This is a genomic window from uncultured Kriegella sp., assembly GCF_963975415.1.
Taxonomy (GTDB): Bacteria; Bacteroidota; Bacteroidia; order Flavobacteriales; family Flavobacteriaceae; genus Kriegella.
The window spans coordinates 461,373-692,058 of record NZ_CAXBGN010000003.1 but is presented as its reverse complement, the minus strand read 5'-3'; the positions used below and the strand labels follow the sequence as shown (position 1 = coordinate 692,058).

Below are 230,686 nucleotides of genomic sequence, written 5' to 3'. Positions count from 1 at the left end.
ATCCCATTTATGGAATGCACGGAAACGGACCAGATCCATATCTCCATCCTCAATATTCATCACGGCATCTGCATTTTTGCCTTTAAAGGTCAGTACCTGTTGGGCCCTTTCGGCCATGCGCTCAGAACCCTGCTCCCAAATATGCTGTTCAACCCCACCAATTTCCAAGAAATCTTCGTTGGGAGTTCTGGCAAGTACGGCGCGTTTACCATTTACATACAATTGATCAAAACGTGAGCCGTAGTAGGCAAACTCCGATAATCTGGTCTCCCAAACTCCGTCTTCGCCCATCCTTAATCCGGATATTTTCTTACCCCCACTAAAAAGCGGCGCGGCATTTGGCAAAGCCTTGTATACCACAGGATATTCAGCCGATTCACCGCCATCTTCCGGAAGCAGTACAAAAGGTTCCTTCATCTCATAGCGGCCATCCCCTATCCAAATGGTAAAGGATGTAGGAGTGCTGTGGGCATCTCTATATTCGCTAATGGCATTACGGGCTCCGATCAAAGATGCCAATGGTTGTTCTTTTGTTCCCGGATTCGAATCATCTCCATTAGAAAAAATATAGAAAGAAACACCCTCATGTTCAGCGGATTGCCCGGATAGTTTAAAATTAGCCAAAACAACAAACAGCACTAGTATAACTTGTACTTTAGGTATTGATAATTTCATTTGCTGTGTTCATTTATTTTTTAATTATTTAGACCATAACCTCATAGTATTTAATGTATAAAGCTTAAACCGGTATTATCGGAGAAAGGCTATGCTTCCTATAAGGGAAAATTAGTTAAAGACAATATTCGTCATTTTAAATCGTAAGTATCTTCGGAATACCCAAACCACAAACCAAGGAGAATCCCTGCAAAACACTAAGTTTTACAGGAGACTCCTAAGATTCAACTCAACTAACTCAAAAAAACTAACTCAATATCCAGGGTTTTGCTCCAATACATCTGATCCCACCTTATCTATTTCAGCTTGGGGTATTGGTACATAGTTGAAAGTATCATCAAAGTTAAATTCGGGCCCTACCGCATTCACTTTCTCAACAAGCAAATCATACCTTTTAAGATCGGAATACCGATGCCCCTCAAATGCCAATTCTGATCTACGCTCTGCCAATGCCACTTCAATAAAAGCATCTAGCGAAGGAACATCTGCCAAAGTCAAATCTGCCAGCCCGGCCCTATTTCTAGTCTCATTTATTAAATCTAGGGATTGCTGTTGTGGAGCATTGGCGGCCATTGAAATTGCTTCGGCATATAGTAATTGCACATCCGCGAACCTTAACACTACAATATCCCCAATAAATCGGAAATCGGATAAATCATATCCAAAAAGATATTTTCTATTTTCGGCACGTAATTGAGTGGGGGTATAACCTAATGTTGCATCCCTTCTTAAATCTCCTGCTTCAAAAGATTCATAAAAGCCCGGTTTGTACAAAAAGTTACCTTGCACACCGGGAGTATCTTCAATATAAAGGTACTGCTGTGCCCAGTTATTGTTAGGTGCAGCAGGACTGAGAACAACGGAAAGCATATACTCATTTGATGACTTTTCGGCATCCAAAGTCCACATATCGGTCCAGTTAGTTTCCAATGATGCGCCGCTATTAGCCCATACATCTTCCAAAGCCGTTAGGGCATCCGACCATTTTTGACGCTGCATATACGCCTTGGCCAAATACGTTTCAGCATCATATTTATCGGCCCTTCCCGTATCAACAGTTTCTGGCAATAATGAAACTGCCTGTAACAAATCGGACTCCACAAGATCCCAAATTTCACCCTCGGTAGACCTCCCTAGCTGATATGATTCTTCAACAGAAAGATTTGTGGTGACCATGGGTACTCCCCCAAACCAAAGGTTCATTGTGTAGTAGGCGAAACCTCTTAGAAAATAGGCTTCCCCCTTTATCCGATCCTTTACCTCAGCATCCATCTCTACCAGGTCTATACCTTCCAATATGGTGTTAGCGGGGTAAACAATGGTTGAATATAAATTCCACCACCTACTTGTTGTATTGAGCCCGAATTGATTGGTAGCAATCTCATAATAATAATATTGCGTATTTGTAAGGTTATCAGCTCTGTATTCCTCTAAATTCATATTATCAATGACCTGACTAGAAAACCCGGAATAAACTCCGGCAATAGCCGTTTCGTAATCAGACTGATTTGTATAAAACCTATCGACTGTTCCATTATTTTGCGGGGGAAGTTCAAGAAAATCTTCGCTACATGAGGTCAATAAGTAAATAAAAGCAAATAGATATGTAGCTCTTTTAATTAAAGATATATTTTTCATAATTCTTCTAATTTTAGAAAGTAATATTTAATCCGAGAGTATAAGTTTTGGGTAATGGCGTAGTACCAAAATCATACCCCCAACTTCCGCTGGCAGAACCTTCAGATTGGCTAGCTCCCCTATTCGAAAGCCCTGGCCCGAATACACCTTCAGGGTTGAATCCGATATAATCCGTATTCAAATATAAATTATCAAGCGAAACATAAAATCTCAACCTTGATATATTGATTTTTTCCAAAACCTTTTTTGGCAAGTTGTACCCAAGGGTCACATTTTTAATTCGCCACCACGAGGCGTCATATAACCATCTATCTTGTTCCTCATCTGCCCCACTGGTTCCAGTATTAGATGTAATTTTGGGCGTTACACCATCGCCGGGGTCACTTTCCGACTTCCACCGATTGGCCCAAAAGGCGAACAAATTGTTATTGGTACTTGTTGGGCGGCCGTAATACCTGCTTTGTACATTATAGATTTCGTGGCCCCCTGCCCCATTGATGAATACATTAAGGTCAAAATCCTTATACTTAAAAGTGTTGGTAACTCCAAAATTATATTTAGGCGTTGGTTGTCCAACTATCGTACGGTCATCTTGATCCACATCTCCATCACCATCTTGATCTACGAAACGAACATCACCCACACCTTCATCCTTAAAAATGGGGCCTGCGTCTACCTCTGCCTGATTTTGAAAAATACCATCGGTTTCCCACATATAAAAGCTACCTATTGCTTCACCAATGCCGGTATAGCTAACGCTAGAGTACCATTCACCGTCAATGATAGGGGCATCATTAGGTCCCATTTTTAATACTTCATTTTTATTATACGAATAATTGAATTGTGTATTCCATTGAAAATCAGATGTTACTATGTTTTTTGAATTCAATTCTATTTCAATTCCCTTATTGCTTACTTCTCCAATATTCTGAATGGTAGAATTGAACCCAGAGGTTATAGGCAGAGGAACGGAAAGCAAAAGATCTTCAGTAAGCGCCTCATATACATCCACCGACATATTAATCCTATTCTTCAGGAATGATATATCAAGTCCCAAATTGGAAGTAGCGGTCTTTTCCCATGTAAGATCATCATTTGCAATGCTACCTGGTCTTAGACCACTAACGATTGCTTCTCCTGACCCAAGTGTGGTATTGGCAGTTGACAAGGTTGCGTAGTGCCTATAATTACCGATTCGATTATTCCCCGTTTGTCCGTAACTTCCCCTGAATTTTAGGTTGCTGATGATGTCAACATTCTCCATAAAAGCCTCTTCTCCAACATTCCATGCGACCGAAACTGCGGGAAATATACCCCACTTATTGTTCGACCCAAATCGTGAACTACCATCTCTACGTATACTGGCCGACAATAAATAGCGTGAATCATAACCATACGTTGCCCTACCGAACATTGAAACCAAGGACCATTCATTAATTGATTCGCCCCAACTGGGAATTTCTGTGGCATTGTTCAAGGTCAACGATAAGTCATTGGGAAAACCACGGCCAGAAATACGCGAAAACTCAGAATGCTCTTTCTGAGCACTATAGCCCAATAATCCAGTGATGGAATGTTCATTGAACTGCTTCGCATAATTGAGGGTAGACTCTATGGTCCAATTACTTGCATAGTAATTTGATATGTCGGCGGAAGAAGTCCCCAAACCTAGTATAATATCTTTTCTATCGGTGTACTTCTCTGCATTATATCTATAATAAGCGGCCGTTTTAAAATTTAATCCATCCGCTAGATTAAGATTGACATAGGCATTTACTAGGGCTTGTGGTCTGATGTACTTTTGTTCTAAATTCTCTAATGTGTAAATACGATTTGCTGCCTGATTAATTCCGTAATATTGCGCATAATCATTTCTAAATGTGAATCCGTCATCCAAGAAATAGTAGTCTTTTCCGTCTACAAGGGCTCCATTATTTAAAGAGAGGTTCACTCCTTTGTCCTTTCCTTCTGCGTTGGCATCTATCTGTGTTGAGCTGCTTGCGGAAACTATCAGGCCAACATCGATAAGATCATTTACTTTCGATATTAGATTGGTTCGTATAGAGAATCTTTCAAAGGAAGTGCCAACCGTAATACCTTCTTGGTTTAAATAATCAAGTGACATGAAATAATTCGTGCTTTCATTACCTCCCGTAAGAGATATATTATGATTTTGCATGGGAGCTATTCGAAATATATGATCTTGAATATTGTAATCCCCAACATTCCCCGTCAACCAGTTGGGGTCAATTCTACGGTTGTTCGGCCTACTATCGTTAGGAGTATTCGGGTCACCACCCTCGCTTTCCCACTCCCAAGTTCTGCGTTCTGCAAGTATCTCACCCAATTCAGGACCGCTGACAAAATCAATCAACTTTTCAGCCTGCTGAAAACCAAAATATGTATTGTACGTAATAGCGGGCTTGCCTGACTTGCCTCTTTTTGTGGTAACGATAATAACACCATTGGAACCTCTTGAACCATATATCGCGGCGGCGGCGGCATCCTTAAGGACTTCTATACTTTCTGCGTCGCTCATATTTATATTCGCGACTATCGAGGCATCTTCTATTGGCATTCCGTCAACGACCCACAGCGGCTGGTTTCCCTCTGTTATGGAGCCAGTACCTCGAATTCTTATAACGGGCGCCGCACCGGGCATGCCACTTGTTTGCTGAACTGTTACCCCAGCCAATTTTCCCTGCAAGGCCTCATCAACCCTTGACACTACCCTATTCTGAATATCCGTACCACTTACTTGGGCAACGGAAGAGGTTAAATCTCTTTTTTTCACTGTACCGTACCCCACAACCACTACCTCATCCAACCCAGCTGCACTTTCTTCCAACATCACCGCTATATCCTTCTGCCCGTTCACAGATATTTCTTTGTTCGCATAACCGATATAGGAAACTACTAGAACCGCATTTTCGTTTTCTACAGAAATTGAAAAATTACCGTCAAAATCAGCGGTTACTCCATTTGTCGTACCTTTTTCTATAATATTTGCACCTGGTAAAGGAATTCCCTCGGAATCAGTTATTGTTCCATTTATTAAGTGTTGTACAATGAGGTATGGAGCGCTCCGAGAATTGGCTTTTGACGATGAAACTTGTTTATTGTACTCTTTCTTTAGAAGTATTTGCTTTCTGAGTACTTCATAGCCAATACTCGTATCTTTAAAGAGTTCATCTAAAATATTGGAAATTTTTTCTTTATCTACTTTTACACTTACCTTTCTCTTGATATTTATTTTTTGGGTATCAACAAAAAATTTAAACTCGCTTTTCGCCTCTATTTGATCTAGAACATCCCCCAAATTGACATCATTCATTTCTAGGGTAATACGTGTATTTTGAGAGTAGGTGGTCGCATGGATCTGAAAGATGGACATTAAAATTAAAAATGCGGATAATTTCATTTTAAGATCCCATTTTAGGGTACACACAGGTGGACACCCAATTATAATAGGTTTTTTCATACTTTTGTAATGTTTAAAATTGGTTAATTAAGTTTAACCATAACCTTAATCGGGAAATGTTACGAGCATTTTCCGGTTTTTTGATTACGGTGGTTGCATGCGATGCTTATATTATTTTTTATCCATAGGCGCTTTGGAATACTTTATTATTATTTGATTGTCTTCGATTTTATATTCTATCCCGTAAGTTCGGTCTAAAATCTCCAATATTTCCTCTATACTCTCATCCGAGAAATATGCGTTAAAAGTATTTTTATCTAAAGCTTCATTCGAATTAATTATGGAAACATTGTAGTGTCGCTCTAACTTTTTGCGCATCTCACTAAAAGGAGTATTCCTAAATATTAGTTTATCTTGCACCCAAGAGGTATAGATACTCGTGTCTACATCATCTACTTTGAAATCTTTATCTCCTTTACGCCATACCCCTCTTTTCCCGGGCAGAAGTTTCACCTGTCCCATTTCATCATTTGGCCCCATTGAATCGTACAATTGTACACTTCCAGAGACCAAAACAGTACTTATATGGTCATCTTCGGAGTAAGCGGAAACATTAAATTCCGTACCCAACACTTTTACATCAACAGCACCCGTATTTACTACGAATGGACGTGCCTCATCCTTTGAAACTTTAAAAAAAGCCTCTCCTTTTAGAATAACTTCCCTAGGTTCATTCTTAACAAAATGGATAGGATATCTTATACTAGAACCGGAATTCAGAAACACCAACGTACCATCGGAAAATTCCAATTCAAACTTTTTTCCGTAAGGTACCTTTAATTCATTATACTTTAAAGATTCCACTTCTTTAACCGGCCTATATACTATTTTTTCATGCGTTTGAACGGCAATTACCTGTCCATCGGAATCCAAAATATTACTACTTTCAGACTCCTTCAATTTCTCCACGGTTCCATCTGTCAAATAGAGATTAGCCGCCTCATCCGATATTTGCAAAGTTGCTTCAGTGGCATTAGATTTTTGCAGTACTGTAAAGACAAGCCCCAACCCTATAAATCCCACAAAAAGAGCCGCATATTTAAACCAGATTTTGTGATAGTTATGCCTAACTTTTTTTTTCTTTTTTTCTTTTGATTTTATTTCAACCAAAAAATCTTCAAATGCTTGTTGAGAATTAATATTTGAATACTTCTTAAATAATAAAAAATCAATTTCCATGGCATTGATAAAATGTTTCTTAACCTCTTCAAAAGGATAATCCTTTATCAGTTCGAACATCTGAATATCATCAATTTTGCCATCAAAATAATCCCGGACAAGATATTCCAAAGTATCATTTTCCATATATCGTGATTATCATATACACAACTATGACCCTTTTTTTATCCTAAACCCTACATTTTTTTTGAATATTTTTTAATTTCCAATAATATTTGATAATCTTTTGCAAGATTTACATAAAATATTATAACTAATTACTTTTCCATTTGGTCAAAACAGACATCATATTACTCGATAGTTTAAAAAAGGGTGAGGAAAGGGCGTATAAACAACTATACAATCTCTATTACCATAATCTCGTGGTATACTGTTCCAATTTAACCAAAGATCAAGCCAGAGCCGAAGACATCGTACAACAAACCTTTGTAAAACTTTGGATAAAAAAAGACTCTTTACAAATTCAATCATCAATTAAGGGTTATCTATATCGTGCTGTTTATAATACTTTTCTGAAGGAATATCAAAAAGTAAAAAAAGAGGAGAGAGCCCTTATAGAAATGAAAAACAATGCTTTACTCAGTCTAGTCGACGACATAGAAAATATTGATCAACAAAGAATAAAACTTTTAGAATCTGCAATAGAACAATTACCGAGAAAAAATCGGGAAATATTCTTACTCAGTAAAAAATCGGGATATAAATACAGAGAAATAGCACTTCAAATGGATATTTCTGAAAAAGCTGTGGAAAAACACATCAGTAGGGCCAAAAAATCAATAAAAAATTGGTTCGAAAACCATAAGGTAGTCATGTTATTTACCCTATTAAAATCTAAACTATAATTTCACCATTAAGGTATATGCCCCTTCAACGATTAATTTATAAGTACATAAAAATTAATAGTTTGTTTAGTTTTATAGCCCTTATGAAAGTGGCAAGGTTACACATAGGTTTTCTTACTGCTTTAAATCCTCTCCAAACAATAAAAAGAAAATACCATTCATTTTACCATCGAGGGTATTACGTAAAATCGAAAAAGCCTTCGTAATATGGCCTTCAACAGATTTAGTTGATATATTCAGGTAATCAGCAATCTCATGGTTCGTAAGGCCCTCTTGTTTACTCAGCAAAAAAGCTTGCTTACATTTGGGCGGGAGGTTCTCAATTTCATTTTTTACATATACAATTATTCTTTCCAAGGAATTTTCCGAATCCTCTTGTACAAAAAATTTAAGGGTGTCGATATGCACCTTTTCCAAAGAAAAAACAGTTCTCATTTTTCGATATTGGTCAATAAAGCCATTGTAAACAGATTTGTATAAATAATTAGTCAGATCAATATCATCCTTTAACTTTTTACGTTGTTTCCAGATTTTGATAAAAACGTTCTGTACAATATCCTCAGATAAGTCATAATCCCTAATAAGTCCGAAGGCATAAGTACACAACTTATGATGGTAGGTTTCCACCAAATAGGTATATGCCTCTGAATCCCCCTTTTTTAGACCTTGAACAAAATCGGCCTCAGTGGTAAAATTAATTTGCATATGTGAAAATTGAAACAATTACGGTGTATGGTTGCCAAATTATAAAAATATTTACCAAAAAAGCAAGGGTTATGTAAAATTGATGCGTTTAGATTAAGGAATCATATGAAGTATGTCTAAAACAATTAAAACTCTTATAGTAAAATACCTTACGAAAGAAGCATCCATATCTGAGCTGGATAAACTTTCTAAATTGATTGAAAACCCTTCTCATAGAGAGGAGCTAATTAGACATATAAAAATCAACCATGCAATCGATTTCAATATGAAAAAGTTTGGTACTGACAATTCCAAGAGGCGGCTGCTGGAGTATATAGAACAGGAAAAGAAAACCCATAGGAGGCGAAAAGTATTTAATTTGGTAAAATGTGCTGCTGTAATACTATTGTTTTTTGGTCTCGGGTATTTTTATAAAAACGGATTGCAGCAAAAAATCCCAGATCCCTTGAACACCAAAAAAATGAACCCGGTAGCCTTACGGGATTCAATAACAGTAGGTTCCGACAAGGCCACCCTCACCTTGGAAGACGGCACTCAAATCGATTTAGAAAAAGGAAAGGCCCTACATACCAAGCATATAAAAAGCAATGGGGAAAAACTGGAATATGATTCCACCAACAGTTCCAATACCGAGATAGTCTATAATTATCTTACTATCCCGCGAGGAGGTCAATTTCACCTGAAATTGGCTGATGGGACCTTGGTTTGGCTCAATTCGGAGAGCCAGTTAAAATATCCGGTGGAGTTTATCGAGGGTAAGACACGGGAAGTAGAACTGGTCTACGGCGAAGCCTATTTTGAAGTGTCGCCCAGTACAGAACACAAGGGTGCTACCTTTAAGGTGCTAAACCCCTCACAAGAGATAGAGGTATTGGGAACAGCGTTCAATGTAAAAGCCTATCGAGACGAAAAGAATATTTATACCACCTTAGTCGAAGGGGAAATAAGTATTGGGGCTGGCACTACAAAGCAGATTCTAAAACCGAATCAGCAGTCGAACGTAAATCTTGAACACATGAATATTACTATAATTCCTGTGAATGTAGCTTATGAAATATCATGGAAAAAAGGGTTCTTCAGTTTTAAAGGGAAATCCTTGGAAGCTATTGCCAAAGTGCTATCTCGTTGGTACGACGTAAATATTATATTTTCTAAGCCAGAACTTAAAAATGTTAGGTTTAACGGTGTCTTAAGCAAAGAAGAAACAATCGACGAAATATTAAATAGTATTCTGACTACCAATTCGATAGAGGCCTATGAAATAAAAAATAAAGAAATTACCATAAAATAAAGAAAAGGAATAAAGTTTATACCTGGACAGTACTGCGCTTTATCCCCTCTTTGCATCAATTGATTAATAATTGTTTAACCAACAGACACTCAAATTTATGAAAATTAAATTTACTAACAATCTCTTCCGCCAGCGGAAAGAGCTACTAAAGTTCATCATGAGAACCTTTATTTTCTTGCTTTGTTCCACTGCTTTTGGCTTCACTTCAGGTGAAATTTTTTCTCAGAAAACCAAAATCCAAATTGACAGGGATCAGTTGGCATCTATCGACGAGGTCTTCGATTTGTTAAGGGATCAGACCGACTATACCTTTATATATCAAGAGGATCTTTTCAAGAATGTGCCCAAAGTAAGACTAAAAAAAGGAACCATTCGAGCAAACAAATTATTGGAAACCTGTTTCTCGGGCAAAGATTTTAAATTAAATCTTAATGGTAATAAAATTGTAATAATTCCAACCCATTCTTCAAGCGAAGAACGGCAAACATTAACTATTTCAGGAAAGGTCTTAGATACGGAAGGACATCCCCTTCCCGGAGCTAATATCATTGAGAAAGGTACCACTAATGGAACCCAAGCAGATTTTGACGGTAATTTCACTATTGAAGTTAAAGATACAAATGCCATTTTAGTGTTCTCCTATATCGGTTTTGCATCAAAAGAAGTGGTTTTAAATGAACAAACAGAACTCAATGTTACGCTTAGCGAAAGTGCGGCGGGATTAGACGAAGTAGTGGTCGTAGGCTACGGTACGCAAAAAAGACAAGCCGTAACCGGTGCGGTTGCAGTAGCCGATCTAGAGACCTATAGAGAGGTTCCCGTCAATAATGTACTTGAAACCGTAAAAGGTACGCTACCCGGGTTAAATGTGGGAAGTGTGAATACCGCAGGAGCTGTAGCCGGTTTAAGCATTAGAGGACAAAACTCTTCCTCAGCAAGCAATACCCCTTTGATTGTTGTTGATGGCGCCATTTTTAATGGAAGTCTAGCAGATATAGCCGCTAATGATATTGAAAATCTTACCGTACTTAAAGATGCGAGCGCCGCTGCGGTATATGGCTCCCGGTCTGCCAATGGTGTAATACTAATAGACACCAAAAAAGGAAGGGGAATAGATGGAAAGCCGCGCTTTGATGTAAAATTCAGCAATGGTATGAGCAATCAGCTGAAGCCCTTGGAAGTCTATGACGCAGAGGGATATCTTCAACGAATATTGGATATCAGGGCAAATCAAGGCTTAGAAGCAGACCCGAATAGAATTAGATTTTATTTGCAAGAGGAGGAACTTAAAAATTATGACGCCACTGCCGACCACAGACCGACTTTAATAGATGCTTTCGATTTAATAAATCAAGCGGGATATATCTACAATACAACAGTTAGTGTTGCCAATAGCACTGAAAACACCAATTATTATATTGCCGGAACCTTGGTAAAGCAAAAAGGAGTAGTAATAAATGATGAATATAAAAATATTTCCGGCCGTGTCAATATTGACAGTGACTTGACCGATTGGTTTAACTTGGGGGTAAAGAGTTTTTATAGCCTAAGGGATTATTCAGGAGATTCACCCGGGATGTACAGAGCGACTCACTTCAGCCCCTATGCCTCGGTATATAACGATGATGGCTCTTATAAGCAGTTTCCTCAATCCACCACTTCCTTTAACAGCCCTTTCTGGGAAATAGCAACAGAAGATACCGATATAAGAAATAATCTTTCCGGGGTAATTACCAGTGTCATTAAAATACCATGGGTCAAGGGCCTTACCTATCAGACAACTTTTTCGAATACTTTACGATGGGATGAAAGAAATGAATTTTTTGACAAAAACACCATAGATGGAAAAGGTAAAAACGGAATAGGACGACGTACCTATTCACGGTATTATAATATGTTGTTCGACAACTTTCTAAAATACAATAACTCCTTCAATAAACATAATGTCGATGTCACGCTACTCTTTTCAAAAGAGCATTCTTCTTCTGAAAGTTTATATGCCTATGCCGAAGATTTTGACAATACTACACTCGGTACGTATGCCCTAGAAAATGGAACAACCCAGATTGTAAACACAGGTGGTGGTGAAACGGATGCCAGAGGTTTGATGGCCCGTGCAACGTATGGCTACGACAATAGGTACTCATTAACAGGTACGGTGCGTCGAGACGGTTATTCTGCATTCAGCAAAAATAAAAAATGGGGCGTATTTCCATCTGTGGGTTTTAACTGGAACATTTCCAATGAAAACTTTATGGCCAATGTAGATAAAATCGACAACTTAAGCCTTCGCCTATCATATGGTTCAAATGGAAACCAATCGATCAGTGCCTATAGCACACTTGCAAAAGTGTCCACATCCCAATACATTTTTAATGGTTTGGACTCCTACGCGCTGACCCAATACATTTCATCTTTGGCCAATGACAACTTGGGGTGGGAAACCACGACCGGCACCAACCTTGGGTTAGATTTCGGTTTTTTCAATAATAGAGTTCGAGGTTCTATAGACGCTTATAGCACCAAGACCAACGATTTAATATTCAACCTTTCACTTCCGTTAGCTTCAGGCAATAGCAGCATCAACTCTAACATTGGCGAAATACAAAACAAAGGAATTGAAGTTAACTTAAGTACACTGAATGTCGACAAAGAGAACTTCAAATGGTATTCCGATTTTGCATTTTCCCTGAACAGAAATAAAGTCGCCTCAATTTTAGGTAAAGACAATGACGGCGATGGAAAGGAAGATGACCTTATCAATGACGGCTATTTTATTGGCGAATCTTTGGGCTCTATCTATACCTATGATGTGACGGGCATATGGCAGCAAGAAAATGTCGACAACGGCAGTATTATGGCCGGAATGCGCCCTGGAGATTTTATCTTGGAAGATATCGATGGTGACGGCACTATTTCTTCAGATAAAGACCGGCAAATCATCGGCAACTCAAACCCTAATTTCCGGTGGAGTTGGACCAATACGCTAAAGTATAAAAACTTATCCTTAATGCTCTATTTCTATTCAATATGGGGTGGAAACGACTGGTATTTATCCGGCAACAACGACCCCTACAACGATGGATATGTAGGTGCAGCCAACATTAACCGTCCGGTATATGATTATTGGACCCCGACGAATACTAATGCTGAATTTCCCAGTACCGATTACGGTAACGCTCCATTTAGGGGGACAAAGTACATTGACCGAAGTTTTATCAAATTGCAAAAGGTGGCCCTAACCTACGACGTTACAGAGTTCGTTAAACCTTGGGGGCTAAACGGATTAAGTTTTTCACTTAGCGCAGATAACTTGGCCACGTACGCTCCACATTGGAACGGTCTAGATCCGGAAACCGATAGTGGGTTGAGCGATACGGCAATACCATCCATTCGCACCGTACTACTTTCAATGGCATTAAGCTTTTAAAGTTTAGAACGCTCAATGTGTAAATTTTCAAAAAGAAAATGATTGATTTTAAGAGATTCTATTTTTTTGAAATTACAATAAAGAATGAATTGCGTAAAAATATCTAAAAGATTAATTTATAAAATATACCAATGAACTATTATAAATATATATTTCTGTTTCTCATAGTTTTGGGAGGAACTATTTCCTGTAATCTCGACGAAGCTCTAGAGGAAACACCAAAAGATTTTTTAAGTCCCTCAAATTCTTTTACCGATAAATCAGGTTTCGAATCGGCTTTGGCCCATATCTACTTGACCATTAGAACCAACATGTACGCAAATTCCGATAGCCGGGATAATTTTGACATGCTTGGACTCGGACTTGATTTAGGTTCCAATCAAATTGACAATACGCAACATAATGAATATTTTCAATGGAATGTATTTAATGCTGACAATAGCTTTGTCAAAAAATGGTGGGGACGTCTTTATAATTGGATTTTTCTGGCCAACGTAATTATTGAACGTTCAGAGGACATAAATGTTACTTGGGAATCCGAGGAAGAAAAGAACGCCGTTGTTGCCGAAGCGAGATTCATCAGAGCATTTGCATATCATTTTTTGGCTAATATGTGGGGCGGCGTGCCATTGGTTTTAGATGAAACAAAGTCTCCAAAATTCGACTATAGTCGCGCATCTCAGCAAGCAGTTTACCTCCAATGTAAAGAGGATCTTGAATTCGCCGTTCAGTGGATGCCGACCGTGGAAAACCTGCCGGGCGGAAGGGCCCCTCGAGCAGCAGCCTATCATTTATTGACAGAAGTTAATATTTCCCTAGAAGATTACGATGGGGCCATAACAGCGGCTACCATGGTAATAGATAATCCAAACTTTAATTTAATGACCGAACGTTTCGGTCAGTTGACCGATTTTCAATTTAATGGATATGATTACCAAGGTGAGAATGAAACTTGGGGCGATGTGTATTGGGATTTGTTCCGGGAAAACAACATGAATTGGCTTGAAGGAAATCATGAAGCCATTTGGAACGTAGAATTTGACCCGACTATGGTAGGCGGTGGCAATGTTGGTCAATGGGGCGGAAATTTTGGTCTCGAAAGATGGTGGGGTGTAATATGGTGGAACCAAAAAGATAAAAATGGAGTCAGTAATTGGCTCATGGATATTTTAAGTGGAAGACCCGTTCAAGGTATAACTGTTACCGATTACGCAGATTTTATAATTTGGGATTATAAAGATGATTGGGACCAAGATATCAGGAATTCAAAATATAACATACAACGCACCTATTATTGGACCAATCCTGCTAGTGAGTTTTATGGGCAGCCAATGACAATTGATAATACGGGTGACCCGGACACTTTCTACAAAAACACAAAACCTTTCTACAAAAAGGCAGCGACCGCCATACACCATAACCAGTTCCAGGATGCAAGTAGCGGTCAAGGACACGATAATGGGCGTATCTACAAAGACTGGTATATCATGCGTTTGGCCGAAACTTATCTTTTGAGAGCCGAAGCTTACTTTCTTAAAGGAGATGGGGAAAACGCCGCCAATGACATTAATAGTGTAAGAAACAGGGCTAATGCCACAGCCGTTACTGCCGGAGAAGTTGATTGGGATCTACTTTTGGACGAACGTGCACGGGAGCTTTATATGGAAGAATTCCGTTTCAACACTTTGCTACGAACAGGCAAATTGGTAGAACAACTCATGAAGTATAATCCCGTGGTCATTCAAAATGGATATAATTTGGGCGACCATTTAAATAAATTGCCAATTCCAAGTTCGGAAATTGAGGCTAATTCAGAAGTCACATTAGAGCAGAATCCCGGTTATTGAAAATAGTTGAGTTGAGTTAGTTTTGAATAGTGCCATCACGGGAAAGCTGGGGTGGCATTATTTCAATGATAGAACCCGTGGAAGAATCACGCAAACCTTTGACATGGCTAATGGTTATGAATTTCAAGTACTTCTCAAAGAAGTAATATTCAAATCGATTTAAGGAAATGGTGACAAACTATATAATAAAAACAATGAATTTTTATGAAAGTTCAGAATAAGCGACCACTATACGTTCAGGGTTTGACTATACTATCCCTGGTATTTTTGACATTAGTTCAATGTCAAACTTCTAAGAAAGAATCTTTTTTTAATGGACATGAGGTAAGAGGTGGTTTGAATAACGTGCTTTCTAAGATGGAAAATAGAGATACTGTTAGAGTAGCCTATTTAGGCGGAAGTATCACGGCACAGCCAGGTTGGCGAATTCATTCGTTCAATTGGTTTAAAGAAAATTACCCGAATACGAAGTTTATAGAAATCAACGCAGCAATAGGAGGAACTGGCTCTCCATTTGGAGCTTATAGGCTGAAAGACCAAGTGTTACAATACCATCCTGATTTAGTATTCGTCGAATTTGCGGTAAACGACTCTAATACTAATCCAGAGGAAATTACCCGTTCCATGGAGGGAATTACACATCAAATTTGGAAACAAAACCCTGAGATAGATATCTGTTTTATCTATACCATTAAAGAAGATTTTTTAGATATCTACAAAAAAGATAGTCTGCCATCTTCTATAACAACAATGGAAAAAATTGCAGAGCATTACCAGATTCCATCAATCAATTTTGGCCCAGAGGTTCTTCGAAGGGTAGATGAAGGCAAAGTTCTATTTAAGGGCAATAAGGAAACTAACGATACCATAGTAGTGTTTAGTCCTGATGGGGTTCATCCATACCCCGAATCAGGTCATAAAATTTATCATGAGGTTTTTGTAAGTGCGCTTACTGAAATGAAGTCAGAAGTAGCGAACAACGTTGTTAAACACAATATTGTCGAACCCCTCATTGCCAACCCATCTGTGGATACAAAAATGATTGATTGGGATAAAATTGATTCAAAAGAAGAATTAACCGCTATTGAAACCAAAAGCGACTCCATTTATAAAAAATTCACGAGATACTTTAACAATATAGGAAAAGGTGTTCCAGGAGATTCTTTGTCTTTTAAATTTCGAGGCCAAGCCTTTGGGTTTTATGACGTCATCGGACCAGGCACGGGGACCCTTGAAGTCGCTGTTGATGGTAAAAAACAAAATATTAGCCGGTTTGATGGGTATTGCACCTATTGGAGAATAAGCTATAAGACCATAGGTGGATTGGCTGATTCGATTCATACGGTATCGATTAAAGTGCGCGAAGAACCTATCGACAAGAATAAAATCCTCTCTGCAAATAACCGTTCAATAGGCGAACCTGAAGATTACACGGAACTCAACTGGTATCTCGCTAAAATACTAATAGATGGTGATTTGCTAAATCACAAAATTTATAATTGATTTTAAAGCCATAAAATGAATATGTACAAAACTTGTAAATTTTTCCTATTTAACCTTTTATTCTTGACCTCCCTATTAGCAACAGCTCAAAAAGGGGGCTTTATCGATGCGGCCGAATTCGGCTTTTCGCCTGATGCCACCGGATTGGAAAACGTAAAGGCGCTTCAAAAAGCAGTAGATCAAACAGGCACCATTGTCATAAGCCGACCAGGAACCTACAAAGTGGCAGGAACCACCTATATTGGAAGCAATACCACCCTTGATTTTGGCAATGGCGTGGTTCTACAAAAAGTCGATGAAGTTGGTAAGTTTTCACATGTGCTGCTCAACAAAGGTGCTTTGACAAAAACCTATGATGAACATATTACCATTAAAGACCTTGTCGTCAAGGTCAATGGTGTCGACCTGGTCTTTAACGAAGTATTCGGCCTTAGGGGCCAAATTGCATTTTTTTATGTCAAGGATTTAAGAATCGAAGGATTTCGCTGTTATGACATTATGCCCGCACAATTCGGAATTCATGTTTGTACTTTTGAAGACCTAATCATTGATAATACTATTCTCAAAGGCAAAAAGGATGGTATTCACCTTGGGCGCGGAAATAGATTCAGAATTTCCAACGCGGTTTTCGAAACTATCGATGATGCACTCGCCTTAAATGCCCATGATTACGCTACATCGAACCCCGAATTAGGATGGATCGAAAATGGACTGATCGAAAATTGCCATGATTTGGCATCAGATCAAAAACTGGTCGGCTATTTCTGTCGAATATTGGCAGGGGGCTGGATCGATTGGAAAGAAGGCATGGAAGTTCAAAAAGCAGATGCCGTGGTCTCAAACGGAAGAATATACCGGGTTAATGCCGACCCTGACGGTAAAATATACAAATCGACTACCCGACCTACCCATACCCAAGGAACCAAGGAATTGGATGGCATTAAGTGGGTAATGACACAAGAAGATGTCGAATACGTCGCGGGAGTAAGGAACGTGACATTTAGGGATATCTATCTAGAAAAACCAAGAACTGGCTTTTCAATCCATTTTGACAATGGCAAATGGAGCCGTTCTTACTATCCCGGGGCAGAGATTCCGATGCAAAGACAGTTAGTGTTCGACAATATCAGGGTATTACATAACGGCTCTCGTGAATTATTAGGTGTAGACACTCCAATAGATGCCATAACCATATCCAATTCAAGTCTTGGTAATACAGGTATAAAATTTCATTCCAATAAAGCCATGAAAGAATATTTTCCAACAAAAATCAGTATTTCAGGAACGGTATTTAATGCTAAGGGAGAAATGAATTTAATCGATAATTCGGTGGAAAACAAAATCATCTATTTGAAGACTTCAAACAGCATTGAAACCAGCGAGGGTTTTTCGGCCATAGTTCACAATCAAAGCGGAAAATTAATCATTGATTCAGATTTGACCGGTCTTAGAGATTAAACAAAGATTGCCCATTGGCATCCTTCCCAAAATAAGAGAACATTTTTTTTCACAAACCGGCTATTGCCCATCTACAGGCATGGCCTCTTTAATAGGTGCCATAAATATTCCCTCGGCCTGCCATATTTCCGCCATTCTTGAAAGTGATTTTAAGAAACTCTCAAAATCCTTACGGTTGGGCCGTGTCCAACCCACTTCGGCGTAAGCGGCAATTCTAGGGAAAGTCATAAAATCCATATAACCGCTACTCGGAATCCATTCACCCCACATTTGGCAGCCCGTTCCAATAATACGCTTATGGTATTTTTCATCAAGATCCTCGGGAACCGGATCAAAATCGTACGCTCTTCGCAGCGAGATGTCTTTGTACGAATAGTCTAAATAGGTTTCAGAATGTAATGAATTCACAATATCATAACCCTCCGAGGCCGCCTGAGCCATTAATTTTATATCTCCTTTCCAAAAATGGACGACAGAGCTTTTGGACAATTTTTCTTCGGCCCCTTCATCTTTTGCCGACTGATAATCGTGTACATTATGCCCCAAAATCTCGTTCCATCCCATCATTTTTCTTCCCTTGCTTTCAATATACCTCGAAATCTTATTGGTAAAATCGATTTGTACATCTGCAAAACTTTTCAAGTTATTCTCCTTCATATAGCTCTTTATATCCTTTGAACTTTCCCAATGGTCATATTTAGCTTCATCACCTCCAATATGGATTACTTTGGAGGGGAACAACGCCATAACTTCATCCAATACATTAGTCAAAAAACTAAAAACTTTTGGGTTCGCAACGTTAAAAATATCCTTACTTACTCCAAATTTTATGGGTACTTCTATTTGTTTTCCGGAGGAACCCAACCATGGATATGCAGCGATGGCCGCCGAAGAATGTCCGGGTATTTCTATTTCGGGAACAACGGTTATGTGCCTTTCCCGTGCATAGGAAACTATTTCCCTGATCTCATCTTGGGTGTAGAACCCTTCATGAGGAACACCAGACTGAATCGGACTTTGCCATTTTCTTGGGCCCACTTGGGTGGTCGGCCTTTTTGAACCTATCTCGGTCAATAAGGGGTATTTTTTTATTTCGATGCGCCAGCCTTGATCATCGACCAAATGCCAATGGAAAACGTTCATTTTCAGTCGTGCCATTTCGTCTAAAATTTTCTTTACCTGTTCCTTCCCTTTAAAATATCGTCCTTCATCCAGCATATAGGCCCGCCACCCGAATCGGGGCGTATCTTTTATTTCCATATGGTCAAGCGTCCATTTCCCATCTTGTTCTTTAAAAGACTGCCTCAATGTTTGCAACCCATAAAATAAGCCCTGTTCACTAGTCGCAGCGATGCGTATACCCTTTTTATCTACCCGCAGCGTATAACTTTCTTCAGAATCCATTTCCTTTGCACTCAACTCGAACAAAAGATCGACCGTCGCTGTCTTTTTATCAACTGTTTTTACTTTCCATCCAAAATCTTCCTCTAGAACAGTTGTGGTATACTTCGTAATATGTTGAAGACCGCTTTTGCCATGCACGGTAAAGTCTTCACCTGAAAATATATAATGGCCACTTTTTTTTATGACCTGATTGGGCCTTGGAATAACCTGAACGTCACTAGATTGCCCTAAAATGGCGAAGGGAAGCATCGTTAAGAATAGGCTTAAAATAGAGTTTTTGAGTTGTTTGAACATTTTCAACAATTTGATTAATATTTGTTTTGCTGCCAGGTTTGTGTCTTTGGCAAAAATAGCGTTCTATTTTTCTTACAATGAAATTTTCAAATCTTTAATTTTTCATCAATGTTAAGGAACCAGAAAATTTGGAAAATCTTCAATTTTTTCACAACCAATCTGTTCCATAACCTGTTTTAATTCCGTTTTCAAAAGTGATATGGTGTGTGTACCCCCTTTAGTTCCAAGGGCACCTACACCATACATAAAAGAGCGCCCCATAAAAGTAAAGGCCGCCCCACTGGCCAAAGTTCTTGCTACATCGGGCCCTGAGCGAATACCACTGTCCATCATAATTTTAATCTGGTCGCCATATTTTTCCGCTATTCTCGAAAGTGGATTAATCGTAGATTCCCCGGCATCCAATTGTCTTCCCCCATGGTTGGATACAATTATACCATCTAACCCTAAGTGGATCGCTTTCTCGGCATCGGCTTCGTTTGCCACGCCTTTCAAAACCAATTTCCCTTTCCACAAATCTCTAATAGGCTTGATTTTTTCCTTGTCCAACCTTCCGGAAAAAGTCTGATCCATAAATTCACCCAATTGCTTTAGGTCTAATTTTTTGGGCATATAAGGTTTTAGCGTCTCAAAATTTGGTTGGCCATGTAGAAGTGTTTTTAAGGCCCATTCTGGTTTTTCTAATATTTGAAGCATATTTTTAATCGACATTTTAGGTGGCAGGGCCAAACCATTTCTAACATCCCTAGGCCTAAAACCAAAAGTGGGCACATCACATAAAATAACCAAAACGGAGCACTGGGCCGCTTCTGCCCGTTTGATGAGATCATCCCTTAATCTATTTTCTGTTGGATGGTATGGTTGAAACCATGCACTGCCCTGAGTAATTTCAGATATCCATTCAATACTACTGGTGGTCACTGTGCTAAGTATGAAGGGTATATTATGTTTGAAAGCCGCCTTTGCCAATATTTCGGGCGAATTGGGCCACATTAGGCCTTGAAGTCCCACTGGGGCTATACCAAAAGGGGCGTCGTAAGTGTGTCCGAAAAGTTCTGTCGCCATAGATGAACAAGTATGCTCGGTAAGGTAATTCGGTACAAGTTCTACCTTGCGGATCTCTGAAGTGTTTTTAAGAAGGTTTACATCTTCATTACAACCACCATCAAGGTACTCAAAAGCAAATTTGGGCATTTTTCTCTTGGCCTTGTTCCTCAAATCCACAATTGAGGGGTACCTTGGATTTATCTTTATTTCCTTGCTCTTCATTTTTTCCTTTCTCATTTTAGAGGGATTAAAACATTTACCCATCTTATTACTTTCATAACTATTTTTAGTTTTACGGTGATTACATATAGAAAAAAATGTCTATCGACTAAAAAAAGGCTCCTATTTGTCGGAGCCTTTCCTCTCAACTAACCTAACCACTTACTTGAAAAAATATCTATTCGCAATAGGCTTATTATAAACGATTGCGACCACATTCAATCTCTCTTAGTCTTATTTCAATACTATCGGTCTGTACCCCCCTTTGGTTCTGAAGTAAAATATCAAAATCAAATAGCACACCAACATAATCACCGGAAATATAATGACCTTCGCCAAAGCCATTTGTGTGCCCTTAATTTTCAGGTCTTCAACAAGTGCATTTACCCCTTCAGGATGGTCAACCCCGACAAGAACACCCTTAACCTGTGCCATATCAAGCGTCTCAAAATCGATAATGGAATAGATGGTTTCCTCTTTTAAAGGCAACGCTACTTTCCCGTTCTTTAATAAAGTCGAGGGGAAGGCCTGAGCCAATTCATGAGAAGCCTCCAATTGTTCAATTTGTGAATTGGATTGGAACGCACCAATAATAGGTGCCCCCAACATACCTACGGTCAACATACCGATGCCACTTACGGCATTCAAGGTAAGTGCTCCTCCCTTAGGCGTCTGTTCCGCCACCACACCTAAAGTAGTCGGCCAGAAAAACGTCTTTCCCAAACCATATAATGTCGCAGCGGCAAAAATCAACCATCCCGTGGATATGGAAAGAAAATAGAGCCCTAAAATGGCAAGTACACAACTAATGACCAACAAGACCAATGGTGAAACTTGGCGCAAAATGGATCCTGCAAAAAGCCGAAGCACCAACATGATGGCCGAAGTATATATCAGCACCCAACCCGCATCGAAACCTTTGCTGCTGGAAATATCGTGCATAATGGACTGAATCCAAGAATCCGTTCCGAGTTCGGTAGTGGCCAAAGGCATGATTATAAAACATAGGAATAATAGTATGGGGCGGCCCCATGTCTTTACATACCACCCGAAGGCTGCCACCATTAGTACGCCTATCCCAATGAACATGTAACGCACAAAGTAATCTTCTGGTCCCGGGTTGAAAAAATCATTCAACTGGAGTACCACCAAAAATGCCACGAGGGAAGCTCCGCCGACACCAAACTCTTGTAGCATTTCTTTATAGCTCACTCCCGCGGCTACACGTTCATTGGGCGGAAATTCCTGTCTGATGAGCATCAAATAATACATCATGGCCGGAACCACCGTGATTGCAATTTTTATCCACCACTCCACGTTGCCTAAGGCTATTACAATAATTCCTGCAAGCACTAATCCCGCAGGCCAAGCGGCATGTAATATATTCAACCACTTGGTCTTGTTTTTGTTGAACATGGTCGCGACCACCGGATTTATAAAAGCTTCTACCGTACCGTTGCCCAAGGCAAATACCAAACTTCCCCAATACAAAAGATCATAAGCTGTATCAAGGTCGCCGTACTGCAAATATTGGTAGGCAAAATAGCCCATTACCCCCCAAGTCAAATGCCCCAAAAAAGCAAAGACCATTGCCACTTTGTAACCGATCTTATCAATTAAGAGGCTAAAAAAAATAATAGCTACAAAAAATGGCCATATGCCGATACCCATAAGTTTTCCCGCCTGAGCCGGGTTAAGACCAAAGGCCTCGCTCCAAGTATCTACAAGGAATACTCTGGTAATGAAACCGAAAGCCGTGGTCAATAACGCAATAAAACACCCCAAAAAAAGTATCCTTTTTCTTGACTTATCCGCTTTTGGTAAATTTTCCATAATTCTATTTGTATAATTTTAAATGCCAGGTCTTTGAATCGCATTCTAACGGGTAAGACCTATTTCAAGTTCCAAGGATTTAAACTTTTTTGTCAATTCGGTGAGTGAAGATTCGACCGCCATCCGCTCCAAAGATGAAGCCCCAACAAAACCATGGGCCGTCGTATTTTCTAGAATAATCTTTACATCATCAGGGGTATTGATGGGCCCACCATGCGCCAAGAAAATAGTATTTTCATTGACCTTTTTTCCCGCATCAATAATTTCCTGGGTTCTTTTGATGGCAAAGTCCATATTTACCGTTGCGCCAACTACGCCGATCGATCCGCCGACAGTCGTGCCCACATGGGCTATGATGGCATCGGCGCCAACTTCGGCCATTTGAACGGCCTCTTCCGGTGTGGCCACGTAAACACATGAAAAAAGATCCATTTCCGAGGCCAAACGTACCATTTCAACTTCTTTATGGAAGCCCATACCGGTCTCTTCAAGAATATCTCTAAAACTACCATCGACGATAGCGTGCGTAGGGAAATTGTTCACGCCGGAGAACCCCATATTCTTTACCTGGTGTAAAAAATGCCACATTCTCCTGCGGGGATCTGATCCGTGGACTCCACAGAATACAGGAATCTCTTCAACAACCGGCAATACTTCAAATTCCCCGATCTCCATAGCTACTGCATTGGCGTCTCCATACGCCATTAGCCCGGCTGTTGATCCATGACCTGACATCCTAAAGCGTCCCGAATTATAAATAATCAGGAAATCGGCCCCACCCTTTTCTATAAATTTGGCACTTATTCCTGTTCCGGCTCCAGCACCAATAATGGCTTTCTTTTGAGCTAAGGTCTTTTGTAATCGATGTCTAACTTCTTCTCGGGTATATGGGTTACCCTTCCCTGTCCATTTATTCGGCATTTTGTTCTATTTTTTTTATAATTCGTTTGTTTACTGCATTATTTTCAACAAGCGTTCTACCAATTTCTTGGCAAAAGCTTCATCATTGATGTGCACATCCATTTCAACAACAGGTAAATGGCCCTTAGCATTTTCCTTTATTGATCCGAACAGGGCATCATCCGCTACGGGGTCATAAAAAATCTCTCCTATACTGTCAATTTGTGATATCCCTTTTAAAGGGATGAGGATTTCAACAGCAGCGTTGGAGCGTTTTAATTTTTCGGAAAGCTGTTTGCCCAGAATCTGGTTTTCCTTATTATCCGTCCTCATCAGGGTCACGTCCGGTGCCCAACTGTAGAGCTTTCTGGTTTTGTATTCCTTAGGAAGTGTATCCATTTGAGCAAAATTTACCATGTCTAGACATCCGGGTACCACAATCTGGGGGATACCTATTTCCGATGCCGCAGTAAGTCGCTCTGGCCCCGCACTTAATATGCCCCCACAAAGTTCATCGGCAAGCTCCGTTGTGGTAATATCCAACACCGCATCAAATACTCTTTCCCGAATCAAGGCTTCCATAGTAGCTCCTCCGACCCCAGTGGCATGAAAAGCCATGACCTCATATCCTTTCTCCCTTAATAGTTCGGTGCATTTATCCACACATTTGGTCGTGTTGCCGAACATACTGATGGCGATACTTTTTTTGACATCGGCGGCGACATCGACTTTTGTTTCCGCCATTGCAGTAATGGCCGCTGCCGCTTGCCGTATTAATAGCCTACTGATCCGATTGATACCGGCCACATCAACGACAGATGACATCAGGGTAATATCCTTCACTCCTATCTGCCTAGACAGGTCTTTGGCGACTACGGTACTCAAGCAGAATTTCGGAATCCCCAAAGGCACCGCCTGCATAGCCTCCAAGATAATATAGGTGCCACCGCCGCCTCCCATACCAATAACAGCGGTAATCTGGTTTTTCAAAACCAAGTCTGCCAGTATGACCGCAGCACCCTTTCCCATCAATTCTACTGCCCGACCTCGATCATTGGACTGTCTGATGGATTCCAATGTATCACCAGAAGCAGCAGCTACGGCAATCTGGTCAACATCGATCGGAAAATCGACCGCAGTTTCCATTATTCCCGTATTTATTGTAATTATCCGCTGATTTTGTGCCTTAAGACAATTTAGGAGATAGGAAAAATCTTCTCCTTTAGTGTCAAAACAACCCAGCATTACGATACTTCTATTGGTTGTGTCCATATATTTATTGCAACATTGATTATACGTTGAAATCGAAAACTACTACCCGTTCTAATTTAGGCACTACCACCTCCTTCGCCTCTTCGTGAATGGGATGGGGCAGGTAGGCTTCGCGAGATTCGGGGCTATCGAAGGTCATGATAAAACCATGGGTAAAACCATCATTTAGACCTTCAGAACTATCATAAGGCCCGTACTCCATGTCCAATAGCCCAGGTATTTGACCTACCATGGCCATCATAGTGGTGAAACAATTATCGATTTGAACATCGCTTACGCCTTTCTTGAACTGGAACATTCCATAATGTCTAGTCATAATTCTATTTTTAGGTATTAAATTGATTTTTATTCCTTTCTTTCCTTTACTTCTGGATAAAGGCAAATACTCCTTTTTTATTTGACGTTACAATATCGGTTTTACCATCTCCATTAAGGTCTCCCACAGAAATCTGTCTTCCCACACCTGAGTTATCATCTATCTTATATGGTACAAGTTCTGCCGACCCATCTGCATGTCTCCGGGTTTTGAACCAATACAACACCGCAGGATCCTCCGCTCCTGGGTCACGCCCATTATGGGCATAATAGCATTTACCAGTCACGATATCTAGAATGCCGTCGTTGTCGATATCAGTGCTGGCCATTGCGTGCAATTGACCAAATGACACCCCAAATGGGTTGTCTTCCGATTTATCGGTCATCACCTTATGTTCACTAAAACCGATTTCCCCTTTATCATCTATTTGTTCGTACCAAGAGAGCCCATAACCGTGACCGTCGATAGCGGTCACCACATCATTATAGCCGTCCCCATCTACATCATAGACAAACATTTGGGCACCTCCTTTTCCCTCGGAAAACGGATAAGGATGGTAACTCCAAGGGGTAATTCCATCCCAATGTACGGGCTGTTCCCACCAACCGCTTTTTTCAAGTACATCCTTCAGTCCATCCCCATTGATATCTCCTACCCCTAGGCCATGGGAATACACTGGAAAACGATTTTGATTCTCTTCGGAAATGGGAAATACCTGCCACCCTTCCTTATTTCTTTTGTGTGGTATTCCAAGCATTAACCTTCCTTCGCTGAAAGCCAATAATTCCTTTTTTTCATCACCAACGACATTGACCAAAACTGGTGATTCATGACATACATTGACGACGGCCTTACGATATTGGGGTTCAGGTACCGGTTTACTAACGGGAAACGATTTCTTTCCCGGATCTTTGATCCACCTACTGTCCGTTCCCGGGAGCCCAATTTGAAGAATATCGATCCAACGATTTCCATCGATAAGGGAAGGAAAAGTAAAAAAGTTAGTGGCGTACCCTTCAAGACCAGGACCGGTTATTGGAAAATAATTAACGGGGCCATAGGCATACGCTACTTTAAAATTCGGGCCTTGCCACCATAATGGTCCGGCAATGATATCGCTATGCCCATCGTTGTCGATATCACCTATCGAAGCTCCCTCGGAGACATACCTATCTAAAAGTATTTTCTTTTGAAAAGACACCCCGGATGGCATCTGACTTGTCTGTCCCCAGAGGATTGTTAAGGGAAACAACACGGAGCAAGACAAAATGAATATCTTAATTTTCAAACTTATCATTCCACCTTTCCTTTTTACTTTAAAGTTTTAATAAATGCCAGTAGATCAGACACCTGCTCATCGGAATAATTATCAATGAGGCCTTTGGGCATAAAGGAACGCCCCCCCAAGAACCCTTGTGAAGCGATGTCAGAAACTTGGATAAATTGACTACTCCCCCCCATGAATCCGATTGTGGTACCGCGTTCATCTTTTTTTACCAGATATCCTTCGATATTGCTACCGTCTGTCTTGGTAAGCCTATAAACCGCATAACTACTTTCAACAGCTGCATCGGGATTTAAAATTGCGGTCAACAACGCCTCGTTTTCCCGCAACGCCGAACCATCCAATGCCGGGGCAAAATCATATCCCTCACTACCAACGCTGTGGCACATAAGACAAGCCTGAAACAATTTTTTCCCTTTTTTCGGTATACCGCTCCCCTTCTCCGCAATGGTCATAAATCGCTGCAGTTTAGACTCAAAGGCCTTCTTCTCCTCTTCGATTCTACTTTTTACTTGATCAAAAAGTTCTTTTCCCCTTACATCTTCCTTATCGGATGCAAATACCTTTTCTGCACTTGACAGGTCAAATTCTTGTGATTTCAGGACTCCTGTTTCCAAAAGTTGTTTCAAAAGCGAGCTTCCTTCCTTAGAATTGGACAATATTCGATTCACCGATTCTTTTTGGGATTGGTTCAAATTCGGTATCCATTCGTTTAACGTTTTGTTGGCGGATGACATATCCGATTTGGCAAGGGTCTCAATGGCAGCAGCTCTCAACTCCAACTCCAAAGTCTCCATTTTCGCGATCCGTTTGAAGATTGCCCTGTTTTTCCTTGGTTCATTCATCAGCGCTCGCATCGCAAGTTTCATAGTTTCCAAGGAAGAATCCTTATTCACAAAAGGGGTTACAGCACTTCTTAAGGAACTGATATTTAGTTTTCCAACAGCCTCCAAACCAATATGTTGACGAGATTCATCCCCGCTAAGCAATAAATGTTTTATCGGAGTCTCCAAGGCTCGGGTCAGTTCCTCTGATTTTACCGATGCCAGATTATTCAGGGCTAGGGAAACATGCTTCTGTGCTTTTTGGCTGCTTTGTAAAACGGGTAAAACTGCCTTAAAAACATTGCTATTTCCTAACATTCCGGTTACCAGTACAAAGGTGGCCTCATCCAAATTTTTATCATCCGTTTGCTCCCATAGGTCTACAAAGACCGCTTCCCGTTCTTTTTGGGGCAAAGCCTGACTTGCCCAAATTAGATTGGAAGTATCATAGTTGGCAGCTTCCGATGACCCGATAAAATCCAATAACTGATTTGGATAGTTCTCCAAAGCCTTTCGGGCAAGATATCTTTCAAAATTACGTTCGTATGCCCCTCCCATGGCATTCCCTTCAAGTGGCGGATTACAGCCCCCCACCAATAACCCGATAGTCTTCAGATTTGCCGTATTTACCGCCTCTAAAGTTCTTAACACCTGAGACCTTACCATCGGGTTATCATCCTTAGCGGTTTTACCCAATAAATTGGCTAGGGCATCTGCGCTAAGCATAAAAGACTGTAAAGAACGAACAGCCTCCCGCCTGAGATCATCGGATGCTGTATTTAGTAATTTTATTATCAACTTTTGGTCGTAATGTTTAATTCCTTCGAGAGACCAAAGGGCCATTATACGTGTAATCTCATCCTCTTTAACATTGGAAGCCATGGCTATGAGATCATTGGCCAATTTGCGGGTCTCTTCAATAGGACGGTCACTTATCTGGTGCCATGCGGCACGCTTCGCCCATATGGATGGGGATTTTAAATAATCAACTAGGTCATCGGTCTTTACTTCATAAAAATTTGGGATTTCCCGAGGTTTTTGAGATTTATGGCGTATTCTCCATAGGCGTCCGTGAGACTTGTCTCGGTCAGGATGCGTAGTAGCCACCTCGTTATGGGAAACAATTTTATTGTACCAATCAGCTATGTACAAACATCCGTCAGGGCCGAATTCCATATTCACCGGCCTGAACCAATCGTCTTTCGATGTCAAAAAATCAGGAAGGTGTTCAGCAGAAACTGAACCATCATTGTTCCTCACGATTTTCACCGCATTAATGGCACTACTAATGGGATTGGCAATTAGAGCAACATTTTTCCATTCCTCCGGAAATGTTCCTTCCAGATCGTCTGCGAAGGCAACCCCAGATATACCGGTCCCTCCCACACGAAACTTGTGTAATTCGGGCATCCAAGGTTGGTAGGGTCGCAGACGATCACTACCTATACCCGGAAAACCGGTCCCTACTTCCATCGGAACCACCGAATACCCCAAGTCATTGGCCTCCATGCCATACCATTGACCATTGCCCCTAAGCTTAAAACCCCAAATATTGTTCAATCCGGAGTTGATTAGTTCTATTTCTTTCGCATCTAAGGAAAAACGTGCGATTTTACTAAAGTCCATACGCACCTTCGCATCGCTCACAAGGGAACTCACTTCCCCTTTGTTCAACGCCCCATGGCTAAAATGGATCCAATCGCCCGGGCCACGAACCAAAACATGGGCCATGGTATGGGTGTCGGTTATACCGAATCCGGTGAACAAGGGTGTTCGTTTGTCTGCTTTGCCATCGTTATCGGTGTCTTCTAAAAAGAAAAGCTCCGAACCCTGCGCCACATAACTTCCATTCTTGTAGGGCAAGATACTTTGGGGAATGGTCAACCCGTCTGCCCAAACATTTGTTTTAAGGCTGTTCTTCCCATAGAGCCCGGAAAGCACCAAAATTTTATCTTTTCCTTTGGTCTTTCCGCGATACAAATCCAGAACTCGTCTAAATTCAGGATCCTTTTCCTGAGCGATAGGATCATTCATAAGTTTTAGCAGTTCTTGCCAACCTATATCCGTAACTGGATCTAAAGGATACATCTCAGCAGTCTGTGTCCACAACCTACCGGCATCATCAAATGCCATGTGGATAGGGTTGACTACGCCATTTTCTTCACTGGCCACAAGTTCTATTACGAAGCCTTCGGGAACCTGAAAACCTGCCAGTTCCTCTTGAGGAGATAATATTTTGGTACGTGCGGAATGCGTTTTATGGTTATAATCGATTTCCTCTTTTTCATCAGAACTGGTCGCATCTGCCGTTTCCGTTTTTTCTTTACACCCAAGGCTAGTTAAGGCCATAGCAAGGCCATATAAAAGTATTATTCTTTTAATTTTCATGTATTTTTCCTAAATGTTAATGCTTATGTTCCGCTACAGCTCTGTAATGGTTATATGTTTGAATTCAATCTTGGCATTTCCCCCACTGTGCAATTGAATGCCAATAACACCTGTTGCAGGAATCTTCGTATCACTCTCAAAATATTCAGCGGTTTTCACCCCATTGATGTACAATTCGTGTTTATTTTCGATGCACCTGACAATGTAGCTGTTCCATCCATCCTCGTTCAGTATGTGTTTTAAAGTACTAAGCTCTCCGCCCAAAAGCTTACCTCTTCGGTGCTCATCATAAATATCGCCCCAATATCCCTTGCCTATGTCGGCTTGGTACCCAATAATATGTCCGTTTTTAATTGTAGACCGATATTGTATTCCACTGTTGATCAATCCCGTATTATGGTCGCCCGTTAACCGAAAAAGGCAGCGAAACTCAAAATTTTTATATTTCTTCGTAGTGTATACATAGGTGTTTTCCTGGATTTTGGTTACACCGTCTCCCCCCACCAAGATGCTATCGGATACTTTCCATAGGGGCAAATTATGCGCTTTAACCGTTTTCCAGCCGTTTAATGTTTTACCATCAAAAAGGGAAGTTGTGGAAGGGACAGTTTGTGCCCTGCAACTTACATTGCTGATGATGGCAACTGTTAATAGGATCTTTGAAATAAAGAAAAAGTATCTAACTTTCTTCAAAAGTGGATTAATGCTATTTGTTTTCATCTGTTCTATTTTTTGATTTTATTTTTATGATTCAAGAGATTTTTTAGCTATAAAAATCTAGCCAATCGTCTAAGTATTGGCTAGAAAAACCACCTAAGATCAAATACTGTTACCAACCGGGGTTTTGCTCTAGTTGATTATTCAATTGTAGTTGTCTAAGTGGCAAAGGGAATAAGTAATGTTTATCGGCCTCAAAATTTCTGTTCGATGCCGGATCAGTTATAATATATCCTTCGGCATTCAAGCTCGGGGTTAGGGCGCTCCAATTAGCATGAGTCTCCCATTCGGTACCCCCGTATTTTATTCCCAAAAGAGCCTCGGGCAGAACTGTTTCGGCCGTTTTCCATCGTCTTAAATCATCGTATCTAAAGCCTTCCGCAAAAAGCTCTACCGTTCTTTCCCTTCTGATTTCCTCCAACATATCCAACCCATTTGTGGCAACGAAGGCAGCAGTTAAATGAGGTAGTCCCACTCTATCTCTCAACTTGTTAATCGATTTATCTAAATCGCTATCGGAAATAGCGCCATTCAACTCGAAAGTGGCCTCAGCAAAATTGAGTAACACTTCGGCCAATCGAATCACCGGATAATCAGTACCATTGGGAGTCTCATTTTCAAGCATAAACTTTAGGGTGATATAACCGGTCGCCGTGCGCCCTGGAATTTCAGCCAAATTGAGCGTACCTCTAGTCGGATCGTTTAAATCGGCCCAATTTCTGGTCCATGCCGCCTGCTGCGAATTATAGTACACCGTTAATGGCCTGGACATTAACATACGAGGATCACGGTGGTCGTATTCAGAATCTATTTGCCCTTTAGCTTGAAACAAGGTAGATTTATCAATAGGCAAACCATCGGTGCAGAGATACATATCTGCCAATGTTTTCGTCGGATTCAATCCATTGACGGGATCAGGTCTTGAATTATGCGGAAGCTCGTCTACATCTCGTCTGGCCACCAAGATAAATTCTTTGTTTCCCGACTTTGTGATATTGGCGGGGTTAGACTGTTTTTTATCGAGGGTGAATAAATATTTATAGTTATCATCTCCCAGTACATCGCGTCTATCGAACAATTCATACCCCTCGGATAGCACTAAATTAGCCGCTGACACCGCCTCTTGGAGCAAGTTATTGGCTCCATTACCACCATGGTATTTTTGCCATGTGCCTTCAAAGAGTGCAACTCTGCTTAAATAGGCATTGGCCGCCCCCTTTGTTACCCTACCCTCGTCTTCTGCAACCATTGCTTCAAAACTTGTAAGATCAGATGCTGCAATTTTCAAATCGGAAATAATGGAATTTACTATTTCCTCCCTGGAATTCCGCGGTGCTTGTAAGGCATCCGAATCTATGCTTAAAGGAGCATCTATTAAGGGCACTCCCCCGAATTGTCTCAATAGATTGAAATAGGCCATTGCCCTAAAAAAGTGCGATTCTCCTTTGTACTGCAATATTTCTGCCTTCAGGTCTAGGTCAGCATTCTCGATTTTTTCTATCAAGGTCGATGTTCTTCTGATCAGCGTATATGAATCATCCCACACCGCACTGGTAAAACTAGTCGTATAGTCTCCCCTACTAATAGAATTACCATTTACACTAGTCGTCAAATCACTCCAATCATCTCTAGACCACGTACCGTGAGCTGGCAAAAAATCATAATAATTATTAGCAAAAAGTTTAAAATCGCCAGGAGTTTTGAAAAAAGTGGCTTCGCTTAATTCAGTTTCTGCAAAATTGTCATCTAAATTTTGTTCGCAAGACCAAAAAATAGATATGGACAACAGTACCATTATTGATAATAATCTCGTTGTAAGTTTCATTTTATATTGTATTTTTCGGTGTTAGAATGATATGTTTAAACCAAGGGAATACGACTTATAAAGGGGGGTTACAAGACCTCTTGCTATAGGGAATTCGGGGTCTTGATTACCTTTTAAACCAGTAAAGGTCATAAGGTTTGACCCACTGAGATAGATTCTTAGATCGGCGAGTTGGATTTTATGCAACACATCTGATGGAAAAGTGTAACCCATCTGCAAATTCTTCAACCTTAAATACTTGTTGTTTATCCACTTATAGGGTGCGTCGGAATTGCGATAGTTGTTACCGTCAATGGCACCGTTGGTCGTTAATCTTGGATGCAGTGCATCGGTATTGTCAGGCGTCCAGGTCTGGCCATATAAATGTTCCCATGAAGGGGCCCACCAAGCCGAATTGCTCGGTTTATCGGAATCAAAAATATTCCATTTCCCTACGCCCTGAAAAAACATCGAAAAATCAAATCCCTTATAATCGGCTCCAAGCGTGAACGAATATGCCCAATGCTGCTCCGCATCACCTATCGCCACCATATCACCTGACTCTTCATCTCCTATTTCGGTAAATAGCTTACCGGGTTCAATTTCTCCGTCCCCGTCTAAATCTTTAAACTTTGCATCCCCGATCCTGAGGTTGTTTGATGTGCCGTCTAAAGCCACATATGCATCGAGCTCCTCTTGATTTTGAATAAGACCGTCGTACCTCAAAGAAAATGCGGTATTCGTATTATAGCCTTCAACAAAAGTATTTAATCCATCTGCGGGAATTTTGTTGTCTAACGTGGTTATCTCATTGCTATCGTCACTGAGAACACCTCCTATTCTAAAATTGAAGTCTTCTCCAATTCTTCCATTCCAATTCAAGGCCAATTCCCAACCTTTGACAGTTAAGGCCCCTCCATTGACCAAGGGTGTTGAAATACCAATGGTCGTCGGAAATTCTTGGGTAATCAATAAATCACTAATATCTTTTTTGAAATAATCAAAAGATCCTGAAATAGCGTAATCAAACAAAGAAAAATCTAAACCAACATTACCAATACTTACAGTTTCCCAAGTGGTGGATGGGCTCGCCAAGGCTGGAATAAATGCTGAATTGGTTCTAATCGGGCTATCTGGGTCACCAAAAAGATAAGTGCCGCCCAAAGCAATTTTAGGAAGAAAATCGAAGAGCCCAACATTATTTTGATTTCCTAAACTTCCCTTGGAAACCCGTAGTTTCAAATTGTTTATAAATCCTTTCGTAGCATTCATAATTCCCTCATCTGAAATTACCCAGGCTCCGGAAACTCCCCAGAAATTACCCCACCTGTTTTCTGGGGCAAAACGCGAAGACCCATCCCTTCTAAAATTGAAATCCAACAAGTATTTCTTTTTGAAATTATAACTTAGTGTGGCGAAATAGGAGTCAATAACCCAACCATTCTTCACTTCGGTCGGAAGTCCATCTTCATCGGCTCCTTGCGCAAAGGAAGGCAACTCTTCTGTGATTAAATTTTTTCTTGCCACACCGAAGCTTTCATAATGCAATTCTTCATGTGCGGCACCTAGCAAGACTGTTACGGCATGATCGCCAAAGTTACCCAAATAGCTTGCGGTAAGATTCGCTACATCATGTTCTGTAAGCGAATGACTTGAACCTGCACTACTAACGGTATTGATTTTTTGTCTTGGTTCATCGTCCCAGTCATACAACTGCACTATATTACGTTGATAAAAGTTTTTATTATTGTCAATATTTGTAGCGATATCCGCGTGGAGGGTAACCCCTATCAACGGTTTCCAATCAAGGCCGGCCTGAATGTTTTGGCGATAAGAAACCCGCTCGTCGTCACCCAATGCTTCAGCGTGTGCTATCGGGCTTTGAAACCCACCAAAATTTGCATAATTACCTTCTGGAGTTCGTATCAAGTGGCTTGGCCAAACACCGAATGAATTCGACACTGCACTATCATAACCTATGGGCAGTGTAATGTTCTGCCGCTCCATAGAAAGGTTTGTGGAAATAGATAACTTATCGGAAATATCAAACTGATATTTCACCCGGGCGAAGTATCTCTTATTGGTATTTTCCCCAAATCTAAAATTCCCTGGTTGATCTAAAAAACCAGCCGATGCATAATAGTTAGACTTATCTGTTCTACCTGATACACTTAGTTGATGCTTTTTCATAATGGCAGTTTGGTACATGTACCCCACCCAATCAATAGACTTGGTACTCATGTATGGTGTATCAGTAAAAGGCCCTGGAATTATCGCTGGGCCCGTACCGTTTTTAATGTCTTCTAGATATGGTGCTATATATGAATAGAAGTGGTTTTGAATACCATCATTGGCATGGGCCTCTAAATGCATATCAAAATGTTGCCCGAGATTTACACGCTTCGGGTGCTCTCCAACAGTGTTTACCGACACATTTGTGGAATATTCAATAACGGGCTTGCTTGAAGTGCCTTTTTTTGTTGTAACCAGCAATACACCACCTGCAGCACGCGCTCCATAAATGGCTGCTTGGGCATCTTTCAAGACCGTAATATTGGCAATATCATCAGGATTTAACTGATTCAATGCGCTACCATTATTTTCTGGCTGAACAATACCATCGATAACGATGAGAATTCCAGCACCATCACCGGTGGTCGAGCTTATTCCCCTTAACCTGATAAACGGCACATCGGTACCAACCTTTCCTCCTCCCCCGTTTACAATTTGCAGTCCGGGAATTGCCCCTTGCAAAGACTCGAAAACATTGGACTGTGGTTTAGACTCCAGTTGTTTTTTATCCAATTTAAAAACCGATCCGGTTAGCTCACCTTTGGTTTTCGTACCATACCCCACTACAACAACTTCATCAAGGCCTGAGGCGTTTTCTTCTAGCGCTATGGTATAATTCGATTCACTGTTTATGGAAATCTCTTTGGTACTGAATCCGATGTAAGAAATAATTAAGGTAGTATTTTCAGGGGCAACCAAAATACTGAAATTACCGTCAAAATCAGTCTGAATGCCATTGGTCGTGCCCTTTTCAAGAACATTGGCGCCCGCTAGCGGTGTACCTTCCGAATCGGTTACAAACCCTGTAATCTCTCTTGGTTGTTGTTCTTTATTCTTAGCTTTTGCTTCTATTAATTTCTCCGAAGCATGTTCATTAGGGGCTCTGGATATGGAGGGATTCCCATATACAATAAAAGAACTGATACCCATAAGTATCAAGAAAAATCTAATTGGGAGCAAGAACAAATTTCCAATATTCATCTTTGGGCCATTAAACCTATGTTTTCGCTTTTTATTCATATTTATTATTGGTTTATTGTTGGTTGTTATCTGGTAGTGCGTAATGCATGGGTACCTCTTTAAGTTGAGTGATCTATAATTTTTTGCATTGTTGATCGTGTAAAAATTATTAGAAACCAAATGTCAAATCCGTTTTGTCTTCTATGGCCTATAAAAGGAAGATTTGCAGCTGTTTTTTAAGTTGGTTTTGATTGCCCTAAAGTAGTTTTAGGTTTGAAAAATTGGGCAGTTTTGAGCGCCCATTCTGTCCCAAGATGGGTAGTGGGACGTCCCAACACCCTATTATACAGTATTTTTGAGTATTTTTTAAAACAGACATCAAACAGACATCAGTAGAAGAATTTTAATATTTACTAAAAATATCGGACTTATATTTTGTGCTTATAGGATGGAAAATTGCCTAATGGAAGGGAAAGCATTTAATAGACCGCCAACTTTCCTTAAAATGAACCTCATTTTTACGACACAATCAATATTCATTATCGCTCTTGTCGCTATTACAAATTCATTATAATAATAGTGGGCTTGTACAGCTACTTCCGTAGAAATAATTATTCTTATGATATTTTAATGGAGGTGCTTGAACTCAATTTTTAAATCAATGCTTTTTGTCAAGGCTCTTTTTATATTCTGAAGGTGTTCGCTTGGTGATTGATTTAAATACTCTGTAAAATGAGGTTTTTGAACTAAAACCACTCTTTTCGGCAAGGTACATCATGGTATAGACCTCATTTTCAGGATCTTTTAATTGCCTTTTAAATTCTTGCACTCTTAAATAGTTGATATAATTGGTCAAAGTGGTTCCTTCTGCTTTTTCAAACAGAAGATTAATGTCATCTTCATTGATCCCTGAAATTTGTACAATTTGACCTACGGCCGGGTTGTGCTCCTTATATATGTTCGAATTTTCAATGCTCTTCTTTAACCTTTTGAATTTTTCCATTTCTTCATCGCTTATCTCGGCTTTGGGTACGATTTTCTTTCGGAAAATGGTTTTCCTAGAGAAAAAATAAGATAATGTAAGTACAAAGAGGGCAAAAATTAGATATAGCCAAATATTGAAATTCACAGGCTTGTTGTAAAAAATAATGTCGTCAACCATGATATGTCCCCATCCACCTGAGTAATGGTCTACAATTTCTATTCGAGCGTTCTTGCCCTTAAATTGTGACACATCCCATTGGTGCCATCGCATTTGACCGTCATCTTGTCCGACTTGGGAATAAACAACAGAATCGTTTATAACTAAATTGATACAGGTTTTGTCTTTGTGCGCCCCCCCTCCAACCAGAAACTTTATACCATCATATTTAATTTTAAACAATTTCGAAGTCAGTTTTCCTTGTTTCGTATCATGGGTCTCACCGAATGAAAAAGCAAAAAACTTCCCATTAAATCCATTAGCAGTTATAGGATAGTATACGTTGGTTCTGTTTCTTGGAATTTCGAAGGCTTCCCCTTCCACCTTCCAATTAGCATAAGATCCACTTTCGAAATCTTCAAATATTTCCACCACGGGATATCTAAAATCACTAAAGACAAAATGATCAACGATTATGCTTGCGATGGAACTATATTCGAAATCAGTTGCAATTGCGTCTACAACTTCGATGACGGCCTCTTCTCCCTCCAAATCAGCAACGTCCCATGTGATTTTTCTAAGTGTATAATCATTCATACCAGCAATAGTTCTAACTACCTTATTACCGATAATCAGATTGACACATTCTCGGGTATCATGATTACCTCCGCCCATCAAGAAATGAATGTACTTTCTGTTAATGATGAACGGTTTAGAAACTAACTTGCCTTGATTGTAACTTAACCCCTCTCCTTCAAAATTGGAAAATGCGAAAAATTTGCCTTGTGTATTATATATATTCTCTGATACGGAATCGAGTTGGGTAGGCTTGTTAAATGCTACCCCCAATTTATTCCAATTATCAAAGTTGCCGCTTTCAAAATCTTCGAATACAATATTCGGTCGTTCAGGCGAGGAGCACGAAGCTAGAAATAATGTTATAAAAAAACCCAAACGACGTAACATTGATACAACAAATGCTAATTAAACATGAATTGATAAATATACATATGACCGACCCAATTGCAAAATATCGACTAAAATTCAACAGGTATTAGACTTCTTTATGACAACAGTTATGTTATACAAGTTATGGTGGCTTTCTACCCATGGCTATGATCAACACGAAAAGATAGGAACACAAACCTGCAAAAGCATCCAACCTGTTCAGACTTTCCCTAAAAGGCTCTTTTACATAGCGTAACGATTCATTGATACCTGCCCTAACATTATCATCCCTATTCTTTATTGTTAATTATATTTAACCCGTCTTGTTCATCCCCGTTCAAATGAATAACTTTACCCGTTTGCGTTATTATTTCATGATAAATATCTTCTTAAAACAAGTAGAAACCTAAAGAGCACTGTTTTGACGAAGTTGCTCGATTAGGCACTTAAAAACAACCTCCTCCTAAAATCTCGGTAGACAGCATCAAATAGTATTATACCATGAAAAAATTGATTACGACTCTTCTTATTGTAATATTGGCCTCCTGCAGCACGAAAATAAAGAAGAATGAAAAAGTCCATTCCCCAAAAACTATCAAAAAAGAACTTGCTGAACTACAATCTCGCAGTCCGATGATGGGCTGGGCAAGTTGGAACAATTACAGAATTAATATAAATGAAGATATCATAAAATCGCAAGCAGATGCCATGGTGGCTTCCGGACTAGCGAAGTACGGTTATTCTTATATAAATATTGATGACGGTTTTTTTGGGGGGAGAGATGAGACGGGCAATATCCTGGTACATAAAAGAAGGTTTCCCAACGGTATGAAATCATTATCGGACTATATTCATTCAAAAGGTTTGAATTCTGGAATATATTCCGATGCCGGCATTAATACCTGTGCCTCGTATTGGGATAAGGATACCATAGGAAGCGGTATGGGATTGTATGGCCATGATCGGCGAGATTTGACAACGTTTTTAAAGGACTGGGAATACGATTTCATTAAAGTTGATTGGTGTGGCGGCGAGTGGTTGGGATTGGATGAAAAAACTCGGTACACGGAAATTGGCGCAATGATAAAGGCCATAAAACCGGAAGCAAAATACAATGTTTGTAGGTGGAAATTTCCTGGCAAATGGGTCACTCAAATAGCCGACTCTTGGAGAATTTCAGGGGATATCGATAACACCTTCGAATCAATATTAAGAATAATCGACCTCAATGCAGACTTATGGCCCTATGCCTCCTATGGCCATTACAATGATATGGACATGTTACAGGTTGGGCGTGGAATGAGCTACGAAGAAGATAAAACACATTTTACAATGTGGTGTATGATGCACTCACCCCTACTGCTAGGCAATGACCTGAATACGATGTCTAAAGAAACGCTCGGAATTATTACAAACAAAGATCTGATTGCGATTAACCAGAGTTCTTTTATTTACCAGTCCCGACGGGTAATTGATTTGGGAGAATTAGAGGTCTGGGCAAAACCCTTAATATCGACCATGAGTGGTGAAGTGGCCGTCGTTTTATTAAATAGGTCGAAAACGGCTCAAGCGATTTCATTTTCGTTAGAATCAGTAGGTTTAGATGCGTCAAAAGGATATACCATAAAAGATTTATGGACAAAAGAGGTCTATCAGCGAGCAACCCAACAGGAAATAGCAAGGGAAGTACCAAGCCATGGAGTTGTTGTACTGAGTATAAAAGGCGAATCTTTGCCTTTTAACATATTTCAATACAAGGATAAATAGTAGATTCGTTTCAAGCTAGAATAAGGCGTTCTTTTTTATACTAATTACCCTAAAAGGTGTGAATTATTATTTGCTTGGTCAGGGTGGGCGTACAAAAGTTGGCGGAAAAACGAGGCAATAACATTGCCAGACCATGGTATGTTCAAAGGTAGTTTTGAGGGTTAGGATCTTCAAGTATCAAAGCGAAACTATCAAAAAGGGATATTTAAATTCCCAACCAAGGACTGCAAGAATAATATGGCCCAACAACCTGTTTGGCAGAAAAATGCGCAGGTTCAAAGCTACCATGAACGCAAATTGAATTATCCACTGCCCAGAATATTTTGTACCCAACTTTATAAGCATTATAGAAAACCAGGCCCAGGTATGGGATATTGCTTTTGAAGAGACTGAACAGGGGTGATTGTACCTGACCGTAATCATCGAACTGTTTTATAGAAGAGCGGGGTTGGTCAATAGGCGAACCCCCTACTAAAAGCTACCCTGTCTTCGTAGTGTACAAAACTCGGTTTTTGGTCGCTTCGTGCTATTTTATAAGCAAATTGTATGCAAACAAAAAAAGAGGCTCAACCCAAAGACAGTTGAAACCTCATTTTTTACTTGGTCGGGATGACAGAGCTTACTTTCCCCTATCAAACATCTTATTTTCAATTAGTTAGATATTTAAATCCTAATTAAAACCCTTTTAAGGACACCCCCTATTCTTGGAGTAAAAAAGTAGCTAAAGAACGTAAATTTTATGTGCTTTTACCGCTATAAATTTACGAAGAAAAACCATATCCAAGTGGCGTTTTTAAATAGTTTGGTTTGGATGATATATTTTAGTTTAAAGATTAGTACCCAAAAAACCTTCGATTTTTAAGATCATCTATCGAAAAATGAATCCACTATAACAACGCCGTCATTTCGCTAATGAATGGTTGATTATAAAAACGCTTGCCAGTAGCATTATACATTGCATTGGCCAATGCAGCAAAAATCGGTGGAAAAGTCGGCTCACCTAAACCAGTTGGGTCAACATCGTTTTCAACGAAATACACATCGATTTCTTTCGGAGATTCACTCATACGAATCATTCGGTAGTTGTCAAAATTACTTTGCTGAGGAATGCCATCCTTGAAAGTCAGTTCTCCATAAAGAGCATTCCCAATTCCGTCTACGATTCCACCTTCACATAAGTTTGCTGCCGCATCAGGGTTAATTACAATACCGCAATCAATGACACAAGTAACTTTTTGAATGTTAGGTTGGTTATTTTCCATTGTCATATCAACAACCTGTGCAGCATACGAATTATGACAGAAATAGGCCGCTACACCTCTTTTTAGATCAGAATTGGTATTACCCCAATTTGATTTTTCTTTTACCAATTTCAGAACGCCAGCATAGCGGTCTGCATCATAATCTTTTTTTTCGCCTACTGGATTTTTTGCCGCACGGTTTAAAAGTTCCAAACGAAAATCGATCGGGTCTTTTCCTGCGGCTTCGGCAACTTCATCCAAAAATGATTGTTCGGCACTTGCCATAAAGTTAGAGCGCGGTGCTCGAAAAGACCCGATTGTAATATTGGTGCTAATTGTCCAACTTTCGGCTAGGTAATTGTCTACTGCTCCCGCTGGAAACCTATCTGGGTACAAGGGACTTTCAGGAATGCCTCCGGCATTGATATGAACAGCTGTTAAATTATTTTTTGAATCCAAAGCAGCTTTATAGGTAATCTGATAAGCCGGGCGATAAATACCGCCGGTCATATCATCTTCACGGGTATAGACCAATTTTACGGGAGCCTTCATTTTTTGGGAAATAACTGCCGCTTTCAAAGCCCAATGGGCATAGGAACGCCGCCCATAGCCACCTCCAAGTCGTGTCAATTCGATGTCTATTTGTTCAACAGGAATTCCTAATCTGGCCGAAATAGCCTGTTCTGTGAGCTCCGCTTTTTGAAGAGGTCCAGATAGTTTGGCACTATCACTTTTCACATCAGCGAAAAAGTTCATAGGCTCCATACAGTTGTGCGCCAGAAAAGGAGCGGTATAGGTTCGCTCAACGACTTTTGCCGCATTTCGGAAAGCTGCTTCTGAATTACCATCCTTGCGGACGACTTCCGCTTTTTTGGAACCCATTGCTTCCATCTGTGCTTTATGGTCCGAGCTACTTTCCAATCCCGAAGGGATCGTAAGGGTCTGCTTTGGCCCTCGATAAGGCTGCCTTGCTTCTGTATAGGTTTCAAAAGGTTCCCATGCAACCGAGATTGCTTTTTTGGCGTTCATGACCTCCCAAGTAGAATTGCCTACAATGGCAACCACTTCGAGAAAGGTACAGGTATCAAAATGTTGCCTTTCGTAATCATCATCGAGAACTTTAATCGTAAAAACATCTTGAATACCCGGCATCGATTTTACCGACGCATCATCGACAGATTTAAATTTCATCCCGAAAGCAGGAGGATGCACGATCATGGCGGTCAACATACCTTCGCTAAAGGTATCAATTCCGAACAACGGTTTTCCGGTCATGATTTTGAGTCCGTCTACATTCTTTTTGGAAGTCCCGATGATTTTAAAGTCATCGATCTCTTTTAATTCCACTTCCTCAGGAATAGAAACTTGAGCCGCTGCCGAGGCCAGTTCGCCGTAGGATGTTGATTTTTCAGTTGGTTTATGAAGTACTTGCCCAGATTCCGTGGTAATTTCTTCAAAAGGAACCGACCATGCTGTTGCGGCTGCCGCTTTTAGCATGTGCCTCGCGGAAGCCCCCGCCATGCGAAGTCCTTCCCAACTCGTTCGAATGGCTTGACTACCGCCTATGAACTGACGGTTGTACAGATCGGTGTTTAGGGGCGCTTGTTCAACGATTACGTCCGCCCAGTCTACGTCCAGTTCCTCCGCAACGATCATGGGCATGGCGGTCTTTACATTCTGACCACCTTCGGGATTCGGTGACATGATAGTAACTTGACCATTGTCCGCTATTTTGAGATACCCATTAAGTTCAAACCACTCCTTGGGTAAACTATTGACTTCCTCTGCGGTCATTTTACAGGATGCCAACCAGTTAAAACCTAGCATCAAGCCGCCTCCGGCCAAAGCCGAACTTTTAATGAATGAACGTCTGCCTATAGCTGTTTTTACAAGGGTCATGCTCTAAGTCTTATTTAAATCCAGTATAATCGGTTATCCTACTATTTGTTTTTCCGTAACAAAGGGTTGTCGGTAATGTCGCTGTCCCGTTGCTTTATAAAGTGCATTGGCAACAGCACCAAAAATTGGAGGAAACGGTGGTTCTCCCATTCCTGTCGGAGCAATTTCATTTGCCACAAAATGTACCTCGATTTCTTTTGGGGCATCGCTCATGCGAATCATTTGATATTGATGGAAATTAGTTTTTTGGGGTACACCATCTTTAAACGTCAACTCGCCAAAAAAGGCATTTCCAATGCCGTCCGTTATGGCACCCTCGGCCATGTTCGTAGCAGCATCGGGATTAACTACGATTCCACAATCGATAGCACAAACCACTTTTTCAACAACGGGTTTTCCTTCTTCCATCCGAATATCCAGAACATGCGCAGCGTATGAATTATGGCAGAAGTATGCGGATACCCCTCGATGTACATTTGCCGGGGTTTGATTCCAATCCGATTTCTCCCGCAACAATTCCAAAACCCCTGCATAGCGTTCGGCATCATAATCATTTTGCTCTCCGACGGGATTTTCCTTGGCACGTTTTAAAAGATCCAATCGAAAGTGGATAGGGTCTTTGCCCGCTGCTTCCGCAACTTCATCCAAAAAAGATTGCTCGGCACCTGCCATAAAATTGGAACGGGGTGCCCGGAATGCCCCAATGGTAATATTGGAATCAATGGACCATTCTTCGGCCAAATAATTGTCCAAAGCACCAGCCGGAAAACGATTGGCAAACAATGGACTCTCAGGAATTCCACCAGCCTTAACATGCAAGGCAGTCAGATTATTATTTTGATCCAAGGCAGCCCGATAGGTCGCTTGATAGGCGGGACGATAAATACCATTGGTCATATCATCTTCACGGGTATATACTAATTTTACCGGTGCATTTACCTTTTGGGAAATCAATGCAGCTTCCACGACATAATGGGCATAGGCCTTACGACCAAATCCACCACCCATTCGAGGCATTTCCATAGTGATGTTTTCCGCAGGAATTCCCAAACCAGAAGCAATTGTCGGGACAATTAAACTTGGAATTTGAATAGGCGCGGCAATCTGTGCTTTGTCTCCTTCTACATGAGCAAAAGCATTCATAGGCTCCATGCAATTATGGGCTAGAAAGGGAGCGGAATAGGTTCTCTCTATAACTTTCGCGGCATTTTTAAAAGCCTTTGCAGGGTCACCATCTTCACGGACTATTTTACCGGGCCTACTAGAAAGTTCTTCCATTTTAGCCTTATGACTGGCTGAAGATTCCAAACCGGCAGGAATATTTTTTGTTTCCTTACCCCGAAACCCGGCAATCGTTTCGGAATAGGCGGCAATGGGTTTCCATTCAACTTTTAATTTCTTTTTGGCCTGTAACACTTCCCATGTCGAATTTCCGACTATTGCGACTATTTCGGGGAAGGCATTCGTATCGAAACCGCCTTTCTCATAACCATCTTTAAAACTTTTGATTGCAACTACATCTTTTATTCCAGGCATTGCTTTTGCCGCACTATTATCAACAGATTTCAAGGTCATTCCAAAAGCGGGTGGATGCTCGATCATAGCGATCAACATGCCTTCTTTTTGGTAATCCAATCCGAACATCGGTTCGCCAGTAACGATGCGCTTCGCATCGACATTTTTGTGGGATTTACCAATGATTTTAAAGTCTCTGACCTCTTTTAGTTGCACATCTTCAGGAATGGTAATTTTAGCAGCGGCTGAAGCCATTTCACCATATGCCGCTGATTTTTCACTTGTTTTATGATAGAGTACACCATTTTCCGTTGTTATTTCTTCTGCCGGAACCTGCCATGCTTCCGCGGCTGCTGCCACCAACATGTGTCTTGCAGAGGCACCTGCCATGCGAAGGGGTTCCCATCGGGTCATGATACCACGACTACCACCAGTAAATTGCATTCCATATTTTTCCGCGTGATAGGGCGCTTGCTCCACAACGACGTTTTTCCAATTGATATCCAATTCCTCGGCGACGATCATGGGCATCGAAGTGCGGATGTTTTGACCGAATTCAGGATTTGGGGTATAGATCGACACTACGCCATTGTCCCCGATTTTTAAATACGAATTCATCTCGAACCACTCCTTGGGCATGGCCAAAATTTCTTCTTCGGTTTTGTTCTTGCAAGAGGCCAGCCAATTAAAGCCGAGTACCAATCCTCCGCTTGCAAGGGTAGTTGACCGTATAAAGGCGCGTCTGCCTATTTTTGTTTTGATGAGTGTCATTTTATGAGATTTTGGGGGGTGCTCAACGCTTAAGCGTTAGCAGAGTTTGCTGCGATTTTAACTGCTTTTTTAATACGGGTATACGTTCCACAACGGCAGATATTTCCATTCATGGCGGTTTCGATTTCGTCGTCAGAAGGATTCGGATTTTTTTCCAATAAGGCCGAGGCGGTCATGATCTGTCCTGCTTGGCAATAGCCACATTGCGGCACATCAACTTCTAGCCATGCTTGTTGAACTGGATGGTCGCCTTTTTCCGATAGCCCTTCGATAGTTGTGATTTCTTTGTCCCCAATTGAGGAAACAGGAAGTTGACAGGACCGAACCGCATTGCCATCTAAGTGTATGGTACAGGCACCACATTGTGCGATACCGCAACCGTATTTCGTGCCGACCAACTTGATGTGGTCTCGTAAAACCCAAAGCATGGGTGTTGTTGGGTCGAGGTCCACCTCTTGTTTAGTTCCGTTGATGTTGAGTGTAAATGATGCCATGATATTCTTGTTTTTATAGAGACTGTTCTAAAGTTACTGATTTTATGGAAGTTCGTTTTTTGTAATTCTGTTAAAAAAAAGTGTTCTATTGGTGTAAAACATTTATTTGCTTCAGCCATTTTTGCACCGCTTCCCTTACTTCGACTTCCCGTTTTCCCTCCATCACAAAATAAATACCGTCCCTTTCCACGCCGCCTTCGACCGACAATTCGTTAAGAATGGAGCTATTCGGACTCAGCTCTTTTAGCGTACTCAGGCTGCTGCCAAGTCCATAACCAGCATTGGTATTGAAGGGAATGATAGTTTTATCTTTCAAATCATATTCGTTTAAAAAACTCTTCATGGGCGGTGGCAGTTGCATGCCCCAAGTAGGGAATCCGAAGAAGATGGTATCATATTGCCCTATATCTACTTTCGTTTTTAAGAGAGGCAAAAATCCGCTCGCATTCTCCTCGGCCACCTGTTTTACGATGGCATCATAGTCTTCGGGATATGGGTTTTCCAATTCCACTGCCACCAAATCGCCACCTACTTCTTTTTGAATCATTTCGGCAACCGTTTTGGTGTTGTTGGTACGGGAGAGATAGAGGATAAGCGTCCTTTCGGAACTTTGGAAATTTCCTATTGCACCGAACTTTTCCACCTGCAAGTCGGCTAAGCCCAGAGAAATAAATAGATACAATGTGTAAACCGCAAATTTCATGAAATCGAATTATTCTAATCTCTGGTAAGAAGTTTACTAAAGGTCAAATCGGCCAATTGCCAGTTGTCATTTTCCTTTACATAGACCTCCGTAACCATAAAAGGGTTGGTTACTTCATTATTACCCACGACAGCCAGCAAAGTAATTCGATTCCAAAGAATGGCGGTTTTGTCATTCAAAACTTCTACCATTGTTTCATGGACATCCGCCTTTTTATAATGGATGCCGCCACTTCGGATAATATCCACTTCCCGATCTTTGCTCCAAGTACCGCCCATGTGCACGAACTTGGCCTTTTCATGAAAGAGTTGCGCCAGTTTATCCGCATCCTTGTCCGCCATCCATTGCCATTTTTGTTGGGAGAGTTGCTTGATTTCCTGTTCGATATCGGCGGATTGCGCCATAGCCATTGGTACGCTTAAAAAAGCGATCAGTACGCCTAAAATCAGTTTTCTATTCATCGTTTTGTTTTTTGTTTAAAGTTTAGTGTTTAATTTCATGGGTGTCCCTAACACTGCTAAAGGTCAGGTCCAGCAATTTCCAATCGTCCCCTTCCTTTTGATAGAATTCCGTTACTGTAAATTCGGTCGTAACATCGTTGCCCCTTACGTGGGCGGTAAGCGTAATACGGTTCCAGAGTACGACAGTGTCCTTTCCGAACGTTTCTACGGCCACGTCATGAACCTCGGCATTCTTGTACCAAATACTTCCCGATTCGATGATTTCCAGCTCCCTGTCCTTTTTCCAAGAACCGCTCATGTGTACAAATTTGGATTTGTCATGGAACAACGAAGCCAATTTGTCCACATCTTTATCCGCCATCCATTGCCATTTTTGTTTGGAGAGTTCCTTGATTTCTTCTTCGATGCCGTTGCCTTGAGCGAAAGATGACGCACTAATTAGAATCAAAAAGATTCCGAATACAAGATTTTTCATTTTTTAAGTGTTTAAAAGTTACTACTGAATACTATTATTTATTGCAATGAGGTATACTTTTTAATGGGTCATTAACAAGTTTCCCAAACCTATGGAAAATTTAAGATAGTCGGGTTACCTGATTTACTGATTTACTTACCATTTTTACTGATTTTGATAGGTTATATGGCTTATTCACAAAACATTAACTAAATTCGGAAAAAGGCAAATACCTATGGTCTCAACTAAAGATTTGATAAAGGTGAATGACTATTGCTCAAAATTCAATCTGTCAACCTTGCACCCGTTGGTCAGTGTGCATGATTTGTCGGAAGGCACCTTGGATGGGCGGGAACATGCCGAAGCCGTCAGGTATCACTTTTACGGTGTTTTCCTGAAACAAGGGGAGGGTTGTATTTTAAGATATGGCCGTCAGAACTATGATTACCAAGATGGGACCTTGGTGTTTTTAGCACCTGGACAGGTAGTACACGTCGGGCATATCGATGCTAGTTTTAAACCGTACGGTCATGCGCTTTTGTTTCATCCCGATTTGTTTTATGGAACCCAATTGGCCAAAACGATTAGCGAGTACAGTTTTTTCTCCTATCTATCCCATGAAGCACTCCATATCTCAAAAAAGGAACGGCAATTGGTGTTGGACTTATTTGATAAGATACGAACTGAACTTTCCCACGGAATAGATAAGCACAGTAAAGAACTCGTCGTTGCTAATATCCAACTATTTTTGAAATACTGTATGCGGTTCTACGATCGGCAGTTTATTACCAGGGAAAAGGAAAACCTTGGGGTTATACAACGGTTTGAAATGTCCTTGAATTCCTATATCCAAACTGGAAAAGCCAGAGAGTTGGGTACCCCTTCGGTCGGCTATTTTGCGAAGGAACAAAATCTGTCTTCCAATTATTTCGGCGACCTGGTCAAAAAGGAAACCGGGAAAAGTGCCAACGATCATATTCAGGACCAGTTGATCGAGATAGCCAAACAAAAAATCTTTGATCCGGAGAAAACCTTAAGCGAAATTGCCTATGAGCTTGGGTTTAAATATCCGCAACACTTTACCCGACTTTTTAAAAATAAAGTAGGGTATTCGCCACAGAAATTTCGGTCATTGAATTGATTCTTCCATTACCATCCAAGATTCTGGCTAGGGTAAACTAGGTGCTAAAAAACGGCCGTTTTACGATACTATTTCTTAAGCAGGCAATACATTTTCTGAGAGTGTCCCATTCTTGGTCTCATTTAGTAGTTTCGTTAATTAACCTTTTGGCGGACTCTTTCGGGTAGGTAATATCGCAAGATGTTTATCCCATCGACAGATATGCTGGCTATGTCGAAATTTTTAGATTTTATCGACATATTTCACAAATACAACAACTAATTATCTATAAAAGCAGCTGCCATTAACTCTTGCTCAGCCCTTGAGATTCCGATTTCATTCGCAATCTTTTTCCATTGGCGCACGGAGTCTAGAACTTCTTCGATAATAGTATCCATTTGCGCATTATCCAATCGGAAGTACTCCCCTACGCTTTTTGCCAGCTCCAAATCCAAAGCATTGTTCTCCATGTCAATATTTAATACTAGTCCGTCTTTGTCTATCGATGGGTTAATATCATAAGCGGGAGAAAGTATCCAACCTTTTGAAGTCAAAATAAATCCATGATTACGCAAATGGTCATCGGTATTCGAAACCGCGATATTAAAAACAATTCGACGCCATAACTGGTGTAGGTTTTTATCAATGTTCACCCCATTGGTTTGGATAAATTCGGCAATGTCTAGATAACTTGCTGGGCTATCCCGAATGGTGTCCTCATTATTCCCTGTCATGGTCATGGCTGATGAAAAATGGATACGCTCTTTCCTTATTCTATCAAAACGTTGTGTAAAAAAGGTATTATAGTTTCCAGTAATTTTTTCAATTTGGGAGGGTGCCATTTCGATTCCACAATTTATCGCCAATCGATATGCCAAAAATTCCCATACTCCTTTATCTATAGTATCATTCTTTGAAGGAAATTTTGCTATCCAAAGATTTCCATGTTCATCCAAAATATTGGCCTTGGGTCTTGCTCCACCCAAAGAAGATCCTGGGGCCATTAGAACGGCCAACCATTTTTTTACTTCTTCATTATCGGTGTCATTCTCAAAATGCTTGGCAGCTTCTTGTAGTTCCCTCACTGACGACCAAGGGGGGGTAGGATTCTCTTCATTATTATCCAAAAATGGGCCTCTAGGATCTGTTTTAAAACGTAATGCTCCCATTCGACTTTCGTCATATACTCCTAATAAATAATCAATTTCATATAGGGTAGGTGCTTTGTCGTCTTTCTCTTTAGCACGTTGGGCAGCCCGTCTTTTCATTAGGGTTCGGCCCCAAGTATCAGGCATACTGTCCAAAAAGACTCCGAAATTTTCTTTGTTATTGGGATATTGTGGTCCTGAATAGAATTGAATATCCGGATCTAATAATAGCTGTTGTTCCGATTTTATCCAATTCTTATCGTATTCAAAACTAAATGCTTTTTTTCCTTTGGCATAATGAGCCGCAAGAACACCTATCAGCTTGGCCTCCGGCATTCCTTGCCAATGCGCATAAACGTATATATAAAATTTACCTTGTGCCATTCTTCCCTTTTATAATAAATCTAGGTCTTGTAGTTTTCTTCCAAATTCGTCATCAGCAGCTAGTTTTAGAAAATCATCTTGTAACCCTAAAACCCGCAATACATTAAAGTAGGAGCCAATGCCCACGCTAGGGTCGCCCTTTTCTATAAGGTAAAGTGTGCTCCTAACAATATCAGCCCTTTCAGCAACTTGAAGCGTTGTAAGTTTTCTTCTCTTCCGAGCCAATTTTATGTTTTCTCCCATCCGCTCTAAAACCTTTATGTGTTTGGGGAACAGCGTTTGTTTTCTTTTAGTCATAACTAAAATGATTGTTATTTCATACAAATATATCATTTTTGATTGAAATAACAATCATTATATACTAATTACAAGAGACATCAATAATCATTTTGGGCTTTCCCTTCCCAAATCTTACCCCAAAATTTTGCGCGTGGATCCTATCCGGTTTTTGTAGTCTTCCGGCAGATAAGCGTAAAGCAAAAACCGGATAGGGCGCATTCTATTCCTTGTTTTTGGGTTCGCACCATTCGGGTAAAAACTGGAACAGCAGCACACTCTAGGAAATTTCCAAAACATCTTTTTAAAACCCATACAGAGGCGTTGCAAACCATGCTCGATTTCATTTTTTACAACGAAATCGCACCGAAAGAACGCTTTGGGCCTACTGGATGGAGCTTGGAGAACTTGATTAAAAAAGGTTCAGCACAATGGCGGCCAAAATAAAAGAATTGGACAATCAGGGGATAACACCCTCCAAACCATGATAAAATTACTCTTCGAACATGCACCGCAGCAAAGGCGGCAAAAAACACTTTCATCGGACAAGCAAGATATGCCTATTAGGGATGATGCTTTCTTTAAAACAGCTTTTGAAGCTATAGAAATGCAGAAACAAAATACCATTCTAAGACAAAACCTTGACAAGATTCAACAACAATTTATTGAAACGCTTGATAAAGTGGAGATAAACAAATCACGTTTTGGTCAGACAAAATTGCAATTGAACATAACACTGGAAGCGTACAACAATTTGACGTCTACACTAAAACTAAGCTATGTACTTCAGCCTTACGGAACAGAATAAAACACCAACTTTTACAAAAAACTCCTTCGATTTTGGAAGTGACCCTGAAAATTATACCATCGGCGATGTTAGAAATTCTCCGAGGTGTAAGAAGGAGATTTTCAAAAACTCATTCAATAAGTGGAGTATTCTATGTGTTAACTTGGTTTACATGGTTTTATATCTCAAGGTAGCAATTGATTAGTTCACCATTCTACACGGGCGTATGCCACATATGCTATAGATTACCGATTAATTACAATTTTTGCCTGCATCGACAATGGTCCAGCCATAAGTGTCTATTAAGTTCTGTCTGGCTGTTTGACTTGAACAAAATGAGCTCGATCCGCCATTAAATTTTACGTTCGTTTTTAATTTGGAAAGGTTGTTCCAGCCTATTAGGGTTGCATCATAATTCTCTTTTGAAAGCCCTGTACCTTCAAACATTTCCAACATGTTTTCGACATTCCCAATATTCCAGCTACCAATACTTTTATCAAAAGCTATGGCACCTTTAAATGTTTTCTGCATATTTTTCACGTTGGAGACGTTCCAGGCCGATAAATCTTGATTAAATACTGAATTATTCCAAAAAAGCCCACCCATATTCTCAACATTGCTGACATCCCAAACACTTATATCTTGATTGAATACGTCATTATAAGCAAACATAATGCTCATCTCTTTAACATTTGACACGTTCCAATTTGTAATATCATAAGAAAATGAATCAGCTCCCTGAAACATGGCGGAAAGATCAATCGCACCCGACATATCCCAACTCCCTATTGGTTGATTAAAGTTCCGCGCACCATTGAAAATTGCCGAGAAATTCTCAACCTTTGAAACATTCCATGCACTAATATCTTGATTAAAGGCTTTCGCACTTTGAAACATGGTGCTAAGATCGGTTACCTTGGGAAAGTTCCAGGCGCCAATATCTTGATTAAATGCCTTTGCACCTTGAAACATGGTACGAATTTTCTCCACATTATTTAAGTCCCAATTACCAATGTCTTGATTGAAAGTACCAGTATTTTCAAAAAAAAACCAGTCATATCTTTCATATTTGATACATCCCAGTTTCCTATATTCTGGTTGAACAAATCACATTCAGCAAACATAAATGAGGCAAATGCTATGTTCGATACATCCCAGTTTTCGAAGCTGGTATTTCCTGCCAGTTTAGCGCAAAACCGAAACATTTCATGTGCGGTAAATACATTATTTAAATCGGGAACATCGGTGGCTATGACATCCAATTCAGTACACCCCTTAAATGCTCTTGAAAAATCATTCCATTGAATATTTCCCCATTGATTGATTAAGATTAATTTTTTGCTATCACTATCACTTTCATAATGTTGTGTATCAAAGTGAATTCGGGGAAATTTACCAGTGATAACGACAGAGTACGTACCTGGTATTTCATATGAATGTGTCGCATTACCACTCAAATTATTATCAGATGAACCATCTCCCCAGTCTACATTATAATCGTATATAAGGCCTTCAAAAGTTGGAATTGAAATCTGGGAATCGCTCGATAACCCCTCATTATGGGTAACCCATGTAGTAACAAACCCGGAAGATGTTGGCGGAGGTTGGACTGTGATAACCTTAACTATCCATTCTTGCGTGTCCCCGCTCTCCGAAGTTATAGTAAATGTTACTGGATTGCTAAAATCTAAAGGAGTATCTATCAACGGTTCAATGGTTGCTCCGTTGTATTCGATTTCGGGCAGCAGACTAGTAATATCTGTTCCCTCAGGCAACTGAAGCCCAAACGTGTTTTCTGAAATAATAAAACCCTTCTTTTTGTTAATCGATAAATTGGTGATTTCATTTGCTATACTGCCGCCAATTATTAAAGTAATACTGTGCCCTACGGTCAGATTTTCAGTCGATTTCACCAATATCGTTACCTCACCTACTCCAAGGGCAGTTACCAATCCGTTGACATCCACAACAGCTATAGATTCATCACTACTACTCCAGACCACCGTTGTATTCGTAGCATCCGAAGGAAGGGTGGTAATAGACATTTGTATAGTTGCACCTAAGAGGAGACTTTGTGTTTCTGTGGTTATTTCAATTGATGTTATATTTATTTCGACATCAATTTCTTGAGCTTCATTTTCTTCACATGAATACATTGATAATACTACCGGTAAAATATAAAAGACTAGAGATTTGAAAAGTTTCATTCTTGAAAATTTAACGTCAACCTTATGTGTTGAACAAATTAACTTTTAAATAGGAAATTCATTGAGTTCTAAAGGTCCAAACCTGACCTATCGATTTTCCTCCTTTGTAATTTGATTGTTTCCCGAAATTCCGGGGTTATCAGTTTTCCATGTAGTTATGAACTCTGTTTGAGCGTTGGCTAGTATAGCAAATAGTATACAAAGTTGGGTAACAACAGTTTTGTGCATAAGATTTGGGATAACGCTGCAAACTTAATCGTAGAAAGTATGCTACTTCAATAAATTGGATAACCTGTACTACATTTCCTTCAAAAATATATTTTGAAATTAATCTCTTTGAAAGTATTCTCATTAGTTTAAGACTACATCCAGACGGCCTAAATGCTATATAAATCTACGATAATTACACACCTTATTGCACACCGAATTATCCACATTTGCCTTGGTTTTAGATGATATCATTAAAAATAAAAAGCCTGTTAATCAATGATTAACAGGCTTTTTGATATAAACCAAGATTTGGTTCGTCGGGATGACAGGATTTGAACCTGCGACCCCACGCCCCCCAGGCGTGTGCGCTACCGGGCTGCGCTACATCCCGAATTCGGAATGCAAAAATAGAAAAGTTAAACAGATTACCTTACATCTTTTCAATAAAAATCCAAAAAACTATTCCAAACTTTCCATCCATTCGAATAAACGTTCCGTCCAACCTCTTAAATGCTTGTCTTGAAGCGCCAAGGAGAATCCGTGTCCCCCTTTGGGATAAATGTGCATAGTCGCAGAAACCCCTTTGTCTTTTAAGGCTTGGAAAAACAGTAGGCTGTTTTCAACGGGTACGCCGGCATCGTCCGTCGCATGAACTAAAAATGTCGGCGGAGTATCCGCAGTGACTTGTAATTCGTTCGAAAAATGCTTTTCTAAATCGGAATTGGCCGTTTCTCCTAACAAATTCTTTTCTGAACCAGAATGTTTGGTCGTTTGCGTAAATGTTATTACGGGGTATCCTAATGCCATAAAATCGGGGCGCGCACTTTTATCATCCATCCCATCTACGCGCTCATAGACCTTTTCGTCAAAATGTGTACCGAGGGTAGCGGCCAAATGTCCTCCGGCTGAGAAACCTATTATACCAATTTTATTTTCTAGAATATTCCAATCTTTTGCCTGGCTTCGCACCATTCGCATAGCACGCTGAGCATCGATTAATGGAACATTATGTTTTTCTTTTTGAGAGACATCCGATGGCAAACGGTATTTTACGACAATCCCGGCAATACCTTTTCCGTTTAGAAATTTAGCAATATCGGTGCCCTCCCAATCATAAGCCAGAATACCGTACCCACCACCCGGAAAAATCAACATGGCCTGCCCGTTGGCATTTGACTTTGCTGGCAGATATACCTCTATTGTCGGCTCTTGCACTTTGCCAATCCTCAAAATATTTGTGTAGTTTTTTACTTCTTTTTCATCCGATTCAATACGGTTGGGAATCTTGTTTTTTGGCCATAACGGCATTATGGTATCTTGGGCTTGCATAGCATAAAAAGTAAGGAATATGATAATAAAACTATTCTTGAACCTTGTTTTCATAAATTTTGGTTGTTTGTTAAAATTAAAAAAATACCGTTGGTTTATCTCAATCTCCAATTTAATCACAATTCCATTTGAAATTGGCAACCTTATCCTTGCTGGCGGAAGATAAGTTGTAATGCCACCATTCCGTTCTGATACTCCAAAACCCATGTCGCTCCATAGTCTCTTTAAGCAATTTACGGTTATCTAGAATTTTTTGAGGCAAATCTAAATTATCATGGTAAGCCTTTTTTCCGAAGAAATCAAAATCGGTACCCATATCCAGTTCTTCGTCGTTTAAAGTTACCAAGGTAATATCGACTGCGCCACCTCTATTATGAATCGACCCCTTCTTTGGGTTCGCTACATATTGTGGATTCGGTACTATTTCCCACATTTTATATTGTACTGCATTGGGGCGATAACAATCATAGAACTTAATTTTTACTCCGTTTTTTTTGAATTCGGCATTGGCTTTTAACAAAGCCTTCGCCGTTTTTACACGGGTATAACATTCGGCACAATCATATACTTTGGCATTAAGAAAATTGTTTTCCGTAGCGTAGCGTAGGTCATAGGCAAAACCATCACTAAAATCTGCCAATCGCACAAAGGTGGTATCGGCCAAACCTTCAAACGATTTGAACTTAGGTTTAGCCTTAGCTATTATAACTTCATTTATTATGGTGTCCGGGGCCTTTTTTAAAACCTCTTGTGGTGGCGACTGCTTTTCTTTTGGTGGGTGCTCTTTACATCCAAAAATCAATAAGACTATCAAACCGGTAAAAAAATACTTCATGAAATTACTGTTTCTATAATCAAATTTCCGCTTTTTCCCCTATCCCTTGAGGATGTCAAAAAAAAAACATTAATTCCGTTCATAATTGGTCTATTTCAAAATTCACCTCCACCTCCTAATTTTACAAATCAGAAGACAAAACTTCTCATTGGCTAAGCCCCAAGATTTCGATTGGAAGATAATACATTTTTTTAGTTCTAAAAATTCAGGATTTTGGTTTGCTGAACATTAGATTCACAATAATATGGATTAACTTTAGGCCATGTCAGTTCTATTTCAACGTATACTTTCGGTCGCTTTAATTCTTTCTACATGGGCTTGTCAATCTCCCAAAAAAGAAAGTAAACCTCCAAATAAAAAACCCAACATCATTCTAATCATGGCCGATGACCAGGGTTGGGGAGATTTAAGCTTTAATGGAAACACCAATCTCAAAACACCACATATCGATGCCATCGCACAAAATGGGGTTGCTTTCGAAAACTTTTACGTACAACCCGTATGTTCCCCTACGCGTGCCGAGTTATTAACAGGGCGTCATTTTACCCGCTTAGGGGTGTATTCTACTTCCGCAGGTGGTGAGAGGTTAAACCTTGGGGAGACGACTATTGCGGAAGTCTTAAAAAATGCCGGATATCGTACTGCGGCCTATGGCAAGTGGCACAATGGCATGCAACCGCCCTATCACCCCAATGCAAGGGGTTTTGATGATTTCTACGGATTTGCTTCTGGCCACTGGGGCAACTATTTCAGCCCCATGCTCGAACATAACGGACAAATCGTAAAGGGAAATGGTTTTTTGGTCGACGACCTTACCGATCATGCCTTGTCTTTTTTGACCGAAAATAAGGATGCGCCATTCTTTTTATACTTGCCTTTGAATACCCCTCATAGCCCAATGCAGGTGCCCGATACCTATTGGAATCGATTTCAAGACAAACCGCTCGATAGGCTTTATCAGGGGGAAGAAAAAGAGAATACAAATTTTACGAAGGCTGCCTTGGCCATGGTCGAGAATATCGATTTTAACGTAGGTCGTATTACCAAAAAAATACAGGAACTCAGTTTAGAGGAAAATACAATCATTGTCTACCTCTCCGATAATGGTCCCAACGGCTGGCGGTGGAACGGTGGCATGCGGGGCAGAAAGGGGTCTACAGATGAAGGGGGCGTTAAAGCACCCTTTTTTATTCAGTGGAAGGATAGTATCCCGGCAGGAAACACCGTACCCCAAATAGCAGCTGCCATTGATATTTTACCGACTTTGATCCACTTGACCGGCGTAAAGGTCAAAACTAAAAAGCCCGTTGATGGCAAAAACCTAGCCCCCCTATTATTTACGAAGAATACGAAATGGATCGATCGCCTTATTTATAATCATTGGAACGGGAAAACAAGTGTACGCTCGCAGCGCTACCGTTTAGACACCGACGATCGCCTCTACGACATGGCCAATGATATTGGTCAAACCTTTGATGTATCTGGTGAATTTCCTGATGTTTCCGATTCACTAAAAAAAGCCAAAATCCATTGGTTAACAACAATTCCGCCCAGCAAAAAGACAGATGAGGAAAGGCCCTTGACCTTGGGTCATCCCGACTATGCATATACGCAAATTCCGGCACGTGACGGTATTCCCCATGGAAATATTGAACGAAGTAACCGCCACCCGAACGATACCTTTTTTACGAACTGGAAAAGTGTAAATGACTCGATTACCTGGAATGTAGATGTTCTAGCCGATGGTGTATTCGACGTTCAGCTCTATTATACCTGTAAAGAAAAAAATGTGGGTGCGACATTACAGCTTTCCCATGGAAAAACCCACTTGACCACAATAATAACAGAAACACATGACCCGCCACTGAAAGGAATGGAAAATGATCGTGACCCCCGTATAGAATCATATGTCAAAAATTTTAAACCAATGGTAATGGGAGAAATAGCACTTAAAAAAGGAAAAAGCCAACTTACGCTGAAGGCGCTATCTATTACAGGGAACGAAGCAGTTGACGTACGCCTCCTGTTATTTAAACGTAAAGATTGATTCAAGACCATAACCGGCAAATAAAAAATTGGAATCTAAAAAAGATAAACTCAAAATCTCCTTATTTTGGTTTCTTGCAAAAAACAAAGTACCATTATGAACCATAAAATTTCTAGAAGAAAAGCAATTGGAAATAGTCTAAAAATTTCCGGAGCCGCCTTGACAGGCTTCGCATTTTCGAAAAATGATTCGTCTCAGATATTCTATCATAACAATCAACCAAAAAAGACACTGCCATTTCGAATAAGCCTGAACACTTCAACAATAATGGCCTATAAATTGGATGTCGATAAACAAATTGAAATGGTTGCCGATGCCGGCTTTGACGGAATTGAATTATGGATGCGGGATATAAAAGCCTATTTGGATAAAGGCGGTAGTAGTGCACAGCTAAAGAAAAAGCTAGAAACTGGTAATCTCGTTTTAGAAAACATTATTGGTTTTTCGAAATGGTGCAGTGACGACCGCGAGGAGCGAAAAGAAGCTATCGATCAACTGCGGGAGGAAATGCAGATAACCGCCAGTCTAGGTGGCAAATATATTGCAGCTCCGGTACAGGGAATCTCTTCCCTTGACCGCGGAAAGTGTGATGAATACGCTCAAAGGTACAATGCTATACTGGCGCTTGAACAAGAAACGGGGGTGACTCCGGTTATCGAGCTTTGGGGCGCCGGTGCTTTGCACAATTTGGCAGATTGTGCCCATATTGTTATTTCTACGGGCCATCCAAAGGCCACAATGCTACTTGATGTCTATCACGTATATCGCGGAGGCAATGATTGGGATACCGTCGATTGTCTCAATGGAAAGCGCCTTCCGGTAATTCATATGAACGATTATCCCGAAAGTCCTGAACGCGAATCATTAACGGACGCACACAGAGTGTTTCCCGGTGAAGGTATTTGCCCATTCGACGTAGTCATCCCCAAACTGTACGAGGCGGGTTTTAGCGGTGGTTTCTCGGTGGAGCTTTTTAACAAGGAATATTGGTCGACTATGGATGCGGAAACTATATTAAAGAAAAGCTACGAAAACACCGTTCGGGTAATTGAAGCCGCACTTAAAAAGAAATAAAATCATTTTGCGCCATTTTAAATACGCTGCGACATTTCATTATCATTCAAAAACAATTATTAAAAAAAGTAGAATTTTACTATTTTCCCAGTTTCATTTTTCCCATAATAAACTAATGTCGACAAAGAATATTCATAAAAGAACAAAAATATCGTTTTATAGCTAATCTAACGTGTATTTCAGCAAATCGCTGTCTTCGAACCCTATTCGCTCCGCTTTAGCGACAAACGAAGTATCGCCGGGCAATGGTTCCCGGTAGAACTGCCAAACGGAATCTTGGGGCTGTTTATAGAGAATCGTAGCATCTGGCCTATGGGAGTATAATGCAACACCACTCACCTTTTTTTCCATCTCCAATGGAGCCAACTTCAATTGTTTGCCCTTTGGAAGCCATTTTGCGAGTAACTCTTTTTCAGGATACACTCCTAAATCGTGAGTATCAATTATCCAGTCTTTTAAAATACCACGCAAATGTTTTAAAGTATCCCTAAGTTCTGCCCTGTCAGCCAAATTCTCCAATTCGTAGGGATCGTTCTGAAGATCATAAAGTTCTTCCTCAGGTTTTGGGGTTCGAAACCAGAGGGATTGAGTTGCGTCTAATTCCCCATTTTTCCACATCTTATTCATTTTTTGCATCATGGGCATTTGTTCACGATATACTACCGGCAACGCGTTACTGATATTCTGATTAAAATTCTTGATGTATTTATAACGTTGGGAACGTACTCCCCGCAAACGATCGTAAACCCCATCAAAACGATCGGAAGTGGTAAAAATGTATTTGCTTTTTAAGGTATCTCGATACTTTCCGTACAACGCTTTTCCTTGCATTGTTTTGGGAGGTTTTAAACCTGCCCAAGATAAAAGTGTAGGTGCAAAATCAATAAAATTGATAAAATTGTCATTACGTTCCCCGGCCTTTTCGTTTTCAGGGAACTTAATAACCAACGGCACTTTCGTTCCGGTTTCATACAGTGCACGTTTATGTCTTGGGAAAGGTCCGCCATGATCCGCGTAAAAAAATATGATGGTATTATCATACAGCCCGTCTTCTTTGAGTTGGGCTATAATCTCTCCGGCCTGATCATCCATCCGTTTGAGGTTGCTATAGTTAACCGCCAAATCGTGTCGAATTATTTCGTTATCGGGAAAATAGGAAGGTACCGACACTGAATCAGGGGTTACAAAAAGTTCACTATCCCGTTGTTTCCAAATACCCGATTCGTGGCAGACGATAAAATTGAAAACGGAGAAAAAAGGAGCGCCTTTCGGACGGTTGCGCCAATGGGCGTTCTTACTGCTCTCATCCCATACAGACTCCAGTTTTTTAAAATTATAATCTTCTTTAGAATTATTGGACGTATAATAGCCTCTTTTTCGCAATAACTGCGGAAACATAACCGTCCCCTTTGGCACTACGGGCGAATAAGAGGGGATACCGATTTGCATTTGGTTGCTATTATCTCCGGAGTAGGTGCGCATATTGTGCGTACCAAGGGTCGTTGGGTACATTCCTGTAATAATACCACTTCGCGTGGGAGCACATACGGGAACAGGTGCGTACGCATTCGTAAACACTACGCCATCACTCGCCAAAGCCTCTAAATTAGGAAGTGAAATCGTGCTATCGCCATACATTGGAAAAAAGTCGGGAGATTGGTCCTCAGCGACGAGCCATACAATATTCGGGAGTTCTTCCGTTGATGCAATTATTTGATTTTTATCGTTATCCGCACAGCCTAACATCAAGATTGATGCAATGAAAAAAAGGGTCAAATGTTTCATAGATCAGTTGTATAGCATTGATAATATTAGAAGATAGGATAAATTTAACCGATTTAATTTGTGGATAAAGCCAAAAACTGTCAGGCTATCGATACCAGGAAAACAATCAAGTTATAAAAACGGTACGCTATTCCAATCCACTTAAAAATTTCAAACTCTGTGGCACTTGTTCCACCACCCGTGAACATTCGTCTTCAATAAACATATATTTGACGACACCTAACTCTTTAGCACGTTTGACAACGCCCGCAATATCTATCTGACCGGTTCCCAACACTACATTGGTCTCAACATCTTCATGTCCTGTATTGTTGCCCTTCACCCCTTTTTCTAAATCTTTCAAGTGCAGGAGCACGAATTTTTTCGGATATCTATTCAGTAAGCTCAATGGGTCTTCACCACCATGCTTTACCCAATACACATCCATCTCAAAAGCAAAATGATCGGCATGCTCTGCCATATAATCAAATAATGTTCCGTCTTTATACGGCCGAAATTCATAACCGTGGGCATGATAGGCCAACGTTATACCCTCCTTTTTTAATTGTTTGCCCGCTTTATTAAATACTTCGGTAGCCTCTTTTGTCTTTGCTATATCAAATTTGTTCCCTTCATGAGAAATCCATGCGCACATAACATATTTAGCACCGAACGCTTTGGCGTTTTGAATAATTGCATCAATCTTTCCGTTCTTTAAATCGTCGTACGAAGCGCCAACGCTGACGACCTCCAAATCCCGCTTTTTTAGTTGATCTTTGAACTCCTCCCTTGAAAGGCCGTATGTACCACCGCCCTCCAGATTGGTCAACCCCCATGATTGAATGATATCCAAAGTACCAGGAACATCGGTCTTAAATTGATTTCTTAGGCTATAAAGCTGTATGCCTATTTCTTGGGCACTGACCGATATCGTAAACAGGGTCAACCAAAAAAGTGTTATTGTTTTTGCCATAGTAGTTATATTTAGAGGTTTTCTATTCTTCCAGTTTTTGTAAATATTCCAAACTTTTGGGCACTTGTTGCACCACCCTTGTAGATTCATCTTCAATAAACAAGTACTTAAGCCCCATTTTTTTTGCTTCCGTCACAATTTCAGCAATATTTATCTGGCCTGAACCCAAGGTTACATTTGTGTCTACATCAGATCGGCCGTTTTGATTTCCGACGACTCCCTTTTTACAATCCTTCAAATGCATAAGCTTGAACTCATTCGGATATTTCTTCAACCACTCGACCGGATTTTCCCCAGGGTGAGCAAACCAATATACATCCATTTCGAAATCAAAATATTCAGAATTTGTAATCATGTAATCCATCAAAGTAGCATCTCCATAAGGGCGAAACTCATAACCGTGAGGATGATATGCCAAAGTAACACCTTCGGCCCTCAATTTTTTTCCCGCCTTGTTAAAAACGTCCAAGGCCAATTTGACATCGTCGATTGTAAAAATGGTGTCCTTATGCGGAATCCAAAAACAGACCACATATTTCGCCCCATAATCTTTCGCTCTCTTTAGAACCGTTTCGGGACTATTTTTCAATTCTTCGAAGGGCGCACTCGCACTAACGATTTCCAAGTTGTTTTTAGCCAAAAGCGCTTTGTATTCTTTTAGGGAATACCCTTGGGCACCATCGTTTCCATCTTCAACTTTAGTGAATCCCCAGCTCTTGATTTTAGCGAAAGTGCCAGGAACGTCTTTTTTAAACTCATTTCGCAAACTATAAAGTTGTAGCCCTATTTCTTGAGCGGACCCATGGATAGCGAAAAGGAGCAAAAAAAGAACTATTATAGCACTACGCATACGATGAACAATTAGTATTCAATTGAAAACACCCTAAAATACAAAATACTTCCCTTCATAGAAGGAAAGTATTTTATTTATTGTAATCAGAATTTTACTAAGTCAACAAATTGCCGTTTTCGTCCCATTCGGCGATTTCGTTTCGCTTGCTTTGGTCCACACATTTAGCAATCCATTCCGGGTCATACTCTACCCCATGTTGTTTAAGTACTTCATCGGGCACACCATCCCATACATTGGGCGAGTTACCTTTATACCCCAAGTCGGCGATTCCCACCTTTGATGTATAATAACCGGTAACCACCAAATTGCGCATAAGTGCAAAGAATTGAATTTCCAGTGCTTGGTCATCCAATGGTTTTTCTGTGTCATGGAAACAGATGGTGTCTAAAATTTCCTTTTGCTGCTCTAAAGTAGCTGCCTTAAATTCAACACCATAATCGGTATTTGATTTATGGTCTAACCACATTAAACCGCCCAAGAGCGTATTTTGCATTTGAGGCATATCTTTACCGATAAACTCGATAAACTCAGGAACTTCGGCCTCAATAGGCCCGCCATTCGGTTCTTTCGGCGGGAGAATTACAGTACTCAATACGGCAATGGTCTCCATTTCATGTTCATTGAACAGCTGTTCTGCGTGTAATTTCTCAACACGTTCCAACTCCTTGGGTGTTCGACCAAAGTAATGGGTATCAGTAGCAGCGGCAACTTCCTGTGTTACAGTCTCGCCTCCTTCAGGCTTACAGCCATGAAAGGCGATGGCAGAAGCACCAGCGCCAAGAATCATCGTTTGTATACTCTTTCTTCTGTCCATCATTAGATATTTTGTTGTTTCAATTGTTCGATAATATAATCGGAAGCCCTCCAAGACAAGGCCAAAATTGTCCAAGTACAGTTCTTATCGGCCTGAGACACGAAAGGTCCGGCATCTACGATAAAAACATTATCTGCATCGTGCAACTGATTAAATTTATTAGTTACCGACGTTTTTGGATCATCGCCCATACGGGTCGTACCCACTTCGTGAATAATTTCACCCGGGGCATGCAACCCATAGTCTCTATCTTTTCCTGGTTTGTTTAAATAAATTCCACCCATATTATGTGAAATTTCTTCAAAAGTATCCTGCATGTGCTTGGCTTGACGCACTTCGATATCTGACCATTTATAATTGAACTTAAGCACAGGTATACCATAATCATCAACTGTAGTAGGATCAATTTCACAATAATTTTCTTTTACCGCCAAACCTTCACCTCTACCACCAAAGCCTACAATCGCTCCATAGTATTTTTTAACCTCATCGCGCAGCTTATCGCCATATCCGCCTGTGGGCAAACCTAATAATTTATTAAAATTACTCTGGTCAAATCCGAATCCGTAATTGGGTTGCCCCATACCACCCCAAACTTCAATGTGGTACCCTCTTGGGAAATCTAAATTTTTATTATCACCCCACCAAGGGCTATACACGTGCATGCCCCCTACCCCATCTTCATTGTAAGATACATCACGGTCCATTAAACCTGGTACGAATGCCGAACCACTACTCCCTGTAGAATCGTGCAAATATTTACCCACTAAGTCACTACTATTTCCTAAACCGTTCGGGTGTTGTTTACTTTTACTATTTAAAAGAATTCGTGCAGAACTACAAGCAGAGGCCGCTAGCACTACCACCTTGCCTTTTAACTTATATTCTTTTCTATCATCTTTGCTAATATACGAAACCCCTGTAGCTTTTCCTTCGGCATTAGTGGTCACTTCACGTACCATTGAGTTTACAAATATCTTCACTTTCCCGCCACTTTTCTGCGCAGGAAAAATAAGGCAACTACCCGCAGAGAAATCAGCATATACCTGGCACGACCGGTTGCATTGGCCGCAATAAAAACAAACCCCCCGCTCATTATTGATACGCTTGGTAAGCATTGAAAGTCGACCAGGAATTACGGGAACACCCGATTTTTTAGCACCTTTTATATAAAAAAGTTCATGTAACCTCGGTTTTGGTGGTGGAAGAAAAAAACCGTCTGGATCATTTTCTAGACCTTCATTAGTACCAAAAACCCCGATCAATTTATCTACTTTATCGTAATATGGTTTAACATCGTCATACCCAATCGGCCAATCTTCTCCGTGACCATCACGGGTTTTCCCTTTAAAATCTTTGGGTCCAAAACGGAGTGAAATTCTGCCCCAATGGTTCGTTCGGCCACCGAGCATTCTAGAACGCCACCAACGGAAGGTAGTTCCTTCGGCATGAGTATAGGGTTCTCCATCAACTTTCCAATCGCCATAAGACATATCCCATTCTCCAAAAGCCCGGTCAGTACCGGCACCTCGTCGAGGCGAATCATAGGGCCATTTTAATTGAGTCATTGTAACGGGGTCTGCCGGGTCAAAAAACGGACCCGCCTCAACCACGGCAACATTGTAACCAGCATCGGCCAATTGCTTGGTAGCCATGCCGCCACCCGCACCTGAACCGACGATAATCACGTCATAAACTTCTGAGGATTCTTTAATTTGCATAATATGATTTTTCTTAGATGGCCTAAATTAGAAATTTAAACTAAAAAATCCCTTTTTTTCCATAAACAATTAACTATTCCTCACCGTTTGACACAAAAGGTAAGATAAATGAAACAAAATCAAGCGTTGGTCAAAAATTATCCATTTGAACCAATGCCTCCTCCACCGTTGCTACGGGAAGTTTACAAGTGGCGTCTTGGCAAACATAGATGAAGGTCTCATCTTCAACGTACCTGCCTTTGAACAATGGTAATTCACTTGCTGTCAAACTACCTACCACCAAGGCATTCGACAAGTTCAGTTTGTTGATTTTCTGAATAAGCGCAGGGGCATTTTTACCAACTACGGCAATTTCGAAATATGGAAAGGCTATGTTTTGCAATAGGGCATTCCATTTATAATAACTCTGGGCATGTTGGCTTGCCAAAGGCACCATTGATGAAAGCATCGATTCCGATTTGGCCCATAAATCCCTGTTATATTGAATATGCCCCAGTTGAAATAAATTATGGGCCATTACGGCATTGGGAGAAGGTAATACCCCGTCATCAGTTTTTATGATCTTGGCAACAAGTTCTGCACTATTACTATAATGAAACATACCAGAAGCCGGATCTGAATACTCTTTTTCAGTAATACCGTACAATTCTTCCGCAAAATTCAAATAGTCATCATCCATGGTCGCCTGATATAAATTGAGAGAAGCATCGATCATATAGGCATAATCTTCTAAAAAACCATCAGTTCGTTTGTCTCCTTCCTTATATGAATGACGGAGGTGTCCATTTTGAAAACTTCTTTCCTTTACAAAAGTAAAAACCGATTTGGCCTTCTCAAGAAATTCCTTTTCTCCAAATGCTTTATACGCATCAACAAAACCATTAATCAATAGGGCATTCCAAGAAGTTAGAATTTTATCATCAGTACCTGGGCGCACACGTTTTTCCCTCGCCTGCAAGAGCAAGTCGTTCACACGACTCTTAAAAGTTTCCAGCTCGGTTCGTTCTATATTGTTTTCCTTTATAAATTCTTTGTCGGTCATTGTTCGATACAAGACGTACTTGCCGTCTTCCCAAACATGATCAGGCTGTATGTGGTAATACTTCGCGAACAATTCAAAATCTTCGGTTAAAACAGCTTTTAATTCCGTCTCCGTCCATACATAAAATTTCCCTTCTTCTCCTTCACTGTCGGCATCAATGGCCGCATAATATCCTCCTTCAGGGTTTTTCATTTCCCGATCTAAAAAGGCCACCGTCTGTGAAACTATTTTTTTATAGGCCGGTTCTTCGAATGTTAAATAAGCCTTTGCATATAAGCTTAACAATTGTGCATTGTCATAAAGCATCTTTTCAAAATGGGGCACCTTCCAGTGCTGATCGGTACTGTATCTGAAAAATCCACCGGCAAGATGGTCGTATACACCGCCTTGGGCTATCTTGTCCAACGTATTCTTAACATGTATTCTTGTTTTTTCACTACCGCTTATTTTTTCATAGTCGATAAGAAAATCAAGATTACCAGGCAACATAAATTTTTGGGTTCCCTTGTCACCACCCCACTCCAAATCCCAGTTTTCTGACCAGAGATCAACACTTTCATCCAACGTATTTTGGGTCAACATACCTTTATTATCCGTCGGCTCTATCATATTGGCTTCTGCAATGCCCGCAGCAACCATATCGGCATACTCCCCCGCTTTTTTAGGGTCGTTCTTATACAATTCACTCACTTTTGTAAGCACCTCGCCCCACTGCTCGTTGGTGTGATATGTACCACCGTACAGCGGTTTGCCATTTGGCAATACAATCATATTCAGTGGCCAACCTCCATTTCCTTTTATCAATTGCAAAGCGGTCATATAAACATGGTCGACATCAGGTCGTTCTTCACGGTCTACCTTGATATTAATAAAATTTTCATTCATAATATTGGCAATGGCCTCATCCTCAAAGGTCTCTTCTTCCATAACATGGCACCAATGGCATGACGAATACCCAATACTTACCAGTACCAATTTATTTTCCTTTTTTGCAGTATCCAATGCCTCTTGGCTCCAGGGTTGCCAGTTTACGGGGTTGTGCGCATGTTGCAAAAGATAAGGACTGGTCTCATTAATCAGGGCATTGGTATATCTATGCTCAGAATCCTGTTGTCCCGTATTCTCTTTGCATGAGAACAAAAACAGCAGCGATAATATGGTAGCCTTCATTATACTTGGATTAGATGTTTTATATGGCATAACTTTTATCATAGCGATTAATCTTGCTAAAATACTTCTTTTATGGCAACAGTAAGAATTACGCGATTGACAGACACCGCATGGGAAAGTTTAGACAGCTGTATGGTAATAAATTCGGGACACCAACACTAAGAATCGAAATTGGCGCTATAGTTATTCCTTACATTTTTTAACACTTAGAAATTGCACAAATAGTGTTTCACCAATAAAGAATCATTTGTTAACTTATGCCTTTCAAATGTAATTTTATTGCAGCTTCGAGAAGTCGTATAAAATTGCGTCAATTAGATTCAACCAACAACAAAAGCAAATTATGGAGGACTCAAAAATTCATTTCGATCGAAGAAAATTTATAAAAGGCACCAGCGCAGCCATGGTGTTATCTTCTTTCGGAGCATATGGTCTCGATTTTGAATTACCAAAAAAAACATGGCGTGTCGGACTAATAGGAACGGGATGGTATGGCAAAAGCGATCTTTTTCGACTTATTCAGGTCGCCGATGTCGAAGTAATCTCACTTTGTGATGTTGACGAGCACTTATTGACCGAAGCTGCCGAATTGGTCAGCAAGCGACAGAAGTCGGGTAAAAAACCAAAATTGTATTCCGATTATCGCAAAATGTTGGCAAAAAAAGATTTGGATATCGTGCTTATAGGGTCTCCTGACCATTGGCACGCCTTACAATGTATCGATGCCCTGAAAGCCGGAGCGCATGTGTACGTACAAAAACCTATTAGCGTTGATGTACTGGAAGGAGAAGCCATGGTTGCTGCCGCTCGAAAATACAATAAAGTGGTTCAAGTTGGTACACAGCGAAAAAGTACGCCCCATTTGATCGACGTAAAAAAACAAATCGTTGAGGGCGGTCTTTTGGGCAAAATATCGCATGTTGAAATGTGCTGTTATTACCATATGCGGGCTAATGATAATCCTTCGGTACAACCGGTTCCCGAGTATTTCGATTACGATATGTGGACAGGCCCTGCACCTCTTCGCCCTTACGACGGACTACCCCATAGGCGTTGGTGGCGTGCCTTTATGGAGTACGGCAATGGTATTACTGGAGACATGTGTGTACATATGCTGGATACGGTTCGATGGATGTTAGATCTCGGATGGCCGAAACGAATTAGTGCCACAGGTGGAATTTACGTACAAAAGGAAAGCAAATCGAATATCGCGGATACCCAAACCGCTATTTTCGAATACGAGGAGCTTAATTGTGTTTGGAATCATCGCACCTGGGGCACACCGGCAGATCCCGAATACCCATGGTCATTTAAGTTGTACGGAGAAAAAGGAACATTGTCCGGGAGCACCATGAAAGCAGATTTTGTACCTCATGGAGGCGGAGACCCCATACATTTTGACGTCTTGTACGAAAAGGAAAAATACCCTGAAGACCTTACCGAAAAAGATATTGAACTAAATGCAGCACCTGCTACACGTTTGCACATGATCGATTTTCTAAACGCCATTGAAAATGGAACAAGGCCAGTCGCCGATATCGAAGAAGGTCATATTTCCACCGCCAGTTGTATCTTGGCCAACTTGGCAATGCAAACCAAAAGACCATTGGTATACGACCCAAAAAATAAGATTATTATTGATGATGAAGAGGCGACCCAATTATTGAAACGCGACTATCGCGGGCCATGGGTGCACCCGGATAAATCTTAACTTTGCTAATTTTTTATAGGAAGGGAATTTTTCTCAATTCAACAGATAAATTTTTAATAAAATAGCTGGGCTATCGCTTTCATTCGATAAGCCATGCGGTACCGAACCGTCAAAAAATAATAAATCTCCCTTTTCGAGGTATACATTATCCTTTTTTATCATGTAGGTCAGTTGGCCACTAAGTACATATGCCAGTTCATTGGCGTTGGTGGAAATAGGTTTTCGATAAGATCCCGGTGCTACGTCAACAATATATACGCGGAGACTATTATCTGACGTAGTACTGGAAAGTAAATGGGTATATTCTAGATTTTTAGAATCTTCTCTATCTTCTTTGGTGCCCTGACCATTTTTCACATGAATATAGTTACCACTGATATTGGAAGAAAGATCCAATTCGGAAAGGTCGATACTCAATGTTTGCATTATTTTTAAAAGTACCGGTAACGAAGGTGTCGTTCTTAGGTTCTCGATTTTTGAAATTAGCCCGGCACTAACACCAGTTCTTCTCGCAACCTGTTGCAAGGTCAAATCTCTCTTTTGGCGGGCCAGCTTCAACTGTCTTCCTATATTGATTAATATATCGTCCATTTATTTTACTGGTTGGTTGCAAGACACTTAGATATCTCTAATTTATTTTCAAGACAAAAATAAACATTTATTTTTTTGTATAAAAAAAGGGAAAATCTTTGAGATATTCTATAGTAAAGATGTAAAATAATAAATATTTCCGGCAAAATCACAAATATAAAAACCTTGATCGGCAATAGCTGCCGAAGTGATTACCGGTGCGCCCAATTTAGTCTGCCAAACCAATCTACCTGTAGTATGGTCGATGATATAAACTTTTCCGTCCATTGCTCCAAAAATTAAATGTTTTCCAACCAAAATAGGAGTACTTTCTACACTTTGTTGGTCATCGGAAAAATATGAAGGCGTATAAAAAAGTGGACTGTCGACTTCAAATTGCCATTGCTTTTCCCCTGTCTCCCTATCAAACGAAGCCACACCGGGATGTGAACTTGCTAAAATCACCTTATCATGAAACACTATCGGAGCCGAGGTACCTGTATGTTGCATTCCTGAAATCAACTCTTGAACTGTTTCTCCAGTTCTCAAATCTATTTTATGTAGTTTTTGTCGCTCGGCCACCCAGAGAAAACCATCGACATACGTCAAAACCCCATCACGAAAACGCAGTCCATCGTCACTTCTAGACCACAATAATGCCCCCGTCAGTCTGTCATGTGCATATATGGCACCCCAATGCTTCGAAACGATAAGCACATCATCGGCAATGGTCATGGTCGGGGTGGTTCCCTCACCACCGGTCCATGAGGTATTCTTCCAGATAACCTGACCATTTGTGACATTTAAGGCCGAGAGTGATTCTCCAAAACCGGTATAAACCACTTCACCGTCGGTAACCAGGCCAGTAATAAACCCAGGTAACCTATTATACCCCAGGTCTCTTTGCCATTTTAGTTTTCCCGAAGGAATATCAAGGGCATAGGTATATCCTAACATATCGGTGGCAATAACGGTGTTTTGGGCGATGACCATTTGATTCTTAATGCCATTTTTGGTCTTGAATCTCCATTTTTCCTGACCGTTGGAAGCGTCGTTGCAAACAATAAAACAATTGGAGGCATTACTATCATCAAACCCTGCCGATAGCAGATAATTGTCTTTAAAAACAGGAGAGCTCATGTATATATTACTTCCCAAGTTAGCTGTCCACTCCATTCGATAGGGTGCAGATAAATCGCCTTTAACAACAGCATGGTGTTCTTTGTTTCCGCCTAAATTTGCCCACTCACCATTTGATACTTCTATTTTAGTTCTTGAATCAACACTAAAATCCGCCTTTTTATGCAAAACCTCTCCACTATGTAAAAAAGCATCTACCACAACTTGAAATTTACTTTGTCCATCTGGATCAAAAGTAGCCCTCCAATTCCAATCAGAGGCTTTTTCCATAGATTTCCAACGGGATTTTTCCAATGCGGTTTCCCATCCGAATCCCTCTTCTCCCCAGACACTATACCGAACACTATCAACTTCAGCACCACTGTCATAAACATTAAGGGAGAAATCAATTTTTCCGGTTGCATTCAGCACGGCCTCTTGATTCTGGGGACTAACAATATGTATTTGCTTTTCAACAAAACTCCACCGAAGTTTGGTGGCCGTATTTCCGTCGGTGTCAACATCGACCGCTCGAAAACTTGATGGGGAATGGTCGATCCCACCTTGGGAAATAGTGGCGGTGCTATAAGAGATAACGCCCGACAACCCATGTGATTTTGCCCTATTGATATGCCAATGACCAAAAAACCAAGATTTTAAACCATAATCCTCCAAAATGATAGACTCTTTTTCGTTCTTTTTGAAAACAAAGCTATCGCCATCGGTTAAAAGGTCATGGTTAAAGAACATTTTAGGCTGATTACTTGGGTAGACCTGCAAAAGGTTTTGCAGCCAACCTCCAATGTCATTATGGTCAAAACTAGGTGGAAAGTCACCTCCCATCATTGGGGTTATCACATATAGCGCATTGCCTTCCTCAAAAGCATACCATGCAGGGCCAAATTGTTCTTCAAAGAACTGTTCGCCGTAATCTCCCTTTACCAAGTCATGGTTCCCTAAGCAATAATATACAGGAACGCCCACTTCCTTTTCAGTAAGGTTATTGGCGTGCCATAACATTCCTGAACGGTAACAGATATCACCCGTGTGAACGATAAAATCAGGCTTATGTACCCTGACATACTTCTTTAAATTATCGACCCAATTACCATATTCAAAGGTTTCCGTATCAGAAATATGTACAAAACTCGTATGCTCCTTTTTTTTCTTTGGCAGCACCGGGAAATCATATCTGCCAGTTTCCGGAGAAATAGGAATAAACCGCTTATTCGTGGTAAAATCGGCGCCAACATAAAGCGTAACGAAACGTTGCTTTTTCCAGCCAGGAAGTTTAAAATTGCCATTACGATCCGAACGCACTACACTATAGCCATCGGAAACAACGGCATTGGCCATTGCAGCCTCACCATCATCTTTGATACCATTTTCATTGGAATCAACAAAAACAATCCCCTTCAGTTGGGCTTCCATGGCACAGTGTGCCAGAACAAAAACAAAAAATAGAAAAACCGGTCTGCTTATCATGAAATGTACTTACTCTGTGATGCCTTGAATTTTTTCTCCAACAGGATGGTTGGCCTTAAAGAACATCCCTAATAAACTGGCAGCCGTTTGTGCAATGCGATCTTGATAAATTTGACCTTCATCGGATACTTCGCCGAGATGCGCTATGTTCGGACCCAGCGCCACGAGCCATGTTTCATCACTACGGGGTGCACTTGTTCCATGTCCTGTCCATTTTTCGCCAATTCCCCTGCCGTGGTCAGGGTAGACCAAGATGGCCGTCTTATTCTTGTAAAACGAATCGTTTTGAACCGTCTCCCATAGATTGGCGATCATTCCATCAATGAAATGTGCCGCATCCAAATAATTATTGTAATCCCCTGAATGCCCGTAATTATCCGTGTCGGCAAAATCGATATGCACGACCTTTGGGTGCTTGGCCTGCATATAGGCCTTAGCCAAGGCGAAAGTTATCGCATCAGGCCTACATTCCCCAAAATATTCTAGTACAAAATGTTGTATTTCATTAGCCAATTGCTGTGCTTGGGTAAGGCCATCTCCTTCTACATCCTCACCCGGCAGGTTGACCAACATGCCATTGCGATCTCGGTTCAATATTCTGCCCAGGGCATCCCAAGACGCAAAAGTGACAACTTTACCCATATAGCCGTCTTGTCGATTAAAAAATTCAAGCACATTTTCGTTTGGGTTGTTTGGATAACCGTTGGAGTCAACTTTTGGGTCGTAATACCCACATAGCGTTTCACTACGCCCGGGATAGGAAAACCAATATTCGTTTCTCAGGTTAACCTTGTTACCTAGCTTTCGATTACCATAAAGTTGTCCCTGACCTGCTATCGTTTCCCAAAAGAAAGGCATTAATTTTTGACGCGCGTTCAATGCCGTTTCGGACCAGTACTTCTTGTCTTTGTTCAAGAGCGGATCTGGCCCTTCAAAAACCTCTTGCCAACGGAGACCATCAACAGAAATAAGGATAATATTTTCTGCCTTACTATGCTGAGCGGTTACACCAAAACCAAGCAAAATAATATGGAGCAACAATTTAATTTTCATAATTTACAATTCTGTAATGGAGTTATTATTCGTTCAGGCCATTTCCCATTCATTGTTTTTTGCGCTTAAAAATAGTCTTAAGCGGGTAATGATCGGATAAAGTATCGGTAACCGAATCTTTAATCAAGACGACATCAACAGAAGCTCTTTTCATTTTTTTTGAAAGCAACATATGATCAATTTTTACATAATCATCAGGTGAAACCGAGGGAAACACCTTGGTAGGAAAACTGGAGTCAAATTCTTTATGATACAACGAGAAACTATCAAAAAATCCTTTTTCAAGAAAAGAATCTATGACTTGATAGTCAATTTTATTGCTATGATTAAGATTTCGAAGCTTCGGGTTTTCTTTCTGTTTAAGATACATTCTCTCCCTCAAGCCGGTACTTTTGTAGAATAAACTATCGTGAGCAGAAAAAGCATTAAAATCGCCCAAGATTATAGTCCGTTCCCTTAGTTTATTTTTTTGCTCCAACAGTGCTATAACGGCTTTAGCTTCTACCAACCTTTTTGAGCTACTTAATGGTGAAAAATGGGCAACGAAAAAATTAATTCCATTTATCTCGGCATACAGACCTCCATGATGCATACCTTCCATAAGCCGGTGAATATTTGTAATTGGATGCTTGGAAGAAATTCCGACCGGATATCCATTTTCTTTAGCGATCGCTGCATAAGGATGCCCCCACTTTCTTGCCAGTTTCTCAAGGGAATCTTGGGTATATCCGTTCAGCTCTTGGAAAGCGATCACATCTACATCTTGACGAATAGCCCATTGTACAAATGTATCACGACGTGCCACTTGACTTTCAAAACCATTCCAGACATTATAGGAAATAACAGAAAACTCATTAGCCGTATTTTGACAAAATGAAGTGTTCAAAAAAAGAAAGCCTCCCCATAAAAAAAACCACAAACCTTTCATGGCAAGTATTAATTTAGTTGAAAAACAGTTAGTACGGCGGCATGATCGGAAGGAAACATTATGGGGTGATAATCGATAACCTTTGATTCAATCGCACTTAGTGAGTCCCCCTTGTAATAGATATAATCAATTCTGTCACGCAATCCGTACTTATCTGACGACGTGGCCGCCCGCGGAGTCCAAGTGAACCCAGGGTCTAGCAATGGGTCGATATGCAATTCTCGATAACTATCTATAAAGCCCGATTTCATCATTTCTTTGCTTTCGGGCCAGGCTACACTTTTATTATAATGAATGGATTTTGTTCGCTCCACCCAATCTAAATGGGAACCCATATTAAAATCACCCACCATAATTACGGGTGCGGTTTTATCATTCTTCAAAAAAGGCTTGATTTCCTTTAATATTTGTTTGATTTCCGAATGACGTGTGGCCGACTCATCGGCTATCAATTCTTTTGCACTTTTATTCTCTTTAATGATACTAACACTGTAATCGGGCAGATAATGAAGCCATGTATCGAAGAAAATTAATTCTTTTGTTGCACCGATTTTTAATTTTGCCCCACCAAAGTTGAAAGGTTTAAAAGCTTTTATGGTCTCCGAAATAGGATACCGGCTCATTATGGACAAGTTCGAACTGATCAAATAAAAATGATAGCCCAAAGCATCTGCGATTAGCTCTCCAGACCCATAAGTTTCAATAAGTCCCACAATATCGGCATTGGTTGATTTTATCGTTTCGATTACACGTGCTACACCGACTTCTTTACCATACCGATGCCCGCCATGCCAAATGTTCCAAGTCAATACTTTCAAATGTTTTGGATCGTACTTTACTATCTCATTTTCTGTATTTGGATAAAATTGGCTATATAGGCTATTCACCTCCGTAGGTGCCAGTGACCTATTCCAGACCTTTACCTCATCAATAAATCCGTTAAAAGCGTTCCATTGTCCATAGGAACCATATTCCCATTTTTCGTCAGATCCGCCTATAACAGTCGACAGTTCAGTTTCTAGGTTGCCCAAACCAGGGGTATTGTAAATGGCTACATTTTCCCCATCAAAGTACAACCAAATTTCTTGTTTTTCCCGTTGTACCGTAACGACGATTTGATGCCATTCCCCGTCGTTCACACTTTGTCTTTCTGCCGTTGGCTTATAGCTATGGCTACTTTTCCCGTCGTTTAATTGCAACGCCCACGCACCATTATCCTGCGTATAAATCTGCCAACCAATAGCGGAGGTTTCATCTGCCTTTTTATTGCCCATAATCGGCGTTCCCATTTTGGCAGCTGGCAAAGTTTTGACCCAAATCTGTATCGAAAAAGAGGTCTGTGAATCAAAATTCGGTAATTCACCTTCTTCCAATTTTATGGGTCGTCTCAATGCCGCATTTGCCGAGAGATCCAGTGCTTTACCTATTAGACCTTCCGTGAATTGCGATTGTTGAAGATCGACCATATAAACGGCATCTTCTTTTGAAACGATGTTCTCTTTAAAAACGTCGGAGTCAAAACTCAAATAAAAGTTGGGGTCCTGCGCATTGGATGAATTCAAAAACGCAAGTAACGCGAAAACAACAAATACTCTAGTTAGATTCATATTGAAATTTTCAATTATTTTAATGGTGAAAATTGTGCTATTCTACTACTTATCGAAGCAGAAAGCCTTGGTGCATCAGGATGGTTTTTCTCTAATGGGGTCGGGCGTACAAATTTGCTTTCCTTTCCTTCTATATGAATCGAACCGGTAGGATCCAAAGTCAAATATGCGAAAAGCGAATCTTCATACATGGCCCTGCTATCGTCGGAACCGTACCCCGATCCTACATAAAAATACGATGCGCTGTTCATTTGAAAGTAATGAACGTTATTGATAAAACTATGATCATCAACATGGTGATGACCACAAAAACAGGCGATTACCTTTTGAAAGTCTGTACGATTGTTAGCGTCATCGATTACTTTACGTACGGCAAACCTGCTTGGTGAAGACCAACCGTCCCAAATTTCATCAAAAGCCTGATGCGATATAATAATACACTGTTTGTCGGTTTTAGCCAAATCTTCCTTCAGCCATTCAATCTGTTCAGGGTTGACCAAGCTTCGACGCTGCTGTTCAATATAAAAATTGGCATTGCCGTAGTCTTTATATTCCCCATCTTCCATAATATAATTACCGTCCATCACCACAAAATGAAAATCACCTTTGTCAAAGGAATAATAATTGCTTTGCATCCCGAAAAAATCGATAGCTTGTTGCTTCGTACCTTTATCCATGTCATGGTTGCCCAAAACATGGTATTTCTCCCCGGGATAGGAATTCCAAAGATCAATACACTCTTTCCCCTCGGGAGTGGGATGGCAAAAATCGCCTCCTTGAATTATAAAATCTAGCTCTCGTTGGGAAGCATCGTCAATAAATTTTTCCAAGCGCTCCAGCCCATCTTTGCAGAAACCATGATGCACGTCGGTTATAAAACCTATTCGTACAGGTTTCGATTTTGTCACCTCGGCCCCTACTCTCGGAGCAAAAGCAAACGAATTAATATTGCCTAGGCCCATTGCAGCGGCACCTAATCCGAACTTGGTCATAAAATTGCGACGTCCTTTCTTGTCATTTCTCTCCATTTCTTTTTTATTCAACCACTTACTTTATTTGAACGTGCAGCCGCACATTTTTCAAGCCAATCGTCTGAAAAGGAGTCAACCGCTCCAAATCTTTTTACACTAAATTCTGAGTAATCAAAAGGGGGGATCCGTCCAGCTGCCAATTCGGCCATTCCCAGACCAACACCGCCCGCAACAGAAATACCCGCCCCACAACATCCTGAGGCGATCAAAAATCCTTCTACACCCGGTATATCTCCCAAAACCAGTTGAGAGTCGGGTGTATATCCTGAGAAACCTGCCACATAGTGTTTTATACCTATGTCATAGAAACCTGGAAAAAAACGTGCCAATCGTTCCCCATTGTCAATCAAGTCATTCATGCCTTCGTCATCACTGAAAACAAAATCAGAAATGTCTCGCGGCACATTTTTAGGCGATGCCACCACAGATTTACTTTCCCGGATACCAAAGAGAAGACTTCCCCCTTCAGGACGGGCATATGCCTGAGCATCGGGCAGCAATACCATTGGCGAATCGAGCGGAAAGCTATCGGCCCGTTCCGTAATCCAATATTGACTTCTTACCGGAGCCATCGGAATTCCGACACCAATGTCATTGGCCAAAATGGGCGCCCATACACCTGCAGCATCGATAACGCAATCGGCATGTATATTTCCTTCGGAGGTTTTAACCCCGACAATTTTATTGCCAGTTCTTATCAATTCAAGGGCCTCAACACCCAATCGGATTTCAGCACCCTGTTTTTTGGCACATCGGGCAAAAAAAGTACCCAGCATATAAGGGTCGCAATAGGCTTCATTGGGAACAAATCCAATTTTCAAAGCCTCGTCGGTTTTAAGCCAAGGAACTTTTTCATGTGCCTCTTCGGGTGAAATATAATAAGCCTCTTGATCATACTCCCGAGCAATCTGCATCAACTCTTCAAGTTCTTTCACTTTGGCTTCACTTGCAGCTACGTGCATCATTCCCGAATATTTGAAATCGAGGGTTTCACCTAACTCGCGTTCCATTTCTTTGGCCACCCTAAATGTTTCTATGGTCAGGGGAATATAAGAACGTTTAGATCGCACCATCGTCATGAGTGCAGCTGCCCTACTCGTTGCGGCATTATTAAGCTCATTACGCTCCAACAAAATAACTTTTTTATTGGGGTTGTTGCGGGAGTAATAATATGCTATGGCACAGCCAAAAATACCTCCACCTACGATTACAAGGTTGGCTTTCAGCATGGTCTCGTTATTTTTATTCAAAATAGTTCTTTGTTGTTTCGCTCCCTCTGTAGATAAGGGATCAAACTTTAGGTTATAATCTGTTTATCGATACTTTTATGATTCCATTTCAGTGCGGCCAGCCCACCTGCAAGAAAAGCCATTACAACGAAAAAATTAAAAAGATTGTCCCAACCGAAGCGCACATTGATCGCCATAACAACAAATCCGGAAATCATTTGCCCTATCGACCCGACACCATTGATAATACCGGCGGCCATGGCGGCCCCTTTTTTTCCACCAACATCCATAGATCCCGCAGTACAAATCAAAGAATCAGGGCCATAAGTAAATATCCCTATCATCGCTATGCTGAATACCGTTGCCCATTTTCCCAGGGGAGCTAAATGCGGATGTGCCAAACAGGCCAAACCTAGGGCAAAAAGCATGATAGCAACAGTACTGAACCGCTTAGAGCGAAAAATTTTATCAGAACTATATCCCGCAATAATTACCCCGAAAAAACCTATCAATTCATATACCGACGAAATATACCCGGCATCGCTAACCTCATAATTCAACCCCTTCTCAAGATAAATAGGCAACCAAAAGAGGAAAGCATAGCGGGTCATTTTCAAGATAAAATAACAGCTGGAATAAATCCAAAGGGATTTATTTTTGATAAGCAATGCCAAAATTTTCAACTTTTCCCCTTTCGATTCCCCTTTGAACTCGTATTTATCTTCAACAATTACGGGCACATTTACCTCTTCAGGATTGTTCCTCGTAAAGAGAAGATACAGCAGTGCGATTACAAAAAGGACCAAAGAAGGAAAAATAAAGCCTCTTTTCCACCCCAGTTCCGAAAGAAAATCCATATCAAAAGCAACATAGGTCGCAAAAACGGTAGCCAAAAACCCGCCGGTAACATAACAAGTAGACCACCACGACATAACGATACCCCTTTCGTTGATACGAAACCAAGGTGTCATGTTCTTAATAAGTCCGCTCCATCCCGTTGATTGACCATAGCCATTGGCCGCTATTAAAAAAATAATAATTCCTATAGAAAATGAGAATCCCAAACATAAGTTGGCGATCGCGGCCAAGAAAAGGCCCACAGAAACTACTTTGCGCGGACCAAATGTATCCGACAGATAACCATTTAAAAATTGACCTATCGTATATACAAGACTATAGATAAAGATAATCGTCGCATAATCTGAATTATCGAGCCCCAGATCTGCTTCCATGGAACTCCATGTGACAGAAAGGTTTTTTCTTCCAAAATAAAATCCTGCATACGCAAGCCATGTTAAAATAAAGATTCTTTTTCTCCAAGAACGTTGGTCTGCTGTCAATGCCATATGCAGGGTTGGGTTGGTTTTACAAATTCAAATATCTTCGGTAATGGTCTATATGAAATCTATTTGCTTTAAATAGGCCTCCAATATTTTCAGAAAGCCTTCTATGTCGGTATGATCTATTTGTCCGATGTTAGAAATACGAAAAGTATCATAGTTATTTACCTTTCCCGGATAAATCGTATACCCTCTTTCGAAAAAGAAATCGTGCATTTCCTCAAAGTTGTATTTTGCACTATCGGGTTCGATGATAGAAGTGATGATTTTCGAGTGGTATTTCTTGTCGATTAAATATTCCAACCCTAATCTCTCCAATCCTTCAAGCAATGTTTCCCAAGAACGACCATATCTTTCATACCGTTTTTCTATGGTTTCCTCCTGGGTTTCCAAAATAGCCTGTTTTAGGGCATAAAAAGTCTGTACCGGAGGCGTAAACCTTGTCTGATGGGTCTTTTCAAAATAGGCATATTGCGCGTAAAGATTCAGGTACAGGCTTCTTGGTGCTATGGATGCCGTTGTTTCAAGTACTTTTCTATTGCAGATAGCAAAACCAATACCTGCCATACCCTGTATATTCTTATTCGAACTTGCCGCCAAGTAATCGATATTCATGGCCTTCATATCAACAGGAATGGCCGCAAAACCACTCATTGAATCAACGATAAAACTAATTCCGTACTTTTTGCAAAGTTTACCTACGGCCGTAATATCGTTTAAAAGACCGGTTGTAGTCTCGTGGTGGATCATGGCCAAATGGGTCAGCCCCGCTTCCTTTTCAATCGCATCTTCTAAAGCTTTTAAATCAATAGGAGCGATAGAAGAAGATTCAAAAGCAACCGTATCAATGTGATAAATGCTTGTTATTTGACGCATTCTTTTCCCGTAGGCACCATTATCGATGATAAGTATTTTACCATCTTCAGGAACTACCGAATTCAATATTGCCTCTACAGTTGCCGTGCCAGACCCCCCAAATAGAACGGTGGCATAGGTTTCAGGATCACCAACGAACTTCGTGATTTCGGTTGCACAAAACCCCATCAAATCTCCAAATTCTTTTTCCCGTGGACAGATATCAGGAACAGCTTGTGCCAATTTAACCGAATCGGTCGTCGTAGCCGGACCCGGATTCAATAATACATTTCTTTTAATTTCCATACTAATTAATTCGTTAAGCGATATCCCAAGGCAGGGAATATGTTTTTACATAAGTGTATCCTTTCATCGTCTCGATTACCCCTTCTTTATAACCAAGTCCGGAATCTTTTACACCTCCAAAGGGCGTCCATTCCAATCGGTAGCTCGGGGCTTCGTTGACATTGACGGTTCCGGTATCCAACTCGGTAATAACTCTTTGGATCGAAGGCCAATGGTTGCTCACCACACCGCCCGACAAGCCGTAAGGCGTATCGTTGGCTATTTCAATGGCCTCGTCAAGCGTTTTAAATCGAATGATCGGTGCTACAGGACCAAAGGTCTCTTTTGCCACAACTTCATGGGCATTTTGCACATGATCCAAGACAGTCGGTGCGTATAAAGCCCCTTCTCTCTTATGTCCCGCAAGACAGACAGCGCCATTATCGATGGCGTCTTGTACCCGTGCTTCCATTTCTTTGGCCGATGCTTCGGTAATTACGGTACCCATATCATTATTCTCATCGTAGGGGTCACCATATTTGAGTGCTTTGACGCGATTTGCCAACCGTTCGGCATAGGTATCTGCAATGCTTTCATGTACCAATATTCTTCGCACAGCTGTACAGCGTTGGGCCGAATTTTTAAAAGTGCCCGACATAGTTACCTCCACAGCCTCATCGATATCGGCATCTTCCAGCACAAGTAGAGCAGAACTTCCCCCGAGTTCTAAAACCAGTTTCTTATATCCTGCCTTCGAAGCAATAATTTTACCTACCCTGCTTCCTCCTGTAAAGGAAACCATTGTAATATCTGGATGCACGGTCATCATTTCTGCAGTCGCATCAATATCGGCGCCGTTTATCACATTCAACATATTAGGTGGCAGCCCACAGTCTAAAGCCAATTGAGCAAAATAGTATGCAGATAAGGGTGTTCTTTCCGAAGGCTTCAAAACCACTGTATTATTGGTAGCAATGGCCGGGGCAATTTTATGCACCACTTGGTTCATTGGGTGGTTAAATGGGGTAATGGCACTAATCAGGCCCAAAGGCACCCTTGTAGTATATATTCTTCTAGGTTTCCCATTCTTCGATACATCACAAGGAAAAACCTCCGAGTCATCATCAAGCGCCTTCATAGCTGAAAACCGCAAAACATCAGAAACCCTACTAGCCTCATAACGGGTATCTTTATAACACAAGCCGGTTTCGTCCGTAATCATTTTACTTACCTCATCGACCCGTTCCTCTAGTGCATCTGCTATCTTATTCAAGATATCATAGCGTTCGTAACGGGTAAGTGTAATTTTTGTGTTCTTGGTATCTCTCAAAACTTTATCGAGATCCTTTAGATTTATTGATGAAACGCGCCCAACCTTTTTCTTGGTATAGGGATTAAAAACATCGATCCATTCATCACCTTTTACTTGCTTTCCGTTGATTATACTTCCAAATTCTATCATGGTTAAATATTAAGTTGGTGAATTAAAATCCGTTGCTCAAGTAATGGAACAAATCAAAATTTCGGCTTTTTCCCGAGTTTAGTTTCTCTTGGTATTCTGCATTCAACTTTTTATTAAAAATCATGGGAACATCTTGAGAATGTTCACTGCCATGAGAACGAAGGCCTTCTTTAACCTTTTCTAAGTCGTGCCATTCGGGGGTTCTACCGATAGTCGTTGCTGCATCTGACAAAACAACTAAATCACCAATGCGGTCCCCAGGAAGTTCATACCGCTCTACCGCCTCGGCATTTGTCAATACGGTTTCGATACCATCAAGACTTAACAAATAGTCTTTTGCGGCATTTAATTGTGATTTGTCTTCCAAATATAAGGTGCCATAACCGCCAAGGGCCCCGTGATGTACGACATAAGGATCGGTAATTGGCAATATCACCCTTGTTTTAATTTGTTGTTCGTTCAACAGTTGTTCGATGAACTGTACTTTTGGAGAACCATCGGCATTTGTTTTTGCCTGCATGCCGTGATCTGCGGTGACCCCGATAATAGCGCCTTGTTTATCCAATTCACCCAACCAATGGTCAATTTTTGATAAAAAGTCGTTCGCGTCGGCACTACCAGGGGCATATTTATGCTGTACAAAATCGGTTGTAGTCAGGTACATTACATCGAAGTGCTCCCTTTTCAACAATTTGGCACCAGCTTCTATACAATAGACCGATATATAAGGGTCATAAATTCCGGGTCTTTCCTTACCCATTAAACCTTGCTCTACATTATCGATACCATTTTCTTCTTTGGTAGCATCATTCGCAAATTCTGCGGAAAAACAAATCCCATCAAGGTTATGCGCCAACATTTTACGCAATTTATCCTTTGCGGTTACTACGGCCACTTTTCGTCCGTTTTGACTGAGTTCAGATAAAATAGTCGGTACTTTCAGGTATTTGGGGTCATTCATCATGACTTCTTCCTGAAGTTCGGTATCCCAGTAAAAATTACCACAAATTCCATTAACCTTGGGAGGGACCCCCGTAACAATGGCCATATTGTTCGGATTGGTAAATGACGGAATGACACTTTTGACCATTCCCATGGAACCTTCTTTAATAAAGCGCTGCAAGTTGGGCATTACCTCTTTTGCCCCCTCATAATATGGATAGGAAGTACCATCCATGCAGATGCCAATTATAGTTTTCTTTTGATCCGGATAATCTCTGTTATTGATTTTCATTTGTTATTGAGTCTGTTATCTTTTTAATTTTGCACTAAAATACAATATTTTTACTATTAGTAAAATTACTGTAGTATTTATCTACTATTTTTTTTATTATGCTGTACTATTGCCAAGCTTTTATCTACTATTTGAAGCGCTTTCTTTAAGTCATCCCTTGAAATGGTAAGTGCAGGGGAGAGCTGCAAAACATTACCAGCCGAAACCTTAAAACTAAGCCCTTGCTCCAGACAGGCGTACATCACCTGCTCGGCTGCATCTATTGCCTTTTCCTTGGTTTGCCTATTCTCGACCAACTCGACACCCCAGAGCAACCCTATACCCCGAACATCTCCAATAAGTTCATATTTTTGGCTGAGTTTTTTTAACTCTTCCCGCATAAAGACCGCATCATCGGCAACTTTTTCCATAAGGCGTTCTTCCTCCAAAATTTCTAGTGCGGTCAAACCTGCCGCAGCGCCCAATGGACTTTTTTCATGGGTGTAATGACCCAACGAAATATCGCCGAATTGGTTGTAGTCGTCGCGCGTTATAATTGCGGCTTGCGGAAATATCCCCCCACCTAATCCTTTTCCCAAACAAAGAATATCAGGTTCTATTTCATAATGTTCGAAAGCGAACATTTTTCCGGTACGCCCTAGGGCAATTGGAATTTCATCAAGAATTAACAAGACGCCGTGTTTATTGCAAAGTTGACGGGCGGTTTTCCAGAAGTTGGGCGATGGTATTTGCACATCGGTATTACGAATTGTTTCGGCAATAAAAGCTCCAATATCATTTTCTTTGGAAAGCACATACTCTAGGTACTCTAAACTTTTAGCTTCATTGCCTTCAAAAATTCCCCGATACTCCACTGGTGGCGGAATACGAACCACACCCGGCATAAGCGGACCAATTCGATCTCGAAAAACCGATTCCCCGCCCACACTTATGGCGTCTAGTGAGGCACCGTGAAAAGAGTCCCAAAAAGAAACCACTTTATGCTTTCCCGTGATTGCCCTGGCCAATTTCAATGCAATACCGACAGCCGAGCTGCCATTGGGGGTCAGCAATATTCTATTTAAGTTCGAAGGCGCCAAAGAAGCCAATTTTTCCGCGAAAGCAACGGCGGGCTCATTGGTGTAACGCCTAGTTGAAAAAGAAAGGGTCTGTAATTGTTCGGTAATTCGTTGGATGAGTCTTGGATGCGAAAACCCTATCTGATGCACATTATTGCCATGAAAATCTAAATATTTCTTTCCTGAAAGGTTTTCGATATAAGCACCTTCGCAGTGCTGCAGAACATCGAGACAAGGTGTTGACATCGACTGGTGCAAGAAATAACGCGCATCTTTCTCAAGCAGTTTTCTGGTTTCTTCATCAATTTTGGCGTCCCATTTTTTTCGTTCAGGAGTTGAATTGATATCCCCTTCCGTTCTTTTATTGTTATCCATCTTTAGATTAAAAAAACTGTTTCCAGTATTTGATATGTTTTACCTTTTTTCTACAATTGGATATGGGTCGTCGATTTCGAAACCTTCAAAAGCCATTTTCAAAGGTCTACCGATCCAGGCCCAAGGTGCTTTAAGTCCTAAAGCAAATGCCACGGTTGCTGCATTATCATATTGATAAACGGCATTCGGTATTTTAAAATTCTTCTTTATTCCTTTTCCCCAAAGGATAAATGGAATTTCAATTTCCCCGAGGGTTTCGCCTCCATGCCCTTTTTCAAAACCGCCATGGTCAGCACTGAGAATAACCATTGTATTTTTTGACATTCCCGCCTTTTTAATGGCTTTCATAATTTGACCTAAAAGTTTATCGGCAACCTCAACAGACGCATAATATTCCTTAGTGCCATGACCGAACTCATGCCCCGCATGATCCACATGATCTAAATGCACAAAGGCAAAAGTGGGTTTTTTATTTTCAATATAGTCACTCGCCGCTTTAGCGGTCTCCTCGGCAGTTTTCGGACTGATATCATAATCTACTGCAGATTTCTCAAACAGACGACCAAAATCGCCCCAATCATAAATGGCCCCTATCTCAGCGTCTGGCAGCTGCTTGTTTACGATATTGAAGATGGTAGGAAATATAGCTTTATCATCTTCAATCACCGGCGGAAGTACGTGATCTTTAACCTTCCACCCATTGGATGTGATACCATGTTGCTCTGGCCCTGCCCCCATAATCATGGTAGCCCAGTTGGTGCTTGAACTGGTCGGCAGCACTCCACGAGCATGCATGCTTGAGGCACCTTCTTCAATAATTTGATCAAAATGAGGTGTCTTGGCATTCTTTAGCCCGTCAGGACTAAGTCCGTCAAAACCAATGACCACCACATGTTTAACACGTCTTTTCAATTCATCGGATTGTGCACTACCAGCGGAATACACAAACATTACAGACAAAAACAGTACGATTTTTTTTATTTTCTTCATAGTTTGCAATTTATTAAAACACATATAAACTTTGGGTTAAGAATTATATCCCGATTATTATTTTACTTTTTCATTTCTAGAATCCATTCAATAGCGACACAAATTTATTGCCATCAAAAAATAGTCTTCCAACGTATGCCCTACTATAATCACAATGGCTAAATGACTCACTTTACGCTATCTTCGTTTATTAAATTTTCATTCTTATTCAAAGTACCCATCAAAGTCTAATTTGAACAATCGGTATTTAGCCAAGAGCGCCCTTCAATATTCCAATCTGGCTGCACCGGTATACAGAGATGATTTAAGGCTGTTTTTACCACATCGATGGTACGGGGAGTATTGTCGTAGTTGGAAACTACAGTGATTTTATCAACAGTGGCATCCTCCCAAGCCCCCCCTGTAAGCACTCCGTCAGCCCCAAAAGGACTTGAATCTTCAATATTCTCCCCCACCCCATCCGTCAGTTTCCAATGACCGACTAAATTTTCTGCTTTTGAATGAGTGCTATCTAGCACTTTGCATTTCCAATTTTCAATATCCACCCCATTTAACAAAGTATTAAAAACACGTACTTCTGAAATATAACCACTGTACCCAAATGCACTGTTACCATCGGCACCAATCGTAAAAGGGAGGCTATTATCTATATTTCCTATTGCAGACATGGAAGCACTATTTTCTAAAACGCCATCGACATAAACCGATAGATCACCATCCCTATCAAAAGTTGCGCTGAGGGTATGCCATTCGTTATCGGTAACAACACCTGCCTCGACATCTACTCGATGACTACCATCCCCTACATTAACCTTGAAATTTTTAGTATTGGGCTTAAAAGAAAAAACATACCCGGGCAAGAGGCCACTTTCCCAATTCTTTTTAGCTACGATACTCACATCATTGGGGAGTGTGCTTCTCATGCGGCACTCTATGGAAAAGTCTTGGGCATCACCGAAGTTATGAATTTCGTTATTGGGTATTCCAATTCTTGTATCCAAATCAAAAAAAAGTTCTGTGGCGCTACCTAAACAGTTTGCTACCGGCGGAAGGGATGTTTCCGTGGTTGTTTTGGCAATCTTTTTATTCGGGACCTTGTCTCCACTAACAATCATGAACACAGTACGCTCTTCTTCCGAGTCTCCTCCATGAGTGGTACCAATTCCGCCATGATCGGTACTTACAATTATGACCCATTCCTCATCAGCATAATTACTTCGTTCCTTTAAAGCAGAAATAACTTCTCCCAACGCACTATCAACCGTTTCGATAGCATTTAAGTATGTGGTGTTATTAGGACTAAAACCCGAGTTATGACCCGCATGGTCCACATCATCAAAATGCACGAACAAGGCGCTCAAGTCGTCGATCCCAAGTTCGGCGACAGCTTTATTTTTTACATCGACACTTGAATCTTGAGTATTTCTTAGGATATCGACATTGCCTTCTGCAATATGCTCATTAATAGGAAGCCACTGCGATATGGACACCGTACGCCCATTCGGATATTTTTCCTTTACTCTTTCAAAAAAATGCGGATACTGGCTAAAATTATTTCCTGTAAACGAATTATCTATCACCTGGTGCTTGTCTTCCCAAACACCGGTCAGCATTGACGACCACCCGGGGCCACTAAATGTTGTTCCTGTATTTCTTGCATCTAAAGAGTATGTTCCGTTGGCCATCAAGGCGTCGAGGTTTGGGGTATTCGCAGTACTAAGCGCATCGGGTCTGCAACCGTCGATACCGATTACAAGTAATTTTCTAACTATAGCCTTCTCGATCGGGTCTTGTTCCGAAACTACTGACGCGTTATTTTTGGAGCACGACATTATACCGTAAAATACCAGCGCAATTATCCAGATTTTATTCTCTTTCATTTAGTTGCTTATCATAAATCGCCGTAAACCTTTAAGTTTACCCAATACCTGTTTTTGAGAAAAAAAAGAGGAGCAGTTAAAACTCCTCTTTGTTCAAAAAACTAAACTAACTCAACTCTATTTTCAACCAATTAAGTTTTGCTCTTAATTAAACAATGCGGCGACTTCTTCGTCGGTAAGGGCATAATCGTAAATTACTGCACCAGCAATCTTACCTTCGAAAAATTGGCCATAATTGCTTGTGCCATCTTGCGCTAAACGCAATGGATTACCACTTTCCGTATTCCCAACTGCGGCCATACTTGTGCTGGCTACTTCTTTACCATCTTGGTACATGACCATATTGGCATCTCTATCAAAAACCACTGTCAATAAATGCCATTGGCCATCATTAAAGCCACCGTTGAAATCGGTATCAGCCTTATTACCTTCTCCATCTGAAGTTGCCACACGCCAATTACTGCCCCTAAATGCAATGGTCAGGCCATCATTACTAGAACTGCCCCAATCTTGATCACCGATCATTACAGGATCACTATCGGAAGAAGTGGTATTTACCCAAAAAGAGATAGAATAATCACTGTCATGCCTAAATGCCAATTCTGAGTCATCAATCGTAGCATATTGATCTACCCCATTAAATGTAAACCCGAACCTATCATTCTCACTACCCGTGCCAGCTCCGCCATTGGCTACCGATAAATTTTTGACGATTCCGTCTTGGGTCTTCAATTGTACGCCGGTCAATGGTGAAGAAATGCCAGCTACCTGAGGCGCAGTCAAAACATAATCAAAAATGGAGATTTCCCCAATACTTCCTTCAAAAAATTGACCATAAGCGCCAGTACCGTCTTGCCCCACTCTAAGCGGGTTTCCACTACTTGAACTTCCGATGCCTGCCATACTCGCGGTGGCAACCGAAGCACCATCTTGATACAATGTCATGCTACCATCTCGATCAAAAGTGGTGACTATATAGTGCCAATCACCATCATTAAAGGCCCCATCATAATCAGTATCTGCTTTCGTTACACCGTCTGAAGTCGCCACGCGCCAGTTATCACCACGAAAGGCTATGGTCAGTCCGGGGTTGGAAGAACTACCCCAGTCTTGATCACCGATCATCACAGGGTCACTATCAGTTGACGTAGTATTTACCCAAAACCCAATAGAATAATCACCTTCATGCCTAAAACTCAATTCGGGAACATCTAAAATCTCTACCTGATTATCACTCCCATTAAACTCAACTATAGATCCGTATGCGGCATCTTTTACCCTAGAAGTCACTTTTTCGTCAATTGCCAAAGGAATCGTTTCGCCAGTACTTTTCTTTAAATAAACAAAAGTGTCGATCACTGCATTCGGGTCAAAGAACTTGTCTTTCTTAACTTCAAAGTTGGCGGCCCCTATTGAACCATCGACATATAGAATTTCAAATTTAAGGGTCGTTTTATCCCCTATTTCCAAGAGACCAAGTTCTTCTAAACTGGACACAAAACTTTCAGATTTAAATTTATCGCCAAAAGTTGGAAAATCTGTCAAGGTCTCCAAGACTGACAAGTCGGTTCCTAAAAGCACCTTAATTTCTGCAGGTAGTTTAGAGGTTACTACCGCCAAATCTACTGTTTGACCTTCAGAGTATGTTTCTTTTTCTTTGGGGTCATACGTTAATTCAAGTAGCTCTTCAGGCGTATAATCTTCTCCCGTAAGTGGATTCGTATGATACAGATAAAATTCAAAATTTTCCAAATATCTTTCGTCGTTCCAGCCTTCGCCCTTGTCAGAACAGCCAAAGGAAATGAACAGTACGGTCAAAAGAAATAGCGGCGCTATCCTTTTAGTTTTTCTTAATATATCTATTTTATTCATCGTAAGTTTTTTAAGGTTGGTTAATCTTGTAGAATCCATATTACCTGATCCCTATCATCTACTTCAGACCCAAACTGGGAGACCAAGGCTGCCCTATAGTTGTTTTTGTTGTTCAAATCCTCCGATTCCGGATATGTCCATCGCACAGCATATTTGTCGATACTATTATGTTCTTGGGTAAATAAGTATTCAGGCACCCCGGTTCTACGGGTTGTAAAGAACGATTCATGATCTGAATTCTCGGCAAATGCCAAGTACTTCTGTTCCAAGATTCTAGTCAAACCTGCTTCCCCGGCTAAATAGGGCTGTTTATCTGATAAATAACTGCTTATTTCAGCAGGATCTACACCATAAAATTCCATTGAGGCAGTTATGCCATTATCATAATGTGTACTTGCATCGACCGATATCCAACCGCGATGGGCTGCTTCTGCAATGTGCAATTCTTGTTCCCAATAACTCATTAGAATACCCGGTTGCCCCACATAGTTCCAATATCTCTCATCATTTGGAAAAGAAAAGTCGCCATCTAACTTTTTAGACGAATTCTCTGTTGCCGACCCTGAAATATCAGCTCCTGCATACGCGTTATAATCGGCCCTGACCGCGGCTTCGTTTCCGGGGTTGGCATCAAGGGCATCTTTTGTGGGATCTGCCACTTTCATTAGCCTCGGGTCTTCATTATTTATAAGAATATTCAAATATGTACTTGTTAGTACTACGGCCTCTTTTCGAACGGCTTCATCAGGATTGTACGTTTGTCTAAAACCGTCTTCATTACTATACTCCAATTGGGCATTATCTACCAAGCCCGATAAGAGCGGATAATTACCAGGATTATTAATAATCGTCGCAAAACGTTCTTTCACATTCAATCCTGCTTCATTCTCTTTCTTGCTCAGTGAAATCAAGACCCTAAGTGAATATGCATTTATCAGTTTCTGCCATTGTTTTAAATCTCCACCGTAATAGGGATCGCCATCGATTGTAACCCCGGGATTCTCTAAAATATAAGCCCCTAGCTCTTGATTCGCCTCATTCAACCAATCAAGACATTGTATATAAATCGATTTTTGGGAATCATATTTTGGCTGCGGAATATCAATACCTTGACCAGCTTCCGACATAGGGATATCTCCCATTCGCCTAGTCATTTCAATAAAAGTTCTAGCTTTCAGGAATTTTCCAAGAATGATATAGGCAGGAGCGCCAGCCGCCTCAGCCTCTTCGGTCATTTGAATGATGTTTCTTAATGTTGAATAATCGAAAGACCCATCATACCCATCATTAAAATTTGGTGAAAACACATTATCAGTAGCAATCCACATATGGTATTGCATTTTCTCATAAGTTCCACTGAAGGAGCTGGTCGGCCCCGGAACGATTTGGGTAAAAACTAAACTGGGAGGTACTGAATTGGGTTCATTGGGATTATCTCTTAAATCCTCATAGTCTAAACAACTGTTTAAGGTCGCAAAGAGCACCATCACCATAGTTGACTTAAAAATTATATTTTTTATCATGATTAACAGTATTAAAATGAAACATTTAGATTAAAACCAACCGATCTTTGAGAAGGCAGTTGCAACCCCGTATCGCCTTGATTTAAAGTATAGGTATCTAGGTCTCCATAATAGTGATCCTTTGTCCAATACAATAAGTTTCTACCTATTAGAGAAAGTGAGGCAGAATCAAAAAAGGTTTTATCTAATATTTTGGATGTAAAATTATACGTTAACGCTACCTCCCTAAGCTTAATAAAGGTTTTGTCTTTAATAACACTGGGCCAATCTGCTTTATACCGGCTAGCCCAAGATTGGTAGTCAACCATGTAGGTGCTGGGTTCAAACACCCTGGTATCTGTTAAGATATTTCCGTCAGGGTCATATGTAACATCACCAGATACTATGGTAACACCTTCAATTTGCATGGTTTTGGCATCGCCTCCATTTACATAGGCAATATTCGACAATTCCCTTTCAGGGTGAATGGCATCGGGGTGGCCTCCCGCCCTCCAAAGGTCGCGCTCATAAGCATCTTGTGTTATACCACCAAATCTACCATCAAACAAAAAACTAAGCGTTAGATCTTTATACGATATCGAATTATTAATACTTGCGATAAAATCTGGTTGTGTATTTCCGGTATTCACCTTAAAGTCTGTTCTTTTTGGCAAACCATTTTCATAAATGATCAGGTCACCATCCGGGGATTTTTCCCATACATAATACCAGTAATCACCAATGGGCGTGCCCACTTTTGTTCTAAAATTAGCATCTGATTCGCCCTCCCATTCCGGCACTGTACCATCGGGCAATGGAGGCAGTGAGGTTAGGTAGTTTTTAGATTTGTCAAAATTAATAATGGCGTTCCAATTGAAATTTTTTGTTCGTATCGGTGAGGCGGTGATCGAAAAGTCGAGTCCTTTTCGTTCCGTAGTTCTTCCGTTCAACAAGATTCCACTATAGGCGGAAGCATCGGAAAATGGTTGCGTAAAGATTTGTGGACCATTTTGATTTCTATAATATGAAAAATCGATACCCAATCTGCTTTTGAAGAATTTCATCTCAAATCCGTATTCATAAGAATTTGTAAAGGACGGCTGTAAATTGGGATTCTCTAAAGTACCGGGATAATTTGCGGTAGGTAAATTTCTATATCTATCCGTAGAATACGAATTCGTAGCTTCGTAAATGCCTAAATCGCCCCCAACCTGGGCATAAGCCGTTCTTAACTTTAAATAACTGACAAAATCTGGAAATTTAATCATATCGCTAAGCACGATACTCGAATATATTGACGGATAGAAAAAGGTATCGTTTGCCTCTGGCAGTGTCGAAGATTTATCGACCCTTCCTGTCATTCCAAAAAATATCTGATTTTTATAAGAGAAATCAAAAACCGCATAGGCACTGTAGACTCCTTGAGACTCCTTTGAACTGGTGGGTGTCACCTGATCAACTGAATTTTGAAGCGTAAAAACCTCAGGTACAATAAGCTGGGTAGTACTTGCGCTTTCTCTCTGCATATTGTAATAGCGCTGATTACCCCCTAGAGTGGCCTCTAAAGAAATATCATCGTTAAAGAATTGGTCGCTATAGGTTATTAGAAAATCTGTATTGTTTTCAAAATAACGCGATGCATTGTACCTAAATCGCCCTCCCCTGTCTGGAATATCGTAGTTGTAGATATCTTTGGAAATTTCTTCGTTATCGGTCAAGGAATATGTACTAAGCGAACTTCTTACAAAGGCATTCACCTTATCGGAAATCTTAAAATTCACTTTACCGTAGGTAAGTATATCATGCTTCGTCCATGGCTTTTTCCAATTATAAGCCAAGGCATACGGATTATTATAGCGCCAGTTCTCTACAAAATCTTGCTTTATACCTTCCTTTCCCGGAACCCATACATGTTCAAGATTTCTGACATCGAAATTTGCCCCTCCCCAAATACTCAATAAATAAATAGGCGAAGTAGGACCATAGCTACCCCGTATTCTATTGTCTGAATATTGGTAATTGTATTGCAACGATGCATCGACCGTAATAACGTCGGATACATTCAAATTACCAGCAAGTCTAATGGTATTAATATCTAATTTTTGACCTGGAATAGAGCCTTTGGCATATTTATAGGTATCGGAAATAATAAAACTACCTTTTTCAGAACTCGAACGCACGGTAACATTATTAGAAGTAACCAGGCCGGTTTCCACAAAATTTCCGAGGTTATCAGGGCCTCTCGACACCCAAGGTGTAGCAATACGCTCCCCAGTCTCGGGATCAATCGGGGAGTCAGATTGTTTGATAAGCCTACCATCAAATTTTGGGCCCCATATCGAATAATCAAAATCATTGACACCACCACCACCGGCTGCCCCGGTACCAAACTCATATCGTCCTGTATTTCCTGGGCCATATTGCGTCTGTGCCTTTGGAATTCTTAAAAAGCCCGTTTGAAAAGTTGTTGAGCTATTTACAGAGATGACCGTACCGTCTGTACCTTTTCCCGTTTTCATTGTTATCTGTAGGGCTCCGTGTTTACCTAACGAACCGTATAAGGCAGATGCAGCTGCCCCTTTAAGTACATTGATATTATCAATATCATCTGAACTGATATTCCAAAAATCGGTATTTGGCTGTGGCACACCATCAATTACCAATAAGGGACGCTCTCCTCTTAAGAAAATACTTGGATCGGAGAAAAAATCAGCCCCATTACTAATAACGGTAAGTCCGGCAACTTTACCCGACAAAGACTCCAACGCATTGGGAGTAATTGCCTTTTGAATGGATACTCCTTTAACCTCTTGAGTCGCATAACCAATACGTTTTTTACTTTTCTTTATTCCCAATGCGGTCACTACAACCTCTTCCAACTCGCTACTTGCAGTATCTAACGTAACAATTATCTGAGTTTGATCGGCTATCGCAATTTCTTTTGATTCGTACCCTATATACGACACGACAATAATATCGCCACTTGATACCGCTATGCTAAAGTTTCCGTCAAAATCACTCACCACACCTTCTGTAGTGCCTTTAATTACAATCGACGCGCCCGGCAACGGAAGATTCTGATCATCCATCACGGTTCCTTCAAGTGTTCCCTGAAAGCGCATTTCCGAAACTGTGGAGAAATCCATTTTCGCAATTGGGGCATCACCCGAAATATTGGCCGAAAGCACCTGTGTCATTCCTGTAAATAGCAGCAGGAAGTATCTGATTTTACTTTTGTTCATTGTTGTTAGAATTTGGTTGGTTCATAAATGTTAAAAAGCCTTCGATTTCAAAATTTACTAATAGTATAATTTTGTGACTAAATATAATAATATTTTTCATATAAGTAATTTTTTTTGCAAATAAAGGGGGTATTTTTTATTTGAAGTTAAATTTTTTAACATCAAAATATTATGCTTTTGTTAAGGATATATCACCCAGAATACGTTTAAGGCCTTCAAACCAAGGAAAGAAAAGCAGGTACGATGCTAAATATGAATTAAATAAGGTCAAACCAACAGTTAGGAGCGGCCCTTGAAGTTTATGATTGTTCGACCCAAATAAAAAGTGCACTACAAAAAGATTATAGTGTATAAAAACCTTCCCTCTTTGTCCGGTGCTGCACCCACCCATACTTGGCCAGTTCACCAATTGATAACGGACTGCAGTACATACTGCCTTTCTAGACCAGGTCGTTACTGTAGATTATCTTTCCGAGGTCGAGTTTATTGGGCTCGGTTTCCCCGTTACTCTCCGCTGAAATATCAGACCCAGTTCCGATTTGCCATAGCCTTCAGGAATTTAGGAGATATTATCCGTTTCATTTGCTACTGGTCGTAGACCGAAATCGTGGTTGGCGTACAAACTGGAGAAGGTCAATGTGCATCGATAAACCGTCTTACCTCTGAGTCGAATTTATCAAAATCGGGAATCTTTGTGTTGGACTCAACGGTTAGTTATATGTGGCTATACCACAATCGACTAAAATATAAACAATACAAGAGGTAGATCGTGGGTTTCTTATTTTCGAAACACCCCAACAATATCAATATTCACAACAATAAATAAGCGATATTCTTTGAGGTTTTCATAAGACAAAAAATTTTATTCTTTTAGTATAGCATTCACATACAAATTGAATACACCCACTTTATTTTAATAGTAGTAGTAGTAGTAGTAGTAGTAGTAGTAGTAGTGAACCTTGTTACTTTTGTAATTCAACCCCGTGTATGCCTGAATTTTTACCAAAAGACATCACTTTTTCCAATTCAAGTCCATCTACAGAAAGTTTGCTCACTTTCATACCCTTAACATCCTTAATAACAAATTGCTCATTATCGGATAGCGATGTGATGCTACCACCGTCGATTTTCAACCCTTTTACATCATCAAAAACATAGGCCGGACGAAAATCTTCCTCTCTAACGCTCAACCTTACATTGTTCATTTCCAGTCCACTAGCGTGTCTCACATAAAATCCCCAAGATGGGAGCTCACCAAACATAGAAAATTCAGGATACGAGGAGGCTTTTTCAGGTATTGAGTTAAGGCGCCAAACCGGTACATGGGCATATCCTTTATTCCCACGTCCGGGATACGAAATAGCGATGTTTTCCAAGGTAATATTTTCAACATCATGCCCAGGCAACCCAGAAATTGAGGCCGGAAAAACGTTGTGAAAAAATGGCGGTTCCGGGCCTCTAATTTTATATTTAAGGTCTGGCTTGGCGAACGGGATATGCACGTTCAAATTTTTGATCTTTATATTTTTGATCGCACCTACTTTACCATCTACATTTCTATGCCCAAGTTTAATAAATAGGGCATTCCCCGTAGTGGTCGCAGATACATTGGTAACCGCTACATTTTCTATGGTGCCACCGTCAACCGCTTCAAGAGCTATAGCGGATCGAAAAGTATCAAAAATTGTTATGTTCGCTATTGTAATATTCTTGAATCCCCCAACGGAGGCGGTACCAAATTTTATTGCACTGGCACTGGATCGTATAATACAATTAGCGATATAAATACTATCGTTCATGAAACCCTTTGTATGCGATTTAAGACATATTCCATCATCGGCCGCATTTACATAACAGTTGGTTATGCGAACATTTTTGCAGTCACTAATATCCATGCCATCATTGTTCCAATAGGCATCACTATCGACCTGAATATTATCGATAATCAGATTTGTACACTTGTCATATGTCTGCACCCAACAAGCCGCATTCTTCAACGTTATACCAGATATCGTTATATTTTCGCTGTTCACTACTTCAATAAGTTGTGGTCGCATAACCTCACTTGGCCTGTTCCTACGAAGGTTATAATTGGTACTATCGAGTTTTCCTATATGAAAAAGGCTGTCCACTTTTAACGCCAAGTCTTGACCCTGACCATCAATAGTGCCTTCCCCGGTAATGGCAATATGATTCTGGCCATCTGCCAAAACCAGTGATTTCCATCGATTTATTCCCTTATAATCATAGGGGTTCGTACTTCCCAGAAGTATGGCATCTTTCTTCAGGTGTAGCTCAACCCCTGTTTTAAGTACGATACTGCCAGTTAGAAAAACACCTTCGGGTACAACCACCTTTCCACCACCTTTTTTATGGGCAGTATCAATGGCTGATTGAATTGCGGATGATGCCAACATTTTTCCACCATTCATGGCCCCGAAGTCTGTTATAGTATACTCTTGAGCCAAGATTCCTGTCGAAGCGAACAGAGTCAGAAAGCCAGTAATTAATTTCCTTAATACAAAGCGGCCCATAAAACTTGAAATATCAATTTTTAGAGTTTATAAAATTCCTCCCACTCTTTGCGTGGCGGTGCACCTACCAGTAATTGGTTCGCCAGTTTATTATTGGTGATACGCTTCTTCTTTCTATCAAATTTCAACTTTGTGTTGAGTCGCTGTGCAATAGTTCCCAAGCAAAAAACTTGGCTCAGCGGAGCTGAAATCTCGAATGGGGAACGGGTTGTTTCCATACCTCGACAAGCTAAAGCAAAATTCTCAAAATGATTCGAAGGGCTTTCAGGCACCACGGGTAACTTCGACGCCATATCATTAGCCGCTTCCTCAGGAATAATTGAAAGAGCACTACCATGCGTTCCACCTTTAAAGGTCAAGTCTTTACTGTAGATTATCTTACCCGGGTTGAGCTTATTGGGTTTTATTTTTCCGTTGCTCGCAGCTGGAATATTTGGGTCCAGTTCCGATTTACCATAGCCCTCAGGAATCTCTGGAATATTGTTCATCCCATCATACCATGATATCGTTACTGCCGGCATTTTTTTTCGCTTGGGAAATTTAAAGTCAAGGGTAGATGCCTGCGGATAAAATAATGGATTATGGCCTTCAATTTTTACAGGATCGATTACCGATGGCAAGCCTAGATCTAAAAACTCATGCATCGTATCCATAATATGTGCACCCCAATCGCCTAAGGCACCCATTCCGAAATCGTACCAACACCTCCATTGGCCATTTATAAAATCTTCGTGATAACCGTGATGTTTAGCCGTACCCAACCAAGTATCCCAATCTAAGGTAGCCGGTATGTTTTGAGCTTCGGGAAACTCCTTCATTGATGTATCCCAGCCGTGCCAGCGTCTTCTACCGTTCATATGTGCAGTTACCTTGGTCACATCTTTTATAATTCCGTTTTCAACCCAACTCTTAAACTGAAAATAGTTCTCTCCCGAATGTCCTTGATTACCCATTTGGGTTATTACATTATATTTTTTAGCGGCGCCCATTAAAAGCTCAGATTCTTCAAAGGTGCGCGAGAGTGGCTTTTCTACATAAACATTTTTACCTAAAGACATGGCAAGCATGGCTATAGGAAAATGCGAAAAATCAGGCGTACCAATACATACGGCATCTAAATCGCCTGCGGTGGCATCCAACATTTTACGAAAATCTTGAAATCTAGGCACATCAGGAAATGCCTCAAGGTTCTTCAACGTGTGCTTGCCCCCCATATCGGTATCACAGAATACTGCAACGTTTACCATACCTGTTTTCACAAATTCATTGAATATTTGCCCCCCACGATTGCCTATACCGCAAAAACCCATATTTACCTTGTCATTTGGCAATACGGTTCCTTTCTTTACCACCTCCCCTTTGCTGTTGTAGGTTGCTTTTTTCCCAAAAACTACATGATTTGGCAGTATGGTAACGGCTCCGAAAGCCATCGCACTTTTTTTAATAAAACTTCTTCTCTTTGTCATTTACAGATAATTTACAATGGTATTCCCTAAATTAAAACTAAACTCATTGGCTTATGCCAAACTTCTTTTTGTATGGAACTCTAAAAAGGATGAAATTCCCCATTCCCAAGGTGCTATTTTATCACAATCATTTACCCAATTGGCCAAAGTGCCTAAATGTTCCGAAAAGATTTCGACCTTGTCACCTACCTTATGGGTGAACCCGTTGCCCGGAATATTGCGGTCTTTTGTAGGCGCGAACATCGTTCCACAAAAAAGAACCAGTCCGTCAGGGTACTGATGATTTTTACCTATGGCCTGTTTCACAAGTTTTTCTGGCGCCCTACTAATTTTACCCATTGGTGAAGACGCCTGAAGCTCAAAGCCATCAACACCGGTAATTTTTAAATTGATGGTTTCCTTTTTGATGGTCTCCAAGGTAAAAGTATCATCAAACAATCGTATTAACGGCCCTATGGCGCAAGAACCGTTCTGATCTTTTGCCTCTCCCAAGAGCAGTGCACTTCTACCCTCATAATCTCTAAGGTTTACATCGTTGCCAAGGGTGGCCCCAATGATTTTGCCTTCTTTAGATACGGCCAAAACCACTTCGGGCTCGGGATTGTTCCAATTAGAATCTCCTAAAACTCCGATTTCCGCACCATATCCTACAGATGATAAAGGCTGGCTTTTAGTGAATATTTCAGCATCTTTCCCTATTCCAACCTCTAAATATTGTGACCACAACCCTTGATTCTGAAGCTCTTCCTTTAAGAGCATTGCATTATTTGAACCGGGTACAACAGTGCTCAAATCTTCACCAATTCTATCGATGATTACGGCACGTAATTCAGAAGCCTTACTAGCGTCTCCCTTTGCTTTTTCTTCAATGACCCTCTCGAGCAAACTTTCAATAAAGGTAACGCCACAGGCTTTCACGGCCTGAATGTCATTGGGCGCAATAAAATAAGGCAAATCACTTTTTCGGACAGAGAAAATAGAATTTTCAAGGATGTCGGTTAACTTGCCCAAACTCTTCAACTGTTCTAATTTCCGTAGTTTGGAGATGATATTCGGAGTATTGATAAGCTGTGCCGTTGAGTTAAAATATTCTGATAAATCGAAAACCTCGTTGTTCTTCACCAAAACGACATGGGGTCCGGCAATACCTTTATATGCGTATGTCTCCGATACAAAACATCTACCTACATAAATACCCCTATGTGCCAAATTCGGTATCACTTTATCCATTTCTCGCATAATTGCCTTTTTGTTGATTCGAAGAGCGCCTAAAATTAACATTATTTTTCAATTGACAAATGGTTAATAGGTGCTTTCGAGTTCATGAATCTTCTTTTAGAGCAAACCTACTCACGTCACCATAACTATTTTTAATATAAATTATAAAACCCGCCAAAATGTTAACTACCTATGAAGAGTGTATCAAAGCCTGTCAAGAATGTTTAATAGACTGTAAGAATTGCTTGATTCAAATGGCGGGCAAAGAAAGTATGAATGACTGCCCTACCTGTTGTATACTTTGTATGGAAACCTGCAATGCATGTATTTCCCATTTATTGGCCAATAGTCCGTTTACGAAGGAATATTGCCAATTATGTTCTGAAATATGTGAATGGTGTGCAGAACAATGCGGACAACACCCGCATGAACACTGTGCCAAATGTGCGGAATCTTGTACAATCTGTGCAGAGGCTTGCAGAAAGATGGCTAAAAACTAAATTGTTTTCTAGCTGCATCGAACCTATAAATAGCACTAGCGCTACGAACATGCTATGCCGGTATTTGGTGCAGCATAGGGGTGATACCCTAAGGTAATGATAGAGTGCCCATTCACGCTGCAATACGGCCAATTTATTATGCGATAAAGTCAACCCTAACAGCACCGAAGATTTACCTTTATTAAAAGTTGAAAAACAATTAGAATGAAACCACAAGGAATTTTAATCGCATTATTGTTGACCGTCTTTTTTTCGTGTAAAAGCGTTAAAGACAAAAAGGCCAAAGATAGTTTGGCGAACACCCAAACCGTAGATGGTAAAACAACATACAATGAAGAGGCATCATCTGAGAATACCCCGAAAACCGGAAACGTTTTAGCGGCTAATAGAGGCACTACTGGAGCCGATTTAAACCTTGCCGATCAAACTTCGAGTTCGACCAGGGACCAACACACCAACGAGAACATCGAAGGAACGAGCATAACCAGCGGAAATATTGTCAATCAGAGTAGTGGGTCAACCGGGGCGGCATCAAATGCCATGATGAACGCAGCAAGCAACATTGACACCGAAACCACTAATTTTGAAAAAATGTATACGGATCTTAAAATGACCGAAGCACAAATTCAACAATTTAGAACCGCAATGAGAAATTATAAGCCCACGGAAGGAAGAGACTTAGAGGATGATCAAGACAAAAAATTAGAATCTATTCTTTCGGAGTCACAGTACGAAGCGTATGTAAAATGGAAAAAAAATCATTAAGCGCCAAAACATCACAAATTTCGGAAACGACAGGTATCGATGATTGCAGCGTTCAACAAACAGGAGCCACTTTCAACGTTGGCAACAATATGTGCCCATAACCAAATCATATTACATAGTAATTTTAACTTTTTAATATACACATGCAACGTACTTCTAACATGAAAGAAAAACCTCGTTATATCTATTTAGTAGATGATGACAAAGACGACCGGGAACTATTTTCCGAAGCTCTTGGAGAGACATCGCTTAAAACTAAAATAGCGACCTTTAATAACGGAGTCGATTTAATGGCAAACCTTTTAGACAATGATCAAAACTTACCTGACGTGATTTTTCTCGATTTGAATATGCCACTTATGAATGGAGAGGAATGCTTGGCCGACATTCGGCGTGAGCCCCAACTTTATGCTATTCCCATAGTTATTTACTCCACATTTTTTGACGAATACAAGGTGGAACTCTTGCAACAAAAAGGTGCAGATCGTTATTTGCAAAAACCGTCATCGTACGATCAGTTAAAGTATTTTATCGAACGTACCATTATTTCCCTAGAAAAAGGGAATACCGACTTGCCAGAGTTTGTAATCAAATAATCAATTCCTACAACCCAAGTAGCGGTACTATTTATTCGATAACTGGTAACCACCTTTTGAATGTAACCGCTACCCTTTAAAAAACATTGCATTTTATGCTTTTAAAAGAGAAAGGGAATGCGCCCCCGCATTCCCTTTCCAAACCTTCATACAAATCACTTCTATTAATAAAAGTGAAATCTTAACCTACATATGAGTAGCTAAAGTATCATTTGTGGCCTAACCAGATTGATTCAATACCTCTAAGTTTTAACACAAATGATGTTCTCATCAGGATAACCATCCGCACTTGATCCAACTGGTCAATTTAGAACATAGCCTAATAACCAATATAAAATTATAAATACGATTACCGCTCCGACACAACCACATTTACCACCACCGATTTTTTTTGCTCCCCAACCGGCAAGAAGTACTCTTATTAATTTTTTCATTCCTTATATATTTTTAAAATCCTATTGCACTCACATAGTTCCGACTATGGTTCTTAAGTCTGCTTTTGATTTTTGAAGATCATTATTCAATTCTTCGGCCTGTGATTGTAATATGGCTTTTGTTACATCAGGAATATAAAGGCCCAAAACTTCTTGGTACAAAATAAGAAGCTCTTGCTCTTTTTGAACAATCAGGGTATCTACCTCGACATCTGTCAAATTGCCTTCTAATATTTGAAATTCCATTTTTTCAAATATATGCTGGTCATTGGGGTTTTCTAACCTATTGCTTCCATTTACAGTTTCCATTTCATCTTCAAGAATACTGACAAATGCCTTCAACCTAAAATACTGTTTTTTAAAGAAGTGCTGCTTGTGCGGATACCTATCAGAGGTTACAAACACACTATATGCTTTCTTGGCCGCTCTAATTTCTGCAAGAAGATTTTCGGCCCTATCTTCCCATCTTTCGCTATTTTTTTTCATACTAATTGGTTAAATATTTATCCATTTGTTGTGAAACCCGGATAACAAGTCATACCCCCATCTACAAAAATGGTCGTACCATTGATATACTCCGATTCATCTGAAGCCAACCAACTGGCTACACTTCCTATATCTTCAGGTATTCCGATTCTTTTGTAGGGAATTAGCTTTAACAAATCATCCATTCCTTTTTTTGAACTCCATACTGCTTTATTGATGTCAGTTTTGATTGCTCCTGGGGCGATACTGTTGCAGCGTATTTTTTGGTGGGCATATTCTTGACAGATGCTTTCCATAAGCATTAAAAGCCCCCCTTTAGAGGCGGCATAATTTGCATGGCCGGCCCAAGGAATTTCCTCGTGTACCGAACTTATGTGTATAATTTTTCCTAGCGATTTGGAAACATCTTGACGCATGCCTCTTTTAAGAAATTCAGATATTGCTTCTTTTGCAACCAAAAATTGTCCCGTCAAATTCACATCAATGACCTTTTGCCAGGCGGCCAATGGCATCTCATGAAGCGGATAATCTTCTTGAATTCCCGCATTGGCAACACAAACGTCGACCGTACCAAAATGATCGATTGTTTTTTTGAACATTGCCCTTACCTCATCTTCTTTACTAACATCGCATTGAAAGCTTATGGCATTTCCACAGGAAGCATTTTTAGCTATCCAATCGGCGACCTCGTCTGCTCCTTCTTTATCTTTGCGATAGTTGACGACCACATTACCCCCTTCCATTCCCATAGCCTTGGCTATAGCCGCTCCGATACCGGAACTTGCACCCGTTACAATACAGGTTTGGTCTTTCAATCTTTCGTTCGGCTTTTGCATGTTTTTAAAGGCTTTATAGTTAAAATTACACAAAAAGGGAATCGCAAGGAAAAGAGAAAAGCGTTCGAAGTAAAATAAGTATGGATTGCATTAAAAAACACATTCCTCCCTCCCCCCATCAAACCAAATTATTTTAGAATCAATGTTTTAGCCTATCAAGGCAAGGCTTCCCTATTTTACACCTTACATTAGTATATAAGATTAATCAACAAGTGAATACGGTTAACTATGAAAACATTGGAAGATTTATTTGAACATCAGCTTAAAGACTTATATAGTGTAGAAATTCAATTGGTCCCGGCCTTATCGACGATGGCAAAAATGGCCAGCGATTACAAACTTAGAAGAGCATTCGAAAATCATTTGAGGGAGACCAAAGAGCAAAAGAACCGCTTGGAGGCAATTTTAGATGAGCTGCATATCACACCTCAAGAAGCCACCTGCAAAACGATGGAAGGACTTATCAAAGAGGTCAAAATATTCATTAGCCAAGCGGAAGATGACGAAGTGATAGATATCGGCCTGATGGCAGAGGCCCAACGCGTAGAACATTATGAAATTTCAGGATATGGAACGGCCATTCGTTATGCCCGGGAATTGGGTTACCGAGCTATTGCCAACAAGTTACAAGACAGTTTAAACGAAGAATACGATGCCGATAACATCATGGGTAAATTGGCGGAAGTCCGGTTAAATAAAAAAGCGATTAACGAAATTTAAAAACCATTTTATGGTCTAATCGTTCCGACAATTTCCTTGGAGTCAAATTATAAATCATTTTGTTCCCCACGGAAGAAGACTACCTCTTATTTTTGCTTATGGCACGACATTTACTAATATTCAGCTAAAAAAATATGTTTAGTAGCGCAAGGTATAACCATAAAAAAAACCAGCCTGTTATAGACTGGTTTCTTGGGGGATCTTAAAATTTGTTTATGCCATAACAGCTACGCTGTTTTGATTGTCTTTATATTGTTTCGGACTACAGTTATACTTTTGCTTAAATATTTTCGAGAAATAGCTTCGACTTGTAAAACCAATACTATAAACTACCTCGGAAATGTTCAAATCAGTGTTCTTAATAAGCTCTTCCGATTTCTTAATACGTACCTCTCTAATATAGTCAGTTACCGTACGGCTATGCATCAGTTTAAAACCTTCCTGTAATTTTGATGGGGAAAGGCCAGACTTGCGACTCAATTTCTTAATGCACAATTGCGTTTCGGGATAGTTATTTATAAATTTGGAAAGTTCACGAACCGCATCCATTTCTTTAAGGCTCAATGAGCCTGTTTTATTAGCTTCACTTTCGAGATCATCGGAATGCTGTTGCATTTCCAAAGCCAAAATCATGTGCACGAACCCTTCAATCAACAAACTTCTGACAATTCCTTTTTGTGAAATAGCATTCAGTTCTTCAAACTTCTCGGCTATTTTAAGGTTGTACGAACCGATATAGAGGGAGTTTTCAGAAACATTGTCCTTATAAAACAGTTGCTTCATTCTATAATTATAAGAATTCTTTTTCGTTGCGGCGGCGTTAGAAGTACTGACCACGATGAGTGATGTTTTAAGGTTTACATCTTTCTTAAAGTACAGTACGTTATCTTGATATGCCTCATTTGTTAAAATTCCAGTTTGAAAAGTCTCCAACTCACGTACGGGGCCAGACTGGCCAAAACTATGACCTACCTTTCCTTTAGAACAATAGGCAAAGCAGATAGGGGCATGCTCGGGTGTTTGTGTGACCAAGACAAAATCTTCCGAAAAAACCATGTCGAACTCCAAATATGACAAGCCTCCTTTAAAGGTCTGTCCCTTTATTTGTCCACATCCTATTTCGTTATCTAAACTTAAAATATGTTCTTTTGAATCTACCTTCAAAAGTCCTCCCAGACTCTCTTGAAGTTGATTTAACATTACTTTTATCTTGGCTGTTTCTAAAACTATTGATTTCATGGTGTTGTTTTTTTTAAAAGTTAATAATTCAAAGACCTCATCTACTTATTCCGAAGTACTTGCATAATGGCTATGATTACGGCCACTGCCAATAAAATATGAATAACGATTCCCAAACTGAACATAAAAAAGCCTACCGCCCAACTTATCAAGCACAATACAATTATTAAATAAAGTATTTTAGACATTGGCTTGAACTGGTTTCATGGCTTCATTGGTGCTTGGGTTCGATCACTCAAGGGACTTCTGGATTGATTCGTCATTCCCATAATGAAATTATCCGTTCCGTTTTCGGTTCGGGTTTCATTTTTTTGGTTCAAATGAACCATACACATGTACTTTCTCAATTTTAACTTTAATAGATTTTTCATTTTCACATCTCTATTTTGGTGTACTTTATCCGATTATTTTGAACGTTCAACGGAGTTATTGAGATTAATACTGTAAAGATCGATAGGAAGACCATGTTCTGTCTTACACAATTTTCGTATTGTGTTATAGAATTATTCTTTTCGGGTCAAAATGCCGTTAAAAAATTCTTAATTGGGGTGATACCGTGAATAGAAAAAGAAGAAATTGTATAAAAACGCGTTGAGAGATGCTGGAACGACTATGGCATAAATATGGCTAACTTGGCAAATAGATAATAAACGCCGAACCTTTACCAAGTTCACCGGTAGCATAAATGAAACCGTGGTGGTTCTCAGCAATTTTTTTACATATTGCCAAGCCGATGCCCGTTCCCGAATATTCTGTTCTCTGGTGTAAGCGCTGAAAGACTTCAAATATTTTTTCTGAATTTTCGGAAGAAAAGCCGATACCATTATCTAAAACAGTAATCTTATGATAATGCTTGCTCGATTTAATAAAGTTTTGCGGTACCTGTTCTCTATGAACTTTTTCCCATTTCAAAACAATTTTCAAATCGACTTTGGTATCTCGATATTTTAAGGCATTCGAAATCAAATTCGAGAACAGTTGTTCCATCTGAAAAACGACCCCCCTTATCGTTGGCAGTTTTTCACAAGTAATTGTTGCCTTGGTTTCCTTAATTCTAACGGCTAGGTCATCTTCAACTTTTTCAAGTACCAAGTTCAGGTCGACCTTTTCAAAATCATCATGGGTCACATCAATTCTCGAATAGGTCAACAAATTACGGATAAGGGATTGCATACGATTTGCCGCATTATTCACCTTGCCAAGATAACTGCGTGACTTTTCATTAAGTCTGCTAAGGTTTTCATTGTCGATACGTGAAAGAAACAATTGTATTTTGCGCAGCGGTTCTTGTAAATCATGGCTAGCTACCCTATTAAAAGACTCTAATTCTGCATTGTTACGTTTCAGCTCAAAATTTCGCGCACGCAAATCTTCATCTGCTTTTACCATATTGGTAATATCTTGTACAACCCCCACAGATACCGGCCGACCATTTCGTTTAATAAACCTACCCTCTAAATGCAGGTGCTTTACCTCTCCCGCCTTCGATATGATTCTATAATCATGAACTTCCGACTGTCCATTTTCAGTGGTCTGGCGGCCCAAAGTATCATATTTTTCTAAATCATCTGGATGAACAAATTCTCTGTAATTACTAAAAGTAACTTCGAAAGAATCTGGTTCATATCCTAAAATATTGTAGAAATTATCGGATATGTTAGCACTGCCGTCATCAAGATACCACATATAGCTACCTATGCTCGCAACATTTTCGGCATCTTTAAATATGGAGTTTTGCACCCGTAACTTTTCGTTTACTTCTTGAATTTTTCTTTTTGATTTCTTCTCCTTTGTGATGTCCCTGGAGGTTATCGTAATACTCTCATCACATTTAATAGCCGTACCATGAAACCACATTTTCCGGCCATCTTTTTCATATGAGGTTTCATATTCCATTTTTTTATCCTCCATGAAACACGTAACCATCTTTTCAAAAACACCCGTGGTAAAAATTGTTGGCGTTGCTTCCGAAACCCTTTTACCGACCATATCGATTGGTGTCTTTTGAAGAACATCTTGAATTTGTTCATTTATGAACAAAAATTCGAAATCGATAATAAATCCTGAATCATCAATTATCGGTTTAAAAGACATAATAACATTTTCGGTACTTTGCAAGATACCCGCCAAAAACGATTCGGTGTCTTTCAGTACCCGATTTTGACCTACCAGTTCTTGATTTACCAACCGCAACTTTTCTTCCCCTTCTTTCTCAACGGTAACATTTCTAGCCGTTTCCATTATCCCCTTAGATACGGGATTGACAATTGATTTGAACCACATTTTATTGCCATTAATAGAAAGCTCTCGATCAAAACCCACTTTTTCCTGCTCCTCAAAACTCCGTACCAAATCTTCAAACTCTCCGTTCAACGAGAAATGCGGAAATACTTTTGAAACACGTTCTCCCATAATTTCCTCCGGGGGCAACCCTAAATAATCCCTGTTGCACTCATTGGCAAAAACAATTCGAAAATCGACTATGTTCTCAGAACCATCATATATCGGTTCGTAATAATTGACTATATTATCAGTGCTTGCCAGAAGATTTCGCATAAAGGCGTCGGAAGCCCGAAGCCGCCTTTTGTTGGCATATATTTTAGTGAAAGAAAGCCCGAAAACTACCAGGGCAAAAAATGCCATGAGTAACGAGGTTAATGGTGTCAGCGACCTTCGTGAAGCATAATCGACTTTTCTTTGGATCATGACCCTATGCTCTTCCAATAACATCTGGTCTTTAATTGCCCGTATCTTTTCTAATGTCTCGGAAATTAACATTAGTTTTTTGTGCGTACTCGCCCGGTTCAATTTTTGAGGTGTGCTATTCTCAAAATCGATCAACGCCTCGTAGAACGTCTCTTGCAAATGACCTATACTGTCGAGTCTTTCTTTTTGAACTTCATTATTTTCTAAAATAATGTATAGGTCATTAAACGCCGTGGTACTTGCCAACTTATAGTCTTGCCACGATGAATTTGAAAGTTCTTCCCCTAAAAGAATAGTCCTGAATTTTTCCGATTCCATTCGCGCATATAGCGAAAATAATTTCTCGATACCATTATCGACCTCTAAGGTCAAGGCAATGCCATCTGCAGACTGTTGAAGTCTCTTTATTTGTTTATACGTAATACTGGCCGTAAACAACAGTATGGCCACTGCTACAATGAGCAGAACTACATAAGTTTTTGAAGAAGAAGTAACCTTTGTAAAATCCATTCCATTCTATATGCGATATAAAAAGTTGTCGCGATTCAGATTCGAAGTGTGATATTGCCAATTAATCTGCAATACTTTTTCGATGGCCTCTCGTAATTTACGAAAATCATTGGGTTTATTGATATAGATATTGGCGCCGTTGATAAAAGTTTGCTCAACATCTTTCTCTGAGGAAGAGGTGGAGTAGATAGCGACCGCCATTGCATTCAACATGGGGTTCTTACGTATCTCCATTAGACATTGCATTCCGTTTTTTATGGGCATATTTAAATCTAAGAATACCAGGTTGGGCAATAATATATTCGGTAGCGTAAGATAGTCCATAAGTTCTTGACCATTATTAAAGGTAGAAAGTTTTGTCTGTATCGCTATCTCTTCAATTGCTTCTCTAAACAGCATTCTGTCATCTTCATCATCATCGGCAAGGGCGACATTGAGAATCTTGACGTTCGTATTCAGGGTATTCAAATTCATGCGGGATGTATGCTGTTTTGTTTCCGTTTTTCAATAATTTTCTGAAAAGCAGTCGGCGTAAGTCCTGTTGTTTTTTTAAACTGCCCCGACAAATGTGCCACACTGCTATAATTCAGTCGAAAAGCAATTTCGGTCAATGTGAGATCTGTATTCGTTATTAGTTCTTTGGCGTGATCCACTTTTCTTAGAATTATAAAATTTTCTATAGAGGTATATGTGTTTTCAGAAAAAAGGTTCGACAAATAAGTGTACGAGTAATTTAATTTATCTGCTAAGTACGTAGAAATTTTCTGAATCCTAGCCATATCATCTTCCAACATGTCGTCAATGGCATATTTGATGCGTTGCACCAAGGCCATTTTAGGGTCGTCAATAATTTCAATGCCGTATTTTTTTAGCGCCGTCGCCAAAGCTTCACGTTGTTCATCGGAAAGGTTTTGATCGATTTCCAATTCCCCCAAACTTTGTATACTAAAGGGTATACCCAATTTTTCGAATTGTTCTTTCAGAACAGCTCTACAAATAAAATCGGAATCATATTTAATACATACTCTCATCTATCAATCTTAGCTTTTTTGTAAGCACCTTTTGGGAAAGATAGTGACAAATATGATATAAAATCAGATATTATAGTAACAAATTAAGTGGCTTTTTGACCACTATTGAACCTTTAATTGAAAAAAGAGTGTCATGGAACATGTGTTTTACAGTTTGATACGAAGAATAAAACTGAAAAACAGCACTTGAAAAGAAAGCGGGCTACATGGTTATGATGATATCTCAATATCTAAATAGCATAATCAATAATTTTCACCGCCTTAAATATGGAAAAGTTAGTTAAGGTAATGTCTCGTGTGTCGTTAGAAGCGACTAGTACTAATAAAACTTTATTATTTTAAATTCAAATCGGCCTTATCGGAAATATTTTCTTCGGGAATTTCCTTAAAAAAAGATGCTGCTTCTGGATCGGCATTGGGGCCGTAAGCCTGCAAAAAAGTTCCTTTTTCGCCATTTTCCGTTTTTAATACGTATAATATCGACAGATCAGACGGATTGCTCATGCCCTCATACCTATGCTCCCCAGTAATATATACTTCCTTGGGCGAAAACTCAACTTTGCTTTCAGACGCCACCAACTTCCCAGATTTAAAATAGAAGTTGGCAGTATAACCTTTATCCTGATATTTTTCTATTAAATTTTTTTCATGTTTCGGAAACTTATTATCCATATCTAAATTTTTACATATTGAGTTTTCAGTAAAAGGCAAACCCACTCCTAAGAAATTGCCTCCCCTTTACTTTTTAATCTTTTTTCTCTGCTGGCATCCATCAATTATCATCGGTGGCATCATCGATTTCATCTTCAATTTCTTCGACACCTTCCTCAATTTTATCGCCTGCATCATCTACAGCGTCCTCGATTTGGTCTCCGGCATCTTTTTTATCCTCTCTACAACTTGTAAATGTCGATAATGACATTGAAGTCATTAGCGCAAATAGAAATATATAAACTGCTCGTTTCATTTTTTATGGATTTTAAATTATTTATTAAAGTTTTCTTCTTCCGGTAATCAACGATACAACCAGAAGCACCAGAAATATGTAAAATAATATTTTAGCAATATCTGCAGCACCTTCGGCTATTCCTCCAAAGCCAAAAACCGCGGCTATGATTGCCAAAATGATAAATGTAACTGTCCAACGTAGCATAGTTTTGTTTTTAAGTGGTTTATAATTCGTGATTATTTATATGATATGAATCAAAGATGTTGTTTTTATCCCATAGCTAATGATCACATCCAATTTGATGTTAACTCATTTGAATTTTTCTTGTGAGATAGTAAAAAATAGCCGTTCTTGGATTTTTCAGCAGGCACTATTATATTGCTTGAGCGTTTTTGTCAACAACTTGGTACGAACACCAGCTATCGTTTCGCACCTTTATACTAGCCAACAAGTACGGGTATCAATTAAATGTAAAACGACCATCGACCAATGAGTCTTACCATAGAACTACACGATTCGACCATAGCGCATATTTTCTGCGATTTGGCCAAAAAATTGAAGAATGATTATGAAGAATCGGAGAATGAATATTGTATTCGCCTACCGAAAAAACTGGGTTCCGGATTCATAAAAGGCACCCATTTCACCCATGGAATCGGAGTGCTGGAATTTGATTTTTTACTGAATGAAGAGCTTGTACTCGAATACCAGAAAGGATTAGTTCACCCCCTTAAATTATTGTTCAACCGCGAATCTACTATTTTTCACACATTCGAAACCTCTGACGAGACACATGAAATTCAGCGATTAGAGAGTGTCATTTTAGCGAGTACGCCCCAAGACAATCACACCTTTACCTTTCCCGCCAACGAACCCATTTGCGTTTACAGCCTTGAAATCAATAGAAAATTATTCGAAGAAAAAATAAGTGATTTTCTGGCCGACATGAATGATGACCTCATGACCCTGTTCAGGGACCTAAATGGCACCCAAAGTTTTTACCATAAGGAATACTATAGCCTCGATATAGCTAAATATCTAGAAGAGTTTACCGAATGTGACCTTTTAGATTTTATGAAAGTCGTATATCAAGAAGGCAAAGCATACGAAATACTATCGCACCAATTGCAACAATATCTAGATGACCTTAACGGAACGGGAAATCATAAGATTACACGAAAAGCAACACTTGATAAAATTGAAAATGCGGCAGAAATCATTAAATCGGAGTTAGACCAAATGGACAATATAGTTACTATTGCCAAAAGAGTTGGCCTTAACCAAAACACGTTACAGCAAGGGTTCAAAAGGCTTTATAAAACTTCGGTCAATGAGTATATACGTAACTTTAGAATAGAAAAAGCGAAAGAACTACTCGAGAACACCGACATGAATATTACTCAAATTAGCTACAAAATAGGTATCAATTCTAGAAGTTATTTCTCCAAATTATTTAAGAAACGGTATGGGGTTTCCCCAAAAGAATACTACAATCAAATCAATAAAGGATCGGAAGAATAGTGAAGTTTTAATTTTACTTCGGTCTACGAATTTATTGTGCTTTCAACGCACTAAAAAATGGCGCAAAGTTTTTGCGCCATTTTTTCAATGAAAATTTTCTAAAAGCATTTTCAGCTTTGGTTGCATACATCAAGAGGCATCTTCCAACCTTTTAATAGTATTCAAGTCACTCGCTATCTGATTTCGTTGCTGTGCAAGCAAGGTAGCCGTGCTCGGTGGTAAATTGATCTCTTTGAGCACATCATCATACTCTTCAATAGCCGATTTCTCTCCGGCAATGGCAGCCGTCAACATTGATTCATCATTGTCTGATGAGAAGAATGCTTCTATATCCATCCAAGTACGGTGCATCGCACCCTCTACGCTTCCCCCCTCTTCTATTTCCTGTCCGAAATTTTGAATTTCACTTCTAAGGTTGTGTGCAAAATTGCTACGCTCAATCGCCTTCTTTTTAAAATAAGCTATTAAATCAAAGCTCTTGGCATTTTCAGAAGCCTTTTTGAAACCCTTCTCGGCATCATAAGTTTTTGCTAGCAGCGCATTCAGTTTCTCTCCAACTATTTCTGTATAAGTACTCATTATATTGCGTTTTTAATTAGCGATCAACTTTTTTTTGGATGCTCATCGCATTACATCCTACATTTTTAAAATTAAGGGAAGTATCGTTGCCAGGTTTATTCGAAAAATCAAATTATTGCTCCATTTGATGCGGCACTTACAGTTTAGGTCTATAGGATTCCATAATTTTGAGCATAGCCCTTTCGGTTGGAGTAAAATACGCCGCAGTGCTTGTATCGTTTGCGATTAAGGAAAAGTACTTTTTTATAGAACCATCTTCATATTTGGAAACCAAATAAGGATGAACATAATACTTGCGGCATACGTTTCTGGTGTTGCCAAGTGCCGCAGCCGCATTATCAAATCCCAACAAAATATTTTTATGGTTTTTTTCAGGATTCGGTTCATAACCTAAATCAATTAAAGTATCAAAAAACACCACCGATGCGGCCCAAGTCCGAAAATCTTTTGCGGTAAAGAACTGTCCACTCACAGCATGCAAATATTCATTTACCATTGAACTATCGAGCTGTTGTTTATTGCCTTCACTGTCATAATATTGAAAAAGTTCCCAGCCTGGTATCTCTTCACAACGACTGACCAATCGTATCAGCTTTTTATTGCGAACGGTCACGCTATGTTTTTTACCTTTCTTGCCTACGAATTCGAACTTGAGTTTATTTTTATGAAGATTTACATGTCGCTTTCGTAAAGTTGAAAGGCCATACGATTTATTACGCTTGGCATATTGAACGTTGCCTATTCTGATATGGGTTTCTTCCATAAGACGAACTACCAATGCAACCACTTTGGAGCTAGGCCAACCTTTTTGATCTAAATCGGAATCTACCTGCTTTCGTATTTTCGGTAAATGTTGACCGAATTGAGCCATTTTATAAAATTTCGTTTGATTTCTAATCTTAACCCAATTGGCGTGGTACTTATATTGTTTGCGGTTTTTATCGTCTCTTCCTACAGCCTGCAAGTGTCCGCTTGGTAAGTGCGTTATCCTTACTTTTTCCCATGCGGGAGGAATAACCAAGTTTTCGATACGTTCAAGCTGCCTCTTATCTTTGACCGGCTTATTTTTAAGCTTATAAACAAATTCATCCCCATCGCGCAAACGACTTATGCACAATTTTTTATCATCGACATAAACAAGGTTAAGCTGACTTACGACACGTTCAGGTTCGGTCATCAATTGGTTTAGAAATTCTTTGCGCGTTGTTTTAGCAGTCATTTCGATTCAGTATTGCGGGGGAATATGTTTTTATTTGAACACCTATTAAAACTACCATTTACTTCAAAAAAAATTGCGCTTAAAAGAAAACATAGTTAACACGTTCGATGCACATCTATCAATTATAGCCGAATCATTTACGCTATTATTTTTCTTTATCGGGGCAGACCAATAGGTATGGAGAACCTATCTTGAAAAATTGAAAAGAGTATTGATATTTCGAAACAGAAAGTTCAAAAGCTGAACAGCTGAAATAAACTTTTGCAAGGCGAAGTATCGATTTCTTGAAATTAAAAATCGCATCAATACGTGATTCGATAGTCTAACTTAAAACATTTAAAAAATGAACACCCAGAACAGAGACAAAAAAGAAAATGATTTTGACACGGAGCTGGTCAAAGAAGAAAGAAAAAGCACCCGCAACTACATTTTTCAAAAAAATAATATTACCAAATCGGGCACCCTCATTATTGTTGTATTATTACTGATAGTAATCATAGGGATAGTGGTTTCGGGCATATTTTTTGAAGCTCCCACAAAAAACCCATAAGAAACTTCTTATGGGTTGCCGAATAATGAATGGTCGTATTATCTATTTAAGATTCACCGTTCTTATCTTGTGTCACCAGTTGTAAGTTGTTCTTTCCAAAATCCAGGGTTCTGATAGGGAAAGGAATATTGATTCCTTTAGCATCGAAATTACTCTTGATCAACTTTACAGCTTTATGCCTAGCGGTATGCTCTTGTTTACTTTTTACCATATCTATCCAAAATCGGGTCATAAAATTAATGGAACTGTCACCAAACTCCGTAAAAAAGAACTCTACTTCTTCCCCATCCTTTTGTTCGAAGTTCTCGGCAATAATGCTTACCACTAAATCTTCCACCTCTTGCAGGTTACTCTCGTAACCAACTCCGCAAGTAACCGCGATCCTACTTCTATCGCTTACCGAATAATTAACAAAAGAACCATCGACAAATTTTGAATTCGGAACAATAACATAGTTATTGTCGGGTCTGCGGATAACAATATTTCGAAGACTAATCTCCGAAACAAAACCCGAAGTACCCTCGGTTTCAATATAATCGTCAATATTCAATCTTGGCATAAAGGAAAGTATCAAGCCTCCAAAGGTATTGCTTAATGTTCCCTGCAGGGCAAGACCAATGGCCAGGCCTATTACACCGGCACCCGCTAAGATACTGGTAAGCACCTTGTCCAGTTCGAGCACCCCCAAAGCGATAAAGAAGCCCACCAAAATTACAATTAGAAAAACTACCTTGGCAATAATGTCTTGAATGGAAACTTGACTAATCCGATGGAGCAGAAATTTGCGTAAAAGATTACGAACTCCCTTCGCAATAAAATAAAAAAGGATCATTACCAATATGGCCATCACTATATTAGGGAGCTTGAGAATAATGGCATCAAGCCAACCGTCCAATTTGTCCCACAGTTTTCCAATGGCATCTTCAACCGAAAATTTGTTCTGTAATATAATACTCATGTTATAAAAGTTTAGTTAGAAGGAGTGTTCCCATTACCCAAAGAATCAAGGAAAGTATTCCTCCAATTAATAAAAAGTGTTGAAATTTATAATTTCCCAACCCGTATATCAAGGCGTTGGTTTGATATCCTACGGGAGTGAAAAAGCTAAAATTAGCTGCGAACATCACCGCCAATATGAAGGGTTTAAAATCAAGTTTCAAACCTTGTGCGACAGCAATGGCTATGGGTGTCATGATAATGGCAGTAGCATTATTGCTGACTACCCCGCTCATTACCATAGTAACTAAAAACAGGGTTCCGATTATCACGATATTCGATTGGCCCTCTAAAAATCCCAGCAATTTTGAAGAGACCCACATATCGGCGCCGGTATTGTGCATGGCAATCCCCAGCGGTATCATACCTGCCAATAAAAAGAAGATCTGCCAGTTGACCTTTTTATAAACAACGTTCAAATCTAAATTATTAGTCAATAGTAACAGACAAACCCCGGCCAGGGCACTTACCATTATCGAGAGTACACCCGTAGCCGCCAAGGCAACGACCAATATTAAAACTAGCAGGGAAAAGTACCTCTTAAAAGAAGACAACCTACTAACTGAGTCGAACGACTGTAACAAAACCACGTTTTCCATTGCCTCAAGAGCCTGAAGGTTTTGTTTTTCCACTTCTACCAACAAACGATCACCGGGCTTTAATACCAAGCTATTTGTATTGCTGCGCACCAGTCTTTCACCGATTTTAGTCAAGGTTTTCCGTTTTTTAATCGCAATGGGTATGGCATCGTGTAACATATAGCGTCTCAAGTTGCCCAAAGTTTTTCCTAAAAGGGAAGCTCCCGGCAGCATGAGTAGCTCAATAAAAACACGTTCGTCCAATTCCGATGACTTCGATGTTATACCCTCACCTTCCTCTGTTTGTTGACTAATCAAATAGTCATTTTCGTTTATACCAAGATTTTCAGATTCGTGCAATCGCGATAAATTCTGTAAATCACACATGACGAGAAGTTCGTCATCTTTCACCAATGTAATATACTTTCCCGGGGAATTATGCGCCTTATTATTGCGGGTAAGCTTTAGAAGCGAAATTTCGGGATGCTCATAAAAAAAGGTTTCCTCTATTTTTTTGCCTATCAATTTCGACCCCTCTTTGATTAAAATATTGGTAATATAATTATTGATATTATAATCTTCCCGTAGGCTTTTATTCTTTCCCCAAGGCAACCATCGAAGCGCCAATGTAAGGTATACTATAGCAACAGAAAGAAAGACGAGCCCTAGCATCGTAAATTCAAAAAAACCCAACTTGTCAGCCCCTAAATCTTTTGCTACTGAATTAACGATCAAATTGGTCGAAGTACCCATCAAGGTACATGACCCACCGATAATACCCGCAAAAGAAATCGGAAGCAGTAATTTAGATTGTGAAATATTGAATTTTTCCGATAGTTGATTGATAATTTTAATAAAAACAATGACCACCGCCGTGGTACTTATAAAAGCAGAGATACCTGCCGTTACAATCATAAAAACAGGAGCCATAAAATACAGTGGTAATGCCTTTATTTTTCCCATTCCCGAGGTTAGCCAATTAATCACCCCATTTTCTTCCATGGCTATAGCCAACATCATTAATGCCAAGACGGCTATGGTCGCACTGTTCGAAAAACCGCTAATCGCTTCCTCAGGGGAAACCAAACCCAACAAAGCCAAGGATACTATTATAAAAAAAGCAACCTTGTCTACCGGAAATATTTCCAAAGCAAAAAGCACTACGGTTACCAGCAGTACCAGAAATACTAAAATAATATTCAATTCCATAGGTAGTTGCGCTCAAAACATGCATCAAATCTGAAAGTTCAATGGAAAGTTCAATGGAGTTTCCAATTATTTTCAAAAGCAAAATCGGTCTGAGTCATTCGTTCTCTCGTCGCTTTTTCTTTTTCTTGTAAATCTATAGGCAATTTATCAAGTTCTCCACCGAAGTAACCAAGCGCGATTGCCGTGCATACTTGAAATCCTTCAGGAATATCAAAGACTTCATCAGCGGCCTTGCGGTCAATCCCTGCCATGTGGTGCAGGGCAATACCCAAATACTGGGCTTGAACCGTCATGTTTCCAAGACTCAAGCCCAAATCATGCAGTGCGTGAAAATTTTCGTTCCCGCCTTCCATTTTAACCTTGTAAACACTCAATAAAAGTAAGGGGGCAAAGGATGCCCATTTTTTATTGCCTTCACTCAGACATTCCGCTATTTTATCATATGCCTCAGAGCCTCTTTCTGCATAAATAAACCGCCAAGGCTGAATATTGTAACAACTAGCAGACCATCGTACGGCTTCAAAAAGTTGTCTCAGGTGTTCTTTCTGTATCGATTCATCCTTAAACGTTCGTGGACTATAACGTTGTTTCAACAAAGCAAATATCTCATACTGCGTATCTGCAATATTGCTTAATCGAATTTGTTCTTCTTCTGTCATTATCTTTTTTTCTCATGACCTTCTAGAACTATTGTTTTTAGAAAGCCGCTGATTTGGTAATCTATTAACGATATTACATATTGTTTAAACCAACGGTTGACCCAATACCTTTTTATATTAATGCGTTTGCACTGAAGTCTAAAAAGAAAATACAATGAAGCAGAATTTGGATGGGTACATTTAAAGTCGATCTTCTTCAAAAAGCATCTCCTTTCCCGTATTCACTCTTATAGATTTTCACAACAACGAGAAATAGACTTATCAGCAAGGGACCAAAAATCAAACCGATAAAACCAAATATCGGCACACCTACAACCACGCCAATTATGGTAATTAAAGGATGAACATTATCTAACCTTTTGAGTGCGTACATTCTAAAAACGTTATCGGTAGAACCGACGATAATAATACCATATAACAAAATTGCCCATGCTTGAAAGATATCGCCATTAGAAATTGTTAGAATAAATACGGGGACAATACCGAGCATGGCCCCAACAAAAGGCACCATAGAACCAATAGTTATAATAACGGCCCAGAAAAAGGGTTCTTTAATCCCAAAGATGAGTAAACCTACCAAACCGACAACACCCTGTGCTATTGCAACCAACGGTATGCCAAGTGCGTTAGATCGCACCATGGCCCGTATCTCTTGGCCTATAAGCTGTAGGTTATCTTTCGCAACCGGAATGTAATCAAACAAAGATTCTCGTAACTGGCGACGGTTCGTCAGCATATAATACAACATAAAATACATAATGCCTATGGCTATAACGGTATTGAAAGTTCCCCCGGCCAAACTTTGTAAATTCGTAGAAAGCCACGAAGATATTCCCGAAACATCAATTTGAGAAGACAGGTCGTAACCCAAACGCTCTTCCCATATTCCCAGCTGCTGCTTTACCGCCTTTACCACCCGCTCGGAATTATCAACGGCCTCGCCAACTTTGTTTCCCAAAAGAAGTACGATTCCCGCAACTGGCACTAAAATACAAATGAAGGAAAGTAGCAATAAAAGACTCGCGGCCAAATTTGCATTCCACCCCTTTTTCACCAATTTCGACATCGGTTTTCTTAAAAGCACATAAATTGTCACGGCGCCTAACACACCGGAAAGATAAGGGAGCATAGCATTGAAAATCAAGCCCCCCAAAATTAGAATTAGCAACAACACAAAAAGTTGTCGAATGACTTTTGGATTAATGAAGTTCATAGTTGGGGCCCGCCTTTAGTTATTTTAATTGTTGCGTAATGCTTCAATAAGTTCTTTTTTGTTCATTTTTGATCTACCCTCTATCCCTACATTTTTTGCCTGGTCATAAAGTTCATTTTTGGTCCATTCTTCATAAGGCTGGGCTTTTCCTCCTTTTTTTCCCGCATCTGGCGTATTGGCGATACGCGCTGATTTCTCTTTACTGTACCCCTTATCACGAAGGGCTTCATATTGTGCTTCGTTTTTTATTCTAGGATTTGGCATCGTTGAAAATTTAGATTAAAAAATAGTGTTTCATTTTCACCTCAAATATTATCAAAAACCAAAAGAAAGATTTAATGCATTCAAGGCAATTATTACCCCAAAAAAATACTTTCAAAACTTCTTTTTGCAAGTTGTTTACAAGGACTTAATCACGTCAAAAATCAGCGTGAAACAGTTAACCAATGCGGCAATAAACGAATACTTTAGAGGAAGTAATTATTAATTTATTAACCCAAAATATTAGAAACTATGAATAGTGATCAATTAGAAGGCAAATGGAAACAAATCAAAGGTAAGTTCAAACAAAAATATGGTGATGTTACCGACAACGATACCACTTTTGCCGAAGGAAAGTTCGATGAAATGCTAGGACGGTTACAAGAAAAAACCGGAAAAAAGAAAGAAGAACTTAAAAGAGAAATCGAAGAATGGTAGCAACCATTTTTTGATTGGTGTTGATTTAAGTCCCCGACTTTGGTTGGGGACTTTTTTTGTTGTTTAGTTGCAATTCAGCGAAATTACATAGAAGTAGAAAGGAGGCCATTTAAACGCATCTGCATTCTAATGGCCTCCTTTTTCTTATTTCTTCCAACCAGCGTCAACGCTAGATTTCTTCATCTCGAGGAATCACGGCCTCTTGGGGCGCCTTGGCCAAATCTTTATCCATTTCATAAAGATTGAGGTTTCCTTCACCCTTTTTAGTGGCCAATGAATATTTGTCGATGACACCGTTGATCAAGGTTTCTTCCTCGATTTGCTCTTGAACGAACCACTGGGCAAAACTAAAAGTGGCCCAGTCTTTTTCTTTATGTGCAAGATTCACAATTTTGTCAATTTGTTCCGAATTATCGATTTCATGCTTTAAGATTTTTTTTAAGCAGTCTTCGATATTTTTAGGATTTTCGGGTGGTGCCTTGATCGCTTCTATTTTGGTACTTCCGCCCCGATCATTGATGTACTTTAAAATTTTGAACATATGTTCCCGTTCTTCATTCATGTGGCCGTACAGAAATTCTGAAATACCAGGAAAGCCATTTACTTCTGCCCATGAGGCATATGAAAGATATACCTGGGCCTGAAAGGCTTCCCGTGTCATCTGATCGTTCAAGGCTTTTTCCAAAGCATCTGAAATTCGTTTTGTTTTCATGTTTTTATTATCTGTTACTTATTGCTTTTCATAGTCTAAATCTTTCACCCCCATAATCAAAGCGAGTCCGTAGTCGATTTGAGCCATTTGAGAAGTCAACAAAGCGATTGTCGACCGGGGTAAGTCTTTTTCTTTCAATACTTCTTTGTATTCCTCCAATGCTACTTTCTCACCACGAATCGCTTCCTCTAGCATCGCCTCGGCATGATCTTTTGAAAAAAGTGATTTGATGTCCATCCAAGTGCGGTGCGCGTCTCCGGCCAACGTTCCATTATCTTTATAGCCTTCACCAAAAGCATTGATCTCTCTTTTAAGTTCATTTATAAAACGATGGCGGTCTAAGGCTCTTTCATTGAACCAAGTCGCCAATGACCTTACCTCACAGTTCTCTGCCGCTTTGCCGAATCCTTTCTCGGCATCGTATGTTTTTTCTAGAATAGCATTCAGTTTTCGACCGATTACTTCTGTATATTTTTCCATTTTACACACCTTTAAAAACCATTTTCAAAGTTATTCCTATACCTGTTCAATTTCGGTTTCAATCGAATATATCATTGATTCATTTGAATAGCATTTGATGGCTACATTTCGACGATTGGGTTGTTACACTTCCGTTTTACCATTTTTGGCCACAACTTTCTGCGCTATAGAACTCGGTTCGATACCAAGCCCATACCTTTTTGCATATACCCATGTAAATTCAGCGCCAAAGAACAATATAAGACACGAATACGAAACCCAAAGCAGTATTAAAACTATGGTTCCGGCAGCACCATACGTAGAACCCGGGTTGGCCTCTCCGAAGTATACTCCCAAAAGAAATTTACCAAATACGAAGAGAATTGATGTTATCAACGAGCCGATCCAAACTGTTTTCCAGCGTATTTTCGCATCGGGCAAGTATCTAAAAATTAATGCAAAAAGCACGGTTATAATGCCCACGGATACTACGATATCGATCGCATAGGCGATATACACGATAGCATCGGGCAATATACTGCGTATGTAGTTATTCAAGACAGAAATAGCCGTAGTCATCAAAAAACTGACCAGCATTAGAAAACCGATGGCGAGTATAAAGGCAAAACTTCGTGCCCTATCTAAAAACATTTTTTTTATACTTGCATTGGTATCGGGTTTAATTTTCCATATTTGATTTAGAGACAACTGTAAATGATAAAAAACCCCGGTGGCCCCGAAAATCAAGGTTCCTATACCCAAGATGGTGGCGATGGTACTTTTGCCGTTATTTTGTGTTTCTATCATCATCGTTTGAATGGCGTCGGCGGCATCTCTTCCCAAAGCCCCGGAAATTTCGTTTGTCAATTGCCCTTGAACAATTTCAACGCCCCAGACCGAACCAACAAGATTGATAATAATTACCAAAAGTCCGGGTAGTGAGAGTACGGCGTAATATGCGACCACGGCACTAAGCCGAAATGGGTCATCGGCATCCCATGCTTTGTAGGTATCAACTATCAAAGATGGAAAGTCGGAAAATTTGAATTTTGAGCGAGTATCACCCTCCATAGCCATAGATTTTAACTAAATGTACAGTACCCGCTTTAATTCTTTAATCGTATTGCGATAATTATTGTTCGAAATAAAAGGAGTATCTCATACGGCCCGTCCGAAATTTGCAACAAGCACTTAAATTTTTCTTAGGATAATCATTTAGGTCTTACAAAATCAGAGCATTGTGTTTTTGAAAAAGTTTTATCTTAAGGCTTCAATAGTAACCATGACTTTTCATTTGAATAAAAGATTTCAGTTAATTGTGTTGATTGTGGTGTGTAGCATAATATCAACTCGATGCGACACCGTTACCGACCATAGACCGAATATTCTATTCATTGCCGTTGACGATCTTGCTTCAAAAGTCAATAGCTATGATAATCCGTTGGCCAAAACCCCGAATTTCGACCGGTTGGCAGCCATGGGTGTTCAATTCAACAATGCGTATTGCCAACTTCCTTTGTGCAACCCGACCAGGGCCTCGGTGCTTACGGGGTTGCGCCCTGATGTCATAAAAGTATATGATTTAGACCGACATTTTCGAGATGAAGTACCTGATGTCGTTACACTTCCCCAGCTTTTCCGAGAAAACGGTTGGTGGACTGGAAGAGTTGGCAAACTCTACCACTACGATGTACCTGCAGGTATTGGCACTAATGGATTGGACGACCCCCAATCATGGGACGAAGTTTTTAACCCCAAGGGTCGAGATACAGAGGAAGAAAACCTTATTACCAATACCGAACCCCATAAAAAGATAAGCGCGGCGCTTAGCTGGCTAAAAGCCGATGGAAAAGATGCGGAACAGACCGATGGCATGACCGCTGATATTACAATTGAATTACTTAAAAAGAAGAAGAACAGTCCCTTTTTTCTTGGTGTCGGATTTTTTAGACCCCACACACCGTATGTAGCCCCAAAACGTTATTTCGACCTATACCCGATCGATTCATTGCAATTACCCATTTTTCCCTTGGATGACAGACTTGATATGCCTGCTGCCGCTTTTGCCCATAACAATCCCATTTCAAATTATGGCTTGAACAAAGCCGTTTGCATAGAAGCCATGCAAGCCTATTATGCCAGTGTCTCTTTTGTAGACGCACAAATAGGAAAAATCTTGAATACGCTCACTGAAGAAGGTCTTGCCGATAATACCATCATCGTATTATGGAGTGATCATGGCTATCATCTAGGGGAGCATAACGGAATTTGGCAAAAACGTACCCTTTTTGAAGAGTCTGCGAATGCACCTTTGATTATTTACAATCCAAATGCTAAAGGGAACGGTATAAAAAGTGACCAAATTGTCGAATTCGTCGATATCTATCCGACCATTGCGGCACTTTGCAATTTAAAGATTCGCGGGGAACAAGATGGCCGAAATTTGGTTCCCTTACTCGATAATCCGAAGCTAAAATGGGAAGGGAAGGCCTTTACCCAAATCCTAAGACCTGGTGATGGAAAACCCTTTATGGGAAGAAGCCTAAGAACCGATAGATGGCGGTATACGGATTGGAACAAGGGGGAACTTGGAACCGAACTGTACGATCACTCTAAAGACCCACAAGAATTTAACAACCTTGCTTTAAACCCAGACTATACCCATATTATTCAAGAATTAAAGGAAGTTGTGGATAAAAAAATAAAAGGTGATGTACCGACATCACCTTTTAATACGGACCGATTGTAGCGTGTCACCGAGATTTTCACTGCTCGAAAAGTAACATCAGGGTCATCGTTTATTTAGACTTTGAAAGTTTACTATCGGCCAAGACATCTGCTAAAATAAAAAGGAGGCAACCCATACCTATGAGCATCATATGTTCCAAATATAAAAAGTAGCCCAATAAGGTCAAAAGCATTGATACAAAAAACCAATTTCTGTTACGTGCAGTAATTTTGAGTCTTTTCATAATCATAGTTTATTAAGACTTGAAAGGTGTCTATTAAAATCCATTCTTTCGCCCAAAATACGAACGATTAAAATTCCGGCACTTGTTCTTTTAAAAAAAACGATATGTGCTTTACATCTATAGCGAAGCAGCAGTATTGCATCCTTATGCAAATAAGGTCTTCCGATCTCCGGTCGTTCGGTCAAGTATTGAAAACAAGAAATAAGACCATCTCTATACAAACGAGCTTGGTTCAATCCAAAATTCGAAATAGTGTAATCGGCAATTTTTTCGATATCCGCTACAGCACTCTTACTGAGAAGGTATTTAGCCATTCTTTTTGCCGTATCGTAATTCCGTTTCTTTCCAAATATCTTCAACGCTTTTATCACTCACTCCACTCATTAGCCCTTCTTCGAGTGCCATTTCCAATTCGATAAGGTCTTGTTGACTGGCCTGATGTGTTCTGACTAAATGCCTTATATATTCACTATCGTTCGTGAAGTCTCCTTGTTCTACCTGTTTCTTTATCCAATCATCCTGTTGTTCCGTAAACGTAATCGATTTTCTAACCACTCCCATAACACCAATATTATTACTATTGATGTAATTTAATAATTCTGGAGATTGTACACAACTATTTAACACCTTTCCCTTACTTCTTTTTAACCCAGTCCAAACTGTTTTTAAGTAGTGTCTGATACGCTTTAAGGCCGTGAGCCCGTTCATCATGCCCTAGGGTATTTCCGATAATCTTTGCTTTGGAATGTTTTACAATCCATACCACTGGAAACTCTTCGCCCGATTCCAAACCTTTGCCCACAGCGAGAACTTCAATATCAGTACCTTCGGGATCCTTTTCCCAACGGTACAATTCATCGACTATTCTAAACTTGGCAGGAACACCTTTCATTATCGGGTGGTTGGGCTTCGTTACGATGACTTCAAATTCCTGTAGTTTCTCGTGTGAGCGGGAGCCACCACCAACCAATTGTTTGTTGTACTCCGGCCAATCTTCCCAATTGTACCACGTACTGGGGTGATAAATCATCATGTTCAATTTTCCTTCGTTTACTTGATTGAAAATGGCGTTTTTCGCCGTACCGTCCAAAGGTTGGTTATTTGTCAGCATCAACACATCAACTGCGGGCACTAAAGCCCCCATCTCCTCAACATCTTGGGTATAAATTACGGTATTGCTTCCGTTTTCACTTAAGATTTCCCCATCGGCTATACCAAAGAATTTTAAAAAATCATGGGAACCGCCACCGCCTGTCACCGCGATCTTAAGGGCATTCTTCTTGGCGGCCACAAAGTGGCCTTCCGACTTATTCGTTTTATAAGCCTTCGGTAATTTTTGGGCCTTGCATCCAAATACCATTCCCAATAGCACCAAAACAATCGTTATTTTCTTCATTTTATACTAATTTACTGTTCTATAATGTTTACTTGCGTAATTTCAATCGGATCTAAACGTCGGTATCGCCTGAACCATCAGACGCTGGGGCGGTTACAATAATTTCGCCCTGCATCATTCTCCAATGGCCAGGAAATGTACAGACAAATGGATAGCGACCCGGGGTATCAGGTAGTTTGATAATTACCGATCCCGATTCACCCGGACCCAGCATCTCCGTTGCTCCCAAAACATATCGAGAATTGGGAACGTAGCCCATCTCTTCAGCTTCCGGTTTGGTTACAAAACTATCGACTAAAGGGCCAAAAAATTCTAAATTATCTTTTTGCACCACTACAAGATTATGGGGCATTTGATCTTTGTTGTTCAACTTGATTTCGATGGTTTGACCCGCCTTGGCATGTAGGATTTTCTTATCGAACGCCATTTCTTGACTCACTGTATTCAAGGTCAGGGTAACATCGGCCTTGATTTTCCCGATTTTTCCGATACCAAGGTCAATATATTGCTCCCCGCCCGTGTTTCGGCAATGTACCGCAATTACGTTCTCACCCTTTTTAAATAGCTTGCCCTTATCTTCGTTTAGCCTTAAATATTTATAATCTCCACTAGCTCCCTTTTCTTCCATCAAGAGGGAACCATTTACAAAGACTTCGTAATCGTCATCATGAGAAATCTTAAGTACCGGTTCGGTCAGTTCTTCCGAAATAGTCACTGTGCGTCTTAACCATATATTTTTTGAAGTCCATTTTGTTTTGGTCTCTTCAGTATTGGTACTACCGAAAAGGGACTCCCCTTTCTTCCATGAGGTATCGTTAAAGCTAGTAGACATCCAATCATCAGCCGGTCGATCTTCGGTGTAGCGCCATTCCACTTTCTTATCTGCTGCCGAAGGCACTAAAATATCGACCGAAGCAGCAGCGACCGTTTCATAATCAAGCTCCCTAAAATAAATCTTGGTGGCGGCTTTCAACCATTTGTCATCAACATTGGAAGGGTCTTTCGATACTTTTTCCATCTCAGTATACAGTTCACCTGATTCGGGCAATTCTGCCGCCTTCAACACTGCTGCTAATCGCACCTGAATGTCGGCATCAGTTAAAAGTCCTGATTTTGCCAAAAGTGTACTTCCTTCTACCGTTTCGGGCAATAATGAAATGGCAGCTCTCTTAACTGCATAAGAGCTGCTCGACAACGCCGCGACAACTGCCGCATCGGCGCTAGCGTTCGATCCATTCAAAGCGCCTAGACCGTCAAGTGTCCAAAGTGCATGCAACGCACCGGTATTCAAACCATTTTTGTCGGTCTTGCCGTCATCTTCCACCAAGGCAATAAGCTCGGGGATCAATGCCGTTCTTTTATCCTCTACGATCAAGCGTTGCGCGGTAGTTCGCCAGAACATATTATCACTTTGCAATGCGGCCAACAAAGTCTGGTCATCACCTCTTTCCAATTTTTCGATTTCCGATTCATCCGCATCTTTATATCTTATGATATAGATACGACCGTGGCCATAGTCTCGAAGTTTATTGATATGGGCATTTCCCTCCCCCTTGTCCGCATTCCATATTTGATTTTCCATTCCACGTTTATCAGGATTATGCTGAATTACAGGATTGTACCAGTCGGCTACCCAAATATTACCATCAGGACCTGTCTCTGCAAAAACAGGGGCTGTCCATGCATCGGTACTGGCAAAAATGTTGCCCCCGTCTACTTCTTTATAGCCTGCTCCATCTTTAATTATTTTGGCGATATGTACCAAATGACCTGTGGGTTCGCTAACATACATCTGATTTTGATATTGCTCGGGATAATTTCGTGCGGTGTAAAAATTAGCTCCCGAAGCAGCCGTATAGCCTCCCCGAACATCAACCTGTTGCAAGGGAATGGTATCTACAGGAGTTATTTCATAATGCCCTTGAATAAAGTCGGCATTTTGTGCCCACGAGGGCATTTTCCCCAAATAATCATAATGTTTTAGAGGAATACCCACATAACAACAGTGATTATTGTTTGCCGTTGACCCGAAGATTTCAAAATTTTCGTTGAATCCCAATCCCCAAGTGTTGTTATTAAATTGGCCTACAGGTTCTAAAAAAGAGCCGTCTTTTCCGAAGCGATAAACCCCCATTTTAAAATTAACGGGAGCTCCGTTGAATTGATTTTCAAAACCCGAATATCCTACGGATCCCCAAATCGCATTATCGAGACCATACCGCAGGCTGGAAGGGCCGGCATGGGTATCAAAAGTACCGAACCCATCGAAAAGTACCGTGCGTTTGTCCATTTTATCATCACCATCGGTATCTTGTAAAAACACCATCTCCGGTGCCTGTGCCACAATAACCCCACCTTTGACCACGGTAATTCCTGTAGACAAGCTCTGATCGGTCGCAAAATCGATAAACTTATCGGCCTCCCCATCACCATCGGTATCTTCACAAATGGTAATACGGTCACCGCCCACGTCATTACTTAAACCATGGGGGTAGTCTTTCGATTGTACCACCCAAAGTCTTCCCCTTTCATCCCAAGTAAAGGCAATCGGGTTAATTATGTTCGGTTCGGCAGCAAACAACTCGGCGGTAAACCCTTCGGGCAGTTGAATATGCTTTTGTGAATCTTCCGGACTCAACGGTATTTGAACCCTTGGTGTACCTTCAGTATATGTCAACGCCGGCGCCGGTTTCTTTTCCCCAGTACAGGCGGAAACAAAGACCAACACACTTAACGCCATTGAAATGCGCAACTGTGATTTTTTCATTTTCTAATATTTATTTTTTGGATATTTATCCAATATGGTGCTATTTACCTTTTTTCATCACTTTTCTTTAGACCTATAACTTGCATATGGCTCCCTATCACTTACATCAAGGGTGCCTTCTTCCCATCCTTCGGGAGGGGACAAAACCGCCAAAAACTCCAATTCGCCTTCACCGGCATTGAAAGTGGCATGAACCACATCTGCATCAATATAAACGGAATCGCCTGCCTCCAAAAACTGCTTTTCATCTTCAATCCATTGTTCGGCACGTCCTTTTAAAATATATAGAATTTCGTGCATCTTAGGATGCACATGAAAATCATGCCCAGCACCCTCGGGCACTACGACCTTGACCATATAAGAATCGGCCTTTTCTATAATTTCAGGATGATAGTGCCAGTAATGATCTCGTCCGAAGGCCTTTTCGAACATCATATCTTTTTGCTTGACAAACTTCCAGTTCTTAGCCATTTTAAGAGTAGTCTACAGGGTTAGCGATTTGAATTCCTTAGTCAGATTGGTCAATGATGCTTCCACCCCCATTCTTTCCAAAGAAGATGCGCCCACAAAACCGTGCAACCCATTGGTGTGCTCTAAAGTATAACGTACATCTTCCGGGGTATTGATCGGACCGCCATGTGCCAAGAAAAAAGTATCGTGGTTTGCCTTTCTTACGGCGTCGACAATCGCTTGCGTACGCTCTAAGGCAGCATCCATAGAAACAGAGGCTCCGGTAACTCCTATAGAACCACCGACCGTTGTGCCAACGTGGGCAATGATGGCATCAGCCCCGGCATCGGCCATTTGTACGGCTTCTTCGGGTTTGGCTACATAAACAATGGAAAACATATCCATTTTGGTGGCCAGTCTTACCATTTCGACCTCTTTTTGAAAACTCATACCGGTCTCTTCCAAGACATTCCTAAAATGACCGTCAATAATTGAATGTGTGGGAAAGTTGTTTACTCCGGAAAAGCCCATATCTTTGACCTTTCCCAAAAAATGCCACATTCTTCTACGCGGATCACTACCGTGCACACCGCAGATTACGGGGATTTCCTCTACTACGGGCAGCACTTCGAATTCCCCTATTTCCATAGCTACAGCGTTGGCATCGCCATAAGCCATCATTCCGGCCGTAGACCCATGGCCCGACATTCTGAATCGTCCTGAATTGTAAATAATAAGAAGATCGGCCCCGCCTTTCTCGATAAATTTAGCGCTTATTCCCGTACCTGCTCCCGCAGCTATTATCGCTTTCTTTTGATCGACAACTTTTTGCAATCGATCTCGAACTTCTTGTTTTGTGTAAGGGTTTCCTTTCCCTGTCCATGGATTTGGCATAGTATTCTCTTTAATTTGATGTTTACTTAATTTTTATTTTCTATTTCTTAATAATATCCAGTAATACTCCGGTAGCCTTATTCGCAAAAGCAATGGTGTTGATATTTTCGGGAACTTCGATTACGCTTATCGAAGGGTTCACGTTATTTTTAATGGCATCGAACAAAACCCTATCTATTTCTGGATTGTAGAAGACCTCATCTATGCCCCCGATCTTTGAAAGTCCGCCCAAGGGCAATAATATGGCGACCGGTGCGCTAGACATATTTAGCTTTTCAGCAATTAACTCGCCCAATATTTTATTCTCTTCTTTATTTGTCCGCATAAGAGTTACATCGGGTGCCCAACTGTAGAGTTGTCGATTCTTATATTTTTTCGGTACGGTATCGAGCGCACCAAAATTTACCATATCGAGACAACCAGGTACAACAACCTGTGGAAGTCCTTTTTGAGAACCCGCCGTTAAGCGCTCTGGCCCTGCACTGCAAATGCCACCACAAAGTTCATCGGCCAATTCGGTCGTAGTTATGTCAAGAATAGCATCAAAGCAGTTATCACGAGCCAAAGCTTCCATCGTCATTCCACCAACACCCACAGAATGAAAGGCCATCACCTCATACCCTTGCGACTTCAAGAGTTCAGAACATTTATCGACACAAAGAGTCGTATTACCAAAAACACTTACGGCGATGCTGCCCGCGCTATGCTTCACTTCTGTTATATCAGTATCGGCCATGGCACAAATGGCCCCAGCCGCTTGGCTTATCAACACCCGGCTAATGCTGTTTAAGCCTGCCACGTCTACAACCGACGGCATTAAAGTGATGTCTTTACTTCCAATATGTGTCGAGAGGTCTTTCGTAGCCAAAGTACTCAGACATAATTTGGGAATACCAAAGGGCAGTGCTTTCATGGCTTTTAGTGCTATAAAAGTGCCCCCGCCACCGCCCATTCCGATTATTCCGTCGATACGGTTTTCGGAAAGGAGTTCAGCAATAATCATAGCGGCGCCCTCCCCCATTTTTTCAATTGCGACACCGCGATCTTTCTGTTCTCGTAAAATAGAGATTTCGGTTCCGGCGGCCTCAGCTACCACATCAGCTTCATAAGTGATAGGAAAAAGTTCGGTACTTCCAAATACCCCGGTATTTATGGAAACTATTTCAGCCCCTTTTTGACCCAAAGAGGTATAGAGGTAACTGAAATCCTCACCCTTTGTATCGAAGCAACCAATCATCACTATTTGACGATTTTTTGAATTGTGGGTTATAGGTTCGACATCCATCTAAGTTATCGTTTTTTATTTGACACCTTCATTTATCGAAAGCAATTTAAGGTTCCTATAATATTTTTTACACTGTTTTGAATGAGTTGAGGGGCCTCATTTATAGCTTGCTCTAAATTCATGGGCTGGTTCACAATAGCAAACACCCCACAAACTCCCATATCATAAATAGGCTCTATATCTTCCCCTATTTTACCTGTGACAACAACTACCGGCACCTTATATTTTTTAGCCATTTTCGTCACTCCGGCAATTGTTTTCCCATGTAGGGTCTGGCTATCTATTTTTCCTTCACCCGTAATCACCAAATTGGACTTTTTGATATACTCCTCTAATCCTAAAGTCTCTAAAACCAATTCAATACCGTTGACCAGCTTCCCCTGCATAAATGCCATAAGTGCAGCTCCAATGCCTCCTGCAGCACCTGCTCCCGGTGTTTCTGCAATATCTATATGGAGTTCTTCTTTAATTTTTTCAGCAAAATTGGCTAAGTTTTTATCCAATTGCATCACGTCTTTTTCGCTTCCACCTTTTTGCGGTCCATAGACAAAGGAAGCCCCATTCGGGCCTGTTAAAGGATTGGAGACATCGCAAGCCACGACCACTTCACAGACTGACAATCTTTTATCAAAGTCGGTCAAATCGATACTATCCAAGTCGTTCAAACCTCCTCCTCCTTCCTTTAATTCCTTGCCCCTACTATCTAAAAATTTGGCACCTAGTGCCCGTGCCATTCCCGCTCCCCCATCATTCGTTGCACTACCTCCTATTCCAATTATTAGTTTCGTACACCCCCTATCCAATGCATCCTTTATCAATTGGCCCGTACCGTAGGTCGAGGTTACCAGGGGATTTTTTTCGTCTTCTTGGAGCAGTTCCAGACCAGATGCCAAAGCCATTTCGATTACCGCTGTTTTTTTGTCTTCCAAGATTCCATAATTGGCCTGTATGCTTCGCATCAAGGGATCTTTTACAGTTACTTGAACAAGCCTACCCCCAGAACCTTGCATTAACGTATCTAAAAGTCCTTCGCCCCCATCCGATATCGGAACCTCAAAGACTTCTGCCTCAGGAATCACTTGGAATACTCCCTTAGCAATCGCAGTTGCCACTTCTTTTGCCGAAAGGCATTCCTTAAAAGAATCAGGTGCTATAACAATATTCATTAATTTGTTTGTTTTCAAAATGGTTTTGAATTTACGATAAACTGAAAAACTTTCACTTTAAAATTTACCCAGGTCGACCGACCGACACCAAAATACGGTTTCTTCATTTAGTCATTATTGAAAATTTATACTTCGAAACGGTGTGATACGTCTCTTCTGGCTTTAAAACAATCGATGGAAAAACAGGTTGATTTGGCGCATCGGGAAAGTGCTGTGTTTCAAGGGCAAAAGCCGTTCTGTAATCATCTTTGGCCCCTGACTTAAAAACATTCTCAGACGCCATAAAATTTCCGCTATAAAACTGAATTCCAGGTTCTTCGGTATAGACATCCATTACAATACCCGACTTATCACCTATCACTTTTGCCGCATGACTCATACCGTTTGACTTGGCACCATTGAGCACAAAATTATGGTCATACCCTGCACCATTTTCCAATTGCTGATCGTCAGCCGCAATGCGTTCCCCAATATTGTGTTGCTCAATAAAGTCGAAAGGAGTTCCTTTAACACTCTTTAATTCCCCTGTCGGGATTAAGCCCTTATCTACTGGTGTAAATTTTTCGGCAAATAATTGTAAAGAATGATTCAAGATAGTACCACTACCCTCGCCGTTTAGATTAAAAAAAGCATGATTTGTCAAATTAACGACCGTTGTCTTATCAGTCGTTGCCTCATAGGCCATCGTTACCGTTGCATCGTCGGTAAGGGAATAGGTAACCTTCACCTTTAAATTACCTGGGAAACCTTCTTCCATATCTGGGGAAGTATATTTTAATACCAGCGTATGCCCATTGGGCTGTTCTGCATTCCAAACGACATATTGGAACCCTTTTTTACCCCCGTGCAACGAATTTTCACCATTGTTAATAGGGATTATATATTCATTTCCTTCCAAATTGAATTTACCTTTAGCTATGCGATTACCTACACGACCAATCGTTGCACCAAAATACGGTTCACTAGCTTCAATAAACCCATTAACGCTGCCCATACCTACCACAACATCGGTCATTCTTCCTTCATTATCGGGGAGCCATAACCCCACAAAACGTCCTCCGTAATTGGTAACGGCCAATTGTATGTTCCTTTTTTTTAACCAATACAATTTAACCTGTTTACCCTCGATTATAGCATCAAAAGCCTCATCATCCAATATATCGGTCGGGGAATCATGTGTAATGGTTTTGTCATTTTCCTTTACCATCTTTTTTTTAGGGACTTCGCCACAGGAAGACAGTAGCAATACCATGCCTACACAAAAAAAAACTTTTTCTTTTATTTGAAATATTCGTCTCAACATGCGCTGTTAATGATTGGGGGCCGAATTCAGCTTTTTTATTAGGTCGGCCTCATCTTGACGATAAGGCGTACCGTCTTTTCTAAAAACCTCATGAAACCATTCAATAGGTTCACCCCCATCTTCAATAGGTGTATTCCAAGCATATTTGGTATTCGACTTCCCTGCTACCAGCCCCCAGTTGATGGCACCGATATTCTCTTTCTTCAACAAGGGCAGAATATTCGAAAATCGACTGTTGTTCGTACGGGCCATATATTCAGTGCAAATCATGGGTCTCCCGTGCGCCCTCAATAAATTGATAATGTGCTGGTGATGTTTTTCATCTTCATAATCATGGTAGGTTATAATGTCAGAATTCAAGGCCTGAAAGGCATTTAGTTCTTGAAAATCCCATGCCCAAATACCCGCGGTTATCGGCTGACTCGGGTTGACCTCCCTAGCCCAAATAAAAACATTTTTGAGTAATGGCATTGAACTTATCAGCTTGCCTGTATTACCGGGTTCGTTATACAAATCCCACATGAGCACCCTTTCATCATTGGCGAAAGTTTTTAGAATGTCTTTGACATAGATTTTCAAGGCCGGAAAATTTTCTTTGTTTCTGGAAGCAGGGTCGCCCGGATCTTGTACCCACCCAGAATTATGCGTTCCGGTTACGGGTTCAGGTTGTTTTCCTATTTTCGGAGTCTTCCCCCAAACATCGTCAAAAATTACGAACATCGTTTTAATCCCATGTTTATCGGCAATGCCTAAATATGTATCCATCCGTTGTTTAAATCCTTTTGGATCCGCCTTATATGCCAGGCTGTGTAGATATACCCGCATCGTATTAAAGCCTATTCCTTCGGCGTAACCAAGTTCGCGGTCTATGGTTTCTGGATCAAAAGTGGCTTCTTGCCACATTTCCAATTGATTGATTGCTGTACTCGGATTGAAATTGGCACCAGTCATCCACTTATGTTTCCCATACCACTTTTCAGCTTTTTCCACGGACCATTTATTTGCTTGTAGAAGCGCTTCTTGTGCAGTTGCAAAAACAAGGCTAAACAATAAACATATCGTTATACTCTTTTTCATTTTTCTTAGATATTTTGTTTTTATTCGCATGGTTTTTTTAAATCCTATATTCCGGACTAATTTTTAAAGTCCGAAAAAAATTACCGGGTTTTCTTTCGAATACCCGGTAAAATTCTAACTAAACTAACTCAAAAATAACTATGCCTTTTACCATTGAACATTGTATATGAAATACATATACAATCAAAAAGTAATTTTTTCTACCTGGGTATAGATCATATCCTCGACACCGGCCACCTTAACCCCAATTCGTGCAAATATGTAGTCTTGATCCGGTTTCTTAGGGTCATCGGGAATCTCCACTGCCATAGCGATGTTATTCAAATCGGAGATGTCTGCCGCATCAACTTGTGCAATGCTACCTTCACCACCGCTATTGGCATCAACAAACAAAGTTCTATTGATAATTAATGTAACCCGCTCAACATCTTTTGCATCTGCTCCAGTAATAATCTGATCGACTGCACAGGTTGCATTTATGGTTCCTGCGGAATGGGAAAATGAAGCATTACTGATCAGATGATAGGGGGTGACCTGTAGATTCATATTGTGATCATCCGATAAACCGAAATAAATCGTATCGGTCGGGGCTTTAAAAGGACCCTCATTGGGCAAAAAGACCAGTTTGTAATCTCCTGAAAACAATCGGCTACTAAAACTACCATCTTGGGCAACGGCAACATCGATTGGGGCCGGGGTCTCATAACCTGATTGCCAAAGTTCAAACCTGACCTGATTACGAGCCACGGGAATGGCCTCTCCATTGTACTCAATATTACCGGACAAAATTGCATCAGGTTCGTTAAAATTATCTAGTTCACAAGCCGTTACCAGAAGTAACACACTGAACAACAGTATATAAAATTTAGCTTTCATAATTTCTTTCTGTTTAAAGTCAATTAATGATTTGGGTTTCGAACCAACTTGGGATTATTATTAATTAAACCTTGCCCAATTTCAGAATAATAATTACCCATCTGAAAACGGTCGGCACCTGTAATTCTCGATAACCTCAAAACCTGATACAGCCATTTACCGTCGTTGGGATCACCGGGGTTGTGATATTTATAAGGCCAGATGCTGTACGGTTGTGTTTCCCTTTTAGTGGCGACTCCAATGTTCTGGGTAACCTCTGAATCACTTACAGGGTTACCATCTAACACAACATGCGCCAACCTCCATCTCTTAAGGTCGAAGAAACGTAGGCCTTCGAACGCCAATTCAACATAGCGTTCATGTGCAATTTTATCAAAGTCTACATCTCCCCCGGTTAAAGGAACGGTTATGCCCGCTCTTTCCCTAACCCGGTTCAAATAGCCAGCAGCAACTTCAGGCTGCCCCAATTCAAAAGCGGCTTCGGCGGCATTCAATAATACCTCGGAAAATCGATACCGCATAAACCACACATCACTTTGTGTTCCCCTACGGCCCGACCCTGTTGCGGGATCTTGGTATTTGCGAATATAAAAACCTGATTGCGCCGTAAATTCAAGTCCGTCTATCGGACCATCAAACCCAACTACCTGTACTTGGTCGGTACCACCGGGAAGCGTCTTTTCCTGCCCCCTTGAATCACCGCTCACTATAGACCCATCAGCCAATACGATACCTGCCCAAATATCAACATCCGTTGCCTTAAATTTAGATCCTGGCAAAATAACAGTTCCAGCCAAACGCGCATCGCGACCCTGAAAAATATCATCGATGTTATCGTAGTAAATAGGTTCCCCGCCAGCCTCATTGGGCAAGGGGGCGTATGTACCGTCTAAAAGTTCAAATGATTGTACAAACTGTAAACTGGGATTGATTCGCCCTCCTTCTTCCTCTTCCGCACCAAAACGGGGTTGATTGGCACCGGTAAAATAATGGGTTTTTCCACCGCCAACTTTGTAATCATCTACAAAAATGGCCTCGGGGTTATTTGCCTTATCATAAAAGATACTTGAGAAATTTTCTGAGAGGTTCGGTTTTTTGGTATATAATGCATAAGCACCGGCATCACCATCGATAATGGCTTCGGCAGCTGTCAGGGCTTTGGTATAGTAACTTTCGGCCATTGAAGTTGGAATGCCGACCTCACCACCGGGGAGGGTAACCTGTGGGGTGGTAGGTCCGTACTTGGCAATCGACCCGGCATATAAGGCCGCCCTTGCTTCCATGGCTAAAGCGGCACCTTTGGTTGCCCTTGACTTAATGTTCGCATCCATTGGTAAAATATCTTTAATGGCCTCCGCTTCACTTATAACAAAATCATAGATAGCCGCTTCGGTCTCCCGTGGATGTTGCAGATAGGAAGCATCACCACTGAAATCATAGGTCTCGGTCTCTAAAATCAAAGGAACACCGCCCATACGCTTTACCATTTCAAAATAATAGGAAGCCCTTAAGAATCGTGCTTCTGCCAAAAAACCATTTTTGGTTGATTCTCCTAATTCGGTAGCCGCTGCACAACGCTCCAGAAAAAGATTGATATCCCTGATGTAGGCATAGTTCCAAGTACTCCAGGCACCATAGCCCCAACCGCCATTCTGAAACTCGGGGTAGCGCCCGGCCTCTGACCAAAAGGCAATATTGAATTGTGCCAAGGTCGACCAATCGGTAAGTCTCCCAAAATCTTCATATCGGTTGTACAAGTCTCCTAATACCGATAGCACTGCACCTTCATCGGAAAACACCTGTTCTTGGGTTAAAATCGAAGTCGAAGGTCGATCTAAAAATTCCTCGTCATTCTTGGAACAACTCCAAGCCACTGCGACAATAATTACTACTAAATATATATGCTTTTTCATTTTACAATTCATTTTATATGGATAGGTTGAATCCAACGTTAACAAATTTATTTTGTGGATACTGTAATCCATTGGTATCGTTAACTTCTGGGTCTATTCCAAACTTGGACAGGTTATCGAAAGAGAACAAGTTATACGCATTGATATAAAACCGGGCTTTTTGCAGGCCTACTTTTTCCATCCATGGCTGTGGTAACGAATAGCCTAGTTCAATGGTCCGTGCCCGTAAATAGGTTACGTTGTGCATCCAATATGAACTTGCTTGTCCCGACCGATAATTACTATGGTATGATGTGTTGTAACGCAAGGCGGGATACTTACCAGGAACCCAGGTACTGTTCGGGTCTCTAGGGTCTTGGCGATGCCAGCTGTCTAAGAATATAGTATTCAGAGCCCCCTGGTTTTGAAAAGCCCATCGGGTTTCCCATTCTTGTGCCCAAGAGTAACCTGAACCTCCGGAAAAATCTGCCGTGAAATCGACTCCCTTATATTCCATTCTGATATTTAAACCAAAGTTGACATTGGGCTGTTTTCCAAAACTGTAACCAATGACCTTATCATCTAAACCATTGATTCTTCCATCACCGTTCAAATCTTCATAGATCAAATCCCCCGGTAACAAGGTACGGTTGCCCTGTCCGTCAATATCTACAGGATAATTGTTGATCTGCTCTTGGGAAGTAAACTGGCCTATGGTATTAAAGCCCCATCGAATATCATTGTACCGTCCTTCATTGGAAGCCCTATATTCTTGATAGGAATTCTCGAACCTCGGTTTATACGACTCAATAAACTTACCTCTGGAAAAGGAACCATTGGCAGCAAGGGTCAATTCAAAATCACCGAAATTATCATTATAGGTCAACACCCCTTCAAAACCTTGTTGCGAATCGCTCGCCAAGTTTTCAGGAGGCAGGGCATAGCCCAATTCACTAGGAATCAGAATATCATATTTCAATTGAGGCAGCCCAGTACGCAATCTGTAGAACCAATCGTACGACCCGGTGACTTTACCATCGAACAACGTAAAATCGAACCCGATATCGGTAATCTTACTTTTGAACCATGTTAAGTTGTCAACGATTTGACCTTTGTCCCTGGCAGTAACGATGGGTTCTCCATTATTAATAAATGTGCCCACATTATAATTATACCCGGGCAAATAGTCATACGGTCCGATGGGAATATCATCATCACCCAGAACACCATAGGAAGCCCTCAGTTTAAACTCGGAAAGCCAAGGGTCGTCACCAGCAATCTTTTCATACCAATCTTCTTCGCTTAATCGCCAACCTATAGAACCGGAAGGGAAGAAACCCTTCCTTTTACTCGGCGCAAATTTCCAAGACTTATCTTGTCTTCCTGATAGTTCCAAGAAATATTTCTGCTTATAGTTATAGTTGAACTTTCCGATATACCCAATTCTGGCCAGTTCCGCGTCGTAATCATTAAAATCAACGATATTCGCAAAATAAATCAAAGGAAGAATATTAGTCTCAGGTACTGACCGCATCCATTGGTTCTGATCTCGTTCTTCTTGCCGTTCTACCAGAAAGAGTCCTTCTACATTATGGTCTTCCCCAAAGGCTTTTTTATATTGAGCTTGACCTTGATACACATTTTTTATGACCTTACGGTTTCTGCGTTCCCGCCATGGGTTGGAACTTCCACCTGTAGGATTGTAATTATCGGTGTCAGCATCATAAGTATACGCATCATAGGTATATTCATGACCGTTCAACACTTGGTCTTCCAGCGAATACGAATACGTGCCTTTTATCGATAGTCCTTCTGCAAAACCTCCGAATTGATATTCTCCGTTAAAATTTGCCTGTACAAAACGTCTGACATCAGTAGAGTAGCCTCCTGTTTCTTTGTTATGTAGGGCCCAATTGGTCTCATTATGACCAATGTCGTTCAAATATTCAGGATTGTCGTTGGCGTAGGGGCGCTCAAACGGTCGATTTCTTAAAATAGCAAAACGTGGCAACCAATAATCATCGGCACCAGGAATACCCGGATTATCGGTAATTTCTCGTCTACCCGTTATCTGTACACCGACTTTTAGCCGATCTGTGATATTGGCATCAAGATTACTTTGAATGTTGGTCTTTTCAAAATTAAACTCAGGCCCTAGAACAGCTTCCTGTTTTAAATGGGTTCCTGAAATGTAATAGTTGATCTTTTCAGAACCGCCCGAAGTACTCAGGTTAATATTATATAGGGGAGCATTTTTTTTGATGATGAAGTCTTTCCAATTAAAAGACTGATACCCTGCTTCGGTTCCCAACCTATATTTTTCCAATTCTTCGGGGGTAATCTGGGTCTCACCAAACTCGTTCAAATCGGCCTCGGCCTTTTTACTCATGTAGAGGTATGAATCGTTTACCGTTTCAGGAAACCTTGACCAATTCTGTCCGCCATAATAAGCATTTACATTAACCACATTTTTGGTGTTCTTTTTTCCACGCTTGGTCGTCACAACTACGACACCGTTCGCGGCACGTACTCCATAAATAGCGGCAGAAGCATCCTTCAAAACAGAAATACTCTCGATATCACCAGCGGCAATATTGTTGAATTGCCGTTCACTCTGTTGAATTCCATCAATTATAAATAAAGGATTACCCATATTACGAATCTGTATGGCTGCGGTTGCCCCGGGACGACCATCGGCCATTTTAAAGGAAACTCCCGAAATTTTGCCCGCTAACCCCGAACTTACGGAAGAACCCGCATGCACATTTTCGAGATCCTCACTGGTCACCGTGGAGATGGCAGCGGTAATCGATTTTTTCTCTTGGGAGGAATATCCCGTGACCACTACTTCATCGAGCGCGGCGACATCGTCTTCCATTTGAACATCAATAGTAGTCTGCCCGTTCAACGGAACTTCCAGTCGTCTAAAGCCGATATAGCTAAAAACCAATACCGCATCGTCGGGAGCCTCAATAGAATAATTGCCATCAAAATCAGTGGTAATACCTTTCGTTGTATTTTTTACGATAATCGATACACCTGGCAAGGCACCTCCGTCGGAAGCAGCAGTAACGTTTCCGGTAATGGTCGATGCATCTTGACCATACCCCAGCTGTGCAAATACAAAAAATACTACGGGTATAACAAGCCGTTCAATAAATTTAGTTAGTCGTTTTTTCATTGTTTTTTCATTTTTGTGGTCATTAAGTTGTGGTGTTAGTTTGTTTAAAAATCTCAAATACTGGTAGTGAAACATTGAGGCAAGCGGCGAATAAACTATCAAAATCTGATATTAATCCTTATTCTATTAAGAGTATTACAACATTAACCACCAATAAATGTCAAATTATCAATGCCAAATAAATAGATTTCCCAATGGCCCGAACTTTTGTTTTGTTTCATTCTGTCATACAAATCGTTCAAACTTTATGATTTCGTTAAGAATGGGGATACTTTGACACGATTTGTATCCAAATGAGACGGAATGTTGTGTGTCTTCAATTTTGAAACACGAAATTTGAAAAAGGAATTTTTTATAGGTAAATGAGAACTTTCGTAAAAACGACTGTCACTTTTGCCTATTTTATATTTTTATCGAGATAAGCCTGACAATCTATTTAAAGCAAACCGATTTTATATAAAAATGATTCGGCCAACCGCCATCGGAATACACAAACACAAATCAATCGAAATCATAGAATGAAAAGTACACACTGCCTATTTGCCCTGGTTCTAACCTTTTTCGCCCAAGCCCAGATTCCGGTATCATTACCCGAGAACCTAGAAGAAAACGATACGGGCATAGCGCTTTACGAGAACGATTTGGAACTCTCTTGGCCGCTCAATGGTAATGGGCATGCCCAACTTACGCTTAACCTCGTGAAAGGTCAACCTTTGTTTAAAATGATGGGCATTGAACAGAACAATGAACTTCATACCGTGGCAACCAATGTCGACCCAGTTTTTATATTAAACGTTGGCAAGAGAACCCTTAAGAAAGAAAATGGATGGACCATTTTTTTTGACAAAGTACCGACCAGACCCTATGGTTCACACCTACTAACGTTTGAAAAACAGGAGATAAAAATCAGCAAACACGGGAAGAGAACATTGATTTCAATAGACAGTATTAAAGCCCCGGATTTCAAGGGTTCTTTAGAAATAACGATTTATAATGGCGTTCCTCTTTTTAATATTGCGGCCGTAGTTCAGACCCAAAAAGATGCTGCAGCAATTCTTTATGATGCCGGCTTGGCATCCAATAAGCCATGGCAAGGCATATCTTTTGTCGATACAACAAATATTTTACAAAAAACCAATACTTCGGAAAAGGCAGCGAGCAACAACGAGGCCGTAAATTTTAGAACAATCATTGGAAAAAACGGAAAGGGGGCACTTGCAGTGTTTCCCCCACCTCATCAATACTTCTATCCTTTAGACGAAGCTTTTAATTTAAAGTCGGTATGGCATGGTCGCAATTATAGGAATATGGTCAAAAACTACGGAATAGGAATTCGACATGACCCAAAAGGCGATGAACGTTATGTACCTTGGTTCAACGCACCACCCGGCACTTTACAACGATTGAATTTCTTTTGTTTCTTAGGAGCGGAAACACCGGAAAACCTGTTGGAGAAAGTCAAATCATTTACACATGATGACACCTATGTTCCCTTAAAAGGATTTAAGACCATGGCAAGCCATTTCCATAACGAATTTATCATGAACGTGGTATTGAACGATAAGCCAATACCCGAAAAACCCGAGTTCGTTGACGTTTTTAAACATATGGGGGTAGACATCGTGCATTTGGGAGAATTTCATTATACCGCTCATCCTAAAGGACCTGATAATCAACGCCTACAGGAACTCGACGCCCTGTTCAAGCAATGTGAGAGATTATCGGATGACCATTTTTTATTATTGCCTGGCGAAGAACCCAATGAATTCTTGGGAGGTCATTGGATGGCATTTTTTCCGAAACCTGTAAATTGGATCATGTCGAGAGAACCAGACAAACCCTTCGTCACTGAAGATGCGGTCTTTGGAAAAGTCTACCGAATTGGTAATGCGAGCGAAATGTTGGATTTATTGGAAATTGAAAATGGTTTGGCCTGGACAGCCCATCCACGCATCAAAGGTTCTACCGGATATCCCGACAGCTATAAAAATGAAGATTTTTTCAAATCTGACCGTTTTCTAGGTGGTGCTTGGAAACCAATGCCGGCAGATCTCTCGACCCCTAAACTGGGACTGCGCGTACTTGACCTTATGGACGACATGAATAACTGGGGGGCTAAAAAGAAAATAATCGCCGAGGCAGACCTATTTACCATAACCCAAGAAAATGAAATGTACGCCCATATGAATGTCAACTATTTGCAGTTGGACACATTACCGAGTTTCGAAAAAGGGTGGCAACCTGTCTTGAACGCGATGTCAAAGGGACGTTTTTTTTCAACAACGGGTGAAGTTTTAATTCCTTCCTTTAACGTAAACGGTAAACACTCTGGGGAAACCATTGTTTTGAACGAAACTGATAGTGCCCATGTTCAGATTAAAATCGACTGGACATTCCCCTTAAATTTTGTTGAAATAGTTTCGGGGGATGGCGAAAAAGTTTTTCGGGAAAAATTCGATTTGAACCATACCGAGGCATTTGGCTCAGAGGTCTTTCAGTTTAAAGTCACATTGCCAAACAGAAAATGGATGCGACTTGAAGTTTGGGATATTGCGGCCAACGGAGCCTTCACACAGACCGTCTATCTGGAAGAATGACATCATGTACGGTTATGGTAATCTATTCTTTTCTTGTTTTTAATTTTCGTGTAAAAAACTCACCTATGGCATAACCTTGCTCTTGGCCGTTAACTATGGCCGGCATATAATGAATGCCTCCGTAGAAACGACTGATAGCAGCTTCTTCGGCAGCGTTTAAAAACGAACTGAAATTTCGTATAGGCAGACCGAACTCTACCTCGGTATCATCAGCAAAGGCAAAATCATCTCCAAATAGTTTTGAAAGTACAATTGCGGCACCCGACGAAACCACACTATGCCCACTCGTATACTCAGGGAAGGGCGGTGTTTGTAAAACAGGCATCCAAGTCGGATCAATATATTGATTGATATATGTTTCTGGCCGTATTACGGAACTACGGTATTTTTCGTCCCAACAACTTATAAAACAATCGGCCAAGGTTACGGCAAGACAGGCGTAGGCTTCGGCCGACTGTACTGCTGAGGCATTGTTTTCCTTGCACGCAAGTGCCGTGATATTCATCCAATGTCCGTTCGGCGATATCTTTTTCGTTGCATACATTACATGTCCACGTATGTTCATCTCAAATGGGTTACAATCCCAGAATTTCGCTATTTCAATCTGCTCGCCATCTTTGAGGTTGACCTGATTGTAAACCGCCATAACATCCTTATAAAACACACTGGTTGAATCTGTGGCAAAGGGTGGGGGCATCAAAGGTTTGAACTGTTCTGCAGAATCAATCATAAAGGTTCGCAACTTGTTCCAGTGAGGTTCTATCGCCTTAATATAAGCAGGCGGAGTTGGTTTCCAAGAACCCTTGTCAAAACCGACACTATACTCAGGCAGTGACCTGGTTTCTTTGTACTTATCTTCCATAGCCCATAACAAAATATGCTCGGCAACTTGTTGGCCATAGGTTATAGAATTATCAAAAACACTTTGGGGCATGCCTTGATCTTTAAATTCTTGTTCAATTTTATCTTTAAAAACGTTAATTCTATCTTCAGAAATAACAAAAGATTTTGCTGTAGTCAGAATAGCATGTACGGCAGCCAAAGTAAGACTATATTCTTTGTTCTTATCCGGTTTCGGAACTGGATTTAACCCATGTAACTGGCCTGACAAGCTGATATATCGGTCATTTTCCTGTATCAAGGTTTCATAAGCAGCCACCGATATATATGCATACGTACGGCTTGTAACTGGCGGCGAATAGATATCATAAACCATAACATCAGTTACCTGTTTTATCGCCCTGTGCACATAGTCTGCACTTTCGGTATGGGTTTTCGAGTTTTTTGATGCCTTTTTGTTGGCAGTACATGCAGCAAAAAAAAGTATTCCGATAACTAATAAACGCTTCATAAAACCTCTCTTTTATTTCCGTTGTACTTCGTAATGGTTATTTGAAGCATACCTATTTCTATGGGCAACTTTCGGGATGATTGTGATAAATAGGTAGACCCGTAATAAAACTCCAAGTGCTTTTTGCTTCCGTTCTTGTACAAAACCTCAGCACTAAAATCGTCGCTTTCAAGATCGATCCATTTTGTCACATTTGATGCACGAATATCATTTTTACCAAAGACCAATACGTCGTCTTGGTTTTGGGTAGCAATCAAAATATCTTCCTTTTTGGCAGTATGTAATGTAGCCAATGCCTTCGCATCCCCATGCACAAAAAAACCGGTTTTAGACAAGGCCATTGCCGAGAAATGACCCTTGCCGTCTCCTTTTAAACCTAAACCCGAAAAAGCATCATGCCTACCGCTATAGGGATCCATTCCGTAATCGTTACCAACAAGCAACACATCAAGGTTACCGTCGCCATCAATATCGCTTGTTTTCATACCATAGATGGGAGCTTCTTGAGCAGCTAACGGTAATGGTGTCATTTCAAATTTACCTTTGCCTTTATTCTCGATATAAGAAGTTCGCATTTCGGTTGCCTGTAAAATTAGGGCACCATTTTTATCATCTTCTCCCCAAACATCATCTATATTCGCCAAACCGTAAGATTTATAGGTGGGAAATTTTTTCCGCATTTCAATAATTTGACTTACCATATCATCTCTTGAAGCAATGGGAAACGATTTACGTATGCCATCATCCCCTTTCATATAGCAAAATACCATGGGATCTATCGAACCGTTGTTATCGATATCTTTGGCCACAATTGTCATGGGCTCGATGGGGGTAGCAGTATAGTTCGTATTGAGCCCAAGGTTACCCGCCATAAAGTCGATATCGCCATCATTGTCAAAATCACCTGAAACCAAACTGTTCCACCATCCTTTTCGGTCTTCAATGCCCGAGTCGACCCTCTTAAATGCTGTTCCTGTATTTTCCAAGAAAATAATTGGCATCCATTCGCCCGTGAGCACCAAATCTGGCTTTCCGTCGGCATTAAAATCTGTCCATAATGCATCAGTGACCATACCTATATTTCTAAGATTTTTAGAATAGGTGTCGGTCACATCGATGAATTTACCACCTTCGTTTTTTAACAGAAAACTCTTTGGTGCCATTGGATATGCAGCCGAAACCACCCTTCCTCCCACAAACAGGTCAAGGTCGCCGTCACCATCGAAATCTGCAGCCTTGACACATGAACCGTTCGTTAAATCTTCAGGTAAAGGCGCACGAGCGAACTTTCCTTTTCCATTGTTCAAAAAGAATCGATTGTTACTTATTTTATGGTTCGCCGGAATTTCATAGCTTCCGCTGACCATGAATAAATCTAGGTCATGGTCATTATCGGCATCAAACAGCAATATGCCCATATCTTCATACAAAACATCTTCCTCTTGAAGAAACCTTGAAGAATCGACAGTAAAATTTGCATGGGCATCTTGCATAAAAAACACCCCCGGATTATCCGATGAGCCACCAATATAAAAATCTTCAAAACCGTTTCCGTCTATATCTCCTACAGCTATACCCGGCCCATATTGACTCAACTTATGGGGTAATGTACGCTGTATGGTATAGTCTACAAAATCGGTTTCCATAGGCTTGAACTGAATTCCGTAATCATTTGCCGCATGCTTCAACAAAGCCTTCGCATATCTATTTTTTGGCGCTACGTTTTCATCGACTGCATTGGAATGTGATAGTGTCAATGTACCACCTTGTGCATCTAGCTTTACCAATTTCTCTTGTTTTCCATCGGGCCATGTAACCAATAAAGAATCAATCTTTGTCGTTTCTCCCAAACCAATATGCAACCGATGATCATGGGTAGACAAATAACCCCGTATGGGGTAGTGTTCATAGAACTGTTGCGCTCCGTTTTTCGAATATAATCTCACAGTTGTACCGAGACCTTCGGTATTACCCTTGGTGCCTTTAAAATTGACCGTCAGATAATTTGCCTTTTTATTTAATGTGTTTTCATATACAAAAGCTACATCATTGATGTTGTTGATCAACACGTCAAGATCACCATCATTGTCTAAATCAGCATAAGCGCCACCATTGGAGAATGACAAATCACCAAAGCCCCATGTTTCCGTAGTATTTTCAAATTCAGCGCCATTTGTATTCTTAAAGGCATAGTTTGCCAATTTAACTACCGGAAGCGAATCGGTCATGGCCAATGTATAACTTTGAGCCCGCCCACTTTGACCATTACCATAAGCAATGTAATCAAGGTCGGTCACATCGCGGGGCAGCCCATTGGTGATTATCAGATCCCTATAGCCGTCATTATCAAAATCTGCGACTAAAGGGCACCAACTCCAGTCGGTCTGGTATATTCCCGCAGCAAATGCCAAGTCATCAAACACGGGGTGCCCTTTGGGAGTAGGCCCACTGTTCATTTGAAGCACATTTCGCACATATTGATGGTTATAGTTAAATTGTCTGTTATTTATATAATTGTAATATTCATTACCACTGAGCATCCTTTTTTTTCGCAGATTATTTTCCGGAAGCATTTCAAGCGATATCATATCTGCATAGCCATCATTATTGACATCTACCACATCGGTGCCCATAGCATTCCAAGCCGTGTGCTTGAAATATTCGTCCAAACGATTTGTAAATGTTCCGTTTTTATTGTTGATATAACAGAGGTCATTGGAGATAAAGTCATTGGATACATAAATATCAGGCCATCCATCTTGATTAATATCGGAAATAGCAGCAGCATGGCCCCATCCCTCTATGGTTATGCCTGCTTCTTTGGAAACATTTGTAAAAGTACCATTGCCGTTGTTACGGTAGAGGCGATCGGTGTTCTTTGCACTACCGTCAGAAAGTTTTGCTCTATAATGAATAGGGGTTCTGGGATCATAAATTTCGTTAGTGACCTGATAAAGATCAAGATCACCGTCAAGATCGTAGTCAAAAAAATAAGCCTGAGTGCTAAACCCGTCATCTGCTAGACCATAAGCTTTTGCCGATTCCTTAAATATGGGGATACCTTTTTTATTGGGCCCCTGATTGATATATAACAAATTTGTACGTCGTTGGGAATCATTTCTAAAAGATGCAGACACGTGAATATCGGGCCAACCGTCAGCATTGATATCGACCACGGACACCCCAGTCGCCCAATGCTTTTCACCACTGACCCCGGCGGTATCGGTAATATCGTTAAATTGTAAACCTCCCCTATTGAGATACAATTTATTGGATACCATATTGCCCGCAAAATAGACATCTAACAAACCGTCTTTATTAAAATCACCAACACCTACCCCACCACCATTATAAATATTCGCTTGGTTTAAAATGTTAAGCGTGTCACTTTCAAAAAGTTGATTATTAAAACCAATACCGGTATAAGCCGCTGGCAATCGCTTGAACAGTGTAGCATCTTTTTGTGCAGAAGCCATTAAAAAGCAACACAGTAACAATGTAACCTGACCTATTCGCATGGTATGACGCTGAATTTTCATCTTCCGATTTATTTGTGTGAAATATAGTTTACCTATTATTAAATATTCTCATTTTAATGTTACGCTACTCAAACCTAATATTTCTATTTTATCGGCGTACCCGACGGTTTTTGCAATGTTTGCGAAGTGGCAATAGGAATTCCTAAAACGGGCATATCATCGCTTGACCAGCTAATTTTTTGGGCCCTAGGCGAACGTTTATCGCTACAGCCATCAGTCGGGGTGTCATTGGCATGATACAAAATCCAATCTTCTGTTCCATCGGGACTTTTAAAAAAAGAGTTATGCCCCGTACCATAGACCTCATTTTCTTCCGATTGTTGAAAAATCGGATCTTTACCCTTGTTCCAAGATGCGGGATCCATAATATCACCGTCTTTGTGCATGGTAAGTATGCCCAGCGCATAAAAGGGTGTCCAACAGCCGCTAGCGGAATAGATAATATGAACTTTATTACCATGTGCCAACATTTGCGGTCCCTCATTGACATATACCGGGGCATCTGGGTTCCATACGTCAGGATACTCCCAATTTCTTTCCCAATCGTGTTCAGGGGTACTTAAAAGAACCCGATCGGAAGCAATGGTCCACGGATTTGACATTTCAGCAATATAGATGTTCTGGGTTTCTATTCCTCCGTTCTCCTTGGGATGCTCCCATCCAGACCATATAAAATAAAACGTGTCATTATATGAAAAAATACTACCATCAATAGCCCAATTGTCTTCCGGATCAGTTTTAATCTTAGATTTTATAATAAATTCTCCTTCAAAGGGATCAGCCGATGTATTTTCCAAAACGAACATCCGATGGTTTCGATTATCGCCATCATCGGCCGCAACATATATATACCAGTGACCGTTGATGTTATGAATTTCAGGTGCCCAAACCTCCTTGGAATGATCGCCTGTTGCAGGGGCTGTCCACACCACTTTCCTTTCCGCATTCCTTAAGTCGGTAATATCCGGGGTTCGCATCAACGAAATAGCCCCTGCATCTGACTTTATGTAATAGTAACTGCCTTCATGATAGATTGTCCAAGGGTCGGCGCCACTCGGCAACAATGGATTGTTAAAAGTATCGTCTACCGTATTCTCTGTATATACAGAATCTGGCTTTTGGGCTTTTTCTTCCTTACAACCCGACATCGTTAAAATGGCTATGGCCAATGCTAGAAGGTGTGTTCTAAAAGTGTATTGGGTCATACTAAAGTTCAGTTATATTTTTAGGAATTGCGCTCCGCATAAAGAAAATATCTTTTTGACTCTGCAGGGTTGTCTGCATGTGGTATCGACATAAATAGAGAATTGTCAAGCCTCCTTAGAATTGTTTGTGAGAAGAACTCCCATAACACAAGCGCGGGAGTTTATTCCAAAAAGCGAGATACCACATGAAAAATTGTGCTGGTATTTGTCATATTGAGCTATGCCTTCCACTAATTTTAAAAACTTATAATTAAACCAAATTTCAAATGAATAAATATTGGTTTGATTATCGACACCACTTTGTTTCATTTTCTCGTACAAATCGGTCAATTTCAAAATTATCAGGAGTTTATAGCGCCTTTGCACCGAATCGTATTATCTATGACACGAATTGTTGTGAATTTATCATTAACTTTTAACGATATTTGACCCCTTTGAAAACAACCGATATTACTTTGTTAATGGCACTTTTCTGCATGAATTTGTTATGCGGACAGGAATTTTATTTCGAACACTACAAGGTTGAAGATGGGTTGTCTCATAATACAATTTTAAGCTCGCTTCAGGATCAAAAGGGATTTTTGTGGTTTGGTACTAAAAACGGCCTAAACCGTTTTGACGGATACAACTTTAGGCTTTTTCAAAATGACCCTGACAATTCGACCAGCCTCCAAAGCAATTATATTGAATGCCTTCATGAATACAAAAATAAGGTCTGGGTCGGCACCGATAACGGATTGTACCACTACAACGATAGGTTCGAAAATTTTGATATTGTAAAAAACACAATCAATAAGAATATCACTGATATCGAGAACGATACCCATGGAAAGTTATGGTATATCGCCGACGGCACCTTGTATAATTATAATACCTCCAACGAAGCGGTTCAAAGTTTCCCCCGTGAAAACTTCTTCTATCCCACTGATATTGTAAAGACCGACAAGGGCGAGATATGGGTAGCTTCGACCAATTCCCTTTATCATTATACCATAGCGACAAATTCCTTTGAAAAATTCGCCTTAGATGTCTCGGCCGATTTCAAGCGCCCATTTATAATAAACAGATTATTCAATTTAGATAAACGAACCCTTCTATTGGGCACCCGAAACCACGGTGTCGTTGCATTTGATATTCTTACTAAACAAATAAAGACGATTGACCCACTCACCAAGGAAAACTTTTATGTAAGAAATTTTGTCGTACGAGAAAAAGATGAGCTTTGGGTTGCCACCGAATCTGGTCTTCATGTTTATAATTTAGCGACCAAGAAATACACCAATCTTAGAAAAAACTATGACGACCCCTATGCCCTATCCGACAATGCCGTATACTCACTAACTGTAGATAAGGAGGGCGGAATTTGGGCCGGCACCTATTTTGGAGGGTTAAATTACCACCCCAAACAATATTCCCCATTTACAAAGTTCTTTCCCATGTCTTCACAAAATTCAATTAATGGAAACGCGGTCAGGGAAATTCACGCCGATGACTACGGTAACATCTGGGTCGGTACAGAAGATGGTGGTTTAAACCAATATAATCCTGATACAGGTCTTTTTAAAAATTATACTTCAAAAGACAAAGACAAAAACGGAATCTTGACCCATTATAACATTCATGGTTTGCTGCCCAGAGGTGATAAAATTTGGGTCGGAATGTTTGAAAATGGTCTCGATATTCTTGACATAAAAACCAATAAGATTACAGAGCATTACAATATTGGTGAAGAAGGGGCCCTACGTAGCAATTTCGTATTCGCTATATACGAAACTAAAGCTAATGAAGTCTTTGCGGTTACCACTGCCGGAATACAAACCTATAACTCGAAAAGTAATCAGTTCGATAATTTTGAAGGTTTTCCCAACAATTTGGGGTATAGTTGTTTTTTTGAAGACAATGAAGGGGTGCTATGGGCTGGGTCATACTCGCAAGGTCTTTATTTTTATGACCCAAAAACAAAAGAGAAAGGCTCCTATACTTGGGATCACACAAAGAAAACGGGTATATCGAACAACCATATCAATGGCATTTTTCAAGACTCCAATAACACTATATGGATAACTACTGAAAACGGTTTAAATTCGTTTAATAAAGAAGAAAGGCGATTTAAAAAGTATACCACGAAGGATGGCTTTCCGACCAACGTTTTCTATGCTTTACTTGAAGATGACAAGGGTAATCTTTGGATATCGACTTCCAATGGTCTGGTAGAATTTAATTTAGCTACCGGGGAGAAAAAAATATACACAAAGGCAAATGGCCTATTGAGCGATCAGTTCAACTATACGGCCGCTTACAAAGACCCTAGCGGCAGAATGTACTTTGGTAGTGTTAGCGGAATGGTCAGTTTCAACCCTAAGGATTTTATCAAGAACACCTATGCCCCTCCCATTTATATTACAGGACTGCAAATCGACAATGAAGAGGTTGTCGTTGGCCAGACCAATTCTCCAATTGAAGAATCCATAACACTTTCCGACCATCTTGTTTTAAAGCCTTCACAAACTTCTTTTAGTCTCGATTTTGCCGCTCTCAGCTATACAGCTCCTGAAAACACCGAATACTGGTATAAAATGGAGGGTATTAACAATGACTGGATTTACCTAAATAAAAATCATAAAGTCTACTTTACCGAACTGGCTGCAGGCCACTACAACCTCACGGTCAAATCTTTAAACAGCAGCGGTGTATGGGGCAAAGAAACTTCTGGACTAAAAATCGAGGTGCTTCCGGTCTTCTGGAAAAGCAACATTGCCTTTGCTCTTTATGTTTGTTTTGCCGTTTTATCTATTTTCTTCGGCTTTAGGTATTATCACCGCTGGACAAAGTCGAAGAGCAACCAAAAAATAAAACAACTTAAGAATAGAAAAGAGAAAGAAATCTATCAGGCCAAGATTGAGTTCTTCACCAATGTTTCACATGAAATTCGAACGCCATTGACTTTGATAAAAAGCCCTTTGGAAAAAATACTTAAAACTGTAGACCATGACCCCAAATTGAAAGAAAATCTTTCGATTATGGAAAAAAACACCTCTCGGCTTTTAGATTTGGTCAATCAACTGCTTGATTTCAGAAAAACAGAATTAGAGACTGTCAACCTCACTTTTGTCGAAGTGAATATTTCAGAACTACTTCGCAAGACGCAAACACGCTTTAGTCCGGCAATCAAGGAAAGAAATATAGATTTCGTGATGAATTTGGAGCCCGATGACATCTATGCCTATGTAGATACCGAAGCCACGAAGAAAATACTGAGCAATCTTTTTAACAATGCCATAAAATACGCCAAAAGTCAAGTTATTGTTTCATTGAATTGTAGCGATGAAAATTTAGAATTGACGGTTAAAAATGATGGAAAACTTATTCCGTCTCATCTAAAGGATAAAATATTCGAGCCTTTTTATAGAGTGCCGGGAAATGAAAATCAAAATCAATCAGGTACGGGAATCGGTCTTTCCCTGGCCCACTCGCTTACAGAGCTTCATAAAGGCAGCTTAAAGCTTGATACTAGTGACAGCACATTGAATTGTTTTGTATTACACCTCCCCATTCATCAAGAAAAAGAGTTTAAATTATACAATTCTAAAGTTGATGAAACTTCAAAAATTGACGGGGTTTCAAAAATTTCTGAAATTGAGAGTTACAAACCTACCGTACTACTGGTCGAAGACAATATCGACTTACTTGATTTTGTCGCCAAAGACCTCATTGACAACTATTTGGTCATAAAAGCGACCAACGCTGAAAAAGCGCTTGAAATGGTTCAACAAGAGAATATTCAATTAATAGTCAGTGATGTAATGATGCCAGGAATGGATGGCTTTATGTTGTGCGAAAAAATAAAGACCAATATCGAATCAAGCCATATACCAGTAGTACTGTTGACTTCAAAAAGCGCTCTTAACGCCAAAATAGAAGGACTCGAGTCAGGGGCCGATGCCTATATCGAGAAGCCCTTTTCTATGGAACATTTGAAAGTACAGATCGCTAACCTCATCGAGAACAGGAAACATATAATGCACTATTATACTAGTTCACCCCTAGCCCATATTAGAAGTATCGCCCATACCGAAATCGATGAGACCTTCATAAAAAAGCTAGATGAAGTTATTATTGCACACATATCTGACGCTGATCTCAATGTCGAAACCTTGGCAGAAATAATGCATATGAGCCGTTCTACCCTATATAGAAAGATTAAGGAGATGTCAAACCTGAGTCCGAACGAACTGATTAATGTCGCCCGACTTAAAAAGGCGGCAGAATTGTTACGAAGTGGTAAGCATAGAATTTTTGAAGTTGCAGAAATCGTGGGATATAATTCACCCACCAGTTTTGGTAGAAATTTTCAAAAGCAATTTGAGATGACTCCTTCGGAATATATGGCTCAACGCGATATTTAACCGAACGGAACTACATTCAAAAAAACAGGTTTTAGGAGAGTTTCAGACTTGTTAATTGTAATAAAGAACAGTCAATAATTTAGTTTAGTTTGGTGTTGGATAGGCCTTATAATCCCGTGCCAATTTCTCCCATTCTTTAGACATCTCGGCGACAACTTCTTGATGATCCTTGGCCACATCATGTATTTCAGTTCTATCGCTTGAAATATTATAAAGTTCCCACGGACTTTTACTATCGAGTTTAACGAGTTTCCAATCGCCCTTTCTTAATGCATTGGATCCAAAATGTTCCCAAAAGAAGGTTTCTTGGGTTCCAGAATTGGCAGTTCCTTTTAAAATGGGTAAAAAACTTCTTCCTACGGTAGGTGTAATTTCATTGCCCTTATATCGCTTCGGGTATTCCGCCCCTGAAATAGCGACACAAGTTGCCATAATATCGGTAACATGTGCGGGAAGCTCCCGAACAGCCCCTTTAGCTTTTAACCCCTCAGGCCAAAAGGCAATAAACGGTGTATTTATTCCCCCTTCGTAAACTCGAGCTTTCCAATACCGAAAGGGGGTATTAACGGTATGCGCCCATTTTGGGCCGATGCCTGAAAGAACGTTCTGCGGACCCGGCAAACTATCTTTATTGACCGGAAAATTAACGGTTCTGCCATCTCGAGTGCTTCCTGCCCTGTCAAATCCAGGTCCGTATTTCGAAGGTCTTTCTGAACTTGCACCATTATCGGAAAGAAACAGAATCATCGTATTGTTCAACTCTCCCGTAGCTTCCAACTTATCTAAAAGTTTCCCTACCGATTGATCCAATAAATCGACCATGGCGGCATGCACCGCCATTGCCCGCACATCCCAAGCTTTATCCATATTCCCTTCCCAGTTCTCCTCTGGAAACATAAAAGCCGGCAACCTGCTTTCTTTCGTAATGATACCTTGGGCAATCAATTTTTCATACCTTTTCTTTCGTATAGCCTCCCACCCATTCTCATATACTTTTATGTACTTCTTAATAGTCTCTTCAGGGGCTTGAAGTGGCCAATGCGGAGCGCAATGCGCCACATACAGAAAAAAAGGATTCTTATTCCCTGAAAACTGCTCAACATAAGCCACCGCAGAATCTCCTATGGCGTTGGTATGGTAATAGTCTTTGGGCACTTCTTTTACTTCTTCGGTACCATTTACCAAGCTAAAAGGGTCAAAATAATCGACCACACCCCAAATATTCCCATAATATTTATCAAAGCCTCGAGAAGTGGGATATGAAGCTATATCTGAAAAGGGACCATTGCTTTTTTGATGGGCCAGCCATTTCAGTTGTTTTTCACCACCCAGATCAACGGTTTCAGAAACATGCCACTTGCCTACCATTCCCGTTTGGTAGCCGGCATCTTTCAGTACTTCCGCAATTGTAACCGTATTGGGTTGTAGACTACCACGATATCCCGGAAGTCCGGCATCCATGGTCATTCGGCCGAGTCCTGCCTGATGCGGATAGAGTCCTGTTAGCAATGAAGCCCTGGTCGGACAACAACGTGAGGTATTATAAAATGCGTTTGACCGAACACCATTTGCCGCCAATCGGTCCAAGTTAGGGGTGTCTATTTCCCCACCATAGCAGCCTAAATCGGAAAAACCCAAATCATCTGCCATGATTAGTATGATGTTGGGTTTATCTGAAAAGGAATTGTCTATCGAAGCATCGGGCTTATTTGTTTTCGATTTGCAACCTATAGAAAAGATTCCTATGGCAATAGCTAGTAGCGCAGCAATATGAAAAGTGGGTTTTGTATTCATGTGGACTAAACTTAATAAGTTTTTGGTCAAGCATCTAAGAAAAGGATAATATCTGTAACATCATATCCATTTCGTGTCAATATACCTGCAGTATCATTCACCCCTTTAAATTGAAGCCATTTTGATTTTTAAATTAACACTTCAGTATATTAAGTGATTGCAATGGAATACAGCGCGAGGAAAGTTTCCTATAAATCATACTCTTGTTACCCACAGTACCTCATAAAGTTGGGAAAGATGTAGCACATCAAAATTAAATTTCTAATTTTAGAACACTATGCAGTGTCAACAAAATAATTCCAAAATCCATTGATGAAATGAAAATTAATTTTCTGAAGGAATTAAAAGAGCGGTCCCATAAAGCGAATAGTAGCAAAATTATATTCCAATTATTTCGTGCTATGCCCTTCGTACTCCTCGTGACTTCCATGGCTTGCAAATCTCCCGCTAACAAAACACAAGTGCTTTTTGATGGTAAAACTTTTACGGGCTGGGAGGGCGATACCCTAAATACATGGCGAATAGAAGATGGACTGCTCATCGGGGGGTCGCTTGAGCAAACTGTACCCCACAACGATTTTTTGTGTACTGATCGTAAATTCTCCAATTTTATCTTGAAACTGAAAATTAAATTAACAGGGGACGAAGGGTTTATCAATTCAGGAGTTCAATTTCGAAGTGTGCGTATGGCGGACCCTGATTATGAAATGATCGGCTATCAAGCGGATTGGGGTGAAGACTATTGGGCGAGTCTATATGATGAGTCGCGTAGAAAGAAAACTATGGCAGCACCCGACTCCTTGCAGGTTCTTCAATGGATAAAAAAAGGCGATTGGAACGATTACGAAATACATGCAGAAAATCGTAGAATCAGATTATACATCAATGGACATGAAACTGTAGACTATACCGAAGAAGATTTAAACATACCCCAAACGGGTCTTATAGGGCTTCAGATTCACGGCGGAGGTAAGGCAGAAGTGGCCTTTAAAGACATAACCATCGAAGAACTAAAATAAAAATATAAGGTCTCTTAGGTAACAAACCGAAAAACTTCAAAACAACACCCATGTTAAAAGGCCGTTTGCGTATTGCTGTTATCCCACTACTATTATTCTTGTTGTCAATAGGCTGTCGACAGGATAAAAAAGGAGATACCGTCGAAAATCAAGTGCGTGATTCTACAATAATCGATCGCGAATATACCCTTGAGGCAAGTATGCTAGGATACTTTGCAAAAGATGGTACAAGAAACCCCACATTACGTGCAAATAAGGGTGATCGTATTCGTATCACGATTATCAATGGTGAAACCATGACCCACGATATTGCCATGGAAAAGACCGGTATTAAAAGTGGCACTCTGCTTGAGAAGGGTTCCACTACGAATATCACCTTTTGGGCGGAGAGCGATGACACATATTATTGTACTGTTCCCGGACACCGTGCCGCAGGAATGGTCGGAAAGTTTCAAATTGTTGAGGGTGACCTCTCCCCTCCCGTAATTGCAGGAATCGTACCTATGAAAAATGGAAAACCTTTAAATGTAGGGTTTGAAAGAGGAAACCTCAGCGATTGGAAGGCGGAAGGCGAGGCCTTTAAAAATCCGCTCTTTAATAGGCCCTCTCCCGTTCATGAGGAAAACACCCCAGTAGCATTTGATGGCGATTTCTTTCTGAGCAGTGGGGGAACAAAAAATTATAAACTGAAAGGAACACTTACTTCGGTGCCTTTTGAGGTTACCTACCCTTTTGCGTCTTTTAGGGTTTCTGGTGGCGCTTTGGCCGATACTCGGGTAGAGATCGTTGAAGCCGAAACAAACGAAGTCATTTTTAAATCATCAGGTCAAGGTCGCGCGACGATGCAACCTGTAGTGGTCGATTTGAATGATTATCTGAAAAAAAATATCTTTATCCGCATTATCGACAATGAGAGCGGCACTTCCCCTATCCCGTATATCCGTGACGATATTTGGGCACATATCAGTTTTGACGATTTTCTGTTTTACCCGACCCGTCCCAGTTTCCCCAATGAACTCTTTCAAAAAGATATCATCGTAATGCCTCCCTTGGACCCCATAGTAAACTCGGGACTATCGGGTAAAGAAGCTGCAAAAGCCATGACACTTCCAGACGGATTCAAAGTTACCTTGGCGGCATCCGAACCCGATGTGGTTCGTCCAATCAGTTTTACCCTCGATGCCCGTGGCAGATTATGGGTCGTTGAAGGTCATACCTATCCCGTTCCAGCAGCAGAAGGAAAAGGCAAAGATCGGATCTTAATATTTGAAGACACCAATGGTGATGGCACTTTGGACAAAAGAAAAGTGTTTATGGAAGGTCTGAACATGGCCAGCGGCATTGAAGTGGGTATGGGAGGTGTGTGGATAGGTGCCGCTCCCTATCTTTTGTTCATCCCTATCGACAAGACCAATGACAAACCTGCGGGGCCTCCAAAAATATTGCTCGATGGTTGGGGACTCGACGACACTCATGAAGTACTCAATAACCTACGCTGGGGGCCCGATGGATGGTTTTATGGCGTACACGGCATATTTACTCATTCCAATGTAGGTAAACCCGGAGCCACGGACGACCAACGGACAAAGTTGAATGGCGCGGTATGGCGCTACCATCCAACACGACATGAATTCGAAGTATTCTCAGAAGGAACGAGCAATCCATGGGGGATTGATTTCAACGACCATGGCCACCCCTTTATTACGGTCTGTGTTATTCCGCATATGTACCATGTAATTCAAGGCGCCAGATACCAACGTCAAGCCGGGCAACATTTCAATCCATATACCTACGACGATATTAAAACCATTGGCGACCACGTACATTATTTGGGCGACCGCGGGCCGCATGCCGGCAATTTTAGATCAGCGGCTGCTGGTGGAGGCCATGCCCATGCCGGAGCGATGATCTATTTAGGCGGAAATTCCTGGCCCGAAGAATATCACAATACCGTCTTTATGAACAATATCAACGGATCGATATTGAACAATGATTTATTGACACGATCGGGTTCAGGATATGTAGCTTCCCACAAAAAGGATTTTTTAAAAATGAACGACTCATGGTCACAATGGCTGAATTTTAAATATGACGCCAGCGGTTCGGTTTTTGCCATAGACTGGTACGACCAAAACCAATGCCACAGTCCGAACCCCGATGTACACGATAAAACATTGGGCCGTATTTTTAAAATTTCACATGAAAACGACAAATGGGTACAAGTTGACCTGAACAAAGCCTCCGACAGTGAACTGGTCAACTATCAATTGCATGAAAACGAGTGGTACGTACGACAGGCCCGTACTATTCTTCAAGAGCGTGGCGGAAACCCTGAAACACACCGAGCCCTGAAAAAAATGCTGGCCGACCATCCTGATATAACACGAAAACTAAGGGCGCTATGGACGCTTCATGTTACCGACGGACTTTCAGAAGTCGAATTACGCGACCTGCTCAATCATTCCGACGAATACATACGAAGCTGGGCCATTCAATTGCTTACGGAAAACAAAAAGGTTGCTCCCGAAACACACGATGTTTTTATCACAATGGCAGAAAATGACGATTCGGCTTTGGTCCGGCTCTATTTGACTTCCGGGTTGTTGCGTTTGGCTCCAGAACACCGATGGGATGTTCTAGAAGGGTTGCTTCAAAGGCCGGAAGATAGTGGTGACCATAACCTGCCTTTGATGCTCTGGTATGCGGCGGAACCATTGGCGGCCGTTGATGCACAACGCCTTTTACAAATGGCCGAGAATACCCAAATGCCCAAGTTCCTTAACTATTCCATCAGAAGAATTGGGGCAATTGATACCCCTGCTTCCAAGAAAGTATTGCAAGATCGGCGCGAACGTTACGGTAAAAAGGGCTCCGAAGGATTGATATATCAGAAGATGATAGATTCCATTTTAAAAAAATAGCAATTCCTAAAAAACAAATACGATGAAAACGGGTTTTGGCATACTGAATATTATTGGACTACTTTTTATAGGGCTACAAATGGTTTGCGCACAATCAAAAACTACAGCTGATTTTAAAAAAACCATACTGACCCGTGATTTCATTTCTGAGGGTGTGGCCGTGGCCGATTTAAACAAGGATGGGAAATTGGACATTGTCGCTGGCTATTATTGGTTCGAGGCCCCCTCTTGGAAACGGCATGAAATGGCTCCGTCACGCACATTCGATCCCTATAAGGAATACAGCGAATCTTTCCTGAATTTAGGCATGGATGTAAATTTAGATGGATGGGACGATGTTGTCATTATCGACTATCCGGGCAAACCAGGATTTTGGTTTGAAAACCCTAAAAATAAGGAAGGTGTATGGCAAAAACATATTATTGCAGATTCCATGGGAATCTCGAACGAATCACCAGGTTTTATCGACATTGATGGGGACGGCAGACTCGATATTCTCTGCGGTGATGTAGCCAAAAAACAAATCGTCTGGTTACAGGCACCTTTGCGCGCTGGAGAAACCGAATGGAAGCGTTTTGCACTCAGTACCGAAAATGTACCTGGAACAGAGCAGTATTCCCATGGTATCGGGTATGGCGATGTAAATAACGATGGTATTGAAGATGTAGTCGTTACCGAAGGATGGTTTGAAGGTAAAAAAGATAAAAAATCAGGAGATTGGAAATTTAATTCTGCCAATCTAGGAGAACCCTGTTCGCATATGCAAGTACTTGATGTGAATGGTGACGGTATCAAAGATGTTGTAAGCGCTTCTGCCCACAAACTAGGTGTATGGTGGCACGAACAAGACGAAAACAACAATTTCAGTACCCATCTAATCAGTACCACAACAGCGCAGACCCATGCTTCGATAATGGCCGATTTAAATAATGACGGACGCAAGGATTATATAACCGGAAAGCGATTTCTTGCCCATAACGGCAATGATGCCGGTGATGCCGAAACCCCGTACTTATTCTGGATAGCATTTACACCAGAAAACGCTCCATATTTTAAAGAACACTTAATCGATTCTGATTCTGGTGCGGGACTCAATATTGCCGTGCATGATATGAACAGAGACGATAAACCTGATATTGTAATCGCGAATAAAAATGGGGTTTTTCTTTTTGAGAATAGGATAAAAAACTGAAAACCGTTATATCTTCCTCGGGGAAACAATAAAGAAATTGGCACGATTCGGACTATCGGGAATACCCATCTATCAAGGTTTTACCGAATATCCCTGCTGCCGATATTTTTCTAACGTTGTTTCCATTTCTTTTATAACATCGGGATGCTTCCCATAAACATTGTTCTTTTGCGCTGCATCCTTTCGCATATTGAACAATAGCGCAGGCGTTTCAAAATCTTCAAATCCTCGCATTTTTTTGAAGGAGTCGGGCATTTTGGTATGTTCACCTGAAGGTTTGTTCAAGTACAGCCACTGTCCTTTTCGGAGTCCCCATACATTGTCAAAGGTATTGTGTACTGTTGCTTCGCGAAGAGGCGAGTTATATTTTTTGCCCTTCAAAAGCGGCAAAAGGTTATAGCTGTCGGGCGCCGCATTGTTAGGCAATTCGGTATTCGTAATGGCCGCAACAGTTGCCATAATATCTACTTGGGAAATAACTTCTTCAGAAACGGTTCCCGCCTTAATCTTGCTTGGCCATTTGATGATAAAAGGTACATGATGGCCGCCTTCCCAAACATCACGTTTCAAACCCCTGAAATCGCCCATACTAAAATGACCGTATTTTTCTGCCCGTTCGAAAGCATATTTTTCAGGACCATTATCCGCTGTAAAAATAACAATGGTATTTTCTTCCAGTCCCTTTTCTTTTAAGGCTTTCATTACCTGACCGGCTACCCAATCGGTCTGGTATACAAAATCGCCGTACGGACCTGCTTCAGACTTGCCAATGAATTCTTCATTCGGAATAATCGGGGCATGTGGAGAGGGCAAGGCAAAATAGAGAAAGAAAGGTTTGTCCGTTTCTTGTTGCTTGATATATTCCACCGTTTTTTCGGTTAGGGTCGGAAGTACCTTATAGGGGTTCCAACCTTCGACCTTGGGTCCTGGCCGAAATTCCCATTCCCCTTCATTGATGTCAAAACCTACATTGTGGACATCCATCACCGCATTCGGCAACTCGACAAATCCGTCGTTTTCCATCCATGCATACGGAGGGAAATTTATGGTACCATCCCCGAAATAATAATCGAAGCCCCTGTCCAACGGTCCACCAGTAATAGGTTGGCTCCAATCGACATCTTCTGGTTTATAAAATTTGCGCATTCTATTCCATTGGAATACTTCGCCTGTAGGTTCGTTTTTGAAATTCCAGTTCCAACCCAAATGCCATTTTCCGATACTTGCGGTTTTGTATCCATTATTTCTTAACACTTCTGGAAGGGTAACATCCGATTCATCGAAAAAAGGTTCGCCAAAAGAAGTTACTATGCCGTGCTGTCTGCGCCAGTGATAAGTACCTGTAAGCAATGCATATCTACTGGGTGAACAAATACCCGAAGAGCTATGTGCATCGGTAAAGCGCATGCCTTCAGAAGCCAATCGATTGAGATTTGGCGTCGGTATTTTGGAAGCATCGTTCTGACATTGCAGGTCGCCGTACCCCATATCATCTGCATAAATAATAACGATATTGGGTTGTTGTGCATAAACTTGGACCAGTGGTGCCGCCAACATTGCCAATGTCAGCAAAAAGTATCTCGCAATAATAATCTTCATATTGTTGTTCTAAAAGAGGTGGTCAAAATACTATAAATATGGCAGTGGAGCGTACCATCAACTGAAATAGTTTCGCATGAAAACGAAAAAACCAGTTTAGAAATGGGGCATCATGGGTTCACCCGAACTGTCTATAGGGTACAACGCATCTTCCTTTTTTAATTGCGCCTTCATCAACTTAACCATTTGTTTTAATTTGACAGGATCATCACTTGCCAAATTACTCTGTTCATAAGGATCTTTGGAAAGATTGAATAGTTCATACTTTACCTTTTCTACATTCATGTCAGGGTAATAGTGGTACACCAATTTCCAATCGCCATTGCGGTAACTCGTAAAATAACTGCTTCTGTGTGAATGTGGAAAATGCATCAAGAACATTTCAGGATTCTTTTGGTTGCTGTTCCCTTTTAAATTCTCTCCTAAAGAAACACCATCTACGATATGTCTTTTAGGAGTTTCAATACTTAGCATATCTAAAATAGTAGGATAAATATCCATAATGGTTCCCATTTGATGTTGCACGAAATTCTGTGCAATCGGCAGTTTTTTCTGCCAAATATTGTTCGCTTCGGGTTTGGCCCATGCCGCAATAAAGGGTACGCGCATGCCGCCCTCATAATGGGTACCTTTCTTGCCGCGCAAGGGGGCCGAGCTCCCTACTTGATACATATCACCTATTGGGGCGTCTGAACCGTTATCTCCAACAAAGAACACCAACGTATTCTCGGCAATTCCCAATTCATCTAAAACATCTAAAAGGTCTCCCAAAGATTTATCCATACCTTCAACAAGTGCCGCAAATCGCTGCGCCTTATCACCATATTCCCCTGAAGTGTAATTTTCAATGAACCGAGGGTCGGTCATGAATGGAGCATGTAACGCATAGTGCGACATTTCGAGAAAAAATGGTTCCTTACTCGCGGCGGCTTTCTTAATTTCCTCTTTTGCCTCAAGGGTTAAAGCTTCGGTAAGAAATGTTTCGGTGTTATGGTATTTCTCTAAATTCGGAACCTGAAAATCTAGAACCCCGGGTTTCGTAACTGTTCTTTTGTAATCATCCATCCCCAAATAGCTTCCTGGCTGCCCCCAAGATCCGCCTCCAATATTCACATCGAAACCAAGGTTTAACGGGTTCTCCCCTTCGGAACCCAAAGGACCAAAATGGGCTTTACCCAAAAAGATAGTTCGATAACCATCGGCCTTTAAAACTTTGGGCAATGTGGCATTATCCGAAGCTTTTAATCCTTTCCAATTCCAATCCATCGGACCAAACTCCCCCCTATTATTTTCACTGGGCCTAATCCATTGGGTCGTTCTATGCCGTGCCGCATTCTGACCGGTCAAAAGACTGGCACGCGAAGGTGAACATACGCTCTGCGCATAAAATGTAGAAAACCGTGTACCCAGCTTCGCTAAGCGCTCCATATTCGGTGTGCGGTACCAATCGTTAAGGGGATACCTTTTCGGATTTCCCGCTGTGTCGGTCAAAAAAGGCACAGAAGTATCCATCAACCCCATATCATCGACCAAAAAAAGTAGCACATTAGGTTTTTCCTGGGCAGCACCCAGCATGGGCATGATTAACAGGGTTATAAAACATAATGGGAAGCAAATCGCTTTTGTTTTCATCTAGTGTAATTATAAATTTAAGTCCGATCCTTGTAATGCAGTGTCATAATCCCAAAAACAATACCGACTGCACCGCTCATTATTACAAAGCTATAAATTCTGGGTTTTCTTCAGTAGGTATCGGGGCATCGGTACGTACACGCCATTCTTGCAACATATCGAATAATTCTTTGGCCTTCTCCGGTTCAGTATCCACAAGATTGTGCTGCTCGCCCAAATCGTCTTCCAGATTGTAAAGTTCCAAAGCATCATCTTCAAAATAATGGTGCAGTTTCCATTTACCATAGCGCATCACGGAACCGGGCCGTGTTCTAAATTTTGAATCACGATTCTCATTTTTATCGGTAATTGCCTGCAAATAAATCGGAAAGTGCCAAAACAAAGGTCGATCGTCCCATTCTTTATCTTTCACTAATATTGGTAATAGACTTTGCCCATCACTTTCTTCTTCCGGCATTTCGATTCCTGCCACTTCCAAAAGGGTCGGAAAAATATCTAAATTGGATATTGGGGTTTCATTTTTTTGGCTTCCTACTATTTTTCCATCCCAAACAAAAAAGAAAGGAACCCGAATACCGCCTTCGTAATAGCTCCCTTTACCTGCTCGAAGAGGGTGCTGGTTGCTGACAGCAAAAAGCCCTCCATTGTCTGAAGTAAAGACGATAAAGGTGTTTTTTAACTTATCGGTTTCTTCCAAGGCCTTGATCAACCTCCCGATATTATCATCAAGATTCTCTATCATCGTTGCATAGTTTACATTGCTTTGGCCAGAAGAAACCTTTTTTTCCTTATATTTTTCGATTAACGACGGTACCGGTTGAATCGGGGTATGTACGGCATATGGAGAATAGTTGATAAAAAATGGAGCTTCTGTATTGCTAATAAAATCAATCGCACCGTTCATGACCACATCGGTAAGCCGCTCGCCCTTGGCCGCTTTTAAAGCTACATTTTTATATGGAGGGTAATAACTGGATGGATGCCCGGCATGGCTGCCACCAATATTGACGTCAAAGCCCTTTTCTAACGGGTTATCTGTAATATGCCATTTTCCGGCGTGACAGGTGGCATAGCCGTTCGACTTAAATAGTTGCGGCAGTATTGAAAAATTATCGGGTAGAATTGTGGTATTCGCAATCGGAATAAGTTTTCTATCCTTAGATTTCCCGCGGTCGGAGTTTCCGACCGTAAAAATACCATGCCGCTGTGTCCACTTTCCGGTCATTAAACTGGCCCTACTTGGGGCGCAGTTTGCCGCCGAGGCGTACCCATTTACAAACCACATTCCCTTTTTTGAAAGGGCATCGATATTAGGCGTTTCATAAAAGGGAGCTTCGGCAAAGGAGACATCCTTCCAACCCATATCATCGATATTGATGATGAGAACATTCGGTTTTGCCGAAACAACCTCCATTTTTTGATTGCTCTCTTTGCAGGCAAACAAAAATAGACCTAGGATGAGTACGATAAAGGAACGTTGTAGTTTTTGCATTATAATCTAATTTGATGGTAGTTTAGTATTCTTTGAGATTCAGTATCGTTTTTTACGGTTGTTTTATCATACCGAAAAATCGACTTTGATAATCTTTTTATTCTGTTCTTTCGCCTTAACATTTTTATAGGTTCGCTTTACTTCCCTATCGGTTTCCTCAACCACAATGGTATACTTACCCAGCGCAAATACCTTTGGTTTAAAACTACGGCTTGATAACCGAAGACAATAAACCAAAGTAGTAGTAGCATCGTAAATCGACACCACAGGTGACGACCCGTCAATTATTTGTAATTCGGGCAATTGGGCAACAGCCTTTCGGGCATAATTATCTTCTTGCCTTATGGTAATCGGCCAACCGGCATTTTGAACGGATTCCCCTTGTGAGGGATCGACAAATCGTGACCAACAATCGGTTTTAATTGTTCTGTCGATTTTGTTGAAAGTTACCATACCATAGCCCGTTGCCCTATTGTGTATTATTTCGGGCTCAAATCCGGTCTTATAAGGATTGGCAACAGCTTTAACGGTCATTTTATTACCGAATCCATCAACGTGGTCTCCTGTATAAGCAGGATTTTGATAAGTATGCCCGGCGCTATTTACCGAGGGCCAAAACCTTCTAGGCCAAATATTATTAAGTGCAGGACCAGCAAAGGCATAACCGCTATCACCATGTTCCTCAACGCCATATTGAATAAAACTTCCCAGATGTTGGTCGCCCGCAATATGAAAGGCAAAACATTTCCGTATCGTTGCTACCGCCTCATCACGCTTATTCGCAGGCCATCCATTTGAATCCATATCTGCCGTTGGCTTATCTCCAGATACATATTCACCTTTTTGTGGAATATATAATGAAGGGACCACTTCATCTGTTTGAGCCTCCTTGGGAAGTGTCGCTACCGTCGCAAAATTGGTTTGTGAGAGCACTACCTTCATTTGTGCACCATGGTTCCAATCTTCCACCCAATGTTCCAAAAATTTCTGTTGTCGCTCACCGAGGAGCTCGGCCTTTAAATTTTTGTGTTTTTTTATGTCAAAATCAGGATTTTTTATAAAACCGTTCCATACATCGGCTTCCTCGGGGAGTACATGTTTTGGTGCCGATTTAAACTTTCTATCCTCTAAAATAGCAAAACTGACCCCCCCATAGTTCCATTGGGTATAGTATACCCCTATACCTTGTTTTACAGGAGTAGCATCGAAGGGATCCGGTAAATGACTGGTTTGCGTGAACTGTACCATATTGACCCAATCGGCCGCCATTTTGTATCCACCGGAGTCTTGTGCTGGAGCACCATATCCTTTACTTGTATCGGCTTTTTTGCCCTGTTCCCCCCAGACGTTGCCGTGATATACGTCATGGTCATCAGGGATTATTGCACAGGGGCGGTGTCTAAAAATATCGCGATACGACCATCCGAACATAAACCACTTCCGCAAATAATCAAGGCAGGTTTTATCAAAATCACCGCTGTACATCGCACCAAAACCGCCTGTACCTTCATAGAACTGATCGCCTAAAAAGAGTACAATATCAGGGTCGAGCTTCCTGGTATTCAATAGAATATCGTTGTCGGGAAAACCAAAGTGAAAGTTACAACTGAATACAGCTGTTTTCACCTGATCACTGGCCATGGGTTCTTTGGCTATAGTTCCATGGTAATCATATGATTCTATTCTATTCCTTAATGGAATTTTTATTTGAATTCGATATGGTACTTCATCGTCTTTCGTAAAATTGTCGACCGAGAAATTTACAGCCCTACCACAATGTTCGACTTGGGCAGTAGCCAACGTTTTCCATGTGCTCCCTTCCATAATTTGCAAAGCTACGGCATGACCCATGATAGCCTCTATGGGAGCCATTTGGGCAGTCAATTTCAATTTTCGGTTGTTCACCGTATATTGTGCAAAGCAAATAGGTCCAAAAGATTGGGCTTTGTTCAATCGAAGTTCTTCGGAAGTAATGGTCCAATCGCCAAAGGTTGCCGATGGGGACAAATCTTCAGCATTCTTTTTCTTTTGCGGACAATGGGCTACCAAAGCAAAATTACCCGCCAGGTCGATGGAAGGCGTACTGATTGCTTCACTTTCGAAGTAAACCTGGTCCGTTCCGGCAGCCGTAATCCATATCTTGAGGGAATAGATATCTCCATCGGGATTTGCCTCTACCAATAATCCGAACTTTTCAGGGGGCGAGTTCAATCCCGTTTCTAAAATGGTCTCCCCCACTTGAAGAGTGCCATTCGGTTTCAAGCCGATATCAAACCCTTTACCAAAGACCGCCGCCGATCGATAATCCTCAAAAGGGCCTTTTGCTCCAAAACGAATACCGAGACAACCTTCATCGAGGTTCGCAAATTTTTTATTTAAAATTTCAATGGCTACAGAAGTGGTAAATGCAATGTTCTGTTCCGGCTTTTGTACGGTTAACAAATGTAGGTTTCTATTGGCCGCAGATATATCACAAGTAACCTTCCCTTCTTTAAGCAGCCAATCTTGTAATCTATTTCCCCAATATTCAGGACCTACCCATTTCATATCTGGCCAGTTTTGCCAATCGCTCTTAAAACTGAGCCCCTTGGAAAATGGCCATACTTGAAATTTACTGTTGGTCAAAATGGAGGGCGAAACACAGGGCACGATAGCACCTAATGCCATTTTTTTGAGGGAATCTCTTCTTTTCATGGTCATAAATTTAACCCAAAAAAAGCGCAAGAGCCAATAACCTATAAAATAACGGTCGAAATAATACGACGCCCTTTCAACGGCAATTCAACACGAAACAATAGGATAGTAACAACATATAAAGGCTAACAAACAGATTTTCAAATCTAAACAAACTTCAAGAAGCACCTAGTGTATGGTTATTGTACGGAAGATATCACCCACTGAAGGGCTTTTAATTTTTATGGTGATATCTTTAATCAAACCGACTCTCAGTGAAAATACTTTATTATATTTGCCACACTTTTTATGTCAGCCCACGTGGTGAAATTGGTAGACACGCTACCTTGAGGGGGTAGTGTTCGCAAGGACGTGCTAGTTCGAATCTAGTCGTGGGCACTTAGCCTCCTAAAAAATAGGAGGCTTTTTTATGCTTTATAATCCGATCATTGCAAAGTCTAATCAATCACTTTTTATTTTTACTCTTCAGGTTACCAAAATACATCGGTTTTTACTTCCGGTACAATAACAATCTGATTGACATTATTTTAATCTACACAGTACTTCGCACTGTTCTATGATAATTTTCATGTTTCGATGCATGCTATTGTAACTATTCCTATTTTTATATGCTAGGGTTGGTGGGCTAATGACTGGAAGATTTTTCATCTTCAGGCCTTCAAATAGATTCCCTCAAACGAAATGATTTAGAAACCAACTGTAAAAATTAACGTTTCCATATCATGACCAAGCCCTATTTATTGTATTTTTGTTTAATGTTTTACTAAAATAGATGAACAATATTAAGACTAGTTTTAGCATTCGCGACTTGGAGCACCTATCTGGAATAAAGGCCCACACCATACGTATATGGGAAAAAAGATATGGTCTATTACAACCAGAAAGAACAGACACTAACATTCGTACCTATGGCTTGGCGAGCCTTCAAAAATTACTGAATATCGTTTATCTATACAATGACGGATACAAAATATCAAAAATTGCAAAAATTGACGAAGCTGAAATTCCTGCTCTGGTAAATGAAATACAGCTAAGTAAAAATAGTGATGGTCACATTATAAATGAGTTCAAGTTGGCCATGATGAATTATGATCAGGCTTTGTTTATGAACACTTATAATACACTCTTATCGAACAAAGATTTTCATACTATTTTCTATGATATTTTCATTCCTTTACTGAACGAAATGGGGTTGTTGTGGCAAACGGACACTATAACGCCTGCCCAAGAACACTTTATTACCGCATTAATTAAACAAAAAATTATTACCAATACCGAAAAGTTCCAACAATTGGAGCCTTTTAAGACAGATAAGGTATTTGTGCTGTTCTTACCTGAAAATGAAATTCATGATATCGGGTTACTTTTTATAAATCATGAAATTATTCGAAGAGGCTACCAAACAATATTTCTAGGACCTGCGGTTCCCCTCGAAAATCTTGCAGGTTTAATGGAACATTTTAAGAATGTTTACTTTATTTCTTACTTCACATTACAACCTTCAATGGATAAAATTGAAAAATATGTTCACGATTTTGTACGAATAGGAAATAACTATAACAATCCGAATTTGTGGATTCTAGGAAGGCAAGTACAATTTTTACATAAAGAAAGATTGCCGAAAACGATATCGGTTTTCACATCAATCGAACAAATAGTAGCAGAAATATAGACGAGCAAAAAAAATGAATTTAAAAGTTGCCATCATCGGTTCTGGGTTTTCATCACTTTCGGCGGCATGCTACCTTGCCAAACAGGGTTTTAATGTCTCCGTATATGAAAAAAACGGAACGGTAGGCGGCAGGGCAAGACAATTGGTAACAGATGGCTTTACATTTGATATGGGCCCAAGCTGGTATTGGATGCCCGACATTTTCGAAACCTTTTTCAATGACTTCAACAAAAAAACTTCCGATTATTACGAATTAAAAAAATTAGATCCGGCGTATAAGATTTTTTTTACTGATAATTCGATTACCATTGGAGACACATTGAAAAAGATTAGTCAGGAATTTGAGCGTATTGAAAGGGGAAGCGCCGAGCACCTCATGAAATTTATTGCCAAGGCACAAAAAAATTACGCTATAGCCATTAACAAAGTAGTACTAAAACCAGGTATTTCACCATTAGAGTTGGTAACTAAAGAAACCATTTTGAATGTTGACCAATTCTTTAAGACGATAAGTACCGAAGTACGAAGAAAGTTTAAGAATCCGATGTTAATATCCGCTTTGGAATTCCCGGTACTTTTTCTTGGAGCAAAACCCAGCAATACCCCGTCGTTCTATAGTTTTATGAACTATGCAGATTTCGGATTGGGAACATGGCACCCCCAGGGTGGGATGTATGAGGTAGTCAAGGCGCTTCAAAGTCTTGCGGAGGAACTGGGCGTTGCCATTCACACGAATCATTCGGCTGAAAAAATTAATGTGACAAACGGAATATCGAAGGGCATAGTAGTCAATGGGAAATCGATCGATGCCGATGTGATATTGAGCGGCGCTGATTATCATCATACCGAAACGCTACTGAATGAAGAGTTTCGGCAATATTCAGAAAGTTATTGGCAAAAAAAGACCTTTGCCCCTTCTTCTTTGCTTTTTTACGTTGCTTTCGACAAAAAGTTAAAAAACGTTAACCACCATAACCTTTTTTTCGATTCAGATTTTGACACTCATGCCAAGGAAATTTATGATGATCCGCAATGGCCCTCAGACCCCTTGTTTTATGCAAATTTTCCTTCGGTAACCGACAAAAGTATGGCTCCCGAAAACTGTGAAACAGCTTTTTTTCTGGTACCCATAGCACCTGGCCTAGACGACACTCCCGAGTTAAGGGAACAGTATTTTAACATTGTAATGAAAAGATTTGAAGAAAAAACGAATCAAGAAGTAGCACATCATATTCTTTTCAAACGATCTTTCTGTGTAAATGAATTTATCGAAGAATACAATGCCTATAAAGGAAATGCCTACGGTTTGGCCAACACACTTGACCAAACAGCCTTTTTAAGGCCCAAATTGCAAAGCAAAAAAGTAAAGAATCTTTACTTCACAGGACAACTTACAGTACCCGGGCCTGGTGTTCCACCCGCTTTGATATCAGGAAAATTGGTTTCTGAATTGATCACTAAAAATAATTTATAGCAGAATGAAATCGATTTTTGATATGGTATCCTACGATTGCAGCAAGCTGGTTACAAAAACCTACAGTACTTCGTTTGCCTTGGCCACAAAAATGTTGGGCAGTTCAATTCGATCAGATATCTATAATATTTATGGTTTTGTTCGATTTGCCGATGAAATAGTCGACTCTTTTCATAATTATGACAAAGCGAAACTACTTGATAAATTCGAAGAGGATCTGAAAGAAGCCTTGGAGGAAAGAATAAGTTTAAATCCGATTTTAAACTCTTTTCAACACACCTATCACACCTATGGTATTCCATATCATCTTATTGATGCATTCATGAAAAGTATGCGCATGGACCTTACCAAAAACGTTTATTTCACAGATGAGGAGTATCGTGAATATATTTATGGGTCAGCCGATGTCGTAGGGTTGATGTGCCTTCAGGTATTTGTAAAAGGAAATCATGAAACCTATGAAAAATTAAAAGATTCAGCCATGGCTCTTGGTTCAGCCTTTCAAAAAGTTAATTTCTTAAGAGATTTAAAAGCTGATTTCGAGAGTCTCAACCGCTCCTATTTTCCATCTACCGATTTAGCAAAACTCGACGAAGTCTCTAAAAATAAAATAATTGAAGAAATAAAAAGTGATTTCAAACTAGGGTATTCCGGAATCTTACAATTGCCTACCGAAGCGAAATTCGGGGTTTACACGGCCTATCGCTATTATTATTCTTTATTGCGAAAATTACAGAAGACACCACCCTTGGAAATTATGAATACCCGAATCAGGGTTTCTAATCACCATAAAATCGGACTGTTGGCCCAATCATATCTTAATTATAAACTAAATTTGGTCTAATATGGCATTAGGGTATTGGATATTAATCTTTTTCTTAACTTTCTGCACAATGGAGTTTATGGCGTGGTTTACCCATAAATACGTGATGCATGGTTTTTTATGGAGCCTTCACAAGGACCACCACAAAAAAGATCACAATTCTTGGTTCGAAAGAAATGACACCTTCTTTATCTTCTATGCTATAGTAAGTATGTCTTTTTTTAGTGCCGCCGCTTACAATGGATTTTGGTTCGGCTGGCCTATTGGCTTTGGTATTATGGCGTACGGGGCCATCTATTTTTTGGTTCACGATATATTTATACACCAACGCTTCAAAATATTTAGAGATGCCCCCAATCGTTATGCCAAGGGTGTTCGTAGGGCACATAAAATGCATCATAAACATGCAGGCAAAAAAGACGGAGAATGTTTCGGAATGTTGCTGGTACCTTTCAAATATTTTAAGAAAGGCTAATGAAGTATCTCTATCTTCTGCTGGATATCGGGTCGTTGTCGATTCCTTTTTTGTACAGTTTTCATCCTAAATTAAAATTATACAGTAGTTGGAAACCTATAGGTTTGGCACTGCTTAGCACCATGCTGATTTTTATTCCTTGGGATACCATATTTACGGCCAATGGTTTTTGGGGATTCAACGAGGCCTATTATTTAAATTATCGTATTCTGGGCCTCCCTATTGAAGAATGGCTATTTTTTATCTGCATTCCGTACGCCTGTATTTTTACCTATTATGCCCTCTTGTATTATTTCCCCAATATGGGGTTTTCGGAGCATACCACTAAAATTATAACCCTTCTTCTTGCTTTCTTATTCGTTGTACTCGGTATTGCCTATCACGACCGATGGTACACTTTTACCGTTTCTCTTTATGCACTTTTTTGCACCCTGGCAGTTCTTAAGTGGAATCCGCGATTGCTTGCCCGATTTTATCCAGTTTTCTTAGTGATTCTTTTGCCTTTCTTTCTCATCAATGGTACCCTTACAGGAAGTTTTATTGCAGATGAAGTGGTATGGTACAACAACGATGAGAACATAGGGTTTCGACTATTTACGATTCCTGTTGAAGATACTATCTACGCCTTTGCCCTATTAGTGACCAACATATTTCTTGTCGAATTTTATAAAGAGCGGCTATTCCAAAAGCAGCGAATCTAACAATGTGGTTACTTTGGTATTATCCCAATCCGATATGGCTGTTTGGTGAACAACAATAAAGCCTTTCTTGTCTAAGATATAGGACCCAGAAGGCTTAAGCAGTGCAATGGGACTCTTTTCTCCAATAATTTGGTAGGTAACCGGAAAGGTGTAATCATTTTTTTCCATGAATTCAACTACAGGAGTTCTTTCTTCATCAGTAATAAGGTAGAAATCTACTTTATCATGATATTGATCATATAACTCTTGAATGTCATATAATTGTGCCACGGAAGGCAACTGCCAAGTTGCCCAAAAATTTATAAAGACGACCTTGCCTTGAGATTTTTTAAAATTTAAGTAATCCGAGCTCTCATCCCTTAACTTCCAATCATAACCGGAAATACGATTTCTACTGGTTGACTGGATTATCGTCGGTTCTGAGGCAAATATCCTATTGAGTAGCACCTTCCCGTAGTAGCCCAATGGGGTAACAAAAAATGCGAGTACGACCAAAATAGGCAATATATTCAGTACTTTCTTTTTTGTTATTTTCACAAGATCGGATTTTACTTATTGGGTCAACATGAATCGATTTTAATCAAAACTAAAACGGATTATTATTCACGATTGATCGGGATACATCATTTTATCAAAAACATTTCCCTAAAAAATAAAAAAACTCCCAATGATGACCATTGGGAGCTTTATAATTACTTCAAGGCACCTTTTTAGGCATTCTCTCTTTGAATAACATTCAAGGCAGACCCTTCTTTAAACCAGCCGATCTGTGCATCGTTATAGGTGTGCAACGTTACAATGGTATCTTTACTACCGTCAGCATGAACCAACTCTATGGTCAATGGCTTGTTCGGTGCAAAATCTGCAATGTCAACAAAGTTAAATGTATCGTCTTCTTGAATCAAGTCATAATCGCTCTCAGTTTCAAAGGTAAGCCCTAGCATTCCCTGTTTTTTGAGGTTTGTTTCATGAATACGGGCAAAAGATTTAACCAACACCACGGCCACTCCCAAATGTCTAGGTTGCATGGCTGCATGCTCTCTTGAAGAACCTTCGCCATAGTTATGATCTCCTACTACAATAGATCTTATTCCCTCTGCCTTGTATGCCCTTTGCGTATCAGGAACTCCACCATATTCACCGGTAAGCTGATTCTTTACAAAGTTGGTCTTCTTATTGAAAGCGTTTACCGCACCGATTAAAGTGTTATTGGCAATGTTGTCTAGATGCCCTCTAAAACGCAACCACGGACCCGCCATTGAAATGTGGTCGGTAGTACACTTACCAAAGGCCTTTATCAATAACTTCACACCTTGCAACTCTTCAGGTTTGATTGGTACAAAAGGACTCAACAATTGCAATCGTTCAGAAGTTTTACTAACCTTTACCTCTACACCAGAACCATCTTCGGTAGGGGCTAAATACCCGGCATCTTCTACATCAAAGCCTTGAGGAGGCAGTTCAATACCCTTTGGCTCGTCTAACTTCACCTCTTGCCCCTCTTCATTAAGAAGCGTGTCGTTCATTGGGTCAAAATCCAACCTTCCAGATATAGCGATAGCCGCCACCATTTCCGGTGAACCTACAAAAGCATGGGTATTTGGGTTACCATCTGCCCTTTTCGAGAAATTACGGTTAAAAGAATGCACAATGGTATTCTTTTCATCCCCTTTTAAATCACTTCTATCCCATTGCCCAATACAAGGACCACAAGCATTGGTAAAGACCGTTGCTCCAAGGTTTTCAAAAATTTGGAGCAGACCATCCCTTTCCGCCGTAAAGCGTATTTGTTCGGAACCAGGATTGATCCCGAAATCTGATTTTGGTTTAATCTTCTTATCGACCGCTTGTTGAGCAATTGAAGCTGCCCGGGTCAAATCTTCATAAGAAGAGTTGGTACACGAACCGATTAGTCCCCAATCGACCTGAATAGGCCAACCATTTTCTTTGGCCTTGGCCCCCAATTGGCCAACCGGAGTAGCCAAATCTGGAGTAAAAGGACCATTAAGATGCGGTCTTAGTTCATCGAGGTTGATTTCAATTATTTCGTCAAAATAGGCCTCTGGGTTCGCATACACCTCTGGATCGGCAGTTAAATACTCTCTCACTTCATTTGCGGCATCTGCGATATCACTTCGATCAGTAGCCCTTAAGTAGCGCTCCATCGAATCGTCATAGCCAAAAGTAGAGGTAGTAGCACCCACTTCCGCTCCCATATTACAAATGGTTCCTTTACCGGTACAGGATAAATTCTTTGCTCCCTCACCAAAATATTCAACAATGGCTCCAGTGCCCCCCTTTACAGTAAGTATCCCGGCAACTTTTAAAATAACATCTTTTGCAGAGGTCCATCCTGAGATATTACCAGTCAATTTTACCCCGATCAATTTAGGGAATTTCAATTCCCAGGCCATTCCCGCCATAACATCTACGGCATCGGCACCACCGACCCCGATCGCTACCATACCCAATCCACCGGCATTGACCGTATGCGAATCGGTACCGATCATCATACCTCCAGGAAATGCATAATTTTCCAATACTACTTGATGGATGATACCCGCTCCCGGCTTCCAAAAGCCAATTCCGTATTTATTGGATACCGATTCCAAGAAATCAAAGACCTCGGCACTCGTGCTGTTGGCCGAGACCAAATCGGCAGCTGCACCACTCTTCGCCTGAATCAGGTGATCACAGTGCACCGTAGTCGGAACGGCAACAGTCTTCTTACCAGCTTGCATAAACTGCAATAAAGCCATCTGCGCTGTAGCATCTTGACACGCGATACGATCAGGAGCGAAATCCACATAGTCCTTACCCCGTTCGAATTTCTTGGAGGGGTTTCCTTCCCACAAGTGGGAATATAGAATTTTTTCGGAAAGTGTTAGCGGCTTACCAACGATATCGCGAGCCATATCTACTCGCGTGGCCATATTTGCGTAAACCTTCCTAATCATGTCAATATCAAATGCCATTATCTTATAAGTTTTTGGTTACTAAAATTCTATAAAAATAATAAAATCCAAGGGGCAAATAAAATTTTTGCAAACTATTACCGCTATTTTGAGGAATTATTGAATTGAGTGGTGTTCTATTGTTAAAAAATCAGAATTAAGGTCAAGAAACATCAAGGAAAAACAGACCATCCGAAACCCTTATCGCTATAATAATTTATTGATAATATCTTCTTCGGAAATACCCTCTGCCTCTGCCTTGTAATTTTTAATGATTCGATGCCTTAAAATCTCCATGGCCACGGCCTGAACATCTTCGATATCTGGGGAGAATTTACCATTTATGGCTGCATTTGCCTTTGCTCCCAAAACCAAATTTTGTGAAGCCCGAGGCCCCGCCCCCCAGTCGATGAACTGTTTTACAAAATCAGAAGCGCCAGGTTGATTGGGCCTCGTACTGTTTACCAGTTTCACCGCGTACGCTACAACATTGTCAGGTACGGGAATTCTTCGTATCAAATGCTGTACCTCTAGAATTTCCGATGCGTTGAAAAGTACATTGACTTTTGGCTTTTCGTCATTGGTAGTGCTTTTTACAACTTGCATTTCTTCAGCAACTGATGGGTATTTGAGTTCAATTGCGAACATAAATCGATCAAGCTGTGCTTCGGGCAAGGGGTATGTGCCTTCTTGTTCGATAGGGTTTTGCGTAGCTAAAACGAAATAGGGTAATTTTAGTTCATGACGCTTTCCGGCAATAGTTACCGCCCGCTCTTGCATTGCCTCTAGAAGGGCAGCTTGAGTTTTCGGGGGCGTACGATTAATCTCATCTGCCAAAATAATATTGGAAAAAATAGGGCCTTGAATAAACTTAAAGTTTCTATTTTGGTCCAATACCTCACTCCCCAAAATATCACTGGGCATAAGGTCCGGGGTGAACTGAATACGTTTGAAATCGAGGCCTAATGTTTGGGCTATCGTATTAACCATCAAAGTTTTAGCGAGACCAGGAACGCCGATAAGCAAAGAATGCCCACCGACATATATTGAAAGTAAAATACGGTTTACGACCTCATCTTGTCCAATAATTATCTTGGCGATTTCTTTCTTGAGGTCGGCATGTTTTTGTACAAGGTTTTTAATTGCAGCTACATCTGACATACTTATTCTTTGACCCAATTATTGGCGAAATCACACGCTTGATTACTATCGCTGACGCTAATGTATGTATCGTCAATGTGTTCGTCCATCCACTTTTTTATAGCTTTAAATTGTTTTTCAGTTAATGCCAGTTTCTGAATTTTAAGGTAATCTTTTGCAAAATCGGCAACATGCTCATCGTACCTATTGGTCACCTTTAAAATTTTGTATTTCGGACCTCCCCCTCTAGGGTCTTGTTCTAAAATAGGATAGGAGACATCATTATCTTTTAAATTTCGAACTTGATTGTACAAAGTAGGATCCATATTGGTAAGCTCAAATCTAGATCCATAATCGATAGGATTTCGCAATAAGCCACCATCGAACTTGGTTTCTTTTTCATCGGAGAAATTAAGCGCGGCCGCCGCAAAAGTAAACTTACCATCAATAATATTCTTTCTGATACTATCAAGTTCTTTCTTTGCTTCGTCCAATTTATCTTGAGAAATCTCCGGTTGCATCAAAATATGGCGTAAATCAATTTCTTGACCTCTTATTTTTTCAACATAGATGATATGATACCCGAACATCGTCTCGAAAGGTTCTGATATCTCACCCTCCCTCAAACTAAAAGCGGTATCCTTAAATTCTTTCACATAGCCCGATTGCTTGGTCACACTACCAATAAAACCACCATTAGGCTTCGAACCGGGATCTTTTGAATACAAAATCGCTTTTACACTAAAACTTGCATCATTATCTTCAATGTCAGCCTTGATAGCATTCAATTTATCGATAACCTTTTGCTTTTCTTCCTCAGTAGCCTTTGGCTGCTTTACGATTTGTGCAATTTCCATCTCGGCTCCAAATACGGGACGTTCGTCCTCTGGAATTTTGTTGTAAAACTGTCTTACCTCTTCAGGAGTAATCTCAATTTCGGAAATAATACTCTGCTGCATTTTTTCAGAAAGCATGCGCAGTTTATTGATTTTATTGATATCTTCACGAAGGCTTACCTCATCTTCCTTTTTGTAAAACTTCAACAATTTCTCCATAGAACCGATCTGACCGACAAACCCTTGAATTTGTCTATCTGTTGTAGCACTTACCTCATCGTCGGATACCAAAAGACTGTCTTGAACCGCTTGATGGGCATACAAACGATCTTCCATCAATTTACCTAACAACGAGCACTTGGTTACGTCTTCGGTCGAAGCTCCCTGGCTTTTTAAGTCGATAAGGGTCTTTTCTATGTCTGAATCAAGAATTACATAATCACCGACCACTGCCGCAATACCATCAAGTTTTATTTTCTTATAGGTTTTAGAAGTATCTTTTACCACCCCCATATCCGCTTGAAGTACGGGCTCCTCAGGCTCCACTTGAGTGTCCGGAATCTGACCCGACTCCTGACCCATGGCAAATGCTGAAACGACCAAACAACACATTAAAAAACTAGTTCTCCTCATCATATGTATATACTTCAAATTCATTTTCCCTTGTGGCTTCATCAATGATTTCTGTTTCCAATCTTCGCATATAGTTCAATTTCCTTCGGCTCAACAAAACCTGTTGAATCGTTGGCTCTATAAACGACAAGGGGGCAATATCATTGACCTCACGAACATCGATAATCTTTCCCAAATATACCCCTAATGAATCCTCCAATTCAAAAAATTGTGATTTTTTTAAGTATCGATCTTCGTTTTCCAAAGTCAGGGGCGGTATTTCTTCGAGTACTCTTGACATTCCTATCCAAATCGAATCGTTGAAATTTAACTTTTTAAATTGAACGCCTATAGAGTCTAAATATGAAACGTCTTCATCATCAAATCGTTTCATTTTTTCGATTACCGTACCCTTGTCCATAAATTGAACCGGCAATTCGATAAAGCGCAACTTCACCAATTTTTCTTTGAGCTTAAAATTTTCCTTCTCTTGTTCATAGAAACTTTGCAGCTGTGCTTCGGTTACTACAGAATCACTTCCTTGCCCTACCAAAGCCTCTGCATACGCCCTAGTGTAAAGATCAGTACGGTAATCCGATACCAAAGCATTGAATTCGGCCAGTTTCTCTTCGGGAAGATTGATTTTAGCCTTAGCAAGCAATAGCTGCTTTGAGGCCCAATTATTAATATAGTTGACCACCAACGAGGTACTGTCCTCCTTCGATATGCCCTTACCCAATAAGGGTGAAATATCCTTTTTATACAAATACACATCCCCAACCCGGGCCAAGGGCTGATCATCTACCCTTTCCTTCCATAAAGAACTGCACGAAACAATCACACCCATAGCCATTACTGCAACAGCTATGTTACGCAACCTAAGAAATTCTCTATTCTGTAATAAAAAAAACATCGGGCAAAAATACTAATTAGAATATGGTGTACAAGGAATATAAACTTTCATTAACACATTTTTGACGGTCATGGGGTTAATTTACTACATTAGTATGACAAACTGGAAAAATTCAATACTGAACAAGTTTAATTTCTTTTTTTCATCAAGGCAAAAAATACCTTGCAAATAAACGAGACATAAACGGCTACTTGCCATCATTATTTTTCTAAAACTTATAAATCATCACTTTACAACGCTTAAAAGGGGCTATTAAAAACTTTTATGACACATAATAACTTTTAATCGATACTCTTGTGTATTGGAAAAAGTATCAAAAACATCAGAAATAAGAGCTTATGAGCAATCACAGAAAGATCAAATTAATTTGGGACTTTAGGGGTGCAGCAGCAAAAAATACAGCGGAACACCATGAGAAGCATCTCAAAGAATTTATTACCATCGAACAAATGGAACTAAATATTACCGGTTGCCAACACATGAGCGACATGCACAGTTTAGCTTTTATGGTCGTTAATGAAAACCAAATGACCATAATTCGGGATACCCTGAAACCACATCGTGCGGAAGTTTATCAAAGTTGACCAACGACAACAAATCATATGATAATCAGGGGACTTTTATTTTTTTGTTTTTGCTATTGCCTAGGTTCTTGTGCAACAGTAAAGCCTATCATTAATCCGTTAGAACATGTTCTGAGTTCACCAGACCCCAGAATAAAAAGCGTAATGGATAGTGCCGGCCAACATGAAATTCAAATTCGGTACACCCAAATTGACCGTATTAATGGGAAAGCTATTTTTACCGACTACGACTTTCAAGTCGATGATAAAAACTACTTCTATCCTGCCAGCACGGTCAAACTACCTATTGCAGCCCTAGCTTTGGAAAAAATAAATGAAATTGGCTCCCTAACCAAAGACACTCGTTTTTATATTGAAGGAGATTCGCTCGAGACCACCTTTGCAACCGAAATTTCCAAAGTTTTTGCTGTTAGTGACAATGCAGCCAATAATAGATTGATGGAATTTTTAGGACAGGACGACATTAATGATCGGTTAACAAAAAAAGGAATCAATCATGCTCGTCTGTCACATCGTCTCGGTGTGCACGATGCCGATGAAATAACAACAAAACCGCTGGTCATTTATCTTAATGACACTACCGTCACCGTTTTCGAAGGTACTATAAACACTCCGGCCGATTCCTTGAAAATCCAGGGAACAAAAAAAGGCATAGGCTTTTATGAAGATGATTCCCTTATTAAAAAGCCATTTGATTTTGGGCTTAAAAATTATTACTCCATTGATGCCCAACACGGAGTTTTAGAGCGACTACTTTTCCCCGAACAGTTTTCAAAGGATCAGCAGTTCAACATAACCGAAGTACAGCGTAAATTCTTAATGACCGCAATGAGCACCCTACCTAGAAATGCCGGTTACAACGAGGATATTTATTACGACGGTTATGGCAAATTCTTCATATACGGCGATACCAAAAGTCGAATTCCTGAACACATAAAAATATACAACAAGATAGGCTTTGCTTATGGCACTCTTACCGATTGTGCATATATTACAGACTCAAAAAACAATGTTGATTTTCTACTAACGGCTACCATTTTAGTCAACCGAAATGGCATTTTCAATGATGACATTTATGAATTTGAAGAAATAGGAATCCCGTTTCTTTCTGCCTTGGGCCGCGGCCTGTACGATTATGAGCTGAAAAGAAAAAAACAAAAAGGCAAGAAATAGGTTAACCAAAATCGACCGACTTCAATGACAAAAACAATATTGTGCAAGCATGTCTCGAAATTCATCACCGGTCTATTAATATCAAATACCTGAAAAAGTGTTGTGAAACAGAACCGAAGGGATTTGTGTATTTTTAACCATGGCTATAGCTATAGGGCTGAAATTTACAACTGGTCAATCAATAAATCGAAGGCTATTCCGTTGTAAAGAATATCTTCCGAAAATTTTCCTTTTGTCAAATTTGACCTCGAATTAAACCCAGTTTAAATGACCGAACACCAAAACCGAATTGAGCAACTTAATCAAAAACTTGAGGTTTTATTGACCAAACAAGAAGGGTTTGCCAAAGAACTTATGGCGCTCTACAAAGAGATTGAGCACTTGAAAAATTCAGACAGCCCTAGCGACATAGCGACAAAACGGGTCGAAACTAAATCGCAAGCCACAAAAGAAACAAAAAGAAATGACCCTGAACCAGCTGTAAAAAATACATCATTTTCAGAGGGTGACATTAAAGAAACAACGATTGTAAGACACCACGATGCCTCCCTTGGAAAAAAACGGATGACGGGCAAATCAAACCTAGAAAAATTCATAGGTGAGAACCTCATAAACAAAATAGGTATTGCCATTACCGTTATAGGTGTAGCTATTGGCGCCAAGTACTCGATCGACAACGATTTGATTAGCCCGCTATCACGTATCGTCATGGGATATTTGACAGGTCTTGGCTTATTGGGTTTCGGTATCAAATTAAAAAACAAATATTCTAATTATAGTGCTGTCTTGGTCAGTGGCGCTTTGGCCATTTTATATTTTATAACGTTCGCGGCTTTTAGCTTTTATCAGCTTTTTCCACAAACCATGGCCTTTCTAATGATGTTATTTTTTACAATATTTGGGGTTGTAGCGGCATTGAACTATAACAAACCAGTCATCGCCCATATTGGTCTGGTAGGTGCTTATGCAGTGCCATTTTTGCTTAGTTATGATTCTGGGAACCCGGAATCATTATTTGGGTACATGGCAGTAATCAATGTCGGAATTTTAGTCATTTCATTGAAAAAATATTGGAAATCACTCTACTTCTCCGCTTTTGGTTTTACCTGGCTAATTTATTGCTCATGGCGCGTCATATCGTATGAACCCGACGAGCATCTTAAGATAGCCTGTATCTTTCTCTTTATCTTCTTTGCCATCTTTTATGCCCAATTTTTGGCATACAAATTCTTGAAATCGGAAACATTCTTAAAATCAGATATTTTTTTATTGCTTCTAAATTCATTTTTATTCTATGGCCTCGGCTATCATTTATTGGCCAATCAAGAAATAGGAAAAGAACTTTTAGGCATTTTCACATTGGGCAACGCCGTGATTCATTTCGGGATTTGCGCATTTATTTTTCGCAAAAAATTAGCGGACCGCAACCTATTTCGCCTGGTAGCGGGTTTGGTACTAGTCTTTTTAACCATTGCCGTACCAATTCAATTGAACGGCAATTGGGTAACCCTATTATGGGCTTTTGGGGCAGCATTGCTTTTTTGGATCGGAACATCGAAAAATACTCTGTTTTACCGATTCCTTTCCTACCCTCTCATGATATTGGGCTTTATAAGTTTGCTCGATGATTGGAGTTTTTATTACGGCATCTATGACTCAGAATTGCATGCAGCTTCTTTGATGAACATCCAATTTTTATCATCAATGTTGTTTGTTGCCACCCTTGCCTTTATGATATGGATCGATCGCACCACAAACACATTGACCAAAGATTTAAAGCGTGGTTTTTTTCATAAAACAATGTCTTTCGCTCTACCACTATTTTTTTTACTTGCCCTATATGGCAGTTTCTATACTGAAATTGATTATTACCTTGAAAAATTGTATCAAGATTCGAAAATCTCCCTATATGAAGGGTCAAACACCTATTTCGAATTCAACTATAGCCTTATTGATTTCAAAAATATTTTTCTTATCAATTACACCCTTTTATTCTTAAGCCTTCTGGCTCTAGTAAATAGATATAAAATAAGGGAACGCATTTTGGGTATTATTACTATGACGTTACAATTGGGCGCCGTCATTGTTTTTTTAACGGTTGCGCTGTATACGCTTAGTGAATTGCGAGAAAGTTATCTAAATAAAGGCTCCTCTGACTATTTTGAAATTACCTTTTGGCATATTGGCGTACGTTATTTGAGTCTTGCATTTTTTACATTTTTATTAGTTACTACACATCGTTTGGTGCTAGCGCCATTTATGAAAATCAACTTTGGAAAACCTTTTGAAATTTTACTGCATGCAGCGACTCTTTGGATCGCTAGTAGCGAACTGCTCAATTGGATGGACCTTTCCGGATCCGATCAATCTTACAAACTAGGCTTAAGCATTTTATGGGGCGCCTACGCCCTGTTCGTCATTGGTCTTGGTATTTGGAAACGAAGGAAATATCTGAGAATTTCAGGAATTGTACTTTTTGCCATCACCTTGCTCAAACTTTTCCTTTACGATATCGCCTCATTAAACACCATTTCAAAAACGATCGTTTTTGTTGCCCTGGGCGTTCTGTTGCTTGTTATTTCTTTTCTGTACAACAAATACAAACCTGCCATCCATGAAGATGAAAACTAAAATTTCATTGTTATCCTCTTTCTTATTTGTCGGGATTTCACTCGGACAAATGTCAACCTATGACCAAAAAATCGAGTTGCAAGAAATTACCGAAGATTGGCATAGCATTGAAATCCCATCCATTGTTTTCGAAAAGGTCAACCAAAATCTTTCAGACATTCGTATTTACGGAATAACACGTGAACATGACACCATTGAGGCTCCCTACCTTTTACAGCGAAGTAATGAAAAAACAAATATCGAAGACGTCGATTTTGTTTTACAAAACACCACAAGAAAAGAAAACTACTATTATTTCACCTTTGCTGTTCCAACGCCCAAACCTATCAACCGAATAAAATTGAATTTTGGCAATTCGAACTTTGATTGGCACGTTGTATTGCAAGGCAGTCAAAATCAAAAAGATTGGTACACCATCTTAGAAGATTATCGCATATTGGCCATAAAAAATGGACAAACAGCTTATACCTTTTCAAGGTTGGATTTTCCTAAAACCCAATACCCTTATTATCGTTTGGGTTTGAAAAGCGACAAGAAACCAAGCCTTGAATCGGCCAAAATTAGCCTAACCCATTCTGAAAGTGCCGATTACACTAACGTTGAAGTGGTCAAAATGAAAGTTAAACCACTTACAAGTACCAAACAAACACAAACTGAAATAACCTTAGCCCACAAGGCACCTCTAAGTTACCTTAAAATTGATGTGGCCGATAAGATTGATTACTATAGGCCGATTTCAATACAATATTTAATCGATAGTGTCGAAACTGAAAAAGGCTGGAAATATCAATATAACCAGTTAACCTCTGGGACATTGACTTCTATAGCTCCGAATGAATTTAAATTTAAAAGTACCATTACTCAAAAGTTAAGATTGGTTATTGACAACCACGACAACCAACCCTTACATTTAAGCAAAATCGAAACCAAAGGCTACAAACATCAACTTTTAGCTCGTTTCTCACAGCCTGCAGTCTATTATTTGACCTATGGCAAACCTTTGGCACAACCGCCCCGCTACGATGTTTCAGAGGTCAATTTCAAAAAACCTGAAAACCTAACCACCTTGCGTTTAGGACAGCCTGAAAATATTTCCAAAAAAGACTCAAAAAAGATCAACCCTATTTTTGAAGACACTCTGTGGCTGTGGATGACTATGGGAGTTATCATTATAGTATTGGGCTGGTTCACCCTAAAAATGATGCTGAAAAAGTAGATTGTTGCGCCAAGTAAATAGAATCTCCTAAATTTGCATCATCCAAATAAAGAACGTGCAAGATTCTCAAACGACCCGTATCAACAAATACCTTAGTGAAGTAGGCTACTGCTCACGTAGGGCAGCTGACAAACTTATCGATCAAGGCAGAGTGACCATCAACGGAAAAGTGCCGGAAATGGGCACTAAAATAGTGGCGGGAGACAAAGTATGCGTCGATGGGGAAGTCGTTTCAAAAGCCAATGAAAAACCGGTATACCTTGCCTTTAACAAACCCGTGGGAATTGTTTGCACTACCGATACCGGTGTCGAGAAAGATAATATTGTCGATTTTATCAACTACCCAAAACGTATTTTCCCTATTGGTCGGTTGGACAAGCCTAGTGAAGGACTTATTTTTATGACCAACGATGGTGATATTGTCAATAAGATATTAAGGGCAAGAAACCATCACGAAAAAGAATATTTGGTAACCATAGACAAACCGATTACTCCTGTTTTTTTAGAAAAAATGCGTAGCGGAGTTCCTATTTTAGATACCGTTACCCGAAAATGCAAAGTGGAGGAAATCAATCCCTACCAATTCAAAATTGTTCTCACGCAGGGTCTGAACAGACAAATTCGACGTATGTGTGAGTATTTGGGCTATCGCGTAAAGAAACTAAGGCGTATACGTATCATGAACATCAAATTGGATATCCCTGTCGGTAAATGGAGAAATCTCACCGAAGCTGAACTAAAGGAAATTCATCGTCTGGTCTCAACCTCTTCAAAAACACACGATGACGCCTAAAGCCAATATTAAATGAGGGCTAAAATTCTAGGCTGAGAGTTCGTTTTATTATCGTTACTTTAACACTATATATGATTAAAAATCATTAACTTAGGATGAAACAACTCAAATAAACACTCGGACCATGGCACATACTAGGTTTAAGGTACAAAAAAAATATCTGGGCACGCTATTCTTGTTTCTAATGCTCTTAGGAGTAGGGGGAATTCCTCAGGCCTCTGCTTTCTTTCAAGACGATTTACAGGAAGATGACATAGCGTTTACAGAATATAAGGGCGAAGTCATCGATGCGAATACAAAAAAACCTTTGGTCTTTGCTACGTTGACCGTAGAAGGTACCAACATTAGTACGATATCGAATACTGAAGGAACATTTCTACTAAAAGTCCCTCCTACGATGAAAGAAGCGAATGTTTTGGTCTCCTTTTTGGGATATAAGGATGTATCCCTGCCCCTATCCGATTTTAAGGATGGAAAGAACCGGATAGCAATGGAAATTTCCATAACCGAACTTTCAGAGGTCAACATTGCCATCCCTAAAGATGCCGGTGCACTGGTCAGGGAAACTTTGAAAAAGAAAGGCGAGAACTATTTTGAAGACCCTACTTTAATGACTGCCTTTTATCGGGAAACAATCAAAAAGAGAAGAAAAAATGTATCCCTTTCAGAGGCTGTTGTAAACATTTACAAAGCCCCCTACACTTCACTGCGCAAAGATGCCGTACAATTATACAAGGCTAGAAAAAGTACCGATTACGACAAACTTGACACTATCGCCTTAAAACTACAAGGTGGCCCGTTCAATGCACTTTTTGTCGATATTATGAAGTATCCGGAATATATTTTTGCGGAAGAATCATTAAATAATTACGTTTTCGAATTCGATCGTTCGACACAAGTAAACGACAAACTTATTTATGTTATTAATTTCAAGCAGCGAGAAAATATTATCGATCCTTTGTACCAGGGAAAACTATACATAGATGCCAACAAGAAAATTCTGACCAGCGCTATTTACTCCCTCAACATTACAGATCGTGACATGGCCGCAAGGTTATTTGTTCGTAAAAAGCCTAGAAATGCCAATGTCTGGCCAACTGATGTAGCCTACAGGGTCGATTATCGAGAGAAAAATGGTCGATGGTATTATGGTTATAGCAATGTTCTGCTTGAGTTCAAAATAAATTGGGACAGACGACTGTTTAATTCAGTATATAGCATGACTTGCGAAATGGCGGTTACGGATTGGGAAAAAAATAATGCTGACGGATTTCCGAAATCAAAGCAGCGTATCAAATCATCTATCATATTGGCAGATGCCGCCATTGGTTTTACAGATCCCGACTTTTGGGGTGAATACAATATTATTGAACCTGAGAAATCTATAGAATCGGCGATTAAGAAAATACAACGCCAATTAAGGCGTACGAAATCTACCGGCGGCGCGGCAGGGCGTTGACACCTTTTAACCGAAAATTATTTAAAAGAACCGATTGGAAAGAATTGGTTCTTTTTGTTTTATACGATTTCTTAAATAAAGAATCTATTAGGTCTTGATTTCCCGTAACTCATACTTTATTCAACGTGCCACTATTATACGATTTAAAAAACCATTGAATCTTCTTCACATTCCTATTACTTTCCGGAAACTCTAAAAGACTAAATATCTTTTGCAAAAAGTCGGTCAAATTATTTTTTAACAATTGAACCTTTAACATCCGCTCAAAAAATTATCTTTAGCACATGAAAACTGTTGTATACATTATTGATGATAATATGGTATCGGAATTCGCCACAAAAATGGTGCTTCAACAATCTACAATTACATGTGAGCTTTTTTCATTTGATAGTGCTGAAATGGGTTTGGCAAATTTTATAGATTCACTTCAAAAAAAACAAAATATCCCAGATATTATACTATTAGACCTAAATATGCCCGGTATGGACGGTTGGGAGTTTCTATCAAGACTTAAAAAGATAAAGTACCCGAGAAATAAGGTTGCAATCTATGTGTTATCAACTTTCACCAGTGCAATGGCCCGTGAGAAGGCACGCTCACATGAGTTGGTATCGGGTCTTTTTGAAAGACCTCTTTCTAAAATCAATGTTGAATCTATTCTATCGGAAAAAATCTACTAGCCTCGATCAAACCATTCAATCTGCGATGGTAAAGACAAATTTTGAGCCTTCACCGATTTCAGACTCAACAAAAATTTCACCCCCTAAATTTCCAACGACTTTTTTTACGGTTGCGAGACCTATACCGTTCCCAGGACGCCCTAATCTATCTTTATTGGAAAGTGTTTCGAATATTTGGAAAATTTTCACTTGGTTTTTCTTTAAGATTCCAGGTCCATTGTCCTTTACCGATATTTGATATCCGATTTTCACCTTTTTGATTTCCAATTCAATTTCCGTATGTTCTTTATCACTATACTTAAGAGCATTTGCCAAAAGATTTATCAAAATCTGTTCGATAGCGGTTTTGTTCGCGACGATATATTCCAGATCAGATTTGAGATGAATAGCACAATCAAATTGTGCCGAGAAGAGTCCGGCGATGTCTTCCCTTAAAACCTTTAAATTGATTTGCGAATAATCATCTTTACTCAACTCACCTGATTTACTGTAATCGAGCAAGCCCGTAATTAAATTTTTGAGGGTATCCGACGAATTTTTAATCAGTTTTATGAGTGTACGGCCATTAGCATCCATCGTTGCCCCATAATCCTTTTCCAAATATCCTGCCAAAGCGGAGATATTATTTAGGGGCGATTTAAGATCATGGGCCGCCACGTAGGCAAATCTTTCCAATTCACCATTGTTGGCCTTGAGCTCTTTGTTTGCCCTTTCCAATTCCATCTTGTACTTTCTTGACTCTAAAAGATTCATTACCTGATCCGACAGAATACTCAAGGCATTGATTTGGCCCTTGCTCAGCCGGTTTGGTTTATTGTCTATAACACAAAGCGTTCCAAGCGGCAATCCCTCTGAATTTTTGAGAGGTACACCGGCATAAAAAATTACATGGGGTTCATTCGTAACCAAAGGGTTGTCATGAAACCGCTCATCTTCCCTAGCATCTTCAATCATGAAAACTTTATCAGTTGCATTTATGGCATGACCGCAAAAAGCATACTCTTTTGGGGTTTCTGTGGCATCAATCCCCAAATGAGATTTAAACCATTGTCGCTTATCATCAAGGAGACTAACCAATGAAATAGGCATGTTGCATATTTCGGCCGCAAGGGTCGTCAAGTTATCGTATTCAATTTCGGGCAGGGTGTCAAGAATGGAATAAGATTCTAAAAGCCTAAGCCTTTCTAATTCTCTTTCATGGTCTCGTGGGGGATTCATAATGCTATATATTTTGGGAATTCACAACTATAAGTAAATGACTATGCAAACTATATTTCTTGTTAAAAATGACCTTATTTTATGACCATAACGATTCGGAAATTAAAAAAGTATTGAAAAAATATTTTACATAGTAGGGACTCAATAGATGAAAAATCTATTTCATAAGACTTGATCAAATTTCACCCCTTTAGCTCATATTAAAGATATAACGCAAATTTACGTCAATTTATTCTCACATTTCAAAGACTAAAATTACCATTTTTCATATCACCCCGCTAATCAATTAATTAATAAGTAAATTAAATGCCATAAATATCAGATATGCCCCTTGAAAGAAGACGATTTATTGCATCCACATTAGGGTTCTCAGTAGCGACACTAATTGTCGGAAATACATATGCCCATGTCCCTAGAAAACCAATTCGTGAAACGTTACTTCCGAAAAGGCTGAAAAAGGGCGACACTATAGGTTTGATTGCCCCAGGTTATGCCATTGAAGGTACTATTTTAGAAGCGGCGAAAGAAACCCTTAAGGCCATGGGGTTTATCCCCTTTCATACGAACCGAATTTTATCAAATTATGGGTATTTCAGTAATACCGACACTGAAAGGGCCCAAGATCTTAACGAGATGTTCAGCAACGATGATGTCGACGGTATTCTGTGCGCTCGCGGTGGCTATGGTTGTACCCGAATTATGCATATGATCGATTATGATAGCATTCAAAAAAACCCCAAAGCTTTAATCGGATTTAGCGATGTGACAGCGCTCTTAAATGGCATACATCAAGAAACAGGCCTAGTTACTTTTCACGGCCCTGTCGGGAGTACCTTAAACGATCCATACAGTATCGGGCAGTTACAACGGGTAGTTATACACCCACAAAACCAACAAATTATTACCAATTCAATTCTTACAGACGACGATATAAAAGGAAACCCAGAGTACGACCGTTATACGATTACCAAAGGAAAAGCCACCGGAAAATTAGTCGGGGGCAGCCTTACACTGATCAATGCATTAATTGGCACACCTCACGAGATAGACTTTACCGACGCCCTTGTATGCATAGAAGATGTTGAAGAGGCACCCTATCGTATCGACCGTATGTTGACCCAATTGATTGCGGGCCCAACATTTTCAAAAGCAAAAGGAATTATCTTTGGAGTCTGCGCGGGCTGTAACACTTCTACAAACCCACTTTCTTTTAATTTAAAGGAAGTATTACTAGACCGAATAAAACCCCTGAATATTCCAGCAATATACGGAATGAGCTTTGGGCATATCAAAAGTAGTTTTACATTCCCCATTGGTATTACCGCCAAACTCGATGCCGATCAAATGACACTACAATTGTTGCAAAAGCCTGTACGCTAGAAGCTATCATTGGCACCAGCACCTAAGCAAGGCCAAGCCGCCCAATACGATACAATCGCCGTGGTGGGCGCGTATTAATTCGCGACCTCGCTAATGAATTTTAAGCGGTACAATCTCAGTTCTTCATCCTCATAGTCTCCATCAAATTCTTGAAGAGCGTCTTCAATGTTATCAGTTTCCGCTTCCAGAAAATATTCATGTATTTCTTCTTGCTGGTCTTCATCAAGCACTTCATCGACCCAATAGCCTAAATTCAATTTAGTGCCACTGAACACGATTTGCTCCATCTCCTTTATCAGCTCAGAAATATTCAAGCCCTTGGCAGATGCAATATCATCCAATGGTAATTTTCTGTCCACATTTTGTATGATGTATAATTTTAAACCTGAATTGGCTCCGGTACTTTTTACCACCAAATCGTCGGGACGAATAATCTCGTTCTCTTCAACATAAGAAGAAATTAATGCTACAAAAGGCTTACCGTACTTTTTAGCTTTGCCTTCGCCTACCCCATGAATATTAATAAGCTCATCCATTGAAATGGGGTATTTCAACGCCATATCCTCTAATGACGGGTCTTGAAAAACCACAAAAGGCGGAACCCCTAATTTCTTAGCTTGGGCTTTGCGAAGATCCTTCAATTGCTTGAGTAGTTTTTCGTCGGAAACCCCACTTGAAGCCGCTGTGACCGCTGTATTCTTATCGCCCGAATATGAATGGTCTTTAGTCATCATAAAAGAACGCGGTTTCTTCAAGAAATCGTGCCCCTTCTGGGTTACATGTAAAATACCGTACTGTTCTATTTCCTTTTTTAAAAGCCCAGCCACCAATACTTGACGAATCAATGCCATCCAATAGTACTTGTCATGGTCGGCACCCGAACCAAAAACTTCTTTTGTATCCGTTTTGTGCGACGAAATAAGGGCATTTACTTTTCCAGTAAGTGTTTTTACAATCTCTTTCGATTTAAATTTTTCGCTGGTATCCTTTACTACCTTAATAAGCTTAGCGACATTGTCTTGGGCTTCTTCTTTGGCTTTGGGGTTTCTGGTGTTGTCATCCATTTTTGCCCCTTCTCCATTAATCTCGTCAAATTCCTCCCCAAAATAATGCAACATAAACTTTCTGCGGGACATTGAAGTTTCGGCATAGGCCACTACTTCTTGAAGCAGCGCATTGCCAATCTCTTGTTCGGCAACTGGCTTTCCCGACATAAATTTTTCCAACTTCTCAATATCCTTATAGGCATAAAAAGCAAGACAATGACCCTCACCTCCGTCTCTGCCGGCCCTTCCTGTTTCCTGATAGTAACTTTCAATACTCTTAGGTATGTCATGATGAATAACGAAACGCACATCGGGCTTATCAATACCCATTCCGAATGCAATTGTTGCCACAACCACATCAACATCTTCCATCAAAAACATATCTTGATATTTCGATCTTGTCTTCGCATCAAAACCTGCATGATAGGGTACGGCACTCACTCCATTCACCTGCAACACCTGCGCCAACTCTTCGACCCTCTTTCTACTCAAACAATAAACAATACCAGACTTACCCGAATTTTGCTTTACAAATCGAATGATGTCACTATCAACAGTAGCGGTTTTTGGTCGAATCTCATAATACAAGTTCGGTCTATTGAACGATGCTTTAAAGACCTTGGCATCGGTAATACCCAAATTCTTGATGATATCTTCCTGCACTTTAGGAGTTGCCGTAGCAGTCAGCCCAATAATCGGAATATTGTCGCCCAATCGGTTCACAATATTCTTCAAGTTTCTATATTCAGGTCTAAAATCATGCCCCCATTCTGAAATACAATGGGCCTCATCAACCGCCACAAAAGATATTTTTTGCGACTGCAAAAATTCAACATATTCATCTTTGGTCAAAGATTCGGGGGCTACGTACAAAAGTTTCGTTATACCATTAAGTATATCTTCCTTAACCTGTTTTATTTCAGTCTTTGTCAGGGATGAATTCAACACGTGGGCCACACCATTTTCAGAAGAAACACCGCGAATGGCATCGACCTGGTTTTTCATAAGTGCAATTAGCGGGGAAACTATTATAGCCGTACCAGGCTGCATTAACGCAGGAAGCTGATAGCAAAGCGATTTACCACCGCCCGTAGGCATGATAACAAATGTATTATTACCTTCTAATGTGTTTTTTATTACATCTTCTTGAAGACCTTTGAATTGAGAAAACCCAAAATATTTTTTTAACGAGGCATGCAGATCAATCTCTTCCAACTCCATTCCGTTTAATATCATTTAAAATTATATGCTCAGTCATGGCATGGAGCCATACTAATTAATTGTACAATTAAGATAATGAATCTTAGACTTCAAAACACAAATTGTACCATAATAAATTCCTAAAACTTAAAATATTATTTAAAATTAAGTTTACGTAGTTTTGTAAACTTAAATATAAGACATTCTTTTAGTATTGCAATTCTTAACTCAACAATTACCTTGAACAATAGTAAAACCATTCTTGCCCTAGCGCAGCAAACCTTTGACATGGAAAGCAAAGCTATCGGTAATTTAGCATCGCTATTGACCAACGATTTTGCCAATGCTGTCGATTGCATTCTGAAGTCTAAAGGTAGGGTTATTATTTCAGGTATTGGCAAAAGTGCAATCGTAGCCACTAAAATTGTGGCCACCTTGAATTCGACCGGCACCCCTGCCATTTTTATGCATGCCGGAGATGCCATTCATGGCGACCTCGGTACCATTCAAGAAAATGATGTGGTCATCTGTATTTCAAAAAGCGGAAGCACCCCAGAAATAAAGATGTTGGTTCCCTTGATAAAAAGGGGAACCAACAAGTTAATAGCAATGACCGGAAATACCGATTCGTTTTTGGCGCATCAAGCCGATTTTATACTGAACACCTTTGTTGAAAAAGAAGCTTGCCCGAACAATCTGGCTCCGACTACCAGTACTACGGCACAATTGGTCATGGGCGACGCCCTGGCCATCAGCTTATTAAAATTAAGAGGATTCACAAGTCAGGATTTTGCAAAATACCATCCGGGAGGTGCATTGGGCAAACGCCTCTACCTACGGGTTGCAGATATTGCCGAAAACAATCAAAAACCGAGCGTCGGGTTAAAAACCGACGTAAAGCAGGTCATCGTTGAGATTTCTGAAAAAATGTTAGGGGTCGCGGCAGTTTTAGATAACAATAAAATTGTGGGGGTCATTACCGATGGCGATATTCGCAGAATGTTAAATAAATATGATGACATTCGCACATTGACGGCACGCGATATTATGACATCCAATCCGAAAACCGTAGCTATCGAAGAACTCGCCGTAAGCGCTTTGGAACTCATGCAAGATAGCGGTATTTCACAATTATTGGCCGTTGATGGCACAACATACAAGGGAGTAGTACATCTACATAATTTAATAAATGAAGGCATATTATAATGGCGAAGAAAAAAAACACCAAGCCTCATAACGAAATGTCGTTTTTAGACCATTTAGAAGAACTTCGATGGCATCTGATCCGATCCGTTTTTGCAGTAGTAATCATCGGCTGCGCAGCCTTTTTAATGCGGGGATTTATTTTTGACACGGTCATTTTCGGGCCTTATAGTATGGACTTCCCCACCTACCGTATATTTTGTAATATCGCTACCTATTTGGGCTTTGATTCCGCTTTTTGCGCCGACAAACTTCCTTTTGTTATACAGAGCCGACAGATGTCGGGACAGTTTTCAATGCACATTTGGACATCTGTTTGGGCCGGTGTTATCTTAGGCTTCCCATACATCCTATACGAACTATGGAAATTTATTAGTCCAGGGTTGTATGAAAAGGAGCGTCAGAATTCCAGGGGATTCATTTTAATAGCCTCGCTATTATTTTTTATGGGCGTACTTTTCGGTTACTACGTCGTGGCACCACTTTCAATCAACTTTTTGGGTACCTACCAAGTCAGTGAACTAGTAAAAAATGATATTGATATCGAGTCTTTTGTGGGCAATATAAAGACGTCTGTTTTAGCATGTGGCGTACTTTTCGAACTGCCGATTATTATTTTCTTTTTAACCAAAGTCGGCATAGTCACCCCTGAAATCCTTAAAAAATATCGAAAAATCGCCTTGGTGGTCGTTCTTATTCTTTCTGCGGTAATTACGCCTCCAGATGTAACAAGTCAAATCATAGTTGCTGTGCCCGTAATCGTACTATATCAGGTGAGCATCTATATTTCAGCCGTAGCGCTCCGAAAAGAAGCCAAAAAAGAAAGGAAACAAAAAGGGTTAAATAAAAGGTAAATAGCATCAGATTTTAAAAGTTTCTTGTTTCTTTTGTCTTTACCTGTTCGAGCTAAGACAAACCCATAAGCGAAGAAACCCGAAACCAGAAGCCTAAAAAATGAAGTTAAGCGCTACAAATATTATGAAGTCCTACCGAGGTAGGCAAGTGGTCAAGGGTATTTCGCTAGAAGTCAACCAAGGTGAAATTGTCGGTCTATTAGGCCCTAATGGGGCAGGTAAAACCACTTCTTTTTATATGATTGTTGGGCTTATCAAGCCCAATGGCGGTAAAATCTTTTTAGATGATATGGAGATTACCAATTTTCCCATGTACAAAAGAGCTCAAAATGGCATTGGGTACTTGGCGCAAGAAGCATCGGTATTTCGAAAATTAAGCATTGAAAAGAATATTTTAAGTGTACTGCAGCTTACAAAATTGAGTAAGAAAGAGCAGCATATGAAAATGGAGTCGCTTATCGAAGAGTTCGGATTGGGCCATATTCGAAAAAGCCGGGGAGATTTACTTTCCGGTGGCGAACGCAGGCGTACTGAAATTGCCCGTGCACTGGCTACTGACCCTAGTTTTATTTTGTTGGATGAGCCTTTTGCGGGAGTAGACCCCGTAGCTGTCGAAGACATTCAGCGTATCGTTGCCCAATTAAAGAACAAGAATATTGGTATACTTATTACCGATCACAATGTACAGGAAACCTTGGCGATAACCGAACGATCGTACTTGATGTTCGAAGGTGGAATTCTTAAATCGGGTATTCCCGAAGACTTGGCTGCCGATGAAATGGTTCGAAAAGTATATTTGGGGCAGAACTTCGAACTCCGTAAAAAGAAATTGGATTTTTAGTCAATTTGACCAAACGAATACCTAAAGTTCAAAACTTTGTTCAAACTTTTTCTATTCCGTGTATTTATTCCCGCTTCTTCGTGCCTGCTGAATTGTCTGCCACCGAACCCAAAATATAAAACCCGATAATCATCGGAACCGCTAAAAACTGCATGGTCACCAAAAGTACTAAGCTCACGATAAGGAAAATATAGCGCAGGGCGTTATCCTTAAAGCTCCAGTTTTTAAATTTTAGGGCAAAAAGTGCAATTTTCGAATTTAACAGGTAGGCACTCAGCAACGTCATACCGATCAAAAACCATTGGTTTAGAATAATCGAGTTTAGCGCATCATTGTTATGATATAACAAAATCAAGGGAAGGGACAAAATCAATAACGCATTTGCGGGAGTCGGAAGCCCTATAAAAGAGGATACCTGATTTTCATCTAAATTAAATTTGGCCAGACGATAGGCCGAGGCCATGGTAATCAGAAATCCAAAAAAAGGAAGCATTGATATTTGTGACCCTTCGGCAAAGGTGGCGTTATCAAAGGCATTCCAACCGCCACTTTGCGACATATCCAACAACTGAAACATTACAATACCCGGCACCAATCCGCTTGTAATGACATCGGCCAAAGAATCAAGTTGCAACCCCAATTCACTTTGTACGTTTAAAACGCGTGCTGCCAATCCATCAAAGAAATCGAAAAATATTCCCAAGAAAACAAAAAGTGCCGCCAGCTCAAGTTGGTTCATTACGGCAAAAACCGAGGCTACACAACCACAGAAAACGTTGAGCAGAGTAATTAAATTGGGAATATGCTGTTTCATCTTAGAAAAAGTTAGGTGTTCGACCGTCATGGTCCATAAAAATCACTTGCGTAAAAATAAGACAATTTTTCAGTACCCATTTAGTCCATTATTTATTCGGATATTTGCCCTCAATTATATTGACCATTATTACAATGCAATCAAAGAACATCATTTTACTTTTTTTTCTGACCTTGGTGACCTTTGGTTTTTCGCAGAAAATCGAACTTTCCCCTTTATCGGAAATTAGTGTTTTAACCTGTGGTCCTGGTGATGACCTCTACACCTCCTTTGGCCACAGTGCTTTTCGTGTACAAGATAGAACGCTGGGTATAGATGCAGTCTATAATTATGGTACTTTCGATTTTAACCCGCCTTGGTTTTATCTCGAATTCACCCAAGGTAAGCTCATCTATTCTTTGGGTAGGCAACGCATGGAACGTTTTCTAGCCGAATACAAATATTACGATAGATGGGTGAAAGAAAACAAGCTAAACCTTTCTTTAGAAGAACGAAATAAGTTGTTCCAGTTTTTAGAGCATAATTATTTACCCGAAAACAGGGACTATCGCTATGATTTCTTTTATGACAACTGTGCTACTAAAATATGGGACGTTCTTAAAGAAAATTTCAACAACAAGTTAACGTTCAGCCCCAATTATATAGAAGAACAATATACCTTTCGTGAATTGATCCATCAAAACCTGGAATTTAATTCGTGGGCAGCCTTTGGCATTGATTTGGCCCTAGGGTCGGTTATCGACAAGAAAGCGACCCCTCAAGAGCACATGTACTTACCAGCTTATATTATGAAGCAGCTAACGCATGCCACATTGAACGGAAAACCGTTGTCGGAGAAAACAAAGGTTGTGTTCGAACCTGTCAGGGGAAACAAAAATTCGATCTTTTTTACTTCGCCCCTATTTTGGTTAAACCTCATACTAATTCTTGGCATTGCGCTAACATATAACGACTTTAGAAAAAAGAGACGAACCAAATGGTTTGATTTCTTACTGTTCTTTATCACTGGGTTGGCCGGCCTGTTATTATTTCACCTTTGGTTTCTGACCGAGCACACAACAACCGTTGGCAATTTCAACCTTTTTTGGGTATTCCCATTGAATTTGGCAGTTGCCTTTTTTATGATTTCCAAGAAACCTTTACCTGTTTGGATTTCAAAATACTTGCTGTTGCTATTAGTGCTTCTGGGAGCAACCATTTTGGTCTGGCTTCTAAACATACAGGTGTTTTCCCCAATGATTATTCCGTTGCTTATACTTCTTGCCGTTCGATATCTATTTTTATTTCAGCTGTCGAACCGCATAAAAACATCCAATAATATTCCCATATAAATGAATTTAGTAACTGTTGAAAATATAGCCAAATCATATGGCGAACGCGTCCTTTTTCAAGACATATCCTTTGGTATCAACAAAGACCAAAAGATCGCTCTTATCGCTAAAAATGGGACCGGAAAAACATCCATTTTAAATATTCTGTCGGCTAAGGATGCAGCCGATTCCGGACAAGTAAATTTTCGAAAAGGTATTCGAGTTTCATTTTTAGAACAAGAACCTGATCTGAACCCTGAACTGACCATAGAAGAAACCATTTTTGCATCTGACAATGAAGTTCTAAGGGTCATACGTAGCTACGAAAAAGCCTTGACAAACTCCGATGATGCTGAAGCATATCAAAAAGCCTTCGAGGCCATGGAGCGTTTTGATGCTTGGGATTTTGAAACCCAGTACAAACAGATTCTGTTCAAATTAAAACTCGAAGACCTCAATGTTAAAGTCGGTAAACTGTCCGGCGGACAAAAAAAACGGTTGGCTTTGGCCAATGCCCTGATCAATCGCCCCGAGTTGTTGGTTTTAGATGAACCTACCAACCATTTGGATCTTGAAATGATCGAATGGCTAGAGCAGTATTTTGCCAAAGAGAAGTTTACGTTATTTATGGTTACCCACGACCGTTTCTTTTTAGAACGTGTTTGCAACGAAATCTTGGAACTCGACAATGGTACATTGTATTCGTACAAAGGAAACTATTCATACTATCTAGAAAAGAAAGAAGCACGTATCGAATTGGAAAGTGTCGAACAGCATAAATCGGAACGTCTTTTTAAAAAAGAATTGGAATGGATGCGACGCCAACCAAAAGCACGGACCACAAAATCAAAGTCGCGAATCGATGACTTCAGTGCCATCAAAGAAAAAGCCAATCAACGCCGAAAAGACCATGAGATACAACTAGAAATTAACATGGAACGCCTCGGCAGTAAAATTCTGGAACTGCACAAGATATCAAAATCTTATCCTGGCAAACCCATACTCGACAAATTCGAATACACTTTCATAAAAGGCGAACGCATAGGTATTATTGGTAAAAATGGCACAGGAAAATCTACTTTTTTAAATATCTTGACAGGAACCGACAAACCCGACTCAGGTAAAGTTGTGGTGGGCGAGACCCTAAAGTTTGGCTATTATACGCAAAAAGGAATCGTTATAAAAGAAGGACAGAAGGTCATAGACGTAATTCGTGAGTTCGGTGATTATATACCCTTGAAAAAGGGAAAACAAATTTCGGCCCAACAGCTCCTCGAACGATTTTTATTCGACCGTAAAAAACAATATGATTTTGTAGACAAACTAAGTGGAGGGGAGCGCAAAAGACTTTACCTATGTACGGTACTCATTCAAAATCCTAACTTTTTAATTTTAGATGAACCCACCAACGATCTTGATATTGTAACGCTAAATGTCTTGGAGAACTTCTTGTTGGATTTTCCTGGATGTCTTATCGTGGTTTCTCACGATCGTTATTTTATGGATAAGATTGTCGATCACCTCTTTGTTTTCCGCGGTGAGGGAGAAATACAGGATTTTCCAGGAAACTATTCCGATTTTCGAGTTTATGAAGACAGCGCCCTTGATGACAAAAGAAACGCTAAAGAAAATGCCAACGAACAGAAAAGTGTCAAAAACGATTGGAAAAATGAAGAAAAGACCCCTAAACTTTCCTATTTAGAGCAAAAAGAATACAAAACCCTAGAAAGGGATATCAAAAAATTAGAAATCAAAAAAGGAGAAGTACAACACAAATTTGCCGACAGTTCATTATCAGGGGAAGATATCGATGCCCTGTCTATTCGACTAAAGGAAATCACCGACGCCATTGACACCAAAACCGAACGTTGGTTTGAACTTTCGGCACTCATGGAGTAACTAAGAACTTAAGGGGAAATTCAGAAATACCAATGCAACTAGTTTAGTATCATTGCGATGTACCAATTAATCGAATATTTTAAGTTTATCGGGGCCTCTACCAATCAATATGGGGTACACTCTCCTTTTGTATATGACTATCTTACAAAATGCCTGTACAAAAAATCTAAGTATAGGACCAGGAAAACCGAAAAAGTATTGTTCAAGAGCATTTCCTATTTCAAATGCAAAAAAATATGGATCGCACCGAACAACAAAAACTTAAAGGAAAAAGTCAAAAAATTATTTCCATTAGTTGAATTCAACGGGTCTACTTATGACCTTATCTATATAGAAGCCATCAATTTGAAGGAATACACCGATATTATGGCGAACATGGCGCACAACAATTCTATGATTCTTGTCGATGCCATACATAAAAATAAAGAGAATATTCTTTTTTGGGAAGATTACAAAAAACTTGAAATTAGTAAGGTTACTTTAGATATGTTTTACTGCGGGGTAATTTTTCCGAGGAGCGAACAGGTGGAGGAACATTTTAAGATTAGGATATAAACCCGTAACTTTAAATTACAGCATTTATATAATTATGGATTATACAATTTTTTATGTTTTAGGTGGAGTTTTATTGGTCTATCTTTTCATATCCATGAACAACAGAAGAAAATCAAAAGATCGAAAATCAAGAAAATTCATGGAGGGTTATCGCAATACACAAAGAAGAAATGATAGCGATGAAAAAACCAATGGCCGATAATGAATGGCTTGAGTAGTCCCAAAGTCTAAATTCCTTACCAAAGTCCTTAAAACACAAAGAACTCATGAAAATTTATACCAAGACAGGTGATGATGGCACAACTGCCCTATTTGGGGGTACGCGCGTAAAAAAACACGACATCCGTATTGAAAGCTATGGCGCCATCGATGAGTTAAATTCTTGGATAGGTCTGATTCGCGACCAAAAAATCGATTTACACACGAAAGAGACCCTACAACTCATTCAAAACAGACTGTTTACGGTTGGGGCTATTTTGGCGACCGACCCCAAAAAAGCACAATTAAAGAACGGAAAAGAGCGTCTCAATATTGTTAAAATCAAGATAGATGACATCAGGCTATTGGAACAAGAAATAGACACTATGGAAGCTTCCCTTGCCCCCATGACACACTTTATACTTCCTGGTGGACATCAAATCGTGTCATACTGTCATATTTCCCGAACTGTATGTCGTAGGGCAGAACGTATGACTACCCATCTCTACGAACAAAATCCTTTCGAAGAAAATGTATTGTTATTTATCAATAGATTATCCGACTATTTATTCGTGTTGGCACGTAAGTTGTCAATAGATTTAAAGGCCGAAGAAATAAAATGGATACCCACCAAAGAGCAATAAAAACCGTAACGAACACTAAAAATCGAATTTACAGCGGTTTAATTTGGTATTCTCTAATAAATTCGTTATTTCTTCGTTATGAAAATTATTAAAACAAAAATAATAACATAAAAAAGTTGAAATACTTTGAAAATAGCTTGGCTATTTAAGTTTAAAAATTATTTTTGCAAAAATTTAAAATCAAACTATTACCATGTACTGGACATTAGAACTAGCATCTTATTTGAGCGATGCACCCTGGCCTGCCACAAAAGATGAATTGATAGACTATTCAATCCGCACCGGAGCGCCTTTGGAAGTCGTTGAAAATCTTCAATCAATGGAAGAGGAAGGTGGTGAAATATATGAGTCCATCGAAGAGATATGGCCAGACTATCCAACAGAAGAAGACTACCTCTGGAACGAGGATGAATATTAATAATATTAACGAATTTGCAACAAAAAAGTCTCTTCCGAGGCTTTTTTTTTATGTAATTTTGGCAGAGGCCCTGAGTCTTTTGGCCTAAAATCATGAACTGGAATGCCTTTTGCTTTACCAATGGCATCAGAAATTGATTATAAACTGATTCCGATAACAGAACAAACGGCCGATAAACTGATTGGCCAGTTTTCAATATAAAGAGAATAGTATGAGTTTTTTAAATTCCGTCTTAAAGGCATTCGTAGGAGATAAATCGAAAAAGGATGTAAAAGAATTACAGCCATTGGTAACTCAGATAAAATCTTTCGAAGCAGGCTTGGAAAAATTAAGCCATGACGAACTACGGAGCAAGACCACAGAATTCAGGGCAAAAATCACGGAAGCCTGCAAATCACTGAACGATCAAATTGAAGAACTTACGGCAGAAGTGAACGCTTCGAAAGATATCGATAAGAACGAAGACATATATGGGGAAATTGACAAACTAAAAGAAGAGGTTTATACAGTTACCGAAAATACACTCAATGATATACTGCCCGAAGCTTTTGCGGTAGTCAAAGAAACTGCTAAGCGTTTTGTAAACAATAAGACCATTACGGTTAGTGCTTCGGAGTATGACAGACAGCTTTCCGGAAATAAAGATTATGTGACCTTGGATGGTGACAACGCCATTTGGAAAAACTCTTGGGATGCTGCCGGCAAACAAGTTACTTGGGATATGGTACACTACGATGTTCAGTTGATCGGCGGTATTGCCCTACATCAAGGAAAAATCGCAGAAATGCACACTGGAGAAGGTAAAACTCTGGTCGCTACCTTGCCACTTTACCTTAATGCCATTTCTGGTCATGGCGCACATTTGGTAACCGTAAACGATTATTTGGCAAAAAGGGATAGCGCATGGATGGCCCCTATTTTTGAATTCCATGGTCTTTCGGTCGATTGTATTGACAAACACAGACCCAATTCTGAAGGCAGAAGAGCTGCTTATAACGCAGATATCACCTATGGTACTAATAATGAGTTCGGTTTTGATTATTTACGCGACAATATGGCGCATACGCCAAAAGACCTAGTTCAACGCCCCCATCATTACGCAATTGTCGATGAGGTAGATTCGGTATTGGTAGATGACGCCAGAACACCCTTGATTATATCTGGACCGGTACCTGAAGGAGATCGCCATGAGTTTAACGAGCTTAAGCCGAAAGTAGGTGATATTGTTCAGAAACAACGGCAATATTTAACAGGAGTATTAGCTGAAGCCAAAAAGTTGATTACCGAAGGAGACGCTAAAGAAGGTGGCTTTTTATTGTTACGCGTGTATCGAGGCCTACCAAAAAATAAGGCGCTTATTAAGTTCTTGAGTGAAGAGGGTATAAAACAATTACTTCAAAAAACCGAGAACTTCTATATGCAAGACAACAATCGCGAAATGCCCAAGGTGGATGAAGAGCTTTTGTTCGTTATTGATGAGAAAAACAATCAGATTGAACTTACCGATAAGGGTGTAGAATATATATCAGGAGAACAGGACAAAGACTTTTTTGTCATGCCCGATATTGGAGGGGAAATTGCCAAAATTGAAAATCAAAATCTTGAAATAGAACAAGAAGCCGAACTTAAAGAAGAACTTTTTAAAGATTTTTCAATAAAAAGTGAGCGTATTCATACCATGAGTCAATTGTTGAAAGCATATACACTCTTTGAAAAAGATGTGGAATATGTAGTAATGGACAACAAGGTAATGATCGTAGATGAACAAACTGGTCGTATCATGGATGGTAGAAGATACTCTGATGGATTGCATCAGGCAATTGAGGCCAAAGAAAATGTAAAGATTGAGGCTTTGACCCAGACCTTCGCCACTGTTACACTTCAGAATTATTTTAGAATGTACCAAAAGTTATCGGGTATGACAGGTACTGCCATTACCGAGGCAGGTGAATTCTGGGAAATTTACAAATTGGACGTGATGGAAATTCCTACCAACAGGCCTATTGCACGTGACGATAGAAACGATTTGATCTACAAGACCAAACGTGAAAAATACAACGCCATTATTGATGAAGTCACCAATTTATCGAAAGCAGGTAGACCAGTGCTGATCGGTACTACTTCAGTAGAAATTTCTGAGCTACTTTCGCGAATGTTGACCATTCGTAAGGTTCCCCATAACGTATTGAATGCCAAGTTGCACAAAAAAGAAGCTGATGTTGTTGCCGAAGCAGGAAATCCAGGGGTAGTTACAATTGCAACGAACATGGCAGGTCGGGGTACCGATATCAAGTTGACCGACGCAGTTAAAAAAGCAGGTGGTCTTGCCATTGTAGGTACCGAACGTCATGATTCACGAAGGGTTGACAGACAGCTGAGAGGTCGTTCAGGCCGTCAGGGAGACCCGGGAAGCTCCCAATTCTATGTTTCCCTGGAAGATAATTTGATGCGGTTGTTCGGATCGGAAAGGGTAGCAAAAATGATGGACAAAATGGGATTGGAAGATGGCGAGGTCATTCAACATTCCATGATGACCAAATCGATAGAACGTGCCCAGAAAAAAGTAGAGGAAAACAACTTTGGCGTACGTAAACGGTTGTTGGAGTATGATGATGTCATGAACGCCCAACGTGAAGTGGTCTATAAAAGAAGGCGCCATGCCCTACAAGGCGAACGTCTAAAGGTAGATATCGCAAATATGATATATGACACCTGTGAGGTCATCGTAGAGACAAACAAAGGTGCTAGTGACTATAAAAACTTCGAGTTCGAGTTGATCAAGTATTTTTCAATTACTTCGCCTATATCCGAAGAGGAGTTTTCAAAAATGGGAGTGCAAGAAATTGCTACCAAAATATATGCGGCAACATACGAACATTATCAAAATAAAATGGAACGAAACGCTGAAACGGCGTTTCCGGTTATAAAGAAGGTATACGAAGATAGCGCCAATAAATTTGAGCGTATCGTAGTACCTTTTACCGATGGAATAAAAAGTTTGAATGTTGTAACCAATTTAAAGGATGCTTACGAAAGTGACGGAAAACAATTGGTAACAGATTTCGAAAAGAACATTACCCTGGCCATTATCGATGATGCTTGGAAAACGCATTTACGCAAAATGGACGAATTAAAACAGTCTGTACAATTAGCCGTACACGAACAAAAAGACCCTTTATTGATTTATAAATTCGAGGCTTTTGAGCTATTTAAGGAAATGATCGAGAAGGTGAACAAAGAAGTCGTATCCTTTTTATTCAAGGGTGAATTGCCAAACGGAAACCCCAACGAAATACAAGAAGAAAAGAATGTTCGTCGGCCAAAAGAAAACCTGCAAACACAAAAAGACGAAATTCCGAACAGTGATGAGCTGGCAGCGCAAAACCGTGCTGTAGGACAAACACAGGGGCGACGTCCACAAATTACCGAAACCATTGTTCGCGAAAGACCGAAAATAGGCCGCAATGACCGTGTAACGATTAAAAATGTTATTTCAGGTGAAAACAAAACTGTAAAATATAAACAAGCAGAACCACTCATACAGAAAGGAGACTGGGTTTTGACAGAAGATTAATTTAAAGAAACATTGAACCTTAGTTGAGAAACGGTAATCGTACGATTGCCGTTTTTTTTATGACCATTTCCCTCCATATGCCCATATATTCTTTAAAGAATATTAGTACACAATACACATTAAAAGAAAATACAATATTGTTTTAACGATTTTTTTTACGTAATTGTAAGAAAAAGTCTTAAAAAATATCATGATTTTAAATAAATCGTTCGTATAATACATATCTTTTATATGTATTAATTACCTGCAAAAGACCTCTTTTCAGCGACTAAATTGATTCCCCCACCGAAAAAACAAGGCTTTATGCAAAAAATCAGGTAAATTTTAACATACATTTTCAAATAGAAGAACGGTGGGAGATACAAATATTCATAAAAGTAGGACCGAGGATAAAACACGCTTACTTTTAAAATTCAATTATGTTTCATCAATTCTGAGTATTTTATTCGGTTTTTTCTGTATTTACTTTTTAGATATCCCCGGGCCTATTCCGTACGTATTTTTCTTTTATTCCTTTTTTAATTTATTTAATTCATTAGTCTTTAAAAGGCATGGTAATTTAACCATAATGGCGCTTATCACCACTGTGTTATCACTATCAAGCACTTTTATAATAACAATTTACACGGGTGGAATAAATAGCCCTTTTATTTTCATACTCGCTATAATAGTTTTAGCCGGTTATGTCTCTACCCGGTTCTTTGGCAGGGTGTATCTGTATATTGTTTTATTGATTATTATTTTAATTTATGGCATGGGATTCTTCGGGTCAGATTTCATTTCAAATGGAATCCCACCAAAGTCCCAGAGTACTTTCAGCTTGGCAAGCGTACTTTTCGGGGTGTATTTACTCGGCAACATATTTGGCAGAGATTTGTTAAAAGCCCACCATAAATTGTACAAATCAAAATCAGAACTTGAAAATCGAATAGTTGAAAAAGAAATGCTTTTGCGAGAAGTACACCATAGAGTCAAAAACAATTTGCAGACCATTTCAAGTCTACTCAACCTACAATCTAAATATTCAAAAAACGAAGAAGTCAAAGAGCTGTTGGGAAGTTGCCAAACCCGTGTACTCTCAATGGCAATGATTCATGAAATGCTCTATATGAAAGATAACCTTTCAAAAATCGACTTTAAGCCTTATGTGCAAGAATTGGTAAAATATCTAATAAAATCGGCTAATAAAAAAAATGGGGCTATTTCGGTAAATATAAACATACCAGATATCATGTTGGGAATAGATACGGCCATTCCCCTGGGCCTATTGATCAATGAAGCAGTCACTAATTCACTTAAATATGGGTTTGTAAAAAACAATACAGGACAAATAGATATTATTCTTGATAAACACGAAGATAGTGGTATGTACACCCTAGAAATTAGTGACAATGGCATAGGTTTTTCTGATACTTTAGATTTCAAAAAGGCTAATTCTTTAGGGCTAAAGCTAATTCATAACCTTGCTAGACAATTGAAAAGTTCAATAAAACGTGATTTCTCAAGAAAGGGCACCAACTATAGCATCTCATTTCAAGACAAAGACAAGCACTTTAAACCTGCGACATAAAATTCTCATTTAATCCAAGGGAGCTTTACATAACTATTGCCTTATAATATTAATAATACTTGATGTGTAGTTATTCAAATATGACTCGAACAGTTCTTATGTTGTGAAAGCAATATCTTCGGAAGAGAGAATATGTAATCATTTTGAAAAGAATAAATCCAAACCTCAAAAAACATTGTAAATAAAAGCAGCAAATCTTTTGCGTTCAATACATCTAAAAATGTTAAAGAGGTCTGTATTAACTTAGAATTTAATTACCCTATTTCGTTTCTGCCCAATTCCGAACCTAACCAAGGCCATGTAAGTGGCTTTTTTGTAAGAAAAATATTTTATTTACCTTTCCTAATAGTAAGGTTAACGAACTATTGAAGCTGTACCAACCAAAATGCTGAAATCATGAGCTTATTTGTCAAAGACACCTATCGATTAAAGGACAAAGTTCAACTTACATTACGTATCAGCTACTTTTCTGCTTTATTTTCAATGATTCTAGGCTTTATGTGCCTATACGTTTTACGGATCGACCGCGTTCTTCCCTATGCTTTTTTTGCATATGGCATAATCAATTTCATAAATACCCTTTTATATTCAAAACATAAGAACCTTATTACCACCTATAACATAACTTCTATCGTAGGCCTAACCTGTGCCACGGTTATTACACTCTATAGCGGCGGCATAAATAGTCCTTTTATATTTGTGCTGGCCCTTATTATCTTGACAGGATATGCAACCACGCGGTTATACGGTAAAGTGTACCTATACCTCAACATGTTCATCATTTTTGTACTCTATATAGAATCTAGCACAGATTTATCGTTTACCGAAAACGTTGTTCCCGCATCTTCGAGAAATTTATTCAGTTTCCTTAGCGTGTTTTTTTCAGTGTACCTTATGGGAGATGTTTTAGGAAAAAACCTACTTAAAGCACACCACAATCTCTATAAATCCAGAAATGAAATAGAATTACGGATTAAAGAAAAAGAAACATTGTTGAAAGAGATACATCATCGGGTGAAGAACAATCTACAAACCGTTTCAAGTTTGCTAAACCTACAATCAAGGAGTATCAAAGACAATCATATCAAAAACCTCATAAAAAGTAGTCAAAATAGAGTAACTTCAATGGCTATGGTTCACGAGATGCTCTATATGCGCGATGATCTTTCAAAGATTGAATACCGATCGTATGTAAAAGAATTGACAGAATACCTAATTCGCTCGATTAAGGGCATACATAGTAATGTAAAAATCAGGTTAGAAATTCCAGAAATTAAATTAGACATCGACACCGCCATTCCGTTAGGGCTACTAATCAATGAAGTCATTACAAATTCTTTAAAATACGGAATAAAAGATGATAATGAAGGTATTATACATGTCGAAATGGAGCTGGACGATGGCAATAATTACAAATTAAAAATTGGGGATGATGGAATTGGTTTCCCAGAAACTGCCGAGCCCACTACAACAAAATCACTTGGTTTAAAATTGATATACAATCTTGCCCGACAATTGAAAGGATCGGTCGACCGAGATTACACAAAAAAAGGGACACATTATATTATAACCTTTAAAGAAGTGAGTGAAGACATTCACTCGGTAGCTTGACAGCATCTTCTTCTAGCTTAAAATATAGATAGCCAAATAGTATTTTTAACGTCTGTTTGCCCGTACCGGAATAAAGCGTAATTGCTTTTTCGACTTGGAAAATGAAACGACGAAATAACCTAAAAACAAAACTGCTGGTACTAAAAGTATTGATATCATATTTATTTGAATTAGGCCATTTGGGCACTGTTTCTTTTGGTTGTAAAGGCCAACGCTTTCTTTACTCTCGATTTTTTAAACTTGTAAATGCGCGCCACTTGATGCTGTTCTGATTTCGTAATTTCGACACTAGGCTCAATAGCAGAAATGCCACTATCCAGAATAAAATCCATTTTAAAAGTTTCCACGTCAACATTATTTTCTGTGTTTTGGGCCAGAGCCATCACTCCAAAAAGAAGTACTATTATTAGGGTCGAAATTGCTTTCATATGTAGGTTTTTACTTATGATCTGGTTATATAAAGGTAACCTCAAAAGCAGGCCTCGATCAACTACATGTCGCTGAAAACCCCTTATATTAGGCGACTTGCAAAAATTTCCATGAAGTGTTAAAAAGATTCGACAACCGTTTAAAGCATCAAATTCATGCTATCGAAAAAATTTGTTCTTGGTCGATGTTTTACAAGTATTTCCAATAGGTAAGAATTCCAAAAAGGCCCCTACACCCTTCCTTTCAAAGCGGTAATTTTGAAAAAGATATGGGTGGGGTTCCTTTGTAGGTATTCTGTCTTGACCAAAAAAATGTGCTGCCCAAATTGATAAATGGAAATTGGCAGTTGTCAATTAGATATATGTTGGTAGCACCTAGTCCCCTTCTTTTCGCAGCACTTCTAATGGAGGACTTTTCAAAACACTACGGCTATTACCTAAACCAATAAGTAAAACCAATAGTGTAATACCGGGCAATAACAATCCAAAGGGAATCCAAGAAGGTATAAAAGTAGTTTCAAAAACCAATTTAGCCAATAACAGACTACCTATCAAAGACAATAGCACCCCCATTCCGCTCCCCAATATTCCTAAATAAAGGTATTCCAAAGCGGTAATTTTGAGAATTTGTGTACTTTTTGCTCCGATGGTTCGTAATAAAACGCTTTCTTTAATACGTTGATATTTGCTGGTTCGCACCGAACCGACCAAGACAATAATACCAGTTAGAATACTGAAGAAGGCCATAAAATTAATGACCCAAGAAATCTTATCGAGAATACCTTCAATAATAACTAGCACTTGGCGCAGATCTATTATCGTCACATTAGGAAATTTACCTACGAGCTCGCGCTGTAGTTCCGCCGAAGTTGTTTTATTCGGCACATTGGTGGAAAGCACATGAAATTGTGGTGCATTTTCTAATATCCCAGAGGGAAAAACAATAGAGAAATTAGGTTGCATACGACTCCAATCCACCGCTCGAATACTTGCAACCCTAGTATTCATTAATACACCTTGAACATTAAAGGTAAGCGAATCACCAATTACAACCTGCGAATCACCTGCAACATTCTCGGCTACCGAGATAGGTATTAGCGCATTAGCAGGTGCCGTACCGACCCATTCCCCTGCAACTAAACTTTCAGAGGACACCAAAGAGTCTCTATAAGTTACTCGAAACTCGTGGTTCAATATCCATTGGTTAATCGTCGAAGTCGAATCTGACCTGATATCGTCCACAGACCGACCGTTGATGCTTTGCATTCGCATAGCAATAATGGGTATATTATCTAATATTGACAGGCCTTTGAGAGAAATACTTTCGGCAACAGGTTCTTTTTGAGCGGTCTGCACATCGAGCAATATGAGGTTCGGACTTTGACCTTGTTTTTCCAAAGTTGCTTTGGCCAACAATATATCTTTGGTAAAATATAAGGTGCTAATTAGAAAAGCGCCCATACCAATAGCCAATATCAATACCATTGTCTGATTATTGGGACGAAAAAGATTCAACAAACTCTGACGGGCCAAAAAGCCCCAAGACGACGGAAAATACTTTTTAATCCCTTTCATAAAAAGTACCGCTATGCCCCCCAAAATAGAAAAAGTGACCAAAATACCGGCTACAAATGAAAGCGCAAACCGTAGATTGTCCAATAACCAAAATGAAAATGAAAAAATGAAAAGCATTATGGCCGAAAGTACCAAAACCGTTGCCTTACGCGATCGCAGGGAAACACCTTCCTGAATACGCAATACTTGAAGAGGGGAAACGTACCAGGTACCCAAAAGCGGTAGTAAAGCGAACAACACCGACATACAGACTCCTAATAAGAGTCCCATGATTATGGGTTGAACTGTAAATGACAATTGTACTTCAAACGGTAAAAACGACTGTAGAAATAATGGGAAGACCTGTTGTAGCAATAAACCGGTAACCGTTCCTATAACGCCACCGATAAGTCCCATTCCTGCAATCTGCAATAAATAAACCAAGAACGTCTGCTTTCTGGTAGCACCGAGACATTTGAGTACGGCTACTGATCTTAATTTCTCTTTGATATAAATATGAACCGAACTAGCAATACCGACGCATCCCAGCAACAAAGCAATAAATGCCACTAAATTCAAAAATTTTCCTACGTTCTCGTACCTACGCCCCAAACGTCGGCTAGTCGAAGTATGGGTGTCCAAATCGGCATTTTCCGCATCAAGAATGGGATCTATTGTTCTATCCAATAGATTCAGGTCTGTTGTGGCATCGGCCACAAAATAATAGTTGTACTCAAGGCGACTTCCTTTTTGCAAAAGACCTGTTTCTTCAATCAGTCGATAAGGTATCAAAACAGAAGGAGCTACAGAACTTGAAATGACATTATCACCCGGTGCCGATTCTAAAGCACCCAAAATCGGCAATGTTATAGTACCTACTTTTATTGAATCACCGATCTGAAGATCGAACTGCAACATCACGGTGGCATCAACCAGAGCACCCGCTTTATCTTGATACTCTTTTGCGGCGGATAAAGGTTCCGTTTCCAATTCCCCATAAAAAGGGAAGCCTCCTTCGATACCGCGAACCCGTACCAACTTAGTAGCACCACTCTTAGGAAAAGCGACCATTGAAGCAAAATTGACCTCCATACCATCGGCCCCACCCAACGAATCAATTATTTCTTGTACCCTTTCGTTTGCCGGTTGCCTACTATCTATAATAAAATCGGCACCCATCAACGCCTTTGATTGTAATGCTATATTGTGTTTGAGGTTATCGCTAAACGACTGTATAGAAACTACTGCGGCAATACCCAAAACAATAGACGACATAAAGAGGAAGAGTCTACGACCACTAGCCTTGCCATCTCTCCAAGCCATCTTTAACAACCAACGTATACCCGCTTTTGACAATATTCCTAAACTATCGCTCACAATACTATCGGGTTTTCATCGACCAAAATTTTGCCGCCTTTGAGTCTTAAGATGTGCTGATTTCGCTTGGCAAGGTCAAGATCGTGTGTAACAATAACCAAAGTAGTTCCAGCATCTTTGTTTAAATCAAACAACAACTGTACAACCTTCTCCCCTGTTTCTTCATCTAAGTTTCCTGTAGGCTCATCTGCGAATAATATGGCCGGCGTATTCGAAAAAGCCCTTGCCAAGGCCACGCGCTGTTGCTCCCCACCTGAAAGTTGAGACGGGTAATGATGACGGCGATCTGCCAATCCCACTTTATCCAAGAGTTCGAGTGCAATTCTCCCTGCGTCCTTTGACCCCTGTAATTCCATGGGTACGCTTACGTTCTCTAAAGCTGTTAGTGTAGGTAACAATTGAAAATCTTGAAAAATAAATCCGACTTTCTGATTTCGCAATACGGCCCTTTCATCTTCGCTCAAACTGGTCATCGAGACACCACACAACTCAACGGAACCTGTATCAGGTCGGTCAAGTCCGGCGCAAAGACCAAGCAAGGTAGTTTTTCCGCTACCTGAAGGCCCTACAATTGCAAATGTATCACCTGCAGTGATGTCAAAGGAAATATCATCCAGCACGGTTAGTTTCTTTGATCCGCTCGTGTAACTCTTACCAAGATTGCGAACGTTTAATATCTTTGTCATAAAAAAAAATTAATCCTATTTCTTGAACACAGGGAAAAATAAGGAAATGATTTTGATTTTAAGACCATAGTATCATGAGCAACCTATTAAAGTTTTGTTATTTTTTAATGTTTACGGTTATGGTAAGCTGTGGGGATACAGCTTCCAAAAAATCGGAAAGTCATGATGCAAAAGAATCTGGCAAACAAGTCGAGGCTGTGCCCGTTTCAAAAAGTAAAGTGATTTTATTTTTTGGAAATAGCCTTACGGCGGGAATGGGACTGAGTCCTGAGAACGCCTTTCCCGCGCTGATACAGGAAAAATTGGATTCTCTGAATCTCGACTATACTGTGGTAAATGCCGGTCTGAGTGGTGAAACTACCTCAGGGGGAAAAAATAGGTTAGACTGGGTACTGAACCAACCAACAGATGTCTTTGTCTTGGAGTTAGGGGCCAACGACGGTCTGCGAGGGATACCGCTGCAAGAGACCAGAAGCAATCTTCAAACCATTATCGATATGGTACGAAAGAAAAACCCAAAAACACGAATAATTCTTGCCGGTATGCAGATTCCCCCTAACATGGGCGATGACTACACCTCTGAATTTAGAACCATTTTCCCTGAGCTAGCTCAAAAGAACAACACGGCATTGATTCCTTTTTTACTAGAAGATGTGGCGGGAGTACCCGAACTGAATCAATCCGATGGTATACATCCCACTGGTAAAGGACATAAGATTCTGGCGCAAAACGTTTGGGAGGTCTTAAAGGATGTCGTTCGAGAGGAATAATACAATGCGGAAAAGAAGAATAGGATTAAGCCATTTTAGCCTTGTTTCTTTTAGTGGTGAAGGCCAAAGCTTTTTTTACCCTTGAATTCTTGAACTTGTACAAACGGGCAACTTCGGTATTGTTATCCAATTTGATTTCTTTCGTATCGGCCATTTCAACCTTAACTTCGTTGGCCTCGATTTTAGCATCTTGGGCCTGGGCGGCCATTGAGATAAAAAGAACAAAAGTAATAGTTAAGATAGTTTTCATGACTTGCGTTTTATATAAATAAAACGCCGTAGGCCCCATTATACGGGGTTTCCGTTCGTTCAAGAACCCTTTAAAATCGTTGAGCGGCCCAACTTCGGATTAAAGGTAAAATATCACCGATGAGCGTAACCGGGCCCCAAAACACCTTATCGGGAGAAGGTGCTTTTTATCGATATGGATGGGAACAGATTTTCCATATCGCCACTTTGCGGAATATCGGATTTTAATCCAGAATGCAGGGGATACTTTTCAGGAATGTCGTTTTGGATGGATAAAATAATCGGGAAGCGGAAAAAATATTAAGCCATTTTAGCCTTGTTTCTTTTAGTGGTGAAGGCCAAAGCCTTTTTTACCCTTGAATTCTTGAACTTGTACAAACGGGCAACTTCGGTATTGTTCTCCAATTTGATTTCCTTGGTATCGGTCATTTCAACCTTAACTTCGTTGGCCTCGATTTTAGCATCTTGGGCCTGGGCGGCCATTGAGATAAAAAGAACAAAAGTAATAGTTAAGATAGTTTTCATGACTTGCGTTTTATATAAATAAAACGCCGTAGGCCCCATTATACGGGGTTTCCGTTCGTTCAAGAACCCTTTAAAATCGTTGAGCGGCCCAACTTCGGATTAAAGGTAAAATATCACCGATGAGCGTAACCGGGCCCGAAAACACCTTATCGGGAGAAGGTGCTTTTTATCGATATGGATGGGAATAGGGTTATGCCCATGTACCCACCTTTGGTAAATTATGTTAAACAGTATTATAAGGAGATGATAAACTTTTAAAGAATGTTGTACTAGAAGATAGGACTATCAGAAGAAAGAATAAGATTAGATCGCTCAAACCAAGTTTGTTATTTAAAAAACCTACAACCCGTCCTCCGTTCGCTTCAACAGTTCCTTTACGCGTACCTTAAGGCTTTCGGGCTCCAGAATTTTGGCATGATCACCAAACATCATATACCATCTAGGAAAGCCATGCACCACGTCGGAAGACATAAAAGTCATTTCTATCTGGTCATTCTTCACTTTTTCGGAAACGAAACCATATGACTTGCTTCCACTTTTAATATAGCGAGCAACGGTTCGATCAACAAGAATCCTGATTTTTGTCTTTTGCCGATCCGTCTTTTTATTCCGGTGTTCATCGATTGTACCATGAATCAATTCAAAAGGTTTACCAGAACATTGAATCGCCAGCATACGATCGGTACGAAATTGCCTGTAATCTTTTCGTAGATGACAAAAGCCCAAAACATACCAAAAGTTGTTTTCGTGAAACAACCCTACAGGTTCGATATATCTTTCAGAGGGGCAATCGGCCTGTAAAGATTGATACCTCAAAAACACTTGTTTTTTTTCAGCTATACTTTCGAAAAGCACCTCAAGGGCATTGGGTACCTTCTCATTAAACAGCACTTGGGCGGGGTCGATAAATACTTGAGATTCCAAAGCAGCAATCCAATCCTTTTCTTTTCCACGAAGCACAGACTTAATTTTATACATGGCCGATTTATGATATGCTCCGAGCGATGCATCGGTAAACTTTTGCATCAACTTTTCTGCGGCAACAAAACTACCGGCTTCTTCTCTGGTGAACATCACCGGCGGAAGTCGATACCCGTCCATAATAGAATAGCCTACCCCAGCCTCACTCACTATCGGTACGCCAGAAGCCTCTAAAGTTCTAATGTCGCGATAAATGGTACGAAGACTTACCTCAAACCGATCGGCAAGTTCTTGTGCCCTAACAATACGTTTCGATTGTAACTGAATCAATATAGCCACAATGCGATCAAAACGTTTTACAGTATCAATACCCATAATTGAATGACATATACTCCAAAGATAGGACTTCAGATCAAAGCTTGGCTTGAACACGGGTTTCATTTTGCACTTTCATTACAGCGAGTAGGCCTACCATTTTAAAATCGGCCATCAGAATTATTTTTGGAGGTATCATAAACGTCGGATTTGATTCGTATAAAGAAAGGGATGGTCGATGACAACCCTTTGTCAACAGCAATTCGAAAATTATAAAAGAAGAAGATATTTAACACTAAAAAACTGATTTTCAATATTTTAAAAAATATTTTGTTTCTATTTTCATCTACTGACAAAGGGCTGTCACCTAGTGGTTTTACATTTGTTTACGGTATAAGTAATCACTTAAAAATAGATCCTATGAACACAACAGTAGTACAACAAGAAAAAACCGCCCAGGTCATCACACCTTCAGAATTGCTAAAGCATTGGCAAGGGCATAGAAGTCTAACCCGTCGTACCATCGAGGCATTTCCCGAAGAAGCTTTTTTCAACCATTCCATTGGGGGAATGCGCACTTTTGCCGAGCTTACAATGGAACTTCTTGGTATCGCCGGACCAGGAACCCGGGAAATTGCAACGGGCAAAACTTCAGATTTAAAAGAGCATTTTGACCACGGCAATAGTAAAGCCAAAATTTTGGAGCTATGGGACAATGCCACTGAAGAAATCAATGCCCATTGGTCGCAAATACCTGTAGAAAAATTTCAGGAAACCATTAAACTCTTTGGCCAATATGAAGGAACTGTATTGTCTTCGATCTTCTATTTTATTGACAACGAAATACATCACCGCGGCCAAGGCTATGTCTATTTAAGATCATTGGGCATTGAACCACCAGCATTCTGGGAGCGGTAATCAATCGTATAAAGTCTGTCAAATGAAAACAGTTTTAGTATTTAAGACATCGGTTACCAAAAAGAAGCAAGTTCGAAGGCTTCGACCCTTTTTGAATAAAATGATAGACCCCAACGATTATTGGAATTTTGATCTGGAGGATTGTGATAACATCCTCCGGGTCGAAACCCAACAAATCAGACCAGATAGGGTTTCCACTACATTGAAAACCCAAGGATTTTATTGCGAGGAACTTCTTTAAAAAAAATTCTCCCGACCCTAAAGATTAAGCAAAAGATTGGGGTCAGGGCAATTATCGGAATAATGGGATATATCCGATTTGGCACAAACACCAGGATAATCGCCCGACCAATCATTCATATCGATTATTATTTGAAAATGAAGATGGGGGGCGTAGTTTCCGTTGACCTCTTGGCTTCCTATAGTACCCAAAACAGCCTCTGTCTCGAATGATTGCCCTGTTTTGAGATTTTGCAAAGACTTTATCGACAGATGACCGTACAACGTATGAAACCGTAAACCGGCTATTTCATGCTCAAGAATAATCGTGGGCCCATAATCGCCACGAATATTATTGTTCTTAAAACTATGAACGATTCCAGTGAACGGTACCAAAACAGTTGTTCCTGCCTTTGTCCAAAAATCGATGCCCAAATGAATTGTTCTTTGCGTCTCACCTATTCCCATAAATCCTACTTTGTCAGAATAAAGGCTACGGTTTTCCAAGTACCCGCCATAGGCCACTTCAGCATTATTGGTCTGTAACACCGACGTAATATAGTTTTGACAAATCTCGGGTTCGGTGAGGTTCAACCCATCTAAATTACTATTTTCGATAGATAGGTTTAAACCCGTATACATTTTCAGGGGTATTCCCTTATCTAAAATAGAAATAGGCTCTTGAAAATTACTTTGAAACCTTTTACGTAAGAGTGTCATGAATCAAATATATTGAACAATAAAAGAAATAAAAGAGTTTCTTTTTAGGGATGGACCAAACTTTTTGATCTTATTTTTCGTAAGTATTTATATATTACGCCCACTAAGTGTAATAAATAAGCACAATGATGAAATTACAGATACCTATTTTAATACTGACACTTTTTTTTGCGACAAGCTGCCAATCGAATAACAAAAAAACTGAGCACACCTTCGTTGAGGGTGCTGCTTATGAAAGTAATGAAGAAACTTTTAAACTGACTTCCCAAGAATTGGACAAATATGAAACTGCATACTTTGCCAGCGGTTGTTTTTGGTGTGTAGAAGCTATTTTCGAAAGTGTAAAAGGCGTAAAGGAAGTTGTTTCTGGTTATGCCGGTGGTAAAGAAAAAAATCCTACGTATGAACGAGTTGGCCGTGGGCTAACTTCACATGCCGAAGCCGTCGAAGTGTATTATGATCCAAAAGAGATTACCTTCATCGAATTGGTACAAGTCTTTTTTGGTTCGCATGACCCCACCTCTTTAAACCGTCAAGGACCCGACAGGGGACCTCAATATCGCTCAATAGCCTTTTATAAAAATGAAGAAGAAAAGAAAATAATAGATACCTATATCGCTGCCCTTAAAGAACAACAGGTCTATGATGCTCCAATAGTCACTGAAGTCACCAAGCTACGTAAGTTCTATGATGCCGAAGACTATCACCAAGATTACGAAAAACGAAACCCTAACAATTCATACATTCGCAACGTTTCGGTCCCCAGGTTGAACCGATTCAAGCAAAATTTTCCTGAATACTTAAAAAAGGGGGCGCATTAGCCAAAATGTAGCTAGAACAGATGAAAAAATTGAGCGACCAAAATTGGTCGCTTTTTTTGTTTGTTGAGAATTACGTTTATCTTTAATGGCTCAAATAAAAAACAACATGAGATTAAAATCGACCTATTATTCAATTTCTATGGCCTTGGTGGCCATATTCTTATTTGTTGGCTGCAACGAAGAAAAAAAAGACGATACCCCTTGGATATCACTTTTTGATGGCCAAACTTTAAACGGTTGGACCCAAAAAGGAGGGGTTGCCGAATACATGGTACGTGACGAAACAATCGTTGGTACTACCGTAAACAATACCCCCAACTCATTTATGACCTCTGACAAAATGTACGGAGATTTCATTTTAGAACTTGAATACAAAGTAGATCCTTCGATGAACTCGGGTATTCAAATCCGCAGCAATAGCTTTCCTCATTACCGAGATGGAAGAGTACATGGCTATCAGATAGAAATTGACCCATCAGATCGCGCTTGGAGCGCGGGCATTTATGACGAAGGCCGTCGTGGTTGGCTGAATCCGCTTGATAACAATCCGGAAGCTCAGAAAGCCTTTAAACAAAACGACTGGAATCACTATCGTATAGAAGCCATTGGCGACACCTTGAAAACATGGATCAACGGAGTGCCCGCAGCGCATCTTATCGATGACAAGACCGCAAGTGGTTTTATAGGGCTTCAGGTACACGGTATCGGCAAAGACAAAACTCCGGGGACCGAAATTATCTGGAGAAATATTAACATCTTGACCGACAACCTTTCAAAGTATTCTAGAAAATCACCCATTGCACCAATCGTTACCAAAAACAACTTGACGGTGTCAGAGAAAAAAGATGGGTTTAAGATGTTATGGGACGGAAAAACCACAGAAGGATGGCGCGGAGCTCGTTTAGACGAGTTTCCAGAAAGTGGCTGGAAAATAGAAGACGGGGTTTTAAGCGTATTGTCTTCAGGAGGCGGAGAATCGGCCGCCGGTGGTGATATCGTGACCAAAGACCTTTATGGCAATTTTGAACTAAAAGTCGATTTCAAGCTTACCGAAGGTGGAAACAGTGGTATTAAATATTATGTAGACACCGATGTCAATAAAGGGCCCGGTTCTTCTATCGGATTGGAATACCAAATTTTAGACGATGCAAAACACCCAGATGCAAAATTGGGCAACCATGATGGTAGCCGCACCGTAGCCTCGCTATATGATTTGATACAAGCAGACACAAATAAACCTATTAACCCGATCGGTGAATGGAACACAGCCCGTATCGTAGCCAAAGACAATCATATCGAACACTGGCTTAATGGATCCAAAGTATTGGAATACGAGCGAAAAAGTGACAACTATAGAAAGCTCGTGTCGGAAAGTAAATACACCAAATGGCCTAATTTTGGTGAAGCGGATAAAGGTCATATTCTTTTACAAGACCATGGTGATCTGGTCAGCTTTAAGAATGTTAAAATAAAAACTATGGACTAATATTGTTCATGAGACATACTATGAAAAAAGCGACCTCAGAAAATCTGAGGTCGCTTTTTTTATGACTGTTTTATCAAGCAACAGATAGTTGCTCAACATATACTATTCTAAAGTGACCTCACCAAAGTTAGAAGCGATACTAATCGAACGACCGCCAGTGGTATCAATATGATGGCCCTCATATAGGATATTTTTGGAATTCCCAGAAGTATTAAGCACTAGTTTTGCCGGATACCTTACCTCAGAGGCTGTGGCATTCACACTGATATTCATAGGCGAGCTCGGTAATTTACAGAATATCTCGCCGTAGCTGGAAACAACTTCTAAATCAGAGAAATCGGGAGCGATCGAGTAAATTCTAACAACGCCCATTTTATTATTTATCGAAGCACGGTTCGCCAAACGCTCGATGGAGACCTCGGAAGAATTCGAGCTTAAGGAAAGGTTAGACACTTCGTTGAGTTCAACATCATCGGAATACTCAATTTTTAACCGACCATAATTCCACCTTTCTACCAATACCGGGGAATAAGAAGCACTTACCGTAGTTTGATCACCGTCTATTGTAGCCGCAAAAAGGCTTGCATGTGAAAGTGTCGCATTGATATTCTTTGTGTTTTCGGCTAACCTGACTTCTCCGTGACGCACATTCATTCTTAATTTTACCGATTTCGGCATTTTTACTTTAATTACTTTTTTGACCTTTACATTTTTGGGCTTACCATCTGAATTGATGTAAAAAATATCGGGGCCATTATTACCCGAGCGGTCACCTTCAACCATTAATTTTCTAGAGGCCACTCGGGCAGACAGGTTTTGAGCATGGGCTTCCGCCCTTTTAGCATGAATTTCTGCCCTTTGCTCATGAACCCTAGCTCTTTCTTCGTGAAGTTTCTTCATTTTTTCTGCACGTTTTTGCGCCAACTCCTTGTAATGTTCACCCCGCTCCTCCATACGCTTAGCCCATTCTTCCATTCTCTTTTGATGTTTCTTGTCAAAACCTTTTTCGAAATCTTTTTGCCATTTTTTCATGTATTTCTCACCATCCTTTTTATAAGCTTCGTAATCGAATTTCATGGTATTCACGTTGGGAAGTGGTGGTATATCGGCCATTTCAACCAATTCGTGCAATTCGGCCACCTCGGGAATTTCAACGATTATTGGTTCAATTTCAGGAATTTCAAAATGAAAATCATGTTTAAAACCTCCCGTAATGTTATGCACTGAAAATGGACTGTTTTCTTTCGTTGATATTTTAATTTTAGAACTATTCCCTAAAATCTCGACGATATCATCCTCAAAATATTTTTCCGCTTCTTCGGGCGTGGCATCTTCCAAGGTAACCGTAGCTTCTATAAAGACCTCACTTCTGTCCCATGTTTCAAACTGAATATCGGCATAACTGGTATTAATTTCAATGATGGCGTCACTATCAACTGCAAACGTTTCTGCATATGTTTTTGACTCATTTTGTCCGTATGCCACTATATTTACAATTAAAAATAAGAGCGTAATACTTCTAGATAATCGTACTTGTTTCATTTTTTGATGCTTTTAAATCGTTCAACCTCACTTTTAATTTTTGCAACAGCTGTAATCGCAGTTGTAGATTTTTTATTAGCGCTGTTATCGTCTGGTCATTGGGGCCTATATCATTCAATTCTTTGCTCAAAATGTCATATTCATGATCTAGTTCCTCCATGTGTTCCATAAAACTATCGATCAACGTTTTGTTCTCATCAGTTAGATTCAATTTCGACAGTTCCATATTTATACTTGATATGTAATAATTCTCTACTTTCTTCAAATCAGGTGATAAGTCGCCCAGTGATATTTTTTCGACTACTACATTACTCTTTTGCCCCACCGACCGAACTTGTGTCGATGTATTGTACAGATAACCGCCAACACTAACCAATAATAATAGTGATGCCGCTATTTTAAAGGCGAAGAAAGAAGGTTTGCTCTTTTCTTCTGGAATTGCTGCATTCAAACGCTCTAAAAAGCGTTCTTTATGCCCGCCTCTCAGCTGTTCAGCTTCGGGAGTAGACTTCTTTTCGAACATTTCCCTAAGATCTTGTGCCATATACTTTGTTTTTTAATAATTCCCGTAAATACCCTTTGCCCCGTAGTAACCTCGTTCGACAAGTATTTTCCGTCAAATCGAGCACTTGGGCTATTTCGCCGTGATCATACCCTTCAAGTAAATACATCATCACTACAAATTTATATTTCTCGGGAAGCATGGTTATAGCAGATTTAACCTCCTCAACGGTAACCTCATTTTCTACCGACCAATCTTCATCTTCAACCATATAAATATGGTTCTCGTTCAAGGCTACCAACACTTCCTTTCTCGATTTTATAAAATCAATACTTTTATTGATAACGATACGCTTCAACCAAGCTCCAAATGTAACTTCGCCCTTAAATTGATGTATTTTCTCGAAAGCTTTTATAAATGATTCCTGCATGACATCTTCGGCATCGTCGGTATTTCCGACAAAACGCAAGGCAACATGAAACATACCATTACAATATTGCTCATATAGCTGCAATTGCGCTTTTCTATTATTAGCTTTGCACTGATTTACGACATCAATTGGAAACATTGGATTCGTTTCGTTGTTGGTTTAAGCTTGTTGTTATACTAAGGACGGGGAAAATATTCCGATGTTGCAAAAAACGATTACTTTTATAAAAAATTAAATATTTCCGCTTGAAACAAGTTACGCTTACTACCCCATATATTACGTTCATCGTATTGGATTATGGTGCTATCATTCAAAAGGTTTTGGTAAAGAATAACCGAGGAAATTATACCAACATGGTAGTTGGTTCCAATTTTCCCAATGACTATTTGACCGATACCGCTCATCTTGGAGCGTGCGTAGGTCGTTTTGCGGGACGCATTTCCAAGGCCCGTTTTGAACTTGACAGGGAAACCTACCCATTATACGGAGAACATGGGGTGCATTTGCATGGAGGAAAAGAAGGATTTGGGAAAAAATACTGGACCATCGAAGAGGTGAACCACGGTAATCGCCCCTATGTAAGACTTTCGTATTTCAGCAAACATTTAGAAGAGGGCTATCCTGGTAACTTAAAAGTTATGGTTACCTACCAATTGATCAACAACAGCCTACGAATTTTACATCAGGCCAAAACGGACCGCACAACCGTGGTAAACCTGACCAATCACTCTTATTTTAAACTTGATGAGAGCGATAGCTTAGAGCATTATGACCTTCAATTGAACTGCCCGGCACGTGTCGAAACACATGAAAACCTTTTGCCCACAGGCAAAGTGGTATCTGTGAAAGGATCAAAATATGATTTTATGAACAAGCGACCCATTGGTACTACAAGCTTGGACACCCCTTATGTAATCAACCCGAACACTAAAATTGCAGCACACATACACTCTCAAAAATCTGGCATCTCTATGGACGTAAAGACAAATCAACCAGCTGTTGTAGTCTATACACCACCACATTTTACCGGTATTTGCTTTGAGACGCAAAATTTTCCCGATGCTCCTAATCACAAGAATTTCCCCAAAAGTGTATTGAGACCCGGCGAGTTGTACAAAAATGAGTCTGAATTTAAATTTACGACACACGAAGCCCAGTTGCCCTTGTTCTAAATTTCAATCGGAGGTACTTCCCCCAGACCAAAATTTTAAAACCCGGCATGAAAACGCACTTTAAGAATTCGGAGTGCCTGCTTCTAGACGTCGACCAATAAATTCAAATGCACAGTGATATTATCGCGAGTGGCTTTGCTGTAAGGGCAAATTTCATGTGCGGCATTTACCAATTCTTCTCCTGTTTCTGTATTCACTGTAGGTAAATAACAGTCAAGTGTCACCTCTATAAAAAAACCATCATCATCTTTATTAAATGCAACCGTCGCGGTAACGCTAAAATCACCAAGATCATCAACTTTTTGGTCTTTGGCAACCACTTGTAAAGCTCCGGCAAAACATGTCGAATAGGTAGCGGCGAACAATTGCTCCGGATTGGTAGACGTTCCATCAGTTTGCCCATCTTTATCAGGCATTTTTATGGCAAAATCAAGCGTACCGTCTTCACTGGTAACATGACCGGATCTTCCACCTTCGTTCGTTGCTTTCGTTTTGAATATCGTTTTCATAATCAACATTTAAAATTCTATTTTAAGATAGTAAAGATGATTATCATATACGCAACCCAACTATTAAATTTATGTGAAAACTTTATGCGTTCATAAAAAGAAAAGGTATCATCTGGTTTTGTAACTTAGTAGTTGAACACCACGATGACTAGAAAACCGCTGACTTTTCATCACTTAAACCTAAGAAAATGAAAATCTTAAAATGGCTTTTGATTGTGTTGATTGTATTGGCCGCTCTCTTCTTTACCATCGGTCAACCTTATTTAAAGGGGCAGACAAAAAAACACAGTCCGGAAAAAACAGCCACCTATTCAAAAAATGGAGCCGATCTTTCGGTAAACTATTCGAGTCCCGCTAAAAAAGACCGTGAAATTTTCGGGACTTTGGTGCCCTATGGTATAATATGGCGAACAGGGGCCAATGAACCAACTACCTTTACTACAGCCTCCGATATTAAAATAATGGATAAAAATTTAACTGCGGGAACCTATTCGATATGGACAGAACCTAACCCCGATAGCTGGAGTGTTATTTTCAATAAGGACGTTCCCGATTGGGGAGTCACTTTACTTAGTGGAGGTAAAGATACTACGCGAGACCCGGAAGCAGACGTGGTTCGGGTAGAAGTGCCGACCGAAACCCTACCCAATATTCAAGAAAATTTCACCATTTCGTTTGAAGATTCGGCAGCGCTATATTTAACACTTAGCTGGGATCGAACAAAGGTAAAAGTCCCCATTAACCCATAAAGATTGGCCTTAAAAAAAAATACCTATACCAATAACCTTTCCAAATCGAGGCATAAAAGGAAGCAAATACCATCGGTCGAAGAACTTCTCAATGGTATTAAAAGGGGTGACAAAAATGCTTTGGCCAGAGCAATAACCTTAGTAGAAAGTAGCAATGCCGATCACCTCGAAAAGGCAAATCTAATTATCGAAAAGTGCCTCGGTCAAAACACAAAAACCCTGAGAGTCGGCATAACAGGCGTTCCCGGGGTAGGCAAAAGCACCTTTATTGAGGTTTTAGGTAAAAAATTGACCGCTTTGGGTAAAAAAGTCGCCATACTTACCGTAGATCCTACCAGTTCGGAAAGCAAAGGAAGTATTCTAGGCGATAAAACAAGAATGCATGAATTGGTAAAAGATCCAAATGCATTTATACGCCCTTCGCCCTCAAGTGAATCGCTAGGAGGTGTGGCTCGAAAAACCCGAGAGACCATTATATTGTGTGAAGCTGCGGGCTATGATATCGTTCTAATAGAAACGGTAGGTGTTGGGCAAAGTGAGACCATGGTTCATAGTATGGTCGATTTTTTCTTACTACTCAAATTAGCCGGCGCGGGTGATGACCTTCAAGGAATCAAACGAGGGATTATCGAAATGGCAGATGCCTTGGTAATCAATAAGGCAGATGGAGAAAATACTACAGTGGCCAACTTAGCACAGCAAGATTTTATCAAAGCATTGCACTTGTTCCCATTAAAAGAGAGTGGCTGGAAACCGGAAGTACTTACCTGTTCAACATTAGAAAATAAGGGAATAATTGAAGTTTGGGAGTTGATTGAAAAGTTTATAGCCTTGACTTCTTCAAATGGTTATTTCAAGGAAAATCGTAAAAAGCAAAACAAAAATTGGTTGTTACAATATATCGATAATCGAATTACCACCGATTTTTATAGACACCCCGACATCGTCAATACATTACCTTCTGTAATAGATGATGTCATTAGGGGTACTACATCGCCTTTTACTGCAGCAGAGAAGCTTTTTAAGGCTTACAAAAACCAGAAAAAATGATTCCAAGCCGCTTTAAAGTAGACAAATAGAGAGATTACTGACAATAACCAAGTATTATGAATAAAAACATAACTTTGCCGAACCCAAATAATCTTGGGTATCGACATTCAATCATAGAACCAAAACGACACTCCTAGAATCCCATCAAATGAATCCTGTAACTACTTTAACACTTTCCGTAGTCGTCCCCTTATATAACGAAGAAGAAAACGTGTCACTCTTGACTCAAAAAATTCACGAGAGCCTAAAGGGTTATAATTATCAGATTATTTATGTTGATGATTTCTCGAAAGATGCGACGCGCAAGGTGGTAAAGAACATGAAAGACGATAAGGTTCATTTAATCGAACTTAAAAAAAACTATGGGCAAAGTTTGGCATTGGCTGCGGGGTTAGACTATGCCGAAGGAGAGTTCATTATCACAATGGATGGAGATCTTCAAAATGACCCCAGTGACATTCCCCAAATGTTGGAACAAGCATTGAGTGGAGAGTACGATGTAATTACTGGAATACGTCAAAAAAGAAAAGATTCGCTCGTTAAGAAAATCCCCTCTAAAATCGCCAACTTTTTGGTGCGTCGCATTACCAAATTAGACATAAAAGATAACGGTTGTGCCCTAAAAGTCTTTACCCGTGATATCGCCAAAGACCTCAACCTCTATGGTGAGATGCATCGCTTTATAACCTTATTGGCCCATTTGGAAGGTGCACAAATAAAACAGGTTCCCGTAAAACACCACGCGCGCCATGCAGGTGTATCAAAATATGGTTTGGAACGTGTTTTTAAGGTAGTTGCCGATATGATGCTGCTTTTGTTCATTAGAAAGTATTTTCAGCGACCGATACACCTTTTCGGTATTTTTGGTGTATTACTCATCATGCTCGGCTTTCTGATCAATGTTTATTTGCTCATCGTAAAGTTCGGCATGGGCGAGGATATCGGAACACGCCCTTTGCTCATTTTCGGTATGATGTTTATCTTGGGAGGCATACAATTGTTTACCATAGGAATCGTAATGGAACTACTGATTCGAACCTACTATGAATCACAGAAAAAGCGGCCATATAGAATAAAAAAAATTTCCATAGGTGGTGAATCGTAAAAAGCTCATGACGGCCCTTAAAGTGGTCGTAAGTATTGCCCTTGTCTATTTTATTTTCACCAAAATCAATCTTCGGGAAATAGGAGCGGTACTCAAAGGCGCCGATCCGACATATCTTATATTGGCGGTATTGTTGTTTACGGCTTCAAAAATTATTTCCGCAGTGAGGGTAAACCTTTATTTTCACCGTATTGGTATACCACTCACTCAAATCGCCAACTTAAAGCTGGCCTTTTTAGGTATGTTCTATAACCTTTTTTTCCCAGGAGGTATCGGTGGGGACGCCTACAAAGGTTATTTGCTCAAAAAAAACTTCGACATCAAGACGAAGCGCGTGGTGTCTGTCTTGGTATTAGATCGGCTCAGTGGGCTCTTACTCCTATTCATCTACGCCTGTATCCTTGCGTTGCTTCTAAACAATGACGCCTTAACCCCATTTAATTGGGCATTTATAACGGCCATAGTATTAAGTATTACTGTTTTTTGGTTCTTGAACAAAAAATTATTCCCCTATCTGCTCCCAATATTCTGGAAATCGTTTGCGCTTTCTGCTTTGGTACAACTGGCCCAGTTGATCAGTGTCATGATGATTCTCAAAGCACTGGGTATCGTGGCTACTACTTGGGCCTATCTCTTTATTTTTCTAATATCATCGATTGTGGCTGTATTGCCAATGACCATTGGGGGAATCGGAAGTAGAGAAGTGACTTTTTTCTATGGGGCTTCTTTACTCATGCTCGATGAAAACACTTCAGTAACCATAAGTATGGTTTTCTTTTTGATAACGGCTTTAGTATCCTTATTTGGTGTTTATTTTCATTTCAGAAAGATTGCACTGAATGTGGTTCAAACAGCGTAAACCCCGGTATTTCAAAATTTATCGCCATTAATAAATATGAATGAGATGCATTTTTCGAAGTATTTTTTTACGTGTATTCGGGTTTAGAAATTTGGCTTGCAACCTCGTGATCCGGAATTGATTTACCGAATATTGGCGGTCCCAATCGAAACCCTTCCTATGCAACTCCCCTAGTTCTTCATCGCTTACATAGACCCAAACATTTTTTTTGCCTTCGATATCTTTAATGGAGGAAATTTCAACGGGCTTCTTATTGTAGAAGTCCAGACCCCAGGTATGGGCCGGTGAAAGTTTACAAATACCATCCACGGGAACCTCATGCTCTTTTATTTTTGCCGCCATGGAAGAACCCCCTTGGTATTTCAAAAGCGAAGGATAAAAATGCATATTCAAAATAGCGTTTAAAAACACGGAACTCAATACTGAAATCGTAATAATCTTAAAGTAATAATCTTCTTGTTTGAGTATATAATACACAATTGCCAGCGCCAAAGAAACTTTCCAAATGTAGTGGTATGGGTCGTTAGACTTAAAAACAAGATAACATATGAAGGTAGCGGCAATAAAGATCAGACCCAAAATAAAATACTGTACCCCCAATAAGACCTTGATAAACTTTCTTTCAGGATTTTTATATAAGCCATGTATATATGAGGCCGCTAGAACTGAAAAAAGTGGAATTACTATATTTAAGTAGTGAGGTAGTTTGAACTGTGCAAAACTGATGATTATAAATATAAGTGTAATTCCCCCTATGGTGAGCATTTCACTGTTAGAATTAAAAACAAACCTTGACTTTACGAGTGCCTTTGCCCGATTCCAGTACGCCAAGAGCCCTAAAACCGTCCATGGTAGAAACACCCATAAAAAAGTATGGAAAAAGAAGAAATAATCACTACTATTTTTTCCAACTCCTTCTCCGCTCAACCGTTCAAAACTTTGTTCCCAAAAAATAAAAAAGATACCGCTTCGATTACCCTTTCCCCTTATAATCTTCTCAGGATGCAAATCGAACTGATGATAATAGGCATACAGCATGGGAGCAATGGCCAGTCCAAAAACGAGCAAACCGATGACTACGCGCCAATTTAAAAAAGCCTTCCATTTTTTGGTATAACCCAAGTGGCACAATAAGGGTAAGCCAATCACCAAAAGTGCAATTTGACCTTTAGTAGAAAAAGCTATTCCCGCTCCAAATGCCCCTAAAACTATACTACTTAAAGTTCTTCGTTCTATATAAGCAGTAAGCTGCCAAATGGCAAAAATAGTCGAACCCGTAAGTACGGCATCGGTACGCACATCTATTACAGAAAGCACAATGGTCTGTGCGGTCATAAAGATTAGGGCGGCCAACTTACCCGTCTCACGATTGTAGAGTAGTTTTCCAAGCCCAAAACAACTATAGGCACCAAGCAAAGTGGCCAAAAGGGCCGGAATACGATAGGCCCAGTCATGAATGCCAAAAACCTTAAAAGAGAGTGCGGCCAGCCAATAATGCATATGAGGTTTATCAAGATACTCCTCAGTGCCCTTGAACAAGCTTAGAAAATCATTTTCTTGAACCATTCGCATGGCCATGACCGCAAATTGGGCAGAATCGTTTTCAAAAAGCGTGGCAAACATTCCGGCTATATAAACCAAAACAATCAAAAACATAAAAAACCAATACCTCAGGTTAGAGATCATAGGCGGAATCTGTGAATTGCAAATATAAATAACTTTGAAAACAACCAGCTCAAAATCAAACCTATTCCTATTCCAGTGAGCACATCCAAGGGAAAATGAACACCAATATAGATACGACTATAGGCAACAATAAAAGCCCATAACATCAAGAAAATTCCTATGTAACGTAGTTTTGACTTCAGCAGAAAAGTAAAGAAAAATGCCACAGCAAAAGAATTTGCCGCATGGGCCGAAAAATAACCAAATTTACCCCCACATGACTCTTTGACCAAACGCATAAGCGAATTTAACTCTGGGTCATGACAGGGTCTTAAACGTTGTACTCCGTATTTAAAAAAATTGGCCAGTTGGTCCGTTGTAAGAATTAAGATGGCCATCGTGACCAAAACAAGTATTGTTTTTTTAAACCCATAAAACTTATACGACAAACCGATAAGAGTTGCATAAAGCGCTAAGCTTACAAAATTCCACTTGTAGGTAATAAAGAGCCAAAAACCGTCCCAATGAGAACTCCCCATATTATTGAGCCATAAAAAAAAGGCTTCATCATGATGTATCAAATCTTCAAGCATAGGCCTATCTATTCCTCGTAGCGTTCGACTTCCCTATCATAGAACTCGGTAGCTTGGGCAACAAGGTTCTCAGTTTCTGTTTCCAATTCCTTCTCGTCCTCTTTGGAAAACTCCTCAAACCATTCTACCTCATCATTTTCTAAGTTTATGATAAATCGAGGATATTCGGTGTGCACCACAAATACAGCGGTGGGATAATCGGTATTGTCACCTAATAAAAATTTTGGCAATTGCATTTTAAATAGATTTATAGGGTTAATGGTATTTCCTTCATTTTTTTGAGAGATCTGCCTATTCTGTTTTTAATGGAGTAACAATTGTTTTGGACACAATCAGTTTTCTTGTCAAATAGTTAAACCGAATATACAATAATATGGCCGATGCCGTAAGCCCGGTAAGCAGACCAATCCATATACCTGTACTTTCCAGCTCGGTATACAGCCCTAAATAGAAAGAAATAGGAAAACCGATAAGCCAATAGGCCACAAAAGTAATCCAAGTAGGTATCTTCACATCTTGCAAGCCTCTTAAAGCACCCAAAACAACTACTTGAATACCGTCTGATATCTGAAAGAAGGCAGCTACAAGCAGTAGCTTGGCGGTTAATTCGATGACCTCGGTATTATCGACAATATTGATCAAATCTTTCTCATCTAAATATAGGGTCGGGAACCAATGCCTGCCCACCAAAAACAAAATGGCAAAGACAATTTCTAAAAGAAATGTGAGAAAAAAAATAGAGATTGCAATGCGCCTGAGTTCTTTAAAGCTTTGCAACCCTTTTTGATTTCCGACCCTAATCATCGCCGCAACCCCCAAGCCCATGCCTACCATAAAGGTCATACTACTCAAGTTCAGGGCAATTTGATTTGCAGCTTGCGGATTCTTGCCCAATACGCCACTCAACCAAATGGCAGCGGTAAAAATAGCCACCTCAAAAAACATTTGAAGTGCCGAGGGAAATCCCAAACTTATGATTTTGTTCATCACCTTTTTTTCAATTTTCCTAAAATTGAAGCCCGTAACATAATCATGAAACTTTTTCTTACTGTTCAGCAAGATCCAAATAAATATTAGCATTACTATTCTTGATACCAACGTGCCGATCGCCGCTCCCACAATGCCTAACTTGGGAAAGCCCAAAGAACCGAATATCAATAGGTAGTTCAAGACGATGTTGACCACATTGGCGATAATAGTGGCGTACATTGGGTATTTGGTTTGGGAAAGGCCCTCAGAAAATTGCTTGAAAGCTTGAAACATAATTAAGGGCACTAGTGAAAAAGCCACTAAATCTAAATAGGGCAACGCCAGTTCAACCACTTCAGGCGGCTGTTTCATTAAATATATCAAGGGTTCTGACAACAGAATTAGAACAAAAAGGGATAATCCTAGCAGGGTACAGAGTACCAACCCATGTTTTAACGCGCTTTTTCCATCTGCCTTTTTCCCAGCGCCATCCGCCTCGGCCACCAAAGGAGTTATTGCCGTTGAAAATCCAATGCCCAACGACATGGCAATAAATACAAAACTATTGCCCAAAGATACGGCGGCTAGTTCGGCGGTACCCAATTGCCCGACCATAACATTGTCGGCAAAGGCCACAAAACTATGGCCCAACATGCCAAGGATTACAGGAGTCGCCAATTTTAAATTGTAGCGGAATTCTTTTGTGTATTGTTGTAACAAAGTCTTTTTTTGGATTTGTTTGATCGGCACTTATTGTTCCCTTTAATTGGAGATTTATCGGTGCCCACTATGTTTCGCTTCTTCCCAAAAAACGTCCATTTCTTGCAACGTCATCTCTTTTAGAGACTTCCCTATTCCTTTTGCCCGTTCTTCGAGGTATTGAAAACGCTTTACAAATTTTTTATTGGTGCGCTCTAGCGCATTTTCGGGGTTGATATTCAGAAATCGGGCATAGTTTACCATTGAAAACAGTACGTCGCCAAACTCCGCTTCCATAGCATCGTGTTCGTTTTTATCGATTTCGGTCTGAAGTTCGGCAAGCTCTTCCTGTAACTTTTTAAAAACTTGTTCGGGCTTTTCCCAATCAAAGCCTACCCCTGCAACCTTATCTTGAATACGATTTGCCTTAACCAAGGCCGGCAACCCAGCTGGCACTCCTTCCAATACGCTTTTCTTACCCTCTTTCAATTTTAGGTTTTCCCAATTACGCTTTACTTCCTCTTCATCGGCCACTTTAACATTACCATAGATATGCGGGTGTCTATTTATCAATTTTTCACAAATCTCATTCGAGACATCCGCCATATCAAAATCTTCGGTCTCAGAGCCAATTTTCGCGTAAAAAACAATATGCAACAGCAAGTCGCCCAATTCTTTTTTTACTTCCTCCAAATTGTTTTCCAATATAGCATCA

181 protein-coding genes and 2 tRNA genes (2 of these 183 only partly in view) are annotated in these 230,686 nt (G+C 40.1%); 61 read left to right on the top strand and 122 right to left on the bottom strand.

The annotated features are described in order from the left end of the window. The 4 genes from AACZ88_RS09635 to AACZ88_RS09620 form a co-directional block, all read right to left on the bottom strand. Window positions 1–675 carry the beginning of a right-handed parallel beta-helix repeat-containing protein gene (locus AACZ88_RS09635; protein ID WP_339709290.1) on the bottom strand. 1,494 nt of this gene lie to the left of the window's left edge, so the window shows 675 of its 2,169 coding nt (coding positions 1–675); its start codon is at window positions 673–675; its stop codon lies beyond the left edge, outside the window. A 252-nt stretch (window positions 676–927) separates the two neighbouring features. Continuing rightward, window positions 928–2,313, bottom strand: a complete 1,386-nt coding sequence (locus AACZ88_RS09630) for a RagB/SusD family nutrient uptake outer membrane protein (protein ID WP_339709289.1) — start codon at window positions 2,311–2,313, stop codon at window positions 928–930. 13 nt (window positions 2,314–2,326) lie between these two features. Then, on the bottom strand, window positions 2,327–5,734 hold the full coding sequence (locus tag AACZ88_RS09625) for a TonB-dependent receptor (protein WP_339709288.1): 3,408 nt from the start codon (window positions 5,732–5,734) through the stop codon (window positions 2,327–2,329). A gap of 171 nt (window positions 5,735–5,905) precedes the next feature. After that, window positions 5,906–7,099: a FecR domain-containing protein gene (locus AACZ88_RS09620; RefSeq protein WP_339709287.1), complete on the bottom strand. Its 1,194-nt coding sequence runs from the start codon at window positions 7,097–7,099 to the stop codon at window positions 5,906–5,908. Between the two features lie 143 nt (window positions 7,100–7,242). Between AACZ88_RS09620 and AACZ88_RS09615 the strand changes: the two genes are divergently transcribed. Further along, window positions 7,243–7,818: an RNA polymerase sigma-70 factor gene (locus tag AACZ88_RS09615; protein WP_339709286.1), complete on the top strand. Its 576-nt coding sequence runs from the start codon at window positions 7,243–7,245 to the stop codon at window positions 7,816–7,818. Window positions 7,819–7,932: 114 nt separating this feature from the next. Here the strand turns inward: AACZ88_RS09615 and AACZ88_RS09610 are convergent, their stop codons facing one another. Then, a complete protein-coding gene (locus tag AACZ88_RS09610; protein ID WP_339709284.1) occupies window positions 7,933–8,523 on the bottom strand; it encodes an RNA polymerase sigma-70 factor in 591 nt (196 codons plus the stop codon). 112 nt (window positions 8,524–8,635) lie between these two features. Here AACZ88_RS09610 and AACZ88_RS09605 point away from each other — a divergent pair, with 112 nt between their 5' ends. The 5 genes from AACZ88_RS09605 (at window position 8,636) to AACZ88_RS09585 (ending at window position 18,052) form a co-directional block, all read left to right on the top strand. Then, on the top strand, window positions 8,636–9,814 hold the full coding sequence (locus AACZ88_RS09605; protein WP_339709282.1) for a FecR family protein: 1,179 nt from the start codon (window positions 8,636–8,638) through the stop codon (window positions 9,812–9,814). Between the two features lie 157 nt (window positions 9,815–9,971). Continuing rightward, window positions 9,972–13,244, top strand: coding sequence for a SusC/RagA family TonB-linked outer membrane protein (locus tag AACZ88_RS09600; protein WP_339709280.1), 3,273 nt, complete (start codon window positions 9,972–9,974; stop codon window positions 13,242–13,244). A 131-nt stretch (window positions 13,245–13,375) separates the two neighbouring features. Next, complete coding sequence (locus AACZ88_RS09595) at window positions 13,376–15,091, top strand: RagB/SusD family nutrient uptake outer membrane protein (RefSeq protein WP_339709278.1); 1,716 nt, start codon at window positions 13,376–13,378, stop codon at window positions 15,089–15,091. A 204-nt stretch (window positions 15,092–15,295) separates the two neighbouring features. Next, window positions 15,296–16,594, top strand: a complete 1,299-nt coding sequence (locus AACZ88_RS09590) for an SGNH/GDSL hydrolase family protein (protein ID WP_339709276.1) — start codon at window positions 15,296–15,298, stop codon at window positions 16,592–16,594. Between the two features lie 63 nt (window positions 16,595–16,657). Next, window positions 16,658–18,052, top strand: coding sequence for a hypothetical protein (locus AACZ88_RS09585; protein WP_339709274.1), 1,395 nt, complete (start codon window positions 16,658–16,660; stop codon window positions 18,050–18,052). 60 nt (window positions 18,053–18,112) lie between these two features. On the opposite strand, the gene AACZ88_RS09580 is transcribed toward AACZ88_RS09585, so the two are convergent. From AACZ88_RS09580 to AACZ88_RS09525, 12 genes are all read right to left on the bottom strand, one after another. Then, window positions 18,113–19,750 (bottom strand): beta-N-acetylhexosaminidase, encoded by a 1,638-nt coding sequence (locus tag AACZ88_RS09580; RefSeq protein WP_339709272.1) that lies wholly within the window; start codon window positions 19,748–19,750, stop codon window positions 18,113–18,115. A 111-nt stretch (window positions 19,751–19,861) separates the two neighbouring features. Continuing rightward, entirely contained in the window at window positions 19,862–21,034 is a 1,173-nt protein-coding gene (locus AACZ88_RS09575) for an alpha-hydroxy acid oxidase (RefSeq protein ID WP_339709270.1), read from the bottom strand. Between the two features lie 216 nt (window positions 21,035–21,250). Next, a complete protein-coding gene (locus tag AACZ88_RS09570) occupies window positions 21,251–22,849 on the bottom strand; it encodes an MFS transporter (RefSeq protein WP_339709268.1) in 1,599 nt (532 codons plus the stop codon). 45 nt (window positions 22,850–22,894) lie between these two features. Beyond that, complete coding sequence (locus tag AACZ88_RS09565) at window positions 22,895–23,770, bottom strand: phosphoenolpyruvate hydrolase family protein (protein ID WP_339709266.1); 876 nt, start codon at window positions 23,768–23,770, stop codon at window positions 22,895–22,897. A gap of 30 nt (window positions 23,771–23,800) precedes the next feature. Then, a complete protein-coding gene (locus AACZ88_RS09560) occupies window positions 23,801–25,021 on the bottom strand; it encodes a Tm-1-like ATP-binding domain-containing protein (RefSeq protein ID WP_339709264.1) in 1,221 nt (406 codons plus the stop codon). 19 nt (window positions 25,022–25,040) lie between these two features. Beyond that, on the bottom strand, window positions 25,041–25,337 hold the full coding sequence (locus AACZ88_RS09555) for a Dabb family protein (protein WP_339709262.1): 297 nt from the start codon (window positions 25,335–25,337) through the stop codon (window positions 25,041–25,043). A 46-nt stretch (window positions 25,338–25,383) separates the two neighbouring features. After that, window positions 25,384–26,634, bottom strand: coding sequence for a VCBS repeat-containing protein (locus AACZ88_RS09550; protein WP_339709260.1), 1,251 nt, complete (start codon window positions 26,632–26,634; stop codon window positions 25,384–25,386). 14 nt (window positions 26,635–26,648) lie between these two features. Beyond that, window positions 26,649–29,834, bottom strand: a complete 3,186-nt coding sequence (locus AACZ88_RS09545) for a c-type cytochrome (RefSeq protein WP_339709258.1) — start codon at window positions 29,832–29,834, stop codon at window positions 26,649–26,651. 33 nt (window positions 29,835–29,867) lie between these two features. Beyond that, a complete protein-coding gene (locus tag AACZ88_RS09540; RefSeq protein ID WP_339709256.1) occupies window positions 29,868–30,554 on the bottom strand; it encodes a DUF1080 domain-containing protein in 687 nt (228 codons plus the stop codon). Window positions 30,555–30,663: 109 nt separating this feature from the next. Further along, window positions 30,664–32,376 carry a RagB/SusD family nutrient uptake outer membrane protein gene (locus AACZ88_RS09535; RefSeq protein ID WP_339709254.1) on the bottom strand — a complete coding sequence of 571 codons (1,713 nt, stop codon included), beginning with the start codon at window positions 32,374–32,376 and terminating at the stop codon, window positions 30,664–30,666. Window positions 32,377–32,397: 21 nt separating this feature from the next. Continuing rightward, a complete protein-coding gene (locus AACZ88_RS09530; protein WP_339709252.1) occupies window positions 32,398–35,667 on the bottom strand; it encodes a TonB-dependent receptor in 3,270 nt (1,089 codons plus the stop codon). 598 nt (window positions 35,668–36,265) lie between these two features. Continuing rightward, complete coding sequence (locus tag AACZ88_RS09525; protein WP_339709250.1) at window positions 36,266–37,714, bottom strand: AraC family transcriptional regulator; 1,449 nt, start codon at window positions 37,712–37,714, stop codon at window positions 36,266–36,268. A gap of 483 nt (window positions 37,715–38,197) precedes the next feature. On the opposite strand from AACZ88_RS09525, the gene AACZ88_RS09520 reads away from it, so the two are divergent. Next, the gene (locus AACZ88_RS09520; protein WP_339709248.1) at window positions 38,198–39,463 is read left to right on the top strand and encodes a glycoside hydrolase family 27 protein; all 1,266 of its coding nucleotides are present in this window, start codon (window positions 38,198–38,200) and stop codon (window positions 39,461–39,463) included. 887 nt (window positions 39,464–40,350) lie between these two features. On the opposite strand, the gene AACZ88_RS09515 is transcribed toward AACZ88_RS09520, so the two are convergent. The 6 genes from AACZ88_RS09515 to AACZ88_RS09490 form a co-directional block, all read right to left on the bottom strand. Next, on the bottom strand, window positions 40,351–42,603 hold the full coding sequence (locus AACZ88_RS09515) for a molybdopterin cofactor-binding domain-containing protein (protein WP_339709246.1): 2,253 nt from the start codon (window positions 42,601–42,603) through the stop codon (window positions 40,351–40,353). A 33-nt stretch (window positions 42,604–42,636) separates the two neighbouring features. Beyond that, a complete protein-coding gene (locus AACZ88_RS09510) occupies window positions 42,637–44,889 on the bottom strand; it encodes a molybdopterin cofactor-binding domain-containing protein (protein WP_339709244.1) in 2,253 nt (750 codons plus the stop codon). A gap of 29 nt (window positions 44,890–44,918) precedes the next feature. After that, on the bottom strand, window positions 44,919–45,383 hold the full coding sequence (locus AACZ88_RS09505) for a (2Fe-2S)-binding protein (RefSeq protein ID WP_339709242.1): 465 nt from the start codon (window positions 45,381–45,383) through the stop codon (window positions 44,919–44,921). A gap of 85 nt (window positions 45,384–45,468) precedes the next feature. Beyond that, window positions 45,469–46,086 (bottom strand): flavodoxin, encoded by a 618-nt coding sequence (locus AACZ88_RS09500; RefSeq protein ID WP_339709240.1) that lies wholly within the window; start codon window positions 46,084–46,086, stop codon window positions 45,469–45,471. 14 nt (window positions 46,087–46,100) lie between these two features. Continuing rightward, window positions 46,101–46,547 carry a nuclear transport factor 2 family protein gene (locus tag AACZ88_RS09495; RefSeq protein WP_339709238.1) on the bottom strand — a complete coding sequence of 149 codons (447 nt, stop codon included), beginning with the start codon at window positions 46,545–46,547 and terminating at the stop codon, window positions 46,101–46,103. Window positions 46,548–46,569: 22 nt separating this feature from the next. Then, window positions 46,570–47,022, bottom strand: coding sequence for a nuclear transport factor 2 family protein (locus AACZ88_RS09490; protein WP_339709236.1), 453 nt, complete (start codon window positions 47,020–47,022; stop codon window positions 46,570–46,572). 214 nt (window positions 47,023–47,236) lie between these two features. Between AACZ88_RS09490 and AACZ88_RS09485 the strand changes: the two genes are divergently transcribed. Continuing rightward, the gene (locus AACZ88_RS09485) at window positions 47,237–48,142 is read left to right on the top strand and encodes a helix-turn-helix transcriptional regulator (protein ID WP_339709234.1); all 906 of its coding nucleotides are present in this window, start codon (window positions 47,237–47,239) and stop codon (window positions 48,140–48,142) included. 257 nt (window positions 48,143–48,399) lie between these two features. Here the strand turns inward: AACZ88_RS09485 and AACZ88_RS09480 are convergent, their stop codons facing one another. Further along, window positions 48,400–49,653, bottom strand: a complete 1,254-nt coding sequence (locus tag AACZ88_RS09480; protein ID WP_339709232.1) for a HipA domain-containing protein — start codon at window positions 49,651–49,653, stop codon at window positions 48,400–48,402. A gap of 9 nt (window positions 49,654–49,662) precedes the next feature. After that, window positions 49,663–49,950 carry a helix-turn-helix transcriptional regulator gene (locus tag AACZ88_RS09475; protein WP_339709230.1) on the bottom strand — a complete coding sequence of 96 codons (288 nt, stop codon included), beginning with the start codon at window positions 49,948–49,950 and terminating at the stop codon, window positions 49,663–49,665. A 111-nt stretch (window positions 49,951–50,061) separates the two neighbouring features. Here AACZ88_RS09475 and AACZ88_RS09470 point away from each other — a divergent pair, with 111 nt between their 5' ends. Together AACZ88_RS09470 and AACZ88_RS09465 are read left to right on the top strand one after the other, a co-directional pair. Beyond that, window positions 50,062–50,376, top strand: coding sequence for a BfmA/BtgA family mobilization protein (locus AACZ88_RS09470; RefSeq protein ID WP_339709315.1), 315 nt, complete (start codon window positions 50,062–50,064; stop codon window positions 50,374–50,376). A 37-nt stretch (window positions 50,377–50,413) separates the two neighbouring features. After that, window positions 50,414–50,737 carry a hypothetical protein gene (locus AACZ88_RS09465; RefSeq protein WP_339709228.1) on the top strand — a complete coding sequence of 108 codons (324 nt, stop codon included), beginning with the start codon at window positions 50,414–50,416 and terminating at the stop codon, window positions 50,735–50,737. A 231-nt stretch (window positions 50,738–50,968) separates the two neighbouring features. On the opposite strand, the gene AACZ88_RS09460 is transcribed toward AACZ88_RS09465, so the two are convergent. The 5 genes from AACZ88_RS09460 to AACZ88_RS09440 all read right to left on the bottom strand — a co-directional run bounded on the left by AACZ88_RS09460 (window position 50,969) and on the right by AACZ88_RS09440 (window position 55,297). Further along, window positions 50,969–51,706, bottom strand: a complete 738-nt coding sequence (locus tag AACZ88_RS09460; RefSeq protein ID WP_339709226.1) for a BspA family leucine-rich repeat surface protein — start codon at window positions 51,704–51,706, stop codon at window positions 50,969–50,971. A 5-nt stretch (window positions 51,707–51,711) separates the two neighbouring features. Beyond that, complete coding sequence (locus AACZ88_RS09455; protein WP_339709225.1) at window positions 51,712–52,923, bottom strand: Ig-like domain-containing protein; 1,212 nt, start codon at window positions 52,921–52,923, stop codon at window positions 51,712–51,714. Between the two features lie 527 nt (window positions 52,924–53,450). Beyond that, a tRNA-Pro gene (locus AACZ88_RS09450) sits at window positions 53,451–53,524 on the bottom strand. Between the two features lie 68 nt (window positions 53,525–53,592). Next, on the bottom strand, window positions 53,593–54,516 hold the full coding sequence (locus AACZ88_RS09445) for an alpha/beta hydrolase (protein ID WP_339709223.1): 924 nt from the start codon (window positions 54,514–54,516) through the stop codon (window positions 53,593–53,595). Window positions 54,517–54,574: 58 nt separating this feature from the next. Beyond that, the gene (locus tag AACZ88_RS09440) at window positions 54,575–55,297 is read right to left on the bottom strand and encodes a M15 family metallopeptidase (RefSeq protein ID WP_339709221.1); all 723 of its coding nucleotides are present in this window, start codon (window positions 55,295–55,297) and stop codon (window positions 54,575–54,577) included. 262 nt (window positions 55,298–55,559) lie between these two features. On the opposite strand from AACZ88_RS09440, the gene AACZ88_RS09435 reads away from it, so the two are divergent. After that, window positions 55,560–57,344, top strand: coding sequence for an arylsulfatase (locus AACZ88_RS09435; protein WP_339709219.1), 1,785 nt, complete (start codon window positions 55,560–55,562; stop codon window positions 57,342–57,344). A 96-nt stretch (window positions 57,345–57,440) separates the two neighbouring features. Further along, a complete protein-coding gene (locus AACZ88_RS09430) occupies window positions 57,441–58,418 on the top strand; it encodes a sugar phosphate isomerase/epimerase (protein WP_339709217.1) in 978 nt (325 codons plus the stop codon). 162 nt (window positions 58,419–58,580) lie between these two features. Here the strand turns inward: AACZ88_RS09430 and AACZ88_RS09425 are convergent, their stop codons facing one another. From AACZ88_RS09425 to AACZ88_RS09400, 6 genes are all read right to left on the bottom strand, one after another. After that, on the bottom strand, window positions 58,581–60,203 hold the full coding sequence (locus AACZ88_RS09425; protein ID WP_339709215.1) for a sulfatase: 1,623 nt from the start codon (window positions 60,201–60,203) through the stop codon (window positions 58,581–58,583). 127 nt (window positions 60,204–60,330) lie between these two features. Further along, window positions 60,331–61,155 (bottom strand): sugar phosphate isomerase/epimerase, encoded by an 825-nt coding sequence (locus AACZ88_RS09420; protein WP_339709213.1) that lies wholly within the window; start codon window positions 61,153–61,155, stop codon window positions 60,331–60,333. Between the two features lie 22 nt (window positions 61,156–61,177). Next, window positions 61,178–62,005: a sugar phosphate isomerase/epimerase gene (locus AACZ88_RS09415; RefSeq protein WP_339709211.1), complete on the bottom strand. Its 828-nt coding sequence runs from the start codon at window positions 62,003–62,005 to the stop codon at window positions 61,178–61,180. A gap of 97 nt (window positions 62,006–62,102) precedes the next feature. Next, window positions 62,103–62,822 carry a gluconate 2-dehydrogenase subunit 3 family protein gene (locus AACZ88_RS09410; RefSeq protein WP_339709313.1) on the bottom strand — a complete coding sequence of 240 codons (720 nt, stop codon included), beginning with the start codon at window positions 62,820–62,822 and terminating at the stop codon, window positions 62,103–62,105. Between the two features lie 2 nt (window positions 62,823–62,824). After that, a complete protein-coding gene (locus tag AACZ88_RS09405; protein ID WP_339709209.1) occupies window positions 62,825–64,543 on the bottom strand; it encodes a GMC family oxidoreductase in 1,719 nt (572 codons plus the stop codon). A 130-nt stretch (window positions 64,544–64,673) separates the two neighbouring features. Then, a complete protein-coding gene (locus AACZ88_RS09400) occupies window positions 64,674–66,755 on the bottom strand; it encodes a thioredoxin domain-containing protein (RefSeq protein ID WP_339709207.1) in 2,082 nt (693 codons plus the stop codon). A gap of 343 nt (window positions 66,756–67,098) precedes the next feature. Here AACZ88_RS09400 and AACZ88_RS09395 point away from each other — a divergent pair, with 343 nt between their 5' ends. Beyond that, a complete protein-coding gene (locus tag AACZ88_RS09395; protein ID WP_339709205.1) occupies window positions 67,099–68,466 on the top strand; it encodes a Gfo/Idh/MocA family oxidoreductase in 1,368 nt (455 codons plus the stop codon). Window positions 68,467–68,499: 33 nt separating this feature from the next. Here AACZ88_RS09395 and AACZ88_RS09390 read toward each other — a convergent pair whose 3' ends face one another. The 20 genes from AACZ88_RS09390 to AACZ88_RS09295 form a co-directional block, all read right to left on the bottom strand. After that, complete coding sequence (locus AACZ88_RS09390) at window positions 68,500–69,057, bottom strand: XRE family transcriptional regulator (protein WP_339709203.1); 558 nt, start codon at window positions 69,055–69,057, stop codon at window positions 68,500–68,502. Between the two features lie 108 nt (window positions 69,058–69,165). Continuing rightward, complete coding sequence (locus AACZ88_RS09385) at window positions 69,166–71,640, bottom strand: PQQ-binding-like beta-propeller repeat protein (protein WP_339709201.1); 2,475 nt, start codon at window positions 71,638–71,640, stop codon at window positions 69,166–69,168. A 9-nt stretch (window positions 71,641–71,649) separates the two neighbouring features. Next, complete coding sequence (locus AACZ88_RS09380; protein ID WP_339709199.1) at window positions 71,650–72,693, bottom strand: phosphoglyceromutase; 1,044 nt, start codon at window positions 72,691–72,693, stop codon at window positions 71,650–71,652. A 49-nt stretch (window positions 72,694–72,742) separates the two neighbouring features. Continuing rightward, entirely contained in the window at window positions 72,743–73,621 is an 879-nt protein-coding gene (locus AACZ88_RS09375; RefSeq protein WP_339709197.1) for an endonuclease/exonuclease/phosphatase family protein, read from the bottom strand. 8 nt (window positions 73,622–73,629) lie between these two features. Then, a complete protein-coding gene (locus tag AACZ88_RS09370) occupies window positions 73,630–75,228 on the bottom strand; it encodes a LamG-like jellyroll fold domain-containing protein (RefSeq protein ID WP_339709195.1) in 1,599 nt (532 codons plus the stop codon). A 14-nt stretch (window positions 75,229–75,242) separates the two neighbouring features. Beyond that, entirely contained in the window at window positions 75,243–76,256 is a 1,014-nt protein-coding gene (locus tag AACZ88_RS09365) for a metallophosphoesterase (RefSeq protein ID WP_339709193.1), read from the bottom strand. 11 nt (window positions 76,257–76,267) lie between these two features. After that, window positions 76,268–77,488: an FAD-binding oxidoreductase gene (locus AACZ88_RS09360; RefSeq protein ID WP_339709191.1), complete on the bottom strand. Its 1,221-nt coding sequence runs from the start codon at window positions 77,486–77,488 to the stop codon at window positions 76,268–76,270. A gap of 68 nt (window positions 77,489–77,556) precedes the next feature. Then, window positions 77,557–78,834 carry an MFS transporter gene (locus tag AACZ88_RS09355; RefSeq protein WP_339709189.1) on the bottom strand — a complete coding sequence of 426 codons (1,278 nt, stop codon included), beginning with the start codon at window positions 78,832–78,834 and terminating at the stop codon, window positions 77,557–77,559. Between the two features lie 48 nt (window positions 78,835–78,882). Further along, window positions 78,883–79,989, bottom strand: a complete 1,107-nt coding sequence (locus AACZ88_RS09350; RefSeq protein WP_339709188.1) for a 2-aminoethylphosphonate aminotransferase — start codon at window positions 79,987–79,989, stop codon at window positions 78,883–78,885. Window positions 79,990–80,002: 13 nt separating this feature from the next. Next, window positions 80,003–81,430 carry a phosphonoacetaldehyde dehydrogenase gene (phnY, locus tag AACZ88_RS09345; protein ID WP_339709187.1) on the bottom strand — a complete coding sequence of 476 codons (1,428 nt, stop codon included), beginning with the start codon at window positions 81,428–81,430 and terminating at the stop codon, window positions 80,003–80,005. Window positions 81,431–81,452: 22 nt separating this feature from the next. Next, entirely contained in the window at window positions 81,453–82,664 is a 1,212-nt protein-coding gene (phnA, locus tag AACZ88_RS09340; protein ID WP_339709186.1) for a phosphonoacetate hydrolase, read from the bottom strand. Between the two features lie 77 nt (window positions 82,665–82,741). Continuing rightward, window positions 82,742–84,097 (bottom strand): aspartate aminotransferase family protein, encoded by a 1,356-nt coding sequence (locus AACZ88_RS09335; RefSeq protein WP_339709185.1) that lies wholly within the window; start codon window positions 84,095–84,097, stop codon window positions 82,742–82,744. 39 nt (window positions 84,098–84,136) lie between these two features. Further along, complete coding sequence (locus AACZ88_RS09330; RefSeq protein ID WP_339709184.1) at window positions 84,137–85,087, bottom strand: alkaline phosphatase; 951 nt, start codon at window positions 85,085–85,087, stop codon at window positions 84,137–84,139. A 227-nt stretch (window positions 85,088–85,314) separates the two neighbouring features. Continuing rightward, window positions 85,315–86,967, bottom strand: coding sequence for an alkaline phosphatase family protein (locus AACZ88_RS09325; RefSeq protein WP_339709183.1), 1,653 nt, complete (start codon window positions 86,965–86,967; stop codon window positions 85,315–85,317). A gap of 144 nt (window positions 86,968–87,111) precedes the next feature. Continuing rightward, entirely contained in the window at window positions 87,112–88,839 is a 1,728-nt protein-coding gene (locus AACZ88_RS09320; protein ID WP_339709182.1) for a LamG domain-containing protein, read from the bottom strand. Window positions 88,840–88,859: 20 nt separating this feature from the next. Beyond that, complete coding sequence (locus tag AACZ88_RS09315) at window positions 88,860–90,362, bottom strand: SusD/RagB family nutrient-binding outer membrane lipoprotein (protein ID WP_339709181.1); 1,503 nt, start codon at window positions 90,360–90,362, stop codon at window positions 88,860–88,862. Window positions 90,363–90,373: 11 nt separating this feature from the next. Then, window positions 90,374–93,583 (bottom strand): SusC/RagA family TonB-linked outer membrane protein, encoded by a 3,210-nt coding sequence (locus AACZ88_RS09310; RefSeq protein ID WP_339709180.1) that lies wholly within the window; start codon window positions 93,581–93,583, stop codon window positions 90,374–90,376. 962 nt (window positions 93,584–94,545) lie between these two features. After that, window positions 94,546–96,117, bottom strand: coding sequence for a glycosyl hydrolase family 28 protein (locus AACZ88_RS09305; protein ID WP_339709179.1), 1,572 nt, complete (start codon window positions 96,115–96,117; stop codon window positions 94,546–94,548). 20 nt (window positions 96,118–96,137) lie between these two features. Further along, window positions 96,138–97,583 (bottom strand): Gfo/Idh/MocA family oxidoreductase, encoded by a 1,446-nt coding sequence (locus AACZ88_RS09300; protein WP_339709178.1) that lies wholly within the window; start codon window positions 97,581–97,583, stop codon window positions 96,138–96,140. A gap of 51 nt (window positions 97,584–97,634) precedes the next feature. Continuing rightward, window positions 97,635–98,822 (bottom strand): fumarylacetoacetate hydrolase family protein, encoded by a 1,188-nt coding sequence (locus AACZ88_RS09295; RefSeq protein WP_339709177.1) that lies wholly within the window; start codon window positions 98,820–98,822, stop codon window positions 97,635–97,637. Between the two features lie 683 nt (window positions 98,823–99,505). On the opposite strand from AACZ88_RS09295, the gene AACZ88_RS09290 reads away from it, so the two are divergent. Further along, complete coding sequence (locus tag AACZ88_RS09290) at window positions 99,506–100,066, top strand: hypothetical protein (RefSeq protein ID WP_339709176.1); 561 nt, start codon at window positions 99,506–99,508, stop codon at window positions 100,064–100,066. 161 nt (window positions 100,067–100,227) lie between these two features. Continuing rightward, window positions 100,228–100,662, top strand: a complete 435-nt coding sequence (locus tag AACZ88_RS09285) for a response regulator (RefSeq protein WP_339709175.1) — start codon at window positions 100,228–100,230, stop codon at window positions 100,660–100,662. Between the two features lie 302 nt (window positions 100,663–100,964). On the opposite strand, the gene AACZ88_RS09280 is transcribed toward AACZ88_RS09285, so the two are convergent. The 3 genes from AACZ88_RS09280 to AACZ88_RS09270 are packed head-to-tail and all read right to left on the bottom strand — an operon-like array spanning window position 100,965 to window position 102,418. Then, complete coding sequence (locus AACZ88_RS09280) at window positions 100,965–101,096, bottom strand: hypothetical protein (RefSeq protein ID WP_339709174.1); 132 nt, start codon at window positions 101,094–101,096, stop codon at window positions 100,965–100,967. Window positions 101,097–101,126: 30 nt separating this feature from the next. Then, window positions 101,127–101,582: a hypothetical protein gene (locus tag AACZ88_RS09275; RefSeq protein WP_339709173.1), complete on the bottom strand. Its 456-nt coding sequence runs from the start codon at window positions 101,580–101,582 to the stop codon at window positions 101,127–101,129. Window positions 101,583–101,599: 17 nt separating this feature from the next. After that, window positions 101,600–102,418: a glucose 1-dehydrogenase gene (locus AACZ88_RS09270; RefSeq protein ID WP_339709172.1), complete on the bottom strand. Its 819-nt coding sequence runs from the start codon at window positions 102,416–102,418 to the stop codon at window positions 101,600–101,602. Window positions 102,419–102,646: 228 nt separating this feature from the next. On the opposite strand from AACZ88_RS09270, the gene AACZ88_RS09265 reads away from it, so the two are divergent. Beyond that, on the top strand, window positions 102,647–103,138 hold the full coding sequence (locus tag AACZ88_RS09265; RefSeq protein ID WP_339709171.1) for a ferritin-like domain-containing protein: 492 nt from the start codon (window positions 102,647–102,649) through the stop codon (window positions 103,136–103,138). Window positions 103,139–103,351: 213 nt separating this feature from the next. Here AACZ88_RS09265 and AACZ88_RS09260 read toward each other — a convergent pair whose 3' ends face one another. The 7 genes from AACZ88_RS09260 to AACZ88_RS09230 form a co-directional block, all read right to left on the bottom strand. After that, on the bottom strand, window positions 103,352–104,377 hold the full coding sequence (locus AACZ88_RS09260) for an AraC family transcriptional regulator (RefSeq protein ID WP_339709170.1): 1,026 nt from the start codon (window positions 104,375–104,377) through the stop codon (window positions 103,352–103,354). Window positions 104,378–105,004: 627 nt separating this feature from the next. Further along, window positions 105,005–107,593 carry an ATP-binding protein gene (locus AACZ88_RS09255; RefSeq protein WP_339709169.1) on the bottom strand — a complete coding sequence of 863 codons (2,589 nt, stop codon included), beginning with the start codon at window positions 107,591–107,593 and terminating at the stop codon, window positions 105,005–105,007. 6 nt (window positions 107,594–107,599) lie between these two features. Continuing rightward, complete coding sequence (locus AACZ88_RS09250; RefSeq protein ID WP_339709168.1) at window positions 107,600–108,067, bottom strand: response regulator; 468 nt, start codon at window positions 108,065–108,067, stop codon at window positions 107,600–107,602. After that, the gene (locus AACZ88_RS09245) at window positions 108,064–108,624 is read right to left on the bottom strand and encodes an AraC family transcriptional regulator (RefSeq protein ID WP_339709167.1); all 561 of its coding nucleotides are present in this window, start codon (window positions 108,622–108,624) and stop codon (window positions 108,064–108,066) included. The genes AACZ88_RS09250 and AACZ88_RS09245 overlap by 4 nt, the downstream gene beginning before the upstream one ends. A gap of 333 nt (window positions 108,625–108,957) precedes the next feature. Further along, window positions 108,958–109,296, bottom strand: coding sequence for a hypothetical protein (locus tag AACZ88_RS09240; protein WP_339709166.1), 339 nt, complete (start codon window positions 109,294–109,296; stop codon window positions 108,958–108,960). A 100-nt stretch (window positions 109,297–109,396) separates the two neighbouring features. Further along, window positions 109,397–109,591 carry a hypothetical protein gene (locus tag AACZ88_RS09235; RefSeq protein ID WP_339709165.1) on the bottom strand — a complete coding sequence of 65 codons (195 nt, stop codon included), beginning with the start codon at window positions 109,589–109,591 and terminating at the stop codon, window positions 109,397–109,399. Window positions 109,592–109,615: 24 nt separating this feature from the next. Then, complete coding sequence (locus tag AACZ88_RS09230) at window positions 109,616–109,777, bottom strand: DUF1328 domain-containing protein (RefSeq protein ID WP_339709164.1); 162 nt, start codon at window positions 109,775–109,777, stop codon at window positions 109,616–109,618. Between the two features lie 285 nt (window positions 109,778–110,062). On the opposite strand from AACZ88_RS09230, the gene AACZ88_RS09225 reads away from it, so the two are divergent. Next, window positions 110,063–111,094 carry a helix-turn-helix transcriptional regulator gene (locus AACZ88_RS09225; protein ID WP_339709163.1) on the top strand — a complete coding sequence of 344 codons (1,032 nt, stop codon included), beginning with the start codon at window positions 110,063–110,065 and terminating at the stop codon, window positions 111,092–111,094. 129 nt (window positions 111,095–111,223) lie between these two features. On the opposite strand, the gene AACZ88_RS09220 is transcribed toward AACZ88_RS09225, so the two are convergent. Both AACZ88_RS09220 and AACZ88_RS09215 read right to left on the bottom strand, forming a co-directional pair. Continuing rightward, window positions 111,224–111,673 (bottom strand): PA2169 family four-helix-bundle protein, encoded by a 450-nt coding sequence (locus AACZ88_RS09220; protein WP_339709162.1) that lies wholly within the window; start codon window positions 111,671–111,673, stop codon window positions 111,224–111,226. 136 nt (window positions 111,674–111,809) lie between these two features. After that, entirely contained in the window at window positions 111,810–112,892 is a 1,083-nt protein-coding gene (locus AACZ88_RS09215) for a DNA topoisomerase IB (RefSeq protein WP_339709161.1), read from the bottom strand. 343 nt (window positions 112,893–113,235) lie between these two features. Between AACZ88_RS09215 and AACZ88_RS09210 the strand changes: the two genes are divergently transcribed. Further along, a complete protein-coding gene (locus AACZ88_RS09210) occupies window positions 113,236–113,442 on the top strand; it encodes a hypothetical protein (RefSeq protein WP_339709160.1) in 207 nt (68 codons plus the stop codon). Between the two features lie 46 nt (window positions 113,443–113,488). Here AACZ88_RS09210 and AACZ88_RS09205 read toward each other — a convergent pair whose 3' ends face one another. The 5 genes from AACZ88_RS09205 to AACZ88_RS09185 form a co-directional block, all read right to left on the bottom strand. After that, window positions 113,489–114,400 (bottom strand): mechanosensitive ion channel, encoded by a 912-nt coding sequence (locus AACZ88_RS09205; protein WP_339709159.1) that lies wholly within the window; start codon window positions 114,398–114,400, stop codon window positions 113,489–113,491. A gap of 1 nt (window position 114,401) precedes the next feature. Continuing rightward, on the bottom strand, window positions 114,402–116,225 hold the full coding sequence (locus tag AACZ88_RS09200) for an SLC13 family permease (protein WP_339709158.1): 1,824 nt from the start codon (window positions 116,223–116,225) through the stop codon (window positions 114,402–114,404). Window positions 116,226–116,275: 50 nt separating this feature from the next. Then, entirely contained in the window at window positions 116,276–116,884 is a 609-nt protein-coding gene (locus AACZ88_RS09195; RefSeq protein ID WP_339709157.1) for a nitroreductase family protein, read from the bottom strand. A 196-nt stretch (window positions 116,885–117,080) separates the two neighbouring features. Continuing rightward, window positions 117,081–118,097 (bottom strand): AI-2E family transporter, encoded by a 1,017-nt coding sequence (locus tag AACZ88_RS09190; RefSeq protein ID WP_339709156.1) that lies wholly within the window; start codon window positions 118,095–118,097, stop codon window positions 117,081–117,083. 24 nt (window positions 118,098–118,121) lie between these two features. After that, entirely contained in the window at window positions 118,122–118,361 is a 240-nt protein-coding gene (locus AACZ88_RS09185; protein WP_339709155.1) for a Rho termination factor N-terminal domain-containing protein, read from the bottom strand. Window positions 118,362–118,610: 249 nt separating this feature from the next. Here AACZ88_RS09185 and AACZ88_RS09180 point away from each other — a divergent pair, with 249 nt between their 5' ends. Beyond that, complete coding sequence (locus AACZ88_RS09180; RefSeq protein ID WP_339709154.1) at window positions 118,611–118,796, top strand: CsbD family protein; 186 nt, start codon at window positions 118,611–118,613, stop codon at window positions 118,794–118,796. Window positions 118,797–118,965: 169 nt separating this feature from the next. On the opposite strand, the gene AACZ88_RS09175 is transcribed toward AACZ88_RS09180, so the two are convergent. The 3 genes from AACZ88_RS09175 to AACZ88_RS09165 form a co-directional block, all read right to left on the bottom strand. Next, entirely contained in the window at window positions 118,966–119,508 is a 543-nt protein-coding gene (locus AACZ88_RS09175) for a ferritin (RefSeq protein ID WP_339709153.1), read from the bottom strand. Window positions 119,509–119,526: 18 nt separating this feature from the next. Beyond that, window positions 119,527–119,988 carry a PA2169 family four-helix-bundle protein gene (locus AACZ88_RS09170; protein ID WP_339709152.1) on the bottom strand — a complete coding sequence of 154 codons (462 nt, stop codon included), beginning with the start codon at window positions 119,986–119,988 and terminating at the stop codon, window positions 119,527–119,529. A gap of 123 nt (window positions 119,989–120,111) precedes the next feature. Continuing rightward, window positions 120,112–121,038, bottom strand: a complete 927-nt coding sequence (locus AACZ88_RS09165) for a YihY/virulence factor BrkB family protein (RefSeq protein ID WP_339709151.1) — start codon at window positions 121,036–121,038, stop codon at window positions 120,112–120,114. Window positions 121,039–121,249: 211 nt separating this feature from the next. Between AACZ88_RS09165 and AACZ88_RS09160 the strand changes: the two genes are divergently transcribed. Then, a complete protein-coding gene (locus tag AACZ88_RS09160; RefSeq protein WP_339709150.1) occupies window positions 121,250–122,716 on the top strand; it encodes a sulfatase in 1,467 nt (488 codons plus the stop codon). A 49-nt stretch (window positions 122,717–122,765) separates the two neighbouring features. Here the strand turns inward: AACZ88_RS09160 and AACZ88_RS09155 are convergent, their stop codons facing one another. From AACZ88_RS09155 to AACZ88_RS09090, 14 genes are all read right to left on the bottom strand, one after another. Next, window positions 122,766–122,939 carry a hypothetical protein gene (locus AACZ88_RS09155; RefSeq protein ID WP_339709149.1) on the bottom strand — a complete coding sequence of 58 codons (174 nt, stop codon included), beginning with the start codon at window positions 122,937–122,939 and terminating at the stop codon, window positions 122,766–122,768. 2 nt (window positions 122,940–122,941) lie between these two features. Beyond that, a complete protein-coding gene (locus AACZ88_RS09150; protein WP_339709148.1) occupies window positions 122,942–123,253 on the bottom strand; it encodes a type II toxin-antitoxin system RelE/ParE family toxin in 312 nt (103 codons plus the stop codon). Further along, window positions 123,246–123,500 (bottom strand): type II toxin-antitoxin system ParD family antitoxin, encoded by a 255-nt coding sequence (locus tag AACZ88_RS09145; RefSeq protein WP_339709146.1) that lies wholly within the window; start codon window positions 123,498–123,500, stop codon window positions 123,246–123,248. Before AACZ88_RS09145 ends, AACZ88_RS09150 begins: the two co-directional genes overlap by 8 nt. Window positions 123,501–123,573: 73 nt before the next feature. Then, window positions 123,574–124,335, bottom strand: a complete 762-nt coding sequence (locus AACZ88_RS09140) for a ThuA domain-containing protein (protein WP_339709145.1) — start codon at window positions 124,333–124,335, stop codon at window positions 123,574–123,576. Between the two features lie 52 nt (window positions 124,336–124,387). After that, the gene (locus tag AACZ88_RS09135; protein WP_339709144.1) at window positions 124,388–127,102 is read right to left on the bottom strand and encodes a PVC-type heme-binding CxxCH protein; all 2,715 of its coding nucleotides are present in this window, start codon (window positions 127,100–127,102) and stop codon (window positions 124,388–124,390) included. Between the two features lie 57 nt (window positions 127,103–127,159). After that, window positions 127,160–127,573 (bottom strand): cupin domain-containing protein, encoded by a 414-nt coding sequence (locus AACZ88_RS09130; RefSeq protein WP_339709143.1) that lies wholly within the window; start codon window positions 127,571–127,573, stop codon window positions 127,160–127,162. A gap of 12 nt (window positions 127,574–127,585) precedes the next feature. Next, entirely contained in the window at window positions 127,586–128,446 is an 861-nt protein-coding gene (locus AACZ88_RS09125) for a phosphoenolpyruvate hydrolase family protein (RefSeq protein WP_339709142.1), read from the bottom strand. Window positions 128,447–128,486: 40 nt separating this feature from the next. Further along, a complete protein-coding gene (locus AACZ88_RS09120; protein ID WP_339709141.1) occupies window positions 128,487–129,731 on the bottom strand; it encodes a Tm-1-like ATP-binding domain-containing protein in 1,245 nt (414 codons plus the stop codon). Window positions 129,732–129,763: 32 nt separating this feature from the next. Further along, window positions 129,764–130,897 carry a glycerate kinase gene (locus AACZ88_RS09115; protein ID WP_339709140.1) on the bottom strand — a complete coding sequence of 378 codons (1,134 nt, stop codon included), beginning with the start codon at window positions 130,895–130,897 and terminating at the stop codon, window positions 129,764–129,766. A gap of 103 nt (window positions 130,898–131,000) precedes the next feature. Further along, window positions 131,001–132,104 (bottom strand): aldose epimerase family protein, encoded by a 1,104-nt coding sequence (locus AACZ88_RS09110; RefSeq protein ID WP_339709311.1) that lies wholly within the window; start codon window positions 132,102–132,104, stop codon window positions 131,001–131,003. A 102-nt stretch (window positions 132,105–132,206) separates the two neighbouring features. After that, window positions 132,207–133,277, bottom strand: coding sequence for a glycoside hydrolase family 2 TIM barrel-domain containing protein (locus AACZ88_RS09105; protein WP_339709139.1), 1,071 nt, complete (start codon window positions 133,275–133,277; stop codon window positions 132,207–132,209). A gap of 183 nt (window positions 133,278–133,460) precedes the next feature. Next, complete coding sequence (locus tag AACZ88_RS09100; RefSeq protein ID WP_339709138.1) at window positions 133,461–134,153, bottom strand: DUF3823 domain-containing protein; 693 nt, start codon at window positions 134,151–134,153, stop codon at window positions 133,461–133,463. Between the two features lie 23 nt (window positions 134,154–134,176). After that, entirely contained in the window at window positions 134,177–136,066 is a 1,890-nt protein-coding gene (locus AACZ88_RS09095; protein ID WP_339709137.1) for a RagB/SusD family nutrient uptake outer membrane protein, read from the bottom strand. Between the two features lie 13 nt (window positions 136,067–136,079). Further along, entirely contained in the window at window positions 136,080–139,226 is a 3,147-nt protein-coding gene (locus AACZ88_RS09090) for a TonB-dependent receptor (RefSeq protein ID WP_339709136.1), read from the bottom strand. 518 nt (window positions 139,227–139,744) lie between these two features. On the opposite strand from AACZ88_RS09090, the gene AACZ88_RS09085 reads away from it, so the two are divergent. Then, the gene (locus tag AACZ88_RS09085; RefSeq protein WP_339709135.1) at window positions 139,745–141,823 is read left to right on the top strand and encodes a hypothetical protein; all 2,079 of its coding nucleotides are present in this window, start codon (window positions 139,745–139,747) and stop codon (window positions 141,821–141,823) included. A 22-nt stretch (window positions 141,824–141,845) separates the two neighbouring features. On the opposite strand, the gene AACZ88_RS09080 is transcribed toward AACZ88_RS09085, so the two are convergent. The 3 genes from AACZ88_RS09080 to AACZ88_RS09070 form a co-directional block, all read right to left on the bottom strand. Continuing rightward, complete coding sequence (locus tag AACZ88_RS09080; protein WP_339709134.1) at window positions 141,846–143,174, bottom strand: vanadium-dependent haloperoxidase; 1,329 nt, start codon at window positions 143,172–143,174, stop codon at window positions 141,846–141,848. Next, entirely contained in the window at window positions 143,171–146,713 is a 3,543-nt protein-coding gene (locus AACZ88_RS09075; RefSeq protein ID WP_339709133.1) for a VCBS repeat-containing protein, read from the bottom strand. Before AACZ88_RS09075 ends, AACZ88_RS09080 begins: the two co-directional genes overlap by 4 nt. Window positions 146,714–146,796: 83 nt before the next feature. Next, window positions 146,797–147,918: a glycoside hydrolase family 43 protein gene (locus tag AACZ88_RS09070; RefSeq protein WP_339709132.1), complete on the bottom strand. Its 1,122-nt coding sequence runs from the start codon at window positions 147,916–147,918 to the stop codon at window positions 146,797–146,799. Window positions 147,919–148,352: 434 nt separating this feature from the next. Here AACZ88_RS09070 and AACZ88_RS09065 point away from each other — a divergent pair, with 434 nt between their 5' ends. Beyond that, window positions 148,353–152,324 (top strand): two-component regulator propeller domain-containing protein, encoded by a 3,972-nt coding sequence (locus AACZ88_RS09065; RefSeq protein WP_339709131.1) that lies wholly within the window; start codon window positions 148,353–148,355, stop codon window positions 152,322–152,324. A gap of 84 nt (window positions 152,325–152,408) precedes the next feature. Here the strand turns inward: AACZ88_RS09065 and AACZ88_RS09060 are convergent, their stop codons facing one another. Continuing rightward, a complete protein-coding gene (locus AACZ88_RS09060) occupies window positions 152,409–154,118 on the bottom strand; it encodes an arylsulfatase (protein WP_339709129.1) in 1,710 nt (569 codons plus the stop codon). Between the two features lie 317 nt (window positions 154,119–154,435). Here AACZ88_RS09060 and AACZ88_RS09055 point away from each other — a divergent pair, with 317 nt between their 5' ends. The 3 genes from AACZ88_RS09055 to AACZ88_RS09045 are packed head-to-tail and all read left to right on the top strand — an operon-like array spanning window position 154,436 to window position 159,250. Beyond that, the gene (locus tag AACZ88_RS09055) at window positions 154,436–155,137 is read left to right on the top strand and encodes a DUF1080 domain-containing protein (protein ID WP_339709127.1); all 702 of its coding nucleotides are present in this window, start codon (window positions 154,436–154,438) and stop codon (window positions 155,135–155,137) included. A gap of 50 nt (window positions 155,138–155,187) precedes the next feature. Beyond that, window positions 155,188–158,058 (top strand): PVC-type heme-binding CxxCH protein, encoded by a 2,871-nt coding sequence (locus tag AACZ88_RS09050; RefSeq protein ID WP_339709125.1) that lies wholly within the window; start codon window positions 155,188–155,190, stop codon window positions 158,056–158,058. Between the two features lie 22 nt (window positions 158,059–158,080). Next, on the top strand, window positions 158,081–159,250 hold the full coding sequence (locus AACZ88_RS09045; protein WP_339709123.1) for a VCBS repeat-containing protein: 1,170 nt from the start codon (window positions 158,081–158,083) through the stop codon (window positions 159,248–159,250). A gap of 72 nt (window positions 159,251–159,322) precedes the next feature. Here the strand turns inward: AACZ88_RS09045 and AACZ88_RS09040 are convergent, their stop codons facing one another. The 4 genes from AACZ88_RS09040 to AACZ88_RS09025 all read right to left on the bottom strand — a co-directional run bounded on the left by AACZ88_RS09040 (window position 159,323) and on the right by AACZ88_RS09025 (window position 166,667). Next, window positions 159,323–160,849: an arylsulfatase gene (locus AACZ88_RS09040; RefSeq protein ID WP_339709121.1), complete on the bottom strand. Its 1,527-nt coding sequence runs from the start codon at window positions 160,847–160,849 to the stop codon at window positions 159,323–159,325. 96 nt (window positions 160,850–160,945) lie between these two features. Continuing rightward, the gene (locus tag AACZ88_RS09035; RefSeq protein WP_339709119.1) at window positions 160,946–162,481 is read right to left on the bottom strand and encodes a sulfatase; all 1,536 of its coding nucleotides are present in this window, start codon (window positions 162,479–162,481) and stop codon (window positions 160,946–160,948) included. 82 nt (window positions 162,482–162,563) lie between these two features. Further along, window positions 162,564–163,973, bottom strand: a complete 1,410-nt coding sequence (locus AACZ88_RS09030) for a sulfatase (RefSeq protein WP_339709117.1) — start codon at window positions 163,971–163,973, stop codon at window positions 162,564–162,566. A gap of 66 nt (window positions 163,974–164,039) precedes the next feature. After that, window positions 164,040–166,667: an alkaline phosphatase D family protein gene (locus tag AACZ88_RS09025; RefSeq protein WP_339709115.1), complete on the bottom strand. Its 2,628-nt coding sequence runs from the start codon at window positions 166,665–166,667 to the stop codon at window positions 164,040–164,042. A gap of 294 nt (window positions 166,668–166,961) precedes the next feature. On the opposite strand from AACZ88_RS09025, the gene AACZ88_RS09020 reads away from it, so the two are divergent. The 6 genes from AACZ88_RS09020 (at window position 166,962) to AACZ88_RS08995 (ending at window position 171,812) form a co-directional block, all read left to right on the top strand. Further along, window positions 166,962–167,045, top strand: a tRNA-Leu gene (locus tag AACZ88_RS09020). A 394-nt stretch (window positions 167,046–167,439) separates the two neighbouring features. Continuing rightward, the gene (locus tag AACZ88_RS09015; RefSeq protein WP_339709113.1) at window positions 167,440–168,339 is read left to right on the top strand and encodes a MerR family transcriptional regulator; all 900 of its coding nucleotides are present in this window, start codon (window positions 167,440–167,442) and stop codon (window positions 168,337–168,339) included. Between the two features lie 13 nt (window positions 168,340–168,352). Then, window positions 168,353–169,813 (top strand): phytoene desaturase family protein, encoded by a 1,461-nt coding sequence (gene crtI / locus AACZ88_RS09010; RefSeq protein ID WP_339709111.1) that lies wholly within the window; start codon window positions 168,353–168,355, stop codon window positions 169,811–169,813. Between the two features lie 4 nt (window positions 169,814–169,817). Then, window positions 169,818–170,657: a phytoene/squalene synthase family protein gene (locus tag AACZ88_RS09005; RefSeq protein WP_339709109.1), complete on the top strand. Its 840-nt coding sequence runs from the start codon at window positions 169,818–169,820 to the stop codon at window positions 170,655–170,657. A gap of 1 nt (window position 170,658) precedes the next feature. Next, entirely contained in the window at window positions 170,659–171,111 is a 453-nt protein-coding gene (locus AACZ88_RS09000) for a sterol desaturase family protein (protein WP_339709107.1), read from the top strand. Beyond that, a complete protein-coding gene (locus AACZ88_RS08995; RefSeq protein WP_339709105.1) occupies window positions 171,111–171,812 on the top strand; it encodes a lycopene cyclase domain-containing protein in 702 nt (233 codons plus the stop codon). Before AACZ88_RS09000 ends, AACZ88_RS08995 begins: the two co-directional genes overlap by 1 nt. Here the strand turns inward: AACZ88_RS08995 and AACZ88_RS08990 are convergent. The 5 genes from AACZ88_RS08990 to AACZ88_RS08970 form a co-directional block, all read right to left on the bottom strand. After that, a complete protein-coding gene (locus AACZ88_RS08990) occupies window positions 171,789–172,349 on the bottom strand; it encodes a TlpA disulfide reductase family protein (protein WP_339709103.1) in 561 nt (186 codons plus the stop codon). The two genes, AACZ88_RS08995 and AACZ88_RS08990, sit on opposite strands and share 24 nt — an antisense overlap. 173 nt (window positions 172,350–172,522) lie before the next feature. Beyond that, window positions 172,523–174,787 carry an aconitate hydratase gene (locus AACZ88_RS08985; protein WP_339709101.1) on the bottom strand — a complete coding sequence of 755 codons (2,265 nt, stop codon included), beginning with the start codon at window positions 174,785–174,787 and terminating at the stop codon, window positions 172,523–172,525. Window positions 174,788–174,973: 186 nt separating this feature from the next. Beyond that, complete coding sequence (locus AACZ88_RS08980) at window positions 174,974–175,927, bottom strand: MoxR family ATPase (RefSeq protein ID WP_339709099.1); 954 nt, start codon at window positions 175,925–175,927, stop codon at window positions 174,974–174,976. A 2-nt stretch (window positions 175,928–175,929) separates the two neighbouring features. Then, window positions 175,930–177,378 carry a peptidylprolyl isomerase gene (locus tag AACZ88_RS08975; protein ID WP_339709097.1) on the bottom strand — a complete coding sequence of 483 codons (1,449 nt, stop codon included), beginning with the start codon at window positions 177,376–177,378 and terminating at the stop codon, window positions 175,930–175,932. Beyond that, a complete protein-coding gene (locus AACZ88_RS08970; protein WP_339709095.1) occupies window positions 177,362–178,267 on the bottom strand; it encodes a peptidyl-prolyl cis-trans isomerase in 906 nt (301 codons plus the stop codon). Before AACZ88_RS08970 ends, AACZ88_RS08975 begins: the two co-directional genes overlap by 17 nt. 338 nt (window positions 178,268–178,605) lie before the next feature. On the opposite strand from AACZ88_RS08970, the gene AACZ88_RS08965 reads away from it, so the two are divergent. From AACZ88_RS08965 to AACZ88_RS08935, 7 genes are all read left to right on the top strand, one after another. After that, window positions 178,606–178,851, top strand: coding sequence for a hypothetical protein (locus tag AACZ88_RS08965; protein WP_339709093.1), 246 nt, complete (start codon window positions 178,606–178,608; stop codon window positions 178,849–178,851). 144 nt (window positions 178,852–178,995) lie between these two features. Next, window positions 178,996–180,024, top strand: coding sequence for a serine hydrolase (locus tag AACZ88_RS08960; protein WP_339709091.1), 1,029 nt, complete (start codon window positions 178,996–178,998; stop codon window positions 180,022–180,024). 267 nt (window positions 180,025–180,291) lie between these two features. After that, a complete protein-coding gene (locus AACZ88_RS08955; RefSeq protein WP_339709089.1) occupies window positions 180,292–182,655 on the top strand; it encodes a DUF2339 domain-containing protein in 2,364 nt (787 codons plus the stop codon). After that, window positions 182,639–183,871: a DUF3999 family protein gene (locus AACZ88_RS08950; protein WP_339709087.1), complete on the top strand. Its 1,233-nt coding sequence runs from the start codon at window positions 182,639–182,641 to the stop codon at window positions 183,869–183,871. Before AACZ88_RS08955 ends, AACZ88_RS08950 begins: the two co-directional genes overlap by 17 nt. A gap of 55 nt (window positions 183,872–183,926) precedes the next feature. Then, window positions 183,927–184,664 carry a 23S rRNA pseudouridine(2604) synthase RluF gene (gene rluF / locus AACZ88_RS08945; protein WP_339709085.1) on the top strand — a complete coding sequence of 246 codons (738 nt, stop codon included), beginning with the start codon at window positions 183,927–183,929 and terminating at the stop codon, window positions 184,662–184,664. A 124-nt stretch (window positions 184,665–184,788) separates the two neighbouring features. Then, window positions 184,789–186,123 carry a carboxypeptidase-like regulatory domain-containing protein gene (locus AACZ88_RS08940; RefSeq protein ID WP_339709083.1) on the top strand — a complete coding sequence of 445 codons (1,335 nt, stop codon included), beginning with the start codon at window positions 184,789–184,791 and terminating at the stop codon, window positions 186,121–186,123. A 284-nt stretch (window positions 186,124–186,407) separates the two neighbouring features. Then, window positions 186,408–186,803, top strand: a complete 396-nt coding sequence (locus AACZ88_RS08935; RefSeq protein WP_339709081.1) for a response regulator — start codon at window positions 186,408–186,410, stop codon at window positions 186,801–186,803. Window positions 186,804–186,818: 15 nt separating this feature from the next. On the opposite strand, the gene AACZ88_RS08930 is transcribed toward AACZ88_RS08935, so the two are convergent. After that, on the bottom strand, window positions 186,819–188,021 hold the full coding sequence (locus AACZ88_RS08930) for a GAF domain-containing sensor histidine kinase (protein ID WP_339709079.1): 1,203 nt from the start codon (window positions 188,019–188,021) through the stop codon (window positions 186,819–186,821). Between the two features lie 324 nt (window positions 188,022–188,345). Between AACZ88_RS08930 and AACZ88_RS08925 the strand changes: the two genes are divergently transcribed. After that, complete coding sequence (locus tag AACZ88_RS08925) at window positions 188,346–189,401, top strand: LD-carboxypeptidase (protein WP_339709077.1); 1,056 nt, start codon at window positions 188,346–188,348, stop codon at window positions 189,399–189,401. Window positions 189,402–189,475: 74 nt separating this feature from the next. Here AACZ88_RS08925 and AACZ88_RS08920 read toward each other — a convergent pair whose 3' ends face one another. Continuing rightward, window positions 189,476–191,668, bottom strand: coding sequence for an ATP-dependent DNA helicase RecQ (locus AACZ88_RS08920; RefSeq protein ID WP_339709309.1), 2,193 nt, complete (start codon window positions 191,666–191,668; stop codon window positions 189,476–189,478). Between the two features lie 219 nt (window positions 191,669–191,887). Here AACZ88_RS08920 and AACZ88_RS08915 point away from each other — a divergent pair, with 219 nt between their 5' ends. The 3 genes from AACZ88_RS08915 (at window position 191,888) to lptB (ending at window position 194,545) form a co-directional block, all read left to right on the top strand. Next, the gene (locus AACZ88_RS08915) at window positions 191,888–192,853 is read left to right on the top strand and encodes a KpsF/GutQ family sugar-phosphate isomerase (protein WP_339709075.1); all 966 of its coding nucleotides are present in this window, start codon (window positions 191,888–191,890) and stop codon (window positions 192,851–192,853) included. Then, window positions 192,853–193,704: a twin-arginine translocase subunit TatC gene (tatC, locus tag AACZ88_RS08910; RefSeq protein ID WP_339709073.1), complete on the top strand. Its 852-nt coding sequence runs from the start codon at window positions 192,853–192,855 to the stop codon at window positions 193,702–193,704. The genes AACZ88_RS08915 and tatC overlap by 1 nt, the downstream gene beginning before the upstream one ends. 100 nt (window positions 193,705–193,804) lie before the next feature. Further along, complete coding sequence (lptB, locus tag AACZ88_RS08905; RefSeq protein WP_089892840.1) at window positions 193,805–194,545, top strand: LPS export ABC transporter ATP-binding protein; 741 nt, start codon at window positions 193,805–193,807, stop codon at window positions 194,543–194,545. A 64-nt stretch (window positions 194,546–194,609) separates the two neighbouring features. Here the strand turns inward: lptB and AACZ88_RS08900 are convergent, their stop codons facing one another. Beyond that, window positions 194,610–195,359, bottom strand: a complete 750-nt coding sequence (locus AACZ88_RS08900; protein ID WP_339709068.1) for a CDP-alcohol phosphatidyltransferase family protein — start codon at window positions 195,357–195,359, stop codon at window positions 194,610–194,612. A gap of 134 nt (window positions 195,360–195,493) precedes the next feature. Between AACZ88_RS08900 and AACZ88_RS08895 the strand changes: the two genes are divergently transcribed. The 9 genes from AACZ88_RS08895 to AACZ88_RS08855 all read left to right on the top strand — a co-directional run bounded on the left by AACZ88_RS08895 (window position 195,494) and on the right by AACZ88_RS08855 (window position 207,138). Continuing rightward, complete coding sequence (locus tag AACZ88_RS08895) at window positions 195,494–196,690, top strand: DUF4105 domain-containing protein (protein WP_339709066.1); 1,197 nt, start codon at window positions 195,494–195,496, stop codon at window positions 196,688–196,690. Further along, window positions 196,691–198,568, top strand: a complete 1,878-nt coding sequence (locus tag AACZ88_RS08890) for an ABC-F family ATP-binding cassette domain-containing protein (protein WP_339709064.1) — start codon at window positions 196,691–196,693, stop codon at window positions 198,566–198,568. It begins immediately after the preceding gene. 57 nt (window positions 198,569–198,625) lie between these two features. Continuing rightward, window positions 198,626–199,123, top strand: coding sequence for a hypothetical protein (locus AACZ88_RS08885; protein WP_339709062.1), 498 nt, complete (start codon window positions 198,626–198,628; stop codon window positions 199,121–199,123). A 34-nt stretch (window positions 199,124–199,157) separates the two neighbouring features. Beyond that, on the top strand, window positions 199,158–199,325 hold the full coding sequence (locus tag AACZ88_RS08880) for a hypothetical protein (RefSeq protein ID WP_339709060.1): 168 nt from the start codon (window positions 199,158–199,160) through the stop codon (window positions 199,323–199,325). Window positions 199,326–199,389: 64 nt separating this feature from the next. Next, entirely contained in the window at window positions 199,390–199,965 is a 576-nt protein-coding gene (locus AACZ88_RS08875) for a cob(I)yrinic acid a,c-diamide adenosyltransferase (protein WP_339709058.1), read from the top strand. A 193-nt stretch (window positions 199,966–200,158) separates the two neighbouring features. Further along, the gene (locus AACZ88_RS08870; RefSeq protein ID WP_013994285.1) at window positions 200,159–200,383 is read left to right on the top strand and encodes a DUF2795 domain-containing protein; all 225 of its coding nucleotides are present in this window, start codon (window positions 200,159–200,161) and stop codon (window positions 200,381–200,383) included. Between the two features lie 211 nt (window positions 200,384–200,594). Next, entirely contained in the window at window positions 200,595–203,957 is a 3,363-nt protein-coding gene (secA, locus tag AACZ88_RS08865) for a preprotein translocase subunit SecA (RefSeq protein ID WP_339709039.1), read from the top strand. A 568-nt stretch (window positions 203,958–204,525) separates the two neighbouring features. After that, window positions 204,526–205,527, top strand: a complete 1,002-nt coding sequence (locus AACZ88_RS08860) for a sensor histidine kinase (protein ID WP_339709038.1) — start codon at window positions 204,526–204,528, stop codon at window positions 205,525–205,527. 396 nt (window positions 205,528–205,923) lie between these two features. Next, window positions 205,924–207,138 (top strand): sensor histidine kinase, encoded by a 1,215-nt coding sequence (locus AACZ88_RS08855; protein ID WP_339709036.1) that lies wholly within the window; start codon window positions 205,924–205,926, stop codon window positions 207,136–207,138. A gap of 170 nt (window positions 207,139–207,308) precedes the next feature. On the opposite strand, the gene AACZ88_RS08850 is transcribed toward AACZ88_RS08855, so the two are convergent. The 3 genes from AACZ88_RS08850 to AACZ88_RS08840 form a co-directional block, all read right to left on the bottom strand. Next, window positions 207,309–207,566 carry a hypothetical protein gene (locus tag AACZ88_RS08850; protein WP_339709034.1) on the bottom strand — a complete coding sequence of 86 codons (258 nt, stop codon included), beginning with the start codon at window positions 207,564–207,566 and terminating at the stop codon, window positions 207,309–207,311. 375 nt (window positions 207,567–207,941) lie between these two features. Then, window positions 207,942–210,443, bottom strand: a complete 2,502-nt coding sequence (locus tag AACZ88_RS08845; RefSeq protein WP_339709307.1) for an FtsX-like permease family protein — start codon at window positions 210,441–210,443, stop codon at window positions 207,942–207,944. Between the two features lie 50 nt (window positions 210,444–210,493). Further along, complete coding sequence (locus AACZ88_RS08840) at window positions 210,494–211,183, bottom strand: ABC transporter ATP-binding protein (protein ID WP_339709032.1); 690 nt, start codon at window positions 211,181–211,183, stop codon at window positions 210,494–210,496. A gap of 74 nt (window positions 211,184–211,257) precedes the next feature. Between AACZ88_RS08840 and AACZ88_RS08835 the strand changes: the two genes are divergently transcribed. After that, window positions 211,258–211,953, top strand: a complete 696-nt coding sequence (locus AACZ88_RS08835) for an arylesterase (RefSeq protein WP_339709030.1) — start codon at window positions 211,258–211,260, stop codon at window positions 211,951–211,953. A gap of 25 nt (window positions 211,954–211,978) precedes the next feature. On the opposite strand, the gene AACZ88_RS08830 is transcribed toward AACZ88_RS08835, so the two are convergent. The 3 genes from AACZ88_RS08830 to AACZ88_RS08820 all read right to left on the bottom strand — a co-directional run bounded on the left by AACZ88_RS08830 (window position 211,979) and on the right by AACZ88_RS08820 (window position 214,023). After that, complete coding sequence (locus AACZ88_RS08830) at window positions 211,979–212,203, bottom strand: hypothetical protein (RefSeq protein ID WP_339709028.1); 225 nt, start codon at window positions 212,201–212,203, stop codon at window positions 211,979–211,981. Between the two features lie 299 nt (window positions 212,204–212,502). Next, window positions 212,503–212,727: a hypothetical protein gene (locus AACZ88_RS08825; protein WP_339709026.1), complete on the bottom strand. Its 225-nt coding sequence runs from the start codon at window positions 212,725–212,727 to the stop codon at window positions 212,503–212,505. Between the two features lie 339 nt (window positions 212,728–213,066). After that, window positions 213,067–214,023 carry a YafY family protein gene (locus tag AACZ88_RS08820; RefSeq protein ID WP_339709024.1) on the bottom strand — a complete coding sequence of 319 codons (957 nt, stop codon included), beginning with the start codon at window positions 214,021–214,023 and terminating at the stop codon, window positions 213,067–213,069. Window positions 214,024–214,383: 360 nt separating this feature from the next. On the opposite strand from AACZ88_RS08820, the gene AACZ88_RS08815 reads away from it, so the two are divergent. Then, window positions 214,384–214,881 carry a DinB family protein gene (locus tag AACZ88_RS08815; protein WP_339709022.1) on the top strand — a complete coding sequence of 166 codons (498 nt, stop codon included), beginning with the start codon at window positions 214,384–214,386 and terminating at the stop codon, window positions 214,879–214,881. A 22-nt stretch (window positions 214,882–214,903) separates the two neighbouring features. Then, complete coding sequence (locus AACZ88_RS08810; protein WP_339709020.1) at window positions 214,904–215,122, top strand: hypothetical protein; 219 nt, start codon at window positions 214,904–214,906, stop codon at window positions 215,120–215,122. Between the two features lie 17 nt (window positions 215,123–215,139). Here the strand turns inward: AACZ88_RS08810 and AACZ88_RS08805 are convergent, their stop codons facing one another. Then, the gene (locus AACZ88_RS08805; protein ID WP_339709018.1) at window positions 215,140–215,820 is read right to left on the bottom strand and encodes a peptidoglycan DD-metalloendopeptidase family protein; all 681 of its coding nucleotides are present in this window, start codon (window positions 215,818–215,820) and stop codon (window positions 215,140–215,142) included. Window positions 215,821–215,945: 125 nt separating this feature from the next. Here AACZ88_RS08805 and msrA point away from each other — a divergent pair, with 125 nt between their 5' ends. Both msrA and AACZ88_RS08795 read left to right on the top strand, forming a co-directional pair. After that, window positions 215,946–216,641, top strand: coding sequence for a peptide-methionine (S)-S-oxide reductase MsrA (gene msrA / locus AACZ88_RS08800; RefSeq protein ID WP_339709016.1), 696 nt, complete (start codon window positions 215,946–215,948; stop codon window positions 216,639–216,641). 106 nt (window positions 216,642–216,747) lie between these two features. Then, complete coding sequence (locus AACZ88_RS08795) at window positions 216,748–218,127, top strand: DUF1080 domain-containing protein (RefSeq protein WP_339709014.1); 1,380 nt, start codon at window positions 216,748–216,750, stop codon at window positions 218,125–218,127. Window positions 218,128–218,229: 102 nt separating this feature from the next. On the opposite strand, the gene AACZ88_RS08790 is transcribed toward AACZ88_RS08795, so the two are convergent. The 3 genes from AACZ88_RS08790 to AACZ88_RS08780 are packed head-to-tail and all read right to left on the bottom strand — an operon-like array spanning window position 218,230 to window position 220,739. Further along, window positions 218,230–219,669, bottom strand: coding sequence for a hypothetical protein (locus AACZ88_RS08790; RefSeq protein WP_339709012.1), 1,440 nt, complete (start codon window positions 219,667–219,669; stop codon window positions 218,230–218,232). Beyond that, window positions 219,647–220,213, bottom strand: coding sequence for a hypothetical protein (locus tag AACZ88_RS08785; protein ID WP_339709010.1), 567 nt, complete (start codon window positions 220,211–220,213; stop codon window positions 219,647–219,649). Before AACZ88_RS08785 ends, AACZ88_RS08790 begins: the two co-directional genes overlap by 23 nt. Continuing rightward, a complete protein-coding gene (locus AACZ88_RS08780; RefSeq protein ID WP_339709008.1) occupies window positions 220,197–220,739 on the bottom strand; it encodes an RNA polymerase sigma factor in 543 nt (180 codons plus the stop codon). The genes AACZ88_RS08785 and AACZ88_RS08780 overlap by 17 nt, the downstream gene beginning before the upstream one ends. A gap of 107 nt (window positions 220,740–220,846) precedes the next feature. Between AACZ88_RS08780 and AACZ88_RS08775 the strand changes: the two genes are divergently transcribed. Then, window positions 220,847–221,773: an aldose epimerase family protein gene (locus AACZ88_RS08775; RefSeq protein WP_339709006.1), complete on the top strand. Its 927-nt coding sequence runs from the start codon at window positions 220,847–220,849 to the stop codon at window positions 221,771–221,773. 83 nt (window positions 221,774–221,856) lie between these two features. On the opposite strand, the gene AACZ88_RS08770 is transcribed toward AACZ88_RS08775, so the two are convergent. Then, window positions 221,857–222,282, bottom strand: coding sequence for an organic hydroperoxide resistance protein (locus AACZ88_RS08770; protein ID WP_339709004.1), 426 nt, complete (start codon window positions 222,280–222,282; stop codon window positions 221,857–221,859). Window positions 222,283–222,470: 188 nt separating this feature from the next. On the opposite strand from AACZ88_RS08770, the gene AACZ88_RS08765 reads away from it, so the two are divergent. The 4 genes from AACZ88_RS08765 (at window position 222,471) to AACZ88_RS08750 (ending at window position 226,045) form a co-directional block, all read left to right on the top strand. Continuing rightward, complete coding sequence (locus AACZ88_RS08765) at window positions 222,471–223,031, top strand: DUF2911 domain-containing protein (RefSeq protein WP_339709002.1); 561 nt, start codon at window positions 222,471–222,473, stop codon at window positions 223,029–223,031. 3 nt (window positions 223,032–223,034) lie between these two features. Further along, window positions 223,035–224,081, top strand: a complete 1,047-nt coding sequence (gene meaB, locus AACZ88_RS08760) for a methylmalonyl Co-A mutase-associated GTPase MeaB (protein ID WP_339709000.1) — start codon at window positions 223,035–223,037, stop codon at window positions 224,079–224,081. 148 nt (window positions 224,082–224,229) lie between these two features. Next, window positions 224,230–225,186 (top strand): glycosyltransferase family 2 protein, encoded by a 957-nt coding sequence (locus AACZ88_RS08755; protein WP_339708998.1) that lies wholly within the window; start codon window positions 224,230–224,232, stop codon window positions 225,184–225,186. Further along, a complete protein-coding gene (locus AACZ88_RS08750; protein WP_339708996.1) occupies window positions 225,173–226,045 on the top strand; it encodes a lysylphosphatidylglycerol synthase transmembrane domain-containing protein in 873 nt (290 codons plus the stop codon). Before AACZ88_RS08755 ends, AACZ88_RS08750 begins: the two co-directional genes overlap by 14 nt. A gap of 27 nt (window positions 226,046–226,072) precedes the next feature. On the opposite strand, the gene AACZ88_RS08745 is transcribed toward AACZ88_RS08750, so the two are convergent. The 5 genes in view from AACZ88_RS08745 to mazG are tightly spaced (at most 55 nt apart) and all read right to left on the bottom strand, a layout consistent with a single transcriptional unit that may run on beyond the window. Further along, window positions 226,073–227,731, bottom strand: coding sequence for a glycosyltransferase family 39 protein (locus tag AACZ88_RS08745; protein ID WP_339708994.1), 1,659 nt, complete (start codon window positions 227,729–227,731; stop codon window positions 226,073–226,075). Further along, entirely contained in the window at window positions 227,728–228,303 is a 576-nt protein-coding gene (locus AACZ88_RS08740; RefSeq protein ID WP_339708992.1) for a phosphatase PAP2 family protein, read from the bottom strand. Before AACZ88_RS08740 ends, AACZ88_RS08745 begins: the two co-directional genes overlap by 4 nt. Before the next feature lie 8 nt (window positions 228,304–228,311). Beyond that, window positions 228,312–228,539 (bottom strand): hypothetical protein, encoded by a 228-nt coding sequence (locus tag AACZ88_RS08735; protein WP_339708990.1) that lies wholly within the window; start codon window positions 228,537–228,539, stop codon window positions 228,312–228,314. Between the two features lie 55 nt (window positions 228,540–228,594). Then, the gene (locus tag AACZ88_RS08730) at window positions 228,595–230,007 is read right to left on the bottom strand and encodes an MATE family efflux transporter (RefSeq protein ID WP_339709305.1); all 1,413 of its coding nucleotides are present in this window, start codon (window positions 230,005–230,007) and stop codon (window positions 228,595–228,597) included. A 39-nt stretch (window positions 230,008–230,046) separates the two neighbouring features. Continuing rightward, window positions 230,047–230,686, bottom strand: the 3' portion of a protein-coding gene (gene mazG / locus AACZ88_RS08725; RefSeq protein ID WP_339708988.1) for a nucleoside triphosphate pyrophosphohydrolase. The gene runs 143 nt beyond the window's last position; only the last 640 of its 783 coding nucleotides appear in the window; the start codon falls outside the window, past its right edge — the gene reads right to left on this strand; the stop codon is at window positions 230,047–230,049.

Excerpts from the sequence above, each read along its gene's own strand:
- AACZ88_RS09630 (WP_339709289.1), bottom strand. The coding sequence starts at position 2,313 with ATGAAAAATATATCTTTAATTAAAAGAGCTACATATCTATTTGCTTTT.
- AACZ88_RS09625 (WP_339709288.1), bottom strand. The coding sequence starts at position 5,734 with ATGAAATTATCCGCATTTTTAATTTTAATGTCCATCTTTCAGATCCAT.
- AACZ88_RS09620 (WP_339709287.1), bottom strand. The coding sequence starts at position 7,099 with ATGGAAAATGATACTTTGGAATATCTTGTCCGGGATTATTTTGATGGC.
- AACZ88_RS09610 (WP_339709284.1), bottom strand. The coding sequence starts at position 8,523 with ATGCAAATTAATTTTACCACTGAGGCCGATTTTGTTCAAGGTCTAAAA.
- AACZ88_RS09605 (WP_339709282.1), top strand. The coding sequence starts at position 8,636 with ATGTCTAAAACAATTAAAACTCTTATAGTAAAATACCTTACGAAAGAA.
- AACZ88_RS09600 (WP_339709280.1), top strand. The coding sequence starts at position 9,972 with ATGAGAACCTTTATTTTCTTGCTTTGTTCCACTGCTTTTGGCTTCACT.
- AACZ88_RS09595 (WP_339709278.1), top strand. The coding sequence starts at position 13,376 with ATGAACTATTATAAATATATATTTCTGTTTCTCATAGTTTTGGGAGGA.
- AACZ88_RS09590 (WP_339709276.1), top strand. The coding sequence starts at position 15,296 with ATGAAAGTTCAGAATAAGCGACCACTATACGTTCAGGGTTTGACTATA.
- AACZ88_RS09580 (WP_339709272.1), bottom strand. The coding sequence starts at position 19,750 with ATGTTCAAACAACTCAAAAACTCTATTTTAAGCCTATTCTTAACGATG.
- AACZ88_RS09575 (WP_339709270.1), bottom strand. The coding sequence starts at position 21,034 with ATGAGAAAGGAAAAAATGAAGAGCAAGGAAATAAAGATAAATCCAAGG.
- AACZ88_RS09570 (WP_339709268.1), bottom strand. The coding sequence starts at position 22,849 with ATGGAAAATTTACCAAAAGCGGATAAGTCAAGAAAAAGGATACTTTTT.
- AACZ88_RS09565 (WP_339709266.1), bottom strand. The coding sequence starts at position 23,770 with ATGCCGAATAAATGGACAGGGAAGGGTAACCCATATACCCGAGAAGAA.
- AACZ88_RS09560 (WP_339709264.1), bottom strand. The coding sequence starts at position 25,021 with ATGGACACAACCAATAGAAGTATCGTAATGCTGGGTTGTTTTGACACT.
- AACZ88_RS09555 (WP_339709262.1), bottom strand. The coding sequence starts at position 25,337 with ATGACTAGACATTATGGAATGTTCCAGTTCAAGAAAGGCGTAAGCGAT.
- AACZ88_RS09550 (WP_339709260.1), bottom strand. The coding sequence starts at position 26,634 with ATGATAAGTTTGAAAATTAAGATATTCATTTTGTCTTGCTCCGTGTTG.
- AACZ88_RS09545 (WP_339709258.1), bottom strand. The coding sequence starts at position 29,834 with ATGAAAATTAAAAGAATAATACTTTTATATGGCCTTGCTATGGCCTTA.
- AACZ88_RS09540 (WP_339709256.1), bottom strand. The coding sequence starts at position 30,554 with ATGAAAACAAATAGCATTAATCCACTTTTGAAGAAAGTTAGATACTTT.
- AACZ88_RS09535 (WP_339709254.1), bottom strand. The coding sequence starts at position 32,376 with ATGAAACTTACAACGAGATTATTATCAATAATGGTACTGTTGTCCATA.
- AACZ88_RS09530 (WP_339709252.1), bottom strand. The coding sequence starts at position 35,667 with ATGAATAAAAAGCGAAAACATAGGTTTAATGGCCCAAAGATGAATATT.
- AACZ88_RS09525 (WP_339709250.1), bottom strand. The coding sequence starts at position 37,714 with ATGTTACGTCGTTTGGGTTTTTTTATAACATTATTTCTAGCTTCGTGC.
- AACZ88_RS09520 (WP_339709248.1), top strand. The coding sequence starts at position 38,198 with ATGAAAAAATTGATTACGACTCTTCTTATTGTAATATTGGCCTCCTGC.
- AACZ88_RS09515 (WP_339709246.1), bottom strand. The coding sequence starts at position 42,603 with ATGACCCTTGTAAAAACAGCTATAGGCAGACGTTCATTCATTAAAAGT.
- AACZ88_RS09510 (WP_339709244.1), bottom strand. The coding sequence starts at position 44,889 with ATGACACTCATCAAAACAAAAATAGGCAGACGCGCCTTTATACGGTCA.
- AACZ88_RS09505 (WP_339709242.1), bottom strand. The coding sequence starts at position 45,383 with ATGGCATCATTTACACTCAACATCAACGGAACTAAACAAGAGGTGGAC.
- AACZ88_RS09500 (WP_339709240.1), bottom strand. The coding sequence starts at position 46,086 with ATGAAATTTGCGGTTTACACATTGTATCTATTTATTTCTCTGGGCTTA.
- AACZ88_RS09495 (WP_339709238.1), bottom strand. The coding sequence starts at position 46,547 with ATGAATAGAAAACTGATTTTAGGCGTACTGATCGCTTTTTTAAGCGTA.
- AACZ88_RS09490 (WP_339709236.1), bottom strand. The coding sequence starts at position 47,022 with ATGAAAAATCTTGTATTCGGAATCTTTTTGATTCTAATTAGTGCGTCA.
- AACZ88_RS09485 (WP_339709234.1), top strand. The coding sequence starts at position 47,237 with ATGGTCTCAACTAAAGATTTGATAAAGGTGAATGACTATTGCTCAAAA.
- AACZ88_RS09480 (WP_339709232.1), bottom strand. The coding sequence starts at position 49,653 with ATGGCACAAGGTAAATTTTATATATACGTTTATGCGCATTGGCAAGGA.
- AACZ88_RS09475 (WP_339709230.1), bottom strand. The coding sequence starts at position 49,950 with ATGACTAAAAGAAAACAAACGCTGTTCCCCAAACACATAAAGGTTTTA.
- AACZ88_RS09465 (WP_339709228.1), top strand. The coding sequence starts at position 50,414 with ATGATAAAATTACTCTTCGAACATGCACCGCAGCAAAGGCGGCAAAAA.
- AACZ88_RS09455 (WP_339709225.1), bottom strand. The coding sequence starts at position 52,923 with ATGAAACTTTTCAAATCTCTAGTCTTTTATATTTTACCGGTAGTATTA.
- AACZ88_RS09445 (WP_339709223.1), bottom strand. The coding sequence starts at position 54,516 with ATGAAAACAAGGTTCAAGAATAGTTTTATTATCATATTCCTTACTTTT.
- AACZ88_RS09440 (WP_339709221.1), bottom strand. The coding sequence starts at position 55,297 with ATGAAGTATTTTTTTACCGGTTTGATAGTCTTATTGATTTTTGGATGT.
- AACZ88_RS09435 (WP_339709219.1), top strand. The coding sequence starts at position 55,560 with ATGTCAGTTCTATTTCAACGTATACTTTCGGTCGCTTTAATTCTTTCT.
- AACZ88_RS09430 (WP_339709217.1), top strand. The coding sequence starts at position 57,441 with ATGAACCATAAAATTTCTAGAAGAAAAGCAATTGGAAATAGTCTAAAA.
- AACZ88_RS09425 (WP_339709215.1), bottom strand. The coding sequence starts at position 60,203 with ATGAAACATTTGACCCTTTTTTTCATTGCATCAATCTTGATGTTAGGC.
- AACZ88_RS09420 (WP_339709213.1), bottom strand. The coding sequence starts at position 61,155 with ATGGCAAAAACAATAACACTTTTTTGGTTGACCCTGTTTACGATATCG.
- AACZ88_RS09415 (WP_339709211.1), bottom strand. The coding sequence starts at position 62,005 with ATGCGTAGTGCTATAATAGTTCTTTTTTTGCTCCTTTTCGCTATCCAT.
- AACZ88_RS09410 (WP_339709313.1), bottom strand. The coding sequence starts at position 62,822 with ATGGACAGAAGAAAGAGTATACAAACGATGATTCTTGGCGCTGGTGCT.
- AACZ88_RS09405 (WP_339709209.1), bottom strand. The coding sequence starts at position 64,543 with ATGCAAATTAAAGAATCCTCAGAAGTTTATGACGTGATTATCGTCGGT.
- AACZ88_RS09400 (WP_339709207.1), bottom strand. The coding sequence starts at position 66,755 with ATGAAGGCTACCATATTATCGCTGCTGTTTTTGTTCTCATGCAAAGAG.
- AACZ88_RS09395 (WP_339709205.1), top strand. The coding sequence starts at position 67,099 with ATGGAGGACTCAAAAATTCATTTCGATCGAAGAAAATTTATAAAAGGC.
- AACZ88_RS09390 (WP_339709203.1), bottom strand. The coding sequence starts at position 69,057 with ATGGACGATATATTAATCAATATAGGAAGACAGTTGAAGCTGGCCCGC.
- AACZ88_RS09385 (WP_339709201.1), bottom strand. The coding sequence starts at position 71,640 with ATGATAAGCAGACCGGTTTTTCTATTTTTTGTTTTTGTTCTGGCACAC.
- AACZ88_RS09380 (WP_339709199.1), bottom strand. The coding sequence starts at position 72,693 with ATGAAAATTAAATTGTTGCTCCATATTATTTTGCTTGGTTTTGGTGTA.
- AACZ88_RS09375 (WP_339709197.1), bottom strand. The coding sequence starts at position 73,621 with ATGAAAGGTTTGTGGTTTTTTTTATGGGGAGGCTTTCTTTTTTTGAAC.
- AACZ88_RS09370 (WP_339709195.1), bottom strand. The coding sequence starts at position 75,228 with ATGAATCTAACTAGAGTATTTGTTGTTTTCGCGTTACTTGCGTTTTTG.
- AACZ88_RS09365 (WP_339709193.1), bottom strand. The coding sequence starts at position 76,256 with ATGGAGAGAAATGACAAGAAAGGACGTCGCAATTTTATGACCAAGTTC.
- AACZ88_RS09360 (WP_339709191.1), bottom strand. The coding sequence starts at position 77,488 with ATGCTGAAAGCCAACCTTGTAATCGTAGGTGGAGGTATTTTTGGCTGT.
- AACZ88_RS09355 (WP_339709189.1), bottom strand. The coding sequence starts at position 78,834 with ATGGCATTGACAGCAGACCAACGTTCTTGGAGAAAAAGAATCTTTATT.
- AACZ88_RS09350 (WP_339709188.1), bottom strand. The coding sequence starts at position 79,989 with ATGGAAATTAAAAGAAATGTATTATTGAATCCGGGTCCGGCTACGACG.
- phnY (WP_339709187.1), bottom strand. The coding sequence starts at position 81,430 with ATGATAGAATTTGGAAGTATAATCAACGGAAAGCAAGTAAAAGGTGAT.
- phnA (WP_339709186.1), bottom strand. The coding sequence starts at position 82,664 with ATGAAAATCAATAACAGAGATTATCCGGATCAAAAGAAAACTATAATT.
- AACZ88_RS09335 (WP_339709185.1), bottom strand. The coding sequence starts at position 84,097 with ATGGATAACAATAAAAGAACGGAAGGGGATATCAATTCAACTCCTGAA.
- AACZ88_RS09330 (WP_339709184.1), bottom strand. The coding sequence starts at position 85,087 with ATGAAGAAAATAAAAAAAATCGTACTGTTTTTGTCTGTAATGTTTGTG.
- AACZ88_RS09325 (WP_339709183.1), bottom strand. The coding sequence starts at position 86,967 with ATGAAAGAGAATAAAATCTGGATAATTGCGCTGGTATTTTACGGTATA.
- AACZ88_RS09320 (WP_339709182.1), bottom strand. The coding sequence starts at position 88,839 with ATGAATAAAATAGATATATTAAGAAAAACTAAAAGGATAGCGCCGCTA.
- AACZ88_RS09315 (WP_339709181.1), bottom strand. The coding sequence starts at position 90,362 with ATGATAAAAAATATAATTTTTAAGTCAACTATGGTGATGGTGCTCTTT.
- AACZ88_RS09310 (WP_339709180.1), bottom strand. The coding sequence starts at position 93,583 with ATGAACAAAAGTAAAATCAGATACTTCCTGCTGCTATTTACAGGAATG.
- AACZ88_RS09305 (WP_339709179.1), bottom strand. The coding sequence starts at position 96,117 with ATGGGCCGCTTTGTATTAAGGAAATTAATTACTGGCTTTCTGACTCTG.
- AACZ88_RS09300 (WP_339709178.1), bottom strand. The coding sequence starts at position 97,583 with ATGACAAAGAGAAGAAGTTTTATTAAAAAAAGTGCGATGGCTTTCGGA.
- AACZ88_RS09295 (WP_339709177.1), bottom strand. The coding sequence starts at position 98,822 with ATGCGAGAAATGGATAAAGTGATACCGAATTTGGCACATAGGGGTATT.
- AACZ88_RS09290 (WP_339709176.1), top strand. The coding sequence starts at position 99,506 with ATGAAACCACAAGGAATTTTAATCGCATTATTGTTGACCGTCTTTTTT.
- AACZ88_RS09285 (WP_339709175.1), top strand. The coding sequence starts at position 100,228 with ATGAAAGAAAAACCTCGTTATATCTATTTAGTAGATGATGACAAAGAC.
- AACZ88_RS09280 (WP_339709174.1), bottom strand. The coding sequence starts at position 101,096 with ATGAAAAAATTAATAAGAGTACTTCTTGCCGGTTGGGGAGCAAAAAAA.
- AACZ88_RS09275 (WP_339709173.1), bottom strand. The coding sequence starts at position 101,582 with ATGAAAAAAAATAGCGAAAGATGGGAAGATAGGGCCGAAAATCTTCTT.
- AACZ88_RS09270 (WP_339709172.1), bottom strand. The coding sequence starts at position 102,418 with ATGCAAAAGCCGAACGAAAGATTGAAAGACCAAACCTGTATTGTAACG.
- AACZ88_RS09265 (WP_339709171.1), top strand. The coding sequence starts at position 102,647 with ATGAAAACATTGGAAGATTTATTTGAACATCAGCTTAAAGACTTATAT.
- AACZ88_RS09260 (WP_339709170.1), bottom strand. The coding sequence starts at position 104,377 with ATGAAATCAATAGTTTTAGAAACAGCCAAGATAAAAGTAATGTTAAAT.
- AACZ88_RS09255 (WP_339709169.1), bottom strand. The coding sequence starts at position 107,593 with ATGGATTTTACAAAGGTTACTTCTTCTTCAAAAACTTATGTAGTTCTG.
- AACZ88_RS09250 (WP_339709168.1), bottom strand. The coding sequence starts at position 108,067 with ATGAATTTGAATACCCTGAATACGAACGTCAAGATTCTCAATGTCGCC.
- AACZ88_RS09245 (WP_339709167.1), bottom strand. The coding sequence starts at position 108,624 with ATGAGAGTATGTATTAAATATGATTCCGATTTTATTTGTAGAGCTGTT.
- AACZ88_RS09240 (WP_339709166.1), bottom strand. The coding sequence starts at position 109,296 with ATGGATAATAAGTTTCCGAAACATGAAAAAAATTTAATAGAAAAATAT.
- AACZ88_RS09235 (WP_339709165.1), bottom strand. The coding sequence starts at position 109,591 with ATGAAACGAGCAGTTTATATATTTCTATTTGCGCTAATGACTTCAATG.
- AACZ88_RS09230 (WP_339709164.1), bottom strand. The coding sequence starts at position 109,777 with ATGCTACGTTGGACAGTTACATTTATCATTTTGGCAATCATAGCCGCG.
- AACZ88_RS09225 (WP_339709163.1), top strand. The coding sequence starts at position 110,063 with ATGAGTCTTACCATAGAACTACACGATTCGACCATAGCGCATATTTTC.
- AACZ88_RS09220 (WP_339709162.1), bottom strand. The coding sequence starts at position 111,673 with ATGAGTACTTATACAGAAATAGTTGGAGAGAAACTGAATGCGCTGCTA.
- AACZ88_RS09215 (WP_339709161.1), bottom strand. The coding sequence starts at position 112,892 with ATGACTGCTAAAACAACGCGCAAAGAATTTCTAAACCAATTGATGACC.
- AACZ88_RS09210 (WP_339709160.1), top strand. The coding sequence starts at position 113,236 with ATGAACACCCAGAACAGAGACAAAAAAGAAAATGATTTTGACACGGAG.
- AACZ88_RS09205 (WP_339709159.1), bottom strand. The coding sequence starts at position 114,400 with ATGAGTATTATATTACAGAACAAATTTTCGGTTGAAGATGCCATTGGA.
- AACZ88_RS09200 (WP_339709158.1), bottom strand. The coding sequence starts at position 116,225 with ATGGAATTGAATATTATTTTAGTATTTCTGGTACTGCTGGTAACCGTA.
- AACZ88_RS09195 (WP_339709157.1), bottom strand. The coding sequence starts at position 116,884 with ATGACAGAAGAAGAACAAATTCGATTAAGCAATATTGCAGATACGCAG.
- AACZ88_RS09190 (WP_339709156.1), bottom strand. The coding sequence starts at position 118,097 with ATGAACTTCATTAATCCAAAAGTCATTCGACAACTTTTTGTGTTGTTG.
- AACZ88_RS09185 (WP_339709155.1), bottom strand. The coding sequence starts at position 118,361 with ATGCCAAATCCTAGAATAAAAAACGAAGCACAATATGAAGCCCTTCGT.
- AACZ88_RS09180 (WP_339709154.1), top strand. The coding sequence starts at position 118,611 with ATGAATAGTGATCAATTAGAAGGCAAATGGAAACAAATCAAAGGTAAG.
- AACZ88_RS09175 (WP_339709153.1), bottom strand. The coding sequence starts at position 119,508 with ATGAAAACAAAACGAATTTCAGATGCTTTGGAAAAAGCCTTGAACGAT.
- AACZ88_RS09170 (WP_339709152.1), bottom strand. The coding sequence starts at position 119,988 with ATGGAAAAATATACAGAAGTAATCGGTCGAAAACTGAATGCTATTCTA.
- AACZ88_RS09165 (WP_339709151.1), bottom strand. The coding sequence starts at position 121,038 with ATGGAGGGTGATACTCGCTCAAAATTCAAATTTTCCGACTTTCCATCT.
- AACZ88_RS09160 (WP_339709150.1), top strand. The coding sequence starts at position 121,250 with ATGACTTTTCATTTGAATAAAAGATTTCAGTTAATTGTGTTGATTGTG.
- AACZ88_RS09155 (WP_339709149.1), bottom strand. The coding sequence starts at position 122,939 with ATGAAAAGACTCAAAATTACTGCACGTAACAGAAATTGGTTTTTTGTA.
- AACZ88_RS09150 (WP_339709148.1), bottom strand. The coding sequence starts at position 123,253 with ATGGCTAAATACCTTCTCAGTAAGAGTGCTGTAGCGGATATCGAAAAA.
- AACZ88_RS09145 (WP_339709146.1), bottom strand. The coding sequence starts at position 123,500 with ATGGGAGTGGTTAGAAAATCGATTACGTTTACGGAACAACAGGATGAT.
- AACZ88_RS09140 (WP_339709145.1), bottom strand. The coding sequence starts at position 124,335 with ATGAAGAAAATAACGATTGTTTTGGTGCTATTGGGAATGGTATTTGGA.
- AACZ88_RS09135 (WP_339709144.1), bottom strand. The coding sequence starts at position 127,102 with ATGAAAAAATCACAGTTGCGCATTTCAATGGCGTTAAGTGTGTTGGTC.
- AACZ88_RS09130 (WP_339709143.1), bottom strand. The coding sequence starts at position 127,573 with ATGGCTAAGAACTGGAAGTTTGTCAAGCAAAAAGATATGATGTTCGAA.
- AACZ88_RS09125 (WP_339709142.1), bottom strand. The coding sequence starts at position 128,446 with ATGCCAAATCCATGGACAGGGAAAGGAAACCCTTACACAAAACAAGAA.
- AACZ88_RS09120 (WP_339709141.1), bottom strand. The coding sequence starts at position 129,731 with ATGGATGTCGAACCTATAACCCACAATTCAAAAAATCGTCAAATAGTG.
- AACZ88_RS09115 (WP_339709140.1), bottom strand. The coding sequence starts at position 130,897 with ATGAATATTGTTATAGCACCTGATTCTTTTAAGGAATGCCTTTCGGCA.
- AACZ88_RS09110 (WP_339709311.1), bottom strand. The coding sequence starts at position 132,104 with ATGGTAAAGGAAAATGACAAAACCATTACACATGATTCCCCGACCGAT.
- AACZ88_RS09105 (WP_339709139.1), bottom strand. The coding sequence starts at position 133,277 with ATGAAAAAGAGTATAACGATATGTTTATTGTTTAGCCTTGTTTTTGCA.
- AACZ88_RS09100 (WP_339709138.1), bottom strand. The coding sequence starts at position 134,153 with ATGAAAGCTAAATTTTATATACTGTTGTTCAGTGTGTTACTTCTGGTA.
- AACZ88_RS09095 (WP_339709137.1), bottom strand. The coding sequence starts at position 136,066 with ATGAAAAAGCATATATATTTAGTAGTAATTATTGTCGCAGTGGCTTGG.
- AACZ88_RS09090 (WP_339709136.1), bottom strand. The coding sequence starts at position 139,226 with ATGAAAAAACGACTAACTAAATTTATTGAACGGCTTGTTATACCCGTA.
- AACZ88_RS09085 (WP_339709135.1), top strand. The coding sequence starts at position 139,745 with ATGAAAAGTACACACTGCCTATTTGCCCTGGTTCTAACCTTTTTCGCC.
- AACZ88_RS09080 (WP_339709134.1), bottom strand. The coding sequence starts at position 143,174 with ATGAAGCGTTTATTAGTTATCGGAATACTTTTTTTTGCTGCATGTACT.
- AACZ88_RS09075 (WP_339709133.1), bottom strand. The coding sequence starts at position 146,713 with ATGAAAATTCAGCGTCATACCATGCGAATAGGTCAGGTTACATTGTTA.
- AACZ88_RS09070 (WP_339709132.1), bottom strand. The coding sequence starts at position 147,918 with ATGACCCAATACACTTTTAGAACACACCTTCTAGCATTGGCCATAGCC.
- AACZ88_RS09060 (WP_339709129.1), bottom strand. The coding sequence starts at position 154,118 with ATGAATACAAAACCCACTTTTCATATTGCTGCGCTACTAGCTATTGCC.
- AACZ88_RS09055 (WP_339709127.1), top strand. The coding sequence starts at position 154,436 with ATGAAAATTAATTTTCTGAAGGAATTAAAAGAGCGGTCCCATAAAGCG.
- AACZ88_RS09050 (WP_339709125.1), top strand. The coding sequence starts at position 155,188 with ATGTTAAAAGGCCGTTTGCGTATTGCTGTTATCCCACTACTATTATTC.
- AACZ88_RS09045 (WP_339709123.1), top strand. The coding sequence starts at position 158,081 with ATGAAAACGGGTTTTGGCATACTGAATATTATTGGACTACTTTTTATA.
- AACZ88_RS09040 (WP_339709121.1), bottom strand. The coding sequence starts at position 160,849 with ATGAAGATTATTATTGCGAGATACTTTTTGCTGACATTGGCAATGTTG.
- AACZ88_RS09035 (WP_339709119.1), bottom strand. The coding sequence starts at position 162,481 with ATGAAAACAAAAGCGATTTGCTTCCCATTATGTTTTATAACCCTGTTA.
- AACZ88_RS09030 (WP_339709117.1), bottom strand. The coding sequence starts at position 163,973 with ATGCAAAAACTACAACGTTCCTTTATCGTACTCATCCTAGGTCTATTT.
- AACZ88_RS09025 (WP_339709115.1), bottom strand. The coding sequence starts at position 166,667 with ATGAAAAGAAGAGATTCCCTCAAAAAAATGGCATTAGGTGCTATCGTG.
- AACZ88_RS09015 (WP_339709113.1), top strand. The coding sequence starts at position 167,440 with ATGAACAATATTAAGACTAGTTTTAGCATTCGCGACTTGGAGCACCTA.
- crtI (WP_339709111.1), top strand. The coding sequence starts at position 168,353 with ATGAATTTAAAAGTTGCCATCATCGGTTCTGGGTTTTCATCACTTTCG.
- AACZ88_RS09005 (WP_339709109.1), top strand. The coding sequence starts at position 169,818 with ATGAAATCGATTTTTGATATGGTATCCTACGATTGCAGCAAGCTGGTT.
- AACZ88_RS09000 (WP_339709107.1), top strand. The coding sequence starts at position 170,659 with ATGGCATTAGGGTATTGGATATTAATCTTTTTCTTAACTTTCTGCACA.
- AACZ88_RS08995 (WP_339709105.1), top strand. The coding sequence starts at position 171,111 with ATGAAGTATCTCTATCTTCTGCTGGATATCGGGTCGTTGTCGATTCCT.
- AACZ88_RS08985 (WP_339709101.1), bottom strand. The coding sequence starts at position 174,787 with ATGGCATTTGATATTGACATGATTAGGAAGGTTTACGCAAATATGGCC.
- AACZ88_RS08980 (WP_339709099.1), bottom strand. The coding sequence starts at position 175,927 with ATGTCAGATGTAGCTGCAATTAAAAACCTTGTACAAAAACATGCCGAC.
- AACZ88_RS08975 (WP_339709097.1), bottom strand. The coding sequence starts at position 177,378 with ATGATGAGGAGAACTAGTTTTTTAATGTGTTGTTTGGTCGTTTCAGCA.
- AACZ88_RS08970 (WP_339709095.1), bottom strand. The coding sequence starts at position 178,267 with ATGTTTTTTTTATTACAGAATAGAGAATTTCTTAGGTTGCGTAACATA.
- AACZ88_RS08965 (WP_339709093.1), top strand. The coding sequence starts at position 178,606 with ATGAGCAATCACAGAAAGATCAAATTAATTTGGGACTTTAGGGGTGCA.
- AACZ88_RS08960 (WP_339709091.1), top strand. The coding sequence starts at position 178,996 with ATGGATAGTGCCGGCCAACATGAAATTCAAATTCGGTACACCCAAATT.
- AACZ88_RS08955 (WP_339709089.1), top strand. The coding sequence starts at position 180,292 with ATGACCGAACACCAAAACCGAATTGAGCAACTTAATCAAAAACTTGAG.
- AACZ88_RS08950 (WP_339709087.1), top strand. The coding sequence starts at position 182,639 with ATGAAGATGAAAACTAAAATTTCATTGTTATCCTCTTTCTTATTTGTC.
- AACZ88_RS08940 (WP_339709083.1), top strand. The coding sequence starts at position 184,789 with ATGGCACATACTAGGTTTAAGGTACAAAAAAAATATCTGGGCACGCTA.
- AACZ88_RS08935 (WP_339709081.1), top strand. The coding sequence starts at position 186,408 with ATGAAAACTGTTGTATACATTATTGATGATAATATGGTATCGGAATTC.
- AACZ88_RS08930 (WP_339709079.1), bottom strand. The coding sequence starts at position 188,021 with ATGAATCCCCCACGAGACCATGAAAGAGAATTAGAAAGGCTTAGGCTT.
- AACZ88_RS08925 (WP_339709077.1), top strand. The coding sequence starts at position 188,346 with ATGCCCCTTGAAAGAAGACGATTTATTGCATCCACATTAGGGTTCTCA.
- AACZ88_RS08920 (WP_339709309.1), bottom strand. The coding sequence starts at position 191,668 with ATGGAGTTGGAAGAGATTGATCTGCATGCCTCGTTAAAAAAATATTTT.
- tatC (WP_339709073.1), top strand. The coding sequence starts at position 192,853 with ATGGCGAAGAAAAAAAACACCAAGCCTCATAACGAAATGTCGTTTTTA.
- lptB (WP_089892840.1), top strand. The coding sequence starts at position 193,805 with ATGAAGTTAAGCGCTACAAATATTATGAAGTCCTACCGAGGTAGGCAA.
- AACZ88_RS08900 (WP_339709068.1), bottom strand. The coding sequence starts at position 195,359 with ATGAAACAGCATATTCCCAATTTAATTACTCTGCTCAACGTTTTCTGT.
- AACZ88_RS08895 (WP_339709066.1), top strand. The coding sequence starts at position 195,494 with ATGCAATCAAAGAACATCATTTTACTTTTTTTTCTGACCTTGGTGACC.
- AACZ88_RS08890 (WP_339709064.1), top strand. The coding sequence starts at position 196,691 with ATGAATTTAGTAACTGTTGAAAATATAGCCAAATCATATGGCGAACGC.
- AACZ88_RS08885 (WP_339709062.1), top strand. The coding sequence starts at position 198,626 with ATGTACCAATTAATCGAATATTTTAAGTTTATCGGGGCCTCTACCAAT.
- AACZ88_RS08880 (WP_339709060.1), top strand. The coding sequence starts at position 199,158 with ATGGATTATACAATTTTTTATGTTTTAGGTGGAGTTTTATTGGTCTAT.
- AACZ88_RS08875 (WP_339709058.1), top strand. The coding sequence starts at position 199,390 with ATGAAAATTTATACCAAGACAGGTGATGATGGCACAACTGCCCTATTT.
- AACZ88_RS08870 (WP_013994285.1), top strand. The coding sequence starts at position 200,159 with ATGTACTGGACATTAGAACTAGCATCTTATTTGAGCGATGCACCCTGG.
- secA (WP_339709039.1), top strand. The coding sequence starts at position 200,595 with ATGAGTTTTTTAAATTCCGTCTTAAAGGCATTCGTAGGAGATAAATCG.
- AACZ88_RS08860 (WP_339709038.1), top strand. The coding sequence starts at position 204,526 with ATGGCGCTTATCACCACTGTGTTATCACTATCAAGCACTTTTATAATA.
- AACZ88_RS08855 (WP_339709036.1), top strand. The coding sequence starts at position 205,924 with ATGAGCTTATTTGTCAAAGACACCTATCGATTAAAGGACAAAGTTCAA.
- AACZ88_RS08850 (WP_339709034.1), bottom strand. The coding sequence starts at position 207,566 with ATGAAAGCAATTTCGACCCTAATAATAGTACTTCTTTTTGGAGTGATG.
- AACZ88_RS08845 (WP_339709307.1), bottom strand. The coding sequence starts at position 210,443 with ATGGCTTGGAGAGATGGCAAGGCTAGTGGTCGTAGACTCTTCCTCTTT.
- AACZ88_RS08840 (WP_339709032.1), bottom strand. The coding sequence starts at position 211,183 with ATGACAAAGATATTAAACGTTCGCAATCTTGGTAAGAGTTACACGAGC.
- AACZ88_RS08835 (WP_339709030.1), top strand. The coding sequence starts at position 211,258 with ATGAGCAACCTATTAAAGTTTTGTTATTTTTTAATGTTTACGGTTATG.
- AACZ88_RS08830 (WP_339709028.1), bottom strand. The coding sequence starts at position 212,203 with ATGAAAACTATCTTAACTATTACTTTTGTTCTTTTTATCTCAATGGCC.
- AACZ88_RS08825 (WP_339709026.1), bottom strand. The coding sequence starts at position 212,727 with ATGAAAACTATCTTAACTATTACTTTTGTTCTTTTTATCTCAATGGCC.
- AACZ88_RS08820 (WP_339709024.1), bottom strand. The coding sequence starts at position 214,023 with ATGGGTATTGATACTGTAAAACGTTTTGATCGCATTGTGGCTATATTG.
- AACZ88_RS08815 (WP_339709022.1), top strand. The coding sequence starts at position 214,384 with ATGAACACAACAGTAGTACAACAAGAAAAAACCGCCCAGGTCATCACA.
- AACZ88_RS08810 (WP_339709020.1), top strand. The coding sequence starts at position 214,904 with ATGAAAACAGTTTTAGTATTTAAGACATCGGTTACCAAAAAGAAGCAA.
- AACZ88_RS08805 (WP_339709018.1), bottom strand. The coding sequence starts at position 215,820 with ATGACACTCTTACGTAAAAGGTTTCAAAGTAATTTTCAAGAGCCTATT.
- msrA (WP_339709016.1), top strand. The coding sequence starts at position 215,946 with ATGATGAAATTACAGATACCTATTTTAATACTGACACTTTTTTTTGCG.
- AACZ88_RS08795 (WP_339709014.1), top strand. The coding sequence starts at position 216,748 with ATGAGATTAAAATCGACCTATTATTCAATTTCTATGGCCTTGGTGGCC.
- AACZ88_RS08790 (WP_339709012.1), bottom strand. The coding sequence starts at position 219,669 with ATGAAACAAGTACGATTATCTAGAAGTATTACGCTCTTATTTTTAATT.
- AACZ88_RS08785 (WP_339709010.1), bottom strand. The coding sequence starts at position 220,213 with ATGGCACAAGATCTTAGGGAAATGTTCGAAAAGAAGTCTACTCCCGAA.
- AACZ88_RS08780 (WP_339709008.1), bottom strand. The coding sequence starts at position 220,739 with ATGTTTCCAATTGATGTCGTAAATCAGTGCAAAGCTAATAATAGAAAA.
- AACZ88_RS08770 (WP_339709004.1), bottom strand. The coding sequence starts at position 222,282 with ATGAAAACGATATTCAAAACGAAAGCAACGAACGAAGGTGGAAGATCC.
- AACZ88_RS08765 (WP_339709002.1), top strand. The coding sequence starts at position 222,471 with ATGAAAATCTTAAAATGGCTTTTGATTGTGTTGATTGTATTGGCCGCT.
- AACZ88_RS08755 (WP_339708998.1), top strand. The coding sequence starts at position 224,230 with ATGAATCCTGTAACTACTTTAACACTTTCCGTAGTCGTCCCCTTATAT.
- AACZ88_RS08745 (WP_339708994.1), bottom strand. The coding sequence starts at position 227,731 with ATGATCTCTAACCTGAGGTATTGGTTTTTTATGTTTTTGATTGTTTTG.
- AACZ88_RS08740 (WP_339708992.1), bottom strand. The coding sequence starts at position 228,303 with ATGCTTGAAGATTTGATACATCATGATGAAGCCTTTTTTTTATGGCTC.
- AACZ88_RS08735 (WP_339708990.1), bottom strand. The coding sequence starts at position 228,539 with ATGCAATTGCCAAAATTTTTATTAGGTGACAATACCGATTATCCCACC.